At 70.4% G+C, this 230686-nt stretch carries 199 protein-coding genes, 1 tRNA gene and 1 pseudogene (2 of these 201 cut by a window edge); 101 read left to right on the forward strand and 100 right to left on the reverse strand.

The window, feature by feature from the left end; genetic code table 11:
- The 3 genes in view from AMIS_RS11070 to AMIS_RS11080 are tightly spaced (at most 43 nt apart) and all read right to left on the reverse strand, a layout consistent with a single transcriptional unit that may run on beyond the window.
- A protein-coding gene (locus AMIS_RS11070) for an AAA family ATPase (RefSeq protein ID WP_014442353.1) crosses the window boundary here: on the reverse strand, positions 1 to 2404 show its 5' portion. It extends 275 nt beyond the left edge of the window; 2404 of the gene's 2679 nt are visible here — the first part of the coding sequence; it begins with the start codon at positions 2402 to 2404; the stop codon falls past the left edge of the window.
- 18 nt (positions 2405 to 2422) lie between these two features.
- Complete coding sequence (locus AMIS_RS11075) at positions 2423 to 3331, reverse strand: DMT family transporter (RefSeq protein WP_014442354.1); 909 nt, start codon at positions 3329 to 3331, stop codon at positions 2423 to 2425.
- A gap of 43 nt (positions 3332 to 3374) precedes the next feature.
- Positions 3375 to 3761 carry an HPF/RaiA family ribosome-associated protein gene (locus tag AMIS_RS11080; RefSeq protein WP_014442355.1) on the reverse strand — a complete coding sequence of 129 codons (387 nt, stop codon included), beginning with the start codon at positions 3759 to 3761 and terminating at the stop codon, positions 3375 to 3377.
- A gap of 256 nt (positions 3762 to 4017) precedes the next feature.
- On the opposite strand from AMIS_RS11080, the gene AMIS_RS11085 reads away from it, so the two are divergent.
- Positions 4018 to 6909: an AAA domain-containing protein gene (locus AMIS_RS11085; protein ID WP_014442356.1), complete on the forward strand. Its 2892-nt coding sequence runs from the start codon at positions 4018 to 4020 to the stop codon at positions 6907 to 6909.
- 6 nt (positions 6910 to 6915) lie between these two features.
- Entirely contained in the window at positions 6916 to 7452 is a 537-nt protein-coding gene (locus AMIS_RS11090) for a DUF6817 domain-containing protein (RefSeq protein WP_014442357.1), read from the forward strand.
- Positions 7453 to 7605: 153 nt separating this feature from the next.
- Here the strand turns inward: AMIS_RS11090 and AMIS_RS11095 are convergent, their stop codons facing one another.
- Complete coding sequence (locus AMIS_RS11095; protein WP_014442358.1) at positions 7606 to 9198, reverse strand: xylulokinase; 1593 nt, start codon at positions 9196 to 9198, stop codon at positions 7606 to 7608.
- Complete coding sequence (locus tag AMIS_RS11100) at positions 9199 to 11520, reverse strand: aminotransferase class III-fold pyridoxal phosphate-dependent enzyme (RefSeq protein WP_231859274.1); 2322 nt, start codon at positions 11518 to 11520, stop codon at positions 9199 to 9201.
- A 19-nt stretch (positions 11521 to 11539) separates the two neighbouring features.
- Here AMIS_RS11100 and AMIS_RS11105 point away from each other — a divergent pair, with 19 nt between their 5' ends.
- The 7 genes from AMIS_RS11105 to AMIS_RS11135 all read left to right on the forward strand — a co-directional run bounded on the left by AMIS_RS11105 (position 11540) and on the right by AMIS_RS11135 (position 18513).
- On the forward strand, positions 11540 to 12694 hold the full coding sequence (locus AMIS_RS11105) for a PucR family transcriptional regulator (RefSeq protein ID WP_014442360.1): 1155 nt from the start codon (positions 11540 to 11542) through the stop codon (positions 12692 to 12694).
- A gap of 37 nt (positions 12695 to 12731) precedes the next feature.
- Positions 12732 to 13844 carry an FAD-dependent monooxygenase gene (locus tag AMIS_RS11110; RefSeq protein WP_014442361.1) on the forward strand — a complete coding sequence of 371 codons (1113 nt, stop codon included), beginning with the start codon at positions 12732 to 12734 and terminating at the stop codon, positions 13842 to 13844.
- Positions 13845 to 13868: 24 nt separating this feature from the next.
- Positions 13869 to 14609: an arylamine N-acetyltransferase family protein gene (locus AMIS_RS11115; RefSeq protein WP_041830709.1), complete on the forward strand. Its 741-nt coding sequence runs from the start codon at positions 13869 to 13871 to the stop codon at positions 14607 to 14609.
- Between the two features lie 59 nt (positions 14610 to 14668).
- Complete coding sequence (locus AMIS_RS11120) at positions 14669 to 16471, forward strand: sensor domain-containing diguanylate cyclase (RefSeq protein WP_014442363.1); 1803 nt, start codon at positions 14669 to 14671, stop codon at positions 16469 to 16471.
- 67 nt (positions 16472 to 16538) lie between these two features.
- Positions 16539 to 17753, forward strand: coding sequence for a cytochrome P450 (locus AMIS_RS11125; RefSeq protein WP_014442364.1), 1215 nt, complete (start codon positions 16539 to 16541; stop codon positions 17751 to 17753).
- On the forward strand, positions 17746 to 17955 hold the full coding sequence (locus AMIS_RS11130; RefSeq protein ID WP_014442365.1) for a ferredoxin: 210 nt from the start codon (positions 17746 to 17748) through the stop codon (positions 17953 to 17955). The genes AMIS_RS11125 and AMIS_RS11130 overlap by 8 nt, the downstream gene beginning before the upstream one ends.
- Positions 17956 to 18147: 192 nt before the next feature.
- On the forward strand, positions 18148 to 18513 hold the full coding sequence (locus AMIS_RS11135) for a DUF2203 domain-containing protein (RefSeq protein WP_014442366.1): 366 nt from the start codon (positions 18148 to 18150) through the stop codon (positions 18511 to 18513).
- 544 nt (positions 18514 to 19057) lie between these two features.
- Here the strand turns inward: AMIS_RS11135 and AMIS_RS11140 are convergent.
- Positions 19058 to 19435 (reverse strand): YccF domain-containing protein, encoded by a 378-nt coding sequence (locus tag AMIS_RS11140; protein WP_197537997.1) that lies wholly within the window; start codon positions 19433 to 19435, stop codon positions 19058 to 19060.
- A gap of 98 nt (positions 19436 to 19533) precedes the next feature.
- Between AMIS_RS11140 and AMIS_RS11145 the strand changes: the two genes are divergently transcribed.
- Complete coding sequence (locus AMIS_RS11145) at positions 19534 to 20391, forward strand: ion transporter (RefSeq protein ID WP_014442369.1); 858 nt, start codon at positions 19534 to 19536, stop codon at positions 20389 to 20391.
- Positions 20392 to 20397: 6 nt separating this feature from the next.
- Here AMIS_RS11145 and AMIS_RS11150 read toward each other — a convergent pair whose 3' ends face one another.
- The gene (locus tag AMIS_RS11150; RefSeq protein WP_014442370.1) at positions 20398 to 21246 is read right to left on the reverse strand and encodes a family 43 glycosylhydrolase; all 849 of its coding nucleotides are present in this window, start codon (positions 21244 to 21246) and stop codon (positions 20398 to 20400) included.
- A gap of 195 nt (positions 21247 to 21441) precedes the next feature.
- Positions 21442 to 22053, reverse strand: coding sequence for an isopentenyl-diphosphate Delta-isomerase (idi, locus tag AMIS_RS11155; RefSeq protein ID WP_197537998.1), 612 nt, complete (start codon positions 22051 to 22053; stop codon positions 21442 to 21444).
- 362 nt (positions 22054 to 22415) lie between these two features.
- On the opposite strand from idi, the gene AMIS_RS11160 reads away from it, so the two are divergent.
- The 4 genes from AMIS_RS11160 to AMIS_RS11175 all read left to right on the forward strand — a co-directional run bounded on the left by AMIS_RS11160 (position 22416) and on the right by AMIS_RS11175 (position 25791).
- Complete coding sequence (locus AMIS_RS11160; protein ID WP_014442373.1) at positions 22416 to 23495, forward strand: tryptophan dimethylallyltransferase family protein; 1080 nt, start codon at positions 22416 to 22418, stop codon at positions 23493 to 23495.
- Positions 23485 to 24864, forward strand: a complete 1380-nt coding sequence (locus AMIS_RS11165) for a tryptophanase (RefSeq protein WP_014442374.1) — start codon at positions 23485 to 23487, stop codon at positions 24862 to 24864. The genes AMIS_RS11160 and AMIS_RS11165 overlap by 11 nt, the downstream gene beginning before the upstream one ends.
- Positions 24865 to 24939: 75 nt before the next feature.
- Positions 24940 to 25329, forward strand: a complete 390-nt coding sequence (locus tag AMIS_RS11170; protein ID WP_014442375.1) for a helix-turn-helix domain-containing protein — start codon at positions 24940 to 24942, stop codon at positions 25327 to 25329.
- Between the two features lie 48 nt (positions 25330 to 25377).
- A complete protein-coding gene (locus AMIS_RS11175) occupies positions 25378 to 25791 on the forward strand; it encodes a VOC family protein (protein WP_014442376.1) in 414 nt (137 codons plus the stop codon).
- Between the two features lie 1169 nt (positions 25792 to 26960).
- Here AMIS_RS11175 and AMIS_RS11180 read toward each other — a convergent pair.
- From AMIS_RS11180 to AMIS_RS11195, 4 genes are read right to left on the reverse strand one after another with little or no spacing between them, the layout of a single operon-like run.
- A complete protein-coding gene (locus AMIS_RS11180) occupies positions 26961 to 27515 on the reverse strand; it encodes a GTP-binding protein (RefSeq protein WP_014442377.1) in 555 nt (184 codons plus the stop codon).
- 27 nt (positions 27516 to 27542) lie between these two features.
- Positions 27543 to 27908 carry a DUF742 domain-containing protein gene (locus tag AMIS_RS11185; protein WP_014442378.1) on the reverse strand — a complete coding sequence of 122 codons (366 nt, stop codon included), beginning with the start codon at positions 27906 to 27908 and terminating at the stop codon, positions 27543 to 27545.
- Entirely contained in the window at positions 27898 to 28263 is a 366-nt protein-coding gene (locus AMIS_RS11190; protein ID WP_231859277.1) for a roadblock/LC7 domain-containing protein, read from the reverse strand. Before AMIS_RS11190 ends, AMIS_RS11185 begins: the two co-directional genes overlap by 11 nt.
- Before the next feature lie 32 nt (positions 28264 to 28295).
- A complete protein-coding gene (locus AMIS_RS11195; protein ID WP_014442380.1) occupies positions 28296 to 30632 on the reverse strand; it encodes a sensor histidine kinase in 2337 nt (778 codons plus the stop codon).
- A gap of 384 nt (positions 30633 to 31016) precedes the next feature.
- On the opposite strand from AMIS_RS11195, the gene AMIS_RS40410 reads away from it, so the two are divergent.
- The 4 genes from AMIS_RS40410 to AMIS_RS11215 all read left to right on the forward strand — a co-directional run bounded on the left by AMIS_RS40410 (position 31017) and on the right by AMIS_RS11215 (position 34472).
- On the forward strand, positions 31017 to 31835 hold the full coding sequence (locus tag AMIS_RS40410; protein ID WP_014442381.1) for an MEDS domain-containing protein: 819 nt from the start codon (positions 31017 to 31019) through the stop codon (positions 31833 to 31835).
- A 30-nt stretch (positions 31836 to 31865) separates the two neighbouring features.
- Positions 31866 to 32798 (forward strand): sensor histidine kinase, encoded by a 933-nt coding sequence (locus AMIS_RS11205; protein WP_014442382.1) that lies wholly within the window; start codon positions 31866 to 31868, stop codon positions 32796 to 32798.
- A 77-nt stretch (positions 32799 to 32875) separates the two neighbouring features.
- Positions 32876 to 33181, forward strand: coding sequence for an STAS domain-containing protein (locus AMIS_RS11210; protein WP_041830715.1), 306 nt, complete (start codon positions 32876 to 32878; stop codon positions 33179 to 33181).
- Between the two features lie 52 nt (positions 33182 to 33233).
- Positions 33234 to 34472 carry an MFS transporter gene (locus AMIS_RS11215; RefSeq protein WP_014442384.1) on the forward strand — a complete coding sequence of 413 codons (1239 nt, stop codon included), beginning with the start codon at positions 33234 to 33236 and terminating at the stop codon, positions 34470 to 34472.
- A gap of 87 nt (positions 34473 to 34559) precedes the next feature.
- Here AMIS_RS11215 and AMIS_RS11220 read toward each other — a convergent pair whose 3' ends face one another.
- Genes AMIS_RS11220 through AMIS_RS11230 form a run of 3 tightly spaced genes read right to left on the reverse strand, consistent with a single transcriptional unit; the run spans position 34560 to position 38184 of the window.
- Positions 34560 to 36212 (reverse strand): DEAD/DEAH box helicase, encoded by a 1653-nt coding sequence (locus AMIS_RS11220; protein ID WP_014442385.1) that lies wholly within the window; start codon positions 36210 to 36212, stop codon positions 34560 to 34562.
- Positions 36213 to 36232: 20 nt separating this feature from the next.
- A complete protein-coding gene (locus AMIS_RS11225) occupies positions 36233 to 37189 on the reverse strand; it encodes a class I SAM-dependent methyltransferase (RefSeq protein WP_014442386.1) in 957 nt (318 codons plus the stop codon).
- Positions 37186 to 38184, reverse strand: a complete 999-nt coding sequence (locus tag AMIS_RS11230) for an iron-containing redox enzyme family protein (protein ID WP_014442387.1) — start codon at positions 38182 to 38184, stop codon at positions 37186 to 37188. Before AMIS_RS11230 ends, AMIS_RS11225 begins: the two co-directional genes overlap by 4 nt.
- 74 nt (positions 38185 to 38258) lie before the next feature.
- On the opposite strand from AMIS_RS11230, the gene AMIS_RS11235 reads away from it, so the two are divergent.
- Together AMIS_RS11235 and AMIS_RS11240 are read left to right on the forward strand one after the other, a co-directional pair.
- Positions 38259 to 38486 carry a CDGSH iron-sulfur domain-containing protein gene (locus AMIS_RS11235; RefSeq protein WP_014442388.1) on the forward strand — a complete coding sequence of 76 codons (228 nt, stop codon included), beginning with the start codon at positions 38259 to 38261 and terminating at the stop codon, positions 38484 to 38486.
- Between the two features lie 79 nt (positions 38487 to 38565).
- Positions 38566 to 39804: a sensor domain-containing phosphodiesterase gene (locus tag AMIS_RS11240; protein ID WP_041829695.1), complete on the forward strand. Its 1239-nt coding sequence runs from the start codon at positions 38566 to 38568 to the stop codon at positions 39802 to 39804.
- Between the two features lie 12 nt (positions 39805 to 39816).
- Here AMIS_RS11240 and AMIS_RS11245 read toward each other — a convergent pair whose 3' ends face one another.
- The gene (locus tag AMIS_RS11245; protein ID WP_014442390.1) at positions 39817 to 40404 is read right to left on the reverse strand and encodes a pentapeptide repeat-containing protein; all 588 of its coding nucleotides are present in this window, start codon (positions 40402 to 40404) and stop codon (positions 39817 to 39819) included.
- A gap of 9 nt (positions 40405 to 40413) precedes the next feature.
- A complete protein-coding gene (locus tag AMIS_RS11250; protein WP_231859278.1) occupies positions 40414 to 41577 on the reverse strand; it encodes an MFS transporter in 1164 nt (387 codons plus the stop codon).
- A gap of 177 nt (positions 41578 to 41754) precedes the next feature.
- Between AMIS_RS11250 and AMIS_RS11255 the strand changes: the two genes are divergently transcribed.
- Positions 41755 to 42156 carry a winged helix-turn-helix transcriptional regulator gene (locus AMIS_RS11255; RefSeq protein WP_231859279.1) on the forward strand — a complete coding sequence of 134 codons (402 nt, stop codon included), beginning with the start codon at positions 41755 to 41757 and terminating at the stop codon, positions 42154 to 42156.
- A gap of 750 nt (positions 42157 to 42906) precedes the next feature.
- On the opposite strand, the gene AMIS_RS11260 is transcribed toward AMIS_RS11255, so the two are convergent.
- Positions 42907 to 43722 (reverse strand): hypothetical protein, encoded by an 816-nt coding sequence (locus tag AMIS_RS11260; protein ID WP_014442393.1) that lies wholly within the window; start codon positions 43720 to 43722, stop codon positions 42907 to 42909.
- A gap of 310 nt (positions 43723 to 44032) precedes the next feature.
- Positions 44033 to 45154 (reverse strand): DUF1152 domain-containing protein, encoded by a 1122-nt coding sequence (locus AMIS_RS11265; protein ID WP_014442394.1) that lies wholly within the window; start codon positions 45152 to 45154, stop codon positions 44033 to 44035.
- A 39-nt stretch (positions 45155 to 45193) separates the two neighbouring features.
- Here AMIS_RS11265 and AMIS_RS11270 point away from each other — a divergent pair, with 39 nt between their 5' ends.
- From AMIS_RS11270 to AMIS_RS11280, 3 genes are all read left to right on the forward strand, one after another.
- The gene (locus AMIS_RS11270) at positions 45194 to 45967 is read left to right on the forward strand and encodes a GntR family transcriptional regulator (protein ID WP_197537999.1); all 774 of its coding nucleotides are present in this window, start codon (positions 45194 to 45196) and stop codon (positions 45965 to 45967) included.
- A 181-nt stretch (positions 45968 to 46148) separates the two neighbouring features.
- Positions 46149 to 46361 (forward strand): glycine-rich domain-containing protein, encoded by a 213-nt coding sequence (locus tag AMIS_RS11275; RefSeq protein WP_014442396.1) that lies wholly within the window; start codon positions 46149 to 46151, stop codon positions 46359 to 46361.
- 16 nt (positions 46362 to 46377) lie between these two features.
- Positions 46378 to 47175 carry a phosphotransferase gene (locus AMIS_RS11280; protein ID WP_014442397.1) on the forward strand — a complete coding sequence of 266 codons (798 nt, stop codon included), beginning with the start codon at positions 46378 to 46380 and terminating at the stop codon, positions 47173 to 47175.
- Between the two features lie 628 nt (positions 47176 to 47803).
- On the opposite strand, the gene AMIS_RS11285 is transcribed toward AMIS_RS11280, so the two are convergent.
- From AMIS_RS11285 to AMIS_RS11295, 3 genes are read right to left on the reverse strand one after another with little or no spacing between them, the layout of a single operon-like run.
- On the reverse strand, positions 47804 to 48445 hold the full coding sequence (locus AMIS_RS11285) for a MarC family protein (protein WP_014442398.1): 642 nt from the start codon (positions 48443 to 48445) through the stop codon (positions 47804 to 47806).
- Positions 48445 to 49683 (reverse strand): arginine deiminase, encoded by a 1239-nt coding sequence (arcA, locus tag AMIS_RS11290; protein ID WP_014442399.1) that lies wholly within the window; start codon positions 49681 to 49683, stop codon positions 48445 to 48447. Before arcA ends, AMIS_RS11285 begins: the two co-directional genes overlap by 1 nt.
- Before the next feature lie 13 nt (positions 49684 to 49696).
- Positions 49697 to 51097 carry a basic amino acid/polyamine antiporter gene (locus AMIS_RS11295; protein ID WP_014442400.1) on the reverse strand — a complete coding sequence of 467 codons (1401 nt, stop codon included), beginning with the start codon at positions 51095 to 51097 and terminating at the stop codon, positions 49697 to 49699.
- A gap of 102 nt (positions 51098 to 51199) precedes the next feature.
- Here AMIS_RS11295 and AMIS_RS11300 point away from each other — a divergent pair, with 102 nt between their 5' ends.
- Positions 51200 to 51676: an ASCH domain-containing protein gene (locus tag AMIS_RS11300; protein ID WP_014442401.1), complete on the forward strand. Its 477-nt coding sequence runs from the start codon at positions 51200 to 51202 to the stop codon at positions 51674 to 51676.
- Here the strand turns inward: AMIS_RS11300 and AMIS_RS11305 are convergent.
- From AMIS_RS11305 to AMIS_RS11345, 9 genes are all read right to left on the reverse strand, one after another.
- Positions 51650 to 54340, reverse strand: coding sequence for an NACHT domain-containing protein (locus AMIS_RS11305; protein ID WP_014442402.1), 2691 nt, complete (start codon positions 54338 to 54340; stop codon positions 51650 to 51652). The genes AMIS_RS11300 and AMIS_RS11305 overlap by 27 nt on opposite strands.
- 24 nt (positions 54341 to 54364) lie before the next feature.
- Entirely contained in the window at positions 54365 to 55618 is a 1254-nt protein-coding gene (gene manD, locus AMIS_RS11310) for a D-mannonate dehydratase ManD (protein WP_014442403.1), read from the reverse strand.
- On the reverse strand, positions 55615 to 56448 hold the full coding sequence (locus AMIS_RS11315; RefSeq protein ID WP_014442404.1) for an ABC transporter permease: 834 nt from the start codon (positions 56446 to 56448) through the stop codon (positions 55615 to 55617). The genes manD and AMIS_RS11315 overlap by 4 nt, the downstream gene beginning before the upstream one ends.
- Positions 56445 to 57332, reverse strand: coding sequence for an ABC transporter permease (locus AMIS_RS11320; RefSeq protein WP_014442405.1), 888 nt, complete (start codon positions 57330 to 57332; stop codon positions 56445 to 56447). The genes AMIS_RS11315 and AMIS_RS11320 overlap by 4 nt, the downstream gene beginning before the upstream one ends.
- Positions 57329 to 58366 (reverse strand): ABC transporter ATP-binding protein, encoded by a 1038-nt coding sequence (locus AMIS_RS11325; RefSeq protein ID WP_014442406.1) that lies wholly within the window; start codon positions 58364 to 58366, stop codon positions 57329 to 57331. The genes AMIS_RS11320 and AMIS_RS11325 overlap by 4 nt, the downstream gene beginning before the upstream one ends.
- Positions 58363 to 59565 carry an ABC transporter substrate-binding protein gene (locus AMIS_RS11330; RefSeq protein WP_014442407.1) on the reverse strand — a complete coding sequence of 401 codons (1203 nt, stop codon included), beginning with the start codon at positions 59563 to 59565 and terminating at the stop codon, positions 58363 to 58365. Before AMIS_RS11330 ends, AMIS_RS11325 begins: the two co-directional genes overlap by 4 nt.
- A 28-nt stretch (positions 59566 to 59593) precedes the next feature.
- Complete coding sequence (locus AMIS_RS11335; RefSeq protein ID WP_041829697.1) at positions 59594 to 60577, reverse strand: LacI family DNA-binding transcriptional regulator; 984 nt, start codon at positions 60575 to 60577, stop codon at positions 59594 to 59596.
- 189 nt (positions 60578 to 60766) lie between these two features.
- Positions 60767 to 61807 (reverse strand): DUF1648 domain-containing protein, encoded by a 1041-nt coding sequence (locus tag AMIS_RS40415; protein WP_014442409.1) that lies wholly within the window; start codon positions 61805 to 61807, stop codon positions 60767 to 60769.
- On the reverse strand, positions 61804 to 62160 hold the full coding sequence (locus tag AMIS_RS11345) for a GntR family transcriptional regulator (RefSeq protein ID WP_014442410.1): 357 nt from the start codon (positions 62158 to 62160) through the stop codon (positions 61804 to 61806). The genes AMIS_RS40415 and AMIS_RS11345 overlap by 4 nt, the downstream gene beginning before the upstream one ends.
- A 436-nt stretch (positions 62161 to 62596) precedes the next feature.
- Between AMIS_RS11345 and AMIS_RS11350 the strand changes: the two genes are divergently transcribed.
- The gene (locus AMIS_RS11350; RefSeq protein ID WP_014442411.1) at positions 62597 to 63529 is read left to right on the forward strand and encodes an ATP-binding protein; all 933 of its coding nucleotides are present in this window, start codon (positions 62597 to 62599) and stop codon (positions 63527 to 63529) included.
- Positions 63530 to 63585: 56 nt separating this feature from the next.
- Complete coding sequence (locus AMIS_RS11355) at positions 63586 to 63957, forward strand: hypothetical protein (RefSeq protein ID WP_014442412.1); 372 nt, start codon at positions 63586 to 63588, stop codon at positions 63955 to 63957.
- Here AMIS_RS11355 and AMIS_RS11360 read toward each other — a convergent pair.
- A complete protein-coding gene (locus AMIS_RS11360; protein WP_014442413.1) occupies positions 63954 to 65072 on the reverse strand; it encodes an acyl-CoA dehydrogenase family protein in 1119 nt (372 codons plus the stop codon). The genes AMIS_RS11355 and AMIS_RS11360 overlap by 4 nt on opposite strands.
- Before the next feature lie 94 nt (positions 65073 to 65166).
- Between AMIS_RS11360 and AMIS_RS11365 the strand changes: the two genes are divergently transcribed.
- Entirely contained in the window at positions 65167 to 66624 is a 1458-nt protein-coding gene (locus AMIS_RS11365; protein WP_014442414.1) for an aldehyde dehydrogenase family protein, read from the forward strand.
- A gap of 4 nt (positions 66625 to 66628) precedes the next feature.
- On the opposite strand, the gene AMIS_RS11370 is transcribed toward AMIS_RS11365, so the two are convergent.
- Positions 66629 to 67291 (reverse strand): GntR family transcriptional regulator, encoded by a 663-nt coding sequence (locus AMIS_RS11370; protein WP_014442415.1) that lies wholly within the window; start codon positions 67289 to 67291, stop codon positions 66629 to 66631.
- 37 nt (positions 67292 to 67328) lie between these two features.
- On the opposite strand from AMIS_RS11370, the gene AMIS_RS11375 reads away from it, so the two are divergent.
- Positions 67329 to 68219, forward strand: a complete 891-nt coding sequence (locus tag AMIS_RS11375; RefSeq protein WP_014442416.1) for an oxygenase MpaB family protein — start codon at positions 67329 to 67331, stop codon at positions 68217 to 68219.
- A 14-nt stretch (positions 68220 to 68233) separates the two neighbouring features.
- Entirely contained in the window at positions 68234 to 68890 is a 657-nt protein-coding gene (locus AMIS_RS11380) for a TetR/AcrR family transcriptional regulator (RefSeq protein WP_014442417.1), read from the forward strand.
- Positions 68891 to 68945: 55 nt separating this feature from the next.
- On the opposite strand, the gene AMIS_RS11385 is transcribed toward AMIS_RS11380, so the two are convergent.
- Both AMIS_RS11385 and AMIS_RS11390 read right to left on the reverse strand, forming a co-directional pair.
- Positions 68946 to 70013 carry an NAD(P)-dependent alcohol dehydrogenase gene (locus AMIS_RS11385; RefSeq protein WP_014442418.1) on the reverse strand — a complete coding sequence of 356 codons (1068 nt, stop codon included), beginning with the start codon at positions 70011 to 70013 and terminating at the stop codon, positions 68946 to 68948.
- Entirely contained in the window at positions 70010 to 70522 is a 513-nt protein-coding gene (locus AMIS_RS11390; RefSeq protein ID WP_014442419.1) for a DUF4334 domain-containing protein, read from the reverse strand. The genes AMIS_RS11385 and AMIS_RS11390 overlap by 4 nt, the downstream gene beginning before the upstream one ends.
- A 108-nt stretch (positions 70523 to 70630) precedes the next feature.
- On the opposite strand from AMIS_RS11390, the gene AMIS_RS11395 reads away from it, so the two are divergent.
- Both AMIS_RS11395 and AMIS_RS11400 read left to right on the forward strand, forming a co-directional pair.
- Entirely contained in the window at positions 70631 to 71998 is a 1368-nt protein-coding gene (locus AMIS_RS11395; RefSeq protein ID WP_014442420.1) for a cellulase family glycosylhydrolase, read from the forward strand.
- Between the two features lie 65 nt (positions 71999 to 72063).
- On the forward strand, positions 72064 to 74247 hold the full coding sequence (locus tag AMIS_RS11400; RefSeq protein WP_014442421.1) for a molybdopterin oxidoreductase family protein: 2184 nt from the start codon (positions 72064 to 72066) through the stop codon (positions 74245 to 74247).
- Between the two features lie 214 nt (positions 74248 to 74461).
- Here AMIS_RS11400 and AMIS_RS11405 read toward each other — a convergent pair whose 3' ends face one another.
- The 4 genes from AMIS_RS11405 to AMIS_RS11420 are packed head-to-tail and all read right to left on the reverse strand — an operon-like array spanning position 74462 to position 81882.
- On the reverse strand, positions 74462 to 77260 hold the full coding sequence (locus tag AMIS_RS11405; RefSeq protein ID WP_014442422.1) for an FtsX-like permease family protein: 2799 nt from the start codon (positions 77258 to 77260) through the stop codon (positions 74462 to 74464).
- Positions 77257 to 80358, reverse strand: a complete 3102-nt coding sequence (locus AMIS_RS11410) for an FtsX-like permease family protein (protein WP_014442423.1) — start codon at positions 80356 to 80358, stop codon at positions 77257 to 77259. Before AMIS_RS11410 ends, AMIS_RS11405 begins: the two co-directional genes overlap by 4 nt.
- Positions 80352 to 81020, reverse strand: a complete 669-nt coding sequence (locus AMIS_RS11415; protein ID WP_014442424.1) for an ABC transporter ATP-binding protein — start codon at positions 81018 to 81020, stop codon at positions 80352 to 80354. The genes AMIS_RS11410 and AMIS_RS11415 overlap by 7 nt, the downstream gene beginning before the upstream one ends.
- On the reverse strand, positions 81013 to 81882 hold the full coding sequence (locus AMIS_RS11420; protein WP_014442425.1) for an ABC transporter ATP-binding protein: 870 nt from the start codon (positions 81880 to 81882) through the stop codon (positions 81013 to 81015). Before AMIS_RS11420 ends, AMIS_RS11415 begins: the two co-directional genes overlap by 8 nt.
- A gap of 104 nt (positions 81883 to 81986) precedes the next feature.
- Here AMIS_RS11420 and AMIS_RS11425 point away from each other — a divergent pair, with 104 nt between their 5' ends.
- The 6 genes from AMIS_RS11425 (at position 81987) to AMIS_RS11450 (ending at position 90206) form a co-directional block, all read left to right on the forward strand.
- Positions 81987 to 82505 (forward strand): SigE family RNA polymerase sigma factor, encoded by a 519-nt coding sequence (locus tag AMIS_RS11425; protein WP_014442426.1) that lies wholly within the window; start codon positions 81987 to 81989, stop codon positions 82503 to 82505.
- Positions 82502 to 83527, forward strand: a complete 1026-nt coding sequence (locus AMIS_RS11430) for a hypothetical protein (protein WP_014442427.1) — start codon at positions 82502 to 82504, stop codon at positions 83525 to 83527. Before AMIS_RS11425 ends, AMIS_RS11430 begins: the two co-directional genes overlap by 4 nt.
- A gap of 138 nt (positions 83528 to 83665) precedes the next feature.
- Positions 83666 to 84277, forward strand: coding sequence for a VOC family protein (locus AMIS_RS11435; RefSeq protein WP_014442428.1), 612 nt, complete (start codon positions 83666 to 83668; stop codon positions 84275 to 84277).
- 49 nt (positions 84278 to 84326) lie between these two features.
- Positions 84327 to 85802 (forward strand): dihydrolipoyl dehydrogenase family protein, encoded by a 1476-nt coding sequence (locus AMIS_RS11440; RefSeq protein ID WP_014442429.1) that lies wholly within the window; start codon positions 84327 to 84329, stop codon positions 85800 to 85802.
- Between the two features lie 118 nt (positions 85803 to 85920).
- Positions 85921 to 87507 carry an ABC-F family ATP-binding cassette domain-containing protein gene (locus AMIS_RS11445; protein WP_014442430.1) on the forward strand — a complete coding sequence of 529 codons (1587 nt, stop codon included), beginning with the start codon at positions 85921 to 85923 and terminating at the stop codon, positions 87505 to 87507.
- An 11-nt stretch (positions 87508 to 87518) separates the two neighbouring features.
- The gene (locus AMIS_RS11450) at positions 87519 to 90206 is read left to right on the forward strand and encodes an ATP-binding protein (protein ID WP_014442431.1); all 2688 of its coding nucleotides are present in this window, start codon (positions 87519 to 87521) and stop codon (positions 90204 to 90206) included.
- Here the strand turns inward: AMIS_RS11450 and AMIS_RS11455 are convergent.
- Positions 90175 to 90654, reverse strand: a complete 480-nt coding sequence (locus tag AMIS_RS11455) for a universal stress protein (RefSeq protein WP_014442432.1) — start codon at positions 90652 to 90654, stop codon at positions 90175 to 90177. The two genes, AMIS_RS11450 and AMIS_RS11455, sit on opposite strands and share 32 nt — an antisense overlap.
- Entirely contained in the window at positions 90558 to 91577 is a 1020-nt protein-coding gene (locus AMIS_RS11460) for a LysR family transcriptional regulator (protein ID WP_014442433.1), read from the reverse strand. The genes AMIS_RS11455 and AMIS_RS11460 overlap by 97 nt, the downstream gene beginning before the upstream one ends.
- Positions 91578 to 91604: 27 nt before the next feature.
- Here AMIS_RS11460 and AMIS_RS11465 point away from each other — a divergent pair, with 27 nt between their 5' ends.
- The 5 genes from AMIS_RS11465 to AMIS_RS11485 all read left to right on the forward strand — a co-directional run bounded on the left by AMIS_RS11465 (position 91605) and on the right by AMIS_RS11485 (position 95691).
- On the forward strand, positions 91605 to 92582 hold the full coding sequence (locus tag AMIS_RS11465) for a DMT family transporter (RefSeq protein ID WP_014442434.1): 978 nt from the start codon (positions 91605 to 91607) through the stop codon (positions 92580 to 92582).
- A 44-nt stretch (positions 92583 to 92626) separates the two neighbouring features.
- Complete coding sequence (locus tag AMIS_RS11470) at positions 92627 to 93253, forward strand: GTP pyrophosphokinase (RefSeq protein ID WP_083888799.1); 627 nt, start codon at positions 92627 to 92629, stop codon at positions 93251 to 93253.
- Positions 93254 to 93367: 114 nt separating this feature from the next.
- Positions 93368 to 93922 carry a hypothetical protein gene (locus AMIS_RS11475; RefSeq protein WP_014442436.1) on the forward strand — a complete coding sequence of 185 codons (555 nt, stop codon included), beginning with the start codon at positions 93368 to 93370 and terminating at the stop codon, positions 93920 to 93922.
- Positions 93923 to 94051: 129 nt separating this feature from the next.
- Entirely contained in the window at positions 94052 to 95071 is a 1020-nt protein-coding gene (locus tag AMIS_RS11480) for an LLM class flavin-dependent oxidoreductase (protein ID WP_041829699.1), read from the forward strand.
- Positions 95071 to 95691 (forward strand): NADPH-dependent F420 reductase, encoded by a 621-nt coding sequence (locus AMIS_RS11485; protein WP_014442438.1) that lies wholly within the window; start codon positions 95071 to 95073, stop codon positions 95689 to 95691. Before AMIS_RS11480 ends, AMIS_RS11485 begins: the two co-directional genes overlap by 1 nt.
- Before the next feature lie 11 nt (positions 95692 to 95702).
- On the opposite strand, the gene AMIS_RS11490 is transcribed toward AMIS_RS11485, so the two are convergent.
- A complete protein-coding gene (locus tag AMIS_RS11490) occupies positions 95703 to 96941 on the reverse strand; it encodes an MFS transporter (RefSeq protein ID WP_014442439.1) in 1239 nt (412 codons plus the stop codon).
- Between the two features lie 85 nt (positions 96942 to 97026).
- Here AMIS_RS11490 and AMIS_RS11495 point away from each other — a divergent pair, with 85 nt between their 5' ends.
- On the forward strand, positions 97027 to 97491 hold the full coding sequence (locus AMIS_RS11495) for an Asp23/Gls24 family envelope stress response protein (RefSeq protein ID WP_014442440.1): 465 nt from the start codon (positions 97027 to 97029) through the stop codon (positions 97489 to 97491).
- Here the strand turns inward: AMIS_RS11495 and AMIS_RS11500 are convergent, their stop codons facing one another.
- The 3 genes from AMIS_RS11500 to AMIS_RS11510 form a co-directional block, all read right to left on the reverse strand.
- Complete coding sequence (locus AMIS_RS11500; RefSeq protein WP_014442441.1) at positions 97492 to 98511, reverse strand: SMP-30/gluconolactonase/LRE family protein; 1020 nt, start codon at positions 98509 to 98511, stop codon at positions 97492 to 97494.
- Positions 98512 to 98605: 94 nt separating this feature from the next.
- Positions 98606 to 100372: a carbohydrate-binding module family 20 domain-containing protein gene (locus tag AMIS_RS11505; RefSeq protein ID WP_014442442.1), complete on the reverse strand. Its 1767-nt coding sequence runs from the start codon at positions 100370 to 100372 to the stop codon at positions 98606 to 98608.
- A 131-nt stretch (positions 100373 to 100503) separates the two neighbouring features.
- On the reverse strand, positions 100504 to 101007 hold the full coding sequence (locus tag AMIS_RS11510) for a hypothetical protein (protein WP_014442443.1): 504 nt from the start codon (positions 101005 to 101007) through the stop codon (positions 100504 to 100506).
- Positions 101008 to 101144: 137 nt separating this feature from the next.
- On the opposite strand from AMIS_RS11510, the gene AMIS_RS40420 reads away from it, so the two are divergent.
- From AMIS_RS40420 to AMIS_RS11535, 5 genes are all read left to right on the forward strand, one after another.
- Positions 101145 to 102062 carry an AzlC family ABC transporter permease gene (locus AMIS_RS40420; protein ID WP_083888609.1) on the forward strand — a complete coding sequence of 306 codons (918 nt, stop codon included), beginning with the start codon at positions 101145 to 101147 and terminating at the stop codon, positions 102060 to 102062.
- Positions 102059 to 102373, forward strand: a complete 315-nt coding sequence (locus tag AMIS_RS11520; protein ID WP_014442445.1) for an AzlD domain-containing protein — start codon at positions 102059 to 102061, stop codon at positions 102371 to 102373. The genes AMIS_RS40420 and AMIS_RS11520 overlap by 4 nt, the downstream gene beginning before the upstream one ends.
- 75 nt (positions 102374 to 102448) lie before the next feature.
- The gene (locus AMIS_RS11525) at positions 102449 to 104884 is read left to right on the forward strand and encodes a M14 family zinc carboxypeptidase (protein ID WP_014442446.1); all 2436 of its coding nucleotides are present in this window, start codon (positions 102449 to 102451) and stop codon (positions 104882 to 104884) included.
- Positions 104885 to 104971: 87 nt separating this feature from the next.
- The gene (locus AMIS_RS11530; RefSeq protein WP_014442447.1) at positions 104972 to 105295 is read left to right on the forward strand and encodes an STAS domain-containing protein; all 324 of its coding nucleotides are present in this window, start codon (positions 104972 to 104974) and stop codon (positions 105293 to 105295) included.
- Between the two features lie 585 nt (positions 105296 to 105880).
- A complete protein-coding gene (locus AMIS_RS11535; protein WP_041829700.1) occupies positions 105881 to 106144 on the forward strand; it encodes a hypothetical protein in 264 nt (87 codons plus the stop codon).
- A gap of 1 nt (position 106145) precedes the next feature.
- Here the strand turns inward: AMIS_RS11535 and AMIS_RS11540 are convergent, their stop codons facing one another.
- Positions 106146 to 106988: a serine hydrolase gene (locus AMIS_RS11540; protein ID WP_014442449.1), complete on the reverse strand. Its 843-nt coding sequence runs from the start codon at positions 106986 to 106988 to the stop codon at positions 106146 to 106148.
- Between the two features lie 104 nt (positions 106989 to 107092).
- On the opposite strand from AMIS_RS11540, the gene AMIS_RS11545 reads away from it, so the two are divergent.
- The 3 genes from AMIS_RS11545 to AMIS_RS44050 are packed head-to-tail and all read left to right on the forward strand — an operon-like array spanning position 107093 to position 110999.
- Positions 107093 to 109441 (forward strand): glycoside hydrolase family 65 protein, encoded by a 2349-nt coding sequence (locus AMIS_RS11545; protein WP_014442450.1) that lies wholly within the window; start codon positions 107093 to 107095, stop codon positions 109439 to 109441.
- 29 nt (positions 109442 to 109470) lie between these two features.
- Positions 109471 to 110379, forward strand: a complete 909-nt coding sequence (locus AMIS_RS11550; protein WP_041829701.1) for a CehA/McbA family metallohydrolase — start codon at positions 109471 to 109473, stop codon at positions 110377 to 110379.
- A gap of 41 nt (positions 110380 to 110420) precedes the next feature.
- Positions 110421 to 110999, forward strand: a complete 579-nt coding sequence (locus tag AMIS_RS44050) for a hypothetical protein (protein WP_014442452.1) — start codon at positions 110421 to 110423, stop codon at positions 110997 to 110999.
- Between the two features lie 20 nt (positions 111000 to 111019).
- Here the strand turns inward: AMIS_RS44050 and AMIS_RS11560 are convergent, their stop codons facing one another.
- From AMIS_RS11560 to AMIS_RS11570, 4 genes are all read right to left on the reverse strand, one after another.
- A complete protein-coding gene (locus tag AMIS_RS11560; protein WP_014442453.1) occupies positions 111020 to 111679 on the reverse strand; it encodes a response regulator in 660 nt (219 codons plus the stop codon).
- Positions 111676 to 112422, reverse strand: coding sequence for a sensor histidine kinase (locus tag AMIS_RS42545; protein WP_014442454.1), 747 nt, complete (start codon positions 112420 to 112422; stop codon positions 111676 to 111678). Before AMIS_RS42545 ends, AMIS_RS11560 begins: the two co-directional genes overlap by 4 nt.
- A 20-nt stretch (positions 112423 to 112442) precedes the next feature.
- Complete coding sequence (locus tag AMIS_RS42550; protein WP_014442455.1) at positions 112443 to 112907, reverse strand: hypothetical protein; 465 nt, start codon at positions 112905 to 112907, stop codon at positions 112443 to 112445.
- Between the two features lie 385 nt (positions 112908 to 113292).
- Positions 113293 to 113865, reverse strand: a complete 573-nt coding sequence (locus tag AMIS_RS11570; protein ID WP_014442456.1) for a dihydrofolate reductase family protein — start codon at positions 113863 to 113865, stop codon at positions 113293 to 113295.
- 81 nt (positions 113866 to 113946) lie between these two features.
- On the opposite strand from AMIS_RS11570, the gene AMIS_RS11575 reads away from it, so the two are divergent.
- Together AMIS_RS11575 and AMIS_RS11580 are read left to right on the forward strand one after the other, a co-directional pair.
- Positions 113947 to 114513: a TetR/AcrR family transcriptional regulator gene (locus AMIS_RS11575; protein ID WP_014442457.1), complete on the forward strand. Its 567-nt coding sequence runs from the start codon at positions 113947 to 113949 to the stop codon at positions 114511 to 114513.
- Between the two features lie 7 nt (positions 114514 to 114520).
- Complete coding sequence (locus tag AMIS_RS11580) at positions 114521 to 114970, forward strand: hypothetical protein (RefSeq protein WP_014442458.1); 450 nt, start codon at positions 114521 to 114523, stop codon at positions 114968 to 114970.
- A gap of 46 nt (positions 114971 to 115016) precedes the next feature.
- On the opposite strand, the gene AMIS_RS11585 is transcribed toward AMIS_RS11580, so the two are convergent.
- Together AMIS_RS11585 and AMIS_RS11590 are read right to left on the reverse strand one after the other, a co-directional pair.
- Positions 115017 to 116786 (reverse strand): tetratricopeptide repeat protein, encoded by a 1770-nt coding sequence (locus tag AMIS_RS11585; protein WP_014442459.1) that lies wholly within the window; start codon positions 116784 to 116786, stop codon positions 115017 to 115019.
- A gap of 8 nt (positions 116787 to 116794) precedes the next feature.
- Positions 116795 to 117046, reverse strand: a complete 252-nt coding sequence (locus AMIS_RS11590; protein ID WP_014442460.1) for a DUF4242 domain-containing protein — start codon at positions 117044 to 117046, stop codon at positions 116795 to 116797.
- 374 nt (positions 117047 to 117420) lie between these two features.
- Here AMIS_RS11590 and AMIS_RS11595 point away from each other — a divergent pair, with 374 nt between their 5' ends.
- Positions 117421 to 117765 (forward strand): DUF2255 family protein, encoded by a 345-nt coding sequence (locus AMIS_RS11595; protein WP_014442461.1) that lies wholly within the window; start codon positions 117421 to 117423, stop codon positions 117763 to 117765.
- 37 nt (positions 117766 to 117802) lie between these two features.
- Here the strand turns inward: AMIS_RS11595 and AMIS_RS11600 are convergent, their stop codons facing one another.
- The 6 genes from AMIS_RS11600 to AMIS_RS11625 are packed head-to-tail and all read right to left on the reverse strand — an operon-like array spanning position 117803 to position 123720.
- Positions 117803 to 118954, reverse strand: a complete 1152-nt coding sequence (locus AMIS_RS11600) for a glycosyl hydrolase (protein WP_014442462.1) — start codon at positions 118952 to 118954, stop codon at positions 117803 to 117805.
- A gap of 26 nt (positions 118955 to 118980) precedes the next feature.
- Positions 118981 to 119769: a carbohydrate ABC transporter permease gene (locus AMIS_RS11605; RefSeq protein ID WP_051042455.1), complete on the reverse strand. Its 789-nt coding sequence runs from the start codon at positions 119767 to 119769 to the stop codon at positions 118981 to 118983.
- A 19-nt stretch (positions 119770 to 119788) separates the two neighbouring features.
- Positions 119789 to 120667, reverse strand: a complete 879-nt coding sequence (locus AMIS_RS11610) for a carbohydrate ABC transporter permease (protein ID WP_014442464.1) — start codon at positions 120665 to 120667, stop codon at positions 119789 to 119791.
- Positions 120667 to 122064 carry an N-acetylglucosamine/diacetylchitobiose ABC transporter substrate-binding protein gene (gene ngcE, locus AMIS_RS11615; protein WP_014442465.1) on the reverse strand — a complete coding sequence of 466 codons (1398 nt, stop codon included), beginning with the start codon at positions 122062 to 122064 and terminating at the stop codon, positions 120667 to 120669. Before ngcE ends, AMIS_RS11610 begins: the two co-directional genes overlap by 1 nt.
- Before the next feature lie 16 nt (positions 122065 to 122080).
- Complete coding sequence (locus tag AMIS_RS11620; RefSeq protein WP_014442466.1) at positions 122081 to 122818, reverse strand: sugar isomerase domain-containing protein; 738 nt, start codon at positions 122816 to 122818, stop codon at positions 122081 to 122083.
- Positions 122815 to 123720 carry a MurR/RpiR family transcriptional regulator gene (locus AMIS_RS11625; protein ID WP_041829703.1) on the reverse strand — a complete coding sequence of 302 codons (906 nt, stop codon included), beginning with the start codon at positions 123718 to 123720 and terminating at the stop codon, positions 122815 to 122817. The genes AMIS_RS11620 and AMIS_RS11625 overlap by 4 nt, the downstream gene beginning before the upstream one ends.
- Before the next feature lie 98 nt (positions 123721 to 123818).
- Here AMIS_RS11625 and AMIS_RS11630 point away from each other — a divergent pair, with 98 nt between their 5' ends.
- Together AMIS_RS11630 and AMIS_RS11635 are read left to right on the forward strand one after the other, a co-directional pair.
- Positions 123819 to 124730, forward strand: a complete 912-nt coding sequence (locus AMIS_RS11630; protein ID WP_014442468.1) for an N-acetylglucosamine kinase — start codon at positions 123819 to 123821, stop codon at positions 124728 to 124730.
- A gap of 66 nt (positions 124731 to 124796) precedes the next feature.
- Positions 124797 to 125675, forward strand: a complete 879-nt coding sequence (locus tag AMIS_RS11635) for an alpha/beta fold hydrolase (RefSeq protein WP_051041918.1) — start codon at positions 124797 to 124799, stop codon at positions 125673 to 125675.
- On the opposite strand, the gene AMIS_RS11640 is transcribed toward AMIS_RS11635, so the two are convergent.
- From AMIS_RS11640 to AMIS_RS11665, 7 genes are all read right to left on the reverse strand, one after another.
- The gene (locus AMIS_RS11640) at positions 125656 to 126522 is read right to left on the reverse strand and encodes a hypothetical protein (RefSeq protein ID WP_014442470.1); all 867 of its coding nucleotides are present in this window, start codon (positions 126520 to 126522) and stop codon (positions 125656 to 125658) included. The two genes, AMIS_RS11635 and AMIS_RS11640, sit on opposite strands and share 20 nt — an antisense overlap.
- Before the next feature lie 12 nt (positions 126523 to 126534).
- Positions 126535 to 130530, reverse strand: coding sequence for an FxSxx-COOH system tetratricopeptide repeat protein (gene fxsT, locus AMIS_RS11645; RefSeq protein ID WP_014442471.1), 3996 nt, complete (start codon positions 130528 to 130530; stop codon positions 126535 to 126537).
- A complete protein-coding gene (locus tag AMIS_RS11650; RefSeq protein ID WP_014442472.1) occupies positions 130527 to 131579 on the reverse strand; it encodes a hypothetical protein in 1053 nt (350 codons plus the stop codon). Before AMIS_RS11650 ends, fxsT begins: the two co-directional genes overlap by 4 nt.
- Positions 131580 to 131743: 164 nt before the next feature.
- Entirely contained in the window at positions 131744 to 132562 is an 819-nt protein-coding gene (locus AMIS_RS11655; RefSeq protein ID WP_014442473.1) for an aminoglycoside N(3)-acetyltransferase, read from the reverse strand.
- Positions 132559 to 134871 carry an FxsB family cyclophane-forming radical SAM/SPASM peptide maturase gene (locus AMIS_RS11660; protein WP_014442474.1) on the reverse strand — a complete coding sequence of 771 codons (2313 nt, stop codon included), beginning with the start codon at positions 134869 to 134871 and terminating at the stop codon, positions 132559 to 132561. Before AMIS_RS11660 ends, AMIS_RS11655 begins: the two co-directional genes overlap by 4 nt.
- Positions 134871 to 135044, reverse strand: coding sequence for an FxSxx-COOH cyclophane-containing RiPP peptide (gene fxsA, locus AMIS_RS41180; RefSeq protein ID WP_014442475.1), 174 nt, complete (start codon positions 135042 to 135044; stop codon positions 134871 to 134873). Before fxsA ends, AMIS_RS11660 begins: the two co-directional genes overlap by 1 nt.
- A gap of 53 nt (positions 135045 to 135097) precedes the next feature.
- On the reverse strand, positions 135098 to 136108 hold the full coding sequence (locus AMIS_RS11665) for a DMT family transporter (protein WP_014442476.1): 1011 nt from the start codon (positions 136106 to 136108) through the stop codon (positions 135098 to 135100).
- Between the two features lie 73 nt (positions 136109 to 136181).
- On the opposite strand from AMIS_RS11665, the gene AMIS_RS11670 reads away from it, so the two are divergent.
- From AMIS_RS11670 to AMIS_RS11700, 8 genes are all read left to right on the forward strand, one after another.
- Positions 136182 to 137087 carry a LysR family transcriptional regulator gene (locus tag AMIS_RS11670; protein ID WP_014442477.1) on the forward strand — a complete coding sequence of 302 codons (906 nt, stop codon included), beginning with the start codon at positions 136182 to 136184 and terminating at the stop codon, positions 137085 to 137087.
- A complete protein-coding gene (locus AMIS_RS11675; RefSeq protein ID WP_014442478.1) occupies positions 137084 to 137650 on the forward strand; it encodes an HD domain-containing protein in 567 nt (188 codons plus the stop codon). Before AMIS_RS11670 ends, AMIS_RS11675 begins: the two co-directional genes overlap by 4 nt.
- 109 nt (positions 137651 to 137759) lie before the next feature.
- Positions 137760 to 139109, forward strand: a complete 1350-nt coding sequence (locus AMIS_RS11680) for an FAD-dependent oxidoreductase (RefSeq protein WP_014442479.1) — start codon at positions 137760 to 137762, stop codon at positions 139107 to 139109.
- 60 nt (positions 139110 to 139169) lie between these two features.
- Complete coding sequence (locus AMIS_RS11685; RefSeq protein ID WP_014442480.1) at positions 139170 to 139607, forward strand: hypothetical protein; 438 nt, start codon at positions 139170 to 139172, stop codon at positions 139605 to 139607.
- A gap of 46 nt (positions 139608 to 139653) precedes the next feature.
- Positions 139654 to 140289, forward strand: coding sequence for a TetR/AcrR family transcriptional regulator (locus AMIS_RS11690; RefSeq protein WP_014442481.1), 636 nt, complete (start codon positions 139654 to 139656; stop codon positions 140287 to 140289).
- Positions 140286 to 140750: an acyl-CoA thioesterase gene (locus AMIS_RS11695; RefSeq protein WP_014442482.1), complete on the forward strand. Its 465-nt coding sequence runs from the start codon at positions 140286 to 140288 to the stop codon at positions 140748 to 140750. Before AMIS_RS11690 ends, AMIS_RS11695 begins: the two co-directional genes overlap by 4 nt.
- Before the next feature lie 1417 nt (positions 140751 to 142167).
- A complete protein-coding gene (locus tag AMIS_RS44965) occupies positions 142168 to 142335 on the forward strand; it encodes a sulfotransferase (protein WP_172666578.1) in 168 nt (55 codons plus the stop codon).
- A 68-nt stretch (positions 142336 to 142403) separates the two neighbouring features.
- Positions 142404 to 142919 carry a hypothetical protein gene (locus AMIS_RS11700; RefSeq protein ID WP_041829704.1) on the forward strand — a complete coding sequence of 172 codons (516 nt, stop codon included), beginning with the start codon at positions 142404 to 142406 and terminating at the stop codon, positions 142917 to 142919.
- A gap of 54 nt (positions 142920 to 142973) precedes the next feature.
- Here AMIS_RS11700 and AMIS_RS11705 read toward each other — a convergent pair whose 3' ends face one another.
- Positions 142974 to 144104 (reverse strand): acyl-CoA dehydrogenase family protein, encoded by a 1131-nt coding sequence (locus AMIS_RS11705; RefSeq protein WP_197538001.1) that lies wholly within the window; start codon positions 144102 to 144104, stop codon positions 142974 to 142976.
- A 234-nt stretch (positions 144105 to 144338) separates the two neighbouring features.
- Here AMIS_RS11705 and AMIS_RS11710 point away from each other — a divergent pair, with 234 nt between their 5' ends.
- The 3 genes and pseudogenes from AMIS_RS11710 (at position 144339) to AMIS_RS11720 (ending at position 147081) form a co-directional block, all read left to right on the forward strand.
- The gene (locus AMIS_RS11710; protein WP_014442485.1) at positions 144339 to 145217 is read left to right on the forward strand and encodes a hypothetical protein; all 879 of its coding nucleotides are present in this window, start codon (positions 144339 to 144341) and stop codon (positions 145215 to 145217) included.
- A pseudogene (locus AMIS_RS11715) lies at positions 145214 to 146563 on the forward strand (methyltransferase). The gene AMIS_RS11710 and the pseudogene AMIS_RS11715 overlap by 4 nt, the downstream one beginning before the upstream one ends.
- Positions 146518 to 147081, forward strand: a complete 564-nt coding sequence (locus tag AMIS_RS11720) for a TetR family transcriptional regulator (RefSeq protein WP_386932625.1) — start codon at positions 146518 to 146520, stop codon at positions 147079 to 147081. The pseudogene AMIS_RS11715 and the gene AMIS_RS11720 overlap by 46 nt, the downstream one beginning before the upstream one ends.
- Positions 147082 to 147153: 72 nt before the next feature.
- Here AMIS_RS11720 and AMIS_RS11725 read toward each other — a convergent pair whose 3' ends face one another.
- Positions 147154 to 147672 (reverse strand): DUF1697 domain-containing protein, encoded by a 519-nt coding sequence (locus AMIS_RS11725; RefSeq protein ID WP_014442488.1) that lies wholly within the window; start codon positions 147670 to 147672, stop codon positions 147154 to 147156.
- Between the two features lie 103 nt (positions 147673 to 147775).
- Here AMIS_RS11725 and AMIS_RS11730 point away from each other — a divergent pair, with 103 nt between their 5' ends.
- Complete coding sequence (locus tag AMIS_RS11730) at positions 147776 to 148531, forward strand: 3-hydroxybutyrate dehydrogenase (RefSeq protein ID WP_014442489.1); 756 nt, start codon at positions 147776 to 147778, stop codon at positions 148529 to 148531.
- A 1-nt stretch (position 148532) separates the two neighbouring features.
- Entirely contained in the window at positions 148533 to 150416 is a 1884-nt protein-coding gene (locus AMIS_RS11735; RefSeq protein WP_014442490.1) for a helix-turn-helix domain-containing protein, read from the forward strand.
- Between the two features lie 715 nt (positions 150417 to 151131).
- Here the strand turns inward: AMIS_RS11735 and AMIS_RS11740 are convergent.
- Positions 151132 to 152781 (reverse strand): Na+/H+ antiporter, encoded by a 1650-nt coding sequence (locus AMIS_RS11740; protein WP_014442491.1) that lies wholly within the window; start codon positions 152779 to 152781, stop codon positions 151132 to 151134.
- Positions 152782 to 153043: 262 nt separating this feature from the next.
- On the opposite strand from AMIS_RS11740, the gene AMIS_RS11745 reads away from it, so the two are divergent.
- Positions 153044 to 153247 (forward strand): cold-shock protein, encoded by a 204-nt coding sequence (locus tag AMIS_RS11745; protein ID WP_014442492.1) that lies wholly within the window; start codon positions 153044 to 153046, stop codon positions 153245 to 153247.
- 87 nt (positions 153248 to 153334) lie between these two features.
- Here AMIS_RS11745 and AMIS_RS11750 read toward each other — a convergent pair whose 3' ends face one another.
- On the reverse strand, positions 153335 to 153949 hold the full coding sequence (locus tag AMIS_RS11750; RefSeq protein ID WP_014442493.1) for a response regulator: 615 nt from the start codon (positions 153947 to 153949) through the stop codon (positions 153335 to 153337).
- Complete coding sequence (locus AMIS_RS11755; protein ID WP_041830739.1) at positions 153946 to 155025, reverse strand: sensor histidine kinase; 1080 nt, start codon at positions 155023 to 155025, stop codon at positions 153946 to 153948. The genes AMIS_RS11750 and AMIS_RS11755 overlap by 4 nt, the downstream gene beginning before the upstream one ends.
- A 168-nt stretch (positions 155026 to 155193) precedes the next feature.
- Here AMIS_RS11755 and AMIS_RS11760 point away from each other — a divergent pair, with 168 nt between their 5' ends.
- Together AMIS_RS11760 and AMIS_RS11765 are read left to right on the forward strand one after the other, a co-directional pair.
- Complete coding sequence (locus AMIS_RS11760; protein ID WP_014442495.1) at positions 155194 to 156474, forward strand: tannase/feruloyl esterase family alpha/beta hydrolase; 1281 nt, start codon at positions 155194 to 155196, stop codon at positions 156472 to 156474.
- A gap of 117 nt (positions 156475 to 156591) precedes the next feature.
- Entirely contained in the window at positions 156592 to 157941 is a 1350-nt protein-coding gene (locus AMIS_RS11765; protein WP_014442496.1) for an MFS transporter, read from the forward strand.
- On the opposite strand, the gene AMIS_RS11770 is transcribed toward AMIS_RS11765, so the two are convergent.
- Positions 157903 to 159138: an MFS transporter gene (locus tag AMIS_RS11770; protein ID WP_014442497.1), complete on the reverse strand. Its 1236-nt coding sequence runs from the start codon at positions 159136 to 159138 to the stop codon at positions 157903 to 157905. The two genes, AMIS_RS11765 and AMIS_RS11770, sit on opposite strands and share 39 nt — an antisense overlap.
- Positions 159139 to 159163: 25 nt before the next feature.
- Here AMIS_RS11770 and AMIS_RS11775 point away from each other — a divergent pair, with 25 nt between their 5' ends.
- The 4 genes from AMIS_RS11775 to AMIS_RS11790 all read left to right on the forward strand — a co-directional run bounded on the left by AMIS_RS11775 (position 159164) and on the right by AMIS_RS11790 (position 164733).
- Positions 159164 to 160012, forward strand: a complete 849-nt coding sequence (locus AMIS_RS11775; RefSeq protein ID WP_014442498.1) for a winged helix-turn-helix transcriptional regulator — start codon at positions 159164 to 159166, stop codon at positions 160010 to 160012.
- Between the two features lie 27 nt (positions 160013 to 160039).
- Entirely contained in the window at positions 160040 to 162193 is a 2154-nt protein-coding gene (locus tag AMIS_RS11780; RefSeq protein WP_014442499.1) for an MMPL family transporter, read from the forward strand.
- A 24-nt stretch (positions 162194 to 162217) separates the two neighbouring features.
- Positions 162218 to 163126: an AEC family transporter gene (locus AMIS_RS11785; protein WP_014442500.1), complete on the forward strand. Its 909-nt coding sequence runs from the start codon at positions 162218 to 162220 to the stop codon at positions 163124 to 163126.
- Positions 163127 to 163230: 104 nt separating this feature from the next.
- A complete protein-coding gene (locus AMIS_RS11790) occupies positions 163231 to 164733 on the forward strand; it encodes a family 43 glycosylhydrolase (protein WP_014442501.1) in 1503 nt (500 codons plus the stop codon).
- Positions 164734 to 164801: 68 nt separating this feature from the next.
- Here AMIS_RS11790 and AMIS_RS11795 read toward each other — a convergent pair whose 3' ends face one another.
- Both AMIS_RS11795 and AMIS_RS11800 read right to left on the reverse strand, forming a co-directional pair.
- Entirely contained in the window at positions 164802 to 166373 is a 1572-nt protein-coding gene (locus AMIS_RS11795) for a pectate lyase family protein (protein ID WP_014442502.1), read from the reverse strand.
- Between the two features lie 489 nt (positions 166374 to 166862).
- Entirely contained in the window at positions 166863 to 168353 is a 1491-nt protein-coding gene (locus AMIS_RS11800) for a glycoside hydrolase family 127 protein (protein WP_014442503.1), read from the reverse strand.
- A gap of 286 nt (positions 168354 to 168639) precedes the next feature.
- On the opposite strand from AMIS_RS11800, the gene AMIS_RS11805 reads away from it, so the two are divergent.
- The 3 genes from AMIS_RS11805 to AMIS_RS11815 all read left to right on the forward strand — a co-directional run bounded on the left by AMIS_RS11805 (position 168640) and on the right by AMIS_RS11815 (position 176627).
- A complete protein-coding gene (locus tag AMIS_RS11805; protein WP_041829706.1) occupies positions 168640 to 174090 on the forward strand; it encodes an ATP-binding protein in 5451 nt (1816 codons plus the stop codon).
- 117 nt (positions 174091 to 174207) lie between these two features.
- Positions 174208 to 175557: a hemolysin family protein gene (locus AMIS_RS11810; protein WP_014442505.1), complete on the forward strand. Its 1350-nt coding sequence runs from the start codon at positions 174208 to 174210 to the stop codon at positions 175555 to 175557.
- Complete coding sequence (locus tag AMIS_RS11815) at positions 175554 to 176627, forward strand: hemolysin family protein (RefSeq protein WP_014442506.1); 1074 nt, start codon at positions 175554 to 175556, stop codon at positions 176625 to 176627. Before AMIS_RS11810 ends, AMIS_RS11815 begins: the two co-directional genes overlap by 4 nt.
- Here the strand turns inward: AMIS_RS11815 and AMIS_RS11820 are convergent.
- Positions 176620 to 177840 carry a glycosyltransferase family 39 protein gene (locus tag AMIS_RS11820; RefSeq protein WP_231859284.1) on the reverse strand — a complete coding sequence of 407 codons (1221 nt, stop codon included), beginning with the start codon at positions 177838 to 177840 and terminating at the stop codon, positions 176620 to 176622. The genes AMIS_RS11815 and AMIS_RS11820 overlap by 8 nt on opposite strands.
- Before the next feature lie 348 nt (positions 177841 to 178188).
- On the opposite strand from AMIS_RS11820, the gene AMIS_RS11825 reads away from it, so the two are divergent.
- The 3 genes from AMIS_RS11825 to AMIS_RS11835 all read left to right on the forward strand — a co-directional run bounded on the left by AMIS_RS11825 (position 178189) and on the right by AMIS_RS11835 (position 183538).
- On the forward strand, positions 178189 to 181278 hold the full coding sequence (locus tag AMIS_RS11825; RefSeq protein ID WP_014442508.1) for a S8 family serine peptidase: 3090 nt from the start codon (positions 178189 to 178191) through the stop codon (positions 181276 to 181278).
- A gap of 128 nt (positions 181279 to 181406) precedes the next feature.
- The gene (locus AMIS_RS11830; RefSeq protein ID WP_014442509.1) at positions 181407 to 182639 is read left to right on the forward strand and encodes an exo-beta-N-acetylmuramidase NamZ family protein; all 1233 of its coding nucleotides are present in this window, start codon (positions 181407 to 181409) and stop codon (positions 182637 to 182639) included.
- Between the two features lie 137 nt (positions 182640 to 182776).
- Entirely contained in the window at positions 182777 to 183538 is a 762-nt protein-coding gene (locus AMIS_RS11835; protein ID WP_014442510.1) for a GOLPH3/VPS74 family protein, read from the forward strand.
- 357 nt (positions 183539 to 183895) lie between these two features.
- Here the strand turns inward: AMIS_RS11835 and AMIS_RS11840 are convergent, their stop codons facing one another.
- The 3 genes from AMIS_RS11840 to gabT form a co-directional block, all read right to left on the reverse strand.
- Entirely contained in the window at positions 183896 to 185392 is a 1497-nt protein-coding gene (locus tag AMIS_RS11840; RefSeq protein ID WP_014442511.1) for a cellulase family glycosylhydrolase, read from the reverse strand.
- Between the two features lie 117 nt (positions 185393 to 185509).
- Entirely contained in the window at positions 185510 to 186880 is a 1371-nt protein-coding gene (locus tag AMIS_RS11845) for an NAD-dependent succinate-semialdehyde dehydrogenase (RefSeq protein WP_014442512.1), read from the reverse strand.
- Positions 186877 to 188295 carry a 4-aminobutyrate--2-oxoglutarate transaminase gene (gene gabT, locus AMIS_RS11850; RefSeq protein ID WP_014442513.1) on the reverse strand — a complete coding sequence of 473 codons (1419 nt, stop codon included), beginning with the start codon at positions 188293 to 188295 and terminating at the stop codon, positions 186877 to 186879. Before gabT ends, AMIS_RS11845 begins: the two co-directional genes overlap by 4 nt.
- 75 nt (positions 188296 to 188370) lie before the next feature.
- On the opposite strand from gabT, the gene AMIS_RS11855 reads away from it, so the two are divergent.
- Both AMIS_RS11855 and AMIS_RS11860 read left to right on the forward strand, forming a co-directional pair.
- The gene (locus AMIS_RS11855) at positions 188371 to 189285 is read left to right on the forward strand and encodes a LysR family transcriptional regulator (protein WP_014442514.1); all 915 of its coding nucleotides are present in this window, start codon (positions 188371 to 188373) and stop codon (positions 189283 to 189285) included.
- A gap of 60 nt (positions 189286 to 189345) precedes the next feature.
- Positions 189346 to 190353 (forward strand): aldose epimerase family protein, encoded by a 1008-nt coding sequence (locus AMIS_RS11860; protein ID WP_014442515.1) that lies wholly within the window; start codon positions 189346 to 189348, stop codon positions 190351 to 190353.
- A gap of 125 nt (positions 190354 to 190478) precedes the next feature.
- Here AMIS_RS11860 and AMIS_RS11865 read toward each other — a convergent pair whose 3' ends face one another.
- Positions 190479 to 192674, reverse strand: coding sequence for an MMPL family transporter (locus AMIS_RS11865; protein ID WP_014442516.1), 2196 nt, complete (start codon positions 192672 to 192674; stop codon positions 190479 to 190481).
- 233 nt (positions 192675 to 192907) lie between these two features.
- Here AMIS_RS11865 and AMIS_RS11870 point away from each other — a divergent pair, with 233 nt between their 5' ends.
- Both AMIS_RS11870 and AMIS_RS11875 read left to right on the forward strand, forming a co-directional pair.
- Positions 192908 to 194332, forward strand: coding sequence for a sensor histidine kinase (locus AMIS_RS11870; protein WP_014442517.1), 1425 nt, complete (start codon positions 192908 to 192910; stop codon positions 194330 to 194332).
- The gene (locus AMIS_RS11875; RefSeq protein WP_014442518.1) at positions 194329 to 195012 is read left to right on the forward strand and encodes a response regulator; all 684 of its coding nucleotides are present in this window, start codon (positions 194329 to 194331) and stop codon (positions 195010 to 195012) included. Before AMIS_RS11870 ends, AMIS_RS11875 begins: the two co-directional genes overlap by 4 nt.
- Positions 195013 to 195127: 115 nt before the next feature.
- Here AMIS_RS11875 and AMIS_RS11880 read toward each other — a convergent pair whose 3' ends face one another.
- A complete protein-coding gene (locus AMIS_RS11880) occupies positions 195128 to 196225 on the reverse strand; it encodes an integrase core domain-containing protein (protein WP_014442519.1) in 1098 nt (365 codons plus the stop codon).
- Positions 196226 to 196311: 86 nt separating this feature from the next.
- Between AMIS_RS11880 and AMIS_RS44055 the strand changes: the two genes are divergently transcribed.
- Positions 196312 to 196653: a hypothetical protein gene (locus AMIS_RS44055; protein ID WP_041829707.1), complete on the forward strand. Its 342-nt coding sequence runs from the start codon at positions 196312 to 196314 to the stop codon at positions 196651 to 196653.
- A gap of 193 nt (positions 196654 to 196846) precedes the next feature.
- Here AMIS_RS44055 and AMIS_RS11890 read toward each other — a convergent pair.
- A tRNA-Leu gene (locus tag AMIS_RS11890) sits at positions 196847 to 196931 on the reverse strand.
- A gap of 36 nt (positions 196932 to 196967) precedes the next feature.
- The gene (locus tag AMIS_RS11895) at positions 196968 to 197945 is read right to left on the reverse strand and encodes a helix-turn-helix transcriptional regulator (RefSeq protein WP_014442521.1); all 978 of its coding nucleotides are present in this window, start codon (positions 197943 to 197945) and stop codon (positions 196968 to 196970) included.
- 41 nt (positions 197946 to 197986) lie between these two features.
- On the opposite strand from AMIS_RS11895, the gene AMIS_RS11900 reads away from it, so the two are divergent.
- On the forward strand, positions 197987 to 198388 hold the full coding sequence (locus tag AMIS_RS11900) for a VOC family protein (RefSeq protein WP_231859285.1): 402 nt from the start codon (positions 197987 to 197989) through the stop codon (positions 198386 to 198388).
- Between the two features lie 100 nt (positions 198389 to 198488).
- Here AMIS_RS11900 and AMIS_RS40435 read toward each other — a convergent pair whose 3' ends face one another.
- Positions 198489 to 200516 carry a caspase, EACC1-associated type gene (locus AMIS_RS40435; protein ID WP_014442523.1) on the reverse strand — a complete coding sequence of 676 codons (2028 nt, stop codon included), beginning with the start codon at positions 200514 to 200516 and terminating at the stop codon, positions 198489 to 198491.
- Between the two features lie 93 nt (positions 200517 to 200609).
- The gene (locus AMIS_RS11910) at positions 200610 to 201827 is read right to left on the reverse strand and encodes an aminotransferase class I/II-fold pyridoxal phosphate-dependent enzyme (RefSeq protein WP_014442524.1); all 1218 of its coding nucleotides are present in this window, start codon (positions 201825 to 201827) and stop codon (positions 200610 to 200612) included.
- A 51-nt stretch (positions 201828 to 201878) separates the two neighbouring features.
- Between AMIS_RS11910 and AMIS_RS11915 the strand changes: the two genes are divergently transcribed.
- Complete coding sequence (locus AMIS_RS11915) at positions 201879 to 202166, forward strand: DUF2695 domain-containing protein (protein ID WP_014442525.1); 288 nt, start codon at positions 201879 to 201881, stop codon at positions 202164 to 202166.
- 177 nt (positions 202167 to 202343) lie between these two features.
- The gene (locus tag AMIS_RS11920) at positions 202344 to 202808 is read left to right on the forward strand and encodes a leucine-rich repeat domain-containing protein (protein ID WP_014442526.1); all 465 of its coding nucleotides are present in this window, start codon (positions 202344 to 202346) and stop codon (positions 202806 to 202808) included.
- Here AMIS_RS11920 and AMIS_RS11925 read toward each other — a convergent pair.
- The 5 genes from AMIS_RS11925 to AMIS_RS11945 all read right to left on the reverse strand — a co-directional run bounded on the left by AMIS_RS11925 (position 202805) and on the right by AMIS_RS11945 (position 208439).
- The gene (locus tag AMIS_RS11925; RefSeq protein ID WP_014442527.1) at positions 202805 to 204322 is read right to left on the reverse strand and encodes a cation:proton antiporter; all 1518 of its coding nucleotides are present in this window, start codon (positions 204320 to 204322) and stop codon (positions 202805 to 202807) included. The genes AMIS_RS11920 and AMIS_RS11925 overlap by 4 nt on opposite strands.
- A gap of 15 nt (positions 204323 to 204337) precedes the next feature.
- The gene (amaB, locus tag AMIS_RS11930; RefSeq protein WP_014442528.1) at positions 204338 to 205867 is read right to left on the reverse strand and encodes an L-piperidine-6-carboxylate dehydrogenase; all 1530 of its coding nucleotides are present in this window, start codon (positions 205865 to 205867) and stop codon (positions 204338 to 204340) included.
- 29 nt (positions 205868 to 205896) lie between these two features.
- Positions 205897 to 207048, reverse strand: coding sequence for an NAD(P)/FAD-dependent oxidoreductase (locus AMIS_RS11935; protein ID WP_014442529.1), 1152 nt, complete (start codon positions 207046 to 207048; stop codon positions 205897 to 205899).
- 132 nt (positions 207049 to 207180) lie between these two features.
- Positions 207181 to 207867, reverse strand: a complete 687-nt coding sequence (locus AMIS_RS11940) for a Crp/Fnr family transcriptional regulator (protein ID WP_041830748.1) — start codon at positions 207865 to 207867, stop codon at positions 207181 to 207183.
- Between the two features lie 71 nt (positions 207868 to 207938).
- Entirely contained in the window at positions 207939 to 208439 is a 501-nt protein-coding gene (locus AMIS_RS11945; protein WP_014442531.1) for a hypothetical protein, read from the reverse strand.
- A gap of 173 nt (positions 208440 to 208612) precedes the next feature.
- Between AMIS_RS11945 and AMIS_RS11950 the strand changes: the two genes are divergently transcribed.
- From AMIS_RS11950 to AMIS_RS43330, 3 genes are all read left to right on the forward strand, one after another.
- Positions 208613 to 209329: a protein kinase family protein gene (locus AMIS_RS11950; protein ID WP_014442532.1), complete on the forward strand. Its 717-nt coding sequence runs from the start codon at positions 208613 to 208615 to the stop codon at positions 209327 to 209329.
- A complete protein-coding gene (locus AMIS_RS11955; RefSeq protein WP_231859286.1) occupies positions 209322 to 211523 on the forward strand; it encodes a hypothetical protein in 2202 nt (733 codons plus the stop codon). The genes AMIS_RS11950 and AMIS_RS11955 overlap by 8 nt, the downstream gene beginning before the upstream one ends.
- Positions 211524 to 211729: 206 nt before the next feature.
- Positions 211730 to 212416, forward strand: a complete 687-nt coding sequence (locus tag AMIS_RS43330) for a hypothetical protein (protein ID WP_014442534.1) — start codon at positions 211730 to 211732, stop codon at positions 212414 to 212416.
- A gap of 42 nt (positions 212417 to 212458) precedes the next feature.
- On the opposite strand, the gene AMIS_RS11965 is transcribed toward AMIS_RS43330, so the two are convergent.
- The 3 genes from AMIS_RS11965 to AMIS_RS11975 are packed head-to-tail and all read right to left on the reverse strand — an operon-like array spanning position 212459 to position 214357.
- Positions 212459 to 212869, reverse strand: coding sequence for a rhodanese-like domain-containing protein (locus AMIS_RS11965; RefSeq protein ID WP_014442535.1), 411 nt, complete (start codon positions 212867 to 212869; stop codon positions 212459 to 212461).
- Positions 212870 to 212888: 19 nt separating this feature from the next.
- A complete protein-coding gene (locus AMIS_RS11970; protein WP_041830750.1) occupies positions 212889 to 213254 on the reverse strand; it encodes a PNPOx family protein in 366 nt (121 codons plus the stop codon).
- 47 nt (positions 213255 to 213301) lie between these two features.
- Positions 213302 to 214357 (reverse strand): alpha/beta fold hydrolase, encoded by a 1056-nt coding sequence (locus AMIS_RS11975; RefSeq protein ID WP_014442537.1) that lies wholly within the window; start codon positions 214355 to 214357, stop codon positions 213302 to 213304.
- Positions 214358 to 214388: 31 nt separating this feature from the next.
- Here AMIS_RS11975 and AMIS_RS40440 point away from each other — a divergent pair, with 31 nt between their 5' ends.
- Entirely contained in the window at positions 214389 to 215765 is a 1377-nt protein-coding gene (locus AMIS_RS40440) for a GGDEF domain-containing protein (RefSeq protein WP_051041922.1), read from the forward strand.
- Positions 215766 to 215809: 44 nt separating this feature from the next.
- On the opposite strand, the gene lexA is transcribed toward AMIS_RS40440, so the two are convergent.
- The 5 genes from lexA to AMIS_RS12005 all read right to left on the reverse strand — a co-directional run bounded on the left by lexA (position 215810) and on the right by AMIS_RS12005 (position 220625).
- Complete coding sequence (gene lexA, locus AMIS_RS11985) at positions 215810 to 216436, reverse strand: transcriptional repressor LexA (protein WP_014442539.1); 627 nt, start codon at positions 216434 to 216436, stop codon at positions 215810 to 215812.
- A gap of 15 nt (positions 216437 to 216451) precedes the next feature.
- On the reverse strand, positions 216452 to 217108 hold the full coding sequence (locus AMIS_RS11990; RefSeq protein WP_172666579.1) for a hypothetical protein: 657 nt from the start codon (positions 217106 to 217108) through the stop codon (positions 216452 to 216454).
- A gap of 253 nt (positions 217109 to 217361) precedes the next feature.
- Positions 217362 to 217556 (reverse strand): CsbD family protein, encoded by a 195-nt coding sequence (locus tag AMIS_RS11995; RefSeq protein ID WP_014442541.1) that lies wholly within the window; start codon positions 217554 to 217556, stop codon positions 217362 to 217364.
- Between the two features lie 415 nt (positions 217557 to 217971).
- Positions 217972 to 218994 carry a cation diffusion facilitator family transporter gene (locus tag AMIS_RS12000; RefSeq protein ID WP_041829709.1) on the reverse strand — a complete coding sequence of 341 codons (1023 nt, stop codon included), beginning with the start codon at positions 218992 to 218994 and terminating at the stop codon, positions 217972 to 217974.
- A 170-nt stretch (positions 218995 to 219164) separates the two neighbouring features.
- Complete coding sequence (locus AMIS_RS12005) at positions 219165 to 220625, reverse strand: glycosyltransferase family 39 protein (protein ID WP_014442543.1); 1461 nt, start codon at positions 220623 to 220625, stop codon at positions 219165 to 219167.
- Between the two features lie 148 nt (positions 220626 to 220773).
- Here AMIS_RS12005 and AMIS_RS12010 point away from each other — a divergent pair, with 148 nt between their 5' ends.
- From AMIS_RS12010 to AMIS_RS12020, 3 genes are read left to right on the forward strand one after another with little or no spacing between them, the layout of a single operon-like run.
- On the forward strand, positions 220774 to 221019 hold the full coding sequence (locus tag AMIS_RS12010) for a hypothetical protein (RefSeq protein ID WP_014442544.1): 246 nt from the start codon (positions 220774 to 220776) through the stop codon (positions 221017 to 221019).
- Positions 221013 to 221570, forward strand: coding sequence for an RNA polymerase sigma factor (locus AMIS_RS12015; RefSeq protein WP_014442545.1), 558 nt, complete (start codon positions 221013 to 221015; stop codon positions 221568 to 221570). The genes AMIS_RS12010 and AMIS_RS12015 overlap by 7 nt, the downstream gene beginning before the upstream one ends.
- A complete protein-coding gene (locus AMIS_RS12020) occupies positions 221560 to 222651 on the forward strand; it encodes a hypothetical protein (protein WP_014442546.1) in 1092 nt (363 codons plus the stop codon). The genes AMIS_RS12015 and AMIS_RS12020 overlap by 11 nt, the downstream gene beginning before the upstream one ends.
- Before the next feature lies 1 nt (position 222652).
- Here AMIS_RS12020 and AMIS_RS12025 read toward each other — a convergent pair whose 3' ends face one another.
- The 3 genes from AMIS_RS12025 to rfbB are packed head-to-tail and all read right to left on the reverse strand — an operon-like array spanning position 222653 to position 225371.
- Positions 222653 to 223513 (reverse strand): aldo/keto reductase, encoded by an 861-nt coding sequence (locus tag AMIS_RS12025; protein ID WP_014442547.1) that lies wholly within the window; start codon positions 223511 to 223513, stop codon positions 222653 to 222655.
- Between the two features lie 53 nt (positions 223514 to 223566).
- Positions 223567 to 224394 carry a dTDP-4-dehydrorhamnose reductase gene (gene rfbD / locus AMIS_RS12030; protein WP_014442548.1) on the reverse strand — a complete coding sequence of 276 codons (828 nt, stop codon included), beginning with the start codon at positions 224392 to 224394 and terminating at the stop codon, positions 223567 to 223569.
- A complete protein-coding gene (gene rfbB / locus AMIS_RS12035; RefSeq protein WP_014442549.1) occupies positions 224394 to 225371 on the reverse strand; it encodes a dTDP-glucose 4,6-dehydratase in 978 nt (325 codons plus the stop codon). The genes rfbD and rfbB overlap by 1 nt, the downstream gene beginning before the upstream one ends.
- A 45-nt stretch (positions 225372 to 225416) precedes the next feature.
- Here rfbB and rfbA point away from each other — a divergent pair, with 45 nt between their 5' ends.
- From rfbA to AMIS_RS42560, 3 genes are all read left to right on the forward strand, one after another.
- Positions 225417 to 226301: a glucose-1-phosphate thymidylyltransferase RfbA gene (gene rfbA / locus AMIS_RS12040; protein WP_014442550.1), complete on the forward strand. Its 885-nt coding sequence runs from the start codon at positions 225417 to 225419 to the stop codon at positions 226299 to 226301.
- Positions 226298 to 226915 carry a dTDP-4-dehydrorhamnose 3,5-epimerase family protein gene (locus tag AMIS_RS12045; protein WP_014442551.1) on the forward strand — a complete coding sequence of 206 codons (618 nt, stop codon included), beginning with the start codon at positions 226298 to 226300 and terminating at the stop codon, positions 226913 to 226915. The genes rfbA and AMIS_RS12045 overlap by 4 nt, the downstream gene beginning before the upstream one ends.
- Positions 226916 to 227241: 326 nt before the next feature.
- Positions 227242 to 229407, forward strand: a complete 2166-nt coding sequence (locus AMIS_RS42560; protein ID WP_197538002.1) for a CotH kinase family protein — start codon at positions 227242 to 227244, stop codon at positions 229405 to 229407.
- 66 nt (positions 229408 to 229473) lie between these two features.
- Here AMIS_RS42560 and AMIS_RS12060 read toward each other — a convergent pair whose 3' ends face one another.
- A protein-coding gene (locus tag AMIS_RS12060) for a polyamine ABC transporter substrate-binding protein (RefSeq protein ID WP_014442553.1) crosses the window boundary here: on the reverse strand, positions 229474 to 230686 show its 3' portion. It continues 38 nt past the right edge of the window; 1213 of the gene's 1251 nt are visible here — the last part of the coding sequence; its start codon lies beyond the right edge, outside the window — the gene reads right to left on this strand; the stop codon is at positions 229474 to 229476.

Here is a 230686-nt window from a genome sequence, read left to right on the forward strand (position 1 = left end):
ACGTCGCGGCAGCCGCCCGCAGGAACGGCCGGGAGTCAGCGGGCCGGCGACGGCGGCGCAACCAGGTCCCGTACGCGTGCTGCCGCCGTGCCTGCTCGAAGGCCCAGCCGGTCAGATCCTCGCCGACCGCCTTCTCCCACGCCTCGGCGCTGTCGGCGAGCACGGCGTGCGCGTACCCGAGCCCGGCCAGCAGCGCCGGATGCCCGGACTCCTCGGCGATCGGGACCAGCTCCTCGACGATCCGGCGCAGCCCGGTGGTGGCACCGCAACCGGCCGCCGCCTCGGCCAGATGCCCGACGAGGAACAGCCCGGTGCCGAGGTGGCAGGAGTCGTCCGCGGGGTCGAAGACCCGGCGCAGCTCGGCGAACGCCTCCGCCGGGCGGCCGGCCGCGAGCGCCGCGAGACCGCGGATCTGGCGGACGCCGGCCAGCAGCGGATTGCGGCCGAGCGGCAGCAGCACCGCCTCGGTGGCGGCCGCCCGCCTCTCCGCCTCGGCGAGGTCGCCGCTCAGCGCCGCGGCCGCCCCGGCGACGGTCCACGCGGTCGGCACCCAGTTGCGGTGGCCGCCCCGGACGGCGAACGCCTCGCCCTCGGGCAGCACCGGCAGGGCGGTGCGGACGTCACCGAGGTAGATCGCGTGCGACGCCTGGATGATCTGCGCTCGATAGAGGACGCCGAGGCGGCCCTGCGCGCGCAGCCCGACCACCGCCGCCGCGTTGAACTCGCTCGCCATCGGCAGGTCACCCGTCGTGCCGGCGCCCAGGCCGAGCTGATAGGTGGTGTACGGGTCGGTCCCGGCGGAGACCAGCAGTTCCCGGAGCCGGCGGCGGCAGTCCGCACCGCGGCTGATCGGCGCGATCAGCGCGAGCTGCGCCGGGAGCAGCGGGTCGTCCGACACCGTCATCGCCTGATCAACAGCGGCCACGAGTCGCGCCACGACGGCCGGGTCGGGCTCGGCGAAGTAGGTGCGCAGGGCGATCATGTCGAGCAGGTTCGCGGCCCGCCCGGTGTCGCCGGCCGCGACCTGCGCCTCGATCGCCGCGGCCAGGGTGGTCAGCCGGTCGCTGCCGGACCAGCGGTTGCCGTGCAGCATCTCCAGCAGGAACTCGTACGCCGCGCGGTCGGCCGGGGCCAGCTCGTGCGGCCGGATCTCCCCGAGCAGCCTGCTGTTCGCCACGTCGTCGCCCTGCTCGGACGCCATGTCCACGGCGGCGAGCAGCCGGCTGCCGCGGGCCGCGGGGTCCTCACTGAGGCGTGCCGCCTGCTCGAAAGCAGTCATCGCGATGCCGGCGACCTGCCGCCGACCGGCCTGGAACGCGGTTTCGGTCAGCTCCCGGGCCAGTTCCTCGTCGGGACCGTTCGCGGCGGCCGCCCGGTGCCAGAGGCCGCGTTCCGGATGGTTCGCGAGGATCTCGGCGAGCGCCGCGTGCACCCGCCGGCGCTGCATCAGCGTCACCGACTGGGAGAGCGCGGAGCGGAGCAGCGGGTGCCGGAACCGCACCCGCAGCCGGTCGTCCATCTGCACCAGACGGGTCGCGACGGCCGGGTCGATGTCCTCGTGGCGGACCGTGCGGGGCTCCACGAGACGGCAGGCGCGCACGATCTCGTCCAGGTCGTCGCCGTCGTCCAGCGCCATGACCAGCAACAGTGACCGGGTCACCGGCGGCAGCTCGGCGACCAGCCCGGAGAACGTGCGTTCCAGGCGCTCGCTCAGCGGCACCCGGTTCGGCAGCAGCACGGACGGGCCGGACCGGGCGGCCGCCTCGCCGAGCTCGACGACGCCGAGCGGGTTGCCCTGCGCCGCCTCCAGCACCTGATCGGCGACGGACGGCGCGAGGTCCGGCGCCACCCGGCGCAGCAGCTCCGCCGCGTCACTCGCGTCCAGCGGCTCCAGGCGTACCTCGGGGAGGCCCGCGCTCGCCAGCCGCCGGCTCACGTCCCGGCCGTCACGGGCGGTCAGGACCATCGCCGCGCGGTCGGCGCCGAGCCGCCGCGCGGCGAACGCGAGCGTCTCCCAGCTCGCCTCGTCCAGCCACTGCAGGTCCTCGACCGTGATCAGGACCGGGGTGTCGTGCGCGTTCACGACGTCGAGCAGGGCCGCCGCCGCGCGGAACGGCAGCGTGTCCGGCGAGCCGAGGATCGTCACGGCGGTCCCGGCCAGGTCCGGCACGGCACGCAGGAGGCGATGCAGACCCGCGTACGGGATGTGCACCTCGGCCTGCACCCCGGCCGTCCCGAGCACCCGCAGGCCACCGGCGCCGGCGAGATCGGCGGCATGGCTGAGCAGCGTCGACTTGCCGATCCCGGCCTCGCCGCGCAGCACCAGCGCGCCGCCGTCACCGGCCACGGCGCCGCCGAGCAGATCGGCGAGCGTGCTGATCTCCGATCGGCGGCCAAGAATCACCCGGTCATCCTAAAGAGATCAGGCTCGTCGGCCGAACCCCAGTTTCGTGCCGCGGGACACCGCGACGCCGGCCAGGCAGAGGACGCCGCCGGCCAGGGTGATCCAGCCGGGCACCTCGCCGAGCAGCAGCCAGGACAGCACGACCACGACGGCGGGCACCGCGTACGTCGTCGAGCCCATCTTGCCGGCGGTCGTGCGGGCCAGCGCGTACGCCCAGGTGGTGAATGCGATGGCGGTCGGGAAGACGCCCAGATAGATCACGTTGAGCGTGGCGCTCAGCGGCGCCGCGCGCACGTCCGCGACGAGCTGGCCGGCGAACGGCAGGCACGCGAGCGCGCCGATCACAGCGCCGAACGTGGTGGCCTGCAGCGCGGACGCGTGCCGCAGCGCGGGTTTCTGGGCGACGACGCCCGCCGCGTACGTGATCGCGGCGACCAGGCAGAGCAGCACACCGAGCACGGGGGAGTGCCCGCCGCCGGACATCGACAGTCCGACGACGACCGTGCCGGCGAACGAGACGGCGATCCCGGCGAGCAGCCGCGGCGGGAAGCCCTCGCCGAGGAACACGCCCGCGAGCAGCGCCATGATGGCCGGGCCGACGTTGACGACGAGCGCCGCGGTGCCCGCGTCGACGAGCTCCTCACCCCAGTTCAGCGCGACCATGTAGCAGCCGAACCAGAGCACGCCGGAGATCGCGATGCCCGGCCACGCGGCCCGCGGCGGCAGGCCCTGCCGCCGCAGCGCAAGAAAGATCAACAAGACGATCGCGCCGGTCAGCAGCCGGCCGAGCGCGAGCGAGCCCGGTGCGAAGTGCGGGGCCGCGGCGCGGATGCCGACGAAGGCGGACGCCCAGAGGACGACCGTGACGCTCGCCGCGGCGACCGCACTGCTCGGGACGCGGACGGACCGCTCGGACAGCAGACTCATGCCGGAAGCAAACACTGTCCGGCGGCCCGTCGGCTAGCGGAATTCAGACCTCGAGGTCGCCGTCCATCACCGGCTGCGGAACATCGCGCAGGTGACGGTTGTGCCGCGGCTCCTGCTTGCTCTTGGAGTCGTTGAGGCGGCGGCGCAGGTCGTCGCGGGCGTCCATGACGGCCGCGTGCAGGTCCTCCTCGGAGGACGTCGTGACGATCTCCTCCCGGCCGGCGATCCGGCAGATCAGCGAGACGTGTTGCCCACGTGCGCCGCGGTCCTTCACCGACAGCTCCAGGTCCGTGGCGTCCGCGTGGAATCCGGCGAGCCGGGCGTCCAGCGTGCTGAACAACTCGGCGATCCAATTCCGGTCACCCTGGGAGAATCCGGCACCCAGGCGCAGGCATTCCTCAACGGTGGCCGGGTTGGCGACGGCAGTCATCTGACCTCCTCGATCAGGCGAAACGGGACGTAGTCCTCGTACCCAAGAGATCGAGTTCCAATCCGCGCGCCTCGTCACATCGGGGGGATCACGCCGGCCGGTATCCCGGAGAGCCGAACGTGCCACGTTCGCGGGAAGGGGACGCCACGACATGAAGCTGTGAAAAACGGTGTCCCAGCGGCACCAGCGGCATCAGCGGGACCCGCGTCGCGCCAGCTGATCGGGGGCGTGAACCGGGGCGGTAACCTCGGGCGCCATGCGACCGTCCACCGTCCTCTCCGTTCTTGCCGAGCTGGCGCCCGCCGCTGCCGAGCGGACGCTGGACGTCACCCGGGGGTCGCAGGCGCTGGTCTGGCTCGACGCCGCGGAGAAGGCGCCCCGCAAGGCCGCCGTCGATCGGCTCGCGGCGCTCGACGCGCTGCACCGGGAGGAGCGGATCCTGCACCGCGGCTGGGGCTTCCTCGCCGGCACGCACCTGATCGACGGCCGAACCAGGAAGATCCGGGTTCCCCTGCTCAGCCAGCCGGTCCGGCTCGAGCGCGCTCTCGGCGGCTATCGGATCGCGCCGGCCGGCGACCTGGAGATCACCCCGCTGATCGAGGACCGGGACCTGGCCGCCGCCATGGAAGCCGCGCCGGGTCTCGCCGCGCCCGGCTGGCTGGACGCGATCGGTAGCCGGGCCTGGCTCCGCGCGGCGGCTGAGGCGACGGGTCTGCCGTTCGAGACGGTGACCGATGCGGGTCACCGGCTGCCGAAGGACCGGCTGGTGCTGGTGGCGGCGGCCGCGCTCTACGTGGCCCGAGACGTGTTCGGCGTCGGGCTCAGCGACAGTCTGCGCAGCTGGGCGGGCCGTGACCTGACCGGAACGGCGCTGGCCGCGATGTATGCCGACGGTGGCTCGGCGGACATCGGGCACGACGACGACCCTGTCCTGTCGCCACTCCCGCTCAGCGACGACCAGGGCCGCGTCGTCGCCCGGGCCCGTACCGCGCCGATCACCGTGGTCTCCGGTCCGCCCGGCAGCGGCAAGAGCCACACCGTCGTCGCGGCCGCGCTGGAAGTGGTGCACCGAGGTGGATCCGTGCTCGTCGCGACGCAGTCGCCGCATGCCGCTGAGGTTCTCGCCGGGCTGCTGAGCCGTTATCCGGGGCCGGCGCCGGTGCTGTTCGGCGACGCGGCCGGCCGTGCCGATCTCGAGGCGGAGCTGACGGCGGGCGCGGAACAGGGTGCGAGCGCCGAGCGGTTACGCGCCGGCCAGGCGCGGGTCGAGGCCGCGATTGCGGGGGTACGGTCCGAGCGCACCGCCCTCACCGAAGCTCTCCGGCAGGAACGCCGCGCCGCCGAGCTGACCGATTATGAACCTCTGCTCCCGGAGTTGGCCGCCGATGTGCCGGGCGCCTTCCGCGAGGACGTCGACCCGGTGATCGTCGCGGAGCTGCTCGCCACCGAGATCACCGGCGGATGGTGGTCGCGCCGGAGGGCCCGCGCCGCCCGCCGGCAAGCACTGCGGATGCTCGGGCTTCCTCGCGACGCCCTCGACGGGACGCAGCAGAACGACGGAACGCAGCAGGACGACGGGACGCGAGGAGACGTACCCGGGAACGGCCTTCGCAAAGGCGTACCACGGGAAAGGGTGACCGAAGCTCTTGCCGCAGCCGCCGCGCAGCGTGCCGCGGGCCGTCTCGCCGCTACCGGCGGCACCCGGCTGGAGTCGCACTGGGCCGCCCTGCACGCCGCCGAGGATGCGCTGCGGGAAGCGGTGGGTGACGCGATGCGGGACGCGGCCCGGAGCGTGAAACGGTGGGACCGGGACGCTCGGCGGGCCGCGGGTGCGCTGGCCGGAGCGTTGCGGGCCGGCCGGAACCGCCGCCGTGAGCTGCTCGCCCAGCTGGACGCCCGGCCGCTGGTCCGCGCGCTTCCGCTGTGGATCGGAACGGTCGCCGACGTCGAGGATCTGCTGCCGCCGGAGCCCGGGCTCTTCGACCTCGTGGTGATCGACGAGGCGTCGCACGTGGACCAGATCCGCGCCGCTCCGGTGCTGGCCCGGGCCCGCCGCGCGCTCGTGGTGGGTGATCCGCGGCAGTTGCGGTTCGTGTCGTTCGTCAGTGACGTGGACGTCGCCGAGGTGCTGTCCCGGCACGGCGCGGACGAGCGGCTCGACGTGCGGCGGGTGAGCACCTACGACCTGGCCGCCGGGGAGGCGCCGGTGACCTGGCTGTCCTCGCACTACCGCAGCGTGCCGCACCTGATCGGGTTCTCGGCGCACCGGTTCTACGGGGATCGGGTCGCGGTGATGACGCGCAATCCGGCCGCCGACGCCGACGACGCGATCGAGGTGGTCCGGGCCGACGACGAGATCGCGGCGGCGGTGCGTGCCGTGGGTGAGCTCGCCGACGCCGGGCACCGCGGGATCGGCGTGATCAGCCCCTTCCGCGCGCAGGCGGAGGCGCTCGAGTCGGCGCTGCTCACGGCGTTTCCGGCGGAGAAGATCGAGGATCTGAGGGTACGGGTGGGAACCGTCCACGCGTTCCAGGGCAGCGAAGCGGACGCGGTCGTGGTGTCGCTCGGCCTGGCCGACGCCGACGCGGTGGGCCGGCGGCGATTCGTCACGGATCCGCAGCTGTTCAACGTGATGATCACGCGGGCGCGCCGCAGGATGGTGGTGGTGAGCGCGCTGAGCGGGGCGGACGGTCTGCTGGGGGAGTACCTGGAGTGGGCAGCCGGGCCGCCTGAGCGCGCCGGGCTCGAAGGCGCGGTCGACCTGCGAGACCTCGCTGCGAGCCGCCAGGAATCGCCCTCCATCGCCGGTTGGGCGGGTTCGCTCGCCGCTGAGTTGCAGCGGATCGGTGTGCCGGTACGCGCCGGATACGCCGTCGGGCCGTGGCGCATCGATCTCGTCGCGGGTTCGCCGGAACGGTTCGCCGGCGTGATCTGCGGCGTCCATCCCGAGCACCTGGCCCGGCAGGCGGCGCTGCACCGGGCCGGCTGGCAGCTGATCGACGCGTTCCCGTCGCGGTGGGGCGGTGACCCGAAGCGGGCCGCCCTGGAGATCGCCGCGGCGGTGCGCCCGGCGCTTGAATCCGACACTCGCTGTGACGAATCGCTCACCGAGCGGGGTGACGAATCGACATCCCTCCACCTAGGGTGATGGGACATGAGCGATGACGTCGATGTGCGGGCATGGCTGCAGGAGCGCGGAACGGACACTGTCCGGCACCCGGGAGGGACGCTCTACCAGCACCTTTGCCGAGTCTCCGAGCACCTGTCCGAAGTCGGTCACCGGCCCGAGGTGCAGGCGGCCGGCCTGACCCACGCGGCGTACGGCACCGACGGTTTCGATCTGGCCCTGCTCTTCTGGCAACAGCGCGACGAGTTGCGGGGGCTCGTCGGGGATGAGGCCGAGGAGCTGGTCTATCTGTACGGTTCGTGCGACCGCGACCGCACCTGGCTGACGCTGCCGCGGGCCGGTGAGGTGACCGATCGGTTCACCGGGACGGTGCGGACGCTGGAGGCCGACCGGCTCACCGAGTTCGTCGACCTGAGTCTGGTGAACGAACTGGACGTGCTGCACCAGAATCCCGGCATCCTGGAGCGCAACCGGGCGTATTTCACTGCCCTGTTCACGGCGTGGGAGCCGGTGGTCTCGGAGCCGCTGGTCAAGGAGATCCACAACGTCCTCGGCCGGGTCTGAGGCGGCCGGGGGCTATCTCGGCGGGCGGTGAGCGCCGTTTCCGCGTGAGTTGGACGCCCACGGTGAGTCCGCCACCCTCCCGGGCCGTAGCTCAGGCATGTGATCAAGCCCGGGTAGCCGCGCTGGGCTACGGCTCGAGGGCGGTGGGACTGCTCAGGAAGTGGGCTGATTGAGGCGTTTGTAGACCGGGGCCAACTGCTTGTGCAGGCACTTGTAGATCTCGAAGATCTCGTCGTAACGACCACGATCCGACCCCGGCTGAAAAACCTCATTATTTGCTGACAAACCCGAAATGTCGGAAAACTTGATCATCCCAGCCCCGACCGCCCCGATCCATCCTGCGCCCCGCGCGTTCACCACCACCGGCCGCGGATCCCGCCGGATCTCCATGCCCAGCACATCAGCGAAGATCTGACACCACGACGACGACCGAGCCGCCCCACCCGTGATCACCAGCGAACTCATCGGTGCCCCGAGGAACCGGTTCACCGCCCCCGTCATCCACCGCGTATTGAGCGCCACCCCCTCGAACACCGCCCGCAGCAGATCCGATCGGGTGGTCTCCAGCGAGATGTTGAGGAATCCGGCCCGCAGATGCGGATCGTCGACAGGTGCCCGCTCCCCATAGAGCCACGGCATGTAGAGCACCCCGCCGGCCCCGGCCGGAACCGACGGAATTATCTTGTCGAACGCGTCGAAAATCGTCCCCTCGTCACGGCTCACGTGACCCGCGCTGACGATCGGGTCGTCGAACTCGACGATTTTGTCCCGCAGCCAGGTGAGGTTCGCGCCGGCGGTGGCCTGCAGCGCCGTCATCAGATAGCGGTCCGGAATCGCGCACGGAATGGACGCGATTCCGGCGGCCACATCGGTCTTCTTGCGTTTCACGTGGGCCGCGATCCAGGATGACGTGCCCAGGTAGAGATGCGGCTCGTCGTCGCGGACCGTTCCGGCGCCCACGGCTGCCGCGGTGTTGTCGATGGCGCCCGCGACGACCTGCACCGACAACGGTAACCCGAGGTGATCGGCGGCGCCGGGGGCGAGCGTCCCGATCACCTCGGTGCATTTCACGATCGGCGGGAACTTGTCCCGGTCGATCCCGCTGGCGGCGACGAGTGACGGCGCGTACCGGATGTCGCCGGCTTTGCGGTTGTCGGTGACCCACGAGGTGAGAATCGAATCGACGGTCGCCACCGTGCGCCCGGTGAGCTTGAGGTTTATCCAGTCGAGGACGTTCAGGAAAGACGCGGTCCTCGCATAGATCGCCGGCATTTCGTCGCGAATGAACAGCATGTGCGCCGCGGGATCCTTGCCGGTCACCGACGGCATGCCGCCGGTCAGCCGCAACCAGCGCAGAAGCGAGAAGACCGACATTCCCTGGTACGACGGGAAACCGCCGAACTGACGCCGCAGATGCGCCGCCCCGCGCATGTCCAGCCAGGTCACACACGGGGTCAGCGGCCGGCCGGCGGCGTCGACCGCGATCGTTCCCTCGCCCTGCGTGGACGAGCAGATGGTGGTGACCGCGCGCAGGTGCTCCGGGTGGTCCCGGCCCAGGTCGGCGACCACCTCGGCGAGCGCGTCCCACCAGGCGACGGGGTCCTGTTCGGCGCCGCCGCCGGGCAGCACCCGCAGCGGCACCGGGCGTTCGGCCCAGCCGGTGACCGTCCCGTCGGCGGCGACCAGGGCGGCCTTCATCCCCGAGGTTCCGAGGTCGATCGCGAGGACCTGCGGCGGTACGGCCACTTACACCCCCTCGACCAGAGCGAAGACCTGGTCGAAACGCGCCAGGGCGTCGTCGATGACCTCGTCGGTGTCGGCCATCGAGGTGTACATCCGGGACCCGGCGAGCGTGATGATGCCGTGCGCGGCGTACGCGGCGCCCATCTGCTCCATCAGCGTCTTGCGGCCCTTGTTCTCCTTGAGCAGCTTCACCGGGTTGCGCATGTCGAGCAGCATCACGCCGCTGCACTCCAGATGCACGATCGAACCCTGGTTGTACGCGACGTACGGCAGCCCGTACTTGTCGATGAGCCGCTGCAGCCCGCGGGTGAGCCGGTCACCGGCCCGCCCGGCGATCACCGGGGCGTTGGTGCGGGCCATCTCCTGGATCGCGAAGTACCCGGCCGCGCAGGAGAGCGGGTTCGCCGACAGCGTGCCGCCGACCTGGATGTGCGCGCCGCTCTTGCCGTCCAGCCCGGAGCCGAAGACGCTCATCACGTCGGCCCGGCCGCCGACCCCGCCGGCCATCGGGTACCCGCCGGAGACCGCCTTACCAAAAACGGTCAGGTCCGGGGTGACCCCGAAGTATCCGGCGGCCCCGCCGAGACCGGTCCGGAACCCGGTGACGACCTCGTCGAAGATCAGCATCGCCCCGAACTCGTCGCAGAGTTTCCGGACCGCCGCGTTGTACTCGTAGGGCACCGGCCGCGTGCCGGACTCCGGCCCGAGCGGTTCGACGATCACGGCGGCGGTGCCGCCGCGTACCCGGTTCTCGATCAGCTTGCGCTTGAGCGTTCCCAGATCATGGGGAAAGGCCTCCCGGGTACGCTCGGTCGCGCCCCACGGGATGCCCTTGGCGTTCATCCGGAAGCTGCCGGGCACCCGCAGCCCGTAGACCACGGTGTCCGACCAGCCGTGGTAGGCCCCGCCGACCTTGATGACCATCTTCTTGCCGGTGTGCGCACGGGCCGCCCGCACCGCGGCCATCACCGCTTCGGTGCCGGATCCCAGCGAGCGGTACATCTCGATGTGTGGCATGTACCTGTTGATGATCTCGGCGAGCTTCAACTCGTACTCGTGGAAGAGGCCGGTCACCGGACCGCTCTGGCTGACCACCGCGGCGACCTGCTCGTTGACCGGGCCGTAGTTGCTGCCCAGGATCGTCGGGCCGCCGGCCTGCAGGAAGTCGATGTAGACGTTGCCGTCCCGGTCGACCAGGTGGGCGCCCTCGGCCTTGTCGATCGCGAGCGGGAACGGGTAGTTGAACGCCAGGTTGTGCTGCACGCCGCCGGGGATGCGCTTCTTGGCCCGCTCGGTGATCTCCTTACTGGCCGTGCACTTGGTCTCGAAGTAGTTCAGCGTGTCGAGCAGCGCGTCGTGCCGCAGCCCGCGCAGCGGCTGGGCGACGAGCGCCTTGAGCCGGCGCATGGTGTCGTCGACGTCGAGGTACTCGCTGATCGAGTATCCAAGGTCCTCGGGTTTCTGCGGGACCTCGGCGATCTCGGAAACGCTGGGGAGAACCTCGTCGGAAGGCACCCGGACCGGCTCCACCGCGTCCACGATCTGCGCCGCGATCCGCTTCTCGTCCTTCTTCAGCTTCCCGAAGGCGATCTCCCGGATCGTCGCCGGGATCGTGTAGACCTTCCCGGCCTCCGACGTCAGCGCCATCAGATAGGCGATCGACACCTTCTCCAGCAGCGCCATGTTGAACACCGCACGGTCCGGGTCGGTGCCGAGCGCCACCACGCCGTGGTTCGCGATGATGAACGCGTTGTCGCCGCTCACCACCTTCTTCTGTACGTTCTTCGCGAGGAATCCGGTGCCCGACGGCGCGTAGTCGATGATCGCCACCTCGCGGCCGAGGAAGCGCACCTGCTCGTCGGTGAGCGCCGGGATCGGCTTGCGCAGGAACGCGAGCGCCGACGCGTACGGCTGATGGGTGTGGACGATCGCGTTCACATCCGGGCGTGAGCGGTAGATGTTGGCGTGCATCCCGCACTCGATCGACGGCACCAGACCACCCGCGCCACCGGCGTCCGGCACGTGTTTGCCGTTGAAGTCGACGATGCAGATGTCCTCGTCGCGCATCTTGTCGTAGTCATAGTTGCTCGGCGTGACCGCGTAGAGCTCGTGACCCGGGATGCGGACCGAGACGTTGCCCTCGGTCGCCTTGAGGTAACCGCGTTCGAGCATCGTCCGGCACATGTCGACCACGTGGCGGCGGGACAGCTGGTGTTTCACGGGCGGCGTCCGATCCTGATGGGGTGTGACCAGCACCATGGTGCTCGCGACGACAGCACAGTTCACCGTCCCCGAACCAGCAAGATGGGACCGTTCCTTTGTCACGAGGTGACAAAATCCACGGATGGAAACGCCTTGGCAACGTCTTCCGGCCGATCTGCCGCCCGCGATGCGTTCCCGGCTGCCCGCGACGGTGGAGGCGATCGCCGCGGGGGCGGCCACCGCGTTCACCGGTGAGGGCGGCGCGAAGTTCGAGCGGGATGTGCGTACCGCGGTGCAGGTGGCGCTGGACCGGTTCCTCGACCTGGCCGGCACCGCCGAGCCGGCGCTGTCGCCGCGGATCCGCGAGGTGTTCGTGGCGCTCGGCGCCGCCGAGGCGCGGGAGAACCGCGGGCCCGAGGTGCTGCTCGGCGCGCTGCGCACCGCCGCCCGGCTGATGCTGCGCACCGCGTCCGAGTCCCTCGCCGCGCTGCGCCCGGTCACCGTCGAGGAGCTGATCGACCTGGCCGACGCGTCCAGCGCGTACGTCGACGAGCTCGCCGCGGCCTGCACCGACGGCCTGGCCCGGCAGCTGCGCGAGCAGGCCGGTGAAGGTGACCGGCGCCGCCGCCAGGTGGCCGATCTGCTGCTGCGCGGCGGCGCGTCACCCGACCTGGTCCGCGAGACGGCCGCCGGGATCGGCTGGCCCAGCCTGGACCTGGTGGTGCCCGTCCTGCTGCCACTTGATCAGGCGCGCGACGCCCGGTTTCGGTTCGGCGCCGAGGGCGTGGTCGCCGAGCGCGGCCGGGACGCGGTGCTGCTGCTGCGCGCCGGTCCGCGTGCCGAGCGGGCCGCGCTCACCGAGGCGCTGCGCGGGCGGGAGGCTGTGGTCGGCCCGGCGCTGGGCTGGGCCGAGACACCGGAGGCGGTGCGACTCGCCGAGCGTACTGCCGAACTGATGAAGCCCGGCGGTGAGCCGATCTTCGCCGAGGACCACTTCGCGGCGCTGGCGCTGCGCGGCGAGACCGGCGCTCTCGCGGTGCTCTCGGCGCGCCGCCTCGCGCCGCTGGCCGGTCTGCGGGCCGGGCAGCGCGAGCAGCTTCTGGTCACTCTGGAGAGTTGGTTGCGCCATTGGGGATCCCGTACGGCCGTGGCCGCCGAGTTGTTCGTCCATCCGCAGACCGTCAGTTACCGGCTGAACCGGCTGCGCGACCTGCTCGGGGACGACCTCGAGGACCCGGCCGCAAGGTTCGAACTGCTCCTGGTCCTCGCCTATCGGGCCCGTCCGGCCACGATCTGACAGAAGCACGCGGGAGTATTCGCCTAGAATCTACAAAATGGACAATTCCGTTCTTGTCGTCGGCGGTGGCATCGCCGGGCTGGCCCTGGCCCGTGCGCTGCGCGAGCGCGACGTTCCCGTGGAGATCGCCGAACGCGGCGGCTCCGAGACCGGTGGGCTCGCCATCAACCTGCCGGGCAACGCGATCACCGCACTGACCGCCCTCGGCGTCGGCGAAGGGCTGCAGAAACTGGGCCGGCCGACGCGGCGGCGGGAGTACCGGTCGGCCCGCGACCGGGTGCTCTTCGCCGTCGACGAAGACGACTTCTGGGGGCCCGAGGCGCGGCCCCGATGCGTACGAAGGAAGGATCTTCTGGCCCTGCTCGCGGACGGCCTGGACGTTCCGCGGCACGCGCCCGGCGCGGTCGAGAGCGTTCGCCAGGCGCCGGGCGGCGCCGAGGCCGTCTTCGCCGACGACACCAGCCAGCGGTACGGCTTCATCGCCGGTGCTGACGGCGTCCGGTCGGTGGTCCGCACCAGTCTGTTCGGCGCCGCGAGCACCCGGCAGTCCCTGCTCAGCGCCGCCAGCTGGCGGTTCATGGCGCCCAACCCGGGCGTCGACTGCTGGACCGTCTGGTCCGGCGACGGTGGCGCGTTCCTGCTGCTCCCGGTCGACGAGCACGAGGTGTACGGCTACGCGTCGGGCGTCCGTGGCGGCCCGATCGGCGCCGAGCCGTCCTGGCTGCACGAGACGTTCGGCGACTTCCCCGACCCGGTCCGCGCGGTGCTCGCCAGCATCGAGAAGGACCCCGCCACGCTCTACCACTCGCCGATCGAGGAGGTGCGCGCCGCGTCCTGGGCCTCCGGCCGGTGCGCGCTGATCGGGGACGCCGCGCACGCCACCGCGCCGGTCTGGGCGCAGGGCGCGGCGCTCGCCGTCGAGGACGCGCTTGTCCTGTCCGGCCTGCTGGCCGGCGGCGAGTGGGACACGGTGGGGGCGCGGTACGAGGCGAAGCGCCGTGACCGGGTCACCCACGTGCAGACCGCCACCGACCGTTTCTCCCGTGCCGCCGGGCTGCCCACCTGGCTGCGCAACCCGCTGATGCCGATCGTCGGCCCGCGCGTCTACAGGGAGACGTACGGCTCGCTGCGGACCCTTGACCTCAAGTGATGTTGAGGGCGGATGCTGTCCGGCATGGACGTGACCGCATATCTGGACCGGATCGGGCGGCCCGAGCCCACGCTGCGTGAGCTGCACCGCGCGCACCTGGAGACGGTGCCGTTCGAGAACCTCGCCATCCACCTCGGCGAACCGATCTCGCTCGCCCCGGACGATCTCTTCGACAAGATCGTCCGGCGGCGGCGGGGCGGCTTCTGTTACGAGCTCAACGGGCTGTTCGCGCTCCTGCTGGAGGAGCTGGGACACACCGTCGACCGGCTGGCCGCCCGGGTGTTCGGCGGCGAGCGCCTCGGGCCTCCCTTCGATCACCTGGCCCTGCTGGTCGACGGCAGTCACCTCGTGGATGTCGGGTTCGGCGACCATGGTGCGTACCCACTGCGCTGGGTGACCGGAATCGACCAGAGTGACCCCGGCGGGGTCTTCACTCTCACGGAGACCGGCGAGGGCGACGTCGACGTGCTCCGGGACGGTGAGCCGCAGTACCGCCTGGAGCGGCGGCCGCGGACGCTCGACGACTTCACGGCGACCTGCTGGTACCAGCAGACCTGGCCGGACTCGCACTTCCGGAAGGGGCCGGTCTGCTCGCGGCTGACGGGCGAGGGGCGGATCTCGATCAGTGGCCGCACGCTGATCGTCACGACCGGAGGGGTCCGGGAGGAGGCCGCGCTGGAATCGGACGAGGAACTGCTCACGGCGTACCGGGAACACTTCGGGGTCTCCCTCGGGCGCGTCCCCGAGCTGACGAGCGCCAGGTGATATGACGGTTCAGTTCAGTTTCGCCCGATAATTACCGACAAGCGTTGGGGGCGAGGAGGATGGCCTTGGGCGCTGGTGAGCACCGGAACGGCGAGGGCACGCGATGGATGCGGGGAGCCTTCGCCACCTTCTACGTGGTGCTCGCGGTCACCAACTACCTCATGCTCGACGGGTACGCCCGGATCGCCACCACCCTGCTCGCCGCCCTGACCGCCGCGCTGCTCGCCGTCGCCACCGTCCCCATGCCCGCGCGCTGGGGGCGGCGGACCTGGACCGACCACCTCGGATACGTGCCGGTGCTCGGCGGCGTGGCGCAGGTGGCGATCAGCCGGGAGAGCCATTACACGACCACGCTGATGATCACCCTGGTCGGCGTCGCGGTCGCGATGCGACGCCGGCGCACGTTCGTGGCCGCGACGGTCCTCGGGTGCCTGGGCTGGGTGGCCGCCGTGATCGGGGAGCCGGCGCTGCGCGGCGACGATCTCGGGTACTGGGCGGTGCAACTCTTCATCGCCGCGCTCGTCGCCGCGATCCTGCACGAGGCGCTCCGCCGCCGGGAACGCGAGCTGCGGATCGCCCGCGATGAGATCTCGGCGGTCGCCGACCGGTTCGGCAGCCTCTTCCACGCGTCGCCGTCCGGGGTCGCCATCGCCGACGAGCGGGACGTGATAGTCGCCGCCAACCAGGCGTTCTGTGATCTCGTCGGGCGCACCGAGCAGGATCTGATCGGCTCCAGCAGCGAGCCGTTCGCCGGGAGCGCGTCGCCGCTTCCCGAGCGGCGGTTCGAGCGCCCCGACGGCACGGTCCGCTGGGTCTGGTCCAGCGTCGGCCGCAGCGCCGGCTGGGTGCTGATCCAGCTGCAGGACGTCACCGATCGGCGCCTGGCCGAGGCCGCGGTCCGCGACTCCGACCGGCTGCTCGCCGCGGTCTCGGCCGCCGCCCGGCGGATCCGCACCGGCGAGGACGCCCGCAGCACGATCATCGGGGCGGTCCGTGAGCTGGCCGAGGCGGACAGCGTCAGCCTGATGGAACCGGCCCGCTCCCGCGAGCTCGTGGTGACCGGCGCTCTCGGCGCCCAGGTGCTCGGCACCCGCATCCCGCTCGACGGCACCTCGATGACGGCTCGCGTCTTCACCGGCGGCGAGCCGGTCTTCCTCGCCGACGCGACCCAGGACCCGCGCGTCTCGCCGGCCCTGCTCGCGCTCGTCGACGGCCGGTCGATGATGTGGCAGCCGGTGATCGCCGACGGGGCGGTGCTGGCCGTGCTCGTGGTCGGCTGGAGCCGTCGCGTCGACTCGGTCAGCGACCACCGGGCCCGGGCCGTCGCGATGCTCGCCGACGAGACGGCGCTCGCCCTGGAACACGAGCGGCTGCTGCGCCGCCTCGAGCAGATGGCCTTCACCGACACGCTGACCGGCCTGCCCAACCGGCGGGCGTGGCAGGAGCGGCTCGCGACGCTGTTCACCCGCGGCCGCCCGCTGGTCGTGGCGATCGTGGACCTGGACCGGTTCAAGCGCTACAACGACACCCACGGCCATCTGGCCGGCGACGAGCTGCTGCAACGGGCCGCGCTGGCGTTCGCGGCCGAGCTGGGCGGCGACGACATGATCGCCCGCTGGGGTGGCGAGGAGTTCGTGATCGCGCTGCCGTCCTGCTCCGGCCTGTCGGCCTTCGACCTTCTGGAACGGGTCCGGCTCGCGACGCCGGGAGCGGAGACATGCAGCATCGGGTACGCGGTCTGGGACGGCGAGGAGTCGGCGGAGTCCCTGCTCGAGCGGGCCGACGAGGCTCTCTACGCCGCAAAGAACAACGGGCGGGACCTGGTGCACGCCGCACCCGAGCCGGCGGCGCTGCGTTCCTGACGCCTCTGGACGCCGTCGCCGGGTCGTCATACATTGACGTGAGTCGCTGCTTGGGGGAGGGTCATTCATGGACGCCGACCTGCCGGAGTACCCGTTTCCGCAGCCCACGGCCCTGGACCCGCCGCCCGAGTGGGAACGGCTCCGGACCGGTTGCCCGGTGGCCGAGATCCGGCTGGCGAGCGGCGACCAGGCGCTGCTGCTCACCCGGTACGCCGACGTGCGGCAGGTGCTCAGCGACCCCCGGTTCTCTCGGCAGCTCGACGCCGACGGCGCGGCCCGGGTCACCGCGCAGGAGTCCGGCGGGGTCTTCGGCACCGAGCAGAACAGCATCTCGTCGGCCGGCGCCGCGCATCAGCGGTGGCGGCGGCTGGTCGGCCGCTACTTCACCGCGAAACGGATGGCCGCGATGCAGCCGCGGATCGCCGCGATGGCGAACCAGCTGATCGACGACATGCTCACCCGGACCGAAGCCGACCTGGTCAGCGCGTACGCGTTCCCGATCCCGGTCTGGGTGATCTGCGACCTGCTCGGTGTGCCGGACTCCGACCGCGACCGGTTCGCCTACTGGTCGGACACCATGCTCAGCCTGACCCGGTACACGCAGAAGGAGATCGACGAGGGGCAACTGGAGTTCGGCGAGTACCTCTGGTCGCACATCGAGGCCAAGCGCGCGAACCCCGGCGAGGACCTGATCAGCGACCTGGTCGGGATGGACGACGACGAGCTGACCCCGCTGGAGCTGATCGGCACCGCGCAGGGCCTGCTGATCGCCGGGCACGAGACCACCGCCAACATGATCGGCAAGATGGTCGCGATGCTGCTGGCCGACCGGTCCCGCTGGGAACGGCTGCGCGCCGGGTACCGCACCGAGCCGGACCTGGTGCGTACGGCGGTGGAGGAGGCGCTGCGCTTCGACGCCAACCCGGGCTTCGGGATGCCCCGGTACATCACCGAGGAGATCGAGGTGAGCGGCGTGAAACTGGCCGCGGGCAGCACCGTGATCAACAGCATGGCGGCGGCGAACCGGGACGAGACGGCGTTCGACGCGGCCGCCGAACTGGACCTGACCCGATCGCCCAACCCGCACCTGGCGTTCGGGGCCGGGCCGCACTCGTGCATCGGGCAGGCGCTGGCCCGTACCGAACTGCAGATCGCTCTCACCGCCCTGCTGGACCGGATCCCCGGGTTGCGCCTGGCCGGGCCCGCCGCGGACCTGCCGCGGCGGGAGGGCCTGATGATCGGTGGCCTGGAACGGGTCATGGTGACCGGCTTCCATGACTGAGCTGCGGGTCGTCGTCGACCGGGAACTCTGCTGCGGCGCGGGGCAGTGCGTGCTGCTCGCACCGGCGGTCTTCGACCAGGACGAGGACGACGGGATCGTGGTCCTGCTCGAGGCGGAACCCGCGGAGGCGCACCGGAAAGTGGTGACCGAAGCGGCGGCGGTCTGCCCGACGGGCGCCATCGCGATATCCCAGGGGTCATAACATCATGTGATGGTCACTCCGTGATCTACCGCGTTGTAGCAGCTGGTCGATAACGTCCCGTCTCACGGGAACGGCGATCGTCGAGTCCGTTTCTGATCGGCCGCGGCCACCGTCGCGCCGGCCCCTGCGCAACCGCCGGCCACGGCGTACCCACCGTGGCCGCTTGTGGTGCGTTTGGCAGACTCTGCAGCCATGGGGTTGTTCACGCTGCCGGAGGCCCGTGACGAGCTGAAGCGGCTGCGGCCGGTGCTCGACGAGATCGTGACCGTCCGCGCCGACCTGGTCGAACTCTCCGCCGCGCTCACACCCGGTGGCGAGCCCACCGATCTGGGCGGCCTGCCGGAGCGAAAGGCCGCCGAGGCCCGGCTGAACGAGCTGATGACCGAGGTGCAGGAGACCGGCGCCGAGCTCAAGGGCGTCGCGCCGCTGCTCGTCGACTTCCCGGCCGACCTGGACGGGGTGCCGGTGCTGCTCTGCTGGCTGGAGGGCGACCCGGAGATCACCTGGTACCACCGAGCAGACCTGGGCTTCGCCGGCCGCCGCCCCCTGCCCGGATGACCCCGCGGGCGGCCCGATCGGCGGACCGCCCGAGGTGCGTCACTTCTTCTTGGACTTCTTGTCCTTCTTCTTCTTGTCCTTCTTCGACTTCTTCGCCACGGCCGGCCTCCCCTCGTCGCAGGCGAACGCTCCGTTCACCCACCGGTAACCGTACGTGCATCTCCGGCCGCTCCGCATCCTCCGCATCGGAGGAGCCGACCCCGCGCCCGTGTCGCCGACCCCGCGCCCGTGTCGCCGAGCTCGCGCTGGGAACCAGCCGGTCCGGCTGGCGCTCAGTGCTGTCCGAGGCCTCGCTGACAGCACTGTGAACCAGCTCGCCTCGCCCGGCTGGTTAGCAGTGCTGTCGAGCGCCCGTTTTGTCCGCGCTGAGCGCCAGCCGGCAGCCGCGTTTCCAAGATCCGCGAACTCGGTGCGTGAGTTGTGCGTCGGCGCGCTGTGGTGCGGCCGCGCCGTGCTGTAGCCCGCCGTTCTGTGGCCGCGCCGTTCTGTGGCCGCGCCGTGCTGCGGCCGGGCCGTGCTGTGCTGTGGCCGCGCAGGCGTTTTTCTACGGGACGTCGACGATGTCGCGGCCGAGGGGCCAGAGGGCGGCCGGGACCAGCTTGAAGTTCGCGATGCCGAATGGGATGCCGATGATCGTCACGCACTGGGCGATGCCGGCCGCGATGTGGGCCAGGGCGATCCACCAGCCGAACAGGATGAGCCACACGATGTTCGCGAGACCGGACGCGATGCCGGCGCCGGGGTCGTCGACGATCGTCCGGCCGAACGGCCACGCCGAGTAGATCGCCAGCCGCAGCGACGCGACGCCGAACGGGATCGTGATGATCAGGATGAAGGAGATCAAGGCGGCCAGCAGGTAGGCCAGTGCGAGCGCCCAACCGAAGAAGATGAACCAGAGCACGTTGAGGATCAAGCGAATCACCACTCCAGCGTGACGCACCCGCGCCACCCTTGGCCGTTTGATGCCCGGCTCATAGGGTGTGTCCGGATCATCGCGCCACCGAGGAGACCCTGCCGTCCATGTTCCGCTCGCACGTCGCCTCCCGCTGCGCGATGCTGGTCAGCGCGCCCTGGTTCAACCTGGCCTCCTTCGCGGTCATCATGATCAACGCGGTGGCGCTGGGGCTGGAGACCTACCCCGCGGTGGTCACGGCAGTCGGTCCGCTTCTGCACCTCATCGAGTACGCCTGCGTCGCGCTCTTCGCCGCCGAACTGCTCGTCCGTTTCGGCATGCACGCCCGTCGCCCGGCCGGCTTCTTCGCCGACGGCTGGAACCTGTTCGACCTGGCCGTGATCGTGGCGCCGCTGCTGCCCGGCGTCCGGGAGAACGTGACGCTGTTCCGCCTGCTGCGGCTCGCCCGGATCGTTCGCACGTTCCGGCTGTTCCCGAGCCTGCGGGTGATCTTGATCGGGATCCGGCACAGCCTGCCCGGCCTCGGCAGCTTCCTGTTGATCACCGCGCTGCTGCTGTACGGCTACGCGATCCTCGGCTGGATGATGTTCGGCGCCGCCTACCCGGAGCGGTACGGCACGGTCGGCCAGGCGATGCTCACGCTGTTCCTGCTGCTGTCACTGGACGGGATCACCGACACGCTGCAGGCCGGCCGGGAGATCACCGAGTGGGCCGTCCTCTACTACGTGTCGTACATGGTGGCGGCCTGCTATCTGCTCACCAACCTGCTGGTCGGCCTGGTGCTGACCGCGCTGCAGGAGGCGCACGAGGCGGAACGGGCGGCGCGGGTGAAGCCGGAGCCGATCAACCCGGATCAGGCGTCGGTGGAGCACAGCCTCGCCGAGCTGCGGTCCGCGCTGGAGGCGCTGGAACGGCAGCTCGGCGAGCGGTCGGTCAGTAAGCTCCCGGAACAGGTACGCCGATAGCCTGTTCTATTTGACGGTCGCCGTCCCGTGCCGGCAGCCGGAGCAGCCGACCGCGGAGAGGCCGGTCCAGGTGTTCAGGTCGGAGCTGGTCGCCGTCCAGACCCCGCCGTTGGTGTACTTGTCGACGTAGATCCGCCAGCGGCCGTCGTCGAGCCGGACCAGCGACGGGCCCTCGTAGCCTGCGCTCCAGAGCGTGCCTCGGTTGATCCAGCCCTCGTAGAGGTTGGCCGTGGTGGTCCAGTGCTCGATGTACTTGGTGGTCTCGTTCTTGGTGAACGCGTGCCAGGTGCTGCCGGACTTCACCACGAACGTGTCGATGTGGTTGGTGCCCAGGCCCCACATCTGTGACGGACCGCTCCAGCTGGTCAGGGCGGTGTTCTGGGCGGTGTAGACGTACGGGCGGAAGCACCACGCGCACGCGGTGGACGCCACGCTCGTGATGATCCGCACGACGCCGTTCTCGACGTAGAACTCCGGCGCCCAGGTGTAGTTCGCGCCCGCGATGCCGGCCGGGACGCTGGCGACGGTGGACCAGGACGTCAGGTTGGTGCTCGTCGCGATGGCGAAGTAGGTGGAGTTGGTGGTCCAGGACTGCACCGTGTACGCGATGTAGTAGCGCCCGTTGTGCTTGAGGATGCTCGGGTCGCGCAGCACACCTGTCGGTCCGCGGAAGTTGGTGTCCGACAGGACGCTGTACGAGGTGCCACCGTTCGTGGACTGGTAGATCCAGAGTTCCTGGTCGGCGGCGCCGTCGCCCTTGAAGGTGGAGTAGATCAGGGTGGTGGCCGCCGAGGCGGGTTGCGGGGCGAGGAGGGCGCCGAGCATCAGCGCGAGGAGGGCCGTCAGAAGTCTCATGGTGAGCCTCCGGGGGAGCGAGCGTTAACAGCTCAGAGGGTGAGTGGCTGGCCCGCGGCGTGGACGGCGACGAGCGCAGCGAACGTGGCGAGCGCCGCGACGGAGAGCAGACGGACGAGTTTCCAGGGCATCGGGGGGATCCCTTCGATCTCGTGTTTCGTCTATGTTAACGATCACACCACGAGTGTCAATGTCTCACCGTGCGGCGGTGCGGGCCGCCGGCGGCAACTGAGCCGGGTCGCCGGCCTGCCACCGCGCGGGCGTCTCGCCCAGGGCGCTCAACTCCGCGATCTGCAACTGGCACCAGGGGGAGTAGGCATCGTCGCGGGCCTCGGCGCGGAAGGTGTCCCAGGGCATCCAGCGGACCGCCTCCACCTCGTCCGGGTTCGGCGCCGGCTCCGCGGTGACCGTGGCGTAGAAGACCGGGCACATCTCGTTCTCCACGACGCCGTCCAGTTCGGCCCGATAGCGGAAGGCCGGCAGCACGAGCCGGACCTCGTCCAGGGTGAGTCCGAGCTCGAACGAGGCGCGTCGGCGCACGGCGTCGGCGATCGGCTCGCCCTGTGCCGGGTGGCCGCAGACGCTGTTGGTCCAGATGCCCGGCCAGGTCTTCTTGCTCAATGCGCGCTGGGAAACCAGAAAGCGGCCGGCGGAATCGAATATGTAACAGGAGAACGCGAGGTGAAGCGGCGTCGAATCGGTGTGGACAGTTTGTTTGTCCGCGACGCCAATGGCCGCACCGGATTCGTTGAGCAGAATGACATGTTCCACGCGTTTTACCTGTTCTTGCGGAGTGGAACAGCACATTACCCATCCCGGCGACGTTCCGCCAGGCACGGAGAGTAGTCGTTAGGCACTGTGGAGCGTGACCGGTTCTGTCACGTTGCGCCCCAACGTATTCGTTACCTCCGGGCTTCCGTGGAAGATCATCTATCGAGTACGCTCCGTGCATCGTGAGAGCTCCTCACCTTCTTTTCGGTGAGGCTCGACAGGGCGAGGTAAATGCGCGTCAAGCATTGCGGACGGTCACTGCTGTCCACTGTGATCTATGTCGCACTCGACTAAACGGCATGATCCAAATAACGATTGGTGGCAGTAAAAACAGGGATGGCCGGCCGTGGGGGCCGGACGGCCATGGCGGCGGCGGCTGCCGGACAACAGGGGTCGCGATGCAGGACTTGACTGTTTTAGATCACCTCGGCGGTCAGTTGCGCCGACTCTGCGACGTCGTCGGGATGGACCCCGCGACACCGGTCCAGCTCCTTTCCGAGTTGCTCGGCCGGCACGGTTCCCGTCCGTTGAACGCGCCACCGGCCTGGCCCTCGGACGTCTCCGACGACCACACCCCGATCGAGTTCTCCATCGCTTACAACGAGAGCGAGCCGCCGGCCCTGCGCATTCTCGCGGAAGCGTTCGGCGCGACTCCGGGTGTGCCGGCGAACGCCCTTGCCACCTACGAATTCCTGCGCGCCCAGTCCGCGCGGTACGGCCTGTCGACCAGCCGCCTCGACGCGGTCCGTGACCTGTTCGCCACCGAGCACCCGCAGGGCGACTTCGTGCTCTGGCTGTCCCTGGTGTTCCGCAACGGCCGGCCGCCCGAGTTCAAGGTCTACTTCAACCCGGAGCTGACCGGGCCGGAGAACTCACCCCGCGTCGTGGAGCAGGCGCTCGATCGGCTCGGCCTCGGTCCCGCGTACCAGAAGATGGTGAGCCTGGCCGTGCGCCCGGGTGAGCTGGCCCGCAAAGATCGGCTGACGTTCTTTGCTCTTGATCTTCAGGACGGGCCGCAGGCCCGGGTGAAGCTCTATCTCTCGCACCACGACGCGCGCGCGGAGGACGTGGCCCGCGCCGCCTCGGTCGTCGACGGCGTGGACCCCGCGCAGGTCGCCGAGTTCTGCGAGCTGGCCGGGCGCGCCGAGCGGTTCACCGGCCGGCCGCTGGTGGGCAGCTACACGATCACGCAGGGCGCCGACCGGCCCAACGGATACAGCGTCTACGTGCCGATCCGCAGTTACGTCGGCGACGACCAGGAGGCGCGGGAGCGGGTGCTGCCGCTGCTCGAACGCTACCGGTTCGACCCGGCCATGCTCGACAAGGCGATCTCCGCGGTGACGTCCCGGCCGCTGGAGAGCGGCGTCGGTCTGATCGCGCACGTCTCGCTGCGGCTCGGCCCACCGCGACCGGGCATGACGGTCTATCTGTCGTCCGAGGCCTATCAGGTATTCGAAGGAGTCTCCCTTGTCCGCTGACCAGATCCCGCTGCCACCGCCGTACCGGATCAAGGTGGTCGAGCCGATCGCGTTCCTGTCGCCGTCTGCGCGCCGGGACGCTATCGAGGCGGCCGGGTACAACCCGTTCAACCTGCGGTCCGACCAGATCACCGTGGACCTGCTCTCCGACTCCGGCACCGGCGCCACGTCGTCCGCGCAGGAGGCGGCGGCGGCGCAGGGCGACGAGTCGTACGCCGGCGCCCGGTCCTGGTTCCGCTTCCGCGAGGAGGCCGCGGACCTGACCGGGTACCCCTACCTGCTCCCGGTGCACCAGGGCCGCGCCGGTGAGCGGGTGCTCTTCTCCAGCCTGCTCAAGCCGGGACAGATCTGCGTCAGCAACACCCACTTCGACACCACGCACGCCAACGTGGAGATCGCCGGCGGCACGCCGGTCGACCTTCCGGTCGCCGAGGCGTTCGACCTCGACAGCACCGAGCCCTTCAAGGGCAACATCGATCTGGTACGCCTGGAAGAGGCGCTCGCCGGACCCGCCGACGTCGGGCTGGTCCTCATGACGATCACCAACAACGGGCTCGGCGCGCAGCCGGTGTCGATGGCCAACCTGGAGGCGGTGCGGGCGCTCTGCCAGCGGTACCGGGTGCCGTTCTTCCTGGACGCGGCCCGGTTCGCGGAGAACGCGTGGCTCGTCCAGCAGCGTGAGCCCGGCTATCAGGGCTGGTCGCCGCGGCAGATCGCGACCCGGGCGTTCCAGCTCGCCGACGGTTGCCTGATCAGCCTCAAGAAGGACGGGCTCACCGGGATCGGCGGGTTGATCGGGCTGCGGGACGACGCGCTCTTCGCCCAGTGCGAGGCCAATCTGATCGCCACGGAAGGCTTCTCCACGTACGGTGGCCTCTCCGGTCGTGATCTTGAGCGTCTCGCGGTGGGGCTGCGCGAGGTGGTGGACCCGCTCTACCTGTCCTCCCGGGCGGCGCAGACGGCCCGCTTCGCCCGCATGATCAAGGACGCCGGGGCGTCGATCGTGGAGCCGGCCGGGATCCATGCGCTGTACCTGAACGCGGGGCGCCTGCTGCCGCACCTCAGCCCGTCGGAGTTCCCGGGGCATTCGCTCGGGTGCCAGATGTATCTCGACGGCGGCATCCGGTCGGCGGAGCTGGGGTCGTTGTACCTGGGGGAGCTCGACGAGTCGTATCGGGTGGTGAAGCCGGCGCCGTTCGAGCTGGTGCGGCTAGCGATTCCGCGGCGGGTCTACACCATGGAGCATTTCGAGTACGTGGCGGCGGTGCTCGGGGGGATCGCGAAGGACCCGGAGCGGATCCGGGGATATCGGATCACGTCGGCGCCGGCGTTGCTGAGGCACTTCAAGGTGCGGTTGGCGCCCCTCTGAGGGTGGCTTACTTCCCGTCCCTTGCCTGCCCTCGCCGCCCTCGGGCTGGCGAGGGGCATCCGTTAGCGTGGTGCGGTGAGTCGGGCGGCGGAGGAGAGCAACCGGCGGATGCTGCGGGCCCGGGACGCCATGGACCGGGCCTATGCGGAGCCGATGGATGTGCCGGCGCTGGCGCGGATCGCGCATGTGTCGCCGGCCCATTTCACGCGCGTCTTCCGGGCCACGTTCGGTGAGACGCCGCATCGGTATCTGCAGCGGCGCCGGGTGGAGCGGGCCATGTTCCTGCTCCGATCGACAGAGGAGCCCATCACCGGCATCTGCTACAAGGTCGGATTCAGCAGTACGGGGACCTTCAGCCGTACCTTCCGGGAAATAGTCGGCAGCTCGCCGCGTGACTACCGTCGAACTGCCCAGCCGTCCGGCGTGCCGGTCTGCTTCACGATGGCCTGGACCCGCCCGAACTGAGCAGTTTCGGATAAGTTTCCGCACCGACCGGCCGGTAGCGTTCCGCCCATGTTCACCGCGATCACGCACTCACAGATCTTCGTGCTCGACCAGAACGAGGCAGTCGACTTCTACGTCGGCACGCTGGGGCTGGAGATCCATACGGACGCTGACCTGGGCTTCATGCGCTGGCTGACGATCAACGTACCGGGCCGTCCGGACCGGCAGATCCTGCTGAGCCTTCCCGGCGGCCCGTCGATGTCCCCGGAGACCGCCGATCAACTCCGTGAGTTGGTCACCAAGGGCGCCGCCGGCGGAACCCTGATCCTGGCGACGGATGATTGCCGCAAGACGTATGAGACGCTGCGTTCCCGAGGTGTCGAGTTCACCGAGGAGCCGACCGAGCGCCCCTATGGCATCGACTGTGGCTTCCGAGACCCGTTCGGCAACCACATCAGGATGACCCAGCCGCTGCCCGCCTGACCGTTCCGGCGGCACCCGCGCGCGCCCCGAACCCCCAGACGGCGCCCGCGCCCCCCGAACCCCCAGACGGCGCCCGCGCGCCCCCCGAATCCCCAGCCGGCGCCCGCGCGCCCCCCGAATCCCCAGCCGGCGCAGCGCGCGCTCGTGTGGACTGCACACCGGCCACCGTGATCCCGGAGGGCACTCTCCAAGATCCACCCGCTCCCGAGCCGAGCCGTAGCCCCAGCAGGTCACAACCGCCTTCTAGCCTGCTGGAGCTACGGCCCGCCCGGCCTTAGCTGAATTGATCATTCGATGACGTGCTGCTCCGCTTGCCCGGGTGGAGCGCCGCGGACCGTCGCATCGACCGGCCGCGCCGCAGTCGCGGGGCCCGGCCCGGGACGTCCCGGCGCGGTCACGTCCGCTGACGTGGACGAGGCCACACGCAACGCCCCGCCGCAGGGACGAGGTCACACGCAACGCCCGTGCCACGGGGATGAGGTCACACGCAACGCCCGTGCCACGGGGACGAGGTCACACGCATCGCCCGTGCCACGGGGATCCGGTCGCACGCAACGCTTGTGTGGCGTTTCATCAACGCCAGGGCCGGGATGGAAGCACACGAACCGTTTCGGTGCGACCTCATCGCGGCCGGCGTGAACGTCGGTGTGCCGCCGCCCTCGCGACAGAGCCACATCGTGAGCCGCCACCCACGCACGAGCCCACCGTGGGCCGCCACCCACGCACGAGCCCACCGTGAGCCGCCCTGTCATTCACCACCCGAACGGGAGATCAACGTAGCCTGAGTGGCATTGCCCGAGCGCCAGCCGTAGCCGGCGCAGGTTGCGCGGCCGTTTTACCTGCGCGCACTACGGCTCGCGAGTGCCGGCCGTAGCCGGCGCAGGTTTCGCGGCGTTTTGGCCTGCGCCGGCTACGGCTCGGGGCAGGCCGCTCGCCTGATGGGACCGGCGACCCGGCGCGACCCGGCGCGACGCGACCCGAGGTCACGTCCGCGACCCGGCGCGACCCGAGGTCACGTCCGCGACCCGGCGCGACCCGAGGTCACGTCCGCGACCCGGCGCGACCCGAGGTCACGTCCGCGACCCGGCGCGACCCGAGGTCACGTCCGCGACCCGACCCGACGCGACCTGACCCGACGCGGCGCCGGGCGACGCGGCGTGAACCGGCCCTCAGGCGGCCTGCGGCAACCGCGACATCGCATGCCGGACCAGCGAAATCAGCGCCAGCTTGCTCGAAGCCCGATCGCGGGCGTCCAACCAGACCAGCGGATTCCCCGGCGCCAATTCCAGCGCCGACCGGATCTCCTCATCGGTGTAGGCGCACTCCCCGAAGAACCGGTTGACCGCCGCCACGAACGGAATCCCCCGGCTCTCGAAATAGTCGATGGCCGGGAAACTGGTGTCCAGCCGCCGCGTGTCCACCAGCACGATCGCACCGACCGCGCCCTGCGCCAGCTCGTCCCACATGAACCAGAAACGATCCTGCCCCGGCGTCCCGAACAAATAAAGCACAACATCCGGACTTATCGTGATCCGTCCGAAGTCCAGCGCCACCGTGGTGTGCGTCTTCGACTCCACACCCGTCACGTCATCGATGCCGACGCTGGCCTGGGTGAGCAGTTCCTCCGTGGTCAGCGGCGGAATCTCGCTGACCGAGCTGACCAAGGTCGTCTTCCCGGTGCCGAAGCCGCCCGCTACGACGATCTTGACCGATGTGCGATTCACTGTGACCTCAAATAAGAGTAAAAGGGATCAGAGCCGTTCGAGACCGGCGAGGACCGCGTTGAGCAGCCGCATGTCGACGACTTTGTGCTGGGCCGGCGCGCCGCTGTCCAGGTATCCCTGTTCCAGCAGCACGTCGACCATCACCTTCACGATGGTCAGCGGGATGTGCAGGTAAGCGCCGATCTCCGCGATCGAGATCCAGGAGCCGCATCGCTGGAGGATCTGCAGGTACTCGGGTTCCAGCCGGCTCGCGTCGACCGGCGCCGCGATCACCTGGGTGGCCAGGTCCAGGTTGCTGTCGCGGGGGGTGGTCCGTCCGTTGACGAGGATGTACAACGGGACGAACCGCCCGGCCGCGGTCTCGTCGTCGCCGTCCCAGGCCTCACCCGTCATTACTGCGGGCGGGCGCGCTCAGGTAGTCGCCGATCCGGGTCACCAGACGGCTCACCTCGTAGGCGACCATGCCCATGTCGACGTCCTGCTCGCAGAGGACCGCCAGCCGCGCGTTCTGCCCGGCCGCCGCGATGAACAGGGTGTGCTCGCCGAACTCGATGACGACCTGCTGGACCGGGCCGCTCTTGAAGTGGCGCCCGGTCCCGGCGGCGACGCTGTACATCGACGACGCGCCGGCCGCGAGGATCTCCGCGAGGTCCTGGTGCATGGACGTCGACTTCTGGACGATCAGGCCGTCGGTGGAGAGCACGACCACGGAGACGACCTGCGGGACCTCGACGAGGTCGTCCAACATCCAGGGTAGATCGATGGAAGATGCCGGGTGCGTCATGCGTTCCTGCCTTGCTCAGGGGTGGGTTCTGTCTCAGCTGCTGTCTCATGGCCGGGGTTCGGCCCGTCGGACGCGTTCTGGCCTTCCGCCCAGCCGCGCTGATAGCGCGCGAACCGGTTGCGCACGTCCTCCGGCGAGCGGGGCGCGGGTGCCGGCTCGTCCGTCTCGGTCACCTCGGCCGGCGCGTCCCGCAGACCGGGCGCGAGGTGCTGCTGGGGGCGCCGCTGCGGCAGCGGCGGCTTGGTGCCTGGTTGCGCCGCATTCGATGGGGTACGGGCGGAGCGCGGCGTGGCCGGAGCGGCTGCCCGGGCCGGGGCCGCGACGGGTGCCGCCGGAGCGGGCTCCAGCACGGCGACGGCTGCGCGGGCGGTCACCGGCGCGGTCTCCTCACGGGCCGGCGGCACGGCCGGCGCGACCACGGCCGCCGTGGTGATGGCACCGGTGTCCTCGCCCGGCTCGCTGTTGCTGATCAGCAGGCGCTCCGGGAGCAGCACGATCGCGAGCAGCCCGCCGTACGCCGATCGCCGCAGGCTGACCTGGAGGCCCTCGCGTTTGGCGAGCTCGGCGACCACGTAGAGGCCGACCTGCGAGCCGTCCTTCAGCTCGGTCACCTCGGGCGTCGGCGCGGTGGCGAGCAGCGTGTTCGCCCGGTCGATCGCCTCCTGGCTCATCCCGACGCCGGCGTCCTCGATCTCCACGGCGACGCCGTGCTGTGCCCGGTTGGAGGTGACCCAGACCGTGGTGCCGGGCGGGGAGAACGCGAGCGCGTTGTCCAGCAGCTCCGCCATCAGGTGGATGACCTCGGCCACCGCGTACCCGACGAGCGCCACGTCGGTCGCGCCGCGCAGGTTGATCCGCTGGTAGTCGCGGGCCTCGGCGAACGACGCGAGCAGCACCCGGCGCAGCGGCACCGGCTTGGAGAACCGGCGGCCGATCTGCCCGCCGGCAAGGATGACCAGGTTCTCCAGGAAGCGCCGGGTCTGGTTGAGCTGGTGGTGGATGTCGAAGAGGTGGGTCAGCAGTTTCTCGTCACCGATCTGGCCCTGCAGGTCCTCGATCACCTTGAGGCCGCGCTGGAGCGGGCGCTGCGGGCGGCGGGCCACACCCATGAGCATCGCGGTACCGGCGGCGCGGGCCTTCGCCTCGTCGACGGCGGCCTCCGCAGCGACCGCGAGCGAGCGGTGGATGACGTCGGCGACCTGGCCGATCTCGTCGCTGCCGTAGTCGGTGGCGGCGAACTCGGTGCGCAGGTCGACGGTCTCGCGGCGGCGCAGCCGGTCCATGACGGCCGGCAGCCGGGTGTCGACGAGCGTGCCGGCGTCGGCGCCGAGACGGGACAGGCGGGTCGACAGGGCACGGTCGACGAGCACCGCGGACGAGCGCAGCGCCCAGATGATGACGCCGATCGCGATGGCGAGCGCCACGAGGCTGCCGATCAGCGCGGTGAGCAGCTGGTTGTTACCGGTGCGCAGGGTACGGGCGGAGACCTGGTCGGCCTCGTCGATGGTCAGGTCCACCAGGCTGGCGGCAACCGTCGAGGTCACCATGGCCCAGCGGTCCCGGTTCATCGAGACCCCGGACGGCACACCTTTCTTCCAGGGGCCGCTCGCGATGATCGACGACTCGGCGGCCGTCAGGTTCTGCCAGGCGCTGCTCGCCTCCATGGTCTGCAGCCGGTCCCGGACGGTCGGCTCCAGCTCGCTGCGGATCTCGTCCAGCTCCGCCTGGTACGCGCTGACCAGCCGGACGAACTCCAGGTAGTCGGAGCGGCCGAGCGCCTTCGCGGCGAACGCGCCGTCCATGGTCGACGCGGCGCGCGACATCATGTCGCTGGCGCGGAACAGCTCGGTGGACGTGACACCGCCGAGCGCCGCCGTCGAGTCCGGCGTGATCCGGGCCTGGGTGTCGAACATCTCGGTCGCCGCGTCGAGCAGCTCGTTGTAGAAGTCGTAGGCGCGGCCCGACGTGGTGGACCGGGCGTCGATGGCGCTGCGCTGGCTGGGGATCTGATCGAGGTACCCGACGAGCGTCGCCCACTGGCTCTTGATCGAGTCGGGCGCGGCGCCGAGCGCGTCGTCGGCGACCGCGCGCAGTTTCGTGAGCTGGTCGTCGGTGGTCCGGCGCTGCTCCAGCAGGGCGTTCAGATTCGTCGACGGGCGGGCCAGGTACGCCACGCTGAGCCGCCGCTCCTGCTGGACCGAGGAGAGCGCCGAGACGGCCGGGATCGACACGTCACGGACCGAGATCGCGACCGCGCGGTTGTAGAAGCCCTGGAAGATCAGGTACCCGGAGGAGGCGAACCAGATCAGCAGCGCCACGACACTGGGGACCATGACGAGTCGTACGACGCGTCGTTTGATCGACTGCTGGCGTCGCGTGCGCCCCGGGGTTGCGGTCGACTGGGCGGCCGGTGTTGGCGCCAACGTTCATCCAATCTGGGCAGCAGAAAGCACCGACCGGCGGGCAGTCTTCTCCACCTCGCCGACGTGCGTGCAAACCGTAGCGTCGTGACTTGATCTTCGCCAGCGAAGGATCCTCCACTTTCGCCCGAATGCACAATCGTTTCCGCTGGTCAGTGAGTTCCGTCCCGATCCGTAAAATGTTCATGTACTCCAAGATCCCTCTAGAATGGAGCGCCGGGGGAGCGCTGCGGAACGGGTGACCTGCCGATTTCCTCCGATTCGCCGGGGTAGACTCGGGCCGAATTAGGGGGCCTGATGATCGAGACCAGTGCGCTCGACCGCTTGCGCCCGGTCGACCACGTCTGTGTCGTGGTCGAGGACGACGAGAGCAGGCTGCGCAGCCTGGTCACGTTCATCCGGGGCGGCCTGCGCGACGGCCACCGCACGCTGTATTTCGGTCCCGCCGAGCCGGCGATCGAGGCCGGGCTCGCGCCCGCCGTCGCGTCCGGCGCCCTGCGGATGGCGACGCCCGAGGCGACCTATCTGGCCGGCGGCGCGTTCGAGCCGGAGGCCACGATCGAGGGCTGGCGGGTCGCCTCCGCCGCGGCGCGAGCGGACGGTTTCACCGGCTTGCGGGCCATCGGCGACATGTCCTGGGCGAGCGCCCCGGTTCCCGGCGGTGACCGCCTGGGGTGGTACGAGGCGAATGTGAACCGGGTCTTCGCCGACGGGTTCGCGATGGCGATGTGCGTCTACGACCGGCGGCTGTTCCGCGACGCCGACCTGCGGCAGGTCACCTGGTCGCACCCGGCGACCATGGGCGGCGGCACCGATCCCCGCTCGGTGCCGCTGCTGCGCGCACTGCGTACGATCGATCCGCGCGGCATCCGCCTGCAGGGCGAGGCCGACCTGTCGAACCGGCACGCACTGCTCGCGATCATGGAGAATCTGGTGGCCGATACCGAGCCCGGGGACCAGCCGCTGACCGTCGACGTCTCCGGCGTCACGTTCCTGGACCCGGCCGCCGCGCGCCTGCTCACCCGGGTCGCGGCCGCCGAGCCGGACCGGATGCGGGTGGTCGGCGCCGCACCGGCCGTGCAGCGGCTGCTCGCCGTCGACGGAGCGACGACATGATCACGGAGCTGGCATGATCACGGAGCTGGCATGATCACGGAGCTGGCACAGTTCGACCACCCCGGTCTGCTCTACACGACCCGCCAGGAGTACCTGCGCGGCACGACCGGTTTCGCCCGGTCGGCGGTCGCCGCCGGCGACCCGGTGCTGGTCGCGGTCCCCGGCCCCAATTTGAGCGTGCTCCGCGAGGCCCTCGCCGACCTCGGCGCCGCGATCACCTTCGCCGACATGGCGGCCGACGGGCGCAACCCCGGCCGGATCATCCCCGGGGTCCTGCTCGCGTTCGCCGCACAGTACGCCGGCCGGCGGGTGTCGATCATCGGCGAGCCGATCTGGCCGGGCCGCTCCGATGTGGAATACCCGGCGTGCGCCGCTCACGAAGCGATGATCAACGCGGTGTTCGCCGGCCGGGACGCCGCGATCCTCTGCCCCTACGACGCCTCCGGGCTGGACCGCCCCCGGCTGCACGACGCGTGGCGTACCCATCCGGTGATGATCGTCGGTGGCTCGCGCCGGCCCAGCCCGTGGTACGGGGATCCCTACCGCACCGCGGAGAACTTCAACCAGCCGCTGCCCGACGTGCCGGACCGGGCGGGCGTCTGGCACTACACCGAGCCCTCCGACCTCGCCGCGATCCGCCGGTTCGTCTCGGCCCGCGCGCTGGCCGCCGGCCTCTCCGCGGACCGCGCCGACGACCTGACGCTCGCGGCGAACGAGCTGGCCGAGAACACGCTGCGGCACACCGGATCCGGCGGCCGGATCAGCGTCTGGCCGGAGCCGGGCCTGCTAGTCTGCCAGATCGACGACCACGGTCACCTGGCCGACCCGCTGGCCGGCCGGATCCCGCCGGCGGCGCGGACCGAGGGCGGCCGCGGGCTGATCCTGGCGCACGAGCTCTGTGACCTGGTCCGCATCCACGCCCGCCCGGACGGCACGACCATCAGGGTCCACATTCGCCTGTGAACTCCCTGAAATCCGTTTCACAGATCACTCAACCGGGTAACCAGCGCCCGCCTGCCGATCAATGAAGGATGGCGTCGATGGACTGGACGATCGCCCGCGAGGACGACACGCTCGTGCTCTCCCCGGAAGGGGACCTGGACGTGGCGAACGCCGCGGTGCTGCGGCAGGTCCTTCAGCAGATGGTCGACCGGCGTGACTGCGCGCGGCTCGACGTCGACATGAGCGCGGTCACGTTCCTGGACTCGTCGGCGCTGGGCGTGCTGGTCGCCGCCCGCCGCGCCGCCGACGCGAAGGGCATCACGCTGCGCGTCCGCGAGCCCGGCCCGATGGTCCGGATGGTGCTCGAGGTCACCAACCTGTACGAGTCGCTGGTCACCGGCTGAGCGCTCGGTCACCTTTTGATCAACAGGTGGCGCGGCCGGGTACAGCCGCGTCATGGGTTCACGGGGTAACAGTTTCCGGGCGCTGAGGTCCGTACCGTTCCGGTGGTATTTCGCCGGGCAGGTGGCCTCCGCCAGCGGCACCTTCCTGCAGCAGACCGCGGTGGGATGGCTGGTTCTGCAATTGACCGGTTCGGCGTCCGCGCTCGGCCTGGTCCTGGCGGTCGGCGGTCTGCCGCCGCTGCTGTTCGGGCCGTGGGGCGGCAACATCGCCGACCGGTTCGACCTGCGCCGCCTGCTGATCGTCACACAGGCGCTCAACGGCCTGCTCGCGGCAGTGCTCTGGGTGCTCGCCACCTCGGGGCACGCCGAGGTTCCGCTGGTCGTCGCGGTGAGCGTGCTGGGCGGCGTCGTCGGGATCGTCGACTCGCCGGCCCGGCAGGCGTTCGTGGGTTCGCTGGTGCCGCCGGAGGACCTGTCCAGCGCGGTCAGCCTCAACGGCGTCGTGATGAACACCGCCCGGGTGGTCGGCCCGGCCCTGGCCGGCGTGCTGATCGTGGCGGTCGGCGTGATCCCGTGCTTCCTGGTGAACGCGATCTCCTACCTCGCGGTGATCGCGGCGCTGCTGGTGATCAAGCCGCTCGGCGTGGCGCGGCGCACCGCGAAGGCCGGGGGAGTGGCCGACGCCATCCGGTACGCCCGGGGCCGTGAACAGGTGCTCGTACCCCTCGCCATGATGTCGTTGATCGGCCTGCTCGCGTTCAACTTCTCGGTGGTGCTGCCGGTGCTCGCCAAGCAGACGTTCCACGGCGACGGCGGCACCTACGGCCTGCTCTCCACGGTCCTCAGCGTCGGCTCGATCGCCGGCTCGCTCGGAATCGGGCTGATCAAGCATCCGCGCCGGGTCTACCTGGTCCGTACCGCGTTCGTCTTCGGCCTCGCGATGGCCGCGGTCGCGCTGTCGCCGGGCGTCCTCACCGCCTCGATCGCGCTGCTGGTCACCGGGGCGGCGGCGTTCGCGTTCACCACCCTGGCGTCCACCACGATCCAGTTGCACACCGCGCCGGAGTACCGCGGCCGGGTCATGGCGCTCTGGGTCTTCGTGTACATCGGCACCACCCCGATCGGCAGCGTCCTGACCGGCTGGATCAGCGGCTGGGGCGGCCCGAGGGCGGCACTGCTGGCCGGGGCGGCGGCCTGCCTGGTGGCGGCGCTCGCCGCGTTCCGGGTGAAGACACCGCCCCACCCCGACACCGCCCTCCACGACGTCCCCACGCTCGCCCCCGCCCGCTGAGACCGCTGAGACCGCCGCCCGCCGGACGCCCGCCGCAGCCGCGCCGTCGCGTCAGGGGCGGCGGTCGCGTCAGGGGCGGCGGTCGCGTCAGGGGCGGCGGTCGCGGTCGCGGCGCGCCAGCACCTTACGACCGCGGATCGACGCCTGACGCAGCGCCGTGATCACCTCTTCGGCCGCATCCGCCGGGACCTCCACCAGCGAGAACCGGTCGGCGATCTCGATCGCCCCGATGTCCCGCCCACTCAGCCGCGTCTCGCCGGTGATCGCGCCGACCAGATCCTGCGGCCGGATCCGGTTGCTGCGTCCCGAGTTGATGAACAGCCGGGCGGTGGGCCCGTTGTTGCGCCCGCCACGACCCGCCGGACGGGCGTTGTCCCGGCGCGGATCCCGCTCCGGCCGCAGCGCCGTCTCCGGGATGTCCTGCTCGTCGTCGAGGTCCCCGCCGTTCAGCTCGTGAGCCAGCTTCACCGCGGCGAGCGCGACCTCCATCACGTCGAACTCGTCGGTGAGCGTCTCCAGCACCACCCGGAACCGCTCCAGGTCGTCGGTGAGCAGGGTCTCCTGCAGCGCGGCGCGGGTCAGCTCGAGCCGCCGGGTGCGCAGGTCGGCGACGGTCGGCACCTTCTGCAGGTGGATCCGCTGCCCGGTGGTGCGCTCCACCGCCTTGACCATCCGGTGCTCGCGCGGCTCGACCAGGGTGATCGCGGTGCCCTCGCGGCCGGCGCGGCCGACCCGGCCGATGCGGTGCACGTACGTCTCCGGCGCCGCCGGCAGGCTGTAGTTGACCACGTGGCTGAGCCGGTCGATGTCCAGGCCGCGGGCCGCCACGTCGGTGGCGACCAGCAGGTCGGCCCGGCCGTCGCGGAGCCGGTTGACGACCCGGTCGCGGTGCTCCTGGCTCATCCCGCCGTGCAGCGCCTCGGCCCGCTGGCCGCGCCCGTTCAGCGTCTCGGTGAGCTGGTCGACCTCTTCCCGGGTACGGCAGAAGACGATCGCCGCGGTGGGCGCCTCGACGTCCAGCACCCGGCCGAGAGCGGCGGGTTTGTGCGCGCGGGCCACCACGTAGGCGCTCTGCCGGACCAGCGGCGCCTCACCGGGCTCCGGCTCGGCACGGCCCATCTGGATCCGGACCGGCTCCCGCAGGTGCCGCCGCGCGATGGCGTCGATCCGTCCCGGCATCGTCGCGGAGAAGAGCACCGTCTGCCGTTCCTCGGCGGTCTCCTCGAGGATCGCCTCGATGTCCTCGGCGAAGCCCATGTCGAGCATCTCGTCGGCCTCGTCGAGGACCACCGTGCGGACGCCGCTCAGGTCGAGCGTGCCCCGGGAGATGTGGTCGAGAGCACGGCCCGGTGTGGCGACCACCACGTCGACGCCGCGCTCGAGGGCCTGCAGCTGTCGTCCGATCGGCTGCCCGCCGTAGATCGGGACGACCCGGGTGCCGAGGTCCCGGGCGTACCGATGGAAGGCTTGGGAGACCTGCATGGCGAGCTCTCGGGTCGGCACCAGGACGAGCGCCGCGGGTGTGGGCGAGGTGACGCCGGCCAGGCGCTGCAGCACCGGCAGCGCGAACGCGGCCGTCTTGCCGGTGCCCGTCGCCGCCTGTCCGAGCACGTCACGGCCGTCGAGCAGGGGCGGGATGGCTTCCGCCTGGATCGGCGTGGGCTCCTCGTACCCGAGGTCGCTGAGTGCCCTCAGCAACTCCGGGCGCAGCTGCAGGTCGGCGAAGCCGGACTCGGTCATGCAAGATCTCCTGAATGGGCTCAACCGGGGTTCTGACGCTGCTCCAGTATGTCGGCCGAGCCCTCGGCGCGTGCGGTCAGGAGCACGACGGCGATCCGCTCGGCATGTGCATAAGCGGGCCCGTCCAGTTCTTCACCGTAGACGTCCGGATCCACTTCCCGGTAACCGACGGTGAGTCCCGAGCCGGCCAGATGCTCGGCGGCGGCCTCCCGGAACGGGTCATGGCCGTCGACGATCCCGGTACCGGTGAACAGGACGAGCTCTCCGCCGGGCGCGAGCCGCGGCGCCGCCTGATCGATGATCCGCAGGGATAGCTCGTACCCGTTCGTGCCACCGTCGCGGTACGCCCGCCCGGCCGGATCGATCATGAACGGGGGGTTCGTGACGACCAGGTCGAACGTGCCGTCCACGTCGCTGAGCAGGTCGCTGTGCACCGGCCGGACGTTGCCGACGCCGGCCAGCGCGGCGTTGACGGCGGTGTACTCCAGTGCCCGGTCGTTGATGTCGACGGCGAACACCTCGGCCTCGGGGCAGCGTTTCGCCACCGCGATCGCCCCGGCGCCGGTCCCGGTGCCGATGTCCACGGCCCGCCGGACCGGCGACTCCCGGGACTCCACCCGCGCGGACGCCGCGTCGGCCATCCGATAGGTGTCCGGCCCGAAGAACACCGAGTCCTCGGCCTCGGTCGGGAAGGCCGAGTGCACGAACAGCTCGCCGTCGTAGGACGAGAAACGGACCAGGCTGTGCCACTCGTCGCCGCGGCGGTCCAGCACCCCGGCGGCGTCCATCAGCTCCACGATCCGCTCCGGCAGCACGTCCGGGCCGAACGGGCGGCTCCAGCCGAAGACGCCGTGCAGGTCACGGGCGCGGGCGTTCTCCGCCCGGCGGTTGACCCGCTCATGGGTGGCCGGGGTCACGGTGGTGAAGCGGTAGCCGGCGGCTTTGAGCTCCTTGCCGAGCTGAAGCAGTGCGTTCATGCGGCCAGGACCTTCGCTTCCGGCATTTCCCGGGTACGGCCGGAGGACTGCCCCTCATCCCACGAGGCGAGCAGGTCCCGCGCCCACAGAGCGTCCAGGATCAGCGCGCACCGGGCGCCGAACAGCACGTCTCCCGCCAGCTCCGGTTCGGCCCGGGCGAACGACCCGGCCATGTCGTGCGCCGCGATCTGCTCGTGCACCGCGTCGGCCTCCACGTGCTCGTCGTAGAAGGCGGTCGCGTCCGGGTCGCCGCCGAGCCGGCGCAGCCCGTTGCCGTACGCCCGGTTCGGCTGGGTCGACGTCATCTCGTACGCGGCCAGATGCCCGATGATCATTCCGCGGTTCCGGCGGTGCAGCCCGAACAGCGACATCAGGTTGTTGTTCGCCAGCGTCGGCGTGGTCGCCTGGTCCACGTACGCGCCGTACGTGGTGTCCAGCTCGAACCAGTTCATCGTCTTCTTGAACAGCTCCTGGTGCATCCGCGCGGTCCGGCCACCGCCGTACTCGTCGAGCTGGATCTCGATCAGCGCCGCCTTCGCGTCGCCGCCGAGCCGGGGGATCGCCCAGGTGTGCGGGTCGGCCTCGCGCAGGTGGTAGACCGACCGGTGCATGACGAACTCGCGGAACTGCTCGTACGTCGCCCGGCCGCGCAGATACCCGGAGAGCGAGGGGCCGATGTCGGCGTCGGCGAGTTCCCGCAGCCGGGACGGCACGGTGGCCGGGTCGACCGGCTCCGGCGGGCCTGCCACGTCGTGCAGCGCGGCCATGAATCGCTGTTCGGCGAGGGCCCGCAGCCGCAGCATCGCGGGGTCCCACTCCCAGGTGTCGTCCACGCCGTCCCACCCGCGGTAGGCCAGCTCGTAGCAGATGAAGAGCGTCAGGTGCAGATCATCGGAGTCGTCCAGGGCCGGGCGGGACGGCAGCGTGACGCTCCGCCCGGTCAGGACGTCGATCAACGCGGCCGACACCGGCCCGCGTGCGGACGGAAGTTTCATGGGCCACTGGCTTCCCCGCCCGGACCGGTTGAAACGATCAGTTTCGGTCCTCCTCGAACGGGCATTGCCGTACCGTGAGCGCCTCCATCGTCCCGTACGAAGACGGACCGCTGATCGTGCGCGGAGACTTCGAGTTGCGTACGCCCGACGGCCAGCCGATCGACCCCGGCCGGGGCACGGTCGCCCTGTGCCGCTGCGGGCGTTCCGCCATCAAGCCGTTCTGTGACGGCACCCACAAGGCGGTCCGCTTCAAGGCGGGCACCGGCCGGGAGTCCCCGGCGCCGCGCCAGGACCGGCTCTGACGAAGTCCTCAACAGGCCGGTGCGGTTGCCGATCAAGGCGATCGTGCCCGCCGTTCATACTGCGCCTGATATTCACGCCGTGCTCGACAGGCGTGCCGTAACGCCCGTCTTCCAGCCCTTGATCGACCTGGCCACCGGCCGGGTCCTCGGCTACGAGGCGCTGAGCCGTGGCCCGGCCGGCACGCCGTGGGAGAGCCCGGCTGCCCTGTTCGCCGCCGCCCGCGCGGCCGGACGGGAGTCCGAACTGGACTGGATCTGCCGTGCCGCGGCGTACCGGGCCGCCCTCGACGCGGACCTCGGCACCGAGCTGACGCTTTTCGTCAACATGGAGCCGACCGCCTGGCGGGCCGGCTGCCCGGCCGACCTGGAACCGGTGGTCGAGCAGGCGCAGCGCCGGCTGCGGGTGGTCACCGAGATGACCGAGCGGGCCATCGCCGAGGACCCGTCCGGCCTGCTGTCGGCCGTGGAGAGCTGCCGGGCCGCGGGCTGGGGCGTTGCTCTCGACGACGTCGGCGCGGACCCGATGTCGCTCGCGATGCTGCCGTTCGTCCACCCCGACGTGGTGAAACTCGACATGGGCCTGCTGCAGGCGCCGGACGACCCGAAGACCGCGCAAGTGGTGGCCGCGGTCTACGCGTACGCCGAGGCCAGCGGTGCCACGGTGCTGGCCGAGGGCATCGAGACGACCCGGCACCTGGCGGCCGCGCGCACCATGGGGGCCACCGTGGGCCAGGGCTGGCACTTCGGCCGGCCCGCGCCGCTGCCGGCCCGCCCGTCGCTGTCCCCGTCCGTCCGGCCGCTGCGGCTGCTGGCGACGCCCATCGCGGCGGATCAGACGCCGTTCGAGATCGTCGCGGCGCAGCGGCCCGTCACCCGTACCTCGAAATCGCAGCTCATGCCCCTCAGCCGGCACCTGGAGGCACTCGCCGGCGGCGACGAGCCGCCGGTCCTTCTCGCGTGCTTCCAGGAGGCGCGGCACTTCACACCGGCGACCGCCACCCGCTTCCGTCGGATCGCGAAGCACAGCCCGCTCGTCGCCGCGCTCGGCATCGGCCTGCCCGCCGAGCCGGTGCCCGGCGTCCGCGGAGCGTGCCTCGGCGACGACCGGCTGCGCGGCGAATGGAACGTGATAGTCGTCGGCCCGCACCGCGCGGCCGCCCTGGTCGCCCGCGACCTCGGCGACGAGTGCATGGACTCCGCGCGGCGCTTCGACTTCGCGATCACCCACGACCGCGCCCTGGTGGTGGCGGCGGCCCGCTCGCTGCTGCGCCACATCGCCCCGGTCAGCACCCCGGCACTGGAGATGGCGATCGCCTAGCCGGGCCGGCGGTCAGTCGCGGATCTGCAGGCCCAGCGACATCGCGACGGTGACCGCCTGCTCGACGGTGATGACCGCGTTGCGGATCGCGGTCTCCGTGGGATTCAGCGCGGAGAGGTCGGATCCACGCAGGTCACAGCCGGTCAGGTCGGCGGCGGTCAGGGTGGCGCCGGAGAGGTCGCAGTCCCGGACGATGCCGTCGGTGAGCTTCGCGCCGGTCAGGTCCGCCTCGCGCATCCGCACGCCGGTCAGGGTGGCGCTGCTCAGGTCGGCGCGGATCAGGCTGGTGAACGACCAGTCCCCGCCGTCGACCGTGGTGATGTCGAAGGTGCAGCGTTCGAAGTGGCTGCCGACCGTCTTGCAGTTCGCCAGCGTCGCGTCGAAGAAGTTGCAGTTCACGAACGTGCAGTTCAGGTACGCCACGTCGGCCTGCTGTGAGCAGTTGAAACGCGCGTCCCGAAACGTGCAGCCGTCGAACTCCACCCCCTGCAGATCGGTCTCACAGAGGTCGAGCCCGGAGAACTCCACCCGCTCGTGCCGGGTGAGCCGACCGGCCCCCGCATCCCAGTCCCGGGTGGTCACGATGCTGCGCGCTGCCATGAGCCGAGCCTAGAGAACCCGCGCCGGTCGGGTGGAGCCGCGCACCACCGGTCCGGGTCGGCACTGCTGATCCTTCGCGATGACGGTCCAGACGGCCAGCGCGCAGGCCGCGAATCCCGCCCCGAGGAGACTGGAGGCGGTCCAGCCCGTGGCGGTGAACACGATCGTGGTTGCGGCCGCGCCGAGTGCCGAGCCGAGCGAATAGAAGACCATGTAGCTCCCGAGCACGCTGCTGGTCCGATCCGGATACGCGGTAGCTATCACGTGCTGGTTGCTCACATGTACGGCCTGGACCGCGAAGTCGAGAACCAGGATTCCGGCCGTGAGCAGCCACAGTGAGTTCGGCAGTTGCGCGATCGCTGCCCACGAGAGGAGCAGTAGCGCGAGCGAAAGGCCGATCACCTGCCCCGTCCGTCCCGCGTCCGCCCACCGCCCCGCGCGTGCCGCGCCGAGTGCGCCCGCGAGCCCGACGATGCCGAACAGGCCGATCTGACTCTCACCGAGCTGCCACGGTGCGCCCGCCAACGGCAGAGACATACCGCTCCACAGAGCTCCGAACGAGGCGAACACGAAGAACGCGACGAGCCCGCGCATCAGGAAGAAGCGCTGCCCGAACATCCCGCCGAGTGCGACGACGGCCCGCCCGTAGCCGACCGGCCGGTTGCGTCGCTCCTCCGGCGGCAATACGACGAGGACGAGGGCTGCAAGCGCCAGAGACAGCACGGCCAGCACCGCATAGACGCTGTGCCAGCCCCACGCCTCGGCGAGCATGCCGGTGACGACCCGCGCGCCCATGATGCCGACGACAACTCCTGAGGTCACGACACCGATGTTTCGTCCGCGTTCAGCAGGCGGCGAGACCGACGCGGCGTAGGCCACGGTGGTCTGCACCACGACCGCGAACAAACCAGCCGTCGCGAGGCCCGCGAACGCCGCCCATGCGGCCGACGCCGAGGCCGTCAATGATGTGCCCACCGCGATGAGCGTCAGGTGCACGGCGATGAGCCGGCGCCTGTCCACCACATCACCCAGCGGCACCAGCAGCATCAGCCCGGCCAGATAGCTGACCTGGCTGATCGCCACGATCCATCCGGTGAAGGCAGCCGGCACACCGAGATCGCGACCCATCGGCTCAAGAATCGGCTGCGCGGCATAGACGCTCGCCACGGACACGCCACACACCACCGCGAGCAGGAAACTCCGCCACACAGCCATCGCACCCCGATCAGTAGCAGATTGCAACTAATTCACCGTACGGCATGATGGTTTCGAACCGCAACCAATCGAGGTGTCATGTCACGATCCACACCTGGCGTCCCGAATCCCGACTGGACCGACCCCGACTGTCCCGTGGCTCGCACACTTGACCTCGTCGGCGACAAATGGAGCCTTCTCGTCATCCGCGACGCGATAGACGGGGCCCGATCATTCACCGAGTTCCAGCGACGCACCGGCATCGCCCGCAACATCCTGACCGACCGCCTCGGCAAACTTCGCGCCTACGGGCTTCTCACCCAGCGCACCGCACCATCGGGCCGCCGCCAGGAATACGTGCTCACCGATGCCGGCCGCGACCTCTTCGCAGTCATCCTCACCCTGCGACAGTGGGGGGAGCGCCACGCCTTCGCCCCCGGCGAGACCCACTCCACCCTTGTCGACCAGTACGGCAGCCCGGTGCCGGAGATCGTGCCGACCAGCGCCGACGGCACCATCCTCGGCCCCGACACCACCCGCGTACAAAAGATCCGGTAGAGGCAAGGCCGCCCCCGCCGCCCATCATGGGAAGGAAAGGCTGTTGCCCTTATTTCCGCGGGTCACAGCCTTGATCGTTGCTCCCCCGAAGGGACTCGAGCCCTCTGACCTTCTAATCCGTAGTCAATGACTAGTGGTCACAAGTACACTCTGTTGCTCGTCAATCCCAAGGCCTACCTGAAGACGTCTCAGCAGCTCAGAGTGCCTTCACGTTCCGCTGGTCGCGGCCGAGTGCACGAAGTGGACGCCTTGGCAATCGTTCGTCGCCGCTCGAACGTGCTGATCTAGTCGCGCCCGTACTGGAACGGTCGCCGACATCCGATCACCCACGGATCACCACTCAAGGCCATCACCCTCCGTAAAACGCGCCCGGAACGCGACCGGTCAGGCCAGGCTGAGAAGCCTGTTTCGCCGAACGGACAGCGTAAACGCGGCGCCAGGACGACATGCGATCAACGGTGGATCAGGCCTCTCGGGGTACTTGTGCTATCGAATTGGATTTAAGGTCCAAGCCAACTGCCTCGTAATTGGTAAATCCACCGCGAGGCCATGCGGTAATGAATCCAAAGTTATTCTTGGTTGCGATCAGCACCATAGTGGCAGAAGCCTTGGGCGTGGCTTCGCCACCTAGGCGCTGCTTCTTGGCTGGACCCTTGGTTCTATCGGCTTCATATCACTCCACCCTCGTTTGCACCGGTTCCAACTCCTGCAGGACCCGATACGGTTTGTTCAGATATAGCGAGACCAGTGTCAGTCTGGCCGTTCGACGTGTCCGAGTTCGGCTATGAGAGTCTCGAACGTGGCTCCTCCAGTCTCAGGATCGATCGGGACCTCTGATACGACGCTCTCGCCCTCCAGTGTGCTGACCCAGATCCTCTCGGATGCAGCGTTATCTTTCCTACGGCCGACAGCCACCAGCTCGCCGTACCCCGACTCTGCATGTTGCAGTAGCTCACGCATCAGGTCACCGCTGACCTCGATCCCATCTTTGGCTCGGAGTTCAAGCGCGCCCAGATCGGGCTTGCATTGCAGCATCAGACTGACCAATCCACCATCGGAAGGCCGCGGATCCTCTTTCTTAATCTTGAAGCGAACCCGACTAATCTTCTCCATCTCTCGCCGCCAATCATGAAAGGATATCTTTCCGGTGAGCGGCTCGAGTCTCCACTGTTTATTGCTGTCGATGGTGCGAAGCATCGCCTGAAACGCACTTATGAAAGATGCAACGCGGATGTCCTGGCGACGCGTCTGGAAGACCATGGTCAGGTCCTTCAGCCGGATCACGAACGGGGAAGCCGCGCCATTCGGCACTTCGGCCGGCTCGAATTCCTGCTCATCATCGGCCCAAAGGTCAGCTTCAGACTGGCTTTCGAACCCAAGATGCCCGTAGACGAAGCCTGACTGCTCGCGCGTACGAGACAGCCTCCATAGTCGCTTGTAGCGTTCGTCTCGGAAGCCGGGCTGCAGCGCAGAACGCAGAAGATCCGCTGGCTCACCGAGGAGATTCATCTGGTCCGGCGAAACGATCATGGCGCGAGCCAGCTTGCCGACCGTGCGAGAAGCCATGCCGACACTGTAAATCGACAAGAGGCAATACAGAAGCTTTGAGTAGTTGATCCTTCACTGAGAGCAACTGCCGCGCTAGCTTCTCGTCTGGCCGATGGAATCACGGTCAGGTTGCCGGGGCCGCAGCACCATAAGGGGCATTCCGAGTGCCGTGCACGGTGGTGCACGCATGAGTTCGGTCGAGTTTGCTCTCGGTCGCACCGCGCGCCTCGTGTCGTCGATGACACGCTCACCGTGGATAGTCCATTCGCTGGCTCGCTTCGGCTCCACCCTCATGAACGCACGCTAGCCGCGAATACTCGACGCGACCTCAGTTAAGCAACGTCGGCTTGGCTTCCGCGCCGTCGGTCCTTGCGGCTTCACACCCGCGGTCTTCGACTCTCCACAGCAAGCCAGTGTCACCGGTGGGATGGTGTGTGGTGAGCAACGTCCTGAGCGCCGCGACCTCGATGTGTCCCAGTGCTTCCGCCAGTCGTCGGTAGGTGACGAAGTCGACGCCTCGGCGCCGGGCCGCCCGCTCCCAGTCCGGCAGCGCCGCGAGGGTATCGGCGGCGGGAGGCTGATGGCGTCGGGGCCTGGCCGCTTTGGCTCGTTCGGCTTCGAGTTCGGTGGTTCCCATGGTTCGCACGGCGAGCCGCTCCGCGGCAGCGAGGGAGGTGGTGCCGGCCAGGATGGGAAGAAGCGGGTTGATGTCGGCGACGGCGGCCAGGTCGAGATCGAGAGCGGTGGGGCTTCGGTCGGTGAGGGGTACGGGTAGTCCGGCGTCTCGTATCTCGACCGTTCCGCGCAGGCCGAGGGCCGCGGAGGCGAGCAGGGCCGTGGCTTCGGTGGGGTGCCAGTGCAGGATGGGCAGGTAGGGCTTCCAGATCTCGGGCTCGAGGGTGTGCACCGTTGCGTGGCTCGCGGCGCGTTGCCATACGAGGTTCTCGGTCAGTTCGCCGTCGAGGCCAGGCCCGGCTACCCACGCCTCGGCTGGGAGCGACAGGCAACTGGCGGCCGTCAACGCGTCGGCGAAAGGGCTTCGCAGACCTGGGTCATCCGGCTGCCCGAGGAGATCTCCGCCGACGTCGACCAGAAGGATGTGATCAGCGTGCAGGTCCCGCGCCGCGCTCTCGATCTGTTCTCGCATGCCTTGGGCGCCGCGGGACGGATCCAGCAATGCCAATGGCAACGGCAGCTCACCGGCCAGACGTGGCAATGTGGATCCGGCTGGGGCGATGGGCCGACTGTGGGATGTGACCTGCCACCAGCCTCGACGGCTTTCCAGCCGCGCGAAGTCGGCTGCGCTTCGCGGGCCGGGCAGAGGGTCGATGAGCAACCGGTCCCAGGCCATCGTCGCGATTCCCACGGCCTTGTCCGGGATCAGTGCCGACAGGGCCGCTGCCGCGATGGCGTCGCCGCCTCCGCCAGCGGCGACCAGGAGGGTCCCCATCGAATCAGCTTATCGATGACATACTGATCGTGGTGGCCAGTGGGCTATGCCAGCACAGAAGGTTGCGAGTTGCCTGAGATCCAGCGGGTCCTGCCCAAGTACATGCAGATCGCCAACTACGTACGCGATCAGATCCTGCGCGGTGATCTGACGCCCGGCGACGAGGTGCCTTCCGAGCGGCAGATCTCCGCCGAGTGGACGGTTGCCCGGCCGACCGCCGCACGAGCTCTGGAGGCGCTGCGCCAGCAGGGCTTCGTCGAGAGCCGACAGGGGTCGGGCACGTTCGTGCGTGACCGCATGAGGCCCAACCGCCTGGCGCGGGAACGGTACTCCCGGGCACGGGACACCGGAAAGATCTATCCCGCGAACGAACGCGCAACGATCCTTGCCGCCGACTACGACGCCGCCCCCGATGACGTTGCCGCGGCGCTCGGTATCGACGCCGGCGCCCAGGTCATACGCCGTCAGCGGTTGATTCACGCCGATGATGAACCCGTCGAGCTGTCCACCGCCTGGTACGCGGGCTCACTCGGCGAACAGGCACCGAATCTGTTGATCCGGGAACGGATCCGCGCCGGCACCACGGCCTACGTGGAAAAGACGACCGGTCGCCGGATTCGTTACGCCAGGGACGAGATGAGCTCTCGCCTGGCGGCCGCAGCCGAACGCGAGCATCTGCGCCTGCCCGAGCCGTCAGCGGTCCTACTCGTCCGCCATGTGGTCTACGACGGTGAAGACCGGCCCCTCGAGTTCACCGAAGCTGTCTACCCGCCGGGACGCTGGGCGTTCGAGACGACATACCCGGTGGCCTGAGCTTCCGGACCCACTCCCGACAACGGCCAGTCAATCGGTCGTTGCACACCGCAACTGGCCTATGCCACACCGCACTGAAGTGGCATAGGCCAGTGCTTCCAACCCCGACTTTGGCCGGCTGCTGCCCGACGGTCGCTCGTACCGAGTCGTCCCGACCGAACCGGTCGACGCTGCCTGGCACGTGTCCCTGCAACACACCGAGCCGTACGCCTCCGCCTGCCAGCAGATCGCGGGAGACTTCGTGCACCACGTGCCGATCCTGACCGAGGGCATGGCGGACGGCTCCTCGATGGAGTACACCCACCAGGCGCTCAAGGCGACCGGCTACTACATCGACCCCGAGTTCTGGGACGGCGAGGCGAAGTCCTGCTGCCCGCCGAACCCGGGGATCTGAGAGGGCTACCTGATCGATGCGCATTGACTGGACCGCGTTGCCCGAGGCCGTTAAGACAGAGATAGCCGACCGCGTCGGCGGAACTCACGTCACACCCGCCACCACCGGAGACCACGCGGAGATAGCCGCAACCGTCACCGGGACCAACGGTCGGGTGTTCGTCAAGGCAGCCAGCACCGATTTCGGTGTCCGGTCACTGCGCTTCGAGCTGCGGGTGAGTGAGGCCATCAGCGGGCCTCTCTCGCCCGCAGTCCTGTGGCATTTCGAAGCTGCCGACTGGCTGGTGGTGGGCTACGAGCACTGCGAAGGCCCGCACGCCGATCTCTCACCGGGAAGCCCCGACCTCGACCTTCTCGGTCAGGCACTGACGGTGCTCGGCGAGACGCCGACACCCGACGTGCCGTTGTTCAGCCCGAAGGCGCGTCTCGGGTTCGAGCACCCGACGATGAACGGCGACACGCTCGTTCACACCGACCTTTGCCCGGCCAACCTGATCGTCACGCCGCATGGCCTGCAGATCGTCGACTGGGCGATGGCTGCCAAGGCGGCACCGTGGGTTGAGCTGGCCATGCTCATGCCGTGGCTGATCAGCGCCGGCCACACGCCGGAGCAGGCCGAACAGTGGCTGGCGCGCCATCCCGCATGGCAGTCGGCGGATCCAGGGGTCCTGGGTTACTTCGCGACGAAGAACGCGGAGAAGTGGGCGTCCAAGTCGGCCGGATCAACCGCAGCATGGATGCATGACCTCGCGGCCTGGACGTCGAAGTGGTCCACGTATCGACTCCGAACCAGCAACACCGCCCCGACCAACTAACACTCACTCCCGGGCGGTGCCACGCGCCGGACTCCTCGTAACGAGGAGCCCGGCGGCGCTGCCATAGCGAAGGCCTGCCTACGACCCATTCGCCACGGTGCCAGCCGGTCAGCTCAGCCCCGGCTGGTGCACGAACCATCGCGTGAACCGCAACATAGATCAAGTGCGATTGGTAGTGCACCGCGAAGCGTCCGCATCCAGGGCGAATCAGCGTCCGAAGCGCGGCTCACCCGGCACCGAGTAAGGGCGCCGCTCAATGAATTCGGCAACTCCGAATCGGACGCGCATCGACCGCTTGCCACACCGGCGAAGGTGATCGCCTCACGGTCCGGCTCACCAGGCAACGCCACAGCTCAAGCGGGCTTGCCCGACCGCCAGCCATGCGGCATGACTCCGGCGGGACCGGCAGGACGCCAACGCGACCCTAGATGCGTCCGGACGCAAAAGCCCTGGTCAACACCAGGGCAGACGGGCCAATCCAGAACAACCGATCACCACAGGATCACCACGTCCCAGGTAACGGGATTTCCGCAGGCCCAGAATGGGAAACAAGAATACCGTGACCCACGTCTCCGCAGGTCACGGCATTTTCAAGAAGTGCGCCGGAAGGGACTCGAACCCCTAACCTTCAGATGCCCAGTCGCGCCGTCACGAGGTCGGTGAAGCCGTTCGCGAGCAGGATCACCGCGATGCTGGTCAGCAGGATGCCGGCCACCCGGTCCAGGATCGCCGCGGTCTCCGGGGAGATCCGCCGCTCGACGTGCCCGGAGAGGTAGAGCGTCACCCCGGTCACGATCCCGTAGGCGAGGGCCGCCACGGTCAGCCACAGCCGGCCCTGGACGTCACCGGCGTCCGCGGAGGCCGCGACGCCGAACGCGAACGTGGTGCCGCCGACGGTGAGCGGAAAAGTCAGTGGGGTGAAAAGCGGATTCTTCCGGGTGGAAGCCTCCGTCTCGCCGGCCGGTGATGCCGGTTCTGCCGGGGGAGTGGTCCCCCGCATCAGCGGCACCGCCGCCAGGATCAGCGCGATGCCACCTGTCGCGGTCAGCGCCGCCGTGCTGATCCCCAGCAGCTCCAGCAGCGGCTCACCCACCCAGACCGCGATCAGCACGAAGCCGAACGCGTTGAGCGCCAGCCCCAGCGCCAGCCGCAGTTGCTGACCGTGGGTGTGGCCGCGGACGTACGGCAGGTAGGACGAGAGCGCCGCGACCGGGCTGTAGAGGGCGAACAGGGCCAGGAAGAAGACCAGCGCCTCGTACGTGAAGGACATCAGAATTCGACGGCGTCGCGGATCAGCGGGCAGGTCATGCAGTGCCCGCCGCCGCGGCCGCGGCCCAGTTCCGCGCCGACGATCGTGATGACCTCCACGCCGGCGCGCCGCAGCAGCGTGTTCGTGGTGGTGTTCCGGTCGTAGGTGAAGACCACACCCGGTTCGACCGCCACGGCGTTGTTGCCGCTGTCCCACTGCTGGCGTTCGGAGGCGTACACATCTCCGCCGGTTTCGATGACCCGCAGCGACTTGAGCCCGAGCGACTCGGCGACGACCTCGGTGAACTTGCGGCCGCCCTCGTCGACCACCTCGGGGCCCTTGCCGGAGCCCGGGTAGAGCGAGAACGTGTGCACGCCGTCCATGATGTTCGGATAGAGCGTGACGATGTCCCGGTCGGCGAAGGTGAAGACGGTGTCGAGGTGCATCGCCGCGCGTAGTTTCGGCATCCCGGCGACGACCACCCGTTCGGCGGCGCCCTTCTCGAACAGCGCCGCCGCGACCTGCGTGATCGCCTGCCGTGAGGTGCGCTCGCTCATGCCGACCAGCACGACCCCGTTGCCGACCGGCATGACGTCGCCGCCCTCGAACGTCGCGAGTCCCCAGTCCTGCTCCGGGTCGCCCCACCAGACCGTGGCGTCCCGGAAGTCCGGGTGGAACTGGTAGATCGCCTTCATCAGCAGTGTCTCGTCGTGCCGGGCCGGCCAGTAGAGCGGGTTGAGCGTCACCCCGCCGTAGAGCCAGCACGTGGTGTCCCGGGTGTAGAGCGTGTTCGGCAGTGGCGGCATCAGGTACTCGCGGGCGCCGGTCGCCTCCCGGGCCAGCGCCACGTACCCGGATCGGAAGTCGGCCGGCAGGTCGCTGGTGGCGAGCCCGCCGATCAGGAACTCGGCGAGGTCCCGCGGCGCCAGCTCGTCCAGGAACGCCCGGGTGTCGGCGACCAGCCCGAGACCCACCTCGTTCGCGACGATCTTGCGGTCGAGTAGCCAGGCCCGCGCCTCCGGTATCGTCACGGTCTCGGCGAGCAGTTCGTGCAGCTCCACCACCTCGACGCCCCGGCCACGCAGCTTGTTGACGAAGTCGAGATGGTCGCGCTGGGCGTTCTCCACCCACATCACGTCGTCGAAGAGCAGGTCGTCGGCGTTGGTGGGGGTGAGCCGGCGGTGCGCCAGACCGGGGGAGCAGACCAGGACCTTGCGGAGCCGGCCGACTTCGGAGTGGACGCCGAGGTTGGTGGTCATGAACGAGCCCCTCTCAGATGGAAATCCAGCCCGCGGCGAGCGCGGTGATGCCGGCGACGGCGCCGGCCACGGAGACGGCGAGGATGACGAGCTCATGGCCGGTGAAGAGCCGGCGGCCCTGCTCCCGGCGGGCCTTGACGAACAGCAGCGTGGCCGGGGCGTAGACGATGAACGAGACGAGCAGGAACTTCGGGCCGGCCGCGACCAGCAGGAAGATCGTGTAGACGACGGCGAGCAGGGCGACGACCCTCTCCCGTCCCCGCCCGGCGATCCGGAGCGCGTACCCGGCCGCCAGCAGGAACGGGATCAGGCTCAGCGCGCTCGTCAGGTCCAGCGCGAAGTTGAACGCGTCCTCGCTGAAATACGTGACGACCAGGACGACCTGGACCAGGATGCTGGTCAGCAGCAGGGCGTTGAACGGCACGTCGCCGCGCCGGGTGCGTCCCAGGAACCGGGGCATATCGTCGTCCTTGGCCGCCACGTACAGCACCTCGGCGGCCATCAGCGTCCACGCCAGGTAGGCGCCGAGCACCGAGACGACCAGGCCGACGCTGACGAACACCATGCCCCCGCTGCCCACGGCGGCCTCCAGAACCCCGCCCATCGACGGCTGGCGCAGCAGCGCGATCTCGCGGGCCGGGAGGATCCCGTACGACACGATGGTCACCGACGCGAAGACGGCGAACACACTGAGGAAACCGAGGACCGTGGCGCGGCCGACATCCTGCCGCCGTGCCGCGTGCCGGGAGTAGACACTCGCGCCCTCGACACCGAGGAACACGAAAACGGTCACCAGCATCGTGCCCTTGACCTGCTCGAACAGGGATCCGTACCCGATGCCGCCGCGCAGGTTGTCCGCGAACACCGCCGGATCAAGAGCAAAAAGGGCCAGAAGAACAAACACGATGATGGGTACGACCTTGGCGATCGTCACGATCCGATTCAGTACCGCCGCGTCCCTGACGCCACGCTGCACCAGCGTGAAGAAGAGCCAGATCCCGGCCGTCGAGCACAGCACCGCGAGCAGTGTGTCCCCGTCGCCGAACGCCGGGACCACGGCGCCCAGCGTCGACATGATCAGCACCCAGTAGGTGACGTTGCCGACGCAGGCGCTGGCCCAGTAGCCGAACGCCGAGAAGAACCCCAGATATTCGCCGAAACCCGCTTTCGCGTACGCGTAGACACCCGCGTCGAGATCCGGCTTCCGTAGCGCGAGGGTCTGGAACACGAACGCGAGCATCAGCATGCCGGCGCCCGCGATCGTCCACGCGATCAGCGCCCCGATGACGCCTGTCTCCTCGGCGAACCGGCGTGGCAGCGAGAACACACCGGCACCCACCATGCCGCCGACGACCATCGAGGTCATCGTCAGCAAAGTGAGCTTCTGAGTGGTCGTCGTCTCGGTCGCTGTCACAGAACTGGACGCTAGAGCTGGTTCATCGACGGCGGTTCATCCTTTCCGGATGACTCACATATGAGTCGCGCCGCCCGTCGCCCGGCTGGCAAGATCGCCCGCATGCGCCCGATGGACACCTCCGCCGCCGCCCGCTTCTGGACGGCGTCCGGCCTGACCGGCGAATACACGGTCGAACGCTTCGGCGACTCGGCGACGCTGGCGGACGCCCTGCTCGCCCTGGTGACCGACGGCCGTAAGCGGGCCACGGCGTCGCTGGTGCGCCAGTTCGCGGAGGAGCCGATGCCCCGGATCGGCATCCACTGGATCGTCTGCGACGGCACCGGGCAGCCCCGGGTCATCCTGCGCACGGTCGAGCTGCGGCTCGGTCCGTTCAACAGCGTTACGGAGGACTTCGCGTACGCGGAGGGCGAGAACGACCGTACCCGGGATGGGTGGCTCGACGCCCACCGCGCTTATTTCGGCCGCGTCTGCGAGGCCGCCGGGGTGACGTTCGACGAGGACACCGAGGAGGTCCTCTTCGAGCGCTTCGCGGTGGTCCACCCGCCGGAGCTAGCCGATCACGCTGAACTCCCCTAGCGCCCACCGCGTGAGGAATACGGCCACCGTGTCGGTTGCCGGCGTCTGACCGAACTTGGGAACCCTCCGCCCGCGCCGCGCCGATATCAGGCTGGCGATGAAATTGGTGCCGCCGTCCAGAGGCGGGTGACCTTTCTCGGCGAACGACTCGAGGTAAGGCAACAGCAGCACCGCTGTGTAGTGGTTCTCGTCGGCCAGCCGGGATTGCAGGAGCTCCATGAAATTCCGCTGGTCGTAGGCGGACTGGAGCGCCTGGTTCCACTCCTGGGCATCGAACCACGGCGGCTCGACCGCGATGAGATCGCGAATGCGCTGGTCGTGGGGCGCCAGCGGTGCAGCAATCATGGGGCCCACCAGAGCGAGCGGGCGGTGGTTGACGAAGCGGAAGTAGTCACTGGCGGAGAATTCGTGCGGGAACTCCAGCCGAACTGCCGCCGTGACCGCCAGTTCGACCGGTCTCTGTCCCTGGGAACTCCAGTCGTCCACCAGGTAGCAGACGGCCCGGTTTCCCGCATCGATCGCAGCCTGGGCCAGCGGGGCGATGCCTGCCGCTACCGGCGCGACGTTCTCCTGCAGCCCGACATTCATGGACTCCTGAAGCGGGAGGTCCCAGCGCGACGAGTCCCAGAGTCCCGGCGGCGGCAGGAGGCTCTCCCTCTCCGACCGCGGTCGGGCCAGATAAGCGCTCATGGCCTTGGCGCCGATGGCGCTCGCGGTGGGTGGTGTCGGGGTCACGTGATTCAGCGTGCGGGCGGCGAAAGCGAGAAGCTGGCTCCGGGAGTCCACGTTGTCGTTGTCCGGGTCATCGAGGATCAGGCGTAACATCTCGTCCGCGCCGTCCTCGACATTGCGGTCATACAGTTGAACGGCGACCTGACCGACAACGTCCCACGCGCCTTCCGTGATCTTCGGCGCGAGGATCTTCCAGATCTCTGCCGAACTTCGGTGTGCCCGCACGATGTGCTCCGCGGCGAAGTACTCCATGAACGTGCGATGAGTGAATCCGTAGGTGTCGCTGCCCACATCGGTGAGGATCCAGGATCGGTCGGTGCAGAAGTCCAGGAAATTCTGGGCGGTGGCACGTGCGTCGTCCGGATCGAGATTCTTGCGTTCCAGGTACTCGGTCAGCTCCTGAACGATCCGGGACTCCGGGAGCGCTGTCTCGTTGGAGTTGTTCAGCTGAAGCCAGGCGAGATATTGAACGGCGCTTCTGACACGACCTCGGAACTGGAGGGGCATCCTGATTCCCCGCATCGAGTCCCATCGTTCGAAGAGCATGACCGCGCATCGTTCGTAGACCTGCGAGACATTGCGGGGAATGTAGTGCTCGGAGGAGTACATCGCGCAGAGCAGTGCCAGCAGCAGAGGGTTGCGGCGCAGTTCGCTCGCATGACTGCCGCTCTCCGCGAGAAAGCTCTCGGCCAGCGGCTCACGCTGTGTCTCAGGCGTCGCCTCGTCGAGCTTGAACCAGCGCCGCGCGTAATCCTCGACCTGCGACATGCCGAACTCGGTCAGCGAGACGGTATCGAAGAGGGCCGCGTCGAGAGGTGCGGTCTCGTAACCGACGACTCGTGCGGTCACGATGATCGGTGTGAGCGGGAACTGATGGGCGAACCCCTCGACCAGCCGGACCACTCGCGTACGCAGAGCTTGATCGACCAGCTCGTCCAGCCCGTCCAGGAGAACCAGCGCTCGTCCACTCCGAAGCAGGTATTCCAGCGCGCGCGGTGAGGGCTCGACGTTGTAAGGATCCCGGCAGATCGCCTCCAGGTAGTCGACAAGCGTTTTGTTGCCGGCACGAAACGCTCCCTCGAAGTGCCGGAGTGTCAGCAGCAGCGGGACCTTGCCGGCGAAGTCGCCGACCTGATCGGTGGCCACGTCATGTGCGACTTTGGAAAGCAACGTCGACTTGCCCGCGCCGGGGGAGCCGAGGACGACGAAGCGCCGCGACGGACGCAGCAGGGTATCCGGTTCCAGGTATTTGTTCCTGGAGTCGATCCCCTCCGCCCCCGCTGGGATCATCGGCGCCGGGACATAGAGATCCGCGTACGGCACCTTGCGATTGACGCCGATGTGCGGCAGGTACATGCCGTTGTGCATGGCAGCGACCTGTCGCCGGAGGTTCGTCGCCATGGCCCGGGCTTCGACGAGGCCGGGGAGCGTCTGCAGCAACCGTGAACCGGCTACTGCCGAGGCGGTGAGGTGCGCCAGCGTGGCCGCGGTGATGGCGTCGCCTTTACGGCCACTCTCCACCTGAGCCGGCGGGAGCTGCTCGGCGGCGGCCAGCAACGCGTCGAAGAGCACGTCGGCCTGGGCGGTGCCCTGGTGCGGTTCAGGTCGAAGCAGGTGTTTGAGACTGCTCAAGATCTGTTCGCGTACCGCGGCCCGCGTCTCGTCGGCTTTCACATCGTCGAGCAGCCGGGCCAGTACCACCTGTAGTGCGATCTCCTCGAAGTCGGGGCTGTCGAGGAACCGGGCCAGCTCGGCCGTTTGCTCATCGTCGAGCTCGGCGAGCACGTCGTTGGCGACGGCGGCGTTCGTCAGGGCGAGACTCGAGGCGCGTACCCGCTTCTTGCGTCTTTTCTCCGTCGCCCAGCCGAATGCGGACTGGCCGGCCTTGGACACTGCCCGGATGACGCCGGGCTCCAACCCTGTCGCCGCCATGACCTGGAGTGTCCCATGTGGGTGCTACCAGCTGTGCATCGTTCCGTCCTGGAGGCGGTTGACCGGCAGCGACGCCGGCCGGTACGGATACCGCGCCGCCTTCTCCTCGTCGATGTCGACGCCCAGGCCCGGCTCCTCGGACGGGTGCAGGTAGCCGCCCTCGAACCAATACCCGTGCGGGAACACCTCGTCGGTCTCCGGGGTGTGGCGCATGTACTCCTGCAGGCCGAAGTTGGGGATCGCGATGTCCACGTGCAGGGCCGCCGCCATGCAGACGGGGGAGAGGTCCGTCGCGCCGTGGGAGCCGCTGCGGACGTGGTAGAGCGCGGCCAGGTCGAAGATGCGGCGCAGGTGGGTGATGCCGCCGGCGTGCACGACGGTGGTCCGGATGTAGTCGATCAGCTGGGATGTGATCAGTTCCTGACAGTCCCAGATCGAGTTGAAGACCTCGCCGACCGCTATCGGTGTCGTGGTGTGCTGGCGGATCAGGCGGAAGCCCTCCTGCAGCTCGGCCGGTACCGGGTCTTCCATCCAGGTCAGCGCGTAGGGCTCCAGCGAGCGCCCGAGACGCGCCGCCTCCAGTGGTGTGAGGCGGTGGTGGACGTCGTGCAGCAGGCGCAGCGTCGGCCCGAATTCCGCTCGGACCTCGGCAAACATTTTGGGTACGTGGGTGAGGTAGTGCTCGGTCGACCAGATGTTCTCGGTCGGCAGCGCGGCGTCGGCCGGCTCGTAGAACATCTTGTCGCCGCCGACGCCGTAGGTGGACTCCAATCCGGGAATGCCGGTCTGCACGCGCACGGCGCGATATCCGAGATCGACGTACGACGCGATCTCGGAGAGGACGCTTTCCACGTCGGGCGCGTTGGCATGGCCGTAAACGGTCACGCCTTCGCGGGATCGGCCGCCCAGCAGTTGATAGACGGGCAACCCGGCGATCTTGCCTTTGATGTCCCACAACGCGGTGTCGACGGCCGCGATGGCGGTCATCGTGACGGGGCCGCGACGCCAGTAGGCGCCCTTGTACAGGAATTGCCAGATGTCCTCGATCCGGGTGGCGTCACGACCGATCAACATGGGCACGACGTGTTCGGTCAAATAGGCGGCGACGGCCAGCTCACGTCCGTTCAACGTGGCGTCGCCGACGCCCGTCAACCCGTCGGCCGTCTCAATCTTGAGCGTGACGAAGTTGCGGCCGGGACAGGTGACGATGACGCGTGCATTGACAATGTTGACGCCACGAGAGCTCGTGTTGATGTGAGTTGACTTGATGGTGGTCAATATTGATCTTCTTTCACGCGTGCAACGAGTTGAGTGGGGTTGACGAAGCGCAAGGCAAGCACCAGCAACGTCAGCATCATCAGGCTGTATATGACTGCCATCGCGTCAACGGATTGCTGCGCCCGGATCCCCGCCGCCGACATTGAGTAGAACAGCGCCACGACGAGCGTCTGCGAGTCCGGTCCCGCCGTCAAGAACGTCAACTCGAACATCCCGACGGTGCGAACCACCACGAGAATGCACGACGCGAGAATCCCGGGAATCAACAGTGGAGCGAGGATCCGCGTGAACACATGCCGGGTACGCGCGCCGCACATCCGCGCGGCCCGCTCCACCGCCGGGTCGATCTGCTCGATGAACGGCGTCATCGTGAGGATCACGAACGGGATCGACGGCACCAGATTGGCGAGCACCACGCCGGACAGGTGACCGGCCAGCCCGTACTTGTACAGCACCGTCGCGAGCGGGATGCCGTACGTGATGGGCGGCATCAGAATCGGCAACAGGAACAGCAGGTAGAGCGCGCGGCTGCCCGGAAACGAGCGCCGGGCCAGCACATAGGCAGCGGGCACCCCGACCAGCACCGAGATGCCGGCCACCAGCAGGCAGACGATCAACGTGACGGTCAGTACCGGCAACAGGGTGAACTCGTCCCACGCCTGGCCGTACCAGCCGGTGGTGTACTCCTCGGGCAGCCACGAGTCGAACCAGCGCACCCCGAACGAGTTGACCACCACGGATCCGATCACGCCGGCCAGCCCGATGAAGAAGATGATCACGGCGCCCCAGACCAGCCAGGCGGCGGGGGAGGCCACGATGGAACGCTTCATCCCTTTCCTCCTGCCGTCGAACCGGTGTAGAGCAGTCCCCGCAACCCCAGCACGACGGCGATCACGGCGAGCTCGACGGCGCCCATGATGATCGCGGCGGCCGACGCCCCGGCGTAGTCGTATCGGACGTACGCCGCCTCGTACGCCGCGATCGAGATGACCCGCGTGCTGCCGGTCGGGTCGCCGACCAGGATCGCCGACGGGAACACGCTGAACGCGAGCACGAACGTCAGGCAGAACGTCGTCGCCAGCCCTGGCGCGAGCAGGGGCAGCGTGATCCGGAAGAACCGCTGGCGCCAGCCGGCGCCGAGTGTCGCGGCGGCTCGCTCGAGCGAAGGGTCAATTCCCGACAGGTACGACAGGACCAGCAGAAACGCGAACGGGAATCCCGTGATGACCAGCGAGAGGAACACGCCCCAGTAATTGTTGGTGAGCCGCACCGGCGCGTCGGTCAGCCCGGTCGTCATCAGGAACCGGTTCAGCCATCCGGCCGGCCCGAGGAAGTTGAGCAGGCCCTCCGCGGTCAGAACGGTCCCCAGCGTGATCGGCACGACCAGGATCGTGGTGACCACCCGTTTGCCGCGGAATCGTCCGCGCATCCGGTAGGCGATCGGCACCGACGCGGCGACGTTGAGCACCGCGGCCGGCAGCGCGATCATCAGCGTCGTGACGATCGTGTCGCGCTGGTACGCGTCGGCGAAGAATGCCTGGTAGGCGGCGAGCACGCCGCCCTCTGCGGGTTGCAGGGACACCGCTATGCCGTACGCGAACGGATAGATGAACAGCGCCACCACGAACACCGTGGCCGGCACGAGCAGCAGCATCTGCCGGTCGACGCCGCGGTCGGCGAGCCGGTGCCGGACGGCTACCGTCGCGGCGGTCACGACGGTCCCCCGGGGAAGATCAGCAGACGGTCCGCCGGGAAGCCGATCTTCACGGGGTCCCCGACGGCGAGCCGCCGCCCGGTGCGCAGGTGCAGCACGAGTCCGTCGGCGGTGCGCGCCTCGACGGTGAACTCGCGGCCCTGGTATTCGACCACGTCGACGGTGGCCTCCAGGTCACCGTCGAGGCTGACGTCCTCGGGACGGATGGCCGCCACGGCGGGGGTGCCGTCCGGCAGGTGTCCCACGGGCGTGCCGGTCACCCGTACCCCCAGGATGTTGATCTTGCCGGAGGCGAATGACCCAGGCAGGAGGTTGCGGTAGCCCATGAAGTCGGCGACGTGCCGGTTCGCGGGGCGCGTGTGCACTTCCTCCGGCGTGCCGATCTGCTGCACGCGGCCGTCACGGAGCACGACCAGGCGATCAGAAAGGGACAGCGCCTCCTCCTGATCGTGCGTGACGTAAACCGTGGTGAGGCCGAGTGATTGGTGCAGCCGGCGGATCTCGGTGCGCATTTCCAGGCGCAGTTTGGCGTCCAGATTGGAGAGTGGCTCGTCCATCAGCACCAGCGACGGCTCGATCACGACGGCGCGGGCGATCGCGACGCGTTGCTGCTGGCCGCCGGAGAGCTGGCCGGGCAGTTTCGTCGCGTGTTCCTCCAGATGCACCAGGCGGATCGCGTCGGTGGTCCGGCGGCGTGCCTCGGTGCGATTCACCCCGTGCATCTGCAGACCGAAGGACACATTTTTCTGTACGGACATGTGCGGGAACAGCGCGTAGTTCTGGAAGACCATCCCGAATCCGCGGCGTTCCGGTGGCAGCGTGTCGAGCCGGATCTCGTCGCGCCAGATGCTGCCGGCCGTCAGCGGCAGCAATCCGGCCAGACAATTCAGGGCCGTCGATTTGCCGCAGCCGGAAGGGCCCAGCAGGGCGATGAACTCGCCCCGCTGGATCTCCAAGGTCAGGTCGCTGAGCGCGTCCGCGTCGCCGAACCGCCGGGTCACGCCGTCGAGCCGCAGCCGATCGAAGCGGGTCACTTCTTCACCTTCGAGCCGCCGACCTCCCGGTCCCACCTGTCGAACGCCGCGACCAGCGCCTTCGCGTCCAGCGGCACTTCCAGCGGATTGTTCGCGATCAGGTCGGCGTACTCCGGCCGGCCGTACTCGTTGATCGCCTGCTGGCTATCCTGCGGCGCCATCGTCAGCGGCACGTCCTTGATCGCCGGGCCGGGGAAGAAGTATCCCTTGTCATACGCCTTGGCCTGCTGTTCCGGGGTGAGCATCGAGGTCAGCAGCGACAGCACGGCGGCCTGCTTGTCGGTGGAGACGCCCTTCGGCACGACCGCGTAGTGCGCGTCGGTCACCCAGTGGAAGCCCTCCAGCGTGCCGATCTTGGCTTCCTTGGGCACGGTGCCGAGCACCCGCGGATTGATGTCCCAGCCGGTCGTCGTCAGGATGATTTTCGCGGAGCCGTTGGCCAGGTTCTTCATCGTCTCGCTGGTGCTCGACGGATAGAGCGTGATCTGTGCGTCAAGCTCCTTGAGGAACTGCCAGGTCTTGTCCCAGCCGTTCTCCGGATCCTTCGGGTCGCTGTCCCCCAGCAGATAGGGCAGGCCCATCAGGAACGTGCGGCCCGGACCGGAGTTCGACGGGCGGGCGTATTGCACCGCGCCCGGATTCGCCTTCGCGTAATCGAGCAGCTCCTGCGCTGTCTTCGGCGGGTTCGGCACGTTCTTCGGCAGATATTCGATCAGCGGCCCGGACGGGTAGTAGGTGATGGTGACGCCGTTGTCGCCGGCCAGCTTCTGCATCGCCTCGGCGCCGGGCAGATAGGCGGCCATGCCGGTCAGCCGGTTCGCGTGGGTGGGCAGCAGAGGCAGCCACAAGCCCTGATCGATTCCGGCCGCGAGGCCGTCGACGCCGGTCAGCACCAGATCGATGTCGACCCGGTTCGCGTCCTGCTGTGCCTTGATCTTGCCGACCAGCTCGGGCGCGGTCGCCTTGGTGTACGTGACCTTCTCGATCACATCGCCGTTCTTGGATACAAATTCGTCGATCATGCCCTGCGTCAGCTGCAGGTTCCCGGCTACGTCCAGGACGTTCAGGGTCACCGCCTTGCCGGGCTTCTCGGGCACGGGTCCGTCGGTGCCGGTGGCGCCCCCGCCGGACTCGGGCGGGCTGCAGGCCGTCAGAGCGAGCGTGAGAGCGGCAATACTGAGAGTGACCTTCCCTTTCACGACGTCTCCTTTGATCGCTTCAAAACCCTTATTGGGGTACGGGTCCGGTGGACGCCCGCACGATGAGCTGAGTCGGGGTTCTCTTGTTGACAGGGCTGCGGCCACCCAGCAGATCCAGCAGCAGCTCGACACCGGCCCGGCCGATCTGCTCCTTGGCGATCGCCACGGTGGTCAGCGCCGGGGTGACCAGCCCGGCCAGCAGGATGTCGTCGAAGCCCACGACGCTGATCCGCCCGGGGACCGCGATCTCCCGGGCCCGGAACCGGTTGAGCAGCCCGAGCGCAACCAGGTCGTTGTAGGCGATCACGGCGGTGGCCGGCGACGCGGCGACCAAGTCGGCGACGGCCGCGCCGCCGTCGACCGTGGGCGCGACGTTCCCGGCCTCGATCAGGTCCATGTCGTACGAGGAGGTGGCTGATCGCAGGCCGCGCAGGCGGTCACGGTTAGACCAGGACGTGCGGGGGCCGGCCACGTACGCGATCCGGCGGTGTCCCAGGGCGTGCAGGTGACCGACCGCCTGGCGCATCCCGTCGGCGCTGTCCGCGGTGACCGACGGGAACGGGCTGACCCGCCGGTTCAGCACGACGATCGGGGTCTGCAACTCCCGGTCGCAGGCCCGCAGTTCCTCGTCGCCGGCCCGCGGCGAGCAGAGCAGAAAGCCGTCGACCTGCTTGGCGAGCGCCCTGATCAGGGACGTCTCGACGGCCGGGTCCTCGTCGGTGTCGCTCAGGAAGACGGCATAGTCGAAGAGCCGGGCCTGGGTCTGGATCGCCTTCACCACGCTGGGGAAGAACGGGTTAGCCAGGTCCGGCAGGACGACGCCGATGTTGGCGGTCCGCCCGGTGATCAGGCCGCGGGCCGCCCGGTTCGGGTAGTAGCCGAGATCTCGGGCGGCGCGTTCGACCCGCTCCCGTGTCTCCGGGCGGACCTGCTCGGGTTTGGCCAGCGCCCGGCAGACCGAGGACTGCGAGACGCCGGCGAGCCGGGCCACGTCCTTGATGGTCGCCGCCATGGCTGACCCCCTGATCATTCGATGACGATCGATCGGTTGGGCCAGTCTGGAATCGTTTTCAGGATGTTGTCAAGGCGGCTTCAGTTGGCGCTGTGTTTGCCGCTCGGTCAGCTGTTTCCGCCTGCGAGAACCGGCCCGCAGCGTGCGCTGGCGGGCCGGTCAGTTGCGGGCGTCTGTCGTGCGAGTCGGTCAGTCGGCGGCTTTCGCGTGCAGGCCGTTCAGCAGGGCGGCCGGTGTGCGGGGGTCGTCGAGTGTCACCGCGAACCGGCGGCCGTCGTGCAGGTTCACCACCAGCCCGGGCCCGCCGCGCAGGACCAGTGCGCTGCGACCCGGCATCACCCGGTACCCCCAGCCGCCCCACTCCATCGGGTTGATCTCGGCGGCCTCCGCGCTGACGATGTCCGCCAGCGCGACATGCTTGACCGTCACCCCGACGCCGGTGACCACGCGCAGCCCACGCCGGTCCGCGGTGACCCGCACCCGGCCGAGCGCGAACGCCAGCACCAGCGGCACCGGCACCACGAACCACAGCCCGGGCGCGCCGAGCACCGCACCGGCGGTGAGCGCGGCGGCGGCCAGCAGCGTCGAACCGATCAGCAACGGCGATCGCAGCGTGGTGCTGAACGCGGCCCGCTCGGTCGGCGCCAGCAGCAGCGCGTCAACCGGCGGCTCGGCGGGCACGTCGATCCGCGGCGCCTTCCCCAGGATCAGCCACACGACGAGGGCCCACGCCATACCGAGGAACAGGTAGGCGAATCGCCAGCCCAGCCGCGGGTCGACCGGATCAGCGAGAGTCGCGGTGGCGGTGGACACCCAGACTCCGGCCGACCCACCGGCAACCGCGCCGGCACCGACCAGCAGCCCGCGCCCGACCGCAATCCGCCGCACATCCCGCGCCGGATCCCCGTCCTGTCCCGCGACGCCCGCCGACCCCGGGTTGCCGCCCGAGCCCGCGTTCTGCGCCGGGTCGCCGCCCTGTGCCGGCTGGCTTGCGTGGCGGGTTGCCGTCGCGGCCATGGCGGCGGCGATCAGACCGGCCACGCCGGCCAGGACGCCGATGATCAGCATCGTCGTCCAGAATCCGGTCGTCGAGCTGAACCCGTCTGCCGGGCCCGAGCCGCTCCAATGGGTGGCGATCCGGGCTGGCAGTTCGTCCCGCCAGATCCCGGTCACGGCCGTCACCACCACCGGCAGCCAGATCACCGCCGCAGCAGCCTGCAGTCTTCTCACGGTCGCGCCTCCTTCGCCACTATCTCCACCATCTCCGTCTCGCCGAGCCCCTGCCGCCGCGCCTCCCGCACGAACTGCCGGGCCAGCTCGGCCAGCCGCAACCGGGCGCCGTCCGCGTCCCCGCGCACGACCGCCCCGCGGCCCCGGCGCAGCTCGATCAGCTCCTCGTCGCGCAACTGCCCATACGCCCTCAGCACCGTGTGCAGATTGACGTCGAGAACCTCGGCCAACTCCCGGGCGGCGGGCAGGCGCTCCCCGGCGCTCAGCTCACCGCGCATGATCCCGCCACGCACCTGAGCAGCGATCTGATCAGCAAGCGGTTCACTGGCCGCTACGTCTACGCGGAACAACATGTTTGCATTCTACTATAACAACTAGCTTCACGGCAGGGTCGTCAGCCGGGGTAAGGGCACACGCAACGCCATCGTGTGCTCTCGTCCCTGCTTGGGCGGGGATGGGAGCACGCGAGTCGCTTCGGTGTGGCCTCGTCCGGGTCGGCACCCGCTTCGGTGTGCTGCTGTCTCGCTCGGAAGGCGGCCCGACGGCTACGGATCGCGCTCAGGCGATGCGAGCCGTAGCCGTCGCAGGTCAAGCGGCTTGATCACCGGCTTGAGCTACGGCTCGGGCGGGATGGCTGACGGGCGAGCGGGCAGGCGAGTGGGTGAGCGCACGGGCGGGCGCACGGCGGGCGCACGGGCGGTGCGCGGGAGCGGGCTGGCGGGCGCCCGGATGGGGGACCCGGGGGTGGCGGTCATTGCGCGGGACGCTCCCGCCCGTACCCTGTTGGAAATGAAAATCGCATTCACTGGGAAGGGTGGCAGCGGCAAGAGCACCCTCGCCGCCCTCTTCGTCGGATACCTGCGGGCCTCCGGGCACCGCGTCCTGGCGGTCGACGCCGACGTCAACGTTCATCTGGCCGCGCTGCTCGGGGTCACGACAACGGCCGGCGCCGCGCTGTCGCACCCGGACAACGTGCGCCGCGTCCGCACCCACCTGCTCGGCGACAACCCGCGCGTGGACGGCGTCGAGCACTTCGTCGCCACCACCCCGCCCGGCCCAGGATCGAACCTGGTCACGCTCGACGCCGCCGACCCTGTCCTGGCCGGGCACGCCACCCGGCTCGACGACGGCACGCACGTCCTGCACGTCGGCACCTATGAGCCGCAGGACATCGGCTCCGGCTGCTATCACGGGCACCTGGCGATCCTGGAGAACCTGCTCTCCCACCTCAGCCTCGACGCCGGCGACTGGGTGGTGTGCGACATGGTGGCCGGCACGGATGCTTTCGCCAACTCCCTGCACGCCCAGTTCGACGTGATCGTGGTGGTGGCCGAGCCGACCCCGGAGTCGGTGTCGGTGGCCCGGCGCTACCGGGAGCTGGCCGCGGCCGCCGGTGTGGCCGACCTGCTGGCCGTGGTCGGCAACAAGGTCGCCGACGGTACGGATCGGGAGTACCTCACGCGGGAGCTGGGCGGCGAGCCGCTCACCGTGCTGACGACTCAGGCGGGTCTGCGGCGGGCACGTCAGCGCGGGGTGCCGCCGCGGGTCCAGGATCTCGACGACGTGACGCCGCTCGCGGTGATCGCGGAGCATGCCGGAGGCCGGGAGATGCCGGGGGAGAGGCGGGACGCTCTGATGCGTACCCTCCATCTGCGGCTGGCGCGGAAAGGCTGGGTGCGCGCCGCCCACGGTGACGTCAGCACGCAGCTGGCGGAGGTTTGACACGATCATCGGGTGACGACGGTCTGGCGGGTGGCGCGGGTTCTGCTCCTGGTCCTGTGGCTGATCGGCGCCGGGCTGACGTGGTGGAGCTCGCCGGCAAGCTCGACCGGCCCCCGGCCGGCGATCTGATCTCCTGGCGCGGCCGGCTCCAGGGGATCAGCATCGTGCTGGCCCTGACCGGCGCGGTCCTGGTGATCGCCGGACCGGCGCCGGTGCGCGGGACCCGCTGGTACTGGTGGTGGATGCTGCTGTTCGTGCCCTACGGGCTGGGGCTGGTGCTCTGGCTGTTCCGGGACCGGCCGTGGGCGAACGCCGAGGAGACGTCCGCCGACCGTGACCGGGGGTGGTTCGGCCTGGTCACGGCCCTGTTGTCGAACTTCGCCGTCGCGATCGTGTTGTTCCTCGTCAGTCGCCTGTTCGAAGGCTAGAGGCCGTAGGTCTTGCCGATGATGTCCCGCTGGATCTCGCTGGTCCCGCCGTAGATCGTGGAGACCAGCGTGGAGCGGACGTGACGTTCCATGTCGTACTCGGTGGCGTACCCGTACCCGCCCATCATCTGCATCCCGGCGAGCGCCGTCTCCCGCGCCACCTCGGTGACCTTCAGCTTCACCATCGAGCTCTCCCGGGGCAGCACCTGCTGCGGGTTCCGGTCGACCAGCTCGGCGGTGCGGTGCACCAGCAGCCGGCAGCACTCGATCTCGGTGGCCAGGTCGGCGATCCGGTGCCGGAGCACCTGGAAGCTCCCGATCGGGCGGCCGAACTGCTTACGTTCCTTGATGTACGCCAGGGTGTCGTCGAACGCCCGCCGCGCGGTGCCCAGCATCAGACCCGCGAGGATGAGCCGTTCCACGTTGAGCCCGGCCATCAGCTGCCACCAGCCCTTGCCGGCCGTCCCGACCACGGCGTCGGCGGGCACCCGGCAATCGGTGAAGTAGAGGTCGTTGACCTCCTTGCCGCCCATCGTGTCGATGCCGCTGATCCGCAGGCCGGGCGTGTCCGCCGGCACCAGCAGCATGGTCAGCCCGTCGTGGTCGCCGGGGGCGCCGCCGGTCCGGGCGACGAGCAGGATGGCGTCGGCGAAGTGCGCGTTGGAGATCCAGGTCTTCTGCCCGTCGATCACGTAGCCGTCGTCGTCGGCGACCGCCCGGCAGGACAGGTTGGCGACGTCGGACCCGGCCTCCGGCTCGGACATGGCGATCGAGTACGACCGGCCGGTCGTGAACCCGCCGAGCACCGTCTTCTTCTGCTCCTCGGAGCCGGAGCGTTCGATCGCGGCGGCCACGATCGCGGAGACCGGGAAACCGCCGACGGGCAGCATCCCGTACCCGATCTGCTCGAGGAAGAGAACGGTGTCGCTCATGCTCTCGATGGCGCCCTCGATCCACCCCAGGTCGGCCATCTGCTGATAGATGCCCTGATGATGAGCGTGACGGCCGCCGTCGGTGAGCGCGTCGCGCTGCTCCCGGGTGCCTGCCTCCCTCTTGGCGAACTCGGCGACAGCCTCGGTGAAAGCGCGCTGCTCATAGGTTAGATCGATTGCCATCTCAACCCCTTATGTATATTCCCGCAGGTAGCACCGGGGGATTGACACCGAACGTAACATATCAAATATCAAATCTGCGGTCGGAGGCACGACGATGGCCACCCTGCGTTCCCTTTCCCCCGCGACAGCCGAGGTGCTGGGGGAGTACGACATAGCCGATGCCAAGACGGTCGACGCGGCCGTCGCCGAGGCCCGGATCGCCGCCGCGTGGTGGGCCGGGCTCGACCCCCACGGCCGCCGCGACCGGTTGCTCGCCTGGAAACGCGCGATCGCGGCCGGCTCCGACGAGCTGGCCGAGCTGATCCGCGCCGAGACCGGCAAACCGCTCGGCGACGCGCTGCTCGAGGTGATGCTCGCGGTCGAGCACCTGGACTGGGCGGCTCGCAACGCCGGCAAGGTGCTGCGCCGGCGCAAGGTGCCGAGCGGGCTGCTCTCCGCCGACCAGACCGCTGCCCTGGAGTACCGGCCGCTCGGCGTGATCGGCGTGATCGGCCCGTGGAACTATCCGGTCTACACCCCGCTCGGCTCGGTCTCCTACGCGCTCGCCGCCGGCAACGCGGTGGTCTTCAAGCCCAGCGAGCACACCCCGGGCGTGGGCGTCTGGCTCGCCGCAGCCTGGGCGCGGGCCGTGCCGGAGCACGCGGTGCTGCAGGTCGTGACGGGTGACGGGACGACCGGCGCGGCGCTCTGCGAGAGCGGCGTCGACAAGATCGCGTTCACCGGCTCGGCGGCCACCGCACGGCTGGTCATGGCCGCCTGCGCGCGGACGCTCACGCCGATCGTGGTCGAGGGCGGCGGCAAGGACGCGATGATCGTCGCCGCCGACGCGGATCTGGACGCGGCCGCCCGGTCAGCCGCCTTCGGTGGCTTCGGCAACGCCGGGCAGACCTGTGCCGGAGTCGAGCGGGTCTATGTGGAGCGTCCCGTCTACCAGGACTTCCTCAAGCGTCTGACCGCGATCACCGGGCAGATCAAGCAGGAGCAGGCGTACGGGCCGATGACCACCCCGGAGCAGCCGGAGATCGTGCGGGCGCACGTGACCGACGCGCTCGCCGCCGGTGGGCGCGCGGTGGTCGGCGGGGTCGAGTCGGTCCGCGAGCCCTACATCTCGCCGGTGCTGCTCGCCGAGGTGCCGGAGGAGAGCGCGGCGGTCACCGAGGAGACGTTCGGGCCGACGCTCGTGGTCAACCCGGTCGCCGACCTGGACGAGGCGATCCGGCTGACCAACAACTCGAAGTACGGCCTGGCCGCCTCGATCTTCTCGAAGGACCAGAAGCGTGCGGCCGGGCTGGCCCGCCGCCTGCGCACCGGCGCTGTCTCGATCAACTCGGTGCTCGGCTTCGCCGGTGTGCCGGCGTTGCCGTTCGGCGGGGTCGGCGACTCCGGGTTCGGCCGGATCCACGGCGCCGACGGTCTCCGCGAGTTCAGCCGGGCGCAGTCCGTGACGTGGCGCCGGTTCGCGCCGCTGATCGACCTGATGCGTCTCGACCGTGACCCGCACGCGCTCGACCGGGCCCGCAAGCTGTTCCGGTTCCGGCACGCCCGTAAGTAGGTGGCTATGCCCAGATGCCGAGCTCGTCGAGGTGCTTGACCAGCAGCTCGGCGCCGTCGGTGAAGTGCCGGGTCATCACGGCCCGGGCGGTCGCGGCGTCGTGCGCGCCGAACGCCGCGAGCAGAGCCTCGTGGTCGTCGCGCATGCCGTCACGCCAGGCCGGGTCGGCGGCGTAGAAGCGGGCCGGCGTGTACCGGGTCGCCACGTGCAGGAACCAGCTCAGCTTCCGGGCCTGCGCCACCAGGTTGATCGACCGGTGGAACTCGAACTCGAGCCGCTCGATGTCGCCGGTGCGGCGGGCCCGGGCGGCGCGGGCGAGCGCCCGATCCGCCAGCGTGATCTCGGTGAGCTGCGGTCCGGTGATCCGCTCGGCGACCCGGGCGGCCAGCTCGCCGGCGATGTTCCCCTGCAACTGGAACAGGTCGATCACGTCCTGTTTGGAGAGCGGGGAGACCACGTACCCTTTGCGGGGTTCGAGTTCGACCATGTCCTCGCCGCGCAGCGTCAGCAGGGCCTCGCGCACCGGGGTGATGCTGACGCCGAGCTGCGCGGCGACCTCTTCGAGCCGGATCCGAGCGCCGGGACGCAGGTCACCGGACATGATCCGGCCGCGCAGGGTGGCAGCGACCTCCTCGGACAATTGGGGCCGCTCAGCAGGAATCGCCACGGCATCACCATATCAAATATCAAATAAGGGGTGTGACATGTCGCGTCGCTACGAGAACGCACACCGTATCGCCGCGCTCGACCCGGAACGCGACCATCTGGAGATCTACCAGATATCGTCCGGCCTCGACTTCCCGTGGGACTACACCCGGGCGCTGGAATTCGCACTGTTCCGCACGTACTGCGTGCCGAGTATCTCCGCGCTGCTCGCCGCGACCGGGGAGTTCCGGGACCGGCCGCAGAAACGCTACGACGACACCGCCCTGCTGATGGCCGAAATGGCGGCGCACGGTTATGACTCGCCGCGCGGCAAGGAGTCGCTGAAAGTCGTCAACCGCGCGCACGGCCGCTATGCGATAAGCAACGACGACATGCTCTACGTGCTCTCCACCTTCATCTACGACCCGATCGACTGGCTCGACCGTTACGGCTGGCGTCCGCTGCACGACAACGAACGGCTCGCCGCGTTCCACTACTACTCCGAAGTCGGCAAGCGGATGGGCATCCGGGAGATCCCGCCGGCGTTCGATGCGTTCAAGGCGTTCAAAGCGGCGTACGAGGAGCAGCACTTCACGTACTCCGACACCAACCGGCAGATCGGCGAACACACCGTCGACCTGTTCGCCGGCTGGTTCCCGCCGGTGCTGCGCCCGGCCGCACGGGTCGGTGTCCGCAGCCTGCTCGACGACCGGATGCTGCGCGCGTTCGGATTCGAACCGGCGCCCCGCTGGCTCACGGCGGTGGCCGAGGCCAGCCTCCGGGCGAAAGCGGCAGGCGAGCGTTTCCTGCCGCCGCGCCGGGTCAGCAGGCTCGCCCATTCGCCGCGCAATCGCACCTACCCCGGATACCCGGACAGCGTGCGCATCTCCGAAATGGGGCCGCCGCCCACTCCGGCCGATTTCCCGGCCGAGCACCTGCGTCGTGGTTGACCGCCCGCGTGGCGATGAGCACCTCGCCGGAACCGCTGCTGAGCCGGGCGTTGAAGGAGGCCGCTCGGCGTGACCCGGGTCCGGGAGAGCACGACGACCCGTACCGGGAAAGGATTTTGATCGCCGCGGCCGAGCAGTTCCGCGCCCGCGGCATCCGGCGGTCCAGCATGGACGATGTGGCCCGGCGAGCCGGGATCTCCCGGATCACGGTGTACCGGCGGTTCGCCACCAAGACCGCCCTTGTCGAGGAATTGCTCCTCGGTGAGCTGCGGGATTACGTCGCCGAGTTCCGCCGGGTGGTGGCCGGGCAGGCCACCGGGGAGGGGCGGCTCGTCGAGGGCTTCGTGGCGTCGCTGCGGGCCGCGCGGGGCAATCGGCTGGTCGCCGGGCTGCTAGCCGCCGATCCGGAGGCGGTCGTCTCGATGCTGACCACCGGGGGCGGGCCGGTGCTCGGCGCGATCCGGGATTTCGTCGCCGGTCAGCTCGGTCACGACCAGCGGGACGGGCTGATCCCGGCGACCGTGGACACCCGATTGGTGGCGGAGGTGGTGGCGCGGCTCGCGCTGAGCTTCCTGATCACCCCGGACAGTCATGTCGATCTTGATGATGACGACCAGGTGCGGTGTTTCACCCGTACCGTGGTGGGGCCTTTGATCGTGGCTCCTCGCTAACTTCGCCCTCGGCTTGCGGTCTTGTTGTGCAGATGGCGCGTGAATTCCGATTAACTTAGTCCCAGATCTTGAGCACCGGTTTGATGGTGCGGCCGGCGACGGCGTCCTGGGCGGCGGTCTCGATCTCGGCGAACGGGTACTCAGTGACGATCTTCTCGAGGGGCAGCCGCATGGCGATCAGTTTCGGGATGAAGGCCGCCGGGTCGGCGTCGCCCTCGATCACGCCGCGGATCCGGATCCCGTTCGTCATCACCGTCATGATGTCGAACTCGGCGCTCCCACCCATGCCGACCAGCGCGAGCGTGCCCCGGCGGCGCAGCGCCGCGATCGCCTGCTGGATCACGCCGCTGCGCCCGGTCGTGTCGATCGCCTGGTGCGCGCCGCCGTTCGTGAGCGCCCGCAGCGCCTTGACCAGGTCCGGGGTGGCCGGATCGAGGGCCTCGGCGGCACCCAGATCCCGGGCCAGCTGCCGCCGGGCGGGGATCGGGTCGACCGCGACGACCGTGCCGCCCTGCGCCGCGGCCGCCATCACCGCGCTCAGGCCGACACCGCCCGCGCCGAAGATGACAAGCGTGTCGGCCGGACCGGTGTCCAGCACGTTGAGCACCGTGCCGGCCCCGGTCTGCACGCCACAGCCGAGCGGCGCGGCCAGGGCGGCCGGGAAGTCCGCCGGGATCTTGACGGTGTTGCTCTCGTGGGCGAGCGCGTACGTCGCGAAGCTGGACTGCCCGAAGAAGTCCCCGAACACCGGGCCGTGCTCCGACGTGATCGCGTCAGGCCGGCCGCCACGCGTGTTCAGATCACTGCGCCGGCAGTACGCCCGATGCCCGTCCCCGCACTCCGGGCATTCCCCGCAGCTGCGGAAACTCAGGCACACCTGATCACCCGGGACGACCGTGGCGACGTCGTCGCCGACCGCCTCGACGATACCGGCGCCCTCGTGCCCGAAGACCATCGGGAGCCGCTTCGGCGACCAGGCGCGCCGCATCGTCAGGTCGGTGTGGCAGATCCCGGCCGCGGTGATCCGGACCAGGATCTCGTCCGGGCGGGGCTTGTCGATGTCCACGTCGTGCAGGGTGAAGGGTCCGCCGGGGGTGGTGACCAGGGCGGCCGTGATCCTCATGCGGCTTCTTTCGTTTCGGCTTCTTTCGCCTCGGACTCTCTCGCTTCGGCCTCTTTCGTGAGGATGAAGTAGTAGTGCCTTCCGTCCTCGGACAGCACGCCCTTGCCGTTCATCACGCCGAGCAGGGTGTTCTCGTCGATCCGCTTGAAGTGGTCGAGGATGGGCCGCCGGTCGTAGATCATCGTGGCGGTCGGCTCCCCGCGGAACTCCACGGTCCAGAGGCTGGCGCCGCCGCGGGACCACTCCTGGTTGGCGTACCGGTTGCCCTCGTCGTCGAGGCAGACGATCGGGGTCACGTCGGTGAGCGAGGTGAACGTCTTGCCGTGCCAGCGGATCGTGGCGAGCTGCCCCTCGAACGGGTGGCCGCTGACGAACTCACTGCCCTGCCAGGAGCCGAGGATGTCCTCGGGCCGGACGGCCGGGAGCGCTGCCCAGAGCTGGTCCAGTTCGTCCGGGGTCGCCTTGCCGCCGTCGGCGCGGATCTCGGCGAAGCGGTCGCGTGGGTTCATTTCGATCGCCCTCCTCGTTGTTGCCAATCAGTAAACGGCATGAGTCAATGGGTCGGTCCCCAGATTGGGAGCGCTCCCAGACCTTCCCCTTTCCCCCGAAGGTGGATCATGAAAAAATCTCTGGCCGCCGCGGTGCTCGCGGCTCTCGCGTCGGTGCTGTTCTTCGTCGCACCGGCCTATGCGGCCACCGGCCTGCACATCAGTGGAACTGACATCGTCGAGGCGAACGGGCAGAAGTTCGTCATGCGCGGCGTCAACCACATGCACACCTGGTATGCGAATCAGACGAACTCGTTCGCCGACATCAAGGCGGCCGGTGCCAACACCGTGCGGGTCGTGTTGAGCGGTGGTCGATGGACGGCGAACAGCGCCGCCGACGTGCAGAACGTGATCAACCTGTGCAAGGCGAACAGGTTGATCTGCGTTCTGGAGAATCACGACACCACCGGGTACGGGGAGGACGCCGCCGCGTACACCCTGGATCAAGCCGTGGACTACTGGATCGGCTTGAAGAGCGTGCTGACCGGTCAAGAGGACTACGTCGTCATCAACATCGGCAACGAGCCGATCGGCAACACCAACCCGGGGCAGTGGACCGCCGCGACTGTCGACGCGGTCAAGAAGATGCGCAGCAACGGCTTCCAGCACCTGTTGATGGTCGACGCGCCGAACTGGGGCCAGGACTGGCAGTACACGATGCGGAACAACGCGCAGACGGTGCTTGACGCCGACGTCCAGCACAACTTGATTCTGTCGATACACATGTATGCGGTGTTCAACACGGCCGCGTCAATTGTTGACTATCTGAATACATTCAAGAACAACGGCTGGCCGCTGATAATCGGCGAGTTCGGCTGGCGTTTCGACTCGTCACAGGTCGACCACGAGACGCTGCTCGCCGAGGCGGCCGCCCGCGATCTCGGATATCTGGGCTGGTCCTGGGCCGGCAACACGGACCCGATCCTGGACATGGCGATCGGCTTTGACCCGGATCAACTGTCGACCTGGGGTGAGCGGATCTTCAACGGCCCGAACGGGATCAAGGCCACCGCCCGCGAGGCCTCGATCTTCGGCGGCGTGCAGCCGTCACCGTCGACCTCCTCGCCGTCGTCGTCTCCCTCGCCCTCGTCGCCGTCTCCTTCGCCCTCGTCCCCTTCGCCCTCGTCGCCTGGCGGTCAGGGGTGCACGGCCACCTACGCGATCACCGGACAGTGGTCGGGCGGTTTCCAGGGCGAGATCAAGGTGACCGCCGGCATCGCCGCGATCAACACCTGGACCGTCACCTGGTCCTTCGCCAACGGCCAGAAGGTCAGCAACGCCTGGAGCGCCGACGTGACATCCAGCGGTACGACCGTGACCGCACGCAACGCCGCCTGGAACGGCAAACTCGCCGCCGGTACCACCACGTCGTTCGGCTTCCTCGGCTCGTGGACCGGCAGCAACACCGTCCCGGCGGTCACCTGCGCCGCTGCCTGATCGCCCCGATCTTGGACGTTTCGTGGCAGGATACCGGCCAGTAACCGGAAGGCTGGTGTCCTGCCATGCGCACCGCGTATCGAACCTGCCCGCTCTGCGAGGCCGCCTGTGGCCTGGAACTCACCGTGACCGACGACGATCAGGTCGTCGCGGCTCGCGGCGACCGGGAGCACGTGTTCAGCCACGGCTTCATCTGCCCGAAAGGCGCCACGTTCGGCCAGCTCAGCAGCGACCCGGACCGCCTGCGCCGCCCCCTCGTGCGCCGCGACGGCCGGCACGTCGAGGTGAGCTGGGACGAGGCGTTCGCCGCGGTCGAGGCCGGCCTGCGGCCGATCATCGAGGGGTACGGGCGCAACGCGCTCGCCGTCTACCTCGGCAACCCGAACGCGCACACGATGGCCGGCGGGCTGTACGTGACACCGCTGCTCAAGGCCACGGGCACCCGTAACGTCTTCTCCGCGAGCACCGTCGACCAGATGCCGAAACACGTCTCCTGCGGCTACCTGTTCGGCAACCCGCTCACGATCCCGGTGCCCGATCTCGATCGCACCGACTTCCTGCTGATCCTCGGCGCCAACCCGTGGGAGTCCAACGGCAGCCTCGCGACGGCTGCCGACTTCCCCGGCCGGCTCAAGGCGATCCAGGCCCGCGGTGGCCGTTTCGTCGTGGTCGACCCGCGCCGCACCCGCACCGCCGAGCACGCCGACGAGCACCTGTTCATCCGGCCCGGCACCGACGCGTACCTGCTCTTCGGCATGGTCCACACACTCTTCGACGAGAACCTGACCGACCTGCGCGACCTGGCCGGACTCGTGACAGGCGTGGAGCAGGTCCGGGAGCTGGCCGCCGACTTCGCCCCGGAGAAGGTGACCGCCGCCTGCGGCGTGCCGGCCGAGCGGATCCGGGACCTGGCACGGCAGCTCGCGGCCGCGGACCGGGCGGCGGTGTACGGCCGGATCGGCACCTGCACCGTCGAATTCGGAACCCTGGCCAGCTGGCTCATCGACGTGCTCAACGTGCTGACCGGCAACCTGGATCGGCCCGGCGGCGTGATGTTCCCGCTCGCGGCCCACCTCTCCGGCAAGCCGGGCAAGCGCACCGGCTTCACGGTCGGGCGGTGGCACAGCCGGGTGCGCGGCTTCCCCGAGGTCAAGGGCGAGCTGCCGATCGCCACCCTGGCCGACGAGATCGAGACGCCGGGGGACGGGCAGGTCCGGGCGCTGCTCACCGTCGCCGGGAACCCGGTGCTGTCCACGCCGAACAGCGGGCGGCTCGGCCGGGCTCTCGGGGGACTCGGCTTCATGGTGAGCGTCGACCCGTACCTGAATGAGACCACCCGCCACGCCGACGTGGTTCTGCCGCCGCTGGACGCGATGCGCAAGGGCCACTACGACTTCGCGTTCCTCGGGTTCGCGGTGCGCAACTTCGCCGCCTATTCGCCGCCGGTGCTCCCGCCCGATCCCGACGGCCTGGACGAGTGCGACATCCTGGCCCGGCTGCTGCGCATCGTCACCGGTCAGGGCGACGGGGACCCGGCCGTCGTCCACGAGTACCTCCTCGACCAGGCGCTCACCCGGACCGGCGTCGCCGCGGCCCGGGAACTGATCGCCGGCGACGGTCCGGCCGAGCGCCTCCTGGACGTGGCGGTGCGCGCGGGGGCGTACGGTGATCAATTCGGCGCACGGCCCGGCGGCCTCACGCTGCAGAACCTCAAGGAGCACCCGCACGGCATCGATCTGGGACCGTTGCAGCCGCGTCTCCCGGACGCTCTGCGGACGCCGAGCGGCATGGTCGAGCTGTGCGCTCCGCCGCTGGCCGCCGAGACGGCACGGCTTCTCGGCGCCCTGGACCGGGACCGTGAGCAGCTCGTCCTGATCGGGCGCCGGCACCTGCGCTCCAACAACAGCTGGATGCACAACGTGCCCGCGCTGGTGAAGGGCCGCGACCGGTGCACGCTGCAGGTCCACCCGTCGGACGCGTCCCGGCTGGAGCTGGTCGACGGAGAGCCGGCGCGGGTGGTGTCGCGGGCGGGGGCGCTGTCGGCGCGGGTCGAGGTCGATGATCGGGTGATGCCGGGCGTGGTGAGCCTGCCGCACGGCTGGGGCCATGATCTGCCCGGCGTGCGGCTGTCGGTGGCCGCCGAGAATCCCGGCGTGAACTCCAACATCCTGACCGACGAGCTGGTGATGGACCCCTTGTCCGGCAACAGCGTCCTCAACGGAATCCCGGTGCAGATCAATCCCATGTGAGTACGGCGGGAGCGGTGCACCCTCCGTGGTCCGGCCTGCGCGCGCTGTTCCCCGTCGTGGTCCCGTGAGCGACGGCAGGCACCACCCAGCCGTAGTCCGTGCAGGTTGTGCGGCCGTTTAGGATGCGCCGGCTACGGCTGAGGGTCGCGAGCCGTCGTTCGTGCAGGTCAAACCGCCCGGATTGCCTGCGCCCGCTCCGGCTCGCGGCCGGGACTCACGGTGTGCCGACGCGGAGGACCTCGCTCAACCGCTGACGACGGCGGATCATGGACTCCACCGGCGGGATCACGAGCGCCACCAGCACGAACGCCCCCGCCACCGCGCCCAGCACGGTCCACGGCAGGGACGGGAGCGGGTCGGCTGACTGCCCGGTCAGCAAGCGCAGCGCCAGCGGACCCAGCGTCACCCACGCGACCAGCACCCCGAGCGCCGGACCGGCGATCGCGGCGAGCACCGCCAGTGGGAGCAACTCGGCGGTGGCGACCGTGCGGGCGTCGCGCGGGCGCAGACCGATCGTGCGCAGACGGGTGAGGGTCTGCCAGCGCTCCGGGGCGGTTGCCGCGGCGCTCAAGGCGAAGCCCAGAACGCCGAGCGCGAGCAGTACCCCCGTCGAAGCCCACGCCAGGTGCCGCAGGCCGGACACCAGGGGTGCGTCCCGGCGTTCCCGAAGCACGTCGGTGCGGGTCACCACGTCGGCGGCTATCCCGGTGGACGCGGCCGCTCGTGCGGCGCCCGGTCCGGTCAGCCAGATCGTGTTCGGGTCGGCGGGCATGCCCGCCGCGGCGAGCGCACCGGCGTCGACCACCACCACGTCGGCCGCGCCGCCGATCGCGGGGGCGGGGCCGACGGCGGTCAGCGGCACAGCGGGGAAGTCCTCACGCAGAAGCTGGAGCTTCATGCCGGGTTGCAGGCTCCCGTCAGCGGACAGCACCAACGCCGGAACCGGCAAAGACGAAATATTCGAAATGTCGCCGGGCGTCCGCGACGATTGCGGCGATGGGGAGGCCGACGGCTGCCCCGACGAAGACGACGGCTGCGGCGACGGAACACCCGCCGTCACCAACGGTCCCAACAACGCCCCGTCCGGAAGCGGCGTATTCCCCACCAATTCCCGGAAGGCCGCGGCATCCACCGCCACGAGCCGCGGCACCGCGGTCACCTCATCGGTGACAACCCGCACCCCATCACTGACCCATCCCGCCGCGACATGCGAAACCCCGTCCTGCCCCGCCACCTTCCCGGCAACATCTCTGGCAGCCCCCTCCACCGCGAGATCGATCCGGGCATCCGCCCCCACACTCCGCCACGAACCGTCCCGTAAGCCTTCGTCCACGGTCCCCGCGACGACCCCGCCGAACACCGCCAGCCCCGCCGCCCCCACGACAGCGACCAGCGGCAACGCCCGCCCACCACCATCCGCCGCCCGGGCCGCCCCGAACACCGCCAGCGGCCTCCGCGACCGCAGCGCCCATCGCAGCACCACCCCGGTCACCGCCGGCATGACCCGCAGCAGGACCAGCGCACCCACCAGCACCCCGAGCGCGGGCGCGGCCGCCGGAAGCGCCACCGCCCCACCCGGCGCCACCCCACGCTGATGAAGTGCGGCGAAGGCACCCGCCGCGACCGCCACCACAGCCAGCTCCCCGGCGATCCGCCGCAACTGAACGGTCCGCACCAGCTGCCGCCGCGCGCTCCGGTTGGCAGGCGCCCGCCGATCACGCGTAGCCCGTCCAGCAGCGACAACCCCGAGCACCGGCGCCGCCAGCACTCCCGCGACGATCACCGGCACGACCCACGGCGAGACCCAGAAGGACGAGACGAGGGTACGGGCGAGGCCCACGCCCGCAGCCGCCGCCACGACCGTCACAGCGGCCGATTCCACGACCAGTTCGAGAGCCAGGACCGGCAGCCCGGCGCCCCGTTGCCGGGCCACGGCCAGCGCGCCGGCACGACGCCGGACGAGCAGGGCCGCGGCCAGCAGCAACACCAGGACGGCGACCGTGAGCACCGCGATGAGCAGCACGGACGCCTGCGCGGTGGCGGCGTCGATCTGAGCGCGGACGTCGCGCAGCACCGCGTCGAGCTGGGTGTTCCACGTCGAGCTGGCGTCGAACGCGCTGGACGACGCGGAGGTGGCCTTGAGCGCGACAGCGGTGGCGGTGATCCGTTCGGCGGACTGCCAGGTCAGCACGTCGGGGTCGGGGCTGAACCAGACCGTGCGCCGCATCTCGTCGGGCTTGAACGCGAGCCGGGCGTCGGGCAGCGAGTCGGCGGAGAGCAGTGCGCCGAACCGGGTGCTGCCGATCCCGTCGGCGCCGGACCGGGGCTCGAGCAGCCAGGGCGCGATGCGCCACGCCGGGTCGGCCGGGTCGGCGGGCCGGTACACGCCGCTGACCAGCACGTCCTTCTTGTCACCGAACTCGTCGGCGAGCGGGATGTGGTCGCCGGGCCGGACGCCGAGCTGGGCGGCGACGGTCTCGGAGAGGCCGATCCCGACGGTCCAGGGCGGACCGTCGAAGTACGGCATCTCGGCGAAGCCCTCGGCGGTCGGGCCGGGTGCCTGACCTGCGGTCCAGGTGACGGCGGGCCCGTCGGCGGCGGACAGGTAGGCGAGCCGCAGGGTCCGCAGCACGCTGCCGTCGGTGATCTTCAGGGTGGGGCTGATCAGGCCGGCGACCGGCGGGAGGAGGGCGCCGCGCAGGTCAGCCCCGAGCTCGCCGAGCGCTCGCTCGCGCAGGGCGGTGACGTCGTCGGCGAGGCGCGGCATCCGGATGCGGCCGTTCTGCCCGTCGTCGGGCTCCTCCCAGCGGGCGGTGGCGGTGACGTCGGCGGTGCTGCCGGCCCGGCGTACCGCGTCCTGCACGGCCTCGTCGGCGGTGGACCGCAGCAGCACCGGCACGGCGCTGGACAGCGCGGCGACGACCGTGACGACGACGGCGGTGAGCAGCAGCGGAACGGCGTCCGCGCGGGCCCGCCCGCGGACGCTGGGCCAGTGCGGAAGGGGCAGCTTCATGAGGCGACTCGCAGGTGGGCGGCGTCGGCGCGGCGGGACTGCACGAGGACCACGGCGGTCACGGCGAGCAGGCACGCGGCCAGCAACGCGAGGAGGAGACCGGCTTGCGCCGGCCAGGGCCAGACCGCAACCACATCGGGTACGGGGGAAGCACCGCTCTCCGACCGGACCAGCAGCGGCGCCACGATCCACGTGGCGAGCGCGCCGACGACCCCGCCGGCCGCCCACAGTGGCAGCAGCACCACCGCGTGCTGGCCGACGAGCGTCCGCCGGATCTCCCGCCGGGTCATCCCGAGCCCGCGCAGCCGGGCGACCTCGAGAGCGCGGTTCTGCAGGTCGCACGTGACGTGCAGGATCACCCCGGCGAGCAGCAGCAACGCGGCGGCGGGGACGAGCAGCCGAAGCACCGCCGGGAACCCGGCCGGCACCGGGCCGCCGGTGAGCCGCGCGGTCTCACCGGCCCGGGTGACGACCTCGCCGAGGTGCAGGCTGCTCAGGTCGGTGCGGACCGGGTCGCCGACCCACCAGGCGTCCACCGGTGACGCGAAGTCGCCGCGGACGGCGAGGGCACGGGACAGGGTGTCCAGGTCGGCGAGCATCGCCGCGCCACCGGGGGCGGACGGCACGGCGGGCACCACGTCGGCGATCGTCACGGGCACGGCGGAGAGGCCGATGGTGAGGTCGAGGCGGCCGCCCGGCCGTACCCCCAAATCGCCGGCGAAGCCGGCCGAGACCGCGACCGGCACCGGTCCGGGATCAGCGAACGCGGTGGCCACGAGCTTGCGGGCGGCTTCCGGCGGACCGCCGAGCAGGACGGTCCCGGTCAGGGTGAGCCCGGTGCCGGTGGAGGCGACGGCCGGGCCGGTGAGCTGCTCCGGTGAGGGCGCCGCGGAGGTGGCGGTCCAGGCGGCGGCCCGCTCGGTTCCGGGGATCGCCAGGGTCACGGCGATGTCGCTGGTGGTCGTCGCGTCCCAGGTGATCGAGTCGCCGGTGACCGGCAGGGCGACCGCGACCACGCGTACCCCCGGAGGTGGAACGCACGCGACCAGCCGGTGCGGCCTGCCGTCCAGCGGGGACTCGCCGCCGGCGCACGTGGTCCGCAGGCCGGTCGCGTCCTCGAAGAGCAGTTCCGGCGTCACGGTGAGCCGGGCGCCGCCGGTCGCCGTGCCGGTCAGGGTGAGCGTGCCGGTGACCGGCAGGCCCGCGGCGGGCGCCGGTGCGGCGATCCGGGCGCCCACATCGGCCCAGGTCCGGCCGTCGTCCAGGCGTCCGCGCAGCAGCGCGCCGGCCCGGGCGGTGTCGACCGCGACCAGCCGGGGCGCGTCGCCGCTGCCACCCAGCCACTGACCGACGGCGACGCCCCGGTCGGTGGCCGGGCTGACGGTTCCGCCGGTGGCGCCGGCGACCGTGGCGCCCTCACCGGCGGCCGGTGGACGGCCGAGCGTCAGCGACAGGTCGGTGCCGACGGCGAGCGTGGCCTGATCCCGCTGCGAGCGTTCCCAGGTGGCGTCGAGCGCGACGCCGAAGGTGCCGGCCGCGCAGGCCAGGGTGACCAGCAGGCCCGCGGCGGTGGCCTGCGGCCGGCGCGCCGCCTCGAACGCGGCGAGGGGCAGCGGCAGGCTGTTCGCCCGGCGGGCCGCCCGGTCGGCGAGCGCCAGCGCGGGCGGGGCCAGGCGCAGCGCCAGGGCCGCGCCCGCGACCAGCAGCAACGTGGGCGCGAGGACCCGCACGGCGTCCGGACCGGCGGAGTCGCCGGCCGGCTGGGCGCGCAGCTGCCACCAGCCCGCCACCCCGAGCGCGACGAGCAGCAGGTCAGCGCCGGACCGGGCCAGCAGGTCACGGCGGGTGCGTTCGGCGGTCGCCGGCGCGGGCCGCAGACCGGCGACCACCATCATCACGGCGAGCACCACCGCGCCGAGGGCCACCGCGAGAACCTGAGCAGCGGTGCCCATCGGCGCGGACGCCAGGCCCGCGCCGGAGAGCGGCGGCAGGTGGGTCAGCGCCGCGTGCAGCAGCGACGACGCCGGGATCGCGATCGCGGCGGCGAGCAGCGCCAGCGCGGCGCCCTCGACCGCGGCGAGCCGGGCCAGCTGCCCCCGCCCGGCGCCGAACGACGACAGCAGGGCGCTCTCGCCGGAGCGCAGATCGGTGGTGAGCCGGCCGGCCAGGGCGAGGGCGACAGCGGTGAGCAGTCCGCCGAGCACCGCCACGGACAGCACCGCGGCGTTCGTGACCTGTTGCTGGTGGCGGGCCGCGGCCAGCACCGACGGCAGCCGGGAGGCGATCCGTTCGATCTGCACCCGATCGCCGAGGTCGCGGGCCAGCCGGCGATCCGCGCCGAGCACGGTCGAGGTGACCGCGTCGAGGTCGGCCAGGCGCGGAGCGGACAGGTCCGGGTACGCGGTGATCTCCAGCCGGTCCAGGGCGGAACCGCCGGTGAGCAGCTCGTCCCAGCCGACCAGGAACGGACCGAACGCCCGGGAGTCGCGCAGCGAGCTGGCGTCCCGGTAGGCGAGGTTGAAGCCGGCGCCACCGAGCGGGTCACGGTCCCAGCCCGATCCGGCGAGCGGTCGCACGATCCCGACCACCGTGACGGCGGTCGGCGGGGCGGGGGCACGGCCCAGTTCGGCACCGAGGCGTACCCGGGTCCCTGGTTGAAGGCCGAGCTGGCGCGCGGTGGTCTCCAGCACCGCGGCCTCGCCCGGTGCGGCCGGCCAGCGCCCGGAGCTGAGCTCGGCGGTGGACGGCAGGTCCTCGACGGCGGAGAGGTATCCGGCGCCCTGCGGCAGGGATCGCAGGACGCTGGAGGCGCGGCCCGTGGTGCGGATCGGGAACGGCGCGAGCGACTCGGTGAGCAGCGCCCGCGTGTCCGCCGCGACCTCGGCCGCGTCCTCGTCGGCGATGGTCACGGTGTACGCGGTCACGGCGGCGTCCGCAGCAGAAGTCCCGGAAGCGGCCACCTCCAGCGCCCGGTCGGCGGTCCGGGTGACGAGCAGCGCGCAGGTCCCGAGCAGGGTGGCGCCGAGCGTCACGACGGCGACCAGGGTGGCGAGGAGCTGCCACTGCGCCCGCGCACGCCGGGTCAGCAGGGTCAGCACTCCACGATCCGCCCGTCGTTGATCCGGATCACCCGGTCGGCGAGCGCCATCATGACCGGATCGTGCGTGGAGACCAGCGCGGTGACGCCCTCGGACTCCACGACGCCGCGCAGCAGCGCCATCACCGACCGGCCGGTCTCCGCGTCGAGCTGGCCGGTCGGCTCGTCGGCGATGAGCAGCCGCGGCGAGCCGGCCAGCGCACGGGCGATCGCGACCCGCTGCTGCTGGCCGCCGGAGAGCTCGCCGGGCCGCTGCCCGGCGTGGTCACCGAGCCCGACCAGGTCGAGCAGCAGGGCCACGCGTTTCTCCCGCTCGGCGGCCGGGGTGCGGGCCAGCCGCAGCGGCGCGCCCACGTTCTCGGCGGCGGAGAGCACCGGGATCAGGCCGAACGTCTGGAACACGTAGGAGACCTTCTCCCGGCGCAGCAGCGACAGGCCGTCCTCGTCGAGCGCCGTCACCTCGGTGCCGTCCACGTGCACCTGGCCGGCGTCCGGGCGGTCCAGGCCGCCGATCACGTTGAGCAGGGTGGTCTTGCCGGAACCCGAGCGGCCGACGAGGGCGGCCATGGTGCCGGGCTCGACGTCGAACGAGACGTCCTTGAGGGCGTGGACCGCAGTCGCTCCGGAGCCGAAGGTGCGGTCGATGTTCCGTACTCTAAGCATCTTTTTCTGCCGGTGACATCGTGATGTGGTCGGCCTCGAGAGCGAGGCGGACGCGTTTGGTCAGGGCCAGGGCCTCGCGGTACTCACGGGGGATCTGCACGCGGCCGGCCCGGTCCATCACCGCGTACTCCTCGGCGATCACGTGCGTGTCGCCGTTCTCCGCGGTGGCGGTGCGCCGCAGCACCTCGGAGCTGGTCCGGCCGTCCCGGATCGCGACCGTCCGCTCCACCTGCCCGCTCACCGCCGGATCGTGGGTGACCACCACGACGGTGACGCCGAGCTCGCGGTTGACCTGCCGCAACGCCTCGAAGACCTGAGCCGAGGTGGTGGTGTCCAGTTCGCCGGTCGGCTCGTCGGCGAGCAGCACCCGCGGCCGGTTGGCGAGCGCCACCGCGATGGCCACCCGCTGCTGCTGCCCGCCGGACATCTGCGCCGGACGCCGGTCCGCGCAGTCGGTGATACCCAGCGTCTCCAGCAGTTCACCGGCGCGTTCGCGCCGGGCCCGCTTCGGCGTTCCGGCGGCGGCCATCGGAAGGTCGATCACCTGACGAGCCGACAGGTACGGGACCAGGTTGCTCGCCGTCTGCTGCCGGACGAACCCGACCGTCTGCCGTCGATAGCGCACCCGGTCGGCGCGGGACATCGCCAGCAGATCCCACTCGTCGACGTGCGCCCGGCCGGCGGTCGGCGCGTCGATGCCGGCGAGGATGGAGAGCAGCGTGGACTTGCCGGAGCCGGACGCGCCGACCACGGCGATCATCTCGCCGGCGTCGACCGACAGATCGAGACCTTGTAAGGCCTGCACCTCGATCGAGCCGGTCTGATAGATCCGGACCAGACTCTCGCAGAGGATCAAAGACATGGTTCCCCCGTACGGGATCTTGAGCCTGCCTTTCCTACTCCTCCGACTGTGACTTGTAAACATGTCCGGTCGCTCGCCGCGTCTTTCATGGTGAGGGGGAATTCATGCGAAGCGGCTTCGAGGAATTCGTGACGGCACGTGGCGACGCGTTGCGCCGGTTCGCCTATCTGCTCTGCGGCGACCGGCATCACGGCGAGGATCTCGTGCAGGAGGTGCTGGTCAAGGCGTACCGGAGATGGTCCCGCATCGAGGCGGACCAGCCCGATCGCTATCTGCGCACCGCCCTGGTGCGGTCCCACGTGAGCTGGCTGCGGCAGATGTCCAACCGGGAGCGACCCGGCGCGGTCGCCGAGGAGAGACCGATCCCCGGCGATCTCGCCGCCGAGCAGGCGCTGCGCGACGACCTGTGGACGCGGCTCGGCCTGCTGAGCCGGACCCAGCGGGCGGTTCTGGTGCTGCGCTACTACGAGGACCTCGACGACAAGCAGATCGCCGAGGTGTTGCGCTGTTCGCCGGTCACGGTCCGGGTCCACGCCGGGCGTGGCCTGGCGAGGCTGCGAGCCGAGCTGACCGCCGAGAGAGCCGGTCCGGCCACCGAGAAGAAGGAGGGAGCACCGTCATGAGCCTGGAGGACGACCTGAGGGTCACGCTGCGCGACCACGCCGCGGAGACCGTGCCCCAGCCCGACCTGTGGCACAACGTGAGCGCCGGTGTGCGCCGGGACCGGCGTCGCCGGGTGGCGCTGGCCGGTGGGGCGGCGGCCGTGGCGCTCACCGCCGTCGCGTCCGTGCCGGTGATCCTGGCGAACCGTGCCGACCGCGCCATGCCCACCCCGCCGGCCACCGCGCCGACCGCGCCCACTGGTTCGCCGGCTGTCGACTGGGCCTGGCCGTCGTGGCCCGAGCCGGCCTTCCCGCGCAAGCCGGGCTGGCTGCCGCCCGGTGTCGGCGAGCCGTCCGTGACGGTGATGGGCGCGAACGTGCTGCTGCACTACGAGCGGGGCTCGTCGATCCTGGAGGCGGAGATCGGCCCGATCGTGCCCTCGTGGGAGACCGAGGGCGAGGAGGACCACGACGCCGACGTCGGCGGGCGGGAGGCGACCGTGCGGACCGCCTCGATCTACGACGGCTCGCAGGCGGGGGAGCAGTTCGTCGGGGTGCGCTGGCGGACGGCCGACGGCGACTGGGCGCAGGTGCTCAGCTGGGGCGAGCGTGACGAGCAGGAGGTGCTGAAATTCGCCCGCCATCTCGGCGCGGGCAGCGTGCCGGCCGGTCCGGCACCGGTGACGCTCGCGGTGGTGCCGCCCGGGCTGACCCTGCAGCACCAGAGCGCCGTGCCGGATCAGGGTGGGGTGAGTCAGGGCGGGGCGAGCCTGTGCGTGGCGACACCGGAGACGGTGGCCGCGGAGCGGCAGCCCACCGGGCTCTGCGCCGACGTCGTCGAGGAGCCGTTCGAGCCGACCGAGGAGGCCGGTCCCGAGCTGCTGACGGTCGGCGGGCGGCCGGCGGCGTTCTATCCGGAGGGCGGCCGGCTCGAGATCGATCGGGGCGGTGGCAAGGTGCTGGCGATCAGCTGGGATCCCGAGCAGCTGCCGCTGACCCGCGCCGAGGCGATCCGCTTCGCCGAGGGGGTGCAGATCGCCTGAGGCGAGCGGTGCACGTGGCCTGGGAGCCGGAGGCACGTGGGTCGGCCAGGGGGTCACCCTGGGGCGAGACCGGTGCCCGGCGAGCCAGTCTCTAGGACAGATGCCGCCGGGCATCGGGACAGTGAGAGGAACAGGGCGATGGTGGACTACAAGCTCGAGATCGTGGTGCTGCCGGTGTCGGACGTCGACCGGGCCAAGGAGTTCTACGGCCGGCTCGGCTTCCGGGAGGATGTGGACTTCGCCGGTCCGGAGGGCTTCCGGGTCGTGCACTTCACCCCGCCCGGCTCGTCCGCCTCGATCATCATCGGGTCGGGGATCACCGACGAGGCGCCCGGCTCGTCGAAAGGCGTGCACCTGGTCGTCGACGACATCGAGGCGGCCCGCAAGGACCTGATCGCCAAGGGCGTCGAGGTCAGCGAGATCTTCCACGACGCGGGTGGGGTGTTCCACCACGCCGGCGCCACGGCGCGGGTCGCCGGCCCGCACCCGGACCGGCAGTCCTACGGCTCGTTCCTGGCGTTGCGCGACCCGGACGGCAACGAGTTCGTCCTGCAGGAGGTCACCGTTCGCAGGGCGGGCCGGATCAATCACGTGGTCTACGGCTCGGTCGCCGAGGTCGAGCAGGCCCTGCGGGACGCCGCGGCCGCGCACGGTAAGCACGAGGCCGAGGATCTCGGTGGCAAGGTCGACGAGAACTGGCCGGCGTGGTACGCCGCCTACATGGCGAAGGCCGCCGGTCTCGGCGCCTGATCGACCGCAGGAGCGCACCGGGATGTCGGCAGGAGGAACGATGGGGGCCATGCGAACTTTCGATGTGGTGGTGATCGGTGCGGGGCCGGGCGGCGAGGTCGCGGCCGGATACCTGGCCCAGGCCGGTCTCAACGTGGCGATCGTGGAGGCGGACAAGGTGGGCGGGGAGTGCTCGTTCTACGCCTGCATCCCGTCCAAGGCCCTGCTCCGGCCCGGTGAGCTCGCTGCACAGGCGAACCGTACGCCCGGCGTGGTGGGCGCGAGACTGGACGTCCCGGCGGTCCTCGCCTACCGCGACGAGCTGATCGGGCATCTCGACGACGCGGGCCAGGTGCCCTGGCTGGAGGAGCGCGGCATCGAGCTGGTCCGGGGCCACGGCCGCCTGATCGGCGAGCGCCGCGTCGCGGTCACCCCGCCAGCCGGCGCGGTCACCCCGCCAGCCGTCGCGGTCACCCAGTCGGCCGTCGCGGTCACCCAGTCGGCCGTCGCGGTCACCCCGCCGGCCGGCGCCTCGCACGACGGCGCGGGGGAGGAGGTCCTGGAGGCTCGGCGGGCGGTGATCCTGGCCGGCGGCACGCGGGCCGCGCTGCCGGCGATCGACGGGCTCGCCGAGGCGAAACCGTGGACCAACCGGGAAGCGGTCACCGCGCAGGAGATCCCGGAGTCGCTGGTCATCATCGGGGCGGGCGTGGTGGGCGTGGAGATGGCGCAGGCCTACACGTCACTCGGCTCCCGGGTGACGCTGATCGGGCGGGTGCTGCCGCGCGAGGAGGTTTTCGCCGGCGAGCAGGTCAGCGCGTCTCTGCGGGATCAGGGTGCGGACGTGCGGGCGGGGGTGCGGGCGGTAGCGGTCAGCCGTACCGGGAAGGAAGTGATCGTCACGCTCAGCGATGGCGCGACGGTGAGCGCGAGTGAGGTCCTGGTCGCGGCCGGCCGGACCCCGCAGAGCGCCGGCCTGGGGCTGGAGGAGCTCGGGATCGCCGCGCGGGGCGCGATCGGTGTGGACGAGCGGATGCGGGTGCCGGGGGCGGACTGGCTCTACGCGATCGGCGACCTGAACGGGCGGGCGCTCTTCACCCACATGGCGAAATATCAGGCGCGGATCGCCGCCTCCGACGTCCTCGGTGACGATCTGGCCGTCGACCATCTCGCCGACGGTCCCGGCGCACCGCGCGTGATCTTCACGGAACCGCAGGTGGCGGCGGTGGGGGTCCCCTCGACGGCGACCTCGCACCGGACGCGGGTGATCGACGTGCCGACGGACGGCAACGCGGGCGGGGCGTTCGCGGGTGGCATCGGCGGGACCGCCCGATTCGTGATCGACGTGGATCGGGACGTGCTGGCCGGGGTGACGATCACCGGGGCGGACGTGGCGGACTTCCTGCAGGCGGCCACCATCGCGATCGTCGGTGAGGTGCCGATCCGGCGGTTGCGGCACGCGGTTCCGGCGTTCCCGACCCGCAGTGAGATCTGGCTGAAGTTCTTCGACGCGCTGGCCGCCGAGGAAACGTCGGGACGGCGCTAAGGTGGATGGCATGGAAGGTGACCTCGACATCTCCGGGTAGATGACCCGACGCGGCCGCCGAGTGCGCGCGGCCCCCTTTGTCGTACCCATCACCTGATCTCTTTCCGAGGGCCTTTCCATGTCTGACGCATTCGTCGTGTGCTCCCACCTGTCCTTTTCCTGGCCGGACGACACCCCGGTCTTCCAGGATCTGTCCTTCTCCGTGCCCGGCGGGCGTACCGGCCTGGTGGCCGCTAACGGCGCCGGCAAGTCCACGCTGCTCAAGCTGATCGCCGGGCAACTGCGCCCGGCAGCCGGCAGCGTCTCGGTTCGTGGCGTACTCGGCTATCTGCCGCAGCACCTGCCGTTCGCGGGTGACCAGACCGTCGCCCAGGTGCTCGGCGCGGACCGGATCCTGGCCGCGCTGCACGCCATCGAGGGCGGCGACGCGAGCGAGGAACACTTCACCACCATCGGCAACGACTGGGACATCGAGGAACGCAGCCGGGCCGAGCTCGACCGGCTCGGCCTCGGTGACGTCGCGCTGGACCGGCGGCTCGGCACCCTCAGCGGCGGCCAGGTGGTCTCCCTCGGTCTCGCCGCCCAGCTGCTGAAACGGCCCGACGTGCTGCTGCTCGACGAGCCGACCAACAACCTGGACTCCGAGGCACGGGACCGGCTCACCGCGGTGCTGCGCTCGTGGGGCGGCTGCCTGCTGCTGGTCAGCCACGACCGGGCGCTGCTCGACGAGGTGGACCGGATCGCCGCTCTCGACGCCGGGGAGATCCGCTGGTACGGCGGGACGTACAGCGAGTACGAGCAGGCGCTGGACGCCGGACGCGAGGTCGCCGAACGGCAGGTCCGCAACGCCGAGCAGGACCTCAAGCGGCAGAAACGCGAGATGCAGCAGGCTCGGGAGCGTGCCGCCAAGCGGGCCTCCACGGCGTCCCGCAACCTCGCCGACGCCGGCCTCGCCCGGATCGTCGCCGGTGGGCTCAAACGCGACGCGCAGGTCTCCGCGGCCAAGACCAACGACGTGCACGCGTCCCGGGTCGCCGAGGCGCAGGCCCGTGCCGACGCGGCCGGTCGCGCCGCCCGGCAGGACGACCGGATCGCGATCGAGCTGCCGGGGACGAACCTGCCGGTCGGGCGCACGATCTTCTCCGGCGAGCGGTTGCAGGCTTCCTACCGGGGCCGGACCATCTTCTCCGACGTCGACCTGCACATCCGCGGGCCGGAGCGGATCGCGCTGACCGGCCCGAACGGCGCCGGCAAGTCGACGCTGCTGCGCCTGATCAAGGACGGTCCGCGGACCGCGTACCTGTCGCAGCGGCTCGACCTGCTCGACGAGGACCGGACGATCGCTGCGAATCTCGCGGCGTTCGCGCCGAACCTGCCCGACGCGGAACGGATGAACCTGCTGGCCCGTTTCCTGTTCCGGGGCGCCCGCGCCCACCTGCCGGTCCGGGTGCTCTCCGGCGGCGAGCGGCTGCGAGCCACGCTGGCCTGCATCCTCTACGCCGAACCGGCGCCGCAGTTGCTGCTGCTCGACGAGCCGACCAACAACCTCGACCTGGTCAGCGTCGGTCAGCTGGAGGCGGCGCTCACGGCGTACCAGGGGGCCTTCGTGGTGGTCAGCCATGACGACCGGTTCCTCGCGGAAATCGGGGTGAGCCGCTGGCTGCGGCTCGCGGACGGTCGCCTGACCGAGGGACAGCCCGTGTAACCTCCGACCACGTGCACGCGGAAAACGAGCTGCGGGGGCGGCGCCGGGAGCGGGAGACGCTCGACCGGTTGCTGCGGGACGTACGAGCCGGACACAGCCGCGTGCTGGTGCTCCGCGGTGAGGCCGGCGCGGGCAAGACCGCGCTGCTGGACTACCTGGCCGGGCGGCCGTCGGCCGGTCGGGTCGTTCGGGCCGCCGGGGTCGAGCCGGAGACGGAGCTGGCCTACTCGGCGCTCCAGCAACTCTGTGCCCCGCTGCTGGAGCACCTCGACCGGCTGCCGGAACCGCAGCGCGCGGCGCTCGCCACCGCGTTCGGGCTCAGCGCCGGCCAGCCGCCGGAGGCCCTGATCGTCGGGCTCGCGGTGCTCGGCCTCCTCGCCGAGGCGGCGTCCGAGCGTCCGCTGGTCGTGGTGGTCGACGACGCGCAGTGGCTGGACCGGATGTCCGAGGTGATCCTCACGTTCGTGGCCCGCCGGCTCGACGCCGAGTCGGTCGCGCTGGTCCTCGCGGCCCGCCCGGCCGACGGGCAGCTGTTCACCGGATTGCCGGAGCTGCAGGTCGACGGGCTGCCCGACGCGGACGCCCGGGCGCTGCTCGACGCGGTGCTGCCCGGTCTCGTCGACACCCAGGTGCGTGACCGGATCATCGCGGAGACCCGGGGCAACCCGCTGGCCCTGCTGGAACTGCCTCGCGAGTTGTCCGCCGCAGAGCTGACGTTCGGGTTCGGCGGCTCCTCCTCGTCGCTGGTGTCCCGGGTGGAGAAAAGCTTCGGACGCCGGATCGCCGCGCTGCCGGACGACACCCGGCGGCTGCTGCTGACCGCCGCGGTCGAGCCGGTCGGCAACGTGGTGCTGCTCTGGCGCGCGCTCGACCGGCTCGGTGTCGGGCCCGGTGCGGCCGAACCCGCCGAGGCGGCCGGGCTGATCGAACTCGGTGCGCGGGCCCGGTTCCGGCACCCGCTGGTGCGCTCGGCCGCCTGGCGGGCCGCCGATCCGGCCGACCTGCGGGCCGTGCACCAGGCTCTCGCCGACGTGACCGACGCTGATCAGGAACCGGATCGGCACGCATGGCATCGGGCGCACGCCACCGCCGGCCCGGACGCGGATGTCGCCGCCGAGCTGGAACGCTCCGCGAGCCGGGCTCTCGCGCGCGGTGGCCGGGCCGCGGCGGCGTCCTTCCTGGAACGGGCCGCGCAGCTCACCCTCGATCCGGTGGCGCGGTCCGCCCGTACCCTCGCCGCCGCGCAGGCCCGATTCGCGTCCGGGGCCTTCGCCCAGGTGGGCGCGCTGCTCGCCGCCGCCGAACTGGGGCCGCTCGACCCGATGCAGCAGGCCACGGCCGAACGGCTGCGGGCCCGTGTCGCGTTCGCCCAGCACACCGGCAGCGCCGCGATCCCGCCGCTGCTCGACGCCGCCGCGCGGCTGACCGCATGGGATCCGGCCGCGGCCCGGGAGACCTACCTGACCGCGATCGGTGCGGCCGTCAACGCCGGCCGGCTCGGCGGGGACGCACTGCCTCGAGCGGTCGCGGCGGCGACAGGTGTTCCGGCCGGCGACGAACCGGCCGGCCGGCTGCTCAGCGGCCTGATCACCTGGCATCGTGACGGCATCGCCGAAGCCGCGCCGCTGCTGATCCGGGCCGCCGGCGCCATCGGGGAGGACCGCGACCTCGACCTGCTCTGGCTCACCGGCATGGTGGTCAACGAGATCTGGGACGACGCCGCGTTCCTGGACCGGACCGAGCGGGCGATCAGCCGGGCGCGGGCCGAGGGAACCTTGTCGCTGCTGCCCACCGCGCTGACCTTCCGGGCGACCGCGCTCACCTACGCCGGCCGGTTCGCCGACGCGGCCGGGCTGCTCGATGAGGCGGGCGCGCTCGCGCAGGCCACCGGGCCGTCACCGCATCCGGCCACCGCGGTGATCCTGGCGGCGCATCGGGGTCGCGCCGAGCCGGCTCTCGAGCTGATCGGCGCGCTCACCGCGGATGCCCGGGCCGGGGGCGCCGGGTGGCTGCTCGGGGTCGCCGAGTACAGCCGGGCGGTGCTGCACAACGGGCTGGGTAACTATCCGGAGGCGCTCGCGGCGGCACGGGTGGCGACCGAGTTCGACGACTTCGCCGTCACGCAGTGGGCGCTGCTCGAGATGGTGGAGGCGGCGGCCCGTACCGGGGAAGAAGGTCTTGCCGCGCAGGCCAGGGACCGGCTCGCCGCGCGCACGGGGGCGGTCAGCACGCCGTGGGCGCGTGGCACCCAGGCCTTGGCGGACGCGCTCACGTCCGGTTCCGAACAGCACTACCGGGACGCCGTGGACGCGCTCGCCGCGACCCGCCTCACCGTGCAGGAGGCTCGGGCGCGGCTGCTCTACGGCGAATGGCTGCGGCGTGAGAACCGGCGCGGCGACGCGCGCGACCAGCTGCGCGCGGCGCATGAGACATTGACGGCCATCGGCGCGGACGGCTTCGCCGACCGCGCCGGCCGGGAGCTTCTGGCGACGGGTGAGACGGTGCGCCGGCGGATTGCCGGGGTACGCGAGGAACTGACCGCCCAGGAGACCCAGATCGCGCGGCTGGCCGCGGCCGGCCGGACGAACCCGGAGATCGGGTCGGCCCTGTTCCTGAGCCCGCGAACGGTCGAGTGGCACCTGCGCAAGATCTTCGCGAAGCTCGGCGTCACGTCCCGCCGCGAATTGACCGCCTCGTAACGACGCTGTCCCCGTTCGGGGATCCTTCGACGACCCGCACCGGGCAGGGGGCGTGCCGCGCCACCCGGCGGCTGACCGAGCCGAAGATCAAACCGGCGAGCCGGTTGCGGCGGTGGGTGCCGACCACCAGCAGTTCGGCGCGCTCGGCGGCGGCGAGCAGTCGGGCGGCCGGACGCCCGACGAGCGTGAGCGGCTCGGCCTCGACCTCCGGGGCGGCGTCGTGCGCGGTGGCGACTCCGGCGGCGGCCACGATGTCGGCGAGCTCGCGGGCCAGCGCGAAGTTGTTCCCGGCGAACTCGGCCAGGGCCGAGGTGCCGCCGTCCCAGTCGAGGACGTGGACGACCTGCAGTGTCAGGTCGCGGCGGACGGCTTCCCGGGCGGCCCACCGGACCGCTTCGTTGCCGGAAGCGGCGCCGTCCGTGCCGACGACGATGGTCGGGGTTCGCATGACTCCTCCTCTGCGGTCTCCCTCATCGTCGTGCGGTCCGGGTCCCGCGGAGCAGAGGACAAAGTCCTCAGCTTTCCGAGGACGGCCCGGACCGGCACCCGGTGCAGCGTCTCCGGCCTGGTCAGCACGTCGATGTCCCGGCCCGCCCGCAGGTCCGCGAGCGGGCGCAGCACCAGCCGCGGATCGGGCACGCTGGTGTATCCGGGCAGCAGCGCCAGCCCGGCGCCGGCCGCGACCATCGCGGCGGCCACGGTGAACTCGTTGATCCGGTGCACGATGGTCAGCGGCCGACCGGCCAGCGCCGCGATCGCGGTGAGCACACCGTGCAGCGGGAAGCCGTCGTGCACGCTGATCCACGGTTCGCCGCCCACGTCGGCAGCGGTCACGCGGGGCCGGCCGGCGAGCGGATGGGCGGCCGGCAGCGCCACGTACAGCGGCTCGTGGACCAGCGGCACCACCGTCACCCGGTCGGCCGGCCAGGGCGGGCTGGACGGCAGCCGGTGCGCGATCACCAGGTCGTAATCGGCCACCAGCGCCGGGAAGTCGGCGTGCGCGACGTCCTCGTCCGAGCAGCGGACGTTCAGGTCCGCGGCGATCAGCGCGGGGAACCAGGCGAGGGCCGCGCTGTGGAACGCCGCGACGCTCACCGGCACGGCCGGATCCTCCAGGTACGCGTCCACGACCCGGTCGGCCCGATCCAGCGCGCTCCAGATCTCCACGGCCGCGGTGGCGAGGGCCCGCCCCGCGCCGGTCAGCACGAGGCGGCGGCCGCGGCGTTCGGTCAGCGGCACCCGCGCGGATCGCTGCAGGACCTTGAGCTGCTGGGACACCGCTGACGGAGTGATGTGCAGGGCCTCGGCGACGGCGGCCACGCTGCCGCGGTCACCGAGCTCGCGCAGCAGGCGCAGGTGGTGCAGATCCATTAGGCATGACTACACCATCCGTTGAGAATGTGCCCCTTGGTCTTCATCGTCATGTGCCGCACGCTGCCAGGTGTGCTGATCGACCTCCCGCTCCTGGCCGTCGCGGTCGTCTGGGGCAGCAGTTACCTGACCGCCAAGGGCCTGACCGTGGCCGGTGGGGTGCTGAGCCTGCTCGCCCTGCGTTACCTGATCTCCGCGCTCGCCATGCTGCCGGTGCTCGCGGTCCGACGCCCGCGCCGGCCGAACCGGCCGGAGATCGCGGTGGGCGTGCTTCTGGGACTCACGCAAGCTTCGGTTCTTGCCCTGGAGACGTACGGGGTGGCGCACACCTCCGCCACCAACGCCGGTGTGCTGATCAGCCTGACGATCCTGCTCACGCCCATGCTCGAAGGCGTCGTCAGCCGCCGCTGGCTGCCACCGGCGTTCTTCCTCGCGGCGGCGGTGGCCGTCGGGGGAGTGGTGCTGCTGGTCGCCGGCCCGGGACTGCGCGCTCCGTCGGCCGGCGACGCGTTGATCCTGGCCGCGGCGGTGGTGCGGGCGGGGCACGTGACGCTCTCCGGGCATCTCGCCCGTGGCCGCGACTACGACACCGTCACGCTGACCACGGTGCAGACGGTCGTCGGGGCGGTGCTGTTCACGGTGGCGGCCGGGCCTGCTCTGGGGACGGCTGTCCACGCGTACCGGGGAAGTGATTGGTGGGGTGTGGTTTTTCTTGCGCTCGGATGCAGCGTCTTTGCGTTCCTCGTGCAGCTGTGGGCCATCCGGCGCACCTCGGCGGCTCGCGCGTCGCTGCTGCTCGGCACCGAGCCGGTGTGGGCGGTCCTGATCGGGGTGGGACTGGGCGGCGAGCGGCTCGGCCCGATCGTGCTGGCCGGAATCGTGCTGGTGCTCGCCGGAACCTGGGCGGGTCAGCGGGTGGAGGCAAACGTGCGCCGCGAGCAGCCGGAAACGATAGGTTCACCGAGGTGGCGACCTCGCGTCCGGGAGCAGACGACGGGCATTTAGTGCCGCGTGGCGCCGGTCCGGTGCCCGAAGTGCTTCATGAGCACATGACCGATCTAGATCATTTCCTGATGGTCTATCGGTTCGGGCTCGCGGAGATCAGGACGAAGCTGGAGATCCTGGCGGAGGAGCTGGCGCATCGGGGGACCGGCAACCCGATCGAGCACATCCGGCCCCGGCTCAAGACGCCGACGAGCATCGCCGCGAAAGCACAGCGCATCGGCTGCCCGCTCACGTACGCGGACTTGCGTCAGCGGATCCGCGACATCGCCGGCATCCGGGTGGTGTGCGGGTTCGTCTCGGACGTCTACACGGTCGCCGAGATGCTGACCCGGCAGCCGGATGTGGATCTCACGCAGACCAAGGACTACATCGCGAAGCCGAAGCCGAACGGGTACCGCAGCCTGCATCTGCTCGTGGAGATCCCGGTCTTCATGTCGGAGCGCGTGGTGTCGGTGCCGGTCGAGGTGCAGCTGCGGACCGTGGCCATGGACTTCTGGGCCAGTCTCGAGCACAAGATCTATTACAAGCACAGCCCGCAGGTGCCGGCGCGGCTGCGGGACGAGCTGACCGCGGCGGCCGAGGACGCGGCGCGGCTCGACGAGCGGATGGAACGCCTGCATCGGGAGATCCATGGGCCTCAGTCATCTCCGCGTCACACGTCTGCAAGTTGATTCACACCTTGCAAGTCCTTGCAATTCGACGGATTCACTTTAGGCTATGCGTGCCTTTGAGGTTCGTTTGAGATTCCTCGGGCGACAAATCCGCATTCGTGGTTCAGGAGTGCTATGCGTCTGATCAGCAAGTTCTTGCTCGCGATGCTCGTCGGCCTCGCCGGCGTGCTCGCCGTGACCACCCCGGCCAGCGCCTCACCGCCTCCGCCGACCCAGCTCGGCGGACTCGACATCGGCGCCTACTGCCGTTCCATCGGGTACGCCGATGCGGCGCTCACCGGCACGACCGCGTACGACTGGCACTGCGTCGCCGGCGGACGACAGGGTGACCTGGCGTTCGACGCGGCCTGCCGCTGGCAGTACGGCAACGAGCACGTGGTCGACCGGATCGACGACTTCTACGACCCGACGTCGGTGTCGTGCTGGGCGGTGCAGCCGGACGTGGTCACGCCGGACTTCGAGAAGTACTGCACCGGCAAGGGGTACAGCGGGTCCGCACTGCTCGGGACGACGGTCTACGACTGGCACTGTGTGCGGTACGGCCGGGCCGGGCCGACCTACTACGACATCGATGTGCCGGCTGCCTGTGCCGAGCTGACCCATGGGTATGCGCGGTTGGACCGTTTCGCGAACTTCTACGACGCCACGACGTGGCAGTGCCGGGTCTGATCTTCTGATCCCTCCGGTGGCCGGCCGGTCCCGCGGGGCCGGCCGGCTCACATCCGGGAATGAACCATCGCCAGCAGTAGTTGACGTGTCCATCACCTTGATTGACATATCAATTACCTGGAGGCAGTGATGATTCTCGGACTCGACACCTTCGGCGACGTGCCGCAGGACGACTCCGGCGCGCTCGTCACCCACGCCGCCGCGATCCGGCAGGTCGTCGACGAGGCGGTCCTCGCCGACGAACTCGGCGTGGACGCGATAGCCCTCGGCGAACACCACCGGCCGGAATACTCGATCTCCACGCCGGAGACCGTCCTCGCCGGCATCGCCGCCCGCACCTCGCGGATCACACTCGCCTCCGGCGTGACGGTGCTCAGCTCCGACGACCCGGTGCGCGTCTTCCAGCGCTTCGCCACCGTCGACGCGATCTCCGGCGGCCGCGCCGAAGTGATCCTCGGCCGCGGTTCGTTCACCGAGTCGTTCCCGCTGTTCGGCTACGACATGAGCCAGTACGAAGTCCTCTTCGAGGAGAAACTCGACCTGTTCGTCAAGCTCCTGGACGAGCAGCCGGTGACCTGGAACGGTCAGACCCGTCCGGCGCTGGTGGACGCCGACGTGTTCCCCAAGACCGAATCCGGCCGGCTCTCCACGTGGGTGGGCGTCGGCGGCTCACCCCAGTCGGTGGTCCGCACCGCCCGGCACGGACTGCCGCTCATGCTCGCGATCATCGGCGGGCAGCCGGAGCGGTTCGCGCCGTACATCGACCTGTACCAGCGTGCCGCCGAGCAGCTCGGCACCGTCGCGCATCCGGTCGGCATGCACTCGCCGGGCTTCATCGCCGACACCGACGAGCAGGCCAAGGAGATCTTCTACCCGCACTACAAGGTGCAGCGGGACCGGATCGGCGCGCTGCGCGGATGGCCGCCGCTGCGCAAAGCCGAGTTCGACGCCGAGGTCGAGCACGGATCGCTCTACATCGGCTCCCCGGAAACCGTCGCCCGCAAGATTGCGCGGGGTGCGGGTGCGCTCGGCGTCGGACGCTTTGATCTCATCTACACCGCGGGAGCGCAGCCGGCCAGTGCCCGGATGCGCGCGGTGGAATTGTTCGGCGCGAAGGTCGCTCCGATGGTGCGGGAGATGATGGCGTAATGGCCACGATAGGCATTCTCGGTGCGGGAAAACTCGGCACCGTGCTGGCGCGGCTGGCCGTGGCCGCCGGCTATGACGTGCTGGTGGCCGGATCCGGCGATCCGGCGAAGATTCGCCTGATCGTCGAGGTGCTGATCCCGGGCGCGCGCGCCGTTTCCGCCGTCGAGGCGGCGGCCGGGGCGGACATCGTGGTGCTCGCCCTGCCGCTCGGGAAATACCAGTCGGTGCCGGTTGCGGAACTGCGCGGAAAACTGGTCGTGGACGCGATGAACTACTGGTGGGAGGTCGACGGGATCCGCGACGATCTGGGATCCTCCAGCGAGCTGGTGCAGGCGTTCCTGCCGGAATCCCGGGTGGTCAAGGGGTTCAACCACATGGGCTATCACGATCTCGAGGCGGAGGCGCGTCCGGCGGGCTCGCCCGGTCGCAAAGCCATCGCCATCGCGGGGGATTCGGCGGACGACCTCGCCGCTACCGCGGCATTGGTCGATTCCCTCGGTTTCGACGCGGTGATTGCCGGGTCTCTTCCCTCGGGGGTACGCATGGAGCCCGGCACCGAGTTGTTCGGCGCCAACGTGACCGCTCCTGAGGTGGAGTCGCTGCTCGCCCGGGTGTCGTAAAGGGGTGGGAGCTAAAGCTGGGGGCTGCGGGGCACACGGGTGTGGGCGGCTGCCGCGCCTGCGGTGATCTGCAGTAGGGCGAATGCTGCCACCAGGAACAGGGACGCCGTCCAGTTGCCCGTCTGTTCGGCCAGGAGGCCGGCCAGGAAGGGGCCCGAGGCTGCCAGGAGGTAGCCGAGTGACTGGGCCATTCCGGACAGTCGGGTGGTTTCGGCGTGGTCCCGGCCGCCCAGGCTGATCAGTGTGAGGGCGGTGACCAGGGCTGCGCCCTGGCCCAGTCCGGCTATCGCCGCCCACAGGACGGCCAGGGCCGGCGCGGTGAGCAGGCCGATGATCGCCAGCAGGACCGGGAGGCTTGCCACGACCGCGCCGAGGGAGCGGTGACGGGGGTGGCGGAGCAGGAACGGGATGGTCAGGCCGCCGATGATGCCCATGCCCTGGAAGAGGAAGAGGTGCAGGCCGGCGGTTCGTTCGGAGACGCCACCGTCGATCTCGACGGTGGGCAGCCAGGTGACGAGCACGTAGAACGTCGTCGATTGCAGGCCCATGAAGGCCGTGATCAGCCAGGCGCGCGGCTGCCGCCAGACGCTGACGCCGGCCAAAGCCGCCGCGCCCGCCTCCGCCGCAGCGCTGTCCGCCCCTGCCGCGCCTGCCTCCGCCGCGCCCGCCTGCCCCGCGCCTGCCCCTGCCGGGCCCGTCGCCGCCGCCCTCGCCGCCGCTGTGCGGGGGCGGGTGCGGGGTAGCCAGATTGCCGCTATCAGCAGGGCGAGCAGCGACCACACGCTCAGCGCCAACCGCCAGGAGGCCAGCCCGGCGATCGGCACGGCGAGGGCGGAAGCGGTTGCGGCGGCGAGGGTGATGCACGCGGTGTAGTAGCCGGTGGCCCGTGAGACGTTCGCGGCGTAGTCCCGTTTCACGATCACCGGGACGAGCACGTTCCCGACCGCGATGGCGCAGCCGATCACGACGGTGCCGACCCAGAGCCCACCATCTCCGGCGTACGACCGGACGACTCCCCCGGCAGCGAGGACCAGCAGTGCGACGAGCACCGCGCGTTCCGTACCCAGTCGGCGGGCCAGCCGATGCACCTGGGGTGACACCAGTGCGAACGCGAGCAGCGGCAGCGCGCCGAGCAGGCCCTGCGCGGCCTCACCGAGATGCTCGTCGACGCTGATCTGCGGCAACAGCGGCCCGACCGCCGTGATCGCCGGCCGGAGGCAGAGGGCGACGAGGAACACGGCCGCAGTCATCACGATCACTTTCTACACCCACTACGGGCCGAAATGGATCTAGTAGGCTCACGTCGCTTCGGCCGGCACCAGGTTAGGGACGTTCATGAACGACGACGGCGAGTTTCGCGCGGACCGTACCCAGGAGATTTTTCTGCCTGCCGTGGTCCCGGCCGTTCCGCCGCAGCGCGGAGGCGCGGAGGTCGTGGAGGTCGCGGCCTACCGCGGGCAGACGCACTTCGAGCGTGAGGTGGTCGAGAAGCTCGCGTCGGCGGCGGCCCGGTCGGTGCCCGGTGTGGCGGAGCTCGGCGGTGACGTGGCGCGGTTCTTCAACCGGGTGCTCGACGGGATCGGCCTGGACAAGGTCGGCGACGCCACGCGCGGCGTCTCGGCCCGGGTGAACGGTCTCGACGTGGACATCACGGTGGTGCTGGTGATTGCGGCGGGCGAGGTGGTGGCCGAGGTGACCGCCGCCGTGCGGACCGCGGTGATCGAGGCGGTGGAGAACTACGGGCTTCACGTGAGCAACGTCGACGTCAAGGTTGACGACATCCGCCTGCACAACGAGTGATCACGAGCGTCGCCGCCGCGCGATGAGCAGACCCGTGACCCCGCCGGCGACGATCATCGCGAGGCCGGCCGCAACGGCGCCGACGGGGAAGCTGGCGGCGACCGGCGAGGGGGCGGCAGCTGAAGGCGCAACCGAGGGTGACGGCGACGGTGACGGCGCGATCGACGGAGCCGACGCCGGCGTCGATAGTGGATAGCTCAGGATCGGCACATCCCGCCCCTCGGAGACGGTGAGCAGCGCGGATCCGTCAGCGCTGTAGGCGATCGACTCGCCCTGCGGCTCGTCCGGCAGGGCGGTGGTCCGGGCGCTGCCACCTGTCAGGGCCTTCACCACGTCACCCTCAGTGACTTCAAATTCAAATGCGTCACTGTACGTACGGAGTGCCACCCGTGTTCCATCCGGACTGGCCGCGGCTCCCGTGATCACCAGACGGCCGGCGAAGCCGAACGGGTTGCTCGTCGCCGTCACCGGGATGGGCACGTCACCTGCACGCTTCATCGGCGTCGTCCCATCGGCCCGCAGCGGCTCCGCCGGCACATAGACCCCGGCCGTCACCGGGTCCTTGGTGATCACCACGGGGGTGCCGTCGCCGGAGACGAGCAGCGCCTCGGCGTCGCGGGCGCCGTCCGGATAGGAGAGCCGGAACAGTGCCGGTTTCCGCGCGCCGGGGGCGAGCCGCCACAGCCCGATCGTCTCCCGGCTGTTGCCGTTGTCGCCGATGTCCCCGACCCAGATCGTCCCGTCCGCGGCGCGCGCCAGATCCTCGGTGTCGCGGGGCCGGGACGGATAGGCGACGGTACGCGTCACCTTGCACCGCTTGTTCAGGAAGAAGATGCGCCGCCCGTCCGGGTCGTCCGCGCCGTCGTTGACCACCACGTATCCGTCACCGTCAGCGACCAGCCCGGAGATCTCGTTGAGCCGGTCGTCGGTGATGCGGCACACGGTCCGCGGTGATTCCGCGGCCGCCGCCACGGGGATGAACGAGGTCGCGAGCAGGGCGGCCACGGCTGGTAACACCATGCGTGCACAGTAACGGCCGGGCACCACGGCATCGGCGGGAACCGGGACCGGCGGGTATGGGCAGCCGCCGGTCCCGGTTCCCGTACCGGATGGGTCAGTTGCGCCAGGTGTCGCTGAGGGTGACCGAACCGCTTGCCGGGACGGTCGCCGTGCGGTTGCCGCCGGACTCCCACGTGACGCTGCCGTCGGCGTTCTTGCGCAGGTACTTGTACTCGAAGCTGGTGCCCGCCGGTAGCGTGACCGTGCCCTTCCAGACCGGGTAGGACGCCGAGGAGAGCGCGACGGCGCTCGCCGGGGCCCAGTTGCCGAGCGCGGCCTGGTTGCCGACCACGAAGATGTTCTGTCCGAGAGTGGTCGTCGCGGTCACGCCAAAGCTCGCGCCGGAGCCGGCCGGGGGATTCGTGGTGGTGCCGGTGGTGGGCGTGACGCCACCTGTCGCCCCGACGTAGAGCGCCACCGCCTCACCGGCCGGGATCGTCGCCGTGAACTGGCCCGATGTGTTGACCGTGTACGTGGTTCCGGTGCACCCGCCGCCGGCAACCGGGTCGCCGTGCTGCACGTCGCAGTAGGTCCCGGCCGGCAGCGAGGTCTGGAAGGTACGCGTCAGCGAGTTGCCCTCGTGGTTGATCGCGACATAGCCCTTGCTGCCGCGTCCGAAAGCGATCTGGTCGCCGCCGTTGCTCCACCAGTTGGTGACGGCCGTTCCGGAGACCCCGTTGCGGAAGCCGACCATGTTGCCGATCTGCCGCCAGGCGTGCTGACATTTCCATCCGTCGCTGTAACAGGCGTTGACCGTGCCGCCGTTCGGCGGTCCCGCGTCGTGGTCGCTGAACTCGTAACCGGAGTTGACGTCGGGTGCGCCGTAGGGCCAGGCGAGCGCGAACACCTGGGCAAGCGTGTACGCGGAGCCGTTCTTGTAACTCAGCGTGTCGCCGCCGCGCTCGGTGTCGTGGTTGTCGACGAAGACTGCTGCCTGGTTGCTCGGCAGGTAGCCCCACGAGGCGCCGAAGTTCGACAGGTAGGCGAGGTTCTCGCTCAGGAAGATCCGCTTGAGGTCGCGGGCGTAGCGGAACTCCTGGACGTCGCCGGTGCCGGTGTACTCCGTCGGCTGGACCGCCTCGCCGGCCCCGAAGATGACCTCCTGCTTCCAGTACGCGCCGGTGTTGCTCAGCTTCGCCTTGATGCCGGACAGATCGGAAGCGGACATGTGTTTCGCCGCGTCGATCCGGAAGCCGTCCACGCCGAGCGACGCGAGGTCGTTCATGTAGCCGGCGATCTTGCCGCGCACGTAGTCGCTGCCGGTGTTCAGGTCGGAGAGGTTGACCAGCTCGCAGTCCTGGACGTTGGAGCGGTTGGTGTAGTCGCTGATCGCGGTCCGGCAGGAGTGGAAGTCGGCGTCGGAGTAGTAGCCGGGGTAGTTGTACTTGCTGTAGCCGGTCCCGCCGGTGCCGGTTCCGGAACCCGCGCTCATGTGGTTGATCACGGTGTCGGCGACGACCTTCACGCCCGCGGCGTGACAGGTGCTGACCATGGAGGCGAACGCGTTCCGGTCACCCAGGCGACCGGCGATCCGGTACGAGACCGGCTGGTACGACGTCCACCACTGGCTGCCCTGAATGTGCTCCTGCGGGGGCGAGACCTGGACGTATCCGTATCCGAGCGGGCCGAGACGGTTGGTGCACTCACGGGCGACCGAGGCGAACGACCACTCGAACATCACGGCGGTGACGTCCTTGCTGCCGGGCGGCGCGGCGAGCGCGTCCGGGCCGGTGATGATCGAGCTGAGGCCGAACCCGCCGAGTCCGACGGCCAGGGTGGTGGCGGCGAGGGCGGTGGTGAGACGGCTGCGGCGACGGGTCATGGGGGATCTCCTGCGGGGGATGGGGGATGTCTTGCTGCAACAGGAGTGAAACTTTCTGAAAATCTTTGCGACAAAAATAGGGGCCGGTCACTGTCTCGTCAAGACGGTGACCGGCCCCCGGCGTGGGCGGCTCAGGAGCGTTTGTCCTTGCGGGCCTGCTGCCGGGCGTTCGTCGCTCGGGTCGACGCGGCGCGTTTGCGCAGGTCGGGGGAGTTCGGGCGCTTGTCGGTGCGCTGCGGGGCGACCTTCTTCTGCTTCGCCTTTTGCGGCTTCTGCCGCGGTTTCGGTGCCGGCGGCGGCGGTTCGGCCTTCAATCGCTCCACCTCGTACGCCTCGGCGCTCGCCCTCGCCAGCACCGCGAGCTGCTGGCTCACCGCCGCGAGCAGTCCCTCGAACACCTCGGCCTTCGCCCGGCGCCGGGCGTTCTGCGCGTGTGCCTTGCCCCGGCCGCCGGCCTCCCCGACCCGGTCGGCGGCCCGTCGCCGGTACGCCTTCACGTACTTGTTCCGCGCTCGCCGCACCCGGTTGTGCAGCTCGATCAGGGCGTCCTCGTCCAGCGTGGCGATCCGATCCGGATCGGTCTCGCGGACCAGGGCCAGTTCGGTTTCGGTCAGTGATCCCAGCAGCGCGTCCATGCCAGGACGCTAGGAGCGCTTTCGCCCGGTCCGCCTCATCCACCAGGGGTGAGATGCGCCGGCCCCGATGAGACCGGCCGGCCGGGCGGCTCCCGTCCCGGGATGCGGATCCCGGCGCTCACAGTACGGTCGGGGGAGTGGATACCGCGCGACAGCGTTTCGTCGGAGGGATGCGGGTCGGCGCCGGCCTGGCCGCTGCGGGGTTCGTGCTGGCGATCACGTTCGGGGCCACGGCTCATGACCAGGGCTGGAGCCCACTCGCCGCGATCGTGGCCTCCGTGCTCATCTTCTCCGGTTCGGCGCAGTTCGCGCTGCTCGCGGCCCTGGCCGGCGGCGGGGGAATCGGGCCGGCGATCGGCGCGGCGCTGCTGATCAACGGGCGGTTCCTGCCGATGGGGCTCGCGGTCGGTCCGAGCCTGTCCGGCGGGCGGTTCCGGCGGGCTCTCCAGGGGCAGGCCGTCGTGGACGGCTCGTGGGTGGCCGCGCACCTGGGCGGCGGCCGGTTCGACCGCCGGCGGTTGTTCGGCGCGACGATCGTGCAGTGGCCGGCGTGGGTGGCCGGCACGGTCCTCGGGGTGCTCGCCGCGCCCTCACCCGGCCTGGTCGAGCGGCTCGGTCTGGACGTGGTGTTCTCGGCGTTCTTCCTGGTCCTGCTCCTGGACGAGCTCCGCGCCGAGCACCGGGCCCACCGAGCGAACCGAAGCCGCGCGGCGGCGCCGGACGGCGGCGGCTCGGCGTCGAGCCGCGGCGGGCCGGGAGCGGCGTCAGGCGGGTCGGGAGCGGCGTCAGGCGGGCCGGGACTTGCTCATGGGGCGCTGTTCGCGGCGGGGATCGGCGGGGCGGTGGCGGCCGGGCTGCTCTGGTGGGTGCCGGCCGGTGTCGCGCTGGTCGGCGCCACGGCGGGCGCGCTCGTCGGGCTGCGCAGCCGGACACCCGCCGCGCGCTCGCAGGAGGGCCGTGCCGCGGCGAGCGTGGAGGGCGGGCGGGCGGCGAGCGTGGAGGGCGGGGCGAGGAGTGGGGGAGATGGCGTTTCTCCGGGGGAGGGGCGGCCGTGACGTTGTGGCTGGCGATCGTCGCGGTGGCGGCGGGGAGTTTCGCTGTGAAAGCGGCCGGGCCGGCCCTCCTCGGGGACCGGGAGCTGCCGTGGTGGAGCGTCGGCGTGATCGCGCTTCTCGCGCCCGCTCTGCTCGCCGGGCTGATCGTCGTGGAGATGCTGGGACGGCGCTGGGCCGACGTGGACTGGGTCGTCCTCGCCGCCCTCGCCGCCGTGGTCGGCGCCCGCCTGGCGAAGGTTCCGCTGCTGCTCGCCGTGCTGATCGGGGTGCTCACCGCGGCCGGCCTGCGCGCGCTGACCGGTGGATCTTAAAACCTATTAGACCGATAGGCAATGTGCGCTTACGGACATTGACTGTCCTGGTTGTAAGGATCGACGATCGCCAGCATGTTGCGAAGACTCGCCGCCTCCACCGCGGCCGCCGTCCTCCTCGTCACCGCCTGGAACGCTCCCGCTCACGCCGACGCCCTGCCCGCTGTGCCGCCGACGGCCACCCCGGTCGGCGACATCGCGGGGTACCCGCGCCAGAACGTGCTCCCGGTCTGGCCGGACGACCCGGACGACGCGTCGATCCCGATCGGCGTGATCCCCTACGACGAGATCGCGCCCAAGCTCAACGCCCTGCAGAAGGCGAGCAAGCGGGTCTCCGCGCGGGTGGCCGGGAAGTCGGCCGGCGGCTACGACCTGTACGTGGTGACCGTGACCGCGCCCGAGTCGCGTGCCGAGGCGCAGCGGCAGGAACGCTGGAAGCGCCGGATCGAGGACGACCCGGTCCGTGCCCGCACCGACCGGCAGCTGCTGCGCGACTACAAGACGCCGCTCTTCGTCAACGCCAACATCCACGGCAACGAGTGGGAGGGCACCGACGCCGCGTTGCGGGTCATCGAGGAGTACGCCACCAGCACCGATCCGGCGATCGCCACGCTCCTGCGACGCAACCGGCTGGTCTTCAACATCACGTCCAACCCGGACGGGCGCGTTGCCGGGACGCGGGCCAACGGCAACGGGTACGACCTGAACCGCGACCTGACCATCGTGAGCCAGCCCGAGACGAACCTGATCCGCGAGCTCGCGGTCGACGTCAAGCCGATCATCACGCTGGACCTGCACGGGTACGTCAGCCCGACGCTGCTGCACCCGAGCACGCCGCCGCACAACGTCAACAACGAGTACGACCTGTTCATCAAGCACGCGCTGCCGAACGCGCTCGGCATCGAGCAGGGGCTCAAGGATCTCGGGTACCCGGAGACGCAGTCCGCCCGGATCCCGTTCCGCGACGACGAGCCGGGCGTCTGGGACGACTTCCCGCCGATCTACGTGCCGTCGTTCTCGCTGCTGCAGTCGAGCATCCCGTACACCATCGAGGCGCCGCTGAACCCGCGCGGCAACCTCACTCCGGCCGAGAAGCTGCGGCGCTCCGGGATCAACACCGACGTGCACGAGGTGGCGATCGCGAAGTCGCTGGAGTACATCCAGGCGAACCGCAACCAGCTGATCTTCGACCAGGCCGAGGTGTACCGCCGGGGCTGGGCCGGTGAGCCGCTGCGGGACATCCCGGACGGGTACGTGCCCGGCTGGGGGCCGGAGGACGACTACCGCACCGAGTTCCCCCGCTCCTACGTGATCCCGGCCGGTGACCGCCAGCACTCCGAAGCCGCCGCGGCGCGACTCGTCGACCTGCTGATCGGCAGCGGCGGCCGGGTCTGGCGGGCGGGGTCGAATTTCCGGGCGGGCGGAAAGACGTACCCGGTGGGGTCCTATGTTGTTGATCTTCACCAGCCGAAACGCGGGATCGTGAACTCGCTGCTGGAGCCGGGCGCCGACATCACCGACCGGGTTTCCGACCTCTATGCCGGTCCGGCGGGCTGGAGTCAGGGTCTGACCTGGGGCGCGACCGTGGACACGTTGTGGAACGAGCTGCCCTGGGTGACGCTGCGCCGGGTCTACGACGGGGTGGTCCGCGGTGATCTGCCGTCCGGGCGCACCGACTACCGGCTGAACATCCAGGACGCGACCGACCTGCGCGCGGTCAACGACCTGCTGGACGCCGGCGCGCGGGTCTACCGGCTGGCCGACGGCTCGGTGGTCGTCCCGCAGTCCTACCGCCGGTTGGTCGCGGCCGAGGTGGCCGAGCACGACGTCACCATCGAGCGGGCGCCGAAGCGCTGGTCCGGCACGCTGCTCGACGAGGTCGTGGTCGGGTACGTCGGCGGGGTCGAGGTCCGGGACACGCTCGCGGACACCGGCTTCGAGGCCCGCGCGGTCACTCCGGCGACGCTCGCTGCGACCCTGACCGCTGACGTCGACGTGCTGCTGGTGGCGAGCACGCTGAACCCGGCGACGCTGACCGCCGAGAACCGGGCGGCGCTCGACGCGTACCTCGGACGGGGTGGTGGTGTGGTCGGCGTGGACACCGCCGGTCCCGCGTTCGGCGCCGCGGCCGGGCTGATCAGCGTCACCGCGCACTCCGGACCGAGCCTGGCCAGCGGCGTGATGAACGTGGTGAACACCGGGGGGCCGGTCACCTCCGGCGCGATTCCGCACTCGTTCATCGCGCAGCCGGTCTGGTACACCGGGCTCGGCGCCGACGTGACGGTGGAGCAGTCCTATGCCGCTGATCCGCTGCTGGCGGGCTGGTGGGCGCCGGCCGCGGACGGCACCGGCGGCCAGGACCGGGCGGCCGGGCAGGCGGCGATCGTGCGAAGCACCACAGCGGCCGGCAACGGCGTCGTCCTGATCGGGACCGACCCGATCTGGCGGCTGCACGCGAAGGGCCTGCAGTCCCAGCTCGGACGTGCCCTGTTGTGGGCGTCGGAGAGCTGAGTCCTACGGTAGGGGGGCGTCCGGCGCGGGCCGGGCGTCGCTCGTGCGCCGGATGCGGACCGCATTATTTGCTGGTAGACAATTATTGTGCCGGACGATTACTTCACGATCTTGCGGTCGCCGGCCCCCGGCGTGATCACTGTCGCGCTCACCGGAGACCTGGACATCGGAGCTCGCGACGAGATCCGTGAGTCCCTGCTGGCCGCGGTCGAGGACGCGGCGCCCGACGAAGCGCGGCTCGTCGTCGACCTGCGCGGAGTGCGGTTCATCGACTCCGAGGCGGTCAGCGCGATCCTGGAGGGGTACCTCGCCGCCGAGGCGGCCGGGATCGGGTTCCGGCTCGCCGGGGCGCTGGGGATCGTGCGCCGGGTCTTCGACGTGATCGGCCTCCAGCACCTCTTCGAAAGCTAGTTCGTATACAGGGCGGCATCGGAATGTGACGATGAGCGGGTGACCGATCCGGCCCCGGCGGGCGCGATAACGGCGTACGGCATCGCGCTTGTTTTCGTCACCGTCTAGATCAAGGAGTCACCGGATGGGAATCCGAGAGCTCATGCGACGCCGGTCGACGCTGCGCGGGTTCGCGCCCTGGGAACGGCCGGAGTCGATGGCCGGCGACCGGGCCGAGCAGGGGATCCAGTACCTGACCAGCGCGCTGGGCCGGTGGCATCCGGACACCGTGCAGGCCCGGCAGAAGCTGCGGTGGTGGCTGCGGAAGGAGGGCGACCCTGCCGCGGCGCGCCGGCTCGCCGAGGAGGAGGTGGCCGGCCGCGCGGCGGAGTACGGCGCCGACCACCCGGACACCCTGGCCGCCCGCCGGGAGCTGGTTCAGATCACCGCCGAGGCGGCCGGGCGGCCCGCGGCGATCGCCGAGGCGCGGGCGCTCAGCGACGACATGCGCCGGGTGCTGGGGCCCACCCACAAGGACACCCTTCTGGTACGGCGTGAGGTGGGTTACCTGCTGCGGGACAACGGGACCTGGAGGAGGCGGTCCAGGTGTACGCCGAGATGCTCCCCGAGCTGGAGGCGCTGCAACCGGCCCGGATCGAGGACCTGCGCGAGACCTGGTACGCCCTTGCGCTCGCCCTGGAGCGCAACGGCGACCCGGAACAGGCCCTCGTCTACGTCGAGCGGGAGATCGAGGCCGAGCGGATGACCATCTACCCGCCGGACGAGAACATCGGCCAGCCGAACATGAAGCACCTGCAGGCCTGGCGTGACCGGCTGCGCGGCGAGAGGGTCCACCGCAAGCGCCGCTGACTCAGTATTCAAGGTACTTTCTGGTTAATTTGGCGACCTTCTCCACCAAAGCTATGCCCTTCTCCTGCGACGCGTTGTCGTGCGAGAGCACCGCCACCGACACGTCGACGTCGTCCGACGTGACCCGGCCGATCGTGTTGACCACCCACTTGCCGCCGTCCGCGTCCCGGGTGTCCCAGCCGTTCTTCACCGTCGCCGTCTCGCCGGCTTTCGCGATGCTCGGCACACCCCAGTCCTGCTGCTCGTCGACCCCGGCCATCAGATCGAAAGCGGTCTGCTGCGACTCCTCGTCGAGCGGCCCCTCGGGGGAGTCGAGGGCGGTCAGCAGCTTCACCTGGTCGGCGGCGGTGGTCCGGGTCAGGCCCCAGTGCACGTCGATCGTGGTGGCGGTCAGGCCGAGCCGCTTGTTGCACTTGGTGACCGCCGCCTTCCCGCCGATTCGCTGGAACAGCGACGTCGTGGCGTTGTTGTCGCTGAGCTCGATCATCGGCTTCGCCAGCTTCATCTCCTTGGGGCTCGGCTCGCGATCCGCGTCCTGGGCCTTGAGCAGCATGCAGGCGAGGATGTCCGCCTTCACGATGCTGGCGGTGTCGTATGTCGTGGCGCCGCGGTACGCGTACGTCTGGCCGGTCTTCGCATCGAGGACCGCGACCGAGAACTCCGCGCCACCGGTCGCCACCTTCTTCAGCGCCGCGTCCAGCTGTTTGACCCGCTTGGCCTGCTCGGCCGCCGCCAGCTCCTCGGCGCTCGGGCCGGTGGGCGACGGCGACGACGCGATGGTCGCCGGGTCGTCCCCGGACGAGCCGGCGCCGACATAGATCAGCCCGCCTCCGGCCAGGACCACGGTCGCCGCAATCGCGGGAATCAGGTAGCTCCGCACCCGAGCATCCTGCCTAACTCAGCAAACTGCCAGTTTCCCGGGGGCCGGGCTGCGGTAATTGCCCTGCTGTGATCAGCCAAGACATCTGCCCCGCCGAGCCCTGGGCGGTGCGCGAGACCCGGCTCGACACCAGCCTCCTCGCACAGACCGAGTCGGTGCTCGCCCTCGCCAACGGGTACCTCGGCATGCGCGGCAACCTCGACGAGGGTGAGCCGCACGGGATCGCCGGAACGTACCTGAACTCGTTCTACGAGGATCGTCCGCTGCCGTACCCGGAGGGTGGTTTCGGCTATCCCGAACAGGGACAGACCGTCGTCAACGTGACCGACGGCAAGCTGATCAGGTTGATGGTCGACGACGAGCAGTTCAACGTCGGCAGCGGCGTGCTGCACTCCCACGAGCGCGTCCTCGACCTGCGCGCCGGCATGCTGCGCCGCAACGTCGACTGGGAGTCACCGGCCGGCCGCCGGGTGCGGATCACCAGCCGGCGACTGGTTTCGTTCACCCAGCGGGCGGTCGCCGCGATCTGCTACGAGGTGGAGGCCGTCGACCGGCAGGTCCGGATCACCGTGCAGTCCGGGCTCGCCGCCAACGAGGAGCAGGCGAAGGTCTCCGACGACCCGCGCGTCGCCGCCGCCCTCAAGAACCCCCTGATCGCCGTCGAGCAGGATCGTGAGCAGCACGGCGCGGTGCTGCTGCACCGCACCCGGTCCAGCGGACTCCTGCTGGCCGCCGGCATGGATCACGTGATCGACTGCCCCTCCGGTTACCAGGAGGAGACCGACGTCCGCCCCGATTGGGCGCGCACCACGGTGGTCACCCTCCTGCCGCCCGGCGGGCGTCTGCGCATCATCAAATTCCTGGGGTACGGGTGGAGCACGTCCCGCTCCACCGAGGCCCTCCGGGACCAGGTCGCCGCGTCGCTGAACACGGCACGCTACGCCGGCTGGGACGGCCTCGTCGCGGAGCAGCGGGAGTACCTCGACGACTTCTGGGACGCCGCCGACGTGGAGATCGAGGGTGACCCGACACTCCAGCAGGCTGTCCGATTCGGACTGTTCCACGTGCTGCAGGCCGGCGCCCGCGCCGAGGGCCGCCCGATCCCCGGCAAGGGCCTGACCGGTCCCGGGTACGACGGGCACGCGTTCTGGGACACCGAGGGGTTCGTGCTGCCGCTGCTGATGTACACCGCGCCCCGGGCCGCCGCGGACGCGCTGCGCTGGCGGCACTCGATCCTGCCGCACGCCCGGGACCGCGCGGCGACCCTGGGCCTGTCCGGCGCGGCCTACCCGTGGCGGACCATCGGCGGCGCGGAGTGCTCGGCGTACTGGCCGGCCGGCACCGCCGCGCTGCACCTCAACGCGGTCGTGGCCCGCGCCGTCGAGGAGTACCGCCTGATCACCGGAACCGAGCTGGACTTCGGCCCGGAGATCCTGGTGGAGACCGCGCGGCTGTGGGCGTCGCACGGCCACCACGACGCGTCCGGCGCCTGGCACGTCGACGGTGTGACCGGCCCGGACGAGTACAGCGCGGTCGCCGACGACAACGTCTTCACGAACCTGATGGCCGCCCGGAACATGCGCGCCGCCGCCGACGCGTGCACCCGCGACCCGTCTCTCGCCGAGCGTCTCGGCGTCGCGCCGGACGAGCCGGAGGCATGGCTGGCCGCGGCGAACGCGGTGCACATCCCGTACGACGAGCGGCTCGGCGTGCACCCGCAGTCGGAGGGCTTCACCCGGTACGCGCCGTGGCACTTCCCCGAGTCGGGTTCGCACGAGCCGCTGATGATGCAGGCGCCGTACTTCCAGCTCTACCGCCGTCAGGTGTGCAAGCAGGCCGACCTGGTGCTCGCCATGCACTGGTGCGGCGGCGACTTCACGCCCGAGCAGAAGGCCCGCAACGTCGACTACTACGAGCGGATCACGGTACGGGACTCGTCGCTCTCCGCCTGCACCCAGGCGGTGATGTGCGCCGACGTCGGCCACCTGGAGCTGGCGCACGACTACGCCTGGGAAGCCGCCGTGGTCGACCTGCGGGACCTGCACGGCAACACCCGCGACGGCCTGCACATCGCGTCGCTGGCCGGCGCCTGGTCGGCGATCGTCGAAGGCTTCGGCGGCCTGCGCTCGCACTCGTCGGTGCCCGATCTCGCGCCCCGGCTGCCGTCCGGCATCACCCGGTTGCGCTTCAACCTGCGGCACAGCGGTGTGCGTCTGCTGGTCGAGGCCGACCACACGACCGCGCGGGTCAGCCTGCGCGACGGCGAGGGCGCCACGCTGCCGATCCTGCTCTACGGCGAGGAGGTCGAGGTGACGGCGGAGAAGCCGGTGACCCGCCCGGTCGTACCGTTGGAGCCGTTGTTGCCGCCGCCGCAGCAGCCGCCGGGTTACGCCCCGCGCCCGTCCGGGCAGAGCTGACAGCGGGCCGCGATGGCAGAGTGGGGCCGGTGGACGCTCTACCCTTTCACCGGCCCGGCCGCTTCTGGCGCGGGAACCTGCACACCCACTCGGACCGCTCCGACGGCGCGCTGCCGCCGGAGGAGGTGGCCCGCCGCTACCGGGACGCCGGCTACGACTTCCTGGCGATCACCGACCACTTCCGGGAGCGGTACGGGTTTCCGCTCACCGACACCCGGTCGCTGCGCGTCCCCGGCTTCACCACGCTGATCGGCGCCGAACTGCATCCGCCGCGCACCGAGTTCTCCGCCGAGTGGCACATCCTCGCGGTCGGGCTGCCGCTCGGCTTCGCGCCCCCGGGGCCGGAGGAGAGCGACGTCGCCCTGACCCGCCGGGCGCGGGACGCCGGGGCGTTCATCGGCATCGCGCACCCCGCCGCGTCCCTGCTCACCGCCGTGGACGCCGAGCGCCTGGACGCGGCGCACGCGGTCGAGGCCTACAACGCGCTGTCCGTCCGGGAGGACCGGGGCGACAGCTGGCATCTGACCGACGTGCTGGTCAACCGGGGGCACCGGCTCACCGCGTACGCCGCCGACGACGCGCACTTCCAGCCGCAGGACCCGCCGGGCTGCCGGGCCTGGGTGCAGGTGCGTGCCGAGGAGCTGACCCCGGAGGCGCTGCTGGCAGCGCTGAAAGCCGGCCACTACTACTCCAGCACCGGACCCGAGATCCACGATGTCCGGGTCGGTGACGGTGCGGTGCACGTGAGCTGCTCGGCCGCGCGCAAGGTGATGGTCACGGGGGGTGATCCGGGCGTACAGCTGATCGAGGGTTTGTCGTTGACCGAGGGGTCTCTGCCGGTGGCGATGTTCCGGCGGGGGTGGTGCCGGGTGACAGTCGAGGACGCGGAGGGGAATCGGGCGTGGACCAACCCCTTCCGGCTGGCTCCGTCCTCTTAAGCTGATCACGCAACCGGCCCTGACAGGAAGGAACAGGCGTCATGCTCTGGCCCGCGTTGAGCGTGCACTGCGACGGCGAACTCACCCCCGACCAGCTCCAGCAGGTGATCGACACGCTGCATCTCGACCGGGTGCCGCTGACCGAGGGACCCGGCGCGCGGATGAGCATCGCGCATGGATTCCGCGACGGCAGCGACGGCATCCGCCTGGTCCTCGACCTCGGCCATCGCGCGGAAATCGGCTGGGTCTTCATGCTGCTGTCCGAGGACGAACTGGCGACCGACGAGACGGTCGAGGAATATCGGGCGCAGCTGCGGGCGCTGGTGAAGCGGTTCGGCCTCCGCATCATCAGCGTCGACCCGCCGATGACCGCCGACGAGGTCTTCGTCATGCCGGATCCCGGGCCGCAAGCTCCCGAGTTCGGCGCCGGGAATTACTGGGACTTTCCGGAGCAGCTGGACCACATGTGGCTCCACCTGCAGCTGCGCAACAATGCCCCGGACGAGGTAAAAGCGGTCAAGCTGCGCGAGCTGATGCGGTTTCAGGTCTGGCAGGCCGCTCCGGAACACCTGCGACGGCAGGTCGAGGAGTTCCTCGACCGCGTCGGCCCGGCCCGCTGATCCAGCTGCGTCGATGACTCCTACGAGCCGCCGGGCCGGACCAGCCCCGACTCGTAGGCGAAGACCACCGCCTGCACCCGGTCGCGCAGGCCGAGCTTCGCCAGGATCCGGCCGACGTGGGTCTTCACGGTCGCCTCAGCGACCTGCAGCCGGGAGCCGATCTCGAGGTTCGACAGCCCCTGCGCCACCAGCAGCAGCACCTCCCGCTCACGGTCGGTGAGATCGGGCGGGGCGGACGCGTCCGGCCCGCCCGCGACGAGCCGGCCGGCGAAGCGGTCCAGCAGCTTGCGGGTCACCCGGGGCGCGACGACCGCGTCGCCGCCGGCCACCACCCGGATCGCGTTCAGCAGGTCGTCCGGCGGCGAGCTCTTGAGCAGGAAACCGCTGGCGCCGGCCCGCAGCGAGGCGAACGCCTCCTCGTCGGTGTCGAACGTGGTCAGCACCAGCACCCGGAGCGTCGGGCCGGCCTCACAGATCCGCCCGGTCGCGGCGATCCCGTCGAGCACCGGCATCCGCAGGTCCATCACGACGACGTCGGCCTCGGTCGTACGCAGCAGGCGCAGCGCCTCCGCGCCGTCGCCGGCCTCGCCCACCACTGTCATGTCGTCCTGGTAATCCAGCACCATCCGGAAACCGGCCCGGACCAGGTGCTGATCGTCGACGAGAACGACCCTGATCATTCTGTGGTCACCGCCCGGACGGCCGTGCCGACCGGAATGCCGGCGTGCACGCGCCAGCCACCGTCCGGTCCCGGCCCGGCTGCGAAGGTCCCGCCGTACAGGGCGACGCGCTCCCGCATGCCGACGAGGCCGTGCCCACCCGGGAGAGCGGGCTCACCGCCGTGGCCGGAGTCCGTCACCTCGACGTCGATGGCGTCGTCCCGATAATCGACGGTGACGGTGGCCGACGGGTCCGGGCCGGCGTGCTTCACCGTGTTCGTCAGCGACTCCTGCACGATCCGGCAGACGGCGAGCGCCACCCCGCCGGGTACGTCAGGCGGTGTGCCGCGCACGACCAGCTCGGCCGTCAGACCGGCGTCGCGGGCCCGCTGCACCACCGTCTCGAGCTGGTCCAAGGCCACCGGCATCCGGTCGGACGGGCTGTCGTCGTCGGCCCTCAGCAGCTCGACCAGCTGCCGGATCTCCTCCAGGGCGTCGCTGCCGGTGGCGCCGATGGTGCGCAACGCCTCGCGGGCACGTTCCGAGTCGCGGTCGAAGGCGTACGCCGCGCCATTGGCCTGCAGAACGATCACCGTCAGTGAGTGGGCGACGATGTCGTGCAGCTCCCGGGCGATCCGGGCCCGTTCCTCGGCGACCGTGATCCGAGCCATGTGCCCGCGTTCCCGTTCGGCGCTGACCCGGCGCTCCGACGCGTTCGTCCGCATCTGCCGGAAGTACCGCACGCTGAGGGCGACCGCCCACACTACGGCCCCGTAGCCGACGATCAGCCCGAAATTGTGCGCGAGCTCGACGAGGGGGAACGGCGGCCCGTACTGCCACGGCAGCAGGACGGACGAGAAAAACCACGTCGCGAGCCCGCCCGCCGCAGCGTCGCCGCGTGCACGATGACCGAGTACATCGCGATGGCGACCGTGATCAGCTGCATGCCGTCGTGCAGTTTCGACCCGTTCACCTCGATGGGCGCGGCGGTAGCGGTCAGCGCCGCCACGGCGGCGGCGACCGCGAGTGGATGCGTGCGCCGCCACATCAGCGCCAGCCCCGCGAGCAGCCCGAAGACCAGACCGCCGACACGGAACTGGTGCCACCACCACGTGGAGAGGGCGGCCACCGAACCGGAGACCAGCAGATCCGTCAGCAGACCCCGCCCGCGGGGCAGCGCGCGCAGCAGGCCGGCCGGCGTATACGCGCTGCTCCCGTCGCCGGCGGCGAGCAGGGGTGGCGATGACATGGGCGGCTCCCGGTGACCGGAGAATCAGTGACAACCGCAACGGTAGAGATCGCAACCGGCACCGGCGTCCACCTCGGTGATGAACCGGCGGGTACGACTCAGGTCGTACACCGGCCCGGTCGGTGTGCCAGCCGTGGCCTTGCCGCTGCCGTGGCCTTGCCGCTGCCGCGGCACACACCCTGGAGGACGCCGCGCGGGCGGTTGAGCGGGATCCGTAGCCCCTGCGGGCCGGGCAAGTCCTTGCTCGCCCGCACAGCCGAGCTGCTCGGCGTCGCGTCGCCGCCCGCACCCGGAAGGCGGCGGTCCAGCTCATGGCCTGGCCCACCGCTCTCGACGGCCCGGTGCGCCTGGGCGAGGCCGGCGCCGCCGACCGGCCGTAACTGTCTTACCGACCGGCTCGGTAGCTCAGGACCACGACGCCGCTCGGCAGCGGGGTGGTTCCGGTCAGCGTGAAGCCGTGCGGGTCGAAACCGGTCGCGGTGAGCGGGACGCCGGCGCCGGCCACGACCGGGTTCAGCTTGATGATCAGCTCGTCGACCAGCGGCATCAGCTCGCCGGCCAGGCTGCCACCGCCGCACAACCAGATGTCGCGGCCCGGCTCCTCCTTCAGCTTGGCCACGAACGCCCGCGGATCGCCGGCGACGACCTCCACCGCCGGGTCCGGCGACGTGGTCATGCTCCGCGAGAAGATGATCTGGCGCAGGTGCGCATATGGGTTGGTGAACCCGGCGGCGGCCCCCGGCTGGTAGGTGCCCCGGCCCATCAGCACGGTGTCGAAGACCCGGTTCGGCGCGTCGACGCCCATCGCGGCGCGGACATGGGTGGGCAGGGTCTCCGGGTAGTGCTCCCGCATGAACGCCGGGACGTCGTCCTCCAGCACGAAAAAGTCCCACGACCCGTCCGGCGCGGCGATGAAACCGTCGATGGTGCTGGCGACGAAGTACACGAGTTTTCGCATTTGATCTCCTCTTCGCAGACCACTACGGCTGTCGTGGTTCAAACTACAGCACCTGTAGTGGTCGCTGCTACCCTGATCGCCATGCCCAGGAATCCCGACCGGCGCCGCGCGCTCGCCGACGCCGGACTGCGGGTGCTCGCCGAGGCCGGCGCCCGCGGACTGACCCACCGAGCCGTTGACACCGAGGCCGGCGTACCCGTCGGCACCGCCTCCAACTACTTCCGTTCCAGGGACGCGCTGCTCGGCGCGCTCGGCGAGCGCATCATGGAGCGGTTCGCGCCGGACCCGGCCGTCGTCGCCACGATGAGCGACCGTGCGCCCAGCCCGGAGCTCTTCGCCGACTATCTGCGCTACATCGTGGAGCGGACCACCCGCGAGCCGGACCTGACCCGCGCGCTCATCGAGTTACGGCTGGAGGCCGCCCGCAGGCCCGGCCTCGCCGCGATCCTCGGCGAGACGCTGCGCCAGGGATACCGGGACGACGTGGCCTTCCACGCGACGACCGGCCTGCCCGGCGGCCCGTTCGAGATCGCCCTGCTGCACTACGCCCTGGACGGCCTGCTCCTCGACATGCTGACCACGTCCATCGACGCCGGTGTCGATCCGGACCGGGCCGTCACCGCGTTCGCCGCGCGGCTGGTGGGATGATGCGGGGATGGAGATTCTGCCGGGACGCGGCACGCCGCTGGTGCGCATAGGCGAGAGCAGGGAAGTCGTCGAGTGCAAACTCGGCACACCCGTCCACCCCGGCCGGCTCGACCGGGCGATCTACGAGACCACGCCGATGCTGGTGCTCTCCTACAGCGACGTCGACACCGTCGAATTGGTGGAGGTCGCCTACACCGGCGACGGAGGCGAGGAGGCCTGGTTCGACGGCGTCCAGCTGACCTTCCGCTTCCTCGACGACGTGGTGGCCGAACTGGCCGAGCGCGGGCACCGATACGAGCTGACCGACGCCGGTTACCGCTTCGAGCCGGGCTTCGCGCTCTTCTCGATGGGCTCTCGCAGCGCCCGTGACCTGGATCCGGAGGCCCTCGACGACGACCCGCGGATCGTCTGCGAAGGGGTGTCGGTCGCCCCCTACGAGTACTTCGCGGAGCGCTGATCGGCCGTACTTCGCGGAGTGCTGATCGGTCATACCTCGCGGAGCGCTAACCGGCCAGCAGAGCGGCTGCCGCCCGGTCGGCCGGGTTGCCGAGGGCGGCACCGTGCCGGATCGCCCGTACCCTCATCTCCTGCATCCCGGACCGCGCCGCCAGACGCCTTAAGGCGTCGATCCATGCCGGTGTGTCCCGATGGCCGTGCCGCACCCCGAGCCCGCACTGCGCGTCGAGGATGTGCGCGTCCAGCCAGACGTAGGGGTCAGCCAGCCGGTTCGACCGGGTGCGCGCGTCGCTGAGCAGCGCGAACGCTTGCTCGGTCGCGCCGCGCGCCTCGGCGACCAGGGCCAGCGAGCGCGCCGCGATCCCCTCCCAGCACGGGTCACCGAGCTGGCAGGCGCGCGCGAACGCCTGCCGCAGCACCCCGGCGGCGGCCTCCACGTCACCGGCGGCCAGGTGGACCTCGCCGCGGAGCGCCTGCGGCCAGGGGAGAAACGCCAGCCAGTGGTCACTCTGGGCGGTCCGGGCCGATTCCTCCAGGTACGCGGCCGCGGGTCGCAGATCATGCAGAAGCAGATGTACGCGTCCCAGCATCGACAACGCGTAGGCCTCGGTCCGTGGATCGTCCGCGGAGCGGGCCAGGCTCACCGCCCGTTCCAGCAGGTCACGGGCCTGCGCGTAGTCGGCGCGATCGCTGTGGACGGCACCGAGATAGGTAGTGATCCGAGCGGTGATCGCCGGTGAGCCCGCGGCGGCGGTGAGAGCCCCGGACAGCCAGTGCTCGGCACGGTCGTAGCGGGCGCGCAGGAAATCGACGTACCCCATCTCGGCCCTGGCCTGCGCCGACGCGGCCCGGTCGTGATCGGTGAGCGCAAGCCGATCCGCCTCGTGGAGGGTCGCCAGACCCTCCTCGTCCATGCCGCGCAACGAGTGGATCAACGCCTCGGCCAGGCGCAGCCGCGAACTCAGCCGCAGCCGCGCGGACCCGGAGCGATCAGCCAGCCCCACCGATGCCCGCAACGAACGGATCCCGGCCTCCACGGCCCCGGCCGCCACCGCCGCGGCGCCGGACTCCACGATCGCGTCGATGGACTCGACCGACACCTGGTCCGCCGGCTCCTGCTCGGCGCGCGCCCTGCTGACGCGGGTCTCCTGCATGGCCTGCTCGATCGCTACGCCCGGCGCGACACCGAGCTCCTCGCGGAACAGCGCGGTGACCGCCGTGAACTGCCGCCGGGCGGCCGCGTCGTCGCCGGCCAGCCGGTACAGCCGGATCACCAGCGCCTGATGGTTCTCGTCGAGCGGATTCATCGCGGCCGCCCGCAAGGCCAGGTCACGGGCGGTGTTCAGGTCACCCTCGGCGAGCTTGCCCAGAGCGGCCTCGTGCAGGATCGCCTCGGCAGCGGCGGCGACCCGGGCACGTTCCGAGAGCAGCCACGACTCGAACACCGGCGAGCCCCGCACACCGACACCGTCGAGCAGCTCAGCGTCGAGGCCCGGCAGCCGGATCGCCGACGCCCACGAGCCGTGGCGCAGCACGTGAACGTCGACGACCGCGTCCTCCGGCAGCCGCAGCGCCACCGGGTCACCATCCACCGGCACCCCGAGGCAGCGCCGGATCTCGGTGAGCCCCCAGCGCAGCGCCCGCAGCGGATCCTGCGCCTCCGGGTAGAGCAGCCCGGCCAGCCGGGCACGTGTCCGCGGCCGGTCGTCGAGGAGCAGACAGGCCAGCAGGGCCCAGCTCTTGCGGCTGCGCACCTGGTAGACCGTCCCGGACCCCTCGACCCGGGGCCGGCCCAGCAGGTGCACCGTGAGAGCCACGCGTCGTGTCAGCCTTCCGCGCTGATCGGATAGATCTCGTCCGCGACCAGGCCGTGCGCCTTGGCGTGCACGGTGTTGGCCGCCTCCGCGTCGGGCGCCTCCACCAGGCAGAAGATCTTCCCGGCGTCCTCGTCGACCCAGTACTTCAGATAGTTCACACCGTACGGGGCCTGCGTCGCCAGGTCCTTCTCGTGCGCGGCGGCGACATCGGCGGCTCGCACGCCGCCCTCGACGTGGTGAATGTCCATGAACAACGGCATCGGGACTCGCTCCTTCGGCCCCGGGTCTCTCCCGGGTACGAACTCATCAAATCGCGCACCCGTTTGACGCGTCGTTTGAACGGTTGAGGTGGCTCTCAGGGGGGTGCACTGAGAGCCGGCCGGCGCACCTTTCCACGATCCACGGCGCGGTGGGGCGCGCGGAGAAGCGGGCGATGGGCGGGCTGAGCACGGCCGCGGGTGCGGCGGCGCGTGGCGGGGTGCGGCGCGGGCAGTGGGCGGGCTGAGCAGGGCCGCGGGTGTGGCGGGGTGCGGCGCGGGCGGGGGCGGGCTGAGCGGGGATCGGCGCGGGGTGGGGCGGAAGGGGGGCAGCCGGGCTCCGGCAGGCGGCGCGTCCGGGTGTCAGAATCGGGGGCATGCCATGGGTAGCTGACAGCCATGAGATCGACGTGGTGGTGCCCGCGCCGGGGCGGGCGCCGGTGCGCGTACCCATCTGGGTGGTTGCCGTGGGTGACGACCTCTATGTCCGGTCGTGGAAGGGCGCGGCCGGCGTCTGGTATCGGCGGGCGCAGCGGTACGGGACGGGCTCGGTCGTGGTGGACGGCGACGAGCACGCGGTCCGTTTCACGCCGGTGGCGGACCCGGCGCTGGAGGAGGCGGTCGACCGGGCGTTCACCGCGAAGTACGGCGGTTCCGAGTACGCGAGCGCCATGATCAACCCACCGGCGAGCGGGACCACGATGCGCCTGGATCGGATGTAGGAGGCGGGGCGCGCCGAGCACGCGCCCCGCCGGTAACTCAGCAGCGCCCCAGGTCCTGCCACTGCTCGGTCCAGCCCGGTTCGGACCCCTGGGTCCACCACCGCGCCTTCCACAGGTGGACGCCCTGACCCGAGGCCGGCCCCGACGGATCACCGTTGGCGCTCTTCTCGTGCTTCACGACACTTCCACCCGGGTACGCCGTGGCGAACTGCCACAGGGCCACACTGGAACAGTCAGCAGACGGGGAGGAAGAACTGACGGACGGCGACGGGGACGGATTCACGCAGGGCCCCGACGACCCCACGGTGTCCGTGAAGACGCTCCCTTGCGCCCGATACGACGCCGTCTGCGCGCTCACCTGTGACGGCGACAGCACCTGGTTCTTGGCGAACAGCACCCAGTCCACCTGCTCGACATAGGTGGACATCCCGCCCGTGTGCGCGGCGGTGTCGATGAACCACAGGTTCCAGTTGATCGTCATGGTCTGCCGCGGGAAGTACTTTCCGCCGTGGTCACCGACCTGCACCCCGTCGATCCAGTAGACGACGTGACCGTTCGCCACCTGGGCGACCAGATCGTGCCACCCGTCCAGGCTGGATCGCTGGGAGGAGTGCAGGTTGTCGGCGTACCAGGGGTCGTTGCGATACGTGTACCAGGTCGTCTGGTAGTTGATCGGCCCGGTTTCGCCCCACCCGCCGTTCGGGAGATATTCCGAGACATCCAATTCGGAGTACGTCGGATCGAGGTCCCCGTTCAGCGGGCTGATCGTGAAGAACGTCTGGTTGATGTGGTCACCGTCGTTCCCGCTGACCGGCGCGTCGGTGAACCGCACCCGGCTCGCATAGGTGCCTTCGAGGTACCGCTTCTGTGTCGAGTAGAGCTCGGCGTGACTGGTCCCGGCCGCCGTCCCGTCGGTGGAGGCGGTCAACTGCATGACCCGCTGCCCGGCGGAGTCCGGAAAGGTGATCGCGGAAGGTGACCAGGTGGCGCCCGGCACACCGGGTCCACCCTGGTAGCTGCGCGGCGTCCACCCGTGGGCGGTGAGCGCCGGATCGGACGAGGAGGTGTAGTGGAAGTCGTCGAAAAGGTACCCGCAGTCAGCGGCGGCGGCGCTGCCGCCACTGACGGCAACCAGCCCGAGAGCCGATAAAGCGGATACGACTAGGCCGGTGAGGAGGCGTCTGGACATGGGGGACTCCCAACGAGAGGAGGGGGTTACCGGACCGCTCCGGCGGTCATTCCGGCGCGGATGTGCCTTTGGAACGCGACGTAGGCGACGAGCACCGGCAGCATCGCGATGGTCATGCCGGCGAACAGGCCACTCCAGTCGCTGCGGTAGCCCTGGCTGACCGACAGGGCGGCCAGACCCTGCGCCAGGACGTACCGGTCCGGGTCGGGGTTGAGAACCAGGGGGAGCAGGTATTGGTTCCAGAGCCCGAGGAAATTGAAGATGCCGACCGCGACGAGACCGGGCCGGGCGAGCGGGAGCATGACGCGGAAGAAGACCGCGCCGTGGGAGCAGCCGTCGAGGAACGCCGCTTCGGCGACCTCGCCGGGCAGGGTGCGGAAGAACGCGTGCAGGAAGAAGACGGTGAACGGCACGGCGTAGGCGCTGTAGACCAGGATCAGACCGGGGTACGTGCCGAGCAGCCCCAGCTGGCGTACCACGAAGAAGAGCGGCACCAGGGCAAGGAAGACCGGGAAGAACATGGCCGCGACGAACGTGTGGTAGACGATCCGGTTGCCCCGGAACGGGTACCGGGCCAGCGCGTAGGCGACGAGCGAGCCGAGCAGCATGGTCAGCACCAGAGCGCCGCCGACCACGATCATGCTGTTCAGGAAGTACCGCCCGATGCTCGCCGCGGTCCACGCCCGTGCCCAGTTGTCGAAGCGCGGCGAGGACGGCGGCGCCCACGGCGAGTTGAGGATCTCCTCGTCGGTCTTCAGCGAGCTGACCACCGCCCAGATCAGCGGCAACGCGGTGACCACGGCCCACGAGAACATCGCCAGGTGCGCCAACGGGTTACGCCGGTTCACGATCACGCCCCCACCGCAGGGCCAGCACCGCGAAGGTCAGCGCCGCGAAGAACAGCGCCACCCCCATGGCGGTGGCATAGCCGAACTTCCCGTAGGTGAACGCGGTCCGGTACAGCGACAACCCGACCACCTCGGTCGCCCCGTCGGGACCGCCCGGCCCGACGGTCATCACCTGGACCAGCACGAACCCGTCGAGGGCCACGATGCCGAGGTAGACGAAGGCGACCTGCACGCTTTCCCGGACCAGCGGCAGCGTGACCCCGCGGAACGTCGCCCATTCCCCGGCGCCGTCCAGCCTCGCCGCCTCGAACAGCTCGCGGGGGATCCCGTCGATCGCGGCGCGGAACAGCACCACGTAGAACCCGACCGACGACCAGACGATCACCGCCATGACCGCGGGCAGCGCGAGCGACGGCTCGGCGAGCCAGCTGCGCGCCACCGACGACAGGCCCAGCGCGCGCAGCCCGGAGTTGAGCAGCCCGGTGTTCGGGTTGTAGACGAAACCCCACAACACCGCGATGATCACCAGCGACAGCATCTGCGGAAAGAAATAGACGATCTGGTACGCCGTCGAACCCTTCCGCGTCGACAGCATGTTCGCCAGGAACAGCCCGACGGCGATGGTGGCGGCCGGCACGACGAGCAGCATCACGGCGTTGTTGCGTACCGCGTCGAGGAAGAGTCCGTCGCCGCCGAGGCGGACGAAGTTGTCCACCCCGACGTAGTGCGCCGCGCCGGCCACCCCGGTCCAGTCGGTGAGGGACAGGTAGAAGGCCTGGGCGTACGGGGAGAGCACGAACACGACGTGCAGGGCCAGCGCCGGCCCGAGCGCGGCGAGCAGGAACCGCCACCGGCCGTGTCGCATCAGCGGGTGTACTTGACGACGGTGGAGTCCTTGGCGAGCGAGTCCGACGCCTTCTGGATCCGGGTGGACCAGTCGGCGACGCTGATCCGCCGATTGACGAGCTCTCCGGTGGCGTCGTCGACGGCTTTCGCGAGCGGGGCGTACCACGTACGGAATCGGTAGTTGAAAGCGTCGCCGCCGGCGGCCTGGACGGCGTCGCGCACCGATCCCAATCCGCTGGAGAGCGTCAATCCGTCGGTGGCGCCGGCGACGGCCGGAAGGGTGGAGTTCGCGGCGGCGAAGGAGGCGGCCGATCCTCTGCTGAAAAGGATCCGCAGGTATTCCATTCCGCCCGCGGGATTCTGCGCGGCGGACGGGACCAGGAACGATTCGCTGCTCGCCGCCTGTACCGCTGTCGCGGGGAGCGCCCCGGACGCCGGCACGACGCCCATCACCATGTCGAAACCGGCCGGCGTGACCGATTTCTGCTCCGCCTCCAGCCATGAGCCGCAGGGGATGAAGGCGGCCTTCCGCTGACACCACGCGGCCTGCGCCTCGGTGTGCGACAGCGCCTCCGAGCCGGACATGACGTAGCCCTTGCCGGCCAGTTCGGCGAACGCGGTGGCGGCCTCGGTGAGTCCGGGCTGCTTCCAGGCGTCCGGGGCGAGGTTGTCGACGGCCTTCACCAGGTCCAGCCCGCCGATCTTGGCGGCCATCGTGAGTAGCGGGTCGTTGATGTACTCCGGGTACTTGCCCTGGTAGGTCCAGGGCGCGACGCCGGACTTCCGGATCTCCGCGCAGAGCGTGATCATCTCCGCCCAGGACGAGGGATAGGTCCAGCCGCGCTCCGCGAAGAGGGCCTTGGAGTACCAGAGACCCCAGACCGTGTAGGTGAAGTTCAGCGCGACCGTGCTGCCACCGAACGTGCCGTCCGCCACGACGCCGGGCAGCAGGGTGTCGCGCACGGACTTGCCACTCTGATCGAAAGCGGGCGCGTCGAGCAGTTCCGACAGGTCGGTGAGCTGCTTCGCGGCGACCAGGGTGGCGATGTCGAGCCGGCCCGCGCCGGTGTTGTCGACGACGTCCGGTGGGTCACCGGCGACGAATCGCGGCTGCATGGCCTCGCCGACCTTCTGCAGGCCCTTGTGGTCGATCTCGGCGGCCGGATAGCGCTGTTGGTACGTGGACTCCGCGGCGATGGCGTACTCGTCGCCGTACCCCCCTTTGAAGACGACCACCTCGAGCGGCGCGTCGGCCTTGACCCCCAGCGGGTTGTCGGCGCTCTTGGCGCCGGACGGCGCGTCGCCGCCGGAGGAGGGCGGCCCGGACGACGTGACGCACCCGCCGAGCAGGGGAATGGTGAGAGCGGCGGTTCCGGCCGTGGTGAGTATGCTTCTTCGTCGGATGGAAGGGTTCATCAGCTGGGCTCTCCTTCTATGCGGTACGCCGGATGCGCCCGGCGTACCGCGCCTCGAGTTCCGCGTTGTGTTCCTTACCGCCGGGCACGTTGTCCGACAGGTAGACGGGCGGCGTCACACCCGCCGCGAGCAGGCGGTCCACCACCTCGATGACGATCTGCTGCGCCAGCAGCGCGGCGGTGATCGACGAGACCGCGCCGACCGCCCCGCCACCGGGCAGCGGCAACGCGGCGTCGCCGTAGGGCGCCCCGTTGTCCAGCGTCACGTCCGCGATCTCGCCGAGCTTGCGCCCGCTCGGATGCCGCGACTCCACGCCGGACGAGTGCGCCGCCGACGTGATCGCGATGAGCGGGTGGCCGTGCTCCTTGACCAGCAGGGCCATCTCCACGACGGCGCCGTTGATGCCGGAATTGGAGGCGATGACGAACGCGTCGTCCGGCTTGACCGGGGCGAGCGCGTAGAGCCGGTGAGCGATCCCGGTGTCGCGTTCCACGGCCGGGCCGGCGAGCACGTCGAGCGGGTCGCCGCCGTAGAGGACGATGTCGCGCAGCGCGATCCGGTTCGTCGGGACCAGGCCGCCGGCCCGCCCGGCGATCTCCATGGCGAGCGCCTCGGAGTGGCCGCAGCCGAACGCCTGGATCACGCCGCCGTTGATGATCGACGTGGTGAGCAGCGCGGCGGCGCGGCCCTTGAGGTCGCTCTGACCACGACCGACGCGGTCGATCAGCTCCTCGATTGCGGTGAGATAGTTCATGATCCCCTTCGTTTGCGGCTCGGCATCTTCTCGGGCAGCCGGTGCGCGTCCACGGCCCGGACCGTGAGCTCCAGGGCGTCGGCGGTGCGCTCGTAGGTGCGCTGCGCCACCGCCACGTAGATCAGGTCCAGCACCAGGAGTTGCGAGTGCAGGGCGGAGAGCGCGGCCAGCCGGAACGTGGTCTCCAGCACCGACGTGGTGAACACGACGTCGGCGACCTCGGCGAGCGGCGACCGGTTGAAGCTGGTCACCGCGACGGTGAGCGCGCCGTGGTCGGCGGCCTCGGCCAGGGTCTCGATCACCTCCCGGGTGCGGCCGGAGTGCGACAACCCGATCGCGACGTCGCCGGGGAGCAGCAGGGCCGCGTTGGTCAGCGCGGTGTGGCTGTCCTGGCGGTGCCAGACCGGCACCCGGATGCGCTCCAGGCGGAACGCCATCTCGCGGGCCGCGGTGCCGCTGCTGCCGAGGCCGAAGATCTCGACGCGCTGGGCGCCGGCGATCGCGGCGGCAGTCGTCTCGAGATCTTCGGTGCGCACCGAGGCCGCGGTGTTCTGGATGGCCCGGGTGTCGGCCGCGGCGACCACGCTCAGCACCTGGTCGAGCGAGTCTGACGGCGCGATGTCGCCGCTGATGTCGGTCTCCCAGCGGGCCTGCTCGGCGCGCCCGGTCTCGGTGGCGACGGCGACCCGCAGGCTCGCATAGCCCTTGAACCCCAGCGTGCGGCTGAACCGGGTGACCGTCGCCGTCGACGTCCCGGACCGCTCGGCGAGATCCACGATGCTGGCGTGCGCCGCCGTCTCCGGGTCGGCCAGGATCGTCTCGGCGATCCGGCTCAGCGCCTCCGGCATCTGCGGACCCTCGATGCGCAGCCGTCCGAGCAGCCCGCCGCTCTCACCCGACATGTGTGTGGACCTCATTTTCATCAGTTGCTGTTGCTGATGAAAATTACGACCGTCGACATGTCTAGTCAACAATGAATTTCCGTGTTTCGATCCGTGGCATGGATCTCGTTGTGGGCGTCGACGCCGGCGGCACCGCGTCCCGTGCGGTCGTCGCCACCCTGTCCGGCCGGGTGATCGGCCGCGGCCGGGCCGGCCCCGGCAACCCGGTCTCGGCCGGCCCGGACGCGGTCCCGGCGATCGCGGCGGCGATCCGGGAGGCGCTGACCGGAGTGGACCCGGGCGCGGTCACCGCCGGCGTGCTCGGCCTGGCCGGCACGTCCGCCTGCGCCGATCCGGCGTTCACCACGGCCCTCGACCGGGCCTGGGCGGCGGCCGGGCTGACCGGACCGTGGCGGGTGGTGGGCGACGCGGTCACCGCGTTCGCGGCCGGCACCGACGCGCCTTCCGGTGCGGTGCTGATCGCCGGGACGGGAGCGGTCGCGGCCGAAATTCAAGATCATTCTTGTGTACGGGTGACCGACGGTCTCGGCTGGCTCCTCGGTGACCTGGGCTCGGGGCACTGGCTCGGTCTGGCCGCCCTGCGCGCCGCCGTCCGCTCCTGGTCATCGGAGTTCGCCGTCGCGGTGGCCGCGGCGACCGGCGTCCCCGACCGGGACCGGCTGATCCACTGGGCGCAGCGCCTGCCGCACGCCGAGATCGCCGGGCTGGCCCCGCTGGTCTGCGCCTGGGCCCGCGCGGCCGACCCGCACGCGGTCTCCATCGTGGACGAGGCGGTGGGTCATCTGGTCACGACGCTCGGCGAGCTGGGCCCGGCCGGTCCGGTGGTGCTGGCCGGAAGCCTGCTGACCAACGACACCCCGGTCCGGGGCGGCGTGCTGGGGGCGTTGCGGTCCCGCGGGGTGGCCGCCCTGACCAGCCGTGATCCGGCCGCGGCGGCGGCCTGGCTGGCGATGGCGGCCCGGTCGCCGGACGCACACGCCGCCCTGCTGGGTCTTCATTCGCGTGCGTAACGCGTCCGGGGCGTCCGGCGGCGATTACCATCGATGGAGCGCGGGTCCTCCGCCGGACATTCGGGGATGAGGAAGGCCTTGGTGACTCGGTTTGAGGTGGGTGTCGGCGACCGGGTTCTCGCAGTCCAGGTGGCCGGCGCCGGGGACGGGCGGCCGGTCTTCCTGCTGCACGGCACGCCCGGCTCGGGCTCCGGTCCGCGCCCCCGCAGCAGCGTGCTCTACCGGCAGGGCATCCGGCTGATCAGTTACGACCGCCCGGGTTACGGCGGATCCACCCGCCTGCCGAACCGGCGGGTCGTCGACGCCGCCTCCGACGTCCGGGCGATCGCCGACGGGCTGGATCTGAAACGGTTCGCCGTGGTCGGCCGCTCCGGTGGCGGCCCGCACGCGCTGGCCTGCGCCGCCGTGCTGCCGCACCGGGTCGAGCGGGCCGCCGTGCTGGTCGGGCTGGCGCCGTGGGACGCCGCCGACCTGAACTGGTACGAGGGGATGGCCGACGAGAACGCCAGCAAACACGTGGCCGCCGACCGCGGCACCGCCGAGGCCATGCACGAGCTGCGGGCGCTGGCCGAGCAGACCGCCGCCGACCCGAAGAGTCTCATCGAGGCGCTGCGGACCCAGATGTCCGGGCCGGACCTGCGGTTCATGCAGAGCGTGCACTACCGCCGCCTGCTGACCAAGAGCTACGCGGACGCGCTGCGCGACGGGCCGTACGGCTGGCTCGACGACATCCTGGCGTTCCGCCGGGACTGGGGTTTCGCGCTCGACACCATCGTGCCGCCGGTCCGGTTGTGGCACGGCGCGCACGACACGTTCTCGCCGGCCAGCCACAGCCGGTGGCTGGCCCAGCGGATCCCTCGATCCGAGGTGCACGTTCAGCACGACGCGGCTCACTTCGGCGCCATGGAGGTGCTGCCCCGGATCCTCAAGTGGCTGGCGGCCTGACGCCGTTCACCCACGGGTCGGTGCGCCCGGGCGGCAGCGGCCCGGCCGACCCGGCGAACGCCTCCAGTTCACGGCAGAGTTGCAGCAGGTGGTCGACGCTGTGCAGGTGGACGATGGCGACCTCGCGCAGGCGGGCCACCCGGTTCGGGTTGGGCACACCCCGGCCCAGCTCCTGGTGCCCGGTGGTCATGATCTGCCGCTGGTGCCGGAGGGCGGACTCCAGCTCGTTCCAGATCCGCTCGAACCGGGCCGACTCGGTGGTCGGCTCGCCGTTGCGGACCCGCTCGCTGAGCAGCGTGCGCAGATGGTTGCCTTCGATCCGCAGCGGCGTCACCACCCGCTCGTAGAACAACCACTGGTGACTGTCCATCAGCGCCTGCAGCAGCTTGGCCGACTTCTGGGCCTGCTCCGGGTCGAGGAGCCGGCCGTTCACCACCTTGGCCGCCTCCACGAACGTGTTCGTCGACGCGCTCACCTCCTCGACCAGCTCCTCGACGTACTCGCTGGTGATCCGGACCGACTCGGTGAGCTGTTTCAGCGCGGCGTCGTACCGGGCGTCCAGCCGGGTCCGCTCCAGCTCCTTGACCTGGTAATCGGTCAGCCTCGTAATGATCACCAGGGCGAGCGGCAGCGCGAACAGCCCACAGGTCAGCTCGGCCAGGATGTTCGTGACGAACTGCAGGCCGCCCCACCGGTCCTGGATGTCCGCGATGATCGCCAGGATCACCGCGAGCAGGCCGAGACCCCACAGCCAGTACGCGAACCGGCGCAGTACCGGCGGCGCGGTCCGCCAGGCCGAGGAGATCAGGGAAGGGATGGTGCTCTCGGGGTTCTCCCGGTTCCGCATGGGCGCCCGTTCCTAGAACTGGTGTGGGTCGATGATCCGGTACAGGTAGCGGCGCCGGTCCAGGCCACTGACGATCGGATGGACCGCGCCGAGCCGGAGGACCACCCGCTCGCGCAGCGCGGCCAGCCGCTCGTCGGCCGACTCCAGGTCGAGCGCCTCCTCGACCAGGGCGAGGTTCGCCTCGTGCCGGAACGTGTTGGGGTGGTCCGGTCCGAACACGTTGCGGATGTCGGCGGCGATCGACAGCAGCATCTCGCGTGCCGCCTCCGGCCCGGCGCCACCCTCGGACGGCTCGGCCTCGCAGATCGCCAGGTTCATCTGCGCGGACAGCGTGTACGGATGATCCGGTCGCAGCACCTCGATCAGTTCCGGCACCGTCGGCCGGATCCACGCCCGGGCCTTCTCCAGGTCACCGAGCCGGCGTTCGGCGATGGCCAGGTCGTTGCGGCAGACCAGGGTGTACGGGTGCCGGTCGCCGAGTTTGCGCGTCCAGAAGTTGTGGATCTCCAGGAGCTCGGCCACCGCCTTGTCGCCCTCGTTCGCGCTGTGCAGGGTCAGCGCGCGGCTGAACCGGCAGCTGACCGTCTCCGGGTTCTCGTCGCCGAACAGCAGCAGGAGCCGGTCGTACGCCTCGTTGTGCAGTTGCAGCGCCTCCGGGATCCGCCCGATGCTGCGCAGCGAGACCGCGTAGTTGGACTTGGTGGTGAGCGACGACCGGGAGTCCGGGCCGCGGGTCTCCACCAGATCGTCGAGGGTCTGCTTGAGCAGGGCCGCTGACCGCTCGAAGTCGCCGGCGTCGCGCCAGTCCCGGGCCAGGCAGGCGGCCGTGCCGAGGGTCCAGAGGTTGGTCTCGCCGTTGACCTCCCGGCGCCGCAGCCACGCCTCCTCGTCGTGCTGCCCGGCCAGCTTGAACCGGCCCATCAGCCGGTACGAGACGGCCAGGTTGTTCTGCGCGGCCAGGGTGCGGGGGAAGTTGTCGCCGTACTGGTCCTGCCAGGACCGGTACGTGTCGATGTCGATGTCCAGGGCCTCCGGGTACCGGCCCAGACCGCGCAGGTCGGCCGCGTAGCTGCCCCGGGTCATCAGGGTGTGCGGGTGGCTCGGGCCGAGCAGGCGCTCCTGCTCGGCCAGCACCTGCTCGTCGACCTCCAGCGAGGCCTGGAACTCGCCCAGGTCGCGGAGCAGGTTGGCCAGGTTGAACCGCAGCTGGAGCAACTGCTGGCGCAGCACGTCCGCCTGCTCCGGGTCGGTCGTCCGCTCGAGCTGCTCCTCCCAGATCCGGGCCACCCGCTCGGCCCGGTTGCGGCCGGTGACCAGGTCGGCCTGCACGTAGTAGTACCGGATGCGGTCGATCATCAGCTGGCGGACGGCCTCGTCGGTGCTGTTCACCGCGTCGGACGCGTCCAGGTGCGGCCAGATCATCCGGAACCGGGGCCAGTGCTCGGCGTCCTCGACCTCGCCCTCGGGCCGGGCCTTGGCCAGCACCTGGTGCACCTGGCGCCGGGCCTCGGCCCGCTCCTGTTCGGTCATCCGGTCCCGGACCGCGTCCTGCACCACCTGGTGGATCAGGATCTGGCCGCTGCGGTCGCTGCTGCCCGGCGAGCTGGGCCGCTGGTCCAGCCGTAGCAGCGCCAGCCGGTTGATCTGCTGGACCAGCGCGCCGCGCAGCATCCGCTCGGAGACGGCCGGGTTGTGCGGCTTCAGGAACTCCGCCATCTGGTCGCTGTAGACCAGGTCGAGCGATATCTCCGGGGCCAGCACGCTGCACAGCTGGAAGAGCCGGTACGCGGCCCGGTCCCGCTCGCGCAGCCGGTTCAGCGACAGGTCCCAGGTCCGGGCGATCGGCCGCCCGGTCGTGTCGACCAGCGCGGCGCTCGGGCCCTCGGCCTGGATCTGCTCGAGGTACTGCTCGACCGGGGTGTTCGACTCGTCGAGCAGCGCGGCGGCCGCGGCGATCGCGATCGGCAGGTCGTCGAGCTGCTCCGCGACCAGCCCGGCGTCGTGCTCCTCGATGCCCCGGACCCGCTGCATCAGGTGGTCGATGCTCTCGGCCCGGGTGAACACGTCGACCTGCACCGGCTGGGTCTGGTCGCCCCAGGACATGTTCCGCGACGTGATCAGGACATGCGCGGAACCGTGCGGCAGGTACTCGACGATCGCGTCCGGCTCCTCCGCGTTGTCCAGGATCAGCAGGTACCGCCGCTTGTCCCGGCCGAGTTCCTGCACCACCGCCCGGGCGAACTCCCGGCCGGACTGCTCGGACTGCAGGCGCATCCGCCCGCCGAGCTCGCGCAGGGCGTTCTGCAGGTTCTCCTCGCTGTCCGCCTTCAGCCACGCCACCACGTCGTACGCGGTGCGGTAGCGGTGGGCGTACTCCAGCGCCATCTGCGTCTTGCCGACGCCTCCCATGCCCTGCAGAGCGACCGCCTGGGTGCCGTACAGCACCACCGCCGCCCCGGAGCGCAGCCGCCCGCGCAGGTCCCGCAGCCCGGCCTCGCGGCCGGTGAAGCGGGCGTTGCGGGCCGGCAGGTTGACCACCAGATCCGGTTCCTCGCCGGGGTACCGTGGCGCACCGGCCAGCACCACGTCGAGGTCGCCGGCGGGCCGGCCGATGAGCTTGAGAATCTCCTCGGCCGCGGCCGCGCCGTCCAGCCCGGCGATGAAGGCCGAGCTGGTGTTGGGGATGCTCCGCCACGGCGTGATGTCGGCCGTGTAGACGGCCCGCAGGCCCGGGTCCGGGGTGAACGCGCCCGGCGTGCCGGTGAAGTAATCGGTGCCCTCGGCCCGGGAGATGATCTTCAGATGCTGGGCGTCGGGCATCTGGTCCTTCTCGCCGGTCTCCCCGGCGGCGTGCACCACCCGCAGCCCGGCCGCGCGCAGCAGGTGCTCCACCCACTCCAGCCACACCTGGTCGAGGCCGGACCCGGAGAGCAGCACGGCGTCGGCCTCGGAGAACGGCTTGCGCTCGAACCGGGTGACGACCTGCTGGCGGAGGACCGGGTTCAGCGGCGGCAGCGCCTTGACCAGGCCCTCGGTGATGTGCGAGGCCAGGGCCTCGTACGCGCTGAGCAGCGTCCCGTTGGCGCCGGGCGCGTCGCCGAACGTCGCCAGCGTCTCCTCGTACGCGTAATACGCCTGGTACGGCACCTCGACGCCGTGCCAGTACGCCCGCCGGCGCGCCTCGTCGAGGCCGCGCGGCAGGTCGGCGAACTCCCGCATCGCGACCGTCCGCCCGGTCTCGGCCTTGCGCTTCTCGGCCGGGTCGACCCGCATCGGCACCGGCAGCACCCGGATGTCACGGGGGCTGTCGAGCTGCCGGGCCATCCGGGCCGCGCCCTCGATGCCCTGGTCGCTGAAGGTGAAGCAGTCGACCAGCACGTCCGGCAGCTGGCCGGTGCAGATGCCGGCGATGTCGCTGTGCCCGGTCCGGCTGTCGATCAGGGTGAAGTCGTACCGGTCCTTCATGTCGGCGCGCATCGCGTCGAAGAACTGGCCGCCGCCCCGCTCCTCGTAGAACTCGTCCCACTTGATCTGGCTGAGCCCGCCGTCGTAGTTCGGGTTCTGCTGGCCGGCGGAGAGGAAGTCCAGGGTGCCGCCGGCCGGGAAGTGGCTCCAGTCCAGCGAGAAGGAGTGCTGCTGGACGCTGGCGTACCCGGGGAGCCGGGCCGGGTCCCAGTGCTCCTCGGACGACTCCCACTCGTACCGGTTGATCATGTCGACCACACCGCCGGTGCTGGCCAGGAACCGCGGGCCCATGAACGGCGCGAAGTACCGGTGCAGGCCCGGCGACTCCAGGTCCCAGTCGACGGCGAGGACCCGGTACCCGTTCGCGGCCAGGATCCAGGCGACGTTGGCGAGGGCCATGGTCCGGCCGGTGCCACCCTTGTACGAGTAGAACGTGATGACCTGTCCGTTACGCCCTCGGGAGGTGCCGGCACCTCCGCCGCGCTGTGGCGCCGACGCCTCGGTGGCGGCTGAGCCGGCTGATCCGCTCGCAAGCTCGCTCATGGCAAGTCCCCCCATGGTCCTCTCGAACGCCTGCTGCGAAGGAAGTTCCGGCGGGCCTTGATGACCGCCTCGTCGATGGCCCGCTGGAACTCCCGGGCATCCCGGGCGATCTGCACACCGTTGCGCGTCATCGCCCGCGCCTGGGCGACCAGCTCGTGCGACCGGTCGTCGCCGTCCGGCCGGATCACCATCACCATCACCACCGTCATCCAGGACGGCATGTCCCGCAGCATCCCCTCGGCGATCAGCCGGGACGGCGGGTCGTCGAGCACCGCCGCGTCGAGCAGCAGCACGCCCGCGGTGTCGTGGAACCCGTTGACCGATCCGGGCGCGGCCGGGCCGAGCACGATCTCGGGCAGCAGCGACAGCCGCTGGGCGGCGTCCCGGGCCCGGTCGGTCACCCAGCCGACGTCGGTGCCGAACGGCGACCAGTCGACCCCGCGCCCGCGCGGCCGGACCACGGTGATCTGGAACCGCGCGGCCGGCGACCGCCGGGCCGGCATCGGCAGCTCCGGCCGGGTCCGCAGCCAGGGCGGCACCTGGTCCGGGTTCTCGGCCGCGGTCACCAGCCGGTCCGCGAGTTCCTCGATGAGCTGCCGCAACTCTTCGGTGTACGCGCTGAGCCGGCAGATCGCGACCATCCCGTAGTCGCCGTACTCCTGGACCGCCGTGCCCAGCGAGGTGGCCTGGGCGAGGCCGTTCACCCGGCGGGCCGGCAGGTGCGGTTCCCAGAGCACCGGGTGCACGAACGGCATGGTGGCCGGGTCGCCGGGCTGGTACAGCCGGTCACCGAAGTCGGGCGGCGGCTCGTGCAGGAACTCGCGGCTGTAGAGCGGGACGAGGACGCGTACCGACGGGATGCCGGCTTCCAGCGCCCACCGGGCGTCGCCGGCGGTGGGGTAGTAGAGGGATCCGCGGCGCAGGCCGTGCGGTGGGTCGGCGCGGCGCCGCACCTCCAGGTCGAGCTGGTGGTAGAAGCCTTCGACCCACTGGTTGGGTATCGACGTGCGCGCATGGATCAGCGCGAAGTAGTAGTCAGGCGCTGACAACGGTCGAGACCCGGTCAGGTGCCCGGAGGGCGGGCGGGGTTCTCTCAGCGCGCAACGTCTGCTCCGATCCCTGATCTCGTCACGATCCGGAGTTCAGCGTAATGCTCCGATTCCACTGTGTCACCGACGCGTGTCGATATCGGAAATGGCGAGATAAAGACGGATCAATGACGATGGGTGGAGAACCACTCCTGCGCCGCGTCCACCGCCGGCACCAGCGGGAACAGGTGAGCGGTGGCGTCACCCACCTGTCCGGTGGTCGCCCAGGAGTGCCGGAGGAGATCCTTCCCGGCCGTGCCGAAATCGCCGTCGTCGAGCTTGAGCGCCGCGAACCGCCGCAGCTCGCGCCGATCATTCTCGGTCACGAAGCAGGAGTACTCCATGATCGCGCCAGGCCGCGGGAACCGGTCCGCGGCCCGGTATTCGGCGAGGTGCAGCGCGGTGCACTTCTCGACGCCGACGCCGAGCAGCAGGATCGAGGTGTCGCCCCGGTAGAGCGCGCCCAGCGGGGACCGCTCGCCCAGATGGCAGTCCAGGTCGTGCACCGCCACGATCCCCGCGGCGGCCGGCCCGAGCGCGGCGAACGAGGTCTGCGGGTGCCGGCTGCGCAGCGCGCCCGGATGCGCCCGGACGTGCTCGGCGAAGCCGCCGACGCCGTACGACGGGGTGGTGTCCGGGTCGAAGCCGGGCATCGCCGCCACATAGCGGTCCCGGTCGGCGTCGCTCAGACCGGCCGTGGCCGCGCGGTACACCGGGCTGGTCAGCGAGTTGTTCGGGGTCTGGGCCGGCACCACGATCGTGGTGCCCGGGCCGCACACCTCGCGCAGCGCGGCGAGCAGGGTGGCCGGGCCGCCCTCGATCCAGCCGATCCGGCGCATCGAGCAGTGCACCAGCAGGGCGCCGCCGGCCGGCGTGTCCTTGCCCACCCCGAGCGCGATCAGGTCGGCGACCAGGGCGGCGCGGGTCACGACCGGGCCGGTCATGAGTCCCAGGACCGGATCGTCGCGGCCATCCGGTCGACGAACGCGGCGCCCAGCGGGGTCAGCGCGCCGGTCTCGCGCAGCGCGGCGACGGCGTCGACGGTCCACCGGTGGTACATCGCGTACAGCTCGGGGGCGCGGGGGTCGTGGCCGACCCGGCGGCGCCAGACGTCGGCCACCGCGGCGTGCGCGTAGACGCCCTGCAGCGCGGCCTCGACCGGCCGGCTCTCGGTCTTCCAGCCGACCGTGATCCGGGCGTCCGAGTCCGGGTCGTGCAGGTCGTACAGGTCGAGCAGTGCGCCCAGCTTGGCGTGCTGGAACTCGTGCACCAGCAGGACCGCGAGCTCGGCCGGCCCGACCGGCACGGCGGAGAGCGAACCGAACGCGTCCATCGCCGTGGAGGCCCGTTGCCGCCCGGCCGGATCCGGCTCCAACGGCATGATCACTTTCAGTCCGGCGCGCAGGGCCGGGGCGTACTCCGGCAACTCCACGTCGATCAGGCGCCAGGCCGCGGTCAGCGAGTCCCGCCACTGCGCCACGGCCTGGTCGTCCAGCCGCGCCGCCGGGGTCCACCCGTGGCAGTCCCGGGCCGGGTCCCCGTCCTCGATCCGGACGCTCCAGCCGTCCCGCGCGATGTGCCGGGCCGGTTGCCAGTGCGCGGTCGAACCGGGCTGGGACAGGTCGACGGTGAGCACCACCCCGTCCGGTCCGGTGAGCCGCAGCTTGCCCGGGTCGGCGGCGATCCGGGCGGGCGCGGTGACCGGCTCCGGCCAGTACAGCGTGCCGACCGTGGGCAGCGTGACCACGCCCTGCTCGATCCGGACGTCGGTCTCCACCGGCACGCTCGCGTGCACGGCCGCCGCGGCGGCGAGCCCACCCAGGTACGGCAGCCCGGCGGCGTCGCCGGTCCGCAGCATGCCGACCGCCCAGGCCCGCACGTACGGATGCGCGAGCACGTGCCGGACCGCGCCGGCGTGCCCCTCCTCCAGCTCGGTGAGCGCCCGCCAGCCGGCCGTCTCGCCGTGCTGCTCGACCGCGGCGACGACCAGTGCCCGGGTGACCGCGTGCTGCTGCCCGGTCAGCCAGGCGATGGTCGCCTCGTCGCCGAAGCCGGACGCGATCTGGTCGATCACGTCGGCCGGTCCGGTCTCCCCGGGTTTCGCGTCAGCCTGGTGCATCCGGGTCTCCTCGTTGGTCCGGTCGATCAGGACGCGCAGGTCCGCGCAGTACACCGACGGGTTGTCGAAGCCGTGGCCGGCGCGGAACCGGTGGGCGTAGAGGCCGCCGGCGCACTGCTGGACGACCGGGCAGGACCGGCAGATCTCGTTGAGGCCGGCGACGCCCCGCTGCCGGACCGCGATCGGGCGCAGCCGGGAGACCTCGTCGACGGGGTGGGTGAGCACGCTGAGGCCGGTCGCGGGCGCGCCGTCGTACGCGGTCTTCACCGAGTCGGCCTGCTCGTACTCGCCGCCGGTCTCGATCACCACCATGTCGACGGTGTCGGCACCGAGCTGCTCGCTGCCGCTCCGCCCGCCCCGCGCGGTGGAGTGCAGGCCGTCGAAGAGCCGGATCCGCATCGGGCGGCCGTCGGCCAGCCAGCGGCGGTGGATCACGGAGAGCCAGGTCGCGTACGGCGTGGGGTCGCCGTCCGGGCGCGGCGGCGGGTTCTCCCAGGTGGCGTGGGGGAGCAGGAAGTCGACGGCGGGGGGCCGCTCGGCCAGGAGCGCCTCGTAGACCCGGTCCGGGGAGTTGCGGATGTCGATCGTGCAGAGCAGCCCGGCGTAGAGCTCGCGGTAGGCCGGGGTGCGCAGCAGGGCGAGCGCGGCCTGGACCTGGTCGAAGCTGCCCGCGCCGTTCGCGAATCTCCGGTGCCGGTCGTTGGCCTCGCGGTCGCCGTCGAGCGAGACCCCGACCCGGACACCGTGGCGCTTGAGCACGTCACCGGTCGCCGGGTTGAAGCGCACGCCGTTCGTCTGCATGGTCAGCGAGAGCCGGGTGACCTTCTCGATCGGCGTCCGGATCTCGGTGATCAGCCGGTCGAGCCCGGCCGGCCCGAGGAGCAGGGGCTCACCACCGTGCACGACGACCCGGACGCGGGGCAGCTCCCACCGGGCCGCGTGCTCGGCGATCCGGCGGGCCGCGGCCCGGGCGACGTCGGCCGACATGGCCCGGGCCTTGGTCATCCAGCTCTGGTCGGCGTGCTCATAGACGTAGCAATGGTCGCACTTCAGGTCGCACCGGCCGTGGACCTTCAGAACGAACTGGCTCAGCGGATGCGCCCCGCCGGCCTCATCGCCCGCCCGGGCGGGCATCAGTGTGCGGACTGGAAGGCGGCCACATCCAGCCGTTTGAGAAGGGACTCCTTGTCGACGATCCGGCGGACCACGCGGCTGGCGTGCTCGGCCCGGATCTCCCGTAGCGGAGTCTCATTGATGACGGCCAGCGGCCCGACCATGTTGTCCGGGGTCGCGACTTCGGTGTTCACGATATCTCCAGGTCATATCAGGTTCAGGGTCTCGCGACCGGCCTGCGCAGTCGTTAACTGATTTTGCGCCGGAATGGTTTCGGTTGGGTTTTGTGACGGATTCCGTACTCTGCGCCACCCGTCATCGTCCCATAGGCCATCCAGCGTGGTTCCCACTTCGAGAATCGCGCTGATGATAGTGAACCGGCGGGCCGCGCGATACGGCCAGTTCTCCTTTGGAGGATAACGACCGACGAGAGCACCAGCAGACCGCCCGTGAGCTGCGTGATCGTCAGGGTCTCACCGAGCAGGGCGGCCGCCAGCGCGGTCGTCACCACCGGCTCGGCGGTGGAGAGGATGGCCGCGGTCGAGGGGCCGGTCCGGCGTAGACCGGCGAAGAACGCGACGATCGGCAGCACTGTGGAGACCAGCACGATGCCGGTCAGCCACAACCAGCCGTCCGCCCGGAAATCGAGACCGACCCCGCCGGCGACCAGTGCCCGGACCGCGAGCGCGGCGGCCGCGCCGGTCAGCACCAGGGTGGTCAGCCGGACCGGCGGCATCCGTCGCACGACCCGGTCCGAGCACAGGATGTAGCCGGTGTAGGTCAGCGCCGACCCGAACGCCAGGGCCACCCCGGTGCCGTCGATCGCCACGCCGCCCGCGCCGAGCAGCACCAGCAGCACCCCGGCCGACGCGGCGAGCAGCGCGACCACCTTGCCGCCGGTCAGCCGGTCCCGGCCCAGGGCCACCGCGGTCACCGTCACCAGCAGGGGATACAGATAGAAGACCAGGGACAGCAGCGAGGCGTCCATCCGCTGCAGGGCCTCGAAATACAGGGTCGCCTGGGCCGCGTACCCGAGGGCACCCAGGCCGAGTGCCGCGGCCAGAAGCGTCCCGGGGGTCTTGGTCCTGACCTCGGGCCGGCGGCGGAGGAGGGGGAACGAGGCCAGCAGCAGCGCGGCCAGACCGAAACGGACCAGGAGCAGGGTGTCCGGCGAGACGCCCGCCTCGAACGCGAGCTTGCCGAAGACGCCGAGCGCGCCGAAACAGACCGCGGAGAGCAGGCAGAGAGTGGGACCCATGAGGGCAAGCTTCGGCCCGCTGATTCGTCACGTCCAGTGACGATTCCTGGAGCTGATTGTTTAGGATTTGTGCATGGAGCTGCGTCGCCTGCGCTTTCTCCGTGAGTTCGAGGTGCGCGGCACGCTCGGCGCGGTCGCGACGGCCCTCGGCTACAGCCCGTCCGCCGTCTCGCAACAGCTCGCGCTCCTGGAGAAGGAGGTCGGCGCCCGGCTGCTGGAGAAAGCGGGCCGCGGCGTGCGCCTCACCGACGCGGGGCGGATCCTGGCGAGCCACGCGGGTGTCCTTCTCGCTGCCGCCGACGCGGCAGCGGCGGATCTCGCGGCCCACACCGATGAGGTACGGGGTACCGTGCGCGCCAGTGGACTCCAGTCAGCCGCGCGCCGCCTGCTGGTTCCCGCGGTGTCCCGGGTCGCGGCCGCCTTCCCCGGGATCCGTGCCGAGGTCTTCGAACTGGAGCTCGAGGCGGCCCTGCCCGAGCTGCGCCTCGGCGCGATCGACCTGCTGATCAGCGACGAGTACGACGGCCATCCCCGCCCGCGCCCGGCCGGCCTGCGGTTCGCGGTGCTGCACGCCGAGGAGCTGAAACTGGTGCTCCCGGCGGCCCACCCGCTCGCCGCCCCGGGCGGCCCGGTGCCGATCGCCGCGCTGCGTGCCGAGGTCTGGGTCGCGACCAGCGCGGGCACCGGCCACCACGCCATGGTCGTCGGCACCTGTCGCGCGCTCGGCGGCTTCGACCCGGACCTGCGGCACCTCTGCTACGACGCGGAGGTGCAGCTGGAGCTGGTCCGGCGGGCCGGCGCGGTGGCGCTGCTGCCCGAGCTGACACTGCCCGCCGGGGACCCGGCGGTGGCGGTCCGGGACGTGGCCGAGCAGAGCCTGGGCCGGCGCCTCTTCGTGGTCACCCGGGAGGGGCCGCAGACGCCGGCCCTGACCACCTTCCTGACCGTTCTGACCGACGTGGCATCGTCACTGCGGTGATTCCGACCGAGACACAGATCCGTGCCATGCACCGCGAGGCCGCGCCGAGCCGGGAGGCGTTCGCGTCGGTCTGGACGCACTGCCGGATCGTCTGGTCGATCGCCTCGCAGCTCATGCCCCCGGACCTCGATGGGGATCTGGTGCGGGCCGGGTGCCTGTTGCACGACATCGGGGTGTACCGGCTGGCTGCGGACGACCCCTACGTCAGGCACGGGGTGCTCGGCGAGGAGCTGGCGCGCGACCTCGGTCTGCCGGAGGTGCTCAGCCGGTTCTGCTCGCACCACACCGGTGTCGGGATCACCGCCGCGGACGTGACAGCGCAGGGGCTGCCGTTGCCGGTGGCGGACTACCTGGCCGAATCCGCCGAGGAACGACTCGTGATGTATGCGGACAAATTCCACAGCAAATCGACGCCGCCGTCATTCGTGACCAGTGACACATTCGTGGTCGCCGTGAGTCGCTTCGGTGCGGACAAGCCCGCTCGTTTCGACGCTCTCACCAGGGAGTTCGGTCAGCCTAACCTTACTCCGCTGGTGAGTGAGTTCGGCCATTCTGTCCGGTAATGGGCCGGTTCGGGACCGTGAGATCGACTTGATCTCAACCTAGGTTCAAGTTTTAGAGTCTTGCCGTTTCCTTTGATCATCGGCGAGAGCGCGAGTGAGGGATTTATCTATGGATCGCCCCCTGCGGGTTGCCGTCATCGGTGCCGGCCCGGCCGGTATCTATGCGGCCGACCACTTGATCAAGGCTTCGGAAACGGTCACCGTCGACATTTTCGACAAGCTGCCCACCCCCTACGGCCTGATCCGGTACGGCGTCGCGCCTGACCACCCGCGGATCAAGGAGATCGTCAACGCTCTCACCCGGATCCTGAACAACGAGCGGATCCGGTTCATCGGCAACGTCGCGTACGGCACCGACGTCAAGCCCGAGGAGCTCAGCCGCTTCTACGACGCGACGGTCATCGCGACCGGCGCCGAGAAGGACCGCGCCCTCGACATCCCCGGCATCGACCTGCAGGGCAGCTTCGGCGCCGCCGACTTCGCGTCCTGGTACAACGGGCACCCCGACGTGCCGCGCGAGTGGCCGCTGGAGGCCAAGGAGGTCGCCGTCATCGGCGCCGGAAACGTCGCCATCGACGTGGCCCGGATCCTCGCGAAGACGGCCGACGAGCTGCTGGTCACCGAGATCCCGGAGAACGTCTACCAGGGACTGAAGGCCAGCCCGGTCACCGACGTGCACCTGTTCTCCCGGCGCGGCCCGGCCCAGGTCAAGTTCACCCCGCAGGAGCTGCGCGAACTCGACCACTCGCCGAACGTCGAGGTGATCATCCACCCCGAGGGCATCGAGTTCGACGAGGGCAGCCTCGAGGCGATGCGGCAGACCCGGCACGTCAAGATGTGCGTGGACATCCTGCAGAACTGGGCCGTGCGCGACCCGCGGGACCGCCCGCGCCGCCTGCACCTGTACTTCCTGCAGGCCCCGGTCGAGGTGCTCGGCGAGGACGGCAAGGTCGTCGGCCTGCGGACCGAGACCCAGGAGCTGACCGGCGACGGCTGGGTCCGCGGCACCGGCGAGTTCACCGACTGGCCGGTCCAGGCCGTCTACCGGGCCGTCGGCTACCTCAGCACCGCGCTGCCGGACCTGCCGTTCGACACCAAGACCGGCACCATCCCGCACCAGGCCGGCCGGATCCTCGACCTCGACGGCGAGCACATCCCCGGCATGTACACGACCGGCTGGATCAAGCGCGGCCCGGTCGGCCTCATCGGCCACACCAAGGGTGACGCCAACGAGACCGTGCAGAGCCTGCTCGAGGACGTCGAGAAGCTGCCGGCGCCGGTCGACCCCACGCACGAGGGTGTCCTCGAGTACCTGCGCGGGCGCGGCCTGGAGATCACCGACTGGGAGGGCTGGCAGAAGCTGGACGCCCACGAGGTGACCCTGGGTGAGCCGCACGGGCGTAAGCGCATCAAGGTCGTGGCGCGCGACGAGATGACCGGCATCTGCAACGCGGTCTGAGTTTCATCCGAAGGGAGGCCGGCGTGATCGTGCGCCGGCCTTTCTGGGTATCCGGAGCGGGTGAGCTCACCCCGTACCGTCGCTGTTGAAGATCTTGGGGCTTGGCTGCTCAAGGGGAACGCGGACCACGTCGACCTGCGCGGACGATTCTCGGTCGAGCCGCACGTCGAGCGGTGGTGCGTGCAGCCCAGCTATCGGCTCGGCCTGATGCGGGCCGGGCAGCCGGTGCTCTTCTGGGGTAGCGGCAGCCGGCGGCGCGACATCGCGTACGGCATCTGGGGAGCTGGGCGGCTGACCGGCCCGGCCCGGCGTGACGGTGACGGCTGGGAAGTGCCGCTGGACCTGACCATCGCCCCGCCGGACGCGTGGATCCCGCGGTCGGTGATCCGTTCCCATGGGGTTTTGGCTGATCTCGAGGTGCTCCGGCAGCCGCAGGGGTCGAACCCGTCGTTCGTCACGGCGCGCGAATACGCCGTGATCACGTCCCTCCTGGCGTGACCGTCGTTATATTTACGAACGGTCGGTCGTTTTGTAGCGTGGGGTCATGACGCAGGACGGCCGGCTGGTGCGAGGCGAGCGGACCCGTGCCGCCGTGCTCGACCAGGCGCTGCTGCTCGCCACCGTCAACGGGCTCGACGGGCTGTCACTCAGCCAGGTCGCCGACGCGCTCGGGGTCAGCAAGTCCGGCCTTTTCGCGCACTGGCGGTCCAAGGAAGCCCTGCAACTCGCCGTGATCGACCACGCCCGCGCGCAGTGGACCGACCTGGTCGTCGCGCCGGCCCGAGACCAGCCCGCCGGGGTCCGGCGGCTCTGGGCGGCGCACGACAGCCGGCTCGCGTTCTACGAGTCCGGGGTGCTGCCCGGCGGCTGCTTCTTCGCCAACGCGCACTTCGAGTTCAACGCCCGTCCCGGCGTGATCCGCGACCGTCTCGCCGCCGAGTTGCGCGACTGGATGGCGTTCCTGACCAGGACCGCCACCGACGCGCTCACCCTCGGCGAGGTGCGCGCCGGCGTGAGCCCGGACAGCCTGGCCTACCACACCGAATCCCTCGGGGTCTGCGCCGTGATGCAGGCGCCGGTGCTCGGGACCGGACCGACGTTCCGGCAGGCCCGCCAGGCGCTGCTGGACCACCTGCGCTCGATCACCACGAATCCCACGATCCTTCCGGAGCTGCCATGACCACCGTGACCGAACCCGCCGCCGCCCCCTCCGTGTCCTACGGCGCCACGGTGCACATCCCGGTCCACTTCGACGACCTCGACGCCATGGGCATGCTGCACAACTCGCGGTACGCGGTCCTGGTCGAGCGCGCCGTCTCCCTCTGGTGGGCCGAGCGCGGCGTCTCCTTCTCCGGCGGGCGCCCCACCACGCCGGACGCCTTCAACGTGGTCCGCGAATACGGCATCACCTTCCACCGCCCGGTCCTCGGCACCGGCGACATCACCATCCACTTCTGGCTCGACACGATCGGCACGACCAGCGCCGCATACGGCTTCCGGGTCATCTCCACGGACGCCACCACGGTCTTCGCCGAGGGCCGCCGCGTGAACGTGCGCCTGAACCCGGCCACGATGCGCCCCGAGCCCTGGACGGACCACGCTCGAGGCCTGGCCGCCACGATCCTCCGCCCCGAGGCCTGACCCCGGGCGGCGCGCTTCCCTCACCGACCGCGCCGCCCCACCCGCCTGACCCGTGGGCGGCGCGCTTCCCTTACCGGTCGTGCCGTCTCACCCGCCTGACCCGTGGGCGGCGCGCCTCCTCACCGGCCGTGCCGTCTCACCGCCCGACCCCGGGCGGCGCGCCTTCCCCCATCGGCCGCGCCGTCCCGCCCGGCGGCGCGCCAACCGCCAGTGGCGCGCCGCCTTTCCCGCGCCGCCCCCACGGTGGCCATTCCGCGCTGCTTCCTCGGCCGTGGCGTCGCCCTTCCCGGCCGTTTCTCGCGCCGCTCGCCCCGCACCGTTTCTCGCGCCGCTCGCCCCGCACGGTTTCTCGCGCCGCCCTCACGCGGCCTTCCCGCCAGCGGCGCGCCGCCCTCCCGCCACGCTCTTGGTGATTTGCGCACGCACGTCATCGACGACAGGACGTGCCGCTGATCGACTGAACTCGGCACACCGCCATATCGGCTACACCCGTAGGGGGTGTAGCTACATCAGCAGTGGGTGAGGCAGCAAACGGGATACCTTCCGCGAGCCCGATACCGAGCCGTCGCTGGATCGACTCTGCCGAATGTCGTGCATTTTTCGCGGAGGCGATCGCTCGTCATTGTTCCGATTTTTACATAGTCTGACACGGTATTCAGAGGCGGGGAAGGGTGAATTGTAGTTGCCACGCGCCCATTTCGGTGGCCTGGAATGCGGACTCCAGCCAGTGAGGCGGTGGGCCGGACTCCGCTGGACGCGCGCAACTCTCCCCTGTCGGCGGCGATTGTGGCGATCACCCGGTTCACTGCGCCGGGGGCGAGGCGGCGCGAGCTCTGCCGTCACGATTGCGCTCTCTCGGTTGCCGTCCTTGTCAGGGACGTGAGCTGCACTTGTCACGCCCTCGATGGCAGCACGCGAGGGCTTCGGTGCGAAGGGCTCACCCTCCTCCCGGTCACGTGACTCCGTGCTGGGCTGACTCGCGTCGCTGAGCGGCGTTTCGTGACCGATTCGCGGAGTCCCCGGCGACGGGCAGACGCGAGCCTCGGCATGCTCCTCCGCTTCTCGTAACTGGCGCAGGCGCCGCGCGTGGCGTTGCGCGAGGCCCCATGAGCGGTGTCGCTCGTGCTCGCGCCGGAACTCCTCGGCCGCCGGAGAATAATTGCGGCGCAGCGTCCGATCCCGAAGATGCCGGGTGGGAAACAAGGAAAGCTGAGCCATCCCCCAATAGTCCTCGCCTTGCTGTCACTCGACGAATTATCCGTCCAATCTTTCACATCGCGGAATGTTTGCCAATCAGCTTTGGTGATCCGCTGGACCGGCATCCCCAAATAGCCGCTGCTGAACTTGGCGGCGCAGTATTACGCCTTTCTGTCGTTGGTGAAGCGCGCATACCTGGCGTCCTGGCACATCGGAGAGTTTGGGGAACCGCCCACGGCTGAAATATCGGCGGCGGGCGTTTAGGCGCCGCGACGGCGTTGGATCGGTTGGGCGACGGACTCCCCGCGAGGGCTGGGCACCTCTGTGCCGTGCACTCGGCGTCACCGAACCGGACGAGCCGTTCCCTCATCTCAACCGGCGGTCGTGAGAAACATCGACGTCGGGAGCGTCCACGGCGCACCTGTCGTGTGCATCCCCGTTCTACTGTCGAATCCGATGATGCCGATGTCGCAGTCCGCGCTGCTGATCCGCGCTCGCGCCGTGCGTGTCCTGGCCTGTGCCGCGCTGGTGCTGATGGTCTCCGCCTGCTCGGCCGACCCCTTGCCGCAACCACCCGCACCGCCCGGGGCGATCGGAGTGGAGGACATCGCTCTGGACCCCATGACCCGCGAGGAGAACAGGCGCTTCTACAACGCGTACATCGACCTGGTCCCCTGGCTGCGGGAGAACTACGAGCCTCCGTGGGAACTCAGTACGTGGTACCGCTTGCCTCCGGACACCACGTGGGAGTCGATCGAGGAACACTACGAGGTGGCGCTCGGCCCCGACTGGACAGTTGACGACAGATATCAATATCCCCGTCACACCCTGGATGGGGCGACCGACTTGTCGGACCGTCACGCGCGGGTGTGGAGCAACGACGACCGGGCGGTGGCGATCATGGTGAACCCGGGCGACGCCGGCAGCGGCCCGATTCTCCACGTGCTGCTGCCGGAAGAGAAACGCCGGTAGGCCGCCTGCCGGCTTCGCGCGTCGCCGGTGGTGTCTCGGGTCAGTAGGCTCGGGTCAGTAGGCGAGGCCTCCCGGGTTGCCGAGCAGCGCTGCACCGTACCCTCCGAGCCACCCCTCCGCCGCGGCCGCGTGCTGGCTGAACGTGTGCATGTCGCGGAAGCGCCGCTGGATCGGTGAGGTGTCCCGCGCCGCCTGGCCGCCGCCCGCGCGGTAGCAGGTGTCCACGACGGACAATGCCGCGTCGGTGACCCAGGTCAGGGTTGCGGAGACGCGCGGGCCGATCGCGGCGAGGCCGGCCGGGTCGGTGGAGCAGAGCTCCCACAGCTCGCCGGCCGTCGTCGCGAGCAGGGCACGGGCGGCGCGCAGGGTGAGGTCGGCGCGGCCCAGCTGGACCTGGAAGAGCTGGGTGTCGGCCAGGCGGGTCTTCGCGTAGAGCCGCTGCTTGCCGCCGGCGGCCAGGGCCGTCGTGGCGTCCAGCGCGCCCTGGGCGATGCCTGTCGCGACGGCGCCGAGGTGCAGGACGAAGTGCATGAGCGGTGCCACGAACGCCGGGCCGGGGATCGACGGGACGCCGGCGAACAGGTCGAACGTGTGCTCGGCCGGCACGTGCACGCCGCTGATCTCGACGTCGTGCGAGCCGGTGCCGAGCAGGCCCAGCACCTGCCAGGTGTCGATGATCCGGGCCTGCGAGGCGGGGACCAGCGCGGAGCGGGTCTGCGGCGGCTCGCCGATCGGGGTGAGCAGGCAGTTCCCGAAGATCCAGTCGGCGTGGGTGCTGCCGCTGCCGAACGCCCAGCGGCCGTCGACCAGGTAGCCGTCCGGGGTGGGCGTGGCCGTGCCCTGCGGGCTGAAGCCACCGGCCACGATCACGTCGGGGCCGGACGAGTACATCTTGTCGAAGGTCTCCCGGTCCAGGCACGCGAGCAGCTGCGGCGTCTCGGAGCCGATCATCACGGTCCAGCCGACGGCGGGCTCGGCGGTGGCGAGCTGCTCCAGGACCGCCATGCCGGTGCGCAGGTCGGCCTCGTGACCACCGTGGGACCGGGGCACGAACATCCGGAAGAAGCCCGCCGCTTTCAGCTCGGCGACCAGATCGGCCGGCAGTTGCCGGGCGGAGTCCAGCTCGGCGGCCCGGGCCTGCAGGGACGGCGTCAGCTCGCGGGCGCGGCGTACCAGGTCGTGCATGTCTACCCCCATGAATCCGGCTGTTGAGGCGATCCAAGCCGATCAGGCGTCCCGTCCACCAGGGACAGTCGCCCCTCCGACTCAGGAAGTTATCCGGGACGGATCCGAGGCGTCGTCACCCTCGATGAGGATCTCGGGTCCTCCCTCAGGGGGATCGCCCCCACGCTTGAGCAGTCGCTCAAAACCCGCTACGGTACGACTTGAGCGAGTGCTCAAAACGGGGGGAGGTTGAGGGTGGAACGGGTACGGACACGGCCGGCGAATCTGATCCTGGCCGGGCTCATCGTGCTGTTCGGCGTGGTGTTCTTCGTGGTGGTCCAGCGGTCCGGGCGGGCCGACAGCGCGCTGCTGTTCGTCGTGCTGCCGACCGTACTGGCGGCCGGTCTCGCGCTGCAGCCGGGCCGGAGCACGCACGGCCGGGTCTTCCGGCTGACCACCATCGGCCTGCTGCTGGCGGCGGTGGCGGCGCACGAGGGCGCGATCTGCGTCGTGCTCGCCGCGCCGCTGGTCTACCTGCTCGCCCACGGCATCACCGCGCTGGTCCGGATGGGCGGCGGCTCCCGGAGGCTGACCGTGCTGCTCCCGCTGCCGCTGCTGCTCACCGGCGTCGAGGGCGTGCAGCCGGATTGGCGGGTTCATCCCGACCAGTCCGTGCAGGTCAGCCGCGAGGCACAGGTCGACCCGGCCGCGCTGCCCGCCCTGCTCGCCGCCGGGCCGCAGCCGCAGGACGCACGGCCGTTCGCGTTGCGGCTGCTCGGCGTGCCGACACCGGAGCACGTGCACGGCAGCGGCCTGACGCCCGGCGACGGCTGGATGTTCGGCTATCACGGCAGCTCGCACGGCCCCGGCGGGCAGATCGTCACCGAGGTCGTCGCCGCCGGGCCGAGCGAGATCACCTTCGCGGTCGTCGAGGACTCGTCGATCACCGGTCGCTGGGTCGGCATGCGCGACGCCACGCTGAGCTGGCAGCCCGGCGAGCACGGCGGCAGCGAGGTCACGCTCCGGATCGGCTACCGGCGCGGGCTCGACCCGTTCTGGTACTTCGGGCCGCTCCAGGACCGGTTCATGCACGCCGGCGCCGAGCACTTCCTGAACATGCTGAACCTGCCATGATCCTGGCCCGCTACCTGGTCCTGCTGATTCCCGTGGCGGCGGTGCTCGCCGCGGCCCGCTGCACGCCGCGACGGGTGGGCGCGGTGCTCGCGTTCCTCGCGTCGGCGACCGGCCTCGCCGTGCTGCACGAGGTCGCCGCCGCTGCCGGGTGGTGGACGTTCGCGCGGGTCGACGGCGCGTACCGGGGTTTCCCGGTCGATCTGTGGCTGGGCTGGGCGGCGCTCTGGGGGCCGGTTCCGGTGCTGCTGCGGCGGATCGTTGCGCTGCCGGTCGCGCTCGGCCTGCTCCTCTGGATCGACGCGGTCGCCATGCCGGCGCTCGAGCCACTCGTCGCGCTCGGTCCGCACTGGCTGCTCGGCGAAGCGTCAGGCCTGGTCACGGTCGCGCTCCCGGCCCAGCTGCTGGGCTGCTGGACCGACGATCGGCGACGGCTGATCCCGCGCGTACTGCTGCAGGTGGGGCTTTTCGCGGTGCTGCTGCTCTGGCTCATCCCGAGCGTCGCGTTCAGCCTCGGCGACGGCGGCTGGGAACACCTCCTGGGGCTCTCCGGGACAGAGTTGTTCCTGGTCGGGCAGGTGACCCTGGCCCTCGCGGCGCCGGCGCTCGCCGCGGTCCGGGAGTTCGCGGTGCGCGGCGGCGGGACACCGTTCCCGTGGGATCCGCCGCAACGGCTTGTCACGAGCGGCGTCTACGCGTACCTCGCCAACCCGATGCAGGTCAGCGGTGTGCTCCTGCTCCTCTGGCTGGCGGTGGTCACCCGCAGCGTCGCTCTCGCCGCCGCCGCGCTGAGCGCGACGGCGTTCGCGGCGGGCTTGGCGGCGGCTTCCGAGCGGCAGGACCTGCAATTGAGGTACGGGGACAGGTGGCGCGTCTATCGACGTGAGGTGCACGACTGGTGGCCCCGGACCCGTCCCGCCCCCAGCGCGGTGCCGGCCCGGCTCTGGCTCGACGACGACTGCGGACCCTGCGCGGGCGTCCGTGACCTGCTGCTCCGGCAGTCACCGGCGGGCCTGACCATCGAACCGGCCGGGCCGGACCTGTGGCGGGCGCGCTACGAAGCCGACGACGGGCACGTCGCCTCGGGTGTGGGAGCGGTCGCCCGCGGGATGGAACACTGTGGCCTGCTCTACGCGTACCCAAGCTGGTTTTTGCTGCTCCCCGGCCTGGACCGCCTCGCGCAGCTGGTGGTGGACGCCCTGATCGCGCCGCCCCATCGGGCGGTGGGGAAGAATGGCGCGCGATGAGCGACACGAAACAACGCCTGCTCGACGGCGCGCTGACCGCGCTGCGTGACCACGGGGTGGCCGGGGCGTCGGCCCGCACGATCGCGGCGGCGGCCGGGGTGAACCAGGCGCTCGTCTTCTACCACTACGGATCCGTCGACGAGCTGCTCGGCGCCGCCTGCGAGCAGGCCACCCGGCAGCGCGTGGGGGCGTTCGCGGACCGGTTCGCGGCCGTCGGCTCACTGCGCGAACTGCTCCAGGTCGGCCGCGAGTTGCACGCCGCTGAGCTGGCACAGGGCAACGTGTCGGTGCTCGCGCAGCTGCTTGCCGCGGCGCAGACCGGTGACCGGCTGGCCGGGCCGACCGGTGCCGCGCTGCAGCTCTGGACCGACGAGATCGAGGCGGTGCTGACCAGGCTGCTGGCGGGGTCGCCGGTCGCTGAGGTCGCCGACATCCCCGGTCTGGCGCGTGCGGTGGCGGCGGCGTTCGTCGGGATCGAGCTCTATGAGGGCATCGATCGGGACGGGGCGCAGCGGGCGTTCGAGGCGCTGGACCAGCTCGCGGTGCTGGTCGAGGTGGTGGACGAGCTGGGTCCGCTGGCGCGCCGGGCGCTGAAGTCCCGGATCAGACGGGCCCTCTGAGCCGGCTCGCCTCGTCGATTCCACGATCCGCGACGGGCTCGCCGCCGGTGCCGGCTTAGGGATCGCGTGCGGTCAGGACATCAGGGTCAGCAGTTTCTCGACGGTGTTCCAGTTGCGGATCGTGGAGGGCGGCGGGTTCTTGACCTTCGTGAGCGCCTTGATCAGCGGGCTGTCGCGCATCCCGTCGGGGCACCAGAGATAGGTCTCGGCGCCATCGACCACGCATTGGTCCGCGCTGTCGACCTCGGGGATCGCCCCCGAACCCTCCACACCAGCAAAAGACACGAAATAACGTGAGCCGTCCGTCGCGACCGACTTGAGCGGATTCAACGCGACGATCCGGGCCAACTCATCCTGACTGCGCAGGATCACACCGACCGGGAAACCGAACCGCTCCTCGATCAATCGCTCCAGCGCCGGTCCCAGCTCAGCCGCGGACTGATCTGTGTCCAGCACCGCGTTGCCACTCTGGAGCAGGGTGGCGACGTTCGCATATCCGGCCCCGGTGAGCAGCTCGCGCAGGTCCGCCATCGCGATCCGGCGGTTGCGGCCCACGTTGATGCCGCGCAGCAGCACTGCGTATCGAGTCATGCCCCCATTCAACCGCGCATGTCCGGGCGCCACATGTCCGGGCGGCCCGGCGTGGCGTCCGCACACATATGGTGATCGGCCTATCCGCTCGTAGGGTGACGCCATGGTGGTCAACCTCGATCTCGACGGCCGGGTCGCCCTGGTCACCGGAGCGGGCAGCGGCATCGGGCGGGCCTGCGCGGTCCGGCTGGCCGAGGCCGGCGCGACAGTGCTGGTGGCGGACGTGGACGACGTCGCCGCCACGGAGGTCGCGGCGGCCGTCGGCGGGCGACCGGTGGTCGCGGACCTGTCCCGGCCGGACGCCGCCGACGGCGTGCGCGGCGACGTGGACGTGCTGGTCAACAACGCGGGCCTGCAGCACGTGTCGGCGCTGCCGGACTTCCCGCCGGAGAAGTTCGCCTACCTGCAACGGGTCATGGTGGAGGCGCCGTTCCGGCTGGTCCGCAGGGTGCTGCCGCACATGTACGCCCGCCACTGGGGCCGCATCGTCAACATCTCCTCGGTGCACGGGCTGATCGCGTCGCCGTTCAAGGCCGCCTACGTCACCGCCAAGCACGGACTGGAGGGCCTGTCGAAGACGACCGCGCTGGAGGGCGCGCCGCACGGCGTCACCTCGAACTGCGTGGAGCCCGCGTTCGTGCGCACGCCGCTCGTCGACAAGCAGATCGCCGACCAGGCCCGGATGCACGGCATCCCGGAGGACCAGGTGATCGAGGAGATCATGCTGGAGCGGGCCGCGATCAAGCGCCTGATCGCGCCCGAGGAGGTGGCCGAGCTGGTCGCCTACCTGTGTACGCCGTCCGCCGACCTGATCACCGGCGCGTCGATCCCGATCGACGGCGGCTGGACCGCGCACTGACATGCACGAATACCTTGACCTGCTGGCCCGGGAAGCCGCCCTGATCGAGTTCGAGCGCCCGGTGGTGGCAGCCCGGGCCGCGGGCGCGCCGGCGGAGAGGATCGAGGACCTTGAGCAGGCGAAACTGCGGGCGTTGCGCGTCCGCGCGCTGCTGGAACGCCGGCGGCGGCGCGAGGAGGAACTGTCCGCGCTCTACGACACCGCCGGCGACCTGGCCGGGCTGCGCGACGTGGACGCGGTGCTGCGGGCCATCGTGCACCGGGTTCGCACGCTGCTCGGCGTCGACGTGTCCTATCTGACGCTCAACGACGACCAGCACGGCGACACCTACATGCGGATCACCGACGGGTCGGTGGCGGCCAGCTTCCAGCAGCTCAGGTTGCCGTCCGGGGCCGGGCTGGGCGGGTTGGTGGCGCTCACCGGGACCCCGTACGCGACCGCGAACTACCCGACCGATCCCCGGTTCGAGCACACCGCCGAGATCGACGAAGGGGTCGCCGAGGAGGGGCTGATCGCGATTCTCGGCGTACCCCTGCGTCTGGGGTCCGCGGTGATCGGCGTGCTGTTCGCGGCGAACCGGGCCGAGCGGCCGTTCGCCCGTGAGGAGGTGGCGCTGCTGTCGTCGCTGGCCGCGCACGCCGCCGTCGCGCTCGACACGGCCCGGCTGCTCAGCGAGACGCAGACCGCGCTCGCTGAGCTCTCCGCCGCGAACGCGGTGATCCAGGCGCACAGCGAATCGGTGGAACGCGCGGCCGACGCCCACGACCGGATGACGGCTGTCGTGCTGCGCGGCGGGGGAGTGGACGACGTCGCCGCCGACCTGGTCGGCGTCCTTCCCGGCGCACTCGTGGTGATCGACGCGCAGGGCCGCACGGTCGCCACCGCGCAGACGCCGGGCTCCTCCGCGGAGCCGCCGGACCCGGCGGTGGTCGAGCTCAGCGAGGCGCTGGCCGCTTCCCGATCCGAGGGACGGAGTGTACGGCGGGACGCTCTCGTGATCGCCGCGGTTGTCGCCGGGGCGGACAATCTCGGGGCGCTGCTGTTCCGCCCGGACCGTCCGCTGACCGGCGCCGACCAGCGGATCCTGGAGCGTGCCGCGCAGGTCACCGCGCTGCTGCTGCTGTTCCGGCGCACGGTCGCCGACGCCGAGGCGCAGGTCCGCGGCGACCTGCTCGACGACCTGATCAGCCGCCCGGTGGCCGAACCCGAGGCGGCCCGCTCCCGGGCGGCCCGGCTCGGCCTCGACGTGGACGCGCCGTTCGTGCTGGTCGTCGCGGGGGACGGGTTGCGTCAGCGGGCGCTGTCGTGGGCCCGGACGTTCGCGGCGGGCCGGCACGGGCTGGCGGTCATGCGGGAGGGCCGGCTGGCGCTGCTGCTTCCCGGCGACGACCCGGCCGTCGCCGCCCGGCTGGTGGCGCGCGAGTTGACCCGGACCCTCGGGGAGGCCGTCACCGCCGGCGGCGCCGGACCGGCGCGCGGAGCCTCCGCCGTCGCGTCCGCCTACCGTGAGGCCGGGCAGTGCCTGGACGCCCTCTTCGCCCTCGGCCGGGCCGGCAGCGGCGCCGGGGCGGCCGATCTGGGATATGTCGGCCTGCTGCTCGGTGAGGGCCGCGATGTCGCGGGGTTCGTGAAACGGGTCGCCGGGCCGGTCATCGAGTACGACGAGCGGCGCGGGACGGCGCTGGTGCGGACCCTGGAGGCGTACTTCGATGCTGGTGGAGGGCTTGCGAAGGCGGCGGAGGGGCTGCACGTGCACGTCAACACGGTGACGCAGCGGCTGGAGCGGGTCGGGCAGCTGCTGGGGGAGGACTGGCATCAGCCGAGGCGGGTGCTCGACCTGCAGCTGGCGCTGCGGCTGCACCGGCTGCACAGCGGGCGGCCATGAAATCGTATGGGTGACGCCGAGAAAATCTGGTCCCTGGAGACTAGACATTCTTGGGGAGGCTGGCTAAAGTTACTGCTGTTCGCGAGGGAGATCTTTTAAAGACGCAGACGTGACAAGCCGAGCGTCAAGCAGGGCCCGGAAATTCTCGTGGCTCGCTCGGCACCAGCGGCGGAAACACATCGCCGCGCGCAGCACGGTAAGACACAGCACGACAAGACCTTGACGTAATTCCAGGTCAGGGCATCGCAGGTGGGGCTGACGCACATCCAGGGCTCCGCCTGAGGCAAGAGGATCCGTCGCACGTGTGCGGGGCCATGAAGTCGCGTGGGGCTCCGACACCGGCGGGTGGCAACACCGAAAGTGGAAGCAGAGGAAAGGGAGGGTTTGACGCCGTTGGATCGCCCGCTGTCAGAGCGTAGTACCAGTTCTGTGGCGGACACCGTGGTCCCATCGAAAGTGAGGTGGTCTCCGGTCACGCTTATGCGATCCTCGCCCCCGCTGTCGCTGACGGCGGCGCGGTGCGGAAACGAGAACCCGGCGAAACTGCCGGTGAATGGTGTATCGAACCCGTAACCCTGGGCCCCGGCGCGTTCTGCGCCGGGGCCCTCGTTCGCGCCCGGATCACCGCGGGCCGGCTTCTGCGTCGGGGCCCTCGTTCGCGCCCGGATCGCCGGCGGGCCGGCTTCTGCGCCGGGGCCCTCGTTCGCACCTGGGATCACCGGCGGGTCGGCCGGCCGGGCAGCAGTCGTTCCTCGTGATCGAGTTCGCGCTCCAGGACGCGGAGCCCTTCGTCGGGTAACCGTCCGGCGTCGCGCCAGCGCAGAAGCTCGTCGCGTTGGGCATCGAGCGCGACCCGGCGTACGTGGAGCGCCGCCTCGTACAGCGGTGAGATCGGCGGATCGGCCGAGTCGTCGTTCTCCCGCAGGAGCACGAGCCGCTGCTGGTAACGGTTCAGCCTGGCACGCAGCTGCTGGCGCATCGTTTCGATCACCGGAGCGCCGATGTCGTCGTGCTCCTGTTCCTCCAGGTCGTCGAGTGCGACGAGGGCTGCCTCGACGGATGCCGACCGGGCCTCGTTGCGGAGCCGCGCCTGATCGTTGTCGTCCGCTCGCAGCCCGAGCATCCGGACGATCGGGGCGAACGTGAGGCCTTGACCGACGAGGGTGACGAGGACGACGACGAAGGTGCAGAACAGCAGCAGATCCCGGGCCGGGAACCGGGCGCCGGTCTCGGTGACCAGCGGCAGAGTGAAGATCGCCGCGAGGCTGATCACTCCTCGGGTGCCGGCCCAGCTGAGAACGACGACTTCCCGCGCTGTCCATCGTGCGGGCCGTTCCCCGTCCATGCCGCCTCCGCGCCGCCGGGTCTGCAGCGCGCCGGGCAGGACCAGGGTCAGCAGCAGCCACAGCGGCCGCAGCAGCAGCACCGTACCCACGGTGACGCCGACCGCGACGACGACGGTGCCGGTGTCGTATCCACCGAGCCCACCGATGACCTCCGGTAGCTGCTGACCGATCAGCAGGAAGACCAGCCCTTCAAGAAGGAAGTCGACCAGCCGCCAGACCGCGCTGGTCTGCAGCCGTCCCGCGCCCGAGGTCGACCGTGGCGTGTGATGCCCGACGATCAGGCCGGCGACCACCACCGCCAGCACGCCGGAGACGTGTGCCCGCTCGCCGAGGAGATAGGCGACGAACGGTGTGGCGAGCGAGACGGCGTTCGCCAGCATCGGATCCGCGCTGAGCGGCCGGGACAGCAGACGCACCACGAGAGCGACAAGCGCACCGACGGCGGCTCCTCCGGTGGCGTCGATCACGAACTGCCCCAGCGCGCTGGTTGCGGAGAACGTGTCGCCGCTGGCCGCGGCCACCGCGACGCTCAGGATGGTGAGAGCGGTGGCGTCGTTGAGCAGCCCCTCACCCTGGATCACGGTGATGATTCGCGGCGGGAGCCCCACCCGGCGCCCGACGGCCAGCGCGGCCACGGGGTCAGGTGGTGCGACGGCCGCGCCGACCGCGACGCCGGCGGCCAAGGTCGCCCCGGGGACCCACCAGGCGAATCCCAGACCGATCAGCAGCGCGGTGAGCAGGACCAGAACGACGGACAGGCTCACCACCGTACGCACGTTGCGGCGGATCGCGAGCATCGACGAGTCCAGGGCGGCGCTGTACAGCAGCGGCGGCAGGACCAGGGTCAGGATGATGTCCGGCTCGAGGACGATGTCGGGGCCGGGCAGCAGGGTGTACCCGATGCCGACGATCGGCAACAGCGCGGCGGCGGGCAGCCCGGTCCGGCCCGCGACCCACCGCACCACCGCGATCACACCGACAGCGGCGAGGACAAACACCAGAACCGACTCGACGTCCACCGACCCATCCTCGCTGACCGGCCCCGGAGATCGCGGCGTGCGGCGCCCGTCGGAAACGGCTGAATCGGATTCGGGGCGAATTTCTGTGGTACGGTTGCGGAGTTGCAGTTTTGATTTCCGTAGACGTTTTCGGCGCCTGATGGATTTTACGATCCAGCGGGCGCTTTTTCGTTTTTTGCGTGTCGGTTCCGACGCGGGTGATCAACGCGGTGGCGTGCGAGGCCGCATCGAGCGGCCTCCAACATCCTGCGAAGGAGCAGACATGGCTACAGGTACCGTGAAGTGGTTCAACGGCGACAAGGGCTTCGGCTTCATCACCCAGGACGGCGGCGGCGCCGACGTCTTCGCCCATTTCTCGGCGATCTCGGCGAGCGGCTTCCGCAGCCTCGAGGAGAACCAGCGGGTGGAATTCGACGTCGCGCAGGGCCAGAAGGGCCTGCAGGCCGAAAACATTCGCGCGCTCTGAGTTTCAGATTTTCGGACGGCGGCCTACTGGTTCAGTAGGCCGCCGTTCGGCGTTGTTCTCGCGGTCCATTTACGCTGGGCGGGCCGGTCAGAGCAGATCGTTGTCCTTGGCGTAGAGGGCAGCCTGCGTACGATCGCGGAGGCCGAGCCGGCTCAGGATGCGCGAGATGTGGTTCTTGACGGTGCCCTCGCTCAGGTACAGCCGGGAGGCGATCTCCTTGTTGCTCGCGCCCACCGAGATGAGCCGCAGCACCTCGGTCTCGCGCGGCGTGAGGACATCGGCCGCGGGCAGGGCCGCAGCGAGGCGACCCACGACCGCGGAGTCGAACTGGGCGACGCCGGCGTGCGCCAGACGGACCGCCTGGGCGAGTTCGGCCACGGGCAGGTTCTTGAGCAGGTAACCGATCGCGCCCGCCTTCAGCGCGCGGGTGACGTACTCGTCGTCGTCGAAGGTCGTCAGCATGACGATCTTGCAGGTGGGCAGCAGCCGGCGCAGCGCGGCGGTCGCCGCGACGCCGTCCATCTCGGGCATCCGCACGTCCATCAGGACCACGTCGGGCCGGCAGCCGGGCACGACCGCGACGGCCTCCGCCCCGTCCCGGGCGCTGCCGGCCACCTCGATGCCGGGCTGCAGGCCGAGCAGGGCCGTGATGCCCTCGCGGACGAGGTCCTGGTCGTCGACGACGAAGACTGTCACGGTCACCAGGGGACCTCCACGGTGAGTCGGGTGCCTGCCGGCGAACTGTCCACGGCGACGGCGCCGCCGGCCAGCCGGACCCGTTCGCGGAGCCCGGACAGGCCGAACCCCTCGCCATCCGGGTCGAATCCCCGGCCGTCGTCGCTGACCGTCAGGGATGCTCCCCGGTCGTCGTAGGCGACGGAGAGTCCGATGTGGGCGGCGCCGGAGTGGCGGCAGGCGTTCGTCAGACCCTCCTGGGCGGCACGGTAGAGCACCAGCAGCGGCCGTCGCTCCCGGCCGGTGACGGTCAGCGTGACCCGGCCCGCCGCGCCGTCGAGGCGATGGACGAGATCGGCCAGGGACTGCGACAGCTCCACCGGCCCGGTCTCCGAAGCGAGCGCCCGGACCGAGGTCCGGACCTCCACCAGGGCCCGGTCCGCCGACCAGCGGGCGTTCGCCACCGCCTGCGCGGACGTCGCGCGGTCGAGGGACGCGAACGCCTCGGCCTTCTCCAGCTGGACCCCGATGGCCGTCAGGTGATGCCCGAGGCTGTCGTGGATCTCGCGGGCGAGCCGGTTGCGTTCGTGCGCCGCCGACAGGTCGGCGACCTGCTCGAGGGTGCCCGCGAGCTGCAGCCGGGCACGTTGCTCGCCGGTGGCGACCGCGGCCATGGCGATCGCGAGGACCGTGCCCAGGGCGAACATCAGCAGGTCCGAGATGTACTCGGCGCGGACCTGCCAGCCGGGCACCCACAGCGTGAAGGCGCCCGCCACCGCCGCGACGCAGCCGGCGCCCAGCACCAGCGCGGCGGTCCGTCCGAAGGCGAAGTAGGCCAGGAACGGCACCAGCACGAACAGCACGCGGGACAGGCCGGACGGGTCCAGCGCCGTCACCGCGACAAGCAGCAGGATCCGGAGCACCAGCAGCGGGACCGGCGGGATCGGGCGGCGGCGCGTGTCCAGGACGGTGAGCGCGACGAGCAGACCCGCGAACCCGGCGGTCCGCCAGGTGAAGCCCGGGCCGACCGCGCTGTAGTAGACCCCGCCGGCCAGCACCGAGCCGTAAAGAACGGGCGGGATCCAGGTAACCGGCTGTGTCACCGGCGCAGCATATGCGGGCACCGGCGGGCCCGGCAGCCGTCGGCCCGAGGTTTGGCCGAAGGTCATGTGCCCGATGGCTGCCGCCGTGCGGGCCGTCTCTCACTTATCCCGGGTGACCTGTGGCTCCTAGATTTTCCGGCGTCGCCTTTCGATGGAAAGCAGGTCCACATGCGCCGAAGTCTCGCCCTCGCCCCACTCCTTCTCGCCGTCCTGTCCCCGGCGCCCGCCGCCGCTCATCCCGCGGGCTGCGCGGACGTCCGGGTGCCGGGGGCCGAACACGCCGTCACCTCGTGCCTGGCGGACCTGACCACCACCGGCACGGTGCCCTCCGGTCACACCGACCCGGCGGACTGGGCCGGCCTCGAGGCGCCCGGCACGGTCACGCCCTCCGGTGTGCCGGGAACCCAGGTGGACGGTTACTTCCCCGACGACTCCACCACCAACACGAATCACGGCTGGCACCATGACAGCCAGTTCGTCCTGCGGCTGCCGGCCCGCTGGAACGGCGGACTCGTGGTCGCGGGACCGCCGTCCACCCGGGAGCAGTTCGCCAACGACCGGATCATCAGCGACCAGGTCCTCGCCAAGGGCTACGCCTACGCCGCCACGGACAAGGGCAACACCGGCGCGCAGATCTACCAGGACGGCCGCCGCCCCGGCGACGCCATCATGGAGTGGCACCGGCGGGTAACCCAGCTCACCGTCGCCGCGAAGAAGGCGGCGGCGCGCCACTACGGCCGGGCCCCGCGCACCACGTACGCGGCCGGGCTCTCCGCCGGCGGCTACCTGGTGCGCTGGCAGCTGGAGAACCGCCCCGACCTCTACACCGGTGGTCTGGACTGGAACGCCCTCATCTTCACCCGCGACACCAGCATGCTGACGACGCTCCCGCCGGCGTTGCGTGCCTACCCGCGTCACGTCGCCGGCGACGCCTCGGCCCACGCCGAGATGATCGCCGCGGGCTATCCCGCGGGTTCCGAGGCGCTCTGGGGTCACCACCACAAGAACCAGTGGGACTTCCTGCAGCGGGTGATCCGCGAGGAGCTCGACCCCGGCTATGACGGCAACACCGAGGCCGGCACCCCGTTCTGCGCCGAAGGCACCGGAGCCGGCTGCGACACCGACTACGACCTGGCCGCCCGGCCCGCGTCGGTCCACCGCGCCGTCGCCCGGGTCGCCCTCACCGGGCGGATCAAGCGTCCGCTCGTCAGCATCCAGGGCACCCTCGACGTCCTGACCCCGCCGGCCACGTACGGCGACGTCTATCACCGGATGGTCACCGCTGCCGGTCGCGGCGGCCTGCACCACTACAGCCGCGTCGCCGGAGGCACGCACACCGACGGCCTGGTCCCGATCGCCCCGGCCGTCCTGCGGCCGATGCTCCCGTCCTTCGTCGGCGGGTTCGCCGAGCTCGAAGCCTGGACCGGCCGGAGCGCACCCCGGCGCTGACGCTGAGGGGCGAGTCCACATATCGGTGCGACGCAATGTGTGGACTCGCTCCATGGGCTCGGCGATCCTCTCCGCCGTAACGTCCCGTTAACACCTGGCGCACCCGAGAGGAGCAGCATGTCCACCACCGCCACGACCGAAACCGACGCCCGGCGTGCCCCCATCGTCAAGGTCGTCTTCGCCTCCCTGGTCGGCACCGCCGTGGAGTGGTACGACTTCTTCCTCTACGGCTCGGCGGCCGCCCTGGTCTTCGGCACCCTGTTCTTCCCCCAGTCGGATCCGGTCACCGGCACGCTGCTGGCGTTCGGCACCTACGCGCTCGGCTTCGTGGCCCGCCCGCTCGGCGGTGTCGTCTTCGGACACTTCGGCGATCGGCTGGGCCGCAAGAAGATGCTCGTCGTCTCGCTGATGCTGATGGGTCTGGCCACCGTGGCGATCGGGTTGCTCCCGACGTACGCCTCGATCGGCATCGCCGCCCCGATCCTGCTGCTCACCTGCCGGCTGTTGCAGGGCTTCGCGGTCGGCGGGGAGTGGGGCGGCGCGGTGCTGATGGCCGCCGAGCACGGCGACGACGCGCGGCGCGGCTTCTGGTCGTCCTGGCCGCAGGCCGGGGTGGCGCTCGGCAACCTGCTCGCCACGGGCGTGCTCTGGGTGCTCGCGCTGGTCCAGTCCCAGGAGGCGTTCGAGTCCTGGGGCTGGCGGATCCCGTTCCTGCTCAGCGCGGTGCTGGTGCTGGTCGGGCTCTGGGTGCGGCTGACCGTGGAGGAGTCGCCGGTCTTCCGGCAGGCCCAGGAGCAGCTGGCCGCCAAGAAGGAGAACCACCAGCCGCTGCTCGAGGTGATCCGCCGCTATCCGCGGGAGATCCTGCTGGCGATGGGCATGCGGCTCGCCGAGAACATCGGGTACTACCTGGTCACGGTCATTTCGATCACCTACCTCACCACGTACGCGGGAAGCGCCTCGGACAAGAGCATGATCCTCACCGCGCTGCTGATCGGTTCGGCTGTCCAGTTCGTGATCATCCCGCTGATCGGCGGGCTGTCCGACCGGGTGGGCCGCCGGCCGCTCTACCTGACCGGCGCGGCGGGGCTGGCGATCTGGATGTTCTTCTTCTTCGATCTGGTGGACACCCGGTCCGAGCCGCTGATCATCCTGGCGATCCTGGTCGGGCTGGTGCTGCACGCGCTGATGTACGCCCCGCAGGCCGCCTTCTTCTCCGAGCTGTTCGGCACGTCGGTGCGGTACACCGGCGCCTCGGTGGGCTACCAGCTCGCCTCGATCCTGGCCGGCGCGCTCGCCCCGATCATCGCGTTGCGTCTGCTCGGCGACGTGGACACGCCGAACACGACGGCGGTGGCGATCTACATGACGGTGGCGTCGGTGCTCACCATCGTCGCGGTGCTGGCGTCCAAGGAGACCGCACGGACGTCACTGCGGCACGACCGGACCCTGGACGACGCTCGCTGACGAGCCGGGCAGTGGCAGGTCACGCTCCCGGCGTACCGGGGAGAACAGCCAGAACAGCGGGGCGCAGAGCGTGACCAGCCCGAACCCGAAGAGGGTGGCCCGGGTGCCGATCAGGCCGGCGAGGGCGCCGGCGAGCAGGCCGCCGATCGGGATCGCTCCCCACGAGACGAACCGGACCGTGGCGATCACCCGGGAGAGCAGCTCGGGCGGGCTGACGATCATCCGATAGGTCCGGGTGGTCACGCTCAGCACCACCACCGAGCCGGCGAAGATCAGGGTGCCGGCGGCGAAGGCGAGATAGCCGCCCGCGGGGATCAGCAGGGCGCCGGCCACCCCCGTGAAACCGGCGATGATCAACCCGCGGGCGGTGCCGAAGCGGCCGGTGAACCGGGTGGTCAGCGCGGCGCCGATCAGCGAGCCGAGGCCGTCGGCGGCGAGCAGCACGCCGACCAGCACGGGTGCCGCGTGCAGGTCACGGACCAGGTAGAACGCGAACAGCGCGTGGTGCGCGCCGTTGACGAAGTTGACGGCGGTGGCCGCCCACATGCCGGGCGCCATCACCGGGTGCCGGGCCACGTAGTGCCAGCCCTCGCGGATCTGGGAGAACATCGGCGAGCGGCTGCCTGCGTCGACGGGCCGGGCGGGCAGCGTGCGCAGGAACGCTGCCGAGATCAGGTAACTCACCGCGTCGACCAGCAGCGTCGGCACCGCGCCCAGGATCTGCACCGCGAACCCGCCCAGCGACGGCCCACCCAGTTCCGTCGCGGCGTGCGTGCCCGAGGTCAGGCTGTTGCGGGCCTGTAGCTGCTCGGCCGGGACGATCGCCGGCAGGAACGTCTGGTTCGCGACCGCGAACAGCACGTCCGCGAACCCCATCACCAGGGCCACCCCGACCAGCTGGGCCACGGTGAGCGCGTCGAGCCACCAGGCGAGCGGGATCGAGGTCACCGCCACGGCGCGGACCAGGTCCGCGCCGACCTGGATGCCGCGCACCGGCAGGCGCTGCACGATCACCCCGGCGGGGAGGCTGATCACCAGGTACGCGAGATACCCCGCCGCCGAGATCAGCCCCATCTCGAACGCCGACGCGTGCAGGACGGTCAGCGCGGTCAGCGGCAGCGCCACCCCGCCGACGGCCGTTCCGAGCCCGCTCGTCGTGCCCGCGGTCCACCAGCGCCAGAACGCAGTGAGTTCCATAATGGAACGCACTATAGTCGTAGTCGTGAAACGGGTCGACCTCGCGAACGCGGACTGTGGTATCGCGCAGGCGGTGGGCGTACTGGGGGATTGGTGGACCTTCCTCCTGGTACGCGACATCGCCGGTGGCGTGACCCGCTTCGACGCCCTGCAGCGGGCCCTCGGGATGAGCCGTCGCGCGCTCACCGAGCGCCTTGGTGAGCTGGTCGAGGCGGGCGTGCTGCACCGGCGCCGCTACACCGACCGCCCGCCGCGCCACGACTACCTGCTCACCCCGAAAGGCGAGGGGCTGCTGCCGGTGCTGATCGCGCTGCAGGAGTGGGGTGACCGGCACGTGATGGGCGACGGCACGCTCACCGCGACCGCCGACGCCGGGTCCGCCGAGTCCCGCCGGGTGCACGCGCTGGTCGGCCGCGCCCTGCCGGAGAACACGCGCGACTTCGCCGACGGCTGGACGGTGCTCTACTGCTTCCCGGGCGCGTTCGTGCCGGGCGCGCAGGGCTACCCGCCGTACTGGACGGAGATCCCCGGCGCGGCCGGTTGCACGCTGGAGTCGACGACCTACGCGGCCCGCGCGGACGACTTCGCCGCGGCCGGGGTCCGGGTCCGCGGCGTGAGCACCCAGCGGCCGGACCAGCTCGCGGCGTTCGCCGAGCACGCCGGCCTGCCGTTCCCGCTGCTCTCGGACCAGGACCAGAGGTTCGCGGCCGGTCTGCTGCTGCCCACCTTCCGGGCGGCCGGGGTGGACCGGCTCAAGCGGCTCACGCTGCTCGTCGACCCGGCCGCGACGATCCGCGCGGTCCAGTTCCCGATCACCGACCCGGCGGGTTCCGTGGACGAGATGCTGCGCCTTGTGCGAGACCGTGCTCAGTAGTTCCGTTCGGGTGCCGATCGGTTGTTCGTGGCGACCCTGTTGTATCGGCTGGGCCGGTTCTCCTATCGCCGGCGCAGGCTGACGCTCGCGGCCTGGGTGCTGCTGCTCATCGCGTTCGCGGTCGGAGCGGCCACCCTGTCCGGGCCCACCACCAGCGCGTTCTCCATTCCGGGCACCGAGTCGTCGCGGGCCATGGAGGTGCTGGCGGCGAAGTTCGGCACGGGCGACGACAACGCCTCGGCGAAGGTGGTGTTCACCTCCTCCACGGCGTTGACGGCCGACCGGCTCGCACCGGCGGTGGCCGCGCTGAAGGAGCTGGCGACCGTCGCCGACCCCGTCTACAGCCAGGACAAGCAGAGCGCGTACGTCACGGTCGGCTATGATGTTCCGGCCACCGACGTGAGCATCGCCGACCGGGAGAAGCTCCTGGCGGCGGGGGAGACGGCCCGGCAGAGCGGCATCGGCGTGGAGTTCTCCGGCGAGGTCACCAGGACCGTCACCGAGAGCCACGCGGCCGAGGCGATCGGCATCATCGTGGCCGCGTTCGTCCTGGTCATCACGTTCGGCTCGCTCGTCGCGGCGGGTCTGCCGCTGGTCACCGCGATGGTCGGGGTGGGCGTCGGGATGCTCGGCATCCAGATCGCCACCGGCTTCTTCGACCTCTCCAGCTCCACCTCGGCGCTCGCCACGATGCTCGGCCTCGCGGTCGGCATCGACTATGCGCTGTTCGTGGTCTCCCGGTACCGCCACGAGATAGCGGTGGGCCGCGGCGGCGTGGAGGCGGCCGGGCGGGCGGTCGGCACGGCCGGTTCCGCGGTGGTCTTCGCCGGCCTCACCGTGATCATCGCGCTGGTCGCGCTGAGCGTGACCGGCATACCGTTCCTCACCGCGATGGGCGTGGCCGCGGCCGGGACCGTCGCGGTCGCCGTGGTCATCACGTTGAGCCTGGTCCCGGCGGTGCTCGGGTTCGCCGGCAACCGGATCCTGCCGCGCAAGCACCGGGCCGACCCGGCCGCCGTCGAGCACCACGCGAAGGTGCCGTTCGGCGAGCGCTGGGCGCGCAACGTGCTCCGGCACCGGTGGATCGCGCTGATCGGCTCGCTCGTGCTGATCGGGGCGGTGGCGCTGCCCGCGCTGGACCTGCGGCTCGCGCTCCCCGACGACAGCACCGCGGCCGAGGACTCCACCCAGCGCAAGGCGTACGACCAGCTGGCCGAGGGGTTCGGCGCCGGGTTCAACGGCCCGCTGATCGTGGTGATCGAGGCGGCCACCGGGGCCGCGCGGAGCGCCGCCATCCAGGCGCAGCAGCTGATCGGCGGCATCGAGGACGTGGTGACGGTCAGCGACCCGGTCGCCAACCAGGCCGGGGACACCGCGATGCTCACGGTCATCCCGGGCAGCTCCGCGACGAGCGAAGCGACGAAGGACCTGGTGCACGACATCCGGGCTCACTCGCTGACCGGCGCGACGATGGCGGTGACCGGTGCCACCGCCGTCAACATCGACGTCTCCGAGAAACTGACGAACGCGCTGGTCCCGTACCTGGCAATTGTTGTGGGTCTTGCCTTTGTGCTGCTCATGCTGGTGTTCCGGAGCATCCTGGTGCCGCTCAAGGCGACGATCGGGTTCCTGCTGTCGATCGCGGCGGCGTTCGGGGCGCTCGTCGCGGTCTTCCAGAAGGGCCACCTGGCCGGGCTGATCGGGCTGGAGTCGACCGGGCCGCTGGTCAGCATCATGCCGATCTTCCTGATCGGGATCCTGTTCGGCCTGGCGATGGACTACGAGGTCTTCCTCGTGACCCGGACCAGGGAGGACTTCGTGCACGGCGCGTCACCGGACGACGCCGTGATCAGCGGCATGAAGCACGGCGCGCGGGTGGTCACCGCCGCAGCCCTGATCATGATGAGCGTCTTCGCCGGCTTCATCCTGGCCGCCGACACGATCATCAAGTCGCTCGGTTTCGCGCTGGCCTTCGGTGTGGCCGTTGACGCGTTCCTGGTCCGGATGACGATCGTGCCGGCCGTGTTGTCGCTGTTCGGGCGGTCGGCCTGGTGGCTGCCGCGCTGGCTGGACCGGGTGATGCCGAACGTCGACGTGGAGGGCGAGCAGCTCACCCGGCGGCTGCACGAGCAGGCGCGCGAGGCCGGGCGGGAGAGTGAGATTCCGGCCGCTGCGGCCTGAGCCCGATCGTGACACCGTGCCTTCGTGGTCAACGCGCTGTCCGGCTTCCTCCTTCTCGCCGTCATCGTCACGATCGGCTGGGCGCTGCGGCGATGGGGGAGTCTTCCGGAGAACGCGGAGGCGGTGCTCGGGCGGATCGCGTACACGGCCCTGGCGCCCTGCCTGCTCTTCGCCGGCACTCTCGACGCCGACCTGCATCTCCTGGTCAGCGGCCCGCTGCTGGTATCCACGCTGGCTGCGGTCGTGTGTTTCACGATCTTCGCGCTGATCTTCCTCCGGCGTGACCGCGGCACGCGCATCCTGGGCGCGCTCGCCGGTGGCTACACGAACGCGAACTACATCGGCATCCCGGTGGCGACCTACGTTCTCGGGGACGCGTCTCTCGTCGTACCCATCGTGTTCCTGCAGTTGTTGATCATCACTCCGCTGGCGCTGATGCTCCTGGAGAGCGCGACGTCCCGGCGTTCCCTTCTCGCACCCGCGGCGAATCCGCTGGTCGTCGCGGTCACCCTGGGTGCGTTCCTCAACCTCACCGGGGTACGGGTACCGAGCGCGCTGCTGGATCCGATCATCACGGTCGGGAACGCCGCGGTGCCGGTCGTCCTGATCGCGTTCGGCATGTCGCTGTCCGGCCGCCGGGTCCTCGCGCCCGGCCCGGACCGGCTGCCCACGGTCGTCGCCGTCACCCTGAAACTGCTCGTGATGCCGGCCGTCGCGGCCCTGCTCGCGCTGGCGCTCGGGCTGTCGGCGGACGCGGCCTACACGGTGACGATCCTGGCGACGCTGCCTACCGCGCAGAACATCTACCTCTACGCGCAGCGGTTCTCCGCCGGCCTGGTCCTGATCCGGGACGCGATCTTCCTGTCCACGGTCGGGTGCCTGCCGGTGATGCTGCTGATCACGCTGATCTTCGATGTTCACGCTGCCAACTGAAAGATAAGTTTCAAGTTCGAGGCGTGAGCGAGCGCTAACATTTTTCGATTCTTTCTGGGATGTTACGAGCAACCGTCCTCCGTTTCGTGGAAGGAACATCCCCCATGTCCCTCGCGATACCCCGTCGCCTCCGGGCCGGACTCGTCGTAGTCCTCATGGTCGCCGCGGCCCTCACCGCGGTCGTCCTCAAACCGCAGCCGAGTCAGGCCGCCGTCACCTTCACCAACCCGGTCGCCTCCGCCCCGTACGGCGCCGACCCGTGGATGGGCTACGACAACGGCTACTACTACGTGGCCGCCACCACCTGGAACTCGCAGGTCGTCATCAAGCGGGCCAAGTCGGTGGTCGCGCTCCCCGGCGCCACCGAGTCGGTCGTCTACACCGGAACGGCCGCGGCCAGCTGCTGCAACGTCTGGGCGCCGTCGATGCACAAGCTCAGCGGCCCCAACGGGACCCGCTGGTACCTCTACTACTCGGCCGGCGCCACGGCCTGCTGCGACGGCCAGCGGTCGTTCGTGCTGGAGAGCGCCGGCACCGACCCGATGGGGCCCTACACGTTCAAGGGGCAGCTCAACGTGCAGGCGAACAACGGCTGGGCGATCGACGGCAGCGTCGCGACGATCAACGGGTCGAACTACTTCCTCTACTCGTCGTGGGTGGGCGATCTGCAGAGCCTCTTCATCGCGCCGATGAGCAACCCGTGGACGGTCTCCGCGTACGGGACCCGGATCTCCTACCCGACGTACGACTGGGAGAAGGTCGGCGGCAACACCGAGGAGGGCCCGTACGTCCTGCACCGCAACGGCAAGACGTACCTCACCTTCTCGGCGAGCTCCTGCAACACCCCGGACTACAAGATCGGGATGCTGACGCTGACCGGCGGCAACCCGCTCGCCGCGTCGTCCTGGACGAAGAAGTCCACCCCGCTCTTCCAGCGCAGCGACGCGAACAGCGTCTACGGGCCCGGCCACCACTCGTTCTTCACCTCGCCGGACGGGTCCGAGACGTGGATGGCCTACCACGCGAACGAGACCACCGCGCAGGGGTGCGGCGCGACCCGCACCACCCGGATCAAGAAGGTCAACTGGAACTCCGACGGCACGCCGAACCTCGGCACCCCGGACAAGCTCTCCACCGCGCTGACCGCGCCCGCCGGCGACCCGGGCGGCTCGGTGTCGTTCCCGGCCGGCGGCACCCGGTACCGGCTGGTCAACCAGGCCAGCGGCAAGGTGCTCGACGCGCAGAACTGCGGGGTGGCGAACGGGACCGCGATCCAGCAGTGGAGCTCGCTCGGCAACGCCTGTCAGCAGTGGACATTCACGAAGACGACGAGCAACTACTACCGGATCACCAACGTGAACAGCGGGACGGTGCTCGACTCGGTGAACTGCGGGGCGGCCAACGGGACGGCGCTGAACCTGTGGGCCTCGCTCGGGAACGCCTGCCAGGAGTGGAGCCTCACCCCGATCAACGGTGGTTACCTGATCGCCAACCGGGGGAACGGGCTGGTCCTCGACGTGACCAACTGCGGTGCGGGTGACGGGGTGGCGGTGCGGCAGTGGGCGTCGCTCGGCAACGCCTGCCAGCAGTGGAACATCGTGGTCTGACGCGTTCTTTCGACTGCTCACGCCGAAGCCGCCCCGGTCGCGCCGGGGCGGCTTCCTTCCGCTGTGTGTCAGGAGGCGTATGTCTCGAACTCGGTTACTCGGGGCGTACCCGATGCGCTGTTGATCTTGAAGGTGATCTTGGTGAGGGACGTGGCGGCGAAGCTGATCACGCCGGCGCCGCTGCCGCTCGCCAGGACCGCGCCGGTGGCGCCGTTGAGTACCTGGTAGCCGCCGATCGTGCCGCTGCCCGAGGCCAGGCGGATGTTGACCCTGGAAACCGTGGTGGCGGAGCCCCACTTGATCGAGATGTCGCCGGTGGTGCCGGCCGGTGACCAGTAGGTGCCGAGGTTGCCGTCGCGGACGTTGCCGTAGCTCGTGCCGCTCGCCTTGCTGGAACCGTCCGAGCCGGCGCCGATGCTGAGGTTCGTGCCGGTGGGCTGGCTCGGCGCGGGGCTGCTGGGCGCCGGGGAACTCGGGGCGGGACTGCTCGGGGCCGGGGAACTCGGGCCGGGACTGCTCGGCGGCGGGCTGGACGGCTGCGAGGTGGTGCTGCACGTACCCGTCGACGTCTTGATGCCCTTGTTCGCGCCCGCGGTCAAGGACACCACCGACGGTACGCACGACGCGTTGTCCAGGCTGAACGAGTAGGGGACGCTCACGCTGGTGTTCGAGGTGACGTTCGGGCCGGCCGGGTTGTTGTCCTCACCCGGCGCCGACCAGGTCACGTTATCGAAGATGTTGCCGCTGACCTGCCAGTACCCGGCCTGATCGGTGTAGAACGTGCCGAGCACGTCCTTCGAGTCCTCGAAGTAGTTGTTGTCCACCCGGGCTTTCGCGCCGGCGCGGGAGTTGATGCCCGACTCGTTCAGGCTCACGTAGTGGTTGTTGTAGATGTGCGCCACGCCGCCGCGCAGCAACGGCGTACGGGAGTCGATGTTCTCGTACTTGTTGTGGTGGAACGTGATGTTGCCGCTCCCGGTGTCGGTCTCGCTCGAACCGATCAGCCCGCCGCGGCCGGAGTTGCGCAGCACGCTGTAGGAGAGGGTCACGTACTCCACGTCGTTCTTCATGTCGAACAGGCCGTCGAAGCCCTCCGACTCGCCGCCCGACGCCTCAAGCGTGACGTGGTCCACCCAGACGTTGCGGACCGTGCTCTCCATGCCGATCGCGTCGCCGCCGTTGGAGGTGGGCGAGCCGGACTTCTTCACGTTCCGGACCGTCACGTTCTGGATGATGATGTTGCTGGAGTCCCGGATGTGGATCCCGAGCTGGTCGAAGACCGCCCCGCTGCCCACCCCGATGATCGTGACGTTGCTGATCTGCTTGAGCTCGATCACCCCGGCGGCGGTGTTGCAGCTGTCGCCGGAGACCTTCGCGGTGTTCCCGTGGTTGATCGTGCCCTCGACCTCGATGGTGATCGGGGTGCTGGCGCTGGCCCGGTTGCAGAGGGCGGTGTGGATGGCGGTGCCGGTGGTGGCGCGTACCGTCGTGCCGCCGTTGCCGCCGGTGGTTCCACCGTTCGCGGCCGCGAAGCCGGTGGCGCTGCCGACGGCCGCGGCGCTGGCCTGGTGCAGGGGGAGTGCCAGGGCTATCGCGGCTGCCAGGCCCGCGCCGGTGCTGATCGCTAGTGCTCGTTTCATGCATGCCTCACTTGGCTTGGGGATGTTTTTGAGGTGCAGGAAAGCGCTTTCCTGGCGACGATAGAGGGGTGTCGATTAACCCGCAAGAAACATCCGCGCCAAATTAGTTGCAGGTTTGTTGCCGTCGATGCGAGCAGTCCCGATGCCGGGGATGCGCGGGGTGGCACGGCCTCAGGAGCGGGTCAGTGGCCATGATCGTGACGGTGTGTGTTGGTGCGGTAGTAGCGCCGGGGTTGCGGCTCCGGGCTCGCAGATCTTGGAAACGCCGAGGCCGGCCGGCGCTCAGTGCGGACAAAACGGGCGCGCGGCAGCACTGGTAACCAGCTGGGCGAGGCGAGCTGGTTACCAGTGCTGTCAGCGGGGTGTTGGGCAGCACTGAGCGCCAGCCGGACCAGCCGGACCGGCCGGACCAGCGAACGACGAGCGGCGAGCGACGAGCGACGAGCGGCGAACGGCGAACGAGCAGCGGACATGCTCCCGCTGGGGCTGTCAGAGGTGGCGCGGCGCCAATGGCAACCACACCCGCATGGGGCCGGGCCCCCGATTGGCCCACAGGTAGTACGGAATGGCCGTCGCCACCCCCGTGACCGCCGCCGCCGGGGCCGCCGCCCCCACCGGCAGGGTCCGGTACAGGGGCGCCTCCGCCACCGGCGGATGGAATCGGACCGGCGCCTGCAACGTGACCGGCGAGATGCCCCCGGTGTGGTACGCCACCGCCAGCGGCGCCGACGGATCCAGCTCCACGTCGTCCACGGTCGCGCCCGCGAGTTTCCCGGACACCGGCAGATCGGCCTGCTCCAGGCAGTAGACGAGGGGCCCGCGGACCAGCGCCGCCGCTCCCCGGGTGGCGTCGACGCGCGGGTGGGCGGCGACCCGGCGGGCCGGCATGGCGAGGGTCAGGGTGATCTGGTCGCCGGGGTGCCAGGTGCGGTGCAGCCGCAGGTAGCCTTTCTCGACCAGCCGGCGGGCCGGTGCGGGTGTCCCGTTGACGGTGAGGCGCAGGTCGGCGCACCAGGCGGGGGCGCGCAGGGCGAGCGTCCAGGGCTCACCCGACGACTCCGTGACGGTGACGGTGATCTGTTCGTCCCACGGGTACCGGGTGGAGACGTCGATCGCGCGGTCCGCCGAACGCAGCGCTCCCGACCCGTACAGATGTAGTTGGATCCCGGAATTGTCGCCGGTGGCGACGTGGCCGGGCAGCGAGGCCATCAGTGCGGAGACTGCGGAGGGGCAGCAGGCGCCGGGCTGTGGGGGTTGGCGGGTGAGGCCGGTGCGGGCCTGCAGCGGGTTGGCGGTGAAGAACGCGGTGCCGTCCGCGCTGACGCCCGCCGCGATGCCGTTGAGCAGCACGCGTTCCATCTCGTCGGCGTACCGGACGTCGCCGGTGGCGAGCAGGAGCCGCCATGCGAGCTGGAAACTGGCGACGGAGGCGCAGGTCTCCGCGTACGCCCGGTCGGGTGGCAGTTCGTAGGGGTCGCCGTAGGCCTGGTCGCGGTGCCGGGATCCCTGCCCGCCGGTGATGTAGGTGCGGGTGGTGAGGGCGGAGTCGTAGAGCCGTTCGGCCGCGGCGAGCAGCTCGTGATCGTGGGTCTCGACGGCGATGTCGACGGCGCCGGCGAGCAGGGCGAGCTGCCACACCACGTGACCGGCAACCTCGGTCGCCGAGCGCAGCGGCACGTGGTCCTGGTGGTGGGCGGGCCCGAACTCGGTTTCGCCGAGCGTTCCGTGGCCACGGCTCTCCACAAGCTGACAGGCCCTCTCCAGGTACGCCCGATCCCCCGTCTCCCGGAACAATCCGGTGAGCGCGGCTTCGACCCCGGGACGGTCCTCCCGTGGATGGGGGGCGGGGGCCGCGGACCCGGAGAAGAGGGCCTGCCAGTCACCCAGGAGTCCGCCGGTGTCGAGGCGCACCGTGTCGGCCGGGAGCGGCCGCAGCTTGCCCAGAGCGCGGGCAGTGGGGACGACGGGGCCGTGGATCATGCCGCGCTCACCTCGAGCTTCAGAAAATCCCGAAAACGATTTCGTTGACGCTATGAGCAGCTCCCTGCCTTGTCAATGGGGCGATGACACGACTGTCGATGAAACGTCTCGTGACTAATAGAGTCAGGACCGGAGGACAGTCGTTAGTTCAGTTGGCCGGGACACCTTCCCGCACCGCCCTACTGCTCAGTAGGCAAGTTTTTCGAGGGCTTCCCGGTGGGCACGGTTTACTACAGTCCGGACCGGTCGTCTGCGACCAGGCCTGGTAGAGAAAGGGTTCGATTCGGTGTTCCGTCGTATCGTGATCGTCAACCGGGGTGAGGCCGCCATGCGCCTCATCCACGCGGCCAGAGATGTGGCCGCGGAGACCGGGACTCCGATCGAAACCGTCGCGCTGTACACCGACGTCGACCGGCACGCCACCTTCGTGCGTGAGGCCGACGTCGCCTACGACCTGGGGCCCGCCGCCGCCCGGCCGTACCTCGATCTGAAGGTGCTGGAGCGCGCGCTCGTCGAGACCGGCGCGGACGCCGCCTGGGTCGGCTGGGGCTTCGTGGCCGAGGACCCGGCCTTCGCCGAGCTGTGCGAGCGGGTCGGCGTGACGTTCATCGGTCCCAGCCCGGAGGCGATGCGCAAGCTCGGCGACAAGATCGGCTCCAAGCTGATCGCCGAGGAGGTCGGCGTCCCGGTGGCGCCGTGGAGCCGCGGCGAGGTCGCCACCCTGGAGGCGGCGAAGGAGGCCGCCGAGCGGATCGGGTACCCGCTGATGCTGAAGGCGACCGCTGGTGGCGGCGGCCGTGGCATCCGCGTGGTGCGCAGCGCCGACGAGCTGACCGACGTCTACGAGCGGACCAGCCAGGAGGCGGCCCGCGCGTTCGGCAGCGGCGTCGTGTTCCTGGAGCGCCTGGTCACCGGCGCCCGGCACGTCGAGGTCCAGGTGATCGCGGACGGTCAGGGCACCGCGTGGGCGCTCGGTGTGCGCGACTGCTCGGTGCAGCGGCGCAACCAGAAGGTCATCGAGGAGTCGTCGTCGCCGGTGCTCAAGCCGGAGCGGGCCGCCGAGCTGAAGGCGTCCGCCGAGCGGCTCGCCGTCGCGGTCGGCTACCGCGGCGCGGCGACCGTGGAGTTCCTCTACCACCCCGGCGACGACCTGCTCGCCTTCCTGGAGGTCAACACCCGGCTCCAGGTGGAACACCCGATCACCGAGGCGACCACCGGGTTCGACCTGGTCAAGGCGCAGCTGTGGGTCGCGTCCGGCAACCGGCTGCAGGGTGAGCCGCCGGTCGAGCGCGGGCACGCCATCGAGGCCCGGCTGAACGCCGAGGACCCGGACCGCGACTTCGCCCCGGCCCCCGGCCGGATCGCGCGCCTCGACCTGCCGGCCGGCCCGGGCATCCGGGTGGACACCGGCGTGAGCGAGGGCGACACCATCGCCGCCGACTTCGACTCGATGATTGCCAAGATCATCGCGTACGGGCGGGACCGTGACGAGGCCCTCGGCCGTCTCCGCCGCGCCATGACCGAGACGATGGTCGTGATCGAGGGCGGCGCCACCAACAAGAGCTTCGTGCTCGACCTGCTGCACCAGCCCGAGGTGATCGACGCGAGCGCCGACACCGGCTGGATCGACCGGGTCCGCGGCGAGGGCCGGCTGGTCTCCAACCGGCACTCCGCGGTCGCGCTGACCGCCGCCGCCATCGAGGTCTATCAGGAGGAGGAGCAGGCCGAGCAGCAGCGGCTGCTCTCCACCGCGTTCGGCGGCCGCCCGCAGGTGCAGCACGAGAGCGGCCGTCCGCTCGACCTCAAGCTGCGCGGCGCCACGTACCGGGTGCGGGTGGCCCGGGTCGGCCCGCAGCGGTTCCGGGTCGGCATCGAGTCCGGCGCCGAGTCGCGGGTCGCGGACGTCCAGCTGGACCGGTTCGACCGGCACACCGGGCAGATCCGGGTCAACGGCGTGCGGTACCGGCTGCTCACCGGCACCCACAAGTCCACGCACGTGGTCGAGGTCGACGGCGTCACGCACCGGATCAGCCGGGACGAGGGCGGCGTGCTGCGCTCCCCGATGCCGGCGCTGGTCGTGGCCACCCCGCTCGAGGTCGGCGACGAGGTGGAGGCGGGCGCCCCGGTGCTCGTCCTGGAAGCCATGAAGATGGAGGCGGTGCTCCGCGCGCCGTTCAAGGCCCGTCTCAAGGAGCTCGTCGTCTCGGTCGGCAGCAAGGTCGACGCGGGCGCGCCGCTGCTGCGCCTGGAGCCGATCGCCGGCGAGGAGGCCGAGGTCGCCGAAATCGTCGAGGCCGCCGAGCTGGACCTGCCCGCCGAGCCCGACGAGGTCTCCGCCCGCGAGCGGGCCGCCCGGGGCCAGCGTGACCTGCGCAGCCTGCTGCTCGGCTTCGACGTGGACCCGCACGACAACCGGCGGGTGCTCGACGAGTACCTCGCCGCGCGCACGGCTGCCGCCGCGAGCGGCGCCCGGCCGCTGGCCGAGGAGATCGAGCTGCTGGAGACATTCGCCGACCTCGCCGAGCTGAGCCGCAACCGGCCGGCCGGTGACGAGAGCGGCGGCGACTCCCTGGTGCACAGCCCGCGGGAGTACTTCCACACGTACCTGCAGAGCCTGGACGTGGAACGAGCCGGCCTGCCGGAGACGTTCAAGGCGCGGCTCGGCAAGGTGTTCGGCCACTACGGCGTCACCGAGCTGGACCGCACGCCGCAGCTGGAGGCGGCGGTGTTCCGGATCTTCCTGGCCCAGCAGCGGGCGGCCGGCGACGCGGCAGTGGTCGCCGCGCTGCTGCGCAACTGGCTGCAGGAGCCGCCGCCGGACGACGTGTCGCACGAGCCGGCCGGCCTCGCCCTGGAGCGGGTCATCTCGGCGACCCAGATCCGCTTCCCGGTCCTCGCCGACCTGGCCCGCGGCGTGGTGTTCGCCTGGTTCGGCCAGCCGCTGCTGCGCCGCAACCGGGCCCTGGTCTACGCCGGGATCCGCAAGCACCTGCGTCACCTGGACACCACTCCGGACGCGCCGGACCGCGCCGAGCGGATCGCCGCGATGGTCCGCAGCACCGAGCCGCTGATGCGGCTGCTCGGCCAGCGGCTGGCCCGCCCCGAGCTGGACAACGCGGTCATGCTCGAGGTGCTGACCCGCCGGTACTACGGCAACAAGGGCCTGACCGGCGTCACCAGCCGGGCGATCGCCGGCTGCTCGTTCGTCGTGGCCGAGCGCACCGACCTGCGGGTGGCCTCGACCGCGGTGGCCCACGAGCGGCTGAGCGGCGCGCTCGCCGGTCTCGCCGAGCTGGCCCGGGGCGGCGCGGTGGACGCCGACATCTACCTGAGCTGGGACGACCAGCCGGCGGACGTCGACGAGATGGCGACCGCGCTGCACAGCGCGGTCAGCGCGACGATGCTGCCGGAGCAGGTGCGCCGCGTGACGATCGCGGTGGCCGGCCGGCACGGCGCCACCGGGCACCACCACTTCACGTTCCGGCCGTCGGCGACCGGGATGGAGGAGGAGCGGCTGATCCGCGGGCTGCACCCGTACATCGCGCACCGGCTCCAGCTGGAGCGGTTCTCCAAGTTCGACCTGACCCGGCTGCCCTCGGTGGACGAGGAGGTGCACCTCTTCCAGGCCGTGGCCCGGGAGAACCCGGCCGACCAGCGGCTGGTCGCGCTCGCCCAGGTCCGTGACCTCACCGAGTTCCGCGACCACGAGGGCCGCCTGGTCGCGCTGCCGACCGCGGAGGACGTGGTGGCCAGCTGCCTCGACTCGATCCGGCGGGCGCAGTCGCGGCGTCCGGCGAAGGCGGCGTTCAAGGGCAACCAGCTGGTCGTCTACGTGTGGCCGGCGATCGAGCTGACCGTCGCCGAGCTCACGATGATCGCTCAGCGGGTGGCGCCCACCGCGGTCGGCGCGGGCATGCAGGAGATCCTCTTCATCGGACGGCAGCGGGTCGACGGCGCGCTGCAGAAGATCGCCCTGCGGATCGCGTTCGGCCCGACCGGCCGTCCGGAGTTCTCGGTCGGCGAGCCGCCGGTCGAGCCGCTCGAGCCGCTCGACGACTACCAGCAGAAGGTGCAGCGGGCGGCGGCGCGGAACACCGTCTACCCGTACGAGCTGACCGGGATGCTCGGCCAGTTCGTCGAGCACGACCTGGACGAGAACTCGGCGCTGGTCCCGGTGGACCGGCCGAAGGGCCGTAACTCCGCTGCCATCGTCGCCGGTGTGGTGACCACGCCGACCCTGCGCCACCAGGAGGGCGTCACCCGGGTGCTGCTGCTCGGCGACCCCACCAAGGCGCTCGGGTCGCTGAGCGAGCCGGAGTGCCGCCGGGTGATCGCCGCGCTCGACCTGGCGTCGACGATGAACGTGCCGCTGGAGTGGTACGCGCTCTCCTCGGGCGCCCGGATCGCGATGGACACCGGCACCGAGAACATGGACTGGGTGGCCGCCGCGCTGCGCCGGATCGTCGAGTTCACCCAGGCCGGCGGTGAGATCAACATCGTGGTGGCCGGCATCAACGTGGGTGCCCAGCCGTACTGGAACGCCGAGGCCACGATGCTCATGCACACCAAGGGCATCCTGGTGATGACGCCGGAGTCGGCGATGGTGCTCACCGGCAAGCAGTCGCTGGACTTCTCCGGTGGCGTCTCCGCCGAGGACAACTTCGGCATCGGCGGGTACGACCGGGTGATGGGCCCGAACGGTCAGGCGCAGTACTGGGCGCCCGACCTGGTCGCGGCCGCCGGCGTGCTGATGTCGCACTACGACCACACCTACATCGCACCGGGGGAGAGCGGGCCGCGCCGGGTCGCCACCACCGACCCGGTCGACCGGGACGTGCGGGACTTCCCGCACACCCTGGCCGGCAGCGACTTCACCACGGTCGGCGACATCTTCTCGGCCACGGCCAACCCCGACCGCAAGAAGCCCTTCGACATCCGTACGGTCATGCGCGCCCTCGCCGACCAGGACCACCCGGTCCTGGAGCGGTGGGCCGGGATGGCCGACGCGGAGACGGCGGTCGTCCAGGACGTGCACCTCGGTGGCATCCCGGTGTGCCTGCTCGGCATCGAGTCGCGTTCGGTGACCCGGCGGGGCTTCCCGCCCACCGACGGCCCGGACACGTACACGGCCGGGACGCTGTTCCCGCGCTCGTCGAAGAAGGCGGCCCGGGCGATCAACGCGGCGTCCGGCAACCGGCCGCTGGTGGTCCTCGCCAACCTCTCCGGCTTCGACGGCTCCCCGGAGTCGATGCGCAAGCTGCAGCTGGAGTACGGCGCGGAGATCGGCCGGGCGATCGTCAACTTCCGCGGCCCGATCGTCTTCTGCGTGATCTCCCGCTACCACGGCGGCGCGTTCGTGGTCTTCTCGAAGGCCCTGAACGAGAACATGACGGTGCTCGCGGTGAACGGCTCGTTCGCCTCGGTGCTGGGCGGCGCCCCGGCCGCGGCCGTGGTGTTCGCCGGCGACGTGAACGCGCGGACCGCCGCCGATCCCCGGGTGCGTGACCTGGAGGCGCGGGCCGCGGCGGTCTCCGGCACCGAGCGCAGCACCCTGCTCGCCGAGCTGGACGGGCTGCGGACCTCGGTGCGGGCGGAGAAGCTCAACGAGGTGGCCGCCGAGTTCGACCGGGTGCACAGCATCCAGCGGGCGGTCGAGGTCGGCTCGGTGGACGCGGTGATCGAGGCAGCCGAGCTGCGGCCCCGCATCATCGAGGCCATCGAGTCCGGTCTGAACTGATCATGGCTGGGAGCGGCGTCACACTCGCGGCGTCGCTCCCAGCGAACCCTCAGCGAGCGTTGGTAATTTCCGTTTTGTGAGTGAAGAAGGCTGTAGTACGAGGCCGGGGATGACCCGGTGCTGATTTTTCTCGGTGTTCTGACGATTGTGCTGCTCACCGCGGCAACCGGCTATTTCGTGGCGCAGGAGTTCGCCTACGTGGCCGTGGACCGGGAGCGGCTGCGGGCGATGGCCGACGACGGGGACGCCGCCGCCGAGCGGGCCCTGCGGGTCACCCAGCGTCTCTCGTTCGTCCTCTCCGGCTCCCAGGTCGGTATCACCGTCACCGCGCTGCTCGCCGGTTACGTGGCCGAGCCGTTCCTCGGTGAGGGCACGGCCGAGCTGCTCGGCGCCACGGGCGTCCCGGAGTCGGTGAGCACCAGCATCTCGATGGTGTTCGCGCTGCTCTTCGCGACAGTGGTGCAGATGGTGCTCGGCGAGCTGGCCCCGAAGAACCTGGCGATCGCCAAACCGGAGACCCTGGCCCGGGCGCTGTCGAGGTCCACGCTGATCTACCTGACCGTGGTCGGCCCGCTGATCCGGGTCTTCGACGCCACCGCGAACCGGCTGTTGCGCGCGGTCGGCATCGAGCCGATCGAGGAGCTGCCGCAGGGCGCCACCTCGGAGGACCTGGACCGGATCATCGCGACCGCCGGCAGCCAGGGCACGCTCGACCCGCGGGCCGCCCAGTTGCTCGACCACGGGCTGGACTTCCGGACCCGGACCGCGGCGGAGGCGATGCGTCCGCGCGTGGACGTCACCACGATCCACGCCTCCGAGCCCGCCTCGCGGGTGGTGGAGCTGCTGGACACCGGGCACTCCCGGTTCCCGGTGATCGGTGACGACGTCGACGACGTGATCGGCGTGGTCGCCATCGCGGACGTGGTCACCCTGGAGCCGTCGGCCCGGGCCACCACCCCGGTCCGCGACCTGGCCACCGAGCCGATCGCGCTGCCCGAGTCGTCCCGGCTGCCGGTCGTCCTGGACCGGCTCAAGTCGGCGCACCGGCAGATGGCGATCGTCGTCGACGAGTACGGCGGCTTCGCCGGGATCATCACCCTGGAGGACGTCGCCGAGGAGCTGGTCGGCGAGATCCACGACGAGGACGACCTGCCGGAACCCATCATCGAACGCGACGGTGACGGCTCCTGGACGGTCCCGGGCCGCGCCCGGGTCGACGAGATCGCCGAGGCCACGGGTGTCCGGCTGCCCACCGACGACCAGTACGACACGGTGTCCGGCCTGATCCTGGCCCGCCTCGGCCACCTGCCGTCGGCGCTGGAGCAGATCGACGTCGAGCTGCCCGCGCTGGTCGACGAGGACGGCAACCCGCAACCGCAGGGCGTGGCCCGGCTGACCGTTCTCGCGGTGCGCCGGCACGTCCCCGACCGGATCAGCCTGAGCGTCCGGGAAGAGGTGTCCGCATGAGCACGACCTGGGCACTGATCGTCTCCTTCCTGCTGCTCGCGTTCAACGGCTTCTTCGTGGCCGCCGAGTTCGCCCTGGTCGCCGCGAAACGGCACCGGCTGGAACAGGCGGCCGGCGAGGGTTCCCGCGGCGCCCGGGTGGCGCTGGCCGGCACCCGGAGCCTGTCGATGATGCTGGCCGGCGCCCAGCTCGGCATCACCCTGTGCACGCTGGGCCTCGGCGCGCTCGCCAAGCCGACCGTCGCCCACCTGCTCGAACCGGTCCTCACCACGGTCGGGCTGCCGGAGGGCGTGGCGTACGGCATCGCGTTCGTCCTGGCCGTCGCCCTGGTCGGCTTCCTGCACGTGGTGATCGGCGAGATGGCCCCGAAATCGTGGGCGATCAGCCACCCGGAGAGCTCGGCGCAGCTGCTGGCGATCCCGTTCGTCGGGTTCACCACGGTCCTGCGCCCGGTGCTGGCCGGTCTGAACGGGCTGGCGAACGCGTGTCTGCGCCTGGTCAAGGTGACCCCGCAGGACGAGCTGGCCCAGGTGCACAACCCGGAACAGCTGCGGATGCTGCTGGAGACCTCGAAGGAGCACGGCACGATCGCGGACGCCGAGCACGAGTTGCTCACCGCGATGCTGGCGGTGCAGTCCACCGAGCTGCGCCAGGTGATGGTGCCGACCGGCCGGATCGTGTCGGTCGATGCCGGCGCCGACGCCCGGGCGATCGAGCTGCGCAGCATCGAGAGCGGCCGGTCCCGGCTCGCGGTGACCGACGGGTCCGGTGCGATCGTCGGCGTGGTGCACGTCCGGGAGGCCGCGAAGGCGACCAGTTCCGGCAGCCCGGCCACGGCGGGATCGCTGATGTCCACACCGCTGTCGCTGCCCGCGGAGACCAGTGTGGTCAACGCGATCGCGACGATGCGCCAGCGCCGCAGCCAGCTCGCGCTGGTCACCGAACCCGCCGGGGTGACCGGCCTGGTCACCCTGGAGGACCTGCTGGAGCAGGTGATCGGCCAGTTCGACGACGAGACCGACCCGGTGATCGACGCCGCCCGGCGGGCGGGCAGAACCGCCGTCAAATAGCCTGACCGGAGATGAACGGCAGCCACCCGGCGTACCAGCCGGAGAGCACTGCCAGCGACCCGAGCAGCATCACCATGTTCCGGGTCGATGTCCTCGCCAGCGCCACGGCCGGCACCAGCAGCACCGTGAAAGCGGGCAGCAGGTGCCGGCCCATCATCGAGATGTGCGCGTGCGAGCCGGCCGCCAGCACCAGGGTGGCGAGCGCGTAGACGCTGAGCACCCACGGCACCCGGTTCGCGAAGAGCATCGCGAGCAGGATCAGGAAGCCGAAGAGGATCAGCACGTTGAGGACCCGGATCGGTTTGCCGGCGTCCTCGCTGTTGCCGAGCATCACGTCCCAGACCACCTTCGACGTCGACGTGCCGTAGTCCCACCACGCGCCGAACGTGTTCTCGTGGATGTCGAAGTACCTGTCGACGCCACCGAGGCGGTGACTCGCGTAGCCCACGTAGCCGAGCAGGCCGGCCGGGGCGAGCAGCATCGCCGCGTACGGCCGCCAGCCACCGCGCCGCCGGATCGCCGCGATCAGCGCGGCCAGGCCGACGACGCCGATCAGCGCGGCGGCGGTGGGCCGGCTCAGGCCGCTGAGGCCGGCCAGTGCCCCGGCGAGCACCCAGCGCTCGGTGAGCACCGCCCACAGCGCCCAGGCGGCGAGCGCGGTGAAGAGCGACTCGCTGAACGCGCCGTTCTGGGTCATCGCGGCGGGGGCGACCGCCCACGCGGCGGCCAGCATGATCCCGACCCGGTGATCGTGGACGTGCCGGCCGATCAGGTAGAGCCCCCAGGCTGCCGCGATCGCCGAGATCAGCGAGATGACCATGCAGGCGGCGACCGGGGAGACGAACGGCAGCTGGGCGAGCGGCCGGGCGAGCCACGGGTAGAGCGGGAAGAACATCAGCCGGTGCTCGTAGGGCACGCCGCTGGCATCGACCGCGCCGAGCGGGCCGCCGATGCCCTGCCCGGCGATCATCGTGTACCACCGGGCGTCCCAGGAGACGAGCGCGTCCAGCGACGACGTGTAGCCGCGCCACTGGTTGGTCGACCCGTCCGGATAGACCTGCTTGGTGGGGTCCTGCGCGTAGCTGTAGCGCGCCAGCACCGACATGACCTCGAGGCTGATCAGGCGCAGGAAGATGTAGATGCCGATGGCCGGGATCGCGTCCCGGACCGCTGCGCGCCACCGGGGCTCGCCGCGGACCTCGGCCGTAGTCACGTCTGTAATGGTCATGCGCCCTTCTCCGCGGCGTGCGCCGATCTGCCCCGCGGCGAGACTAGACGATTGCGCCGGGCGGGGAGGGCCGCACCGGTGCGACGTCGACGAAGATGATTGCATCCATCTGCAATTGTCGATCCCGAGCCGGGGTGGTCCCGGCACGGGAGGCAAAGCATGCATCGAAGAGTGCCCGCCTTACTGACAAGTTCCCTCCTCGCGCTCGGCCTGTTCGCAGCGCCGGCGTCAGCCGCGGCCCAACCCCAATCCCAACCCCAATCCCAATCCCAACGGCCCACCCCATCGGGTACGGCCGAAGCAGTCACCCTGATCACCGGCGACCGCGTCACCGTGAACGGCACGACCGCCACGGTCGACGCCGGACCCGGCCGGGAGCGGATCACGTTCGCGAGCTGGACCTCCGACGGCCACCGTTACGTGATCCCGTCCGACGCGCAGAGCCTGCTCCGGGAGGGCCGCCTCGACAGTCGGCTCTTCGACGTCACCGAGCTGGCCGCGGTGGTGAAGGACGACCAGCTTCCGCTGCTCGTCTCGTACCCCGATGCCGGCGCGTCGCGCGCCCGCTCCGCGCTTTCCGCGGGGGAGGCGCGGGTCACCCGCGACCTGTCGGCGCTGGACACCCTGGCGGTCCGGGCCGACCTGGCCGGGCGCGCGAGCGTCTGGTCGTCGCTGACCACCGGCCCGGAGACCGCCCGCACGCTGCAGCCGGGCGTGCGGAAGGTGTGGCTGGACGGCCGCCGCAAGCTGAACCTGGACCGCAGCGTCCCGCAGATCGGCGCGCCCGCCGCCTACCAGGCCGGGTACGACGGCACCGGGGTGACCGTGGCGGTGCTGGACTCCGGCATCGACCAGTCCCACCCGGACTTCGCCGGGCAGATCGCCGCGGCCGAGAACTTCACCACGGCGCCCAGCGTGGACGACGAGGTCGGCCACGGCACCCACGTCGCCTCGACGATCGCCGGCACCGGCGCCGCGTCCGGCGGCAAGTACCGGGGTGTCGCGCCCGGCGCCAAGCTCGCCATCGGCAAGGTGTGCGAGCAGGAGTGGTGCGAGGACTCGGCGATCCTGGCCGGCATGGTCTGGGCGGCCGAGCGCGCCCCGGTCGTCAACATCAGCCTCGGTGGCACGGACACGCCGGAGATCGACCCGCTGGAGCAGGCGGTCAACGACCTGACCGCCCAGCACGACACGCTGTTCGTGATCGCGGCGGGCAACGCGTTCGACCGGGGCACGATCGGCTCGCCGTCGTCCGCGGACGCGGCGCTGACGGTCGGCGCGGTGGACCGGGAGGACCAGATCGCCGACTTCTCCAGCAAGGGCCCGCGGGTCGGCGACGGCGCGCTCAAGCCGGACGTGACCGCGCCGGGCGTCGACATCGTGGCGGCCAAGGCGGCGAACGGGGTGATCGGTGACCCGGTCGGTGACGCGTACACCACGCTCTCCGGCACGTCGATGGCCACGCCGCACGTCGCCGGAGCGGCCGCGCTGCTGGTCCAGCAGCACCCGGACTGGTCGTCGCGGCTGCGCAAGAACACGCTGATCGGCTCGGCCAAGCCGACCGAGGGCGTGAACGCGTTCGACCAGGGCGCCGGTCGCATCGATGTGTCCCGGCAGATCACCCAGACGGTCACGGTCGACGAGGGCAGCGTCAGCTTCGGCATCCAGGCCTGGCCGCACGACGACGATCAGCCGATCACCCGTACCGTCACTTATCGTAATGTCGGCAGCGCAGCTGTCGATCTTTCACTGTCGGTCTCGGGCGCGCCCTTCACGGTGGCGGCGGACCGCCTCACGGTGCCGGCCGGTGGCACCGCGTCCACCACCGTCACCGCCGGCACCGGCCAAAACCTTCCCGATGGCGAGCTGGGCGGTCTTCTCACCGCCACTTCCACTTCGGGGGTACGGGTGACGACCGCGCTCGGTGTCATCAAGGAGGTCGAGAGTTACAACCTCACGGTGCGTGTCATCGGCCGTGACGGGCAGCCCGCCGAGGACAGCGTCGTCGTGCTCGCCGGACTCGACAAGCCCGGCTTCACCGAGGTTCCGACCTCGAGTGTGGCGCGCGTCCCGAAGGGCCGGTACGGCCTCTTCTCCTGGATCTACCAGGGCGAGGAGACCACCACCATGATCACCGAGGCGGAGCTGACCGTCGACCGTGACCGCACGCTGACGATCGACGCCCGCACCGCGAAGGCGGTCCGGGTGACCCCGCCGCAGCGCGACGCCGGCACCCTGCTGGCCGCCGTGAACGCGGAGTGGATCACCGACCTGGCAAGCTACGGCGCGAGCCTGGTCGGCGAGGACTTCAGCACGATGTACGCGGGCCCGCTGTCCCGGGTGTCGAAGCCGTTCTTCGTCGCCTCGGCCAACGGCTCGTTCGCGCGGCTCGACGCCGAGGGCAGCTCCCTGAACAGCCCGTACACGACCGACCTGGCGTACTTCAAGCAGGGCCGGATGTTCGACGGGTTGCGCAAGGCGCCCAAGGTCTCCGAACTGGCGACCATCACGTCGTCCTACGGCGTCGAGGCGACCGGGGTCCAGGGCATCAAGGCGAACCTGGCCCGCTACTCCGAGGAGAGCGGCACGTGGGCGGCGTTCGCGCCGTTCACCCTGCCGTTCCGCCGCACCGAGTACGTCAACCCGGACGCCGGCTGGAGCGGTGAGTTCCACCAGCAGCGCCCGGGCAGCGACGGCTTCCCGGAGTGGATCGACGAGGCGACCAGCGGCATCCAGAAGTACCGGGCCGGTCGCACCTACCATCAGCAGTGGAACCGGGCGGTGTTCGGCCCGAACGTCACCCAGCCGCCGTTCGACGCGCTCTGGGCGAGCCGGCAGGGCGATGTGGTGATCGCCTACGTGCCGCTGTTCGGTGACGGCGCCGGGCACCCCGGCCTCTCCTACCTGGCCGAGGAGAAGGTGAAGCTGTACCGCAACGGCGCCCTGGTCGGCGAGGGCAACGAGTTCGAGGTCCCGGCCGGCCGGGCCGGTTACCGGCTGGAGGCGACGGCCACCCGCGGCGCGCCGCACCGGCTGTCGACCGAGGTCCGCGGCGAGTGGACGTTCACGTCCGGTCACGTCGCGGGCGAGGAGTTCCGGCGGCTGCCGCTGCACACGGTGCGGTTCGCGCCGCCGCTGAACGCGGCGAACACGGCGCCGGCCGGCCGCACCTTCGACATCCCGGTCCAGGTCGAGCACCAGCCGGGCGTCACGGTCGGCACGGTGCGGTCGGTGACCGTGGACGTGTCCTACGACGACGGGCGGACCTGGAAGAAGGCCGCGCTGCGCGGGACGGGTGACAAGCGGGTCGCCACGGTCCGGCATCCCGCGGGCAAGGGCTTCGTCTCGCTGCGGACCTCCGCCGCGGACTCGGCCGGCAACACGGTGAAGCAGACGGTGATCCGGGCCTACGCGCTGGGCTGATCCGTCCGCAAGGGCCCCCTTCCGATCCGGTATCGGGAGGGGGCCTTTCCGTGGGATCGGGGGCGGTTCCCGCCGGACTCCGGTATGGCTTGCGGTGACCCGTACCCTCGGAAATCGCCGGAGGCGGCATGCGACGCCGGACCCTGATCGCGGCAGCAGGGGTGGCCGTTCTTCATCCCCGGCCCGCCTCTGCTCACGTCGCGGTGCGCACCGGCCTGGAAATCGCCGCATCGGACAACTGGGACGTGTTGCGCGATGGCCCGCTCGGTGTCGTCGCCAACCTCACGGCCGTCGACCGGGAGTACCGTCATCTGGTCGACCTGCTGCACGCGGCCGGGCTGCCGATCGGCGGGATCTTCGGGCCGGAGCACGGTTTCCGCGGCTCACAGCGGGTCGGCGGCAGCTCCGGGGTGGACGCCCGGACCGGCCTGCGGGTGTACGACGCCCACCGCGCCACCCACGACCAATGGGTCGCGATGTTCACCGAGGCAGGCGTCCGAACCGTGGTCTTCGACATCCAGGACGTCGGCGCGCGGTTCTACACCTACATCTGGACGCTGCACGACTCGATGGCCGCCGCGGCGACGTTGAAATTACGGTACGTGGTGCTGGACCGTCCGAATCCGATCGGCGGGCGCGCGTTCGGGCCGATGCTCAAACCCGGCTTCACCTCCGGCGTCGGGTTGAAGGAGATCGTCCAGCAGCACGGGATGACCGTCGGTGAGCTGGCCCGCTACTACAACAGCGAGTTCCTGCCGGCCCCGGTCCGGCTGGAGGTGGTCCCGTGCGAGGGCTGGCACGGCGGCCTGTTCGCCGCCGACACCGGTGTGCCGTGGGTGATGCCCAGTCCGAACATGCCCACCCCGGACACGGCCGCGGTCTACCCCGGGACGTGCCTGTTCGAGGGCGTCACGTCGATCTCCGAGGGGCGGGGCACGACCCGGCCGTTCGAGCTGTGCGGCAGCCCCGACCTCGATCATCGCTGGCGGGACCGGGTGGCGGAGCACGAGCTGCCCGGGGTGGCGCTGCGGGAGGCGTACTTCGTGCCGGTGACCGGGAAGTTCGCCGACCGGCTCTGCGGCGGTGTCGAACTGCACGTGACAGACCGGGCGGCGTTCGACCCGATCCGTACGGCCGTGGCCATGCTCGTCGAAGCGCGCAAGCTGCCCGGGTTCGCCTGGCGGGACGACAACCCCGGCCGGCCGCCCTTCGCCGACCTGCTGTTCGGCTCCGACCGCCCGCGCACGATGATCGACGCGGGCGCCTCGGTAGAGTCCATCGTCGGCTCGTGGCAGGACGAGCTGGCCGATTTTGATCGTTGGCGGCAGCCGTATCTGGGGTACCCGCGCTCCCTGGCTTGACCTCGTGTCCGGGGGTATCCGCGCTCCCTGGCTTGACCTCGTGTCCGGGGTGTCCGCGCTCCTTGGCTTAACCTCGTGGCAACCCTACGCGGATAGCGTCGGCGCTCTCCGCAGCTGACTACCTAAGGGCTGAGCTCATGACCTCGCCGCAGCAGCTCCCTCCCGCCGACGACTTCTACCTGGCCGCCCATGACGGGATCGGCGGGCGGGCGCTGCTGTCGCCGCCGGTCCTGGGGGTGGGGCTGGCCGCCACGCTGCTCGGCGAGTTGCTGTTCTGGCGCCGCCTCCAGCTGGTCCCGTCGCCGGCAGCCGGCTCCTTGACGGGCGCATCGTTGCCGGGCGGGTTTTCGGCGGGCGGCTCTGGGCCGGGCGGGTTTTCGGCGGGCGCATCGTTGTCGGGCGGCTCTGGGCCGGCGGCGGCCGGCTTTCTGCTGCGGGTGATCGACTCGCAGCCGACAGGCGACCCGGCCAGCTCGGCGGTGCTGCGGCGTCTGGTGGAGACGCCCGGTCCGCACGAGGTGCGGCAGTGGATCCGGGACCTCTCCGCCGGCTTCGCCACCGACGTGGTCGAACATCGCCTGACCATCACCGGCGTGCTCAGACGCGAGACGAAACGGCGGCTGCTCACCTCGAACACGTCCCTGGTCTTCACCGACCCGCGCACCCCCGGCGAGCCGGCCGGCCGGATCCGCACCAAACTGTCCTACAACGAGCCGCTCGACACCGCCGACCTGATGGTGGCCGGCCTCTTCCTCGCGACAGGCCTCGACCAGCTGCTCTTCGACACGCTGAACCCGCGCGACCGGGCCCGCCTGTCCGACCAGTTCCGGCGAAGCCTCCCGCAGCCGCTGCACCATCTGGTCTCCGCAGCCCGCGAGGCCGCGCTGGTCACCACCTGACACCAGCCCCACGACGGAGGCCAGCCGGCCCGCCCACCCGAAGCCGACCGCGCTGGGCCCGCCCGCCCGGCCCGTCCGCCCGGTCCGCCCGCCCGAAGCCGGCCGACGCGCCCGGCCAGTCCAGCACCGATCATGCGCGCCCGACGGCTCGGCCCGCCCAGCCGTAGCCCAGCCATGTGATCAAGCCCGGATAGGCGTGCTCAGCTACGGCCCGGACCCGCCGGCCGTAGCTGAGGCATGTGATCAAGCCCGGATAGGCGTGCTCAGGCACGGCTCGGACCGGCCGGCCGTAGCTGAGGCATGTGATCAAGCGCCGGTAGCCGCCACCGGCTACGGCTCGGACCCGCCGGGCCGCGCTCAGGACATGGCTACGTCGTCGAACCAGACCGTGCCCGAATTGTCCCCGGACTTCAGGTGCAGCTGGCCGCCCGCGGCGCCCTCCGGGGCCACCGCCTCGATCACCAGCTTCGTCCACGTCGTGTTGCCCGTGGGGAGGCGGTTCGAGACGCTCTGGCTCAGCCACTTGCCGTTGGCGTCAAACCAGCTCAGCGACATCTCCGTCGTACCCGTGGCGTTGATGCCCCGGGCATACGACTCCGCGCGCCACCGATATCCCGGCTGCACCGGCGTGATCGGCGCGGTGACCAGCGACGGAAGGCCGGCCGTGGTGCGCGTGGTGCCGGAGAACTTCGCCGAGTAGCGGCCGGTGCGCGGCATGTCGGTGGTGATCACGGCGACGCCGGCGGCGGGCTGGTTCTGCCGCCACGGCGAGTTGTTCGCGGTCGCCTCGAAGCTCAGGTTCAGGTAGCTGTTCGGCATGGTGCCGGTGGTCCACGCGGTGCGGACCACGTCGGCGGCTAGCTTGGCGGTGCCGTCGGCGCGGTAGAGACCGAACTTGTACTGGGCCGGCATCGTGGAAACGTTGGAGTGGCTGGGGATGGCGTTGTCGGAGAAGTCGTTGAGCGTCCACGGCGCGACCGAGCCGACGCCGGCCTCCTTGGCGGCGCGGAACACCCGGGCGAAGTACGCGGCCTGCTCACCCTCGGTGCCGGTGGCGCTGCTGGACCCGGTCTCGCCGATCACCACGGGGGAGGGCGCGACGGCGGCCTGCGCCTTACGGATCTCGGCGAGGGACCGTTCCGAGTTCCCGTAGAAGTGGAAGTCGTAGTAGTCGAGCGGCGTCGTGACCAGCGCCGACTTGATCTTCGCCATGCCGGCCGCGCCGGTGCCGGCGTCGACGGAGAGGGTGAGCGGCATGGTCGGCGCGGCCGCGCGGATCCCCGGGATCACCTGGCGGACCCAGGCGACGGCGGCGGTGTCGTCCGGCTGGAACTCGTTCTTCAGCTCGACGGCGATGACCTGCGGGTCGTCGGCGTACGGCGCGATCACCGTCTTGGCCCAGGTGACGCTGTTCGCGGCGTCGGTGTACCCGGCCCACCAGTCGAACAGGGTGAGCTTCACGGTGAGGCCGTGCGCGCCGGCGACGCTGATGAACTTGCGCAGCCGCTCGGTGTAGGTGGCGGACGGCGTCGGGTAGCCGAACGTGTTCGGGAAGACGATCACCCGGACGTTGTCGGCGCCGAGCTCGGCGGCGCGCGCCATGTCCTTGTCGATCGTGGTGGCGTCGAAGTTCGTCCACATCGCCGACCAGCCCGCGTCCGACGGGTAGTAGTTGATGCTCTTCGCGACCTTCACGGCGGCCATCCGGCTGGCCAGCGTAGGCACGGCGGTGACCGTGACCGGCGTGGTGTCAGCGCCGTCCACGGCCGCCGCCGGCGCCGATGCCGCCAGGGACATCGTGCCGAGGGTGAGGGAGGAAGCCAGAATGGTGGCGCAGAGCCGAGCGCTGGTCATCAAATTCCGGGCCTTCCTGTAAGCAGACTTTTCTGGGGAATGCTCCTTTCTTCGGCGGCGGACCGGCCGTCATCAGGACTCTGTTGATGTCTTTGTGGTTGCGGTCGGGTAGCGCGCTCAGCCGGGCCACTCAACGCTGAGGTACTGGGTCTCCTGGAACTCGCGGAGCCCATCGCGGGCACCCTCCCGCCCCAGCCCACTCTGCTTCACCCCGCCGAACGGCGCCGACGGATCGGAGACCAGACCCCGGTTGATGCCCACCATGCCGGCGTCGATCGCCTCGCCGATCCGGATCGCACGCCGCAGGTCACCGGAGAAGACGTAGGCGGCCAGCCCGTACTCGGTCGCGTTGATCTCGTCGAGCAGCGCCGCCTCATCGGTCCACGTGGTGATCGGCGCGACCGGCCCGAAGATCTCCTCCGGCACGGCGGGCGCGTCGACAAGCACCGTCGGCGGATAGAAGTGCCCGGCCGCGTCCGGGACCTGCGCACGGTGGGTGATCCGGGCGCCGGCCGCAATCAATTCATCGACGGTACGGGAGACTCTGCGCACCGCGTTGTCGCTGATCAGTGGCCCGATCGCCGACCCGTCACGGGCCGGGCCGACGCTCAGCTTCTCGACCGCCGCACCGAACCGGGCCACGAACTCCTCGGCGACGTCGGCGTGCACGAAGAACCGGTTGGCCGCCGTGCAGGCCTGCCCGCCGTTGCGGAACTTGGCGATCATCGCGCCGGCCACGGCGGCGTCCAGGTCGGCGTCCTCGGTGACCACGAACGGCGCGTTGCCGCCGAGCTCCATCGACGAGTTGACCACCCGATCGGCGGCGTGCCGCAGCAGCACCCGGCCGACCGCGGTGCTGCCGGTGAACGAAATCTTGCGAACCCGCGCGTCGTCCAGCCACGCGCCGACCACACCCGCCGCGTCGGTGGTGGTGACCACGGTGATCACGCCGTCCGGCAGGCCGGCCTCGGTGAGAAGCCGAGCGATCGCGAGCGCGGTCAGCGGGGTCTCGGCGGCCGGTTTCACCACAGCGGTGCAGCCGGCCGCGAGCGCCGGGCCGATCTTGCGGGTGATCATCGCGGCAGGGAAGTTCCAGGGCGTGACCAGGGCGGCGACGCCCACCGGGCGGTGACCGACGAGGGTACGGGCGCCGCCCGCCGGAGCTTCGCCGTAGTCGCCGCCGGGCCGGACCGCCTCCTCGGCAAACCAGCGGAAGAACTCGGCCGCGTACGTGACCTCGCCGGCCGCGTCGGTGAGCGACTTACCGTTCTCGGTGGCGATCAGCCGGGCCAGCTCCTCGCGGTTGTGCAGCATCAGCTCGAACGCCCCGTGCAGGATCTCGGAGCGGCGGCGCGGTGCGGTCCGCGACCATGCGGGGAACGCGGAGTGGGCGGCGTCCACGGCCGCGCGGGCCTCGGCGATGCCCTGATCCGGAACGGACGCGATGACGTCCAGAGTTGCCGGGTCGACGACGTCGAACGTGCTCATCGGGTGGCCTCCGGGGCGGTGGCTTCGAGGGCGGTGGCTTTCGGGGCAGTTGCTTCGAGGGCGGTGGCTTTCAGGGCGTCGGCTTGCTGGGCGGCCGCTTTCGGGGCGGTGGCGTTCAGGGCGTCGGCGAGAACGTCGAACGCGTCGTTCAGCAGCTCGTCGGTGATGGTCAGCGGGGGCAGGAAACGCAGCACGTTGCCGTAGGTGCCGCAGGTCAGCACGATGACACCGTGCCGGTGGGCGTAACGGGCCACGTCGCGGGCGAGGCGCGGATCGGGTTCGGTGCTGCCCTCACGGACGAGCTCCACCGCGATCATGGCGCCGCGACCCCGTACCCCTGCCAATCGAAGGTCTTGGACCGCCAAGCGTGACAGGCGCTCCTTGATCAGGGTTTCGATCTCGGTCGCCCGGGCGCCGAGCCCGTCCTCCTCGATGGTCTCGATCGCGGCCAGCGCGGCGGCGCAGGCGATCGGGTTGCCGCCGTAGGTGCCGCCCAGACCACCCTCGTGCGCGGCGTTCATGATCTCGGCCCGGCCGGTCACCGCGGAGAGCGGCAGGCCACCGGCGATGCCCTTCGCGGTCACGATCAGATCGGGTACGACGTTCTCGTGCTCACAGGCGAACAGGTCACCGGTCCGCGCGAAGCCGGTCTGCACCTCGTCGGCGACGAACACCACGCCGCTGGCCCGGCACCACGCCGCCAGGGCGGGCAGGAAGCCCGGTGCCGGCTCGATGAACCCTCCCTCGCCCTGGATCGGCTCGATCACGAGCGCCGCCAGGTTCTCCGCGCCGATCTGCTTCTCGATCTGGTCGACGGCACGCGCGGCGGCGGCCGCACCGTCCAGATTGCCGTCCCGGTACGGGTACGAGCCCGGCGCCCGGTAGACCTCCGGCGCGAACGGGCCGAACGTGTGCTTGTACGGCTTGTTCTTCGCCGTCATCGCGAGCGTCAGGTTGGTGCGGCCGTGGTAGGCGTGATCGAACACCACGACCGCGTCCCGCCGGGTGTACGCCCGAGCGATCTTGACGGCGTTCTCCACGGCCTCGGCGCCCGAGTTGAACAGCGCGGTCCGCTTGTCGTGGTCGCCGGGGGTGAGCTGGTTGAGCTTCTCCGCGACCCTGACGTATCCGTCGTAGGGCGTGACCATGAAGCAGGTGTGCGTGAACGCCTCGACCTGCTCGGTGACGGCCCGCACGACGCGCGGATTGCTGGCGCCGACGGTGGTGACCGCGATGCCCGAGCCGAGGTCGATGAGCTGGTTGCCGTCGACGTCGACGACGATGCCGCCACCGGCCTTCGCGGCGAAGACCGGCATCGTGGTGCCGACACCGTCGGCGACGGCCGAGGTCTTGCGTTCCATGAGCGCCCGGGAGCGAGGACCGGGCAGTTCGGTGACGAGGCGCCGTTTGTTCACGCCTGAAGTCTCGGTTCCCTGACCTATGCTCGTCCAACACTCGATGAGCAGAATATTCATGCCTCGGAGGCATAGGTGGAGCTGCGGCACCTGCGGTATTTCGTGGCCATCGCCGAGGCCGGCACGGTCAGTGGCGCGGCCACCCGCCTGCACGTCACCCAGCCGTCCCTGTCCCGGCAGTTGCGTCAACTCGAACGCGAACTCGGCGTCGAACTGTTCGACCTGGTCGGCCGCCGCTTCACGCTGTCGCCCGCAGGGCGCACCCTGCTGCCGCTGGCCCGCGACGTGCTCGGCCGGGCGGACGCGGTGCGCGCCGCCGCCGCGTTCCACCGCAACGGCCGGCTCGAACGGCTCACCATCGGAGCGCCCGCCGTCACGCTGACCGACGTGGTGGCGCCGTTCATCGCCACCCTGGCCGCAGAAGACCCGACCACCGACGTGCTCGGCGCCGACGGCCTCTCCGCCGCCGAGACCCTGCGACTCGGCGCGGACCTGGCGATCGGCACGGCCCGCGGCGCTGATCCCTACCGGTCGCAGCCGCTCGCGGTGCTGCCGGTCTGGGCCTACGTCCCGGTCGGCCATCGCTGGCAGGACCGCGAGGAGGTGACGCTCGCCGAGTTGATCGCCGAGCCGCTGATCGTGCTGCCGCCGGCGTCCACGGCCCGGCAGGCCCTGGAGCACGCGGTCGCCTCGATCGGTGCCGGCCTGAACACCGGTTCCGACGTGGGTGGTGGCTCGCGCTCGGTGACCGAGGCCGCCAACGGGACCGTCGCGCAGGCGCTTGCCGCAGCCGGCCGGGGCGTCGCGGTGGTGACCGATGACCCGCGGTTCGGCCTGGTCCCACTGGCGGTGGACCTGGGCGGCCGCCGGCTCAGCATCCGGCTGGTGGTGGTCTGGGACTCCCGGCACGCGGCAGCCGCCACGGTGGAGGAGTTCGCGGCTCGCCTCGGTCGCTTCGTCCGGGACCGCTACAACGCCCCAGCGGACTGACCGCTGCCGATAGCACCGGCAGGCTGACCGCTGACCGCCGCACCGGTAAGATCCGTCGGCATGTCGGCCGACCAGTATGAATTGACCAACGCGAATGGCATGCGCGTTCGGATCCTCGGTTATGGCGGGATCGTCCAGTCGATCGAGGTCCCGGATCGGGACGGGACGATCGCCAACGTCGCGCTGGGATTCGACGATCCACAGGGCTATCGCGATCACCCGGGACCATACTTCGGCGCGATCATCGGGCGGTTCGGGAACCGGATCGCCTCGGGCACCTTCGATCTCGACGGCTCCACGTGGAAGGTGCCGGTGAACGACGGGCCGAACAGCCTCCACGGCGGGTTGTCCGGTTTCGACAAGAAGACCTGGACCTGCCGGTCCGTGGAGAACGGCCTGGAACTGACCCACGTCAGCCCGGACGGCGACGAGGGGTTCCCGGGAGAACTGTCGGTGACGGTCACCTACACCCTCGCCGGCGACAACGCTCTGCGCATCGATTACGCGGCGGTGACCGACGCGCCGACCGTGGTCAACCTGACCAACCACAGCTACTTCAACCTGGCCGGCGTGGGCTCCGGAGACGTTTACGGCCACCTCATGCAGATCCACGCCGACGGGTTCCTGCCGGTCGGCCCCGGCCTGATCCCCGCTGGAACCGTCGCGCCTGTCGAGGGGACCGCGATGGACTTCCGTGAGCCGGTCGCCATCGGGGCCCGGATCCGTGCCGCCGAGGAGCAGTTGCTGCTCGCCGGAGGGTACGACCACAACTGGGTGCTGCGCGGTTCCGAGGACGGCCTGCGGGAGGTGGCCCGGGTCGTCGAGCCGGTCGGCGGGCGGACGCTGACCGTGCTGACCACCGAGCCGGGCATGCAGTTCTACTCCGGCAACTTCCTGGACGGCTCGTTCGCCGGGGCGGGCGGCCGCGCGTACCGCCAGGGCGACGGATTCGCGCTGGAGACCCAGCACTTCCCGGACTCGCCGAATCAGCCTTCCTTCCCCTCCACCGTGCTGCGGCCGGGGGAGGAGTACCGGTCGACGACTGTCTACCAGTTCGGCATCGACTAACTCGGCATCGACGGTCGATGGCGGCGAGGCCCGGTTATTCGGCTGATTCCGGGCCTCTGCGTCGTCTCGGGCCGGCCGGCCCCGCCGCCACACGGCGAGCCTGCCGGTGAGCAGTTCCCCGAACATCACCGGTGCTCCAATGCCAGCCGGGGGAGTCGTCGCGCCAGCCCTGCGGGCAACCACCACGCCCGCGCTCCGAACACGTGCATGACAGCCGGTAGCAACAGGCAGCGGATGACCACGGCGTCGATCAGCACGGCCGCCGCCAGCCCGAGGCCGAACTGCTGCAACATCCGATCGGGCGAGAGAAGGAAAGCCCCGAACACCACTACCATGATCGCGGCAGCCGCCGTGACGACCCTCCCCGTCGTAGCCAGCCCTTCCCGCACCGCACCGACGGCGTCCCGGGTCTTCTCCCATTCCTCGTGCATGCGGGCGAGCAGGAACACCTCGTAGTCCATCGACAGTCCGAACACGATCGCAAAGATCATGACTGGCACGTACGCCTCGATCGGCCCCGGTGGCACCCCGAACGCGCCATGCTGGAACACCCAGGTCACCAACCCCATGGCGGCGCCGACGCTGAGCAGATTGAGCACAGCGGCTTTCACCGGGATCAGCAGCGAGCGGAACAGGACCAGCAACAGCAGCGCGGACAGGCCCACCACGACCGCGATGAAGAGCGGCAACCTGTCGGCGATCGCTGCCGAGACGTCGATGACTGCCGCGGTCGGCCCGCCCACCAACACCGTCACGTCGTGGTCGCGGGCCACCGTGGCTAGCGCGTCGCCGCGGAGCGTGTCCACGAGATTCTGGGTGGCCTCGTCCTGAGGAGCCGACTCCGGGAAGGCGATCACGGTCGCGAGGTCGCCGCCGGAGGCGACCATCGGCGCAATGGTTCCGGCGACACCGGGCGTGGCCGCGACAGCCTGCTGGACAGCCCGGGCCGCGCTCTGAACCGGCTGTCCCCCACCGGTTATCACCAGCACCAACGGTCCGTTCACGCCCGGTCCGAAGCCCTCGGCCAGCAGGTGGTAGGCCCGGGTGCTGGTCTTGCTCTCGGCATCGTTCCCGGCGTCGGCGAAGCCGAGCCGCATGCCGACCACCGGCGCGGACATCCCGATCAACGCGACGAGCGGCAGCAGGATCGCGGGCCAGGGCCGGCGCGCGACCGCGTTGCTCCACCGGCGCCAGAGGCGCCCCTCGTCGCGCGGGGCACGGCCGCTGCGGGCTGCCTTCTCCGCCCGCTTCGCCATGGTGCGTTCCAGCCGCGCGCCGAAGAACCCGAGCAACGCGGGGAGAAGCACCAGGGCCGCCAGCATCGTGACCAGCACGGTGACGGCAAGCGCCACCGCCACTCCCTGCAATGCGCCGAGGCCGAGCAGCACCAGCCCGAGCAGCGCGATGATCACGGTTGTGCCGGCGAAGAACACGGTTCGTCCCGCCGTGTCCAGGGCGGTCCGCACGGCCGCGCTGCGATCGGCGCCGGCCGTCAGCTCGCCCCGGAACCGGGAGAAGACCAGCAGCGCGTAATCGATGCCCACGCCCAACCCGACCAGGATCAGCAGTGGAGTGGTGAAGTCAGCGACCGTTGCGACATGCGAGGCAAGCGTGACGAGCCCGATCGCGCTGCCGACGGCGAACACCGCGATGATGATCGGCAGGCTGGCCGCGAGCAGCGAACCGAAGAGCAGAACGAGCACCACCAGCGCGGCGAGCAGACCCGCGCCCTCGGCGGCGCCACCCTCTGCCTCCTCGGCCGCCCGGGCTGGATCGCCGCCCACCTCAACCGTCAGCCCACTGCTGCCGGCCGCCTCATCGGCGGACCCGGAACCGCTGGCTCGGGCCGTCTCGATGATCCTGCGGGTGGCGTCAGCCGGCATCGCCTCGGCGGGAACGTCGAGGGCGACCGTCGCATATCCGATCGTGCCGTCCGCGGAGATCGCCGTCGGCGGGAAGGAGCCGGACGGATACGGGCTGACCACCTCGGCCACGTGGGGAAGCGCGCGAATGCGGGTCAGCATGGCGTCGACCGCTTCGCGGGTCGAAGGCTCGGACATCCCGCCAGGGGCCCGGACGACGATGTCGAGGGAACCACCGGCCCGGATCGGCGCGCGATCGGCGAGCAGATCCTGCGCCTGCTGAGACTCGGCGCCGGGCAACGTGAAGTCGTTGCGGAAGTCGCTGCCGGCGAGCCTCGCCCCGGCGGTGACTCCGGCCAGGACCAGCACCCACAGCAGCAGCGCCGTCCACCGGTGTCGCTGTGACCAGCCGGCGAGCCGCTCGAACACGCTGCGTCGGTGGGTTTCGGTGACGGTCATCAGATCCTCCGGTGACGAGGTGGGCGCCGGGTGATGGGCCGGCGTGGTACGAGGTGATGGAGCGTCGCTGCACGGCGTTCGAGCGCGGCCGGCAGGCGATGGGGGCGACGCTATGGGCGGCCGGCACTACGGCGAAACGCCCCGGGGAGGGCTTCTCTCGTACCCCCGCAGGGGGAGGCCGGATGCTCCCGCGGAGGGATTCGCCCCGGCCTTGCCGCCCGTACGCTGGGCGCATGTGGGAGGACCTGCGACAGCGCGGCCAGGAAGCCGCCGGCGATGTGGTGATGCTGGCCGCCGGCCTCTTCACCCTCGTGATGCTGCGCGAGGGCGGGCTGGGCGCTGCCGAGCCCGGCTACCGTCCGCTCGACCTGCTCGGCGTCGTGCTGGTCTGCACGTCAGCCCTGCCGCTGCTCCTCGCGCGACACTTTCCCGCCACGGTGTGGGGCGTCACCGCGCTGTCCACTCTGGTGATGCTCGCGCTGGGTTATGGGCTTGACGTCCCGCCCGGTCCGCTGGTCGCCACCTTCGTCCTCGCCGAGGCGGTCGGCGGCGGGCTCACGCCCCATCGGCGGTTGATGGCGGGGCTGGCCGTCGCCGCCTACGTGCCGGTGTCCACCGTGGTGATGACCCTGAACGGGAAGTCGGTGAGTGCGATGTCGTCCGGGCTGTTCGCCTGGGCGGCCATGTTCGGGCTGGTCTGGATCGCCGGTGATCGCAGCCGCCTGCGTCGCGAGCGCATCCGGGAGCTTGAGGTGCACGCCCGGCTGCGCCAGCTCGACATCGAGCTGCAACGGCAGCTCGCCGCGTCTGAGGAGCGCACGCGCATCGCCCGCGAACTGCACGACTCCGCAGGGCACGCGATCAATGTGATCCTGGTTCAGGCCGGCGCGGCTCGTCTGCTGCACGAGCAGGATCCGGAGCGGTCACGCCACGCCATCGGGACGATCGAGGAAGTGGCCGCCGCGACCATCGCCGACATCGACCGCATGGTGCGTGCGCTGAGGCACGGTTCGGCGCCGGCCCTTCCCGCGCCGGCCGGCACGGATGCCTTGGAACAACTGGTCGACCGGCATCGCGAGAGTGGTCTGCAGGTGACGGCCCGCGTCGAAGGTGAACGGCGCTGGCTTCCCAGCGGGGTGGCCTGGGCGGCCTACCGAATCCTGCAGGAGGCGCTGACCAACGCCGCCCGCCACGGCTCCGGCACGGCTGACGTGCGGATGACCTACGGCCCGGCGACCGTCGACATCGTCGTCCGCAACCCGGTCGGCAACGCCCGCGATCCAGTCGGCAGCGTCCGCGATCTGACCGGCGACGCGGGTGAATCAGTCGGCAGCGTGCGCGGTCTCGCGGGCGACGCGGGCGGTTCGGCTGGTAGCTTGCACGGTCTCGCGGGCGACGCGGGTGGTTCGGCTGGTAGCTTGCGCGGTCTCGCGGGCGACGGCGGTGCTGCCGTCAGCAACGTGCGCGATCCGGGCGGCATGATTCACCGCCCTGGCGGCGGCATGGGGCTGGTCGGCATGCGGGAGCGTGTCGCGCTTCTTGACGGCACCCTGGAGACCGGTGCGGACGGACCCGACAGTCCCGACGGCCCCGACATGTTCCGGCTGACCGCCCGCCTGCCGTACATCCCACCGTTTGTGCGGGGTGCCTCCACATGAGCGATTCGGTGGTGAGGGTTCTGGTCGTTGACGATGACGACCTCATGCGGGCGGGGTTGCGTGCCGTGCTCTCCAGCGACAGCACCATCAGCGTGGTGGGCGAGGCCGCGGACGGGCGCGAGGCAGTGACGTTCGGACAGGAGCTCATGCCGGACGTCGTGCTGATGGATGTGCGGATGCCACACGAGGACGGGATCGCCGCTACCCGCACGCTGAGCGCGACCGTGCCGGCGACGCGGGTGCTGATCCTGACCACGTTCGAGGACGACGACTACGTGTTCGGTGCGCTCAACGCCGGCGCCTCCGGGTTCCTGCTGAAACGGACACGGCCGGAGCAGCTGATCGAGGCCATACATACCGTCGCCGCTGGGGAGTCGCTCTTGTCGCCGGCGATCACGCGCACCGTGATCGACCGGATGGCCGTCGCCGCGCCGCCCGACCCGGCGATGGCTCAGCGCTTGCGCGAGCTGACCGCCCGCGAACGCGACGTTCTGGAGCGGGTGGCCCGCGGGCTGTCGAACACGGAGATCGCCTCCGACCTGTTCGTGGAGGAGTCCACGGTAAAGACGCATGTGAAGCGCATTCTCGCCAAGATGAACCTGCGCGACCGGGTTCAAGCGGTGATCGTCGCCTACGAGACGGGCCTCGTTCGCCCCGGCACGTCCGGCAGCGGGTGGTGAGCGACGACTGAGGCCGCAGGCAACGGCGGCGAGCCGCCGCGGGCAGCAGGGGAGCGAGCCGCCGCGGGTAGCAGGGGAGCGAGGCTGCGGGTGCCGATAATGCCATCCGTGCTGTTCAGGCGGCATGTTCGTATTCGTGGAGGAGTCCGCCGAGTCGATCAGTTCGGTGGATGCGCAGGCGTGCGAGGTCGGCTGGTTCGGTGGTCGGGTCGGGTAGTGCTCGTAGGGGTCGGGCGTTCGCGATGCCTCGGTGCGGCCGGTGCTGATTGTGGTGGCGTTCGTACTCGCGCAGCGCATGCAGCAGATGGGCCTGATTCCAGATCAGGGTCCGGTCGAGCAGTTCGTGACGGCAGGACTGGATCCACCGTTCCATGATCGAGTTCATACGGGGCATACGGATGCCGGTGAGCACGACCTCGATACCGGCGTCGGCGAGGACGGCGTCGAACTGGGCCGGGTACTTGCCATCACGATCACGGATCAGGTACTTGACCTGGCAGCCGGTGTCCTCGAGGTCCATGACCAGGTTCCGGGCAGCCTGGGTGACCCAGGCGGCGCTGGGACGGGGCGTGGCGCCGAGTATCCGGACCCTTCGGGTGGCGTGTTCGATCACCGCGAGGACGTAGAGGCGGGCGCCGGTCAGTGTCACGGTCTCGAAGAAGTCCGCAGCGATCAGGGCCTGGGCTTGGGAGCGTAGGAACGTCGTCCAGGTGCTGTTCGTGCGCTCGGGTGCCGGGTCGACGCCGGCGTCGTGGAGGATCTCCCACACCGTCGAGGCGGCGACCTTCACCCCGAGAACGAGCAGTTCGCCGTGGATACGCCGGTAGCCCCAGCCGCTGTTCTCGTGTGCCAGACGCAGCACCAGGGCGCGGATCGATCGGAGGGTTCGTGGCCGTCCGGCCCGGCAGGGCCGGGACCGTGCGGCGTGTCGGCGGGTGATCAGCTCACGGTGCCAGCGCAGCACCGTGTCCGGACGCACCAGCAGCCGCAGGTGGTGCAGCACCGTTCGCGGTAGCGGGTGCAATAGGGCCGCCAGCCAGGCCCGGTCGGCCGGGTGGAACCGGACCCGTTCGCCACCGAGTTGCCGTTCGAGCACCATGATCTGGTGACGCAAGGCGAGGATCTCGGCATCCTTGTCGCGGTCGCTCATCGGCAACAGCCGCAGCAGCGCGAGGGCGTTGGTCACACCGAGGTAGGCCAGTCGCAGCAACACAACCGATCATCCTCGCGAAGCGCGCTGCGTCGAGCCTCACCGAGGTCCGGTCACTGGAACCAGCCCTTCAGATCAGGCTCGCGTCGGTGATCGAGATGGGTGTGAACAGGCCGGATGAGGTTTTCGGCACCCGCAGGGTCGCCGCCCAGCAGGTCAGCGCACACTGGCTACGCCACACCACCCTGACCTGGGTCGAACGCCACTTCTCCTACGCAGTCGCCCGCGCCTACGCCGGACACACCAACGCCGGTGACATCGGCACCACCGTCACCTACATCAAAGCCACCCTGCACGAAATCGCCCAAGCACTCGCCGTGCTCACCGGCGAACCGCATCCCCTTGCCGAAGAGGACCTGATCGCATCAACGGTGCACGCACCCGCTCACCTGATGCCAACAGTGGGGCCCGTTCCAGGGGCCGACGAATGACGCGAAAGAGCGGTGTGATCGCGATCACTTTTCGAGTATACCCGCTGGTTGAGTGACTGAAGGGCGTAACGAGTAAGGGCTCCCTCGACGAGGGAGCCCTTACTCGTTACGCCTACTGGGATGGCCCATGAACGCTTACTGGCTATCATGGGCCCCATGAACACCCATGCTGTGCATGGATGCTACGGATTTGTGTCCGAGGGGGGACTTGAACCCCCACGCCCGATAAAGGGCACTAGCACCTCAAGCTAGCGCGTCTGCCATTCCGCCACCCGGACTTGCTCGAATAACTTAGCAAGCCCCCCGACCCCGCCTCACGCAGGGTCGTACAACGCCACCATCGCCCGCGCGCTCTCCCTCATCAACCCCCTCAACTCGGGCGGCGACAGCACCTCCACGTCACCGCCCAGCCGCAGCAGCTCGGGATGCGCGTGCTTCACCGACTCGATCGGGAGCGTCACGGTGGTCCAGCCGTCCGGGTCCGGCGGGCCCAGCCCCGTGAACACTCCGCGGTTCATCGCGCGGCTCATCAGATAGGGGATCCGGTCCAGGGCTACGGGGGAGAGTCGCACCACCGCCGAATCCTTGTGCAGGCGCTGCTCGAAATCGGTCGCCCACTCCGACCACGTCGCTGCCAGGTCGAAGTCGGCGGGGCGCTCGAAGGTCTCCTCCGACACCTCCAGTGACAGGATCGTCGAAACCCGATATGTCCGGATCGACGACGACACCTTCGCCACGAAGTACCAGACTCCGGCCTTCAGGACGATCCCCAGCGGTTCGATCTCGCGGGTCACCTCGCGGGGGGCGCGCCATCGCCGGTACATCATCCGGGCTCGCCTCCGCTCCCAGACGGCGCGGGCGAGATCGGACAGGTAGGGGTTGGTCTCGGTCTCCCGGAACCAGCCTGCCGGATCCAGGTGGAACCGGTCCTTGATCTCGCCGACGCTGCGGTTGAGGCGTGCGGGGAGCGCCGCCCGCAGCTTCAGCTCGGCGGTGGTCAGCACGGCGCCGAGGCCCAGTTCGGCGGCTGCGGACGGGACGCCGGCCAGGAAGATCGAACCGGCTTCCTGGGGGGTCAGGCCGGTCAGGCGTGTCCGATAACCATCAACGAGCTGATAGCCGCCGCCGGCGCCCATCTCGGCGTAGACCGGAACGCCGGCCTCGCCGAGGGCTTCGATGTCCCGGTACACGGTTCGCACCGAGACGCCCAACTCGTCCGCCAATTGCTGCGCGGTGAGCCGGCCACGATCCTGCAACAGGAGGACTACCGACAACAACCGGCTGGCACGCATGCCGGAAGACTGCCATACATGACTGACAGAAGGTGTCAGTGATGTACCGCCAGACTTCCCCTCGAACCGAAGAAGGGAAGAAACACATGGCACTGGCTCGATACGTCGGCGTCTCGCTCGATTCCGACGACCCGCAGGCGCACGCGGATTTCTACAGCAGACTGCTGGACGCGGAAATCTCCTACTCCAGCGAGACTTTCGCCTTCATTCAGTCGGCTCACCTGGGCTTCGTCAAGGTGGAGAAGCATGTCGCGCCCACCTGGCCCAATCCTGACGTGCCGAAACAGTCCCACCTCGAGCTCGGCGTCGACGACCTCGACAGCGGCGAGGCGGCCATTGTCGCGCTCGGCGCCACCAAGCCCGAATTCCAACCCCAGCCCGACCGGTGGCGGGTCCTTCTCGATCCCGCAGGTCACCCTTTCTGCATTTCAACTTCCATTTAGTACGCGTTAGAAGAAGTCCCCGACAGTCCCCGCGACCGCGCTGCCACGCAAGGCCGCAGCGCGGCCGCCGGGACACGGCGGTTGGTCACCCCCCGGACCGTCACACTGACCGAACCGGATCACGGTGCCGGCCGTCCCACGCCGCCCACCGCTCGCCCGCGAAGGCGGTCCCGGCGGCGATCGCGTAGAGGATCACCGGCAGGACGGCGAGCCCGGGCACCACGGGGGAGCCGCGGTCCCACAGCCAGAACAGGTAACCCGAGCCCTCGCCCAGGATCATCGTGGCGGCGAAGAGCACGAGCAGCCGGAACCAGTGCGGGGCCTGCGGTTCCCGGACGCCGCCGGTCAGCACCAGTTCGACGGCGACGATCGCGAGCACCAGGCTCATCACCATGTGCTGCCAGGGCACGACGAACGTCGCCGTCTCGGACGCGATCGGGTTCACGGCCGTGAACCACCACTGCGACCCGCCGACGTGCGCCGCGAGCACCAGCAGATCGATGATCGCGGTCAGGGCGGTGAGCGCGGCGAGGACCCGTACCGGAATGGTGGTGGGGGTTGATCTTTGCCGGAGGGAGACGGGGGCGGCCGGAAGGCCGCAGGGGAGCACGAGCAGAACCACCCCGGCGAGGGTGAGCACCAGCGGGAACCGGTAGAGGCCGAGGTCGGCGCCGATTGTCGAGGTCGTGGCCAGTGCCATGAGTGATCTGCCTCCGGAGAGGCACCACGACGTCATGACGGCGACGCAGATCGCCCCGAACAGCGCGACGACGATGAGCCCGGCGCGATGGGTTCGTTCGCGGAGCGTGGGCAGGACGAAGGCGATCACCGCGAGGGCGAGGCCGAACAGGATGAGGCTCGGTTCGCCCATCACCTGGCGGGCGGAGAACGGCGGCTTCTTGTCGTCGTACAGGGTCCAGGGAAGGGCGAGTCCCGCCACCAGCAGCACCAGCCCGAGCCCCGCCGACACGGCTCCGGCCGGCGCAAGAAGATCGGCGGAGAAGCGGAAACCCGCGGGTGGCGAGGTGACTCGGGGTGACGGCGCGGGCTGAGGCGACGGCGCGGGCGCGGGAGTAGGTCCAGGAGCAGGCGCAGGTGCAGGGGGCGGCGCAGGCGTAGGGGGCGGAGGCGCGGGCGCGGGGCGCGGCGGTGCTGGTGGAGGGGGTTCGGGCGCCGGCGTGGGGATCGGAGACGACCCCAACCAGGCCTTGGCGGCAGCGGAGACCTTACGGCTGTCGTCCTCGGTGAGCCGCGTCATCTCCTGGAGGATCCGCTGCCGTACGGCCCCGTTGCCGGCCTGGTGCACCCGCCCGAGTTCCTCCACCGCCTTCAGCCGGATATCGGGCAGCTGGCTCTCCAGCAGCGGTTTCAGATAGGCCGGCAGCGTCCAGTTCACGTTGCGGGCCAGCACCAGCCGCCCCTGGATGTCCTCCTGTTTCTTCGGCTGCTGGTGCGGCACCTCCTCGACCACCCGGTCGTAGACGTAGCTGTACAACTCGTCGAGCGTCACGTCACCATCGCCGTCGAGGTCCGCGGTGCCGTCGCGCAGGCCGGCGACCAGGTGCTTGGTGAAGACCGAACGAACACCTTCCCCGTACGCCTGCTCGCCCTCGAAGGAGTACTGCGTCGAGTCGGAGGCGGTGAGGACGGCGCGCCCCCGGCCCTGGAACTTCTCCAGCGTGTGCACGTCGCCGCCGGCCTTGGTGCGCTGCCCGGACCGGTAGGCGCCGCTGTAGCAGCAGTCCAGGATGAGGATCTTGCGCCGGGACCGGCAGGACTCCATCGCCTGGTCCACGTGGTCCGCGGAGAGCGCGGTGAAGAGCAGGTTGTCGCGGCGGGTGTTCGCCATGGCGAGGTGCAGGTGGCCGGCGTCGTCCTTGAGCCCGTGCCCGCTGAAGTAGAGCAGCACGAGGTCGTCGTGGTGCCGCTCGTGGTAGAACTCGCCGATCGCCTGGCCGACCCGGTGGCTCGGCTCGTTGACGAGCGTGGTCACCTGGAAGCCGGCGATGGCCGGATCACCGAGCACCGCGGCGAGGGATTCCGCGTCGTGCGGCGGCGCCACGAGTTTCCGCAGGCCGGCGTCCTGATAGTCGTAGTTGGCGATCAAAAGCGCGTAACGGCCTGCCATCGGTCAGGTCCCCATAAAGATCAAAAACCGGTCATCGGTCAGCAAGGAGGACACCCTAACGCGGTACGTCGGCGCGCTCCCTCCTCCGACCGGTCACCATGACTCGAACCGGTGATCCGGGTGCGGTGCCCGGGGCGTACGCAATCGGTCTGCGGTTGTGGCGAAAGCGTTGATCACGCGTTCGGCGTGGCCGGCGTCGTGCGCCGCGGTGAGGGTGACACGCAGCATCGCGCGCGTGGTGGCGGGCGGCCCGACCAGGTTGACCACCACGCCGGCGTCGCAGAGCCCGGCCCAGAACGCGCCAGCGGCGGCCATGTCCGGAAATGACACCGGCACGATCGGGGTGGTCGAGGGCCGGGTGTCGAAGCCGAGCGCGCGCAGGCCGTCGTGCAGCAGACGGGACAGCTCGTGCAGGCGTTCCCGGCGGTGCGGCTCGGCGATCAGCACGTCCAGGGCGGCGAGCGCCGCGGCCGCCGAGGCGGGCGGAAGACCGGCGGAGAAGACGAGCGCACGGGCGTTGTAGCGCAGCCGGCGGACGTTGGCGGCCGGCCCGGCGATCACGCCGCCGGTCGAGCCGAGCGCCTTGGAGAACGTCGCCGTGATCAGGTCGACCCGGTCCTCCAAGCCCGTCGCCTCGTGCAGCCCGGCGCCCCGCTGACCGAGAACGCCCAGGTCGTGAGCACTGTCCACGATGAGCTTCGCGCCGTACTCGTCGGCCAGTTCCCGCAGATCGCGCAGCGGCGCCACGTCGCCCTCCATCGAGAAGACACCGTCCGTGACGATCAGCCGCCCGCCGGGTTCGGTCGCCGCGTCCAGCCGCCGGCGCAGATGACCGAGGTCGGTGTGGCGGTACGAGCGGACCGTCCCGCCACCGAGCCGCAGCCCGTCGATCAGCGAGGCGTGATTGCGGGCGTCGCTGAACGCCACGTCACCGGGCCCCATCGCGGCGGCCAGCGCGAGGTTCGCCTGGAAACCCGTGGTCGCCACCGCGGCGGACTCCTGCCCGAGGAACGCCGCGATCCGCTCCTCGAGGCGTTCGTGCAGGTCGATCGTGCCGTTGAGGGGCCGTGACCCGCTCACCGACGCGCCGTACCGGGCGAGCGCCTCGGCCGCGGCCTCGATCACCCGCGGGTGCCGGGAAAGCCCGAGGTAGTCGTTGGAGCCGGCCAGGACCACCTCCCGGCCGTCGATGATCGCGCATCCGTCGGCGGTCCAGCCCTGCACCGCGCGGAAGTAGGCGTCGACGCCGTGCGCGCGGAGAACCGCTTCGGCGTCCTGCAGTCCGCCCCGGTCGAAGGGATCGATAACCATCCACTAGGAATATAGGATGGCGCCGCGCCTGCGGGAGGGGAGTGCGACGGGATGGCGGTTTCCGGCGAGGGGAAACGGCTCAAGAAGCAGTACCTGGAGCAAGAGCGGCAGCGGGAACGGGCGAAGATCGCGCTGACCGATGAGGAGCTGGAGGCATTGCTGGACCACCTCGACGACCGGCTGGGTGCCGAGGTGTGCGACCACTCCCACCGGATCGCCCGGGAGTGGCTCGCCGGGCACGGCAAGGACGAGCGGGTGCTGGCCGGTTTCGAGGAGCTCGGCGGCTACTGTGACTGCGAGATCCTGGCCAACGTCGACCTCGACCGCTTCGAGGGCTGACCGGCGACCACGATCCGCGAACGGGACGGTTTCCGGCTCCTCGATCTGGGGCCGGACGGCTGGACCGACGAAGCCGCCGAACGATATGCCGCCGCCCGCTGCGACGGCGTCGGACTGACACCGACCCGCACCTTCGCCGACCTGGAGTTCCTGCGCTCGCTCGCCGGGCTCCGGTCGGTGTCGGTCGGCGCCGCGAAGATCAAGGATCCGTCCGCGCTGTTCGACATCGCCGGCCTGGAGGAACTCGGGATCGGCTTGAACGTCCGCGATCTGCGAGGCCTGTCCAAGCTCACCCGGCTGCGCGTTCTCGCGGTCCCGTACCGTAAGGGGTTCGAGGGCGTCGCCGAGCTGACCAGGCTGGAAACGCTGCAGGTCGAGGAGTGGCCGAAAGGCGTCGACCTGACCGTCCTCGGGCCCCAACCCGAACTGCGCCGGATGTGGCTCGGCATGAAACGCACGGCGCAGGTCTCCGCCGCCTGGTTCGCGAGGGCGCCGAGGCTTGTCGAACTCAGCATTCATTCCGGGAAGCTCGTCGACTCCCGCGCGCTCGGCGAGCTGGCCCATCTGGAACGGCTCAGCATCATCGGCACCACACTGGACGATCCCGCCTTCGCTCCCTGGAGCGGGGAGGACATCGGTTAGGTGTGCCGGGCGGCCTGGCGCAGGTCCAGGTCCTCGATCAGCTCCCGGGCCACCTCCTCGGTGACCTCGTGGTTGCGCACCGCCAGCCCGAGCGCGAGCCGCTGCGCCTCGAACGACGCGTCCACGTCGGGGGCCGGCTCGGCGGCGGCCTCGGCGACGATCCGGTGGCCGCGTTCGCGCATCCTGTCGGCGGCGGCGCGTTCGGCGGTCAGGTCGAAGCGCAGCCGGCGGGCCAGCCAGCCGATCGTGGTGCCCTGGATGAGCAGGGTGCCGAGCGTGACGATCAGCGCGATCGCCTGGATCGCGTCGCGGCCGGGAAAGGGAGCGCCGGACGCGGTGTGCTCGGGGATGCCGGCCGCGGCGGCGAGCGTGAGGATGCCGCGCATGCCGGTCCAGCCGACCAGCACGTTCTCCTTCAGCGTGGGCGGGGGCAGCGGCTCGCCGCCGCGCCGGGCGTTGCGGGCCTCGCGCATCTGCCGGTAGTAGACGTCCCGCGCGGCCCGCCGCTCGCGCCGCCGGTGCCGCAGGCTCCAGCGCCCGAACAGCACGAACACGGCGACCATCCGGAACACGATGGCGGCCACCAGCAGGACACCTGCCGCAGTCAGGGTACGGGCGAGACCGGGGGCGTCGAGTACCCATTTGAGCTGCAACCCGATGTACGCGAACACGAACGTCTCGAGCAGGAAGTCCAGCGTCTTCCAGACCTGCTCCTCCTGCAGCCGTGTCCGGTATCCGCCCGGGTACTGGTGTTTCGGGTCGAGGGTGAGGTTCACGCTCATCCAGAACGCCGCCGCGACCACCGCGAGGATGCCGGACGCGTGCGCCTCCTCGGCGACCAGGAACGCGGTGAACGGCAGCAGCAGCACCAGCACCGTCTCCAGCGTCGGGTTGCCGAGCCGCTTGCGGATGATCATGGCGACGATGGCGAAGGCGGCGCCGATGCCGAGGCCGATCGACGCGTTGCGCAGGAACGCCAGGAACCCGCCGCCCCAGGTGGCGTGCTCGCCGTTCACCGCGGCGATCGCGATCGTGAAGAGCGTGAGCGCCGTCGCGTCGTTGACCAGGCTCTCGCCGGTGAGGATCGAGGTGGTCCGCTGCGGCAGGCCGATCTCGTCGCCGTGCGAGACAGTGGTGATGGTGTCCGGCGGCGCGAGCACGGTACCGAGCACGAACGCGGCGGCCAGCCCGATCGACGGCAGCAGCAGCGAGGAGAGCCAGCCCAGCACCCCGGCGGTGAGCACCACCGTCACCACGCCGAGGTAGATGATGGCCCGCAGGTTCGCGCCGAACGACGCCAGCGACGCGCCCCGGGTCGCCGAGTAGAGCAGCGGCGGCACCACGACCGCGAGGATGAACTCGCTCTCCAGCTCCAGCCGGGGCACGCCGGGGATGAACGACGCCCCGGCGGCGAGCACCACGATCACCCAGCCCGGTTCGATCCGGTGCCTGCGGGCGACCGCGGTGACCGCGATGCCGACTCCGACGATGAGCAGGAGTTGAACGCTGTTCACCTGGTCAGGTTAGTGCTAAATGTCGAATTCGACGCCCTGTGCGAGCGGTAGCGACCCGGAGAAGTTGATCGTGTTGGTGGCCCGCCGCATGTAGGCGCGCCACGCGTCCGAGCCGGACTCGCGCCCGCCACCGGTCTCCTTCTCCCCGCCGAACGCCCCGCCGATCTCCGCGCCCGAGGTGCCGATGTTGACGTTGGCGATGCCGCAGTCCGAGCCGTCCGGGCCGAGGAACCGCTCCGCCTCGGTCAGCGAGCCGGTGAAGACGCTCGACGACAGGCCCTGCGGCACGTCGTTGTTGAGCGCGATCGCCTCGTCGAGGGTCCGGTAGGGGAGCACGTAGAGGATCGGGGCGAACGTCTCCTGCCGGACGATCGGGGACTGCTCGCTCATCCGTACCAGGGCGGGCTCGACGTAGAACGCACCCGGCGCCTCCTCCGCCAGCCGGCGCCCGCCGCCGGCGATGATCTCCCCGCCCTGCTCCCGCGCCGCCAGCAGAGCGTCCTGCATCGACTCGTAGGCCGACGAGGAGATCAGCGGGCCGACGAGGGTCCCCTCGTCGAGAGGCGAGCCGATCGGCAGCTTGGCGTAGGCGTCGGCGATCCGCTCGACGAGGGCGGAGACCACGCTCTCGTGGACGATGGCCCGGCGCAGCGTGGTGCAGCGCTGCCCGGCCGTCCCGGCAGCCGCGAAGACGATCCCGCGGGTGGTCAGGTCCAGGTCCGCCGACGGCGTCACGATCGCCGCGTTGTTGCCGCCGAGCTCCAGCAGCGACCGGCCGAACCGCTCGGCCACGCGCGGACCCACGGCCCGTCCCATCCGGGTCGAGCCGGTCGCGCTGAGCAGGGCGATCCCGGGGCTGGTGACGAGCGCCTCGCCGACGTCCGGTCCGCCGATCAGCACCTGGCTGAGGTGCTCCGGGGCACCGGTCTCGGCGATCGCGCGGTCCAGCAGCGCGGCCGAGGCGAGGGCGCTCAGCGGTGCCAGCTCGGACGGTTTCCACACCACCGGGTCACCGCAGACCAGCGCGATCGCGGTGTTCCACGACCAGACCGCCACCGGGAAGTTGAACGCGCTGATCACCCCGACCACGCCCAGCGGATGCCACGTCTCCATCAGCCGGTGACCGGGCCGTTCCGAGCTGATCGTGCGGCCGTAGAGCTGCCGGGACAGCCCCACCGCGAACTCGCAGATGTCGATCATCTCCTGGACCTCGCCGAGCGCCTCCGAGCGGATCTTCCCGACCTCCAGGCTGACAAGCGTCGCCAGATCCTGCTTGTGCTCCCGGAGCAGCTCGCCGAACCGCCGCACGAGAGCCCCACGCTCCGGCGCGGGCACGGTCCGCCACTCCCGGAAGGCATCACCGGCTCGCGCCACCGCGGCATCACCGTCAAGACCCGATTGCCACCGTACGTCGGTGAGCACCTCCCCGTTGATCGGCGAGCGCACCGCGCGGTCCCCGCCGCCACGGATCCAGTCCACCCCGCACCGCTCGGCGGCGTCCCGTGCTCGGCGGCGAAGCTCCTCGGCTGACGGCAGACTGCTCACGGTGGTTGCCCCCTCGGCGTCAGTTTCAGTTAGACGATATTCAATTCCGGTCGGGCCCCGGCCGCAACGAACCGGTCGGCGCTCAGTCCGCCGATGTCGACGAACGGCGTCCGGCGCAGGTACAGATCGCGCATCACCTCACCGACGGCCGGCCCCATCAGGAAGCCGTGCCCGGAGAACCCGGTGGCGTACAGGAAATTGCCCTCCCGCCCGATCAGCGCGTTGTGGTCCGGGGTGTTCTCGTAGAGGCCGGCCCAGCCGCTCGCGATGCCCACACCGGCCAGCTCCGGGGCGCGCCGCTCGATCGCCGCGCCCAGCCGGGGCAGCCAGGCGTCGTCACGGTCCAGCTTGAAGCCCGGCGTCTCGTCCGGATCGGACATGCCGAGCAGCAGCCCGCGCCCCTCGCCGTGGAAGTAGAACGTGCTGCCGAAATCGATGGTGAACGGGGTGAGCGGATCGAGGCCGGGCATCGGGGCGGTGGTCAGGATCTGCCGTCGCAGCGGCGTCACCGGCAGGTTCACGCCCGCCCACGCCCCGATCCGCGCGGACCAGGGGCCGGCCGTGCAGACCACCGCCGGCGCACTGATCGAGCCGCCCTCCGACCGTACCGTGAAGGTGTGATCGTCTTTGATCTCCAGACCGGTCACGGCACAGTGCGGGATCAGGGTCGCGCCGAACCGGCGGGCCGCGGTGGCATAACCGAGAACGACCGATTCGGGCGTGCAGTGACCGTCGGTGGGGGAGTAGACCGCGGCGATCAGCCCCTCGGTGGAGATCAGCGGGGAGAGGCTGTGCGCCTCCGCCGCGGTGATCATCCGGGACGGGATGCCCAGGTCGTTCTGGAGGGCGACGTTCGCCTCGAACGCCCGGACGTCATCCGGGTCGTCGAGCAGGAAGAGGTAACCCACCCGCTGGAAGTCGATCTCCTGACCGAAACGGTTCGGGAAGTCGGCGAACGTCTCCAGGCTGCGGGCGCCGAGCGCGATGTTCACCGGATCGGAGAACTGGGCGCGCACACCCCCCGCGGCCTTGCACGTCGACCCGGACCCGAACGCGTCCCGGTCCAGCACGACGACGTCACGCACACCGGCGCGCGCCAGATGGTAGGCGGTGCTCAATCCCATGACGCCACCGCCGATGATCACGACGGAGGCGGACGAGGGCGGGGGGGAAGCGGACATCACGGTCCTCCAGCGGGCTTCGGAAGGATCGAGAGGGCTTTCTCCAGATCCTGATGCCCAACGGGTGGATATATCAAGGACTACGGAAATCCACTGGATAGAGACCGCCATGACCCGCCACCGGGTGACCTGTCACTCCCGCACGTCGGCGTACGCCCGAAGCGCGGGGGAGTCGCGAACGATCACCTGCCGGTAGCCGGTGCTGATCACCTCGGAGGCACGCAACTCCCGCAGCGCCTTCTGCAAGGTGATCTCCGCGGCTCCGCACATGGTGGCGAGCTCGGACTGGGTGAGTTGGATGTCCACCACGATGCCGTCCCGTTCCCGATGGCCGTAGGCTGCTGCGATCTCCCAGAGAACCCGGGCCAGTCGGACCTTCACCGGGTAGGAGGCGAAGTCGACGCGACGACGGTTCGCGAGGCGCAGCCGATCCGCCACGATGCCGGCGATCTCCATAGCCGCGATGGGGTGCCCCCGCAGGAATGCGCGGAAGTCATTGCGATGGATGATGCGGACCGTCGACTGCCGGCAGGTCGTTACGGTTGCGGACCGGGGCGTGCCGTTCAGCGCCGAGATCTCACCGATGAGATCGCCGGACACCCGGACGTCCAGAAGGGCATGGCGCCCATCCGGCATCGCCACGGTGACCTTGGTAAGCGCGTCCTGGAGCAGAACGACATGAGACTCCTCAGCGCCTTCCTCGAGGATGACCCGGGAGGCGGCCGCGGTGCGCGGCACCCCAAGCGCCAGGAACGCGCGGCGAGTGGGCTCGTCGAGGCGGCCCAGCAGTGTGCCGGGCAGCCAGGGGGACTCAGTCAACCGCGCCTCCATCAACCTGGACCATGACGGCATGTGTTGATCTAACTCCATCACGTCACGATGCCCTTTGGCTATGCCGCGATCTCGGACACGACGGAGACGCCGATGAGTGCGCTCGCCGACACTGACGCCATGATCAGCGGGACCATCGATCGTCGTACCCGTGAGTGTTTGGCCAACGCGATTCCGGCGAGGGTGCGCGCCAGATTCCAGGCGGCGTCCCGTGGAACGGGATCGACGCTCTTCGAGAGTCGATCACTCGGCAAGCCGAATTCGCCGGTCGGGTGTGGTCCGGCAAGGCGTGGCGTCATCGCCGTCATGAGATACCAGGCGCCTACGGCTAATGCGATGAGCCAGGCGGAGGCCGCAACGCCCGCAGTGGCGAGCAGTGCTGGATGTGTCGTCCGAGCGAGGGCAGGCATCTGCTGCAGGACGACGACCGCCATGCCGCCTTGGAATCCGAGAAGAACCTGGGCCTTCGCGTCGGCATGGCGGATCGTCGCCTGCATGGACTCGGCGGTGCGCAGAGCCAGAAGGAGGTCGTGTCGGCTGCGGTGCTGCTCAAGGGTCATGCCATCAGTGCAGCGCCGATCCTCGCAACCGACTACGTCTTCGTACGCCTTGTCGGGGCGCGATCGACATCCAGACAATCCATAGATTTAAGTATTGGTCATCCGATCGTGCCGGTAGAGAAAGAGGTGACATCGCCGAGACTCGCTACTGAGGGGTGACACGCGTGCCTGAGATGCAGGATCCGCATAGGCGAGTGCTGGTGGCTGCGGACATGGAGAGCTACAGCGGACGAAACAACGTCCTGCAGTACCGTGCTCAGATCGCTTTCCGGCAGATCATGGGCGACGCTGCGGCTCAGGCCGGGCTGGACCGGATCGACTGGCTCATACAGCAGGGCGGTGACGGCGAGCTGGCGATCCTGCCGTCCGGAACCAGCGAGCGAACGGTCGTGGCGCGGTTGGCCCCGACCGTTGATCGGCTCTTGCGTGAACACAATCAGGGACTTACGGCGACCGCGAGGATCCGCCTGCGTCTCGCCGTTCATCAGGGTCTCGTTCATCTGGACGGCGCCAACGGGTTTCCGAGCGACGCCGTCGTTCATGTCTGTCGGCTGATCGACTCGCCGCAGTTGAAGAAGGCCTTGCGTGCCTTCCCCGACGCGAACGTGGCGCTGGCTGTCTCCGACTCGCTCTACCACGAGGTCGTGGAGCACTATCGGGACCTGCGGCCGGAGCAGTTCGGCGAAGTGCGTGCGGAGATCCCGGACAAGGGCTTCAGCGCGACGGCCTGGATTTACGTGCCGGGCGAGAACGTCCGGGGCGCACCGCCTGAGCCCGACATGCCGACGCCGACGCCGACGCCGACGGCCGGGCAGACGTTCAGTGGGATCACCACGCACGGCCCAGCGCAGTTCGGCAACCACAACGAGATGCGGAACTCCGATGGATGACGACGATGTGACGCCGCCGGACGGCACGTCAGAATCGCCGTCATCCGGTCCGGACCCGGCGAGTGAACAGCGGGCAGACGCGCCTGTCCCGCCGCGTGCTGCTGAGGGACAAGAGCCGGCGGTGGAGGTGGCAGAGCAGACGCGTACCGCGCCGGTGTCTTCACTCGGATCGGAAGCCGGAGAGAGCGATGAGGCGGGACCAATCGACCCGGACTCCCTCAGGCTGGATCAGCGAGTCGCCAGGGAGATGTTCGGTGACCTCTTCACCGGAATCGTCTCGTCGGCTCCGGCACAGTTCGGCAGCCACAACGAGATGCACAACTATCTCGGGCGACGTCCCCTGGACCCGATCGTCGCATCGCTTCCCGACGTCGATGGCCTGATGTCGGTCTATGTTCGCACCGACTCTGACGGAGACCTCGACAGGCTGCTGTCGCAACGGCATACGGCGTGTCTCGCCGGTGCCCGGAACTCCGGCCGGTACAGCGCCGCTCAGGTCGCGCTGAGCCGGCGGCACGATCCAGCGCGCGTGTACGAGATCGTGCTGCCGACAGATGTGTCTCCGGAGGTCCTCGTGAGCAAGCCGGACAAGCTACCGGTAGACAGCGGCTTCGTCCTGCGGCTTCCGGGCACCGGTCACGTCGATGCCATGCGGAAGCTGGCAGCCCTGTTCCGTGGTCGATCGTCGACCCTGCTGTTGATCAAGGAGGAGGAAACCGCTCGCGGAGATCGGCCCGGTGCCGAGATGAGGCACGCCCCGCCGGATCCCATCGAGGTCTTTCGCAGTCACCTGGCGAGAGAAATGCGCGATGAAGGGCCCACGACCCTCGAGAGATATCAGAACGAGGAGGTCGAGGCCGCAGTCAAGGCAACCTACGGCCCGAAGGAGTGCGTCGCCATAGCCCGCGCCATCGCTCACGAACGGCCGGTCGGCGCAGAGGCCCTGCGTGCACTCCTCGAGCGCTCCCAACCGAAGCGGCGGGAACGCGCCGCCGAGGTTCTGCTGCCGGATGCGGACCGTTCCTCAGGCCGGAATCGCCGGGCGGGCCAGCACGAGCGAGCCTTCCGTCTGTCGTACGCCGTCTTCTATCACCGTCCGATGCACTATGTCTTCGAGGCTGCCGACTGGCTGCTGCGGGAGATCGACAGCGCGGCGCTGCGTCCGGACTGGGGCAGCATGGCTCTCCAATATCCCGTCACCGACCTGCTCGGCGACGCGTTGAAGCGGGATTGGGAGGAAGGCCGCGAGGCGGGCGTCGCCACCTTGGGCGCTTCCCGGATCGCGTGGATACGCGACGGCGGCCTACGCGGCGCGATCATCGATGTTGCGTGGCACGAATTCGACGGCACGCGGAGATCGCTGCTGAGATGGCTCGATCGCCTGGTCGTCGAGGGCGACGAAGTCATGCAGCGAGCCGCAGCGGAGACGGCGGGACTACTCACCCACTACGACTTCGCCCGCATTCACGAAGATCTGGTCGACAAGTGGGCCGCCTCACCGAAGCAGGAAGTGCGGCAGGTGGCTGCGTGGACCATGACGCTCTCCGACATGGCGGGCGACGTCGGCCCCATGGTGCGGAAGAAGCTGAGTGAATGGTGCTCCGGCTCGAGCAACTATCAGCGGGACACAGCCGCCAGGGTCTACGCGAGCGGGCTGCAACAGACGGTACTGGCCTGGAGCATGTATGACCTGGCCAGAATCGCCCGCAATAAGTACCAGAAGCGCCGCTACGCGGTCGCGGAGGCCGTGAACCAGCTCTACAGCCCGGACCGGGCGGCCTGGATCGTGGCCGAGTTGGCGGACTGGGCGCGTGATCCGCTGTTGCAGGTCCATGCGGCTCGAGCGCTACTCGTATTGGCCGCGCAGGTCGAGCACGGGTCGAGCGACGGGCAGCCGGACGTGCTCCTGCGCCTTGCCGAAGGCAGTGTGGAGCTGCGGCACCTCAGCGCCCTCTGGTTGGTCGCCTTCCTCGATCCCACCACGGCTGTCGAGGCCGGCCGCACGTTGGCGAGATGGATACGTCACGCGGACGCGAATGACGAATTTCGCGACGACATCATCGCCCTGCTGGAATCGATCAGGGTCAGCAGGAATACGGCACTTCAGCGCATCACATTCTATTTGAGCAGGCATTCCGGTTTCGGTGACGGACTGCCGGACTGGATGACCACGGAGAGGAGGAAGGTGCCGTGAGCGCGGAGAGTCGTCCCGTTTCCCGGTCGGCTGGCGGACGGCCGTGGTTCAGCGGTTGGCGCGGACGGATGTGGCGAGGTTTTCTTGGCTGGTTCGCCGGCCCGGAACCGGAAGCACCGCCGATCGCCCCGGTGTCACCGGCCATGCCCTCGGAGCCGCCGCCTCCACCCGGCAGACTGAACGGGCGGCGTGGACTCCAGCGACCCATGGTGGTGCCGGCCAGCGGCTATATCTTCACTTTCCAGGTGCACGCGACATTCATCTGGCAGTCCGAAACGCTGTACCGGGACCAGTTGACAAGCGCCATAGACAGCCTCATGCCGTACGCGATGCGGCGGTTGAAAGCCCGTGCCGCGCGATATTCACGCCGCCATCAGCCACACCGCGCTCGGGAATTCGAGGTCGAACTACAGCAGGTGCTCAGGGACGAGGGCGCTTGGGATTTCAACTGGTACGGAGAAGACCTGACCTGTCAGCCCCACATCTGGGTCGAGCTGGATGAACAGGTGAAGCAGGCCGTGCGGCCGTACGGGGAAGAACTCATCAAGCTCGACTGCGAACATGACGTACAAATGCGTCGAGCCGAATATTCCGAGAAGCTCAGCAAACAATGGGCATCGATCCTGACCGGCCTCATGGGCAGCCCGGTCGCCGATGGCGCCGCCGAGATGACCGAGAAAGAGCTCGCCGACGTGGTTCGCAAGATCCTTGCGGAGCAGAAGGCGGCTGCTGACAAGCTCGAGGACCTGATGGCGAAAAAGGTGGACGACGGCGACGCCTACGAACGGTCTGATCACTTCGAGAAGCTCCGGGAGCGCCTCGAGCGTCGTGCCGATCGGCTCTTCGCGCCGACCGACGGTGGCTCGCCGAACGGGCACGGCGCCCCGGAGTGAGTCCTGCGGTGGTTGCCGGGCGAGAAACCATGCGGTTGAGCGTCACTCCCGCACGTCGGCCGGTCCGGTGGTGGTGGGGAGGCCGGCCGCGAGCCACGCCTCCACCCCGCCCGCCAGATCGGTGGCGCGGCGCAGGCCGATCGCCTGGAGGCCGGCCGCCGCCAGGCTGGAACTGTAACCCTGCCGGCACACCACCACGATGTGTACGTCGTAACCCGTCGCCTCCGGGATCCGGCTCTCCGACCGCGGATCGAGCCGCCACTCCAGCACCGTGCGATCGATGACGATCGCGCCCGGCAGCTCACCCTGCCGGGCCCGCTGCCGGTCGGTCCGGGTGTCGATCAGCAGGGCGCCGGCCGCGACCGCCGCCCGGGTCTCGTGCGGGTCGAGGCGCCGCAGCCCGGCCCGGGCCCGTTCCAGCAGCGCGTCCACCCCGCCGATCGTCGTCGTCATGCCCCGATCATGCCCCGGATCATCCGGCGCGGTGCAGCAGCAGCCACGCGTCCGCCGGGAAGAACCTGCGGGCGATCCACCACGACACCCGCGAGTAGTACGGCCGGGCCTCGGCCTCGCCGAGGACGCGCGGATCGTCGGCGGGATGGGCGGACCCCTTCCACCGGATCGTGCAGCCGCCCGCCGCCAGCACGTTGCGCACCCAGTTCGTCCGGGCGCCCCACGGCAGGTTGATGACGAAACTGTCCGGGGTGGCGATCACGACGACCGGCACCTCCAGGTCACGGCCGCTGACCCGGCCGCGGTGCTGTACCACCGCCCACGGCGACCAGCGCCGGCCGGCGAGCGTGACGACAGCGGGTGTGGTGGCGCGGACCAGATTCATTCCTCGATACTCGCCGGTGTGCGGCCGCCGGGCGTCACTGCCGTCCGTCATCTCTTGTGGGGGTTTTCCGTCAGACCCAACGCGTGGATCACCGCGTCGGTCCGGCCCCGGGCGCCGATCTTGCGGTAGACGCTGCCCAGGTGACGTTCCACGGTGTGGACGGCGATGCCCAGGTTACGGGCGATCTCGGTGTTCGACTCGCCGGCCGCGAGCAGCGACAGCACCTCACGCTCACGCGGCGTGAGACCCCGCTGGACGGGCGCCCCGGGCGCCGGCGAGCCGGTCACGAACTCGGTGACCAGGCGCAGGTCGGTCGCGGCGTCCTCGATGAACAGCGTCGGCGTGGAACCGGGCCGCTCCACCAGCCGGGCATCCGGGAGCGCGTCGGCGAGACGGCGGAACACCTCGGCCGGAATCTGCTGCTCACCCTGGCGGTGCAGGACCAGCGCCGGCGCCCGTACCCTCGCGAGCTCGTCCGTCACGTCGATCCGGGCGGCCGCGTCGAACCAGGCCTTCGCGACCGCGGCCGTCGTCGCGGTGCGGAACGCCTCGGCGGTCCAGCGGCCCGACGGGGCCGAGTCCCAGCCCAGCCAGGCGGTCGCGGCGGCGTCGGCGAACAGCCCCCAGTCCTGGTCGACGAGTGACAGCAGCGCCTGGGTCTGCGCCGGGCGCATCGACTCGCGCAGGCGCGGCGACCCGCCGAACAGCACCAGCCGGTCGACGCGCTCGGGGTGGCGGGCCGCGAACGCGACGGCCGTCGTCACCGAGTGGTAGTACCCGAGCAGCGACGCGCGCTGCACGCCCGCGTGGGCGAGGACGGCGTGCAGGTCCCGCAGGTGCGCGTCGACACCCAGGTCGTCGAGGTCGATCCGCCGGTCCGAGCTGCCGGTGCCGCGACCGTCGTACAGGATCAGGGTGACCTTGCGGGCCAGGCTCCGATAGGCGTGGCGCAGGGCCGGGATCCGCCACTGCGCCACGATGTTGCTGAGCGACGGCATCCAGACCAGCACCGGCCCCTGCCCGAACATCTGATAACCGATCGTCACACCGTCGTCGGCGCGGGCGAAGCGCAGGCTCTCCACCAATTGATTATCCAGCCTCATCTTGTGCTCCCGCCCGCCGATGAGGCTCAGGATGCGCGCCTACTTCCTGCTCTTCGCGGCCGCCGCCATGATCGCCTACGCGGTCGCCGGCGACGGCCGTCCAGTCGTGCAGCTGATCATCGTGGCCACGCCGCTCGCGACGTTCCTCTACGCGCTCGCGTCCCGCCGGTTGCCGCACCAGCGGCCGTGGGCGATCGCGGTGGGCGGCCTGATCGTGCTGCTCATCGGGCAGTTGTGGTGGCCGGGCTGGCTCGACGGCCACGTCGGCCGCGCGGAGGGTAACCCCGCGGAACTCACCCTCTCCGCGGCACACGGCCTCTTCCTCATGGGTACGGCCATGGCACTGCGCCGCCGGCTGGCATCCGACGTGGGTGGCCTGGTCGACGCCGCCCTGCTGGGGCTCTGCGCCGGCGGTCCGCTCTGGGTCTGGGGCGTCCAGCCGCACCTCAACCCGGACGCCTCCGCGCTGGGCGAACTGCTCCTGATGATCGACGTGTTCGCGATCTGCGGCGTGATCGGCTGCCTGATCCGGATGGGCGCGGCTCGCGGACCCGGCCGGGGCACGATCGTCTACCTGCTGTGCACCGCGGTGCTGACGCTCGCCGCGCTGGCGACCGGCCGCCCCGAGCCGCTGCTGCTCGCGTTCCTGACGATCGGCGCGGCCCCGATCCAGCCGTTCGCCGCCTCGGTGACCGAGCCGGTCGCCGACGGGGCCGCCACCAGCCGGGTCACGCTCCGCTGGCTGGCCGTGGCGCTCTGCGTGAACCCGCTGCTCACGGTCGTGCAGATCATGCGCGGGGACGAGTCGGCGAGCCTGATGCTGGCGGTCGGCACGCTGCTGGTGATCCCGCTCGTGCTGCTCCGGTTCCATCGGCTCTCGATGCAGCGGGAGCAGGCCGAACGTACCCTCGCCCATCAGGCCTCGCACGACGAGCTGACCGGCCTGCGCAACCGCCGGCACATGATGGTCGCGATCGACGATGCCCTGGCCGGTCCGGACGGGGCGACGGTGCTCCTCTGCGACCTGGACGGCTTCAAACCGATCAACGACCGGTACGGTCACGCGGCCGGCGACGAGGCGCTGACGGTCGTGGCGGCCCGGCTGCTCGCGGTGACCCGGGAGGACGACGTCGTGGGGCGTCTCGGCGGCGACGAGTTCCTGGTGGTCTGCCCGAGCGCGGACGCCGGCGATCTGGCCGCGCGGATCGAGGAGACGCTCTGCTCGCCGATGGCGCTGTCCGTCGGGATGATCACGATCGGGGTGACGGTGGGCGTGGCGAGCGTGCCGGCCGGGTCCGGGCTGGGCCGGGAGGCCGTGGTGGCGCGGGCGGACGCCGCGATGTATGCCGGAAAGGCGCCCCGGCGTGCTGGATCATCGCCTGCCGGGGCGCCGTTGGTGCTTCCGTAGTTGCAAACTATATGCAATAAGCTTATTTCTTCAACAAGCCTGCGTCACACACGCCTCAGAACCGACACGACCTTGCCCAGGATCGTCGCGCGGTCGCCGTCGATCACGTCGTAGGCCGGGTTCCGCGGCTCCAGCAGCACGTGCCCGCGGGTGCGCCGGAACACCTTCACGGTCGCCTCCTCGTCGATCATCGCGGCCACGATGTCACCGTTGTAGGCGTCCGGCTGCTGCCGCACCACCACGATGTCGCCGTCGCAGATCGCCGCGTCGATCATCGAGTCGCCCTGGACGCGGAGGCTGAACAGGTTGCCCCGGCCGACCAGGTCACGGGGGAGGTTGAGGACCTCGTCGGCGGTCTCCTCCGCCATGATCGGCGTGCCGGCCGCGATGGTGCCGACCAGGGGGACGCCGATCGTGTCCTTCTCCTTTTCCGAAACTTCGGTATTGAGGAACATCCGCACGTCGATAGGACGGGTCATGCTCCGGCCACGGGTCAGATAGCCGTGCTCCTCCAGCAGCCGCAGATGCCGGCTCACCGTGGACGGCGACAACCGCAGCGCCTCACCGAGCTCCCGGGTGGACGGCGGATACCCGTACCGCACCGCCCACTCCTGGATGACGGTCAAGATTCTGCGCTGCCGCTCACTGAGCAGGGAGGTGTCGAGGTGCACCCCGGCGATCTTGCCTTATCGTCCGGCCGGCGCACGCCGCGGCTCGCTGACCTGATCCGTCATCACCCCGCGAGGGTCCGGCTGGGTGAGCATGGCCAGCCCCAGACCCAGGGCCCCGATCCCGTACGCGGCAATGCTCGCCGACATCACATCCGTCCCCACCGAGCCGGTGATCGCCACCAGTGTCAGGCCGGCCACGAGAGGCGTGAACCGCCGCCAGCCCTGCCACCGGCCGGCCCGCAGCGTGGTGACGCCGGCCAGCAGGAACCCGATCGCCGCCACGACGGTGCCCACCCCGAACATCGCCCCGACCGCCGACGGGCCCCTCTCCTCGATCAGCTGGTCACCGACCGGGATCGACGCCAGCTCCGCCGCGAACAGCACCACGGTCCCACCGAACGCCATCCACGCCCCGATCCGCGCAACCCGTCCGTCCCCGGCGAGCCCGCTGCGCGCGAACCCGGCCATCCCGACGCAGACGAGCACGTGGAAGATCGCGTACAGGATGCTGACCAGCGTGAACTGGTCGCTCGGCCACGGATAGCTCCACAGTTGCTCGGACACCGTGCTGTTCGGCACGACGACCGCCTGCACCACGATGCCGGCGACCGCGGTCAGGGCGCCACCGGCCACCGCACACACGGCGGCCTGCCTGGAGATCTTCTGCATCACGCACGCTCCTTCTTCCGTACGAGCTGATGAGCCCGACGTTAGGAAGGAGCGGGGGTGTCCACATCAGTGCTGGTACTGAGTCGGCGTGCCGGGTTTGTCACCCTGCCGGGGGCTGCCACTCTGCTGGGGCTGCCACTCTGCTGGGGCTGCCGCTCTGCTGGGGCTGCCGGCACCCTCGGGCCGGCGGCACCCTCGGGACATGGGGACGGCCACCGCCGGGGCGTTGGCGGTGGCCGTCCGTCCGTGTCCGAGTTCAGGACTTGAACGCGTCTTTCACCTTCTCGCCGGCGTCCTTGACCTTCTCGCCGGCCTGCTTGAACTTCGACCCGGTCTGGTCAGCGCGGCCCTCAGCCTCAAGCTGCTCGTCATCGGTCGCCCGGCCGACGCCCTCCTTGACCTTGCCACCGATCTCCTCGGCCTTGTTGTCCACCTTGTCATCGAACGCCATCAGGAGCCTCCTCAGTCGAGCCGGTTACACCCCCTCCGATACCCGCCCCAGCCCAGTTGAACCCCGCCCCGGTGTAGGCAGCGCCCATCCGCATGATCACCCGACCGCGCCGACACCGTGAACCAGCTGGTCCGGCCGGCGCTGAGTGCTGCCCGACCACGCTGCTGAGAGCACTGGACACCGGCCGGTCCGGCTGGTGCTGAGTGCTGCCCGACCACGCGGATTTTCCTGCGTGGGCTACGGCTCGGCCGGTGCTCGGAGCGGATCTTGGAGAGTTGGGCACGCGGCGCGAGGTGCGCGGCGCGAGGCAGGCGGCGCGAGGTGCGCGGCGCGAGGCAGGCGGCGCGAGGTGCGCGGCACGAGGCAGGCGGCGCGAGGTGCGCGGCACGAGGTACGGGGCGCGGGGCGGCGAGGGTCAGGGGAGGGTGGTCAGGCGTTCGCGGCGGCCGTGGGAGAGGGCGCTGTGGTGGTCGTCGCCCGGGTGGCTGTCCGGGTCTACGTGAACCGTGGCGCCCGTCAACCGCGGGACACGATGGGTGAGCTGGTGCTCGGCGTCGGCGGCTATCTCGTGGGCGGCCATCAGGCTGAGCCGGGCGTCGACCACGATGCCGGCCTCGGCGTGCAGGTGGTGACCGATCCAGCGCAGCCGCAGCCCGGACACCCCGCGGATGCCGGTGATCGAGCGCAGTGCGCGTTCCGCCTGGTCGACGAGGGCCGGATCGACCCGGTCCATGAGCCGGTGGTAGACCTCGCGCGCCGCGTCCTTGAGGACGAGAATGATCGCCACGGTGATCGCCAGGCCGATGGCCGGGTCGGCCCAGCTCCAGCCGAGCCAGGCGCCGCCGGCCGCGAGGACCACGGCGAGTGAGGTGAACCCGTCGGTGCGGGCGTGCAGCCCGTCGGCGACCAGGGCGGCCGAGCCGATGCGGCGGCCCACCGTGATCCGGTAGCGGGCGACGACCTCGTTGCCGGCGAAGCCGACCAGGCCGGCGGCGGCGACCCAGGGCAGATGCGTGACGGTACGGGGATCGAGCAACCGGTCCACGGCGAACCACGCGGAGGTCACCGCCGACGCCGCGATCACGGCCACGATGAGGACACCGGCAAGGTCTTCGGCACGACCGTACCCATAGGTGTATGCCCTGGTGGCGGCCCGCCGCCCCAGCCAGAACGCGATGGCCAGCGGAACGGCGGTGAGCGCGTCGGCGACGTTGTGCACGGTGTCGCCGAGCAGCGCGACCGAGCCGGAGAGCGCGACGATCAGCGCCTGCAGTCCCGCCGTCACGCCGAGCCCGGCCAGCGAGATCCATAGCGCGCGGAGGCCCTCCCGGGACGACTCCAGGGCGTTGTCGACCTTGTCGGCGGTGTCGTGGGAGTGCGGCGTCAGCAGATGCCGCAGCCGATGATGCGCCGAGTGATCATGCTCGTGGTGGTCCACGGCACACACGATAGGCCGTCATGCACCGGTGCGACAACGTTGCAAACGCCAATGACCTGCAGAAACGCACCGTTGGCGCGCGAGCCGGTCCCGCCTGAGCCGACAGGTAAGCCGGCGGTGAGTCAGGCTCCGGCGCGCGAGCGCGTGCCCGCCTGACCCGGCCTGGTGAGTCAGGGCGAGATCGCGTGCCTGGTCAGCAGGGTCACCCGGAGATGGTGGAAAGAGCCGGTCTCCGCGACCGTGTAGTGCTCGCTGACGTAAGCCCGCGCACCGGCCCGCAGTCGCCCCAGCGGGCCGGTGCGCGGGTTCGCCTCGACCAGCCAGAAACGGTCGACGCCGGTGAGCGCGGCCTCCGGGTCGGCGGCCAGGTCGTGCTCCCACCACCAGTCGCCGTGGCGTGTCACCCGGCTGTAGACCTCGCCCGGGTCGGTGCCCGGCAGGCGGCTGAACTCGTAGGAGAACCCCCGGTGCAACCGCACGTAACCGGTGTACGCGACACGGTCCCCGGGCTGGAGCCGCTCGTCGAGCCAGCGGGCGGCGTCCTTCCACGCGTATTCGTCCTCGACGGCGTTCGACCGTACGAAACGTTGCTGGGGGAGGCCCGTCGCGACAAGCGCGAGCGCGGCGCAGACGCCCGCCGCGACGAGCGCGCGCCGGGTGGTGAAGATCCGGCGCAGCGCCCATGCCGCCGCGAGCAGCCACGCGGGGACGGTGAACAGGAAGTAGCGGTGGTAGAAGAGGCCGAGGACGTCGAAGCTCAGGTAGGCGAGGACCGGTGGCAGCAGCGTCCAGAGCAGCAGGGTGGTCGCCGCAGTTCGGTTGCTCGTGAGGAGGAGTCCGATGCCGATCAGCCCGGAGATCAGCACGAGCGCGGCCACCGGTCCGCTGACGAACACCTCGCCGGGGAACGCGCGCAGGACTTCCCAGGTCGGCTCTTCGATCCAGGCGATCTGTCCGCTCTGACGCCGGCTGATCAGAATCACCGGCGCGAGCACGACGAGCGCGGTGGTGACCGATGCCGCCCATCCGATCCGCACCCGGCGATCGGTCCGGGCGGCCGCGATCACCAGGGCCAGGTGTGCGGCCAGCACGCTCAGCGACACGAGGTGGCCGAGTCCGATGCAGATCACCGAGACGCCGTACAGCGCCCACCGCCACGGCGACGGCTTGTCGCGGGCCCGGAGCAGCAGCAGGGTCGCGCCGAGCGTCGCGGCGAGGGCCGCGGCATAGGGCCGGGCCTCACCGCCGTACCGGGAGACGGCCGGCACCAGCGCGAAGAGAAGGCCCGCCAACAGACCTGTCGGCGCATCCAGCAACCGCCTGCCGACCAGCGCAAGCAGCCCGGCCGCCACACCCATCAAGATCGCCGACGGTACGCGCATGGCGGTCTCCGAGTTACCGAAGATCGCGATCCAGACGTGCATGAAGAGGTAGTACGGCAGCAGCACCAGGTCGACCTGCTCGATCAGCCGGCGCAGGTCACCGAACGGCAGAGCGCTCGCCCACCACGTCGCCTGCTCGTCCCGCCAGAACTGCCGCTGACCGATCCCGACCAGGCAGACAGTGAGCGTGAGCAGTATCGGGGCGGCCGCGAGACGTAGCCGTACAGGGAAATGGTTCTGGATCTTCAAAGCTCTCGTCAGCTCCGGCTCGATCGGGGTCGCCGAAGCTTAATGCAGGCCGCTCACTTCAGCGGGAACCCCTCTTCCTCGCCTGGATGTTTTGGACATAACTCCGTTTTCCTCTTGAAAGCCACCCCGTGGCACACAGGAGGAAGCAGTGGAGATCTGGGATCCCTTGGCCGGCGCACTCGTCACGCAGCTGATCAACGTGATGGTGGCCGCGCTCTGTGGGGTGCGGTTCCGCCGGTCGGACGCGGCGGACCTCGCGGATCCGACGGATCCGCCGGACGAGCGGTGGGTCGAGGTCCGGATGAGCTGGTGCCGGGGCCGCAGCGGCGAGCAGCCCGGCCCCGGCGAATGCCCCGGCCACGACGAGAGCGGGCCGGACGAGCGGCCATGGTGACGCAGACCGCGGCCGCGATCCCGGAGAAGCGGGACGACGACCCGCTCGGCGCCGACTTCCAGGACTTCTACCGCGAGGTGGCGCCCGGCTTTCACCGCCGGGCGCTGGCCCGCGGCCTCAGCGAGCACGACGCCCACGACGTCGTCCAGGACGTCATGCTCAAGATCCTCGGCCGCTGGCGCAAGGTCGGCGCGCTGTCGCCCGGCGAGCGTTTCGGGTACGCGGACCGGGCGCTGCGGCATGCCATCACGGACGTGTGGCGGCGGCAGCAGCGTGACGCCGCGCTGGGGATGCGGCTTCGGCAGGAATCGGTGGACCGAGGGGATCCGGCCGAGCGTGACTCGGCCGGCGCCGAGGCGTTGCGGCTGGTCGGGACGCTGACCGGCTGCCAGTACCAGGTCATGGTCCTGGCGCAGGAGGGGCTCAAGCCCCGCGAGATCGCCGCTGAGCTCGGCATGCGGAACTCCACGGTGAGTTCGCATCTGCACGAGGCCCGCCGGAAGTTGATGACGAAGCTTCAAGCTTGGAAGGACAGCGGCCGTGAAGAATGAGCCCCTGCTGACGACCGACGAGCACGAGCTGCTGCGCCGCGCGCAGGACGAGGCGCTGGCCGGGACGGCGTTCGACGTCGAGGCCGGGTTGGCCGATCTTCGCGAACGTGCGCGCCGGCCCGCCGCCGTCCCCGCCCGGCAGCGGGTCGAGTGGCGGGAACGGTTCCGATTGCGGGTGGGCACGACGGCGGGGCTCGCGGCGCTCCTGGCCGCGCTGACCGGCGGCGGTCTCGGGGTGGTGGCGATGCAGGCGCGCACCGAGAATCCGCAGGTCAGGGTGCCGGACGTGCCGGCGCAGCCGATCATTCCGGCGGCGACGCCCTCCGCCCGCACCCACGGGACGGGTCACGATCGACCGGCGACGCCCCCGCGAGACCACCATCAAGACCACATTCCCGGGGGTACGCCCCCGCGGACGTCCCCCGCCACCCGGGCCACCGTCGCCCCGCCGATCGCCGAGCCGCCCGCCGGTGACTCGCCGGCGACCGGCCCCACCGGCGCGCCGACCGCCGCGGCCGCGTCCCCGGCCGCGACGCCCCCCGCGACCCCGGCCGGAGACGCCGTCCCGAGCCCGACCGGTGCCGCAGCCGGGCCTCCGACCGGTGGCGCAGCCGGGCCTCCGACCGGCGCCGCAGGCGGGCCTCCGACCGGCGCCGCGACGGCCGGGGACCCCGAGCCGTTCGCGGTGCACTACGCGGCGATGTCGCTGACGGTCCCGGTGGACGACGAGGAACCGCAGGCCATCGACCTGGCCGAGCCCCGCACCTCGCCCGGCGGCGCGGGCGCGGTGGCGATCTCCGCGGTGCCGGACACCGGGGACCTGATGCTGGAGCCGACCTCCGACGTGCAGGCCGCGACGATCTCCACGGCCGCGGCGACGCCGGACGAGTGCGCCGCGGCGATCCGCGACGACCCGGCCGGCGACGCGCCCCTGAAGCTGCGGGACGACCGGACGTACTGCCTGCTCACGCCGGGTGAACAGGCCGACGGTGACACGCTGGTGCAGCTGACCGTCGACGAGAAGGACGACGACGCCGGCGAGGTCGTCGTCCACCTCGCGGCGTGGAACGTGGCGGCGTGAGTCAGACCGCCTTCGCGAGGGTCTGGTACTCGTCCTCGGTCAGCTTCACGTCGGCGGCCGCGAGGTTCTCCTCGAGGTGGGCGACCGAGGACGTGCCGGGGATCGGGACCATCACGGGTGACCGCTGGAGCAGCCAGGCGAGCGCGAGCTGGCCGGTGGTCGTACCCGGATGGGCCCGGGCGACGGATTCGAGCGGGCCGCCGGGGCGGGCCAGGGCGCCCGCGTCGACCGGCGCCCACGGGATGAACGCGATGCCCTGCTCGGTGCAGTAGTCGAGGAGCTCCTCGGCACGCCGGTCGCCCAGGTTGTAGCGGTTCTGCACCGAGGCGACCGGCACGCCGGCGGCCTGCGCGGCCTTGACCTCGTCGACCGAGACCTCGGAGAGACCGACCTGCTTCGCCAGCCCCTCGTCGACGAAGGAGCGCAGCACGCCGAACTGCTCGTCGCGGGGGACGAGCGGGTCGATGCGGTGCAGCTGCCACAGGTCGATCTGCTCGACGCCGAGGCGGCGCATCGACATCAGGATGCACTGGCGCAGGTACTCGGGACGGCCGACGGCCTGCCAGATGTTCGGGCCCTGGCGGGTGAAGCCGCCCTTGGTCGCGATCACCACGTCGCCGTAACCGGTGCCGTCGTGCAGGGCCTCGTGGATCAGGTTCTCCGACACGTCGGGGCCGTAGGAGTCGGCGGTGTCGATGAACGTGACACCGAGCTCGACGGATCGGCGCAGCACGGCCACCGCCGCCGCGGGGTCGCGCGGCGGACCCCACACGCCGGGTCCGGTGATCCGCATGGCGCCGAAGCCGAGCCGGTGCACGTTCCTGCCGCCCAGGGCGATCGTGCCGCTGTTGGAGAGTGTCATGAACGTAGGTCTACCCCGTGAAGTTCATTCTGCCCTCGGTAATTTGACCGGCGTCACGCCCGGAGCGCGGGCATCGCCTCGGTGAGCATGGCGTGCCAGTCGGGCAGCGGGTCGACGCCGGCGCCGGCCTGCCAGCGGTCGTGGCCGAGCACGCTGTAGGCGGGGCGGCGGGCCGGCCGGACGAACCTGTCGCTGGTCGTCGGGCGTACCCGATCGGGGTCGTGCCCGGCCAGGGCGAAAGCGGCCCGGGCCAGGCCGAACCAGGTGGTCGAGCCGGCCGCGGTGCCGTGATAGGCGCCCGGGGCGGCGTCCGAGCGGCCCAGGGCGACCAGCTGCTGCGCCAGCGCGAACGACCAGGTCGGCGGGCCGACCTGGTCGTCGACCACGTCCACGGTGTCCCGTTCGGTGGCCAGCCGCAGCATGGTCCGCACGAAGTTCGGGCCGTGCTCGCCGTAGAGCCACGCGGTCCGCACGACGTAGCCGCCGGCCGCGAGCACCGCCTTCTCGCCGACCGCCTTGCCCCGGCCGTACGCGTTGAGCGGCGCCTGCGGCGTCTCCTCCGGAATGGGAGAGGTGGCCGTGCCGTCGAAGACGTAATCGGTGGAGATGTGGATGAGCCGGTCGCCGAGTACCGCGGCGAGACCGGCGACCGCGTGGCCGTTGACGGCGGTGGCGGCCTCCTCGTTCGACTCCGCGCCGTCCACGTCCGTCCAGGCGGCCGCGTTGATCACCACGTCCGCGCCGTCGGTGGCGGCTCGGACCGCTGCCGGATCGGTGATGTCCAGATCGGCGCGACCCAGAGCGACGACGTCGTCACCCTTGAGGACTTTCTGCAGGTCCTGGCCGAGCATGCCGCCGGCCCCGGTGATCAGCCAGCGCATCAGAGGGCGCTCCGGGACTTGAGCGGCTCCCACCAGCCGCGGTTGTCGCGGTACCAGGCGACGGTTGCGGCCAGCCCGTCGTCCAGGGTGACCTGTGGCTCGTACCCCAGCTCGGTGCTGATCTTCGAGATGTCGAGCGAGTAGCGCCTGTCGTGTCCCTTACGGTCGGTCACCAGCTCGACACTGTCCCAGTCGGCGCCGCAGGCGGTCAGGAGACGCTCGGTGAGCTCGCGGTTACTCAATTCCGTGCCGCCGCCGATGTTGTAGACCTCGCCGGCGCGGCCCTTCTCCAGCGCGAGCTGGATGCCTCGACAGTGATCGGACACGTGCAGCCAGTCACGAACATTGCCGCCGTCGCCGTAGAGCGGCACTTTCTTGCCGTCCAGCAGATTCGTGACGAAGAGCGGGATGACCTTCTCCGGGAACTGGTGGTGCCCGTAGTTGTTGGAGCAGCGCGTGACCACCACGTCCATGCCGTGCGTGCGGTGCGCGGCCAGGGCCATCAGGTCGGAGGCGGCCTTGGAGGCGGCGTACGGGGAATTCGGGGCGAGGGGCCAGCTCTCGGTCCACGAGCCCTCGTCGATCGAGCCGTAGACCTCGTCGGTGGAGACGTGCAGGAACCGGCCGACCCCGGCGGCGCGGGCCGCGTCCAGCAGCACCTGCGTGCCCAGCACATTCGTGGTGACGAACGGCACAGCGGAGTTGATGGACCGGTCGACATGGGATTCGGCGGCGAAATGCACCACCACGTCATGACCGGGAAGCAAGTCGTGCAACAGGTTTGAATCAGTGATGTCGCCCTGCACGAAATTGAGTCGTGGATCCGACACGGGGAGGTTTTCGCGATTACCCGAATAGGACAACAGATCCAGAACGGTCACCGATGCGCCCGCCGCACCTGCGTACTCGTCCTGCAAGAGGGCCCTGACGTAGGCCGATCCGATGAAGCCGGCACCACCGGTTACGAAAATCTGCACGGGTGGGGAGTGTAGACGCTGGCACCCACTGTTTAGGGTTCCCCAGTGCGTGGAATCTTGCTGGCCGGAGGTACCGGCTCCCGACTCTGGCCGATTACCAAGGCCATGTCCAAACAGCTTATGCCCATCTTCGACAAACCGATGATTTACTACCCGCTGACCACTCTGGTATCGGCCGGGATCCGCGAGATCCTCGTCATCACCACGCCCGAGGATCAGCCTCACTTTGAGCGATTGCTCGGTGACGGAAAGCAGTTCGGACTGTCGCTCACGTACGCGCAGCAGCCGAAACCGGACGGGATCGCCCAGGCCTTCCGGATCGGCGCCGACTTCATCGGGGACGAGCCGGTGGCGCTGATCCTGGGCGACAACATCTTCCACGGCGTGGGGCTCGGGCGGCAGCTGGCCCGGTTCGGTGAGCCGGCCGGGGGGCGGGTCTTCGCGTACCCGGTGGCCGATCCGGAGCGCTACGGCGTGGTGGAATTCGACGAATCGGGCAAAGTGCTCTCCATCGAGGAGAAGCCGGAGCGGCCGAAGTCGACGTACGTGGTGCCCGGTCTCTACTTCTACGACGCCGACGTGGTCGAGATCGCCGGAGACCTGAAGCCCAGCGCGCGCGGCGAGCTGGAGATCACCGCGGTGAACGAGGAGTACCTGCGGCAGGGCCGGCTCGACGTGACGGTTCTGGATCGCGGCACGGTCTGGCTCGACACCGGGACGTTCCAGTCCATGGTGCAGGCCTCGGAGTATGTGCGGGTGATCGAGGAACGCCAGGGCCTTAAGATCGGCTGCGTCGAGGAAGCGGCGTGGCGACTCGGCTTCATCTCCGACGATCAGCTGCGTGAGCTGGCCGAACCCCTGCTCAAGAGCGGTTACGGCGAGTATCTGGTCCGGTTACTTTCTGCGGGCCGATTTGGGGGAGTGCTGTGAAGATCAGTCCACTGGGCATCGAGGGCGCCTTCGAGATCACGCCGGTGCAGCACGGCGACGCCCGGGGCTCGTTCCTCGAGTGGTACCGCTTCGACCATCTGGCCGAGGCCGTCGGGCACCCGCTCGATCTCGCTCAGGGCAACCTCTCCGTCTCGGCGCGTGACGTCGTCCGCGGGATCCACTTCGCTGACGTGCCGCCGGGTCAGGCGAAATATGTGACGTGCGTCAAGGGTGCCGTGCTCGACGTCATCGTTGACATCCGGGTCGGCTCGCCGACGTTCGGCAGATGGGAGTCGGTGCGCCTCGACGACGAGGACCGCAAGGCGGTGTACCTGGGCGAGGGGCTCGGTCACGGGTTCTGCGCGCTGACGGAGGGTGCCACGGTGGCGTACCTCTGCTCGACCGAGTACCGGCCCGGCCGGGAGCACGGCATCCACCCGCTCGACCCCACGCTGGGCATCGCCTGGCCTGCGGAGACGCCGCTCCTCTCGGGCAAGGACGCGCAGGCGCCGTCGCTCGAGGAGGCGCGTGACAAGGGTCTGCTGCCTCGCTACGAGGAGTGCCAGAACTACGCGGAGTCACTGCGTCGGAATCACTACAGCCGTACGTCCTAAGTGGGCGATTGACCGCCTGGGGGGCGGGTGGTAGCCGGGGGCGACGGAAGCGGTTTCGGGAGGCGGTTCGAGATGATCCATAGGAATATTTCGGACAGGTCCGATTCGGATGGCTTACGGTGCTATGCCTTCCGGCCTCATCCGATCCGCCATTCCTGTCGAACGGAAAGATGAAGCGCGATCGTGCGTGGGTCAGCAGTCTGTCTGGTGTGTCTCATGGGTTTCCGCCCAGGGAAGATTTCAGTCTGATGTCCGGCTCGGGGAAAAACGGACCAAAGGTTGATCGCAGTCGATACGGGGGCATGGGCGTGCAGACAATCGAATCAGTGGAGACGCTCGATCTCGCTGAAGAGGCACGACTGCTCAGCTCCCGCCCCCGGGCCACCGGAGCGCGAGCCGGTTGGCAGGGCCGATATGCCCGGCGGCTCTACCTCATCGACTTCCTGGTCGGTCTGTGTGCAGCGTCCTGGGCGCTCGTTCTGCGATTCGGATCGACCGGCACGGAGCCGTACAACCGCGGTTATCTGCTGATCACGGCGGTCCTGCCGCTGGCCTGGATCGCCTGCCTCGCGATGAACCGGGCCTACGAGCCGCGCCACCTGTTCGTCGGCACCGACGAGTACGCGCGGGTGTTCCGATCAGGTTTGGCGCTCACCGCCGGCCTCGCCATTGTTTCGTTCGCGTTCGACCTTCGTTTGGCGCGCGGTTACGTGATTATCGCGATGCCACTCGCCATCGCCGTCGATATCTTCGCGCGGTACCTCGCCCGGCAGATGTTGCACCGTTCCTGGGCCCGCGGCGAACGGCTGCACCGGGTCATTCTGGTCGGGCACGAACGCGCCGTCGCCGACATGGCCCGCCGGTTGCGCCGCGAGCGTTACCACGGTCTCGGCGTGATCGGCGCCTGCCTGCCGCCCGGCGTCACCCGCAGCCGGTTCGTCGAGGGCATGCCGCCGATCTACGGCACCTTCGACGGCGTCGCGCTGGCGGTCAGCCGCTCCGACGCCGACACCGTCGTGGTCCTCGCCTGCCCGGAGATCGACGGCGCCGCGCTGCGCCGGCTCGCTTGGCAGCTCGAGCGCGACGAGATCGACCTCACCCGCCGCCAGTTCGGTGCCGCGCTTGCCGGAGTTCTCGGCGTGGCGGCGCTCGGAGGTTGCGCCGCCACGAAAAGCTCCTCGCCGGGGAGTGCGAGCGCCACCATCTTCGACAGCAGCGTGGTGCACGACATCACGATGACCTTCGACGACACGGCGTACGACGCGATGATCGCGGCGTATCTCAAGGACGAGTCGAAGGGCTGGATCGAGGCGACCGTGACGGTCGACGGCGTCACCTATGAGAAGGCGGGGCTGCGGCTGAAGGGGAACTCGTCGCTGCGCGGGCTGACCGCGTCCTCGTCCTCCTCCACCACCACCTCGTCGTCCAGCGCTGCGGCTACCAACGATCAGCGTCAAGGCGGCGGCGGGCCGGGTGGCAACAGCATCTCCGCCGACGACCCGCAGGATCTGCCCTGGCTGATCCGGCTCGACAAGTACGTGGACGGGCAGGCCCACCAGGGCTACACCGAGTTCGTCGTCCGTTCCAACAATTCGGAGTCCGCGCTCAACGAGGCGGTCGCGCTGGAACTGCTCGGGAAGGCCGGGCTGGCGACCGAGAAGTCGTTCTCCACCCGGCTGCGCGTCAACGGCGGCGACCAGGTGCTGCGCCTGGTCGTGGAGAACCCGGGCGACAAGTGGATGGCCGACAACTTCGACGGCGACGGCATCCTCTACAAGGCCGAGGCGAACGGCGACTACTCCTACCGTGGCGAGGACGCGGCCGGCTACGAGGACGTCTTCGACCAGGAGAGCGGTGACTCCGACGACCTCACGCCGCTGATCGCGTTCCTGAAGTTCATCAACGAGTCGGACGACGCGACGTTCGGCTCGGATCTGAGCACGAAACTCGACGTGGACGCGTTCGCGAAGTACCTGGCGTTCCAGGAGCTGGTGCAGAACTCCGACGACATCGACGGGCCGGGCAACAACTCGTATCTGCGGTACACCAGCGGCACCGGGATCTTCACCGTGGTCTCGTGGGACCTCAACCTGGCGTTCGGCGGGATGGGCGGCGGCGGTGGGATGCCGGGCGGTGGGGCTCAAGGCGGAGGGGATCAGGGCGGCGGGGCTCAGGGTGGCGGCTTCCCCGGCACGGCTCCCAGCGGCGCCCCGGCCAACGGCGGAACGGCGCCCGGCGGCGATGGGAAGCGCGGCGGTGGCTTCGGCGGCCGCAGCAACATCCTCGTCACGCGTTTCCAGGCCAACACGACGTTCGCGGCCGCGTACACGAAGGCCCAGACCGATCTGAAGGCCGCTCTCTACACCAGCGGGACCGCGAAGAGCATCCTCGACACCCGGGCCGCCGTGCTGACCTCGCAGGCCAGCGACTTGATCTCCGCCGACACGGTCTCCTCGGAAGTCTCCAAGATCGAATCCGTCGTCACCGCGTGAGAAGTCACCGCGTGAGAAGTCACCGCGTGAGAAGTGCCGGGGGCCTTACCTCGAGGCCCCCGGAACTCAGCTCAGGACGATCGGCTCGAACACCGAGGTGAAGTTCTGCTGTTCCTCGGCGGTGTTGAAGCTGACGTAGTAGTGCAGCTTCTCGTAGTCGGCCTCACTCGGGAACACCAGCGAGCTCTCCGCGACCGCCAGCATCTCCTTCTTGTCGTCGCCGGAGAGCTCGGCGGCGTCCTTGCGGATCTGCGCCTGCGCGGCCGGCACCGGGCACACGTAGTTGATGTACTCGGCCAGCGCCGCCGCGTTCTCCACCTCGTAGAAGAAGTCGATCAGCATGAGCGCGTCCACCGGGTTCGCCGCGGTGATCGGGATGGCGAAGTTGTCGGTCCAGATCGTGCCGCCCTCCTCGGGGATCACGAACTTGAGGTTCGTGCCGTCGGAGAGGTTCTTCTGGAAGATGTCGCCCGACCAGGCCTGGGTGATCCACACTTCGCCGTTGCCGAGCGCGTCCACGTAGTCCTGCTCGTAGTACTGCCGGACGATGCCCGCGTCCTTCTGCTGCTTGAGCTTCGCCGCGCCCTTCTTCCAGCCCGCCTCGTCCGACTCGCCCGGCTTGACGCCCGCCGCGAGCATGCCGAAGTTCGCCAGCTCGGTCAGGTCGGACATCATGCCGACCTTGCCCTTGAACGCCGGGTCCCACAGGTCGGCGAGCTTGGTGATCGGCCGGTCGACCTTCGACGGGTCGTAGGCGATGCCGGTGATGCCGGACGCCCACGGCACGCTGAACACGTTGCCCGGGTCGAACGTCTCGGTCGTGTACGCCTTGGCGGCGTTCGCGGTGAAGTTCGGCAGCCGGCTGTGGTCCAGCGGAGCCAGGAAGCCAGCCGACCGGAATTGGCCGAACTGGGTGCCGTTGGTGATGACCATCAGGTCGTACCCGATGGATTGTTTTGCCGACAGCTGAGGCTGGACCTTGGCGAACCAGGGGCCCATCTCCTGGATGACCTCCTGGTAGTTCACCTGGATGCCGGTCTTCTCGGTGAACTTGGCGAGCTCCGGCTTCTTCGGATCCATGTACAGCGGCCAGCTCGCGAAGTCGACCTTGTTGTTCTGCTGCTTGCCGGCCCAGAACGTGGCGATCGTGCTGGTGTCGACGCTCGCCGTCGGGGTGCCCTTGCCTTCCACTCCGCAGGCGGCCAGGGTCGCGCCGAGCGCGGAAAGGCCACCGAGCCGCAACGCGTCGCGTCGGCCCAGCCGCCGCTGCGTCACACCG

The organism is Actinoplanes missouriensis 431, assembly GCF_000284295.1.
GTDB lineage: Bacteria > Actinomycetota > Actinomycetes > Mycobacteriales > Micromonosporaceae > Actinoplanes > Actinoplanes missouriensis.

Coding starts and splice junctions, on each gene's coding strand:
- AMIS_RS11075 (WP_014442354.1), bottom strand. CDS start 3,331: ATGAGTCTGCTGTCCGAGCGGTCCGTCCGCGTCCCGAGCAGTGCGGTC.
- AMIS_RS11080 (WP_014442355.1), bottom strand. CDS start 3,761: ATGACTGCCGTCGCCAACCCGGCCACCGTTGAGGAATGCCTGCGCCTG.
- AMIS_RS11085 (WP_014442356.1), top strand. CDS start 4,018: ATGCGACCGTCCACCGTCCTCTCCGTTCTTGCCGAGCTGGCGCCCGCC.
- AMIS_RS11090 (WP_014442357.1), top strand. CDS start 6,916: ATGAGCGATGACGTCGATGTGCGGGCATGGCTGCAGGAGCGCGGAACG.
- AMIS_RS11105 (WP_014442360.1), top strand. CDS start 11,540: ATGGAAACGCCTTGGCAACGTCTTCCGGCCGATCTGCCGCCCGCGATG.
- AMIS_RS11110 (WP_014442361.1), top strand. CDS start 12,732: ATGGACAATTCCGTTCTTGTCGTCGGCGGTGGCATCGCCGGGCTGGCC.
- AMIS_RS11115 (WP_041830709.1), top strand. CDS start 13,869: ATGGACGTGACCGCATATCTGGACCGGATCGGGCGGCCCGAGCCCACG.
- AMIS_RS11120 (WP_014442363.1), top strand. CDS start 14,669: ATGGCCTTGGGCGCTGGTGAGCACCGGAACGGCGAGGGCACGCGATGG.
- AMIS_RS11125 (WP_014442364.1), top strand. CDS start 16,539: ATGGACGCCGACCTGCCGGAGTACCCGTTTCCGCAGCCCACGGCCCTG.
- AMIS_RS11130 (WP_014442365.1), top strand. CDS start 17,746: ATGACTGAGCTGCGGGTCGTCGTCGACCGGGAACTCTGCTGCGGCGCG.
- AMIS_RS11135 (WP_014442366.1), top strand. CDS start 18,148: ATGGGGTTGTTCACGCTGCCGGAGGCCCGTGACGAGCTGAAGCGGCTG.
- AMIS_RS11145 (WP_014442369.1), top strand. CDS start 19,534: ATGTTCCGCTCGCACGTCGCCTCCCGCTGCGCGATGCTGGTCAGCGCG.
- AMIS_RS11150 (WP_014442370.1), bottom strand. CDS start 21,246: ATGAGACTTCTGACGGCCCTCCTCGCGCTGATGCTCGGCGCCCTCCTC.
- idi (WP_197537998.1), bottom strand. CDS start 22,053: ATGTGCTGTTCCACTCCGCAAGAACAGGTAAAACGCGTGGAACATGTC.
- AMIS_RS11160 (WP_014442373.1), top strand. CDS start 22,416: ATGCAGGACTTGACTGTTTTAGATCACCTCGGCGGTCAGTTGCGCCGA.
- AMIS_RS11175 (WP_014442376.1), top strand. CDS start 25,378: ATGTTCACCGCGATCACGCACTCACAGATCTTCGTGCTCGACCAGAAC.
- AMIS_RS11185 (WP_014442378.1), bottom strand. CDS start 27,908: ATGACGGGTGAGGCCTGGGACGGCGACGACGAGACCGCGGCCGGGCGG.
- AMIS_RS11190 (WP_231859277.1), bottom strand. CDS start 28,263: ATGTTGGACGACCTCGTCGAGGTCCCGCAGGTCGTCTCCGTGGTCGTG.
- AMIS_RS11195 (WP_014442380.1), bottom strand. CDS start 30,632: ATGGTCCCCAGTGTCGTGGCGCTGCTGATCTGGTTCGCCTCCTCCGGG.
- AMIS_RS40410 (WP_014442381.1), top strand. CDS start 31,017: ATGATCGAGACCAGTGCGCTCGACCGCTTGCGCCCGGTCGACCACGTC.
- AMIS_RS11205 (WP_014442382.1), top strand. CDS start 31,866: ATGATCACGGAGCTGGCACAGTTCGACCACCCCGGTCTGCTCTACACG.
- AMIS_RS11210 (WP_041830715.1), top strand. CDS start 32,876: ATGGACTGGACGATCGCCCGCGAGGACGACACGCTCGTGCTCTCCCCG.
- AMIS_RS11215 (WP_014442384.1), top strand. CDS start 33,234: ATGGGTTCACGGGGTAACAGTTTCCGGGCGCTGAGGTCCGTACCGTTC.
- AMIS_RS11220 (WP_014442385.1), bottom strand. CDS start 36,212: ATGACCGAGTCCGGCTTCGCCGACCTGCAGCTGCGCCCGGAGTTGCTG.
- AMIS_RS11225 (WP_014442386.1), bottom strand. CDS start 37,189: ATGAACGCACTGCTTCAGCTCGGCAAGGAGCTCAAAGCCGCCGGCTAC.
- AMIS_RS11230 (WP_014442387.1), bottom strand. CDS start 38,184: ATGAAACTTCCGTCCGCACGCGGGCCGGTGTCGGCCGCGTTGATCGAC.
- AMIS_RS11245 (WP_014442390.1), bottom strand. CDS start 40,404: ATGGCAGCGCGCAGCATCGTGACCACCCGGGACTGGGATGCGGGGGCC.
- AMIS_RS11260 (WP_014442393.1), bottom strand. CDS start 43,722: ATGGCTTCTCGCACGGTCGGCAAGCTGGCTCGCGCCATGATCGTTTCG.
- AMIS_RS11265 (WP_014442394.1), bottom strand. CDS start 45,154: ATGGGGACCCTCCTGGTCGCCGCTGGCGGAGGCGGCGACGCCATCGCG.
- AMIS_RS11280 (WP_014442397.1), top strand. CDS start 46,378: ATGCGCATTGACTGGACCGCGTTGCCCGAGGCCGTTAAGACAGAGATA.
- AMIS_RS11285 (WP_014442398.1), bottom strand. CDS start 48,445: ATGTCCTTCACGTACGAGGCGCTGGTCTTCTTCCTGGCCCTGTTCGCC.
- arcA (WP_014442399.1), bottom strand. CDS start 49,683: ATGACCACCAACCTCGGCGTCCACTCCGAAGTCGGCCGGCTCCGCAAG.
- AMIS_RS11300 (WP_014442401.1), top strand. CDS start 51,200: ATGCGCCCGATGGACACCTCCGCCGCCGCCCGCTTCTGGACGGCGTCC.
- AMIS_RS11305 (WP_014442402.1), bottom strand. CDS start 54,340: ATGGCGGCGACAGGGTTGGAGCCCGGCGTCATCCGGGCAGTGTCCAAG.
- AMIS_RS11315 (WP_014442404.1), bottom strand. CDS start 56,448: ATGAAGCGTTCCATCGTGGCCTCCCCCGCCGCCTGGCTGGTCTGGGGC.
- AMIS_RS11335 (WP_041829697.1), bottom strand. CDS start 60,577: ATGGCGGCGACCATCAAGGACGTGGCCCGGCTCGCCGGCGTCTCGCAG.
- AMIS_RS11345 (WP_014442410.1), bottom strand. CDS start 62,160: ATGTTGTTCCGCGTAGACGTAGCGGCCAGTGAACCGCTTGCTGATCAG.
- AMIS_RS11350 (WP_014442411.1), top strand. CDS start 62,597: ATGAAAATCGCATTCACTGGGAAGGGTGGCAGCGGCAAGAGCACCCTC.
- AMIS_RS11360 (WP_014442413.1), bottom strand. CDS start 65,072: ATGGCAATCGATCTAACCTATGAGCAGCGCGCTTTCACCGAGGCTGTC.
- AMIS_RS11365 (WP_014442414.1), top strand. CDS start 65,167: ATGGCCACCCTGCGTTCCCTTTCCCCCGCGACAGCCGAGGTGCTGGGG.
- AMIS_RS11375 (WP_014442416.1), top strand. CDS start 67,329: ATGTCGCGTCGCTACGAGAACGCACACCGTATCGCCGCGCTCGACCCG.
- AMIS_RS11380 (WP_014442417.1), top strand. CDS start 68,234: ATGAGCACCTCGCCGGAACCGCTGCTGAGCCGGGCGTTGAAGGAGGCC.
- AMIS_RS11385 (WP_014442418.1), bottom strand. CDS start 70,013: ATGAGGATCACGGCCGCCCTGGTCACCACCCCCGGCGGACCCTTCACC.
- AMIS_RS11390 (WP_014442419.1), bottom strand. CDS start 70,522: ATGAACCCACGCGACCGCTTCGCCGAGATCCGCGCCGACGGCGGCAAG.
- AMIS_RS11395 (WP_014442420.1), top strand. CDS start 70,631: ATGAAAAAATCTCTGGCCGCCGCGGTGCTCGCGGCTCTCGCGTCGGTG.
- AMIS_RS11400 (WP_014442421.1), top strand. CDS start 72,064: ATGCGCACCGCGTATCGAACCTGCCCGCTCTGCGAGGCCGCCTGTGGC.
- AMIS_RS11405 (WP_014442422.1), bottom strand. CDS start 77,260: ATGAAGCTGCCCCTTCCGCACTGGCCCAGCGTCCGCGGGCGGGCCCGC.
- AMIS_RS11415 (WP_014442424.1), bottom strand. CDS start 81,020: ATGCTTAGAGTACGGAACATCGACCGCACCTTCGGCTCCGGAGCGACT.
- AMIS_RS11420 (WP_014442425.1), bottom strand. CDS start 81,882: ATGTCTTTGATCCTCTGCGAGAGTCTGGTCCGGATCTATCAGACCGGC.
- AMIS_RS11425 (WP_014442426.1), top strand. CDS start 81,987: ATGCGAAGCGGCTTCGAGGAATTCGTGACGGCACGTGGCGACGCGTTG.
- AMIS_RS11430 (WP_014442427.1), top strand. CDS start 82,502: ATGAGCCTGGAGGACGACCTGAGGGTCACGCTGCGCGACCACGCCGCG.
- AMIS_RS11435 (WP_014442428.1), top strand. CDS start 83,666: ATGGTGGACTACAAGCTCGAGATCGTGGTGCTGCCGGTGTCGGACGTC.
- AMIS_RS11440 (WP_014442429.1), top strand. CDS start 84,327: ATGCGAACTTTCGATGTGGTGGTGATCGGTGCGGGGCCGGGCGGCGAG.
- AMIS_RS11445 (WP_014442430.1), top strand. CDS start 85,921: ATGTCTGACGCATTCGTCGTGTGCTCCCACCTGTCCTTTTCCTGGCCG.
- AMIS_RS11455 (WP_014442432.1), bottom strand. CDS start 90,654: ATGCGAACCCCGACCATCGTCGTCGGCACGGACGGCGCCGCTTCCGGC.
- AMIS_RS11460 (WP_014442433.1), bottom strand. CDS start 91,577: ATGGATCTGCACCACCTGCGCCTGCTGCGCGAGCTCGGTGACCGCGGC.
- AMIS_RS11465 (WP_014442434.1), top strand. CDS start 91,605: ATGTGCCCCTTGGTCTTCATCGTCATGTGCCGCACGCTGCCAGGTGTG.
- AMIS_RS11470 (WP_083888799.1), top strand. CDS start 92,627: ATGACCGATCTAGATCATTTCCTGATGGTCTATCGGTTCGGGCTCGCG.
- AMIS_RS11475 (WP_014442436.1), top strand. CDS start 93,368: ATGCGTCTGATCAGCAAGTTCTTGCTCGCGATGCTCGTCGGCCTCGCC.
- AMIS_RS11480 (WP_041829699.1), top strand. CDS start 94,052: ATGATTCTCGGACTCGACACCTTCGGCGACGTGCCGCAGGACGACTCC.
- AMIS_RS11485 (WP_014442438.1), top strand. CDS start 95,071: ATGGCCACGATAGGCATTCTCGGTGCGGGAAAACTCGGCACCGTGCTG.
- AMIS_RS11490 (WP_014442439.1), bottom strand. CDS start 96,941: ATGACTGCGGCCGTGTTCCTCGTCGCCCTCTGCCTCCGGCCGGCGATC.
- AMIS_RS11495 (WP_014442440.1), top strand. CDS start 97,027: ATGAACGACGACGGCGAGTTTCGCGCGGACCGTACCCAGGAGATTTTT.
- AMIS_RS11500 (WP_014442441.1), bottom strand. CDS start 98,511: ATGGTGTTACCAGCCGTGGCCGCCCTGCTCGCGACCTCGTTCATCCCC.
- AMIS_RS11505 (WP_014442442.1), bottom strand. CDS start 100,372: ATGACCCGTCGCCGCAGCCGTCTCACCACCGCCCTCGCCGCCACCACC.
- AMIS_RS11510 (WP_014442443.1), bottom strand. CDS start 101,007: ATGGACGCGCTGCTGGGATCACTGACCGAAACCGAACTGGCCCTGGTC.
- AMIS_RS11525 (WP_014442446.1), top strand. CDS start 102,449: ATGTTGCGAAGACTCGCCGCCTCCACCGCGGCCGCCGTCCTCCTCGTC.
- AMIS_RS44050 (WP_014442452.1), top strand. CDS start 110,421: ATGCTCTGGCCCGCGTTGAGCGTGCACTGCGACGGCGAACTCACCCCC.
- AMIS_RS11560 (WP_014442453.1), bottom strand. CDS start 111,679: ATGATCAGGGTCGTTCTCGTCGACGATCAGCACCTGGTCCGGGCCGGT.
- AMIS_RS42550 (WP_014442455.1), bottom strand. CDS start 112,907: ATGTCATCGCCACCCCTGCTCGCCGCCGGCGACGGGAGCAGCGCGTAT.
- AMIS_RS11570 (WP_014442456.1), bottom strand. CDS start 113,865: ATGCGAAAACTCGTGTACTTCGTCGCCAGCACCATCGACGGTTTCATC.
- AMIS_RS11575 (WP_014442457.1), top strand. CDS start 113,947: ATGCCCAGGAATCCCGACCGGCGCCGCGCGCTCGCCGACGCCGGACTG.
- AMIS_RS11580 (WP_014442458.1), top strand. CDS start 114,521: ATGGAGATTCTGCCGGGACGCGGCACGCCGCTGGTGCGCATAGGCGAG.
- AMIS_RS11590 (WP_014442460.1), bottom strand. CDS start 117,046: ATGCCGTTGTTCATGGACATTCACCACGTCGAGGGCGGCGTGCGAGCC.
- AMIS_RS11595 (WP_014442461.1), top strand. CDS start 117,421: ATGCCATGGGTAGCTGACAGCCATGAGATCGACGTGGTGGTGCCCGCG.
- AMIS_RS11600 (WP_014442462.1), bottom strand. CDS start 118,954: ATGTCCAGACGCCTCCTCACCGGCCTAGTCGTATCCGCTTTATCGGCT.
- AMIS_RS11605 (WP_051042455.1), bottom strand. CDS start 119,769: ATGTTCTCGTGGGCCGTGGTCACCGCGTTGCCGCTGATCTGGGCGGTG.
- AMIS_RS11610 (WP_014442464.1), bottom strand. CDS start 120,667: ATGCGACACGGCCGGTGGCGGTTCCTGCTCGCCGCGCTCGGGCCGGCG.
- ngcE (WP_014442465.1), bottom strand. CDS start 122,064: ATGAACCCTTCCATCCGACGAAGAAGCATACTCACCACGGCCGGAACC.
- AMIS_RS11620 (WP_014442466.1), bottom strand. CDS start 122,818: ATGAACTATCTCACCGCAATCGAGGAGCTGATCGACCGCGTCGGTCGT.
- AMIS_RS11625 (WP_041829703.1), bottom strand. CDS start 123,720: ATGTCGGGTGAGAGCGGCGGGCTGCTCGGACGGCTGCGCATCGAGGGT.
- AMIS_RS11630 (WP_014442468.1), top strand. CDS start 123,819: ATGGATCTCGTTGTGGGCGTCGACGCCGGCGGCACCGCGTCCCGTGCG.
- AMIS_RS11635 (WP_051041918.1), top strand. CDS start 124,797: ATGAGGAAGGCCTTGGTGACTCGGTTTGAGGTGGGTGTCGGCGACCGG.
- AMIS_RS11640 (WP_014442470.1), bottom strand. CDS start 126,522: ATGCGGAACCGGGAGAACCCCGAGAGCACCATCCCTTCCCTGATCTCC.
- fxsT (WP_014442471.1), bottom strand. CDS start 130,530: ATGAGCGAGCTTGCGAGCGGATCAGCCGGCTCAGCCGCCACCGAGGCG.
- AMIS_RS11655 (WP_014442473.1), bottom strand. CDS start 132,562: ATGACCGGCCCGGTCGTGACCCGCGCCGCCCTGGTCGCCGACCTGATC.
- AMIS_RS11660 (WP_014442474.1), bottom strand. CDS start 134,871: ATGCCCGCCCGGGCGGGCGATGAGGCCGGCGGGGCGCATCCGCTGAGC.
- AMIS_RS11665 (WP_014442476.1), bottom strand. CDS start 136,108: ATGGGTCCCACTCTCTGCCTGCTCTCCGCGGTCTGTTTCGGCGCGCTC.
- AMIS_RS11670 (WP_014442477.1), top strand. CDS start 136,182: ATGGAGCTGCGTCGCCTGCGCTTTCTCCGTGAGTTCGAGGTGCGCGGC.
- AMIS_RS11680 (WP_014442479.1), top strand. CDS start 137,760: ATGGATCGCCCCCTGCGGGTTGCCGTCATCGGTGCCGGCCCGGCCGGT.
- AMIS_RS11690 (WP_014442481.1), top strand. CDS start 139,654: ATGACGCAGGACGGCCGGCTGGTGCGAGGCGAGCGGACCCGTGCCGCC.
- AMIS_RS11695 (WP_014442482.1), top strand. CDS start 140,286: ATGACCACCGTGACCGAACCCGCCGCCGCCCCCTCCGTGTCCTACGGC.
- AMIS_RS11700 (WP_041829704.1), top strand. CDS start 142,404: ATGATGCCGATGTCGCAGTCCGCGCTGCTGATCCGCGCTCGCGCCGTG.
- AMIS_RS11705 (WP_197538001.1), bottom strand. CDS start 144,104: ATGCACGACCTGGTACGCCGCGCCCGCGAGCTGACGCCGTCCCTGCAG.
- AMIS_RS11725 (WP_014442488.1), bottom strand. CDS start 147,672: ATGACTCGATACGCAGTGCTGCTGCGCGGCATCAACGTGGGCCGCAAC.
- AMIS_RS11730 (WP_014442489.1), top strand. CDS start 147,776: ATGGTGGTCAACCTCGATCTCGACGGCCGGGTCGCCCTGGTCACCGGA.
- AMIS_RS11735 (WP_014442490.1), top strand. CDS start 148,533: ATGCACGAATACCTTGACCTGCTGGCCCGGGAAGCCGCCCTGATCGAG.
- AMIS_RS11745 (WP_014442492.1), top strand. CDS start 153,044: ATGGCTACAGGTACCGTGAAGTGGTTCAACGGCGACAAGGGCTTCGGC.
- AMIS_RS11760 (WP_014442495.1), top strand. CDS start 155,194: ATGCGCCGAAGTCTCGCCCTCGCCCCACTCCTTCTCGCCGTCCTGTCC.
- AMIS_RS11765 (WP_014442496.1), top strand. CDS start 156,592: ATGTCCACCACCGCCACGACCGAAACCGACGCCCGGCGTGCCCCCATC.
- AMIS_RS11770 (WP_014442497.1), bottom strand. CDS start 159,138: ATGGAACTCACTGCGTTCTGGCGCTGGTGGACCGCGGGCACGACGAGC.
- AMIS_RS11790 (WP_014442501.1), top strand. CDS start 163,231: ATGTCCCTCGCGATACCCCGTCGCCTCCGGGCCGGACTCGTCGTAGTC.
- AMIS_RS11795 (WP_014442502.1), bottom strand. CDS start 166,373: ATGAAACGAGCACTAGCGATCAGCACCGGCGCGGGCCTGGCAGCCGCG.
- AMIS_RS11800 (WP_014442503.1), bottom strand. CDS start 168,353: ATGATCCACGGCCCCGTCGTCCCCACTGCCCGCGCTCTGGGCAAGCTG.
- AMIS_RS11815 (WP_014442506.1), top strand. CDS start 175,554: ATGAGCACGACCTGGGCACTGATCGTCTCCTTCCTGCTGCTCGCGTTC.
- AMIS_RS11830 (WP_014442509.1), top strand. CDS start 181,407: ATGCGACGCCGGACCCTGATCGCGGCAGCAGGGGTGGCCGTTCTTCAT.
- AMIS_RS11835 (WP_014442510.1), top strand. CDS start 182,777: ATGACCTCGCCGCAGCAGCTCCCTCCCGCCGACGACTTCTACCTGGCC.
- AMIS_RS11840 (WP_014442511.1), bottom strand. CDS start 185,392: ATGACCAGCGCTCGGCTCTGCGCCACCATTCTGGCTTCCTCCCTCACC.
- AMIS_RS11845 (WP_014442512.1), bottom strand. CDS start 186,880: ATGAGCACGTTCGACGTCGTCGACCCGGCAACTCTGGACGTCATCGCG.
- AMIS_RS11860 (WP_014442515.1), top strand. CDS start 189,346: ATGTCGGCCGACCAGTATGAATTGACCAACGCGAATGGCATGCGCGTT.
- AMIS_RS11865 (WP_014442516.1), bottom strand. CDS start 192,674: ATGACCGTCACCGAAACCCACCGACGCAGCGTGTTCGAGCGGCTCGCC.
- AMIS_RS11870 (WP_014442517.1), top strand. CDS start 192,908: ATGTGGGAGGACCTGCGACAGCGCGGCCAGGAAGCCGCCGGCGATGTG.
- AMIS_RS11875 (WP_014442518.1), top strand. CDS start 194,329: ATGAGCGATTCGGTGGTGAGGGTTCTGGTCGTTGACGATGACGACCTC.
- AMIS_RS11895 (WP_014442521.1), bottom strand. CDS start 197,945: ATGCGTGCCAGCCGGTTGTTGTCGGTAGTCCTCCTGTTGCAGGATCGT.
- AMIS_RS11900 (WP_231859285.1), top strand. CDS start 197,987: ATGTACCGCCAGACTTCCCCTCGAACCGAAGAAGGGAAGAAACACATG.
- AMIS_RS40435 (WP_014442523.1), bottom strand. CDS start 200,516: ATGGCAGGCCGTTACGCGCTTTTGATCGCCAACTACGACTATCAGGAC.
- AMIS_RS11910 (WP_014442524.1), bottom strand. CDS start 201,827: ATGGTTATCGATCCCTTCGACCGGGGCGGACTGCAGGACGCCGAAGCG.
- AMIS_RS11915 (WP_014442525.1), top strand. CDS start 201,879: ATGGCGGTTTCCGGCGAGGGGAAACGGCTCAAGAAGCAGTACCTGGAG.
- AMIS_RS11935 (WP_014442529.1), bottom strand. CDS start 207,048: ATGTCCGCTTCCCCCCCGCCCTCGTCCGCCTCCGTCGTGATCATCGGC.
- AMIS_RS11945 (WP_014442531.1), bottom strand. CDS start 208,439: ATGACCCTTGAGCAGCACCGCAGCCGACACGACCTCCTTCTGGCTCTG.
- AMIS_RS11950 (WP_014442532.1), top strand. CDS start 208,613: ATGCAGGATCCGCATAGGCGAGTGCTGGTGGCTGCGGACATGGAGAGC.
- AMIS_RS11955 (WP_231859286.1), top strand. CDS start 209,322: ATGGATGACGACGATGTGACGCCGCCGGACGGCACGTCAGAATCGCCG.
- AMIS_RS43330 (WP_014442534.1), top strand. CDS start 211,730: ATGGTGGTGCCGGCCAGCGGCTATATCTTCACTTTCCAGGTGCACGCG.
- AMIS_RS11965 (WP_014442535.1), bottom strand. CDS start 212,869: ATGACGACGACGATCGGCGGGGTGGACGCGCTGCTGGAACGGGCCCGG.
- AMIS_RS11970 (WP_041830750.1), bottom strand. CDS start 213,254: ATGAATCTGGTCCGCGCCACCACACCCGCTGTCGTCACGCTCGCCGGC.
- AMIS_RS11975 (WP_014442537.1), bottom strand. CDS start 214,357: ATGAGGCTGGATAATCAATTGGTGGAGAGCCTGCGCTTCGCCCGCGCC.
- AMIS_RS40440 (WP_051041922.1), top strand. CDS start 214,389: ATGCGCGCCTACTTCCTGCTCTTCGCGGCCGCCGCCATGATCGCCTAC.
- AMIS_RS11995 (WP_014442541.1), bottom strand. CDS start 217,556: ATGGCGTTCGATGACAAGGTGGACAACAAGGCCGAGGAGATCGGTGGC.
- AMIS_RS12015 (WP_014442545.1), top strand. CDS start 221,013: ATGGTGACGCAGACCGCGGCCGCGATCCCGGAGAAGCGGGACGACGAC.
- AMIS_RS12025 (WP_014442547.1), bottom strand. CDS start 223,513: ATGACACTCTCCAACAGCGGCACGATCGCCCTGGGCGGCAGGAACGTG.
- rfbD (WP_014442548.1), bottom strand. CDS start 224,394: ATGCGCTGGCTGATCACCGGGGCCGGCGGCATGCTCGGCCAGGACCTG.